Origin of the sequence: Actinoplanes octamycinicus (assembly GCF_014205225.1) — a bacterium.
Lineage (GTDB): Bacteria > Actinomycetota > Actinomycetes > Mycobacteriales > Micromonosporaceae > Actinoplanes > Actinoplanes octamycinicus.
Window position 1 is genome coordinate 2,164,581 of sequence record NZ_JACHNB010000001.1, and the last position, 170,420, is coordinate 2,335,000.

156 protein-coding genes, 1 tRNA gene, 1 rRNA gene and 2 riboswitches (1 of these 160 only partly in view) are annotated in these 170,420 nt (G+C 71.8%); of the genes, 85 read left to right on the top strand and 73 right to left on the bottom strand.

Annotated elements, in window-relative coordinates; genetic code table 11:
* Nucleotides 1–201: 201 nt before the first annotated feature.
* Nucleotides 202–564, bottom strand: a complete 363-nt coding sequence (locus BJY16_RS09755; protein WP_185038858.1) for an STAS domain-containing protein — start codon at nucleotides 562–564, stop codon at nucleotides 202–204.
* A 203-nt stretch (nucleotides 565–767) separates the two neighbouring features.
* On the opposite strand from BJY16_RS09755, the gene ssd reads away from it, so the two are divergent.
* Genes ssd through BJY16_RS09795 form a run of 8 tightly spaced genes read left to right on the top strand, consistent with a single transcriptional unit; the run spans nucleotide 768 to nucleotide 5,706 of the window.
* Complete coding sequence (ssd, locus tag BJY16_RS09760) at nucleotides 768–1,838, top strand: septum site-determining protein Ssd (RefSeq protein ID WP_185046366.1); 1,071 nt, start codon at nucleotides 768–770, stop codon at nucleotides 1,836–1,838.
* The gene (locus tag BJY16_RS09765) at nucleotides 1,835–2,995 is read left to right on the top strand and encodes a TadA family conjugal transfer-associated ATPase (protein WP_185038860.1); all 1,161 of its coding nucleotides are present in this window, start codon (nucleotides 1,835–1,837) and stop codon (nucleotides 2,993–2,995) included. Before ssd ends, BJY16_RS09765 begins: the two co-directional genes overlap by 4 nt.
* Entirely contained in the window at nucleotides 2,992–3,765 is a 774-nt protein-coding gene (locus BJY16_RS09770; protein ID WP_239177135.1) for a type II secretion system F family protein, read from the top strand. The genes BJY16_RS09765 and BJY16_RS09770 overlap by 4 nt, the downstream gene beginning before the upstream one ends.
* Nucleotides 3,765–3,956 (top strand): hypothetical protein, encoded by a 192-nt coding sequence (locus tag BJY16_RS09775; protein ID WP_185038862.1) that lies wholly within the window; start codon nucleotides 3,765–3,767, stop codon nucleotides 3,954–3,956. Before BJY16_RS09770 ends, BJY16_RS09775 begins: the two co-directional genes overlap by 1 nt.
* Nucleotides 3,947–4,684, top strand: a complete 738-nt coding sequence (locus BJY16_RS09780; RefSeq protein WP_185038864.1) for a type II secretion system F family protein — start codon at nucleotides 3,947–3,949, stop codon at nucleotides 4,682–4,684. The genes BJY16_RS09775 and BJY16_RS09780 overlap by 10 nt, the downstream gene beginning before the upstream one ends.
* Before the next feature lie 47 nt (nucleotides 4,685–4,731).
* On the top strand, nucleotides 4,732–4,917 hold the full coding sequence (locus tag BJY16_RS09785; RefSeq protein ID WP_185038866.1) for a DUF4244 domain-containing protein: 186 nt from the start codon (nucleotides 4,732–4,734) through the stop codon (nucleotides 4,915–4,917).
* 13 nt (nucleotides 4,918–4,930) lie between these two features.
* Entirely contained in the window at nucleotides 4,931–5,296 is a 366-nt protein-coding gene (locus tag BJY16_RS09790) for a TadE family type IV pilus minor pilin (protein WP_185038876.1), read from the top strand.
* 2 nt (nucleotides 5,297–5,298) lie between these two features.
* On the top strand, nucleotides 5,299–5,706 hold the full coding sequence (locus tag BJY16_RS09795; RefSeq protein ID WP_185038877.1) for an Rv3654c family TadE-like protein: 408 nt from the start codon (nucleotides 5,299–5,301) through the stop codon (nucleotides 5,704–5,706).
* 64 nt (nucleotides 5,707–5,770) lie between these two features.
* Here BJY16_RS09795 and BJY16_RS09800 read toward each other — a convergent pair whose 3' ends face one another.
* Nucleotides 5,771–8,263 carry a DNA 3'-5' helicase SftH gene (locus BJY16_RS09800; RefSeq protein ID WP_185046368.1) on the bottom strand — a complete coding sequence of 831 codons (2,493 nt, stop codon included), beginning with the start codon at nucleotides 8,261–8,263 and terminating at the stop codon, nucleotides 5,771–5,773.
* Nucleotides 8,264–8,463: 200 nt separating this feature from the next.
* On the opposite strand from BJY16_RS09800, the gene BJY16_RS09805 reads away from it, so the two are divergent.
* The 6 genes from BJY16_RS09805 (at nucleotide 8,464) to topA (ending at nucleotide 16,651) form a co-directional block, all read left to right on the top strand.
* Nucleotides 8,464–8,820 (top strand): STAS domain-containing protein, encoded by a 357-nt coding sequence (locus BJY16_RS09805; RefSeq protein WP_185038879.1) that lies wholly within the window; start codon nucleotides 8,464–8,466, stop codon nucleotides 8,818–8,820.
* Nucleotides 8,817–9,257, top strand: coding sequence for an ATP-binding protein (locus BJY16_RS09810; RefSeq protein WP_185038881.1), 441 nt, complete (start codon nucleotides 8,817–8,819; stop codon nucleotides 9,255–9,257). The genes BJY16_RS09805 and BJY16_RS09810 overlap by 4 nt, the downstream gene beginning before the upstream one ends.
* A 534-nt stretch (nucleotides 9,258–9,791) precedes the next feature.
* A complete protein-coding gene (locus tag BJY16_RS09815) occupies nucleotides 9,792–12,212 on the top strand; it encodes a sodium-translocating pyrophosphatase (RefSeq protein WP_185038883.1) in 2,421 nt (806 codons plus the stop codon).
* Nucleotides 12,213–12,301: 89 nt separating this feature from the next.
* Entirely contained in the window at nucleotides 12,302–12,817 is a 516-nt protein-coding gene (locus BJY16_RS09820; protein WP_185038885.1) for a hypothetical protein, read from the top strand.
* On the top strand, nucleotides 12,814–13,554 hold the full coding sequence (locus tag BJY16_RS09825; protein WP_185038887.1) for a hypothetical protein: 741 nt from the start codon (nucleotides 12,814–12,816) through the stop codon (nucleotides 13,552–13,554). Before BJY16_RS09820 ends, BJY16_RS09825 begins: the two co-directional genes overlap by 4 nt.
* Before the next feature lie 304 nt (nucleotides 13,555–13,858).
* A complete protein-coding gene (topA, locus tag BJY16_RS09830; protein WP_185038888.1) occupies nucleotides 13,859–16,651 on the top strand; it encodes a type I DNA topoisomerase in 2,793 nt (930 codons plus the stop codon).
* Nucleotides 16,652–16,740: 89 nt separating this feature from the next.
* Here topA and BJY16_RS09835 read toward each other — a convergent pair whose 3' ends face one another.
* Nucleotides 16,741–18,036 carry a D-arabinono-1,4-lactone oxidase gene (locus tag BJY16_RS09835; RefSeq protein ID WP_185038890.1) on the bottom strand — a complete coding sequence of 432 codons (1,296 nt, stop codon included), beginning with the start codon at nucleotides 18,034–18,036 and terminating at the stop codon, nucleotides 16,741–16,743.
* A 155-nt stretch (nucleotides 18,037–18,191) separates the two neighbouring features.
* Between BJY16_RS09835 and BJY16_RS09840 the strand changes: the two genes are divergently transcribed.
* Complete coding sequence (locus BJY16_RS09840) at nucleotides 18,192–18,821, top strand: TetR/AcrR family transcriptional regulator (protein ID WP_185038892.1); 630 nt, start codon at nucleotides 18,192–18,194, stop codon at nucleotides 18,819–18,821.
* A gap of 64 nt (nucleotides 18,822–18,885) precedes the next feature.
* On the opposite strand, the gene BJY16_RS09845 is transcribed toward BJY16_RS09840, so the two are convergent.
* On the bottom strand, nucleotides 18,886–20,091 hold the full coding sequence (locus BJY16_RS09845; protein WP_185038893.1) for an amino acid deaminase/aldolase: 1,206 nt from the start codon (nucleotides 20,089–20,091) through the stop codon (nucleotides 18,886–18,888).
* A gap of 206 nt (nucleotides 20,092–20,297) precedes the next feature.
* Here BJY16_RS09845 and tmk point away from each other — a divergent pair, with 206 nt between their 5' ends.
* Nucleotides 20,298–22,313 (top strand): dTMP kinase, encoded by a 2,016-nt coding sequence (gene tmk, locus BJY16_RS09850; protein ID WP_373873432.1) that lies wholly within the window; start codon nucleotides 20,298–20,300, stop codon nucleotides 22,311–22,313.
* Here the strand turns inward: tmk and BJY16_RS09855 are convergent.
* Nucleotides 22,303–23,523, bottom strand: a complete 1,221-nt coding sequence (locus tag BJY16_RS09855) for an SGNH/GDSL hydrolase family protein (RefSeq protein ID WP_185038895.1) — start codon at nucleotides 23,521–23,523, stop codon at nucleotides 22,303–22,305. The two genes, tmk and BJY16_RS09855, sit on opposite strands and share 11 nt — an antisense overlap.
* A gap of 197 nt (nucleotides 23,524–23,720) precedes the next feature.
* Here BJY16_RS09855 and BJY16_RS09860 point away from each other — a divergent pair, with 197 nt between their 5' ends.
* Nucleotides 23,721–24,767: an endo-1,4-beta-xylanase gene (locus BJY16_RS09860; protein ID WP_185038897.1), complete on the top strand. Its 1,047-nt coding sequence runs from the start codon at nucleotides 23,721–23,723 to the stop codon at nucleotides 24,765–24,767.
* Nucleotides 24,768–25,295: 528 nt separating this feature from the next.
* Here BJY16_RS09860 and BJY16_RS09865 read toward each other — a convergent pair.
* Nucleotides 25,296–26,495, bottom strand: coding sequence for a DNA polymerase III subunit delta' (locus tag BJY16_RS09865; RefSeq protein WP_185038899.1), 1,200 nt, complete (start codon nucleotides 26,493–26,495; stop codon nucleotides 25,296–25,298).
* 534 nt (nucleotides 26,496–27,029) lie between these two features.
* Here BJY16_RS09865 and BJY16_RS09870 point away from each other — a divergent pair.
* From BJY16_RS09870 to BJY16_RS09895, 6 genes are all read left to right on the top strand, one after another.
* Nucleotides 27,030–27,356: a YbaB/EbfC family DNA-binding protein gene (locus BJY16_RS09870; protein WP_185038901.1), complete on the top strand. Its 327-nt coding sequence runs from the start codon at nucleotides 27,030–27,032 to the stop codon at nucleotides 27,354–27,356.
* A gap of 1 nt (nucleotide 27,357) precedes the next feature.
* Nucleotides 27,358–27,654, top strand: coding sequence for a hypothetical protein (locus BJY16_RS09875; protein ID WP_185038903.1), 297 nt, complete (start codon nucleotides 27,358–27,360; stop codon nucleotides 27,652–27,654).
* Nucleotides 27,654–28,295, top strand: coding sequence for a hypothetical protein (locus tag BJY16_RS09880; protein ID WP_185038904.1), 642 nt, complete (start codon nucleotides 27,654–27,656; stop codon nucleotides 28,293–28,295). Before BJY16_RS09875 ends, BJY16_RS09880 begins: the two co-directional genes overlap by 1 nt.
* 626 nt (nucleotides 28,296–28,921) lie before the next feature.
* Entirely contained in the window at nucleotides 28,922–29,434 is a 513-nt protein-coding gene (locus BJY16_RS09885; RefSeq protein ID WP_185046370.1) for a pyridoxamine 5'-phosphate oxidase family protein, read from the top strand.
* 663 nt (nucleotides 29,435–30,097) lie between these two features.
* Nucleotides 30,098–31,813, top strand: coding sequence for a DUF7402 domain-containing protein (locus tag BJY16_RS09890; RefSeq protein ID WP_185038906.1), 1,716 nt, complete (start codon nucleotides 30,098–30,100; stop codon nucleotides 31,811–31,813).
* Entirely contained in the window at nucleotides 31,810–33,720 is a 1,911-nt protein-coding gene (locus BJY16_RS09895) for a S8 family peptidase (protein WP_185038908.1), read from the top strand. The genes BJY16_RS09890 and BJY16_RS09895 overlap by 4 nt, the downstream gene beginning before the upstream one ends.
* 60 nt (nucleotides 33,721–33,780) lie before the next feature.
* Here the strand turns inward: BJY16_RS09895 and BJY16_RS09900 are convergent, their stop codons facing one another.
* Nucleotides 33,781–35,253, bottom strand: a complete 1,473-nt coding sequence (locus BJY16_RS09900; protein ID WP_185038910.1) for a hypothetical protein — start codon at nucleotides 35,251–35,253, stop codon at nucleotides 33,781–33,783.
* A gap of 156 nt (nucleotides 35,254–35,409) precedes the next feature.
* Here BJY16_RS09900 and BJY16_RS09905 point away from each other — a divergent pair, with 156 nt between their 5' ends.
* Nucleotides 35,410–36,249 (top strand): PSP1 domain-containing protein, encoded by an 840-nt coding sequence (locus BJY16_RS09905; protein ID WP_185038912.1) that lies wholly within the window; start codon nucleotides 35,410–35,412, stop codon nucleotides 36,247–36,249.
* A gap of 25 nt (nucleotides 36,250–36,274) precedes the next feature.
* Here the strand turns inward: BJY16_RS09905 and BJY16_RS09910 are convergent, their stop codons facing one another.
* The gene (locus BJY16_RS09910; protein ID WP_185038914.1) at nucleotides 36,275–38,035 is read right to left on the bottom strand and encodes a metallophosphoesterase family protein; all 1,761 of its coding nucleotides are present in this window, start codon (nucleotides 38,033–38,035) and stop codon (nucleotides 36,275–36,277) included.
* Nucleotides 38,036–38,152: 117 nt separating this feature from the next.
* Between BJY16_RS09910 and BJY16_RS09915 the strand changes: the two genes are divergently transcribed.
* Nucleotides 38,153–38,226: transfer RNA gene (locus BJY16_RS09915), tRNA-Thr, on the top strand.
* Between the two features lie 123 nt (nucleotides 38,227–38,349).
* On the opposite strand, the gene BJY16_RS09920 is transcribed toward BJY16_RS09915, so the two are convergent.
* The 4 genes from BJY16_RS09920 to BJY16_RS09935 all read right to left on the bottom strand — a co-directional run bounded on the left by BJY16_RS09920 (nucleotide 38,350) and on the right by BJY16_RS09935 (nucleotide 43,183).
* Nucleotides 38,350–39,543 carry a tyrosine-type recombinase/integrase gene (locus BJY16_RS09920; protein WP_185038916.1) on the bottom strand — a complete coding sequence of 398 codons (1,194 nt, stop codon included), beginning with the start codon at nucleotides 39,541–39,543 and terminating at the stop codon, nucleotides 38,350–38,352.
* 3 nt (nucleotides 39,544–39,546) lie between these two features.
* A complete protein-coding gene (locus tag BJY16_RS09925) occupies nucleotides 39,547–39,753 on the bottom strand; it encodes a helix-turn-helix transcriptional regulator (protein ID WP_185038918.1) in 207 nt (68 codons plus the stop codon).
* A 974-nt stretch (nucleotides 39,754–40,727) separates the two neighbouring features.
* Nucleotides 40,728–41,618 carry an HNH endonuclease gene (locus BJY16_RS09930; RefSeq protein ID WP_185038920.1) on the bottom strand — a complete coding sequence of 297 codons (891 nt, stop codon included), beginning with the start codon at nucleotides 41,616–41,618 and terminating at the stop codon, nucleotides 40,728–40,730.
* A gap of 77 nt (nucleotides 41,619–41,695) precedes the next feature.
* Nucleotides 41,696–43,183 (bottom strand): hypothetical protein, encoded by a 1,488-nt coding sequence (locus BJY16_RS09935; RefSeq protein WP_185038922.1) that lies wholly within the window; start codon nucleotides 43,181–43,183, stop codon nucleotides 41,696–41,698.
* Nucleotides 43,184–43,475: 292 nt separating this feature from the next.
* Here BJY16_RS09935 and BJY16_RS09940 point away from each other — a divergent pair, with 292 nt between their 5' ends.
* On the top strand, nucleotides 43,476–44,096 hold the full coding sequence (locus BJY16_RS09940; protein ID WP_185038924.1) for a hypothetical protein: 621 nt from the start codon (nucleotides 43,476–43,478) through the stop codon (nucleotides 44,094–44,096).
* Between the two features lie 310 nt (nucleotides 44,097–44,406).
* On the opposite strand, the gene BJY16_RS47025 is transcribed toward BJY16_RS09940, so the two are convergent.
* The 3 genes from BJY16_RS47025 to BJY16_RS09950 all read right to left on the bottom strand — a co-directional run bounded on the left by BJY16_RS47025 (nucleotide 44,407) and on the right by BJY16_RS09950 (nucleotide 46,112).
* Entirely contained in the window at nucleotides 44,407–44,583 is a 177-nt protein-coding gene (locus BJY16_RS47025; protein ID WP_239177139.1) for a DUF397 domain-containing protein, read from the bottom strand.
* Nucleotides 44,584–44,673: 90 nt separating this feature from the next.
* Complete coding sequence (locus BJY16_RS47030) at nucleotides 44,674–44,937, bottom strand: hypothetical protein (protein WP_239177141.1); 264 nt, start codon at nucleotides 44,935–44,937, stop codon at nucleotides 44,674–44,676.
* Nucleotides 44,937–46,112: a helix-turn-helix domain-containing protein gene (locus tag BJY16_RS09950; protein WP_203758974.1), complete on the bottom strand. Its 1,176-nt coding sequence runs from the start codon at nucleotides 46,110–46,112 to the stop codon at nucleotides 44,937–44,939. Before BJY16_RS09950 ends, BJY16_RS47030 begins: the two co-directional genes overlap by 1 nt.
* A gap of 481 nt (nucleotides 46,113–46,593) precedes the next feature.
* Between BJY16_RS09950 and BJY16_RS09955 the strand changes: the two genes are divergently transcribed.
* Nucleotides 46,594–46,854: a cupin domain-containing protein gene (locus tag BJY16_RS09955; protein ID WP_239177143.1), complete on the top strand. Its 261-nt coding sequence runs from the start codon at nucleotides 46,594–46,596 to the stop codon at nucleotides 46,852–46,854.
* Nucleotides 46,851–47,156 (top strand): hypothetical protein, encoded by a 306-nt coding sequence (locus tag BJY16_RS48335; protein ID WP_307835714.1) that lies wholly within the window; start codon nucleotides 46,851–46,853, stop codon nucleotides 47,154–47,156. The genes BJY16_RS09955 and BJY16_RS48335 overlap by 4 nt, the downstream gene beginning before the upstream one ends.
* A 259-nt stretch (nucleotides 47,157–47,415) precedes the next feature.
* Here the strand turns inward: BJY16_RS48335 and BJY16_RS09965 are convergent, their stop codons facing one another.
* Nucleotides 47,416–48,585, bottom strand: a complete 1,170-nt coding sequence (locus tag BJY16_RS09965) for an MFS transporter (protein ID WP_185038928.1) — start codon at nucleotides 48,583–48,585, stop codon at nucleotides 47,416–47,418.
* A 39-nt stretch (nucleotides 48,586–48,624) separates the two neighbouring features.
* Here BJY16_RS09965 and BJY16_RS09970 point away from each other — a divergent pair, with 39 nt between their 5' ends.
* Nucleotides 48,625–49,785, top strand: a complete 1,161-nt coding sequence (locus tag BJY16_RS09970; protein WP_239177144.1) for a geranylgeranyl reductase family protein — start codon at nucleotides 48,625–48,627, stop codon at nucleotides 49,783–49,785.
* On the opposite strand, the gene BJY16_RS09975 is transcribed toward BJY16_RS09970, so the two are convergent.
* The 4 genes from BJY16_RS09975 to BJY16_RS09990 form a co-directional block, all read right to left on the bottom strand.
* Nucleotides 49,782–50,303, bottom strand: a complete 522-nt coding sequence (locus tag BJY16_RS09975; protein ID WP_239177154.1) for a DUF6226 family protein — start codon at nucleotides 50,301–50,303, stop codon at nucleotides 49,782–49,784. The two genes, BJY16_RS09970 and BJY16_RS09975, sit on opposite strands and share 4 nt — an antisense overlap.
* 56 nt (nucleotides 50,304–50,359) lie before the next feature.
* Nucleotides 50,360–50,563: a DUF397 domain-containing protein gene (locus tag BJY16_RS09980; RefSeq protein ID WP_185038933.1), complete on the bottom strand. Its 204-nt coding sequence runs from the start codon at nucleotides 50,561–50,563 to the stop codon at nucleotides 50,360–50,362.
* A 202-nt stretch (nucleotides 50,564–50,765) separates the two neighbouring features.
* Nucleotides 50,766–50,960, bottom strand: a complete 195-nt coding sequence (locus BJY16_RS09985) for a DUF397 domain-containing protein (protein ID WP_185038935.1) — start codon at nucleotides 50,958–50,960, stop codon at nucleotides 50,766–50,768.
* A 536-nt stretch (nucleotides 50,961–51,496) separates the two neighbouring features.
* Nucleotides 51,497–51,943: a DUF6232 family protein gene (locus BJY16_RS09990; protein ID WP_185038937.1), complete on the bottom strand. Its 447-nt coding sequence runs from the start codon at nucleotides 51,941–51,943 to the stop codon at nucleotides 51,497–51,499.
* 373 nt (nucleotides 51,944–52,316) lie between these two features.
* On the opposite strand from BJY16_RS09990, the gene BJY16_RS09995 reads away from it, so the two are divergent.
* The gene (locus tag BJY16_RS09995) at nucleotides 52,317–52,775 is read left to right on the top strand and encodes a DUF2231 domain-containing protein (RefSeq protein ID WP_185038939.1); all 459 of its coding nucleotides are present in this window, start codon (nucleotides 52,317–52,319) and stop codon (nucleotides 52,773–52,775) included.
* On the opposite strand, the gene BJY16_RS10000 is transcribed toward BJY16_RS09995, so the two are convergent.
* The 4 genes from BJY16_RS10000 to BJY16_RS10015 form a co-directional block, all read right to left on the bottom strand.
* The gene (locus BJY16_RS10000; RefSeq protein ID WP_185038941.1) at nucleotides 52,769–53,653 is read right to left on the bottom strand and encodes a helix-turn-helix domain-containing protein; all 885 of its coding nucleotides are present in this window, start codon (nucleotides 53,651–53,653) and stop codon (nucleotides 52,769–52,771) included. The genes BJY16_RS09995 and BJY16_RS10000 overlap by 7 nt on opposite strands.
* A 415-nt stretch (nucleotides 53,654–54,068) precedes the next feature.
* On the bottom strand, nucleotides 54,069–54,947 hold the full coding sequence (locus BJY16_RS10005) for an Ig-like domain-containing protein (protein ID WP_185038943.1): 879 nt from the start codon (nucleotides 54,945–54,947) through the stop codon (nucleotides 54,069–54,071).
* Nucleotides 54,948–54,992: 45 nt separating this feature from the next.
* Complete coding sequence (ligD, locus tag BJY16_RS10010) at nucleotides 54,993–55,916, bottom strand: non-homologous end-joining DNA ligase (RefSeq protein WP_185038945.1); 924 nt, start codon at nucleotides 55,914–55,916, stop codon at nucleotides 54,993–54,995.
* The gene (locus BJY16_RS10015) at nucleotides 55,906–56,847 is read right to left on the bottom strand and encodes an ATP-dependent DNA ligase (RefSeq protein WP_185038947.1); all 942 of its coding nucleotides are present in this window, start codon (nucleotides 56,845–56,847) and stop codon (nucleotides 55,906–55,908) included. Before BJY16_RS10015 ends, ligD begins: the two co-directional genes overlap by 11 nt.
* Nucleotides 56,848–56,939: 92 nt before the next feature.
* Here BJY16_RS10015 and ku point away from each other — a divergent pair, with 92 nt between their 5' ends.
* The 5 genes from ku (at nucleotide 56,940) to BJY16_RS10040 (ending at nucleotide 60,725) form a co-directional block, all read left to right on the top strand.
* Complete coding sequence (gene ku, locus BJY16_RS10020) at nucleotides 56,940–57,887, top strand: non-homologous end joining protein Ku (protein ID WP_185038949.1); 948 nt, start codon at nucleotides 56,940–56,942, stop codon at nucleotides 57,885–57,887.
* Between the two features lie 51 nt (nucleotides 57,888–57,938).
* Nucleotides 57,939–58,427, top strand: a complete 489-nt coding sequence (locus BJY16_RS10025; RefSeq protein WP_185038951.1) for an NUDIX domain-containing protein — start codon at nucleotides 57,939–57,941, stop codon at nucleotides 58,425–58,427.
* A 24-nt stretch (nucleotides 58,428–58,451) separates the two neighbouring features.
* Complete coding sequence (locus BJY16_RS10030) at nucleotides 58,452–59,756, top strand: MFS transporter (RefSeq protein WP_185038953.1); 1,305 nt, start codon at nucleotides 58,452–58,454, stop codon at nucleotides 59,754–59,756.
* Between the two features lie 127 nt (nucleotides 59,757–59,883).
* On the top strand, nucleotides 59,884–60,228 hold the full coding sequence (locus tag BJY16_RS10035; RefSeq protein WP_185038955.1) for a PadR family transcriptional regulator: 345 nt from the start codon (nucleotides 59,884–59,886) through the stop codon (nucleotides 60,226–60,228).
* The gene (locus BJY16_RS10040; RefSeq protein WP_185038957.1) at nucleotides 60,225–60,725 is read left to right on the top strand and encodes an HAAS signaling domain-containing protein; all 501 of its coding nucleotides are present in this window, start codon (nucleotides 60,225–60,227) and stop codon (nucleotides 60,723–60,725) included. The genes BJY16_RS10035 and BJY16_RS10040 overlap by 4 nt, the downstream gene beginning before the upstream one ends.
* Here the strand turns inward: BJY16_RS10040 and BJY16_RS10045 are convergent.
* The gene (locus BJY16_RS10045; RefSeq protein WP_185038958.1) at nucleotides 60,722–62,383 is read right to left on the bottom strand and encodes a DNA repair helicase XPB; all 1,662 of its coding nucleotides are present in this window, start codon (nucleotides 62,381–62,383) and stop codon (nucleotides 60,722–60,724) included. The two genes, BJY16_RS10040 and BJY16_RS10045, sit on opposite strands and share 4 nt — an antisense overlap.
* A 136-nt stretch (nucleotides 62,384–62,519) precedes the next feature.
* Complete coding sequence (locus BJY16_RS10050; RefSeq protein WP_185038959.1) at nucleotides 62,520–64,946, bottom strand: helicase-associated domain-containing protein; 2,427 nt, start codon at nucleotides 64,944–64,946, stop codon at nucleotides 62,520–62,522.
* A 79-nt stretch (nucleotides 64,947–65,025) separates the two neighbouring features.
* On the opposite strand from BJY16_RS10050, the gene BJY16_RS10055 reads away from it, so the two are divergent.
* From BJY16_RS10055 to BJY16_RS10065, 3 genes are read left to right on the top strand one after another with little or no spacing between them, the layout of a single operon-like run.
* A complete protein-coding gene (locus tag BJY16_RS10055) occupies nucleotides 65,026–65,226 on the top strand; it encodes a hypothetical protein (protein ID WP_185038960.1) in 201 nt (66 codons plus the stop codon).
* Between the two features lie 38 nt (nucleotides 65,227–65,264).
* Nucleotides 65,265–65,906, top strand: coding sequence for an HAD family hydrolase (locus tag BJY16_RS10060; protein ID WP_185046374.1), 642 nt, complete (start codon nucleotides 65,265–65,267; stop codon nucleotides 65,904–65,906).
* A 46-nt stretch (nucleotides 65,907–65,952) separates the two neighbouring features.
* Nucleotides 65,953–66,351 carry a cold-shock protein gene (locus BJY16_RS10065; protein WP_185038962.1) on the top strand — a complete coding sequence of 133 codons (399 nt, stop codon included), beginning with the start codon at nucleotides 65,953–65,955 and terminating at the stop codon, nucleotides 66,349–66,351.
* 10 nt (nucleotides 66,352–66,361) lie between these two features.
* On the opposite strand, the gene BJY16_RS10070 is transcribed toward BJY16_RS10065, so the two are convergent.
* Nucleotides 66,362–67,177, bottom strand: a complete 816-nt coding sequence (locus BJY16_RS10070; RefSeq protein WP_185038964.1) for a 1,4-dihydroxy-6-naphtoate synthase — start codon at nucleotides 67,175–67,177, stop codon at nucleotides 66,362–66,364.
* Nucleotides 67,178–67,344: 167 nt separating this feature from the next.
* On the opposite strand from BJY16_RS10070, the gene BJY16_RS10075 reads away from it, so the two are divergent.
* Together BJY16_RS10075 and BJY16_RS10080 are read left to right on the top strand one after the other, a co-directional pair.
* Nucleotides 67,345–68,529: an MFS transporter gene (locus tag BJY16_RS10075; RefSeq protein WP_185038966.1), complete on the top strand. Its 1,185-nt coding sequence runs from the start codon at nucleotides 67,345–67,347 to the stop codon at nucleotides 68,527–68,529.
* 11 nt (nucleotides 68,530–68,540) lie between these two features.
* Nucleotides 68,541–69,878, top strand: coding sequence for a GH1 family beta-glucosidase (locus BJY16_RS10080; protein WP_185038968.1), 1,338 nt, complete (start codon nucleotides 68,541–68,543; stop codon nucleotides 69,876–69,878).
* 245 nt (nucleotides 69,879–70,123) lie between these two features.
* Here the strand turns inward: BJY16_RS10080 and BJY16_RS10085 are convergent, their stop codons facing one another.
* From BJY16_RS10085 to BJY16_RS10100, 4 genes are all read right to left on the bottom strand, one after another.
* Nucleotides 70,124–70,720, bottom strand: a complete 597-nt coding sequence (locus tag BJY16_RS10085; RefSeq protein ID WP_185038970.1) for a TetR/AcrR family transcriptional regulator — start codon at nucleotides 70,718–70,720, stop codon at nucleotides 70,124–70,126.
* A gap of 1,086 nt (nucleotides 70,721–71,806) precedes the next feature.
* Nucleotides 71,807–72,985, bottom strand: a complete 1,179-nt coding sequence (locus BJY16_RS10090; RefSeq protein WP_185038972.1) for an MFS transporter — start codon at nucleotides 72,983–72,985, stop codon at nucleotides 71,807–71,809.
* A 260-nt stretch (nucleotides 72,986–73,245) separates the two neighbouring features.
* The gene (locus BJY16_RS10095; protein ID WP_185038974.1) at nucleotides 73,246–73,890 is read right to left on the bottom strand and encodes a futalosine hydrolase; all 645 of its coding nucleotides are present in this window, start codon (nucleotides 73,888–73,890) and stop codon (nucleotides 73,246–73,248) included.
* Nucleotides 73,887–75,905 (bottom strand): MFS transporter, encoded by a 2,019-nt coding sequence (locus BJY16_RS10100; RefSeq protein WP_185038976.1) that lies wholly within the window; start codon nucleotides 75,903–75,905, stop codon nucleotides 73,887–73,889. The genes BJY16_RS10095 and BJY16_RS10100 overlap by 4 nt, the downstream gene beginning before the upstream one ends.
* A gap of 102 nt (nucleotides 75,906–76,007) precedes the next feature.
* Between BJY16_RS10100 and BJY16_RS10105 the strand changes: the two genes are divergently transcribed.
* On the top strand, nucleotides 76,008–76,829 hold the full coding sequence (locus BJY16_RS10105; RefSeq protein WP_185038978.1) for a DUF3027 domain-containing protein: 822 nt from the start codon (nucleotides 76,008–76,010) through the stop codon (nucleotides 76,827–76,829).
* On the opposite strand, the gene BJY16_RS10110 is transcribed toward BJY16_RS10105, so the two are convergent.
* Nucleotides 76,826–77,038, bottom strand: a complete 213-nt coding sequence (locus BJY16_RS10110; protein ID WP_185046375.1) for a DUF2530 domain-containing protein — start codon at nucleotides 77,036–77,038, stop codon at nucleotides 76,826–76,828. The genes BJY16_RS10105 and BJY16_RS10110 overlap by 4 nt on opposite strands.
* 233 nt (nucleotides 77,039–77,271) lie before the next feature.
* Between BJY16_RS10110 and BJY16_RS10115 the strand changes: the two genes are divergently transcribed.
* From BJY16_RS10115 to BJY16_RS10130, 4 genes are all read left to right on the top strand, one after another.
* Nucleotides 77,272–78,717, top strand: a complete 1,446-nt coding sequence (locus BJY16_RS10115) for an NCS2 family permease (RefSeq protein WP_185038980.1) — start codon at nucleotides 77,272–77,274, stop codon at nucleotides 78,715–78,717.
* A gap of 101 nt (nucleotides 78,718–78,818) precedes the next feature.
* Nucleotides 78,819–79,265, top strand: a complete 447-nt coding sequence (locus tag BJY16_RS10120) for a MarR family winged helix-turn-helix transcriptional regulator (RefSeq protein WP_373873433.1) — start codon at nucleotides 78,819–78,821, stop codon at nucleotides 79,263–79,265.
* 66 nt (nucleotides 79,266–79,331) lie between these two features.
* Nucleotides 79,332–80,789 carry an MFS transporter gene (locus tag BJY16_RS10125; RefSeq protein WP_185038984.1) on the top strand — a complete coding sequence of 486 codons (1,458 nt, stop codon included), beginning with the start codon at nucleotides 79,332–79,334 and terminating at the stop codon, nucleotides 80,787–80,789.
* Between the two features lie 139 nt (nucleotides 80,790–80,928).
* A complete protein-coding gene (locus BJY16_RS10130) occupies nucleotides 80,929–81,462 on the top strand; it encodes a hypothetical protein (RefSeq protein ID WP_260418544.1) in 534 nt (177 codons plus the stop codon).
* A gap of 56 nt (nucleotides 81,463–81,518) precedes the next feature.
* Here the strand turns inward: BJY16_RS10130 and BJY16_RS10135 are convergent, their stop codons facing one another.
* The 4 genes from BJY16_RS10135 to BJY16_RS10150 all read right to left on the bottom strand — a co-directional run bounded on the left by BJY16_RS10135 (nucleotide 81,519) and on the right by BJY16_RS10150 (nucleotide 85,933).
* Complete coding sequence (locus BJY16_RS10135; protein ID WP_203758976.1) at nucleotides 81,519–82,145, bottom strand: 2'-5' RNA ligase family protein; 627 nt, start codon at nucleotides 82,143–82,145, stop codon at nucleotides 81,519–81,521.
* Nucleotides 82,146–82,293: 148 nt separating this feature from the next.
* Nucleotides 82,294–83,349 carry a septation protein SepH gene (sepH, locus tag BJY16_RS10140; RefSeq protein WP_185038987.1) on the bottom strand — a complete coding sequence of 352 codons (1,056 nt, stop codon included), beginning with the start codon at nucleotides 83,347–83,349 and terminating at the stop codon, nucleotides 82,294–82,296.
* Nucleotides 83,350–83,705: 356 nt separating this feature from the next.
* Nucleotides 83,706–84,824, bottom strand: a complete 1,119-nt coding sequence (serC, locus tag BJY16_RS10145) for a phosphoserine transaminase (RefSeq protein ID WP_185038988.1) — start codon at nucleotides 84,822–84,824, stop codon at nucleotides 83,706–83,708.
* 2 nt (nucleotides 84,825–84,826) lie between these two features.
* Nucleotides 84,827–85,933, bottom strand: a complete 1,107-nt coding sequence (locus BJY16_RS10150; protein WP_185038989.1) for a citrate synthase 2 — start codon at nucleotides 85,931–85,933, stop codon at nucleotides 84,827–84,829.
* A 166-nt stretch (nucleotides 85,934–86,099) separates the two neighbouring features.
* Here BJY16_RS10150 and pdxH point away from each other — a divergent pair, with 166 nt between their 5' ends.
* The 6 genes from pdxH (at nucleotide 86,100) to BJY16_RS10180 (ending at nucleotide 90,762) form a co-directional block, all read left to right on the top strand.
* Entirely contained in the window at nucleotides 86,100–86,753 is a 654-nt protein-coding gene (pdxH, locus tag BJY16_RS10155) for a pyridoxamine 5'-phosphate oxidase (protein WP_185038990.1), read from the top strand.
* A complete protein-coding gene (locus BJY16_RS10160; protein WP_373873434.1) occupies nucleotides 86,750–88,033 on the top strand; it encodes an MFS transporter in 1,284 nt (427 codons plus the stop codon). The genes pdxH and BJY16_RS10160 overlap by 4 nt, the downstream gene beginning before the upstream one ends.
* An 11-nt stretch (nucleotides 88,034–88,044) precedes the next feature.
* The gene (locus tag BJY16_RS10165) at nucleotides 88,045–88,962 is read left to right on the top strand and encodes an aldose 1-epimerase family protein (protein WP_185038991.1); all 918 of its coding nucleotides are present in this window, start codon (nucleotides 88,045–88,047) and stop codon (nucleotides 88,960–88,962) included.
* On the top strand, nucleotides 88,962–89,579 hold the full coding sequence (locus tag BJY16_RS10170; RefSeq protein WP_185046378.1) for a nitroreductase family protein: 618 nt from the start codon (nucleotides 88,962–88,964) through the stop codon (nucleotides 89,577–89,579). The genes BJY16_RS10165 and BJY16_RS10170 overlap by 1 nt, the downstream gene beginning before the upstream one ends.
* A 58-nt stretch (nucleotides 89,580–89,637) precedes the next feature.
* Nucleotides 89,638–89,934, top strand: a complete 297-nt coding sequence (locus BJY16_RS10175; protein WP_185038992.1) for a type II toxin-antitoxin system VapB family antitoxin — start codon at nucleotides 89,638–89,640, stop codon at nucleotides 89,932–89,934.
* 84 nt (nucleotides 89,935–90,018) lie between these two features.
* Complete coding sequence (locus tag BJY16_RS10180) at nucleotides 90,019–90,762, top strand: DUF4230 domain-containing protein (RefSeq protein ID WP_185038993.1); 744 nt, start codon at nucleotides 90,019–90,021, stop codon at nucleotides 90,760–90,762.
* A gap of 899 nt (nucleotides 90,763–91,661) precedes the next feature.
* Here BJY16_RS10180 and BJY16_RS10185 read toward each other — a convergent pair.
* Nucleotides 91,662–91,865, bottom strand: coding sequence for a PspC domain-containing protein (locus BJY16_RS10185; protein ID WP_185038994.1), 204 nt, complete (start codon nucleotides 91,863–91,865; stop codon nucleotides 91,662–91,664).
* 207 nt (nucleotides 91,866–92,072) lie between these two features.
* Between BJY16_RS10185 and BJY16_RS10190 the strand changes: the two genes are divergently transcribed.
* The 5 genes from BJY16_RS10190 (at nucleotide 92,073) to BJY16_RS10210 (ending at nucleotide 99,917) form a co-directional block, all read left to right on the top strand.
* The gene (locus tag BJY16_RS10190) at nucleotides 92,073–94,148 is read left to right on the top strand and encodes a DUF5941 domain-containing protein (RefSeq protein ID WP_239177157.1); all 2,076 of its coding nucleotides are present in this window, start codon (nucleotides 92,073–92,075) and stop codon (nucleotides 94,146–94,148) included.
* A 671-nt stretch (nucleotides 94,149–94,819) separates the two neighbouring features.
* Complete coding sequence (locus tag BJY16_RS10195; protein ID WP_185038996.1) at nucleotides 94,820–96,112, top strand: ABC transporter ATP-binding protein; 1,293 nt, start codon at nucleotides 94,820–94,822, stop codon at nucleotides 96,110–96,112.
* 105 nt (nucleotides 96,113–96,217) lie between these two features.
* Nucleotides 96,218–96,694 (top strand): ATP-binding protein, encoded by a 477-nt coding sequence (locus BJY16_RS10200; RefSeq protein WP_185038997.1) that lies wholly within the window; start codon nucleotides 96,218–96,220, stop codon nucleotides 96,692–96,694.
* A gap of 98 nt (nucleotides 96,695–96,792) precedes the next feature.
* On the top strand, nucleotides 96,793–97,533 hold the full coding sequence (locus BJY16_RS10205; RefSeq protein ID WP_185038998.1) for a beta-phosphoglucomutase family hydrolase: 741 nt from the start codon (nucleotides 96,793–96,795) through the stop codon (nucleotides 97,531–97,533).
* Nucleotides 97,534–97,547: 14 nt separating this feature from the next.
* Nucleotides 97,548–99,917, top strand: coding sequence for a glycoside hydrolase family 65 protein (locus BJY16_RS10210; protein WP_185038999.1), 2,370 nt, complete (start codon nucleotides 97,548–97,550; stop codon nucleotides 99,915–99,917).
* Nucleotides 99,918–99,974: 57 nt separating this feature from the next.
* Here the strand turns inward: BJY16_RS10210 and BJY16_RS10215 are convergent, their stop codons facing one another.
* Nucleotides 99,975–101,012 (bottom strand): coiled-coil domain-containing protein, encoded by a 1,038-nt coding sequence (locus BJY16_RS10215; RefSeq protein ID WP_185039000.1) that lies wholly within the window; start codon nucleotides 101,010–101,012, stop codon nucleotides 99,975–99,977.
* A gap of 5 nt (nucleotides 101,013–101,017) precedes the next feature.
* Nucleotides 101,018–101,149: riboswitch (cyclic di-AMP (ydaO/yuaA leader) on the bottom strand.
* Nucleotides 101,150–101,357: 208 nt separating this feature from the next.
* A riboswitch (cyclic di-AMP (ydaO/yuaA leader) is annotated at nucleotides 101,358–101,494 on the top strand.
* Nucleotides 101,495–101,499: 5 nt separating this feature from the next.
* On the opposite strand from BJY16_RS10215, the gene BJY16_RS10220 reads away from it, so the two are divergent.
* The gene (locus BJY16_RS10220; RefSeq protein WP_185039001.1) at nucleotides 101,500–102,540 is read left to right on the top strand and encodes a coiled-coil domain-containing protein; all 1,041 of its coding nucleotides are present in this window, start codon (nucleotides 101,500–101,502) and stop codon (nucleotides 102,538–102,540) included.
* A 102-nt stretch (nucleotides 102,541–102,642) separates the two neighbouring features.
* Here BJY16_RS10220 and BJY16_RS10225 read toward each other — a convergent pair whose 3' ends face one another.
* On the bottom strand, nucleotides 102,643–103,008 hold the full coding sequence (locus BJY16_RS10225; protein ID WP_185039002.1) for a hypothetical protein: 366 nt from the start codon (nucleotides 103,006–103,008) through the stop codon (nucleotides 102,643–102,645).
* Nucleotides 103,009–103,113: 105 nt separating this feature from the next.
* Nucleotides 103,114–103,722, bottom strand: coding sequence for a TetR/AcrR family transcriptional regulator (locus tag BJY16_RS10230; RefSeq protein WP_239177159.1), 609 nt, complete (start codon nucleotides 103,720–103,722; stop codon nucleotides 103,114–103,116).
* Nucleotides 103,723–103,909: 187 nt separating this feature from the next.
* On the opposite strand from BJY16_RS10230, the gene BJY16_RS10235 reads away from it, so the two are divergent.
* The 3 genes from BJY16_RS10235 to BJY16_RS10245 all read left to right on the top strand — a co-directional run bounded on the left by BJY16_RS10235 (nucleotide 103,910) and on the right by BJY16_RS10245 (nucleotide 106,218).
* Nucleotides 103,910–104,803, top strand: coding sequence for an ABC transporter permease (locus BJY16_RS10235; protein WP_185039003.1), 894 nt, complete (start codon nucleotides 103,910–103,912; stop codon nucleotides 104,801–104,803).
* Between the two features lie 25 nt (nucleotides 104,804–104,828).
* Nucleotides 104,829–105,605: an ABC transporter ATP-binding protein gene (locus tag BJY16_RS10240; RefSeq protein ID WP_185039004.1), complete on the top strand. Its 777-nt coding sequence runs from the start codon at nucleotides 104,829–104,831 to the stop codon at nucleotides 105,603–105,605.
* A 61-nt stretch (nucleotides 105,606–105,666) separates the two neighbouring features.
* The gene (locus BJY16_RS10245) at nucleotides 105,667–106,218 is read left to right on the top strand and encodes a hypothetical protein (RefSeq protein WP_185039007.1); all 552 of its coding nucleotides are present in this window, start codon (nucleotides 105,667–105,669) and stop codon (nucleotides 106,216–106,218) included.
* Here the strand turns inward: BJY16_RS10245 and BJY16_RS10250 are convergent.
* Nucleotides 106,206–107,849: an MFS transporter gene (locus BJY16_RS10250; RefSeq protein ID WP_185039010.1), complete on the bottom strand. Its 1,644-nt coding sequence runs from the start codon at nucleotides 107,847–107,849 to the stop codon at nucleotides 106,206–106,208. The two genes, BJY16_RS10245 and BJY16_RS10250, sit on opposite strands and share 13 nt — an antisense overlap.
* A 52-nt stretch (nucleotides 107,850–107,901) precedes the next feature.
* Between BJY16_RS10250 and BJY16_RS10255 the strand changes: the two genes are divergently transcribed.
* Entirely contained in the window at nucleotides 107,902–108,624 is a 723-nt protein-coding gene (locus tag BJY16_RS10255; protein ID WP_185039013.1) for a TetR/AcrR family transcriptional regulator, read from the top strand.
* On the opposite strand, the gene BJY16_RS10260 is transcribed toward BJY16_RS10255, so the two are convergent.
* Nucleotides 108,625–109,053 carry a rhodanese-like domain-containing protein gene (locus BJY16_RS10260; protein WP_185039015.1) on the bottom strand — a complete coding sequence of 143 codons (429 nt, stop codon included), beginning with the start codon at nucleotides 109,051–109,053 and terminating at the stop codon, nucleotides 108,625–108,627. It abuts the gene before it with no gap.
* Complete coding sequence (locus tag BJY16_RS10265; RefSeq protein WP_185039018.1) at nucleotides 109,050–109,523, bottom strand: cysteine dioxygenase; 474 nt, start codon at nucleotides 109,521–109,523, stop codon at nucleotides 109,050–109,052. The genes BJY16_RS10260 and BJY16_RS10265 overlap by 4 nt, the downstream gene beginning before the upstream one ends.
* A 351-nt stretch (nucleotides 109,524–109,874) precedes the next feature.
* Between BJY16_RS10265 and BJY16_RS10270 the strand changes: the two genes are divergently transcribed.
* From BJY16_RS10270 to BJY16_RS10285, 4 genes are all read left to right on the top strand, one after another.
* Entirely contained in the window at nucleotides 109,875–110,966 is a 1,092-nt protein-coding gene (locus tag BJY16_RS10270; RefSeq protein WP_239177161.1) for a neprosin family prolyl endopeptidase, read from the top strand.
* 490 nt (nucleotides 110,967–111,456) lie between these two features.
* Nucleotides 111,457–111,993, top strand: a complete 537-nt coding sequence (locus tag BJY16_RS10275) for a sigma-70 family RNA polymerase sigma factor (RefSeq protein WP_185039023.1) — start codon at nucleotides 111,457–111,459, stop codon at nucleotides 111,991–111,993.
* Nucleotides 111,990–112,715, top strand: coding sequence for a zf-HC2 domain-containing protein (locus BJY16_RS10280; protein WP_185039025.1), 726 nt, complete (start codon nucleotides 111,990–111,992; stop codon nucleotides 112,713–112,715). The genes BJY16_RS10275 and BJY16_RS10280 overlap by 4 nt, the downstream gene beginning before the upstream one ends.
* Nucleotides 112,716–112,728: 13 nt before the next feature.
* Complete coding sequence (locus BJY16_RS10285; RefSeq protein ID WP_185039027.1) at nucleotides 112,729–113,775, top strand: S66 family peptidase; 1,047 nt, start codon at nucleotides 112,729–112,731, stop codon at nucleotides 113,773–113,775.
* On the opposite strand, the gene BJY16_RS10290 is transcribed toward BJY16_RS10285, so the two are convergent.
* Both BJY16_RS10290 and BJY16_RS10295 read right to left on the bottom strand, forming a co-directional pair.
* On the bottom strand, nucleotides 113,732–115,210 hold the full coding sequence (locus BJY16_RS10290) for a DHA2 family efflux MFS transporter permease subunit (RefSeq protein ID WP_185039030.1): 1,479 nt from the start codon (nucleotides 115,208–115,210) through the stop codon (nucleotides 113,732–113,734). The two genes, BJY16_RS10285 and BJY16_RS10290, sit on opposite strands and share 44 nt — an antisense overlap.
* Nucleotides 115,211–115,247: 37 nt before the next feature.
* A complete protein-coding gene (locus BJY16_RS10295; protein WP_185039031.1) occupies nucleotides 115,248–115,730 on the bottom strand; it encodes a response regulator in 483 nt (160 codons plus the stop codon).
* Nucleotides 115,731–115,814: 84 nt separating this feature from the next.
* Here BJY16_RS10295 and BJY16_RS10300 point away from each other — a divergent pair, with 84 nt between their 5' ends.
* On the top strand, nucleotides 115,815–116,318 hold the full coding sequence (locus BJY16_RS10300; protein WP_185039034.1) for a GNAT family N-acetyltransferase: 504 nt from the start codon (nucleotides 115,815–115,817) through the stop codon (nucleotides 116,316–116,318).
* A gap of 19 nt (nucleotides 116,319–116,337) precedes the next feature.
* Nucleotides 116,338–117,357 carry an NADPH:quinone reductase gene (locus BJY16_RS10305; protein WP_185039036.1) on the top strand — a complete coding sequence of 340 codons (1,020 nt, stop codon included), beginning with the start codon at nucleotides 116,338–116,340 and terminating at the stop codon, nucleotides 117,355–117,357.
* On the opposite strand, the gene BJY16_RS10310 is transcribed toward BJY16_RS10305, so the two are convergent.
* The 6 genes from BJY16_RS10310 to pseB form a co-directional block, all read right to left on the bottom strand.
* Entirely contained in the window at nucleotides 117,332–118,342 is a 1,011-nt protein-coding gene (locus BJY16_RS10310; RefSeq protein ID WP_185039038.1) for a PseG/SpsG family protein, read from the bottom strand. The genes BJY16_RS10305 and BJY16_RS10310 overlap by 26 nt on opposite strands.
* A gap of 263 nt (nucleotides 118,343–118,605) precedes the next feature.
* Entirely contained in the window at nucleotides 118,606–119,334 is a 729-nt protein-coding gene (locus BJY16_RS10315) for a cytidylyltransferase domain-containing protein (RefSeq protein ID WP_185039040.1), read from the bottom strand.
* On the bottom strand, nucleotides 119,331–120,848 hold the full coding sequence (locus BJY16_RS10320; protein ID WP_185039042.1) for a class I SAM-dependent methyltransferase: 1,518 nt from the start codon (nucleotides 120,846–120,848) through the stop codon (nucleotides 119,331–119,333). The genes BJY16_RS10315 and BJY16_RS10320 overlap by 4 nt, the downstream gene beginning before the upstream one ends.
* Nucleotides 120,845–121,663 carry a hypothetical protein gene (locus BJY16_RS10325; protein WP_185039044.1) on the bottom strand — a complete coding sequence of 273 codons (819 nt, stop codon included), beginning with the start codon at nucleotides 121,661–121,663 and terminating at the stop codon, nucleotides 120,845–120,847. Before BJY16_RS10325 ends, BJY16_RS10320 begins: the two co-directional genes overlap by 4 nt.
* 2 nt (nucleotides 121,664–121,665) lie before the next feature.
* Nucleotides 121,666–122,790 (bottom strand): DegT/DnrJ/EryC1/StrS family aminotransferase, encoded by a 1,125-nt coding sequence (locus tag BJY16_RS10330; protein WP_185039046.1) that lies wholly within the window; start codon nucleotides 122,788–122,790, stop codon nucleotides 121,666–121,668.
* Nucleotides 122,790–123,770, bottom strand: coding sequence for a UDP-N-acetylglucosamine 4,6-dehydratase (inverting) (gene pseB, locus BJY16_RS10335; RefSeq protein WP_185039049.1), 981 nt, complete (start codon nucleotides 123,768–123,770; stop codon nucleotides 122,790–122,792). The genes BJY16_RS10330 and pseB overlap by 1 nt, the downstream gene beginning before the upstream one ends.
* A gap of 189 nt (nucleotides 123,771–123,959) precedes the next feature.
* On the opposite strand from pseB, the gene BJY16_RS10340 reads away from it, so the two are divergent.
* The 10 genes from BJY16_RS10340 (at nucleotide 123,960) to BJY16_RS10385 (ending at nucleotide 136,610) form a co-directional block, all read left to right on the top strand.
* Nucleotides 123,960–124,202 carry an acyl carrier protein gene (locus BJY16_RS10340; protein ID WP_185039051.1) on the top strand — a complete coding sequence of 81 codons (243 nt, stop codon included), beginning with the start codon at nucleotides 123,960–123,962 and terminating at the stop codon, nucleotides 124,200–124,202.
* Nucleotides 124,199–124,930: an SDR family NAD(P)-dependent oxidoreductase gene (locus tag BJY16_RS10345; RefSeq protein ID WP_185039054.1), complete on the top strand. Its 732-nt coding sequence runs from the start codon at nucleotides 124,199–124,201 to the stop codon at nucleotides 124,928–124,930. Before BJY16_RS10340 ends, BJY16_RS10345 begins: the two co-directional genes overlap by 4 nt.
* Nucleotides 124,927–126,150, top strand: coding sequence for an AMP-binding protein (locus tag BJY16_RS10350; protein ID WP_239177166.1), 1,224 nt, complete (start codon nucleotides 124,927–124,929; stop codon nucleotides 126,148–126,150). The genes BJY16_RS10345 and BJY16_RS10350 overlap by 4 nt, the downstream gene beginning before the upstream one ends.
* Nucleotides 126,147–127,181, top strand: coding sequence for a LuxE/PaaK family acyltransferase (locus BJY16_RS10355; RefSeq protein ID WP_185039056.1), 1,035 nt, complete (start codon nucleotides 126,147–126,149; stop codon nucleotides 127,179–127,181). The genes BJY16_RS10350 and BJY16_RS10355 overlap by 4 nt, the downstream gene beginning before the upstream one ends.
* A complete protein-coding gene (locus BJY16_RS10360) occupies nucleotides 127,178–128,359 on the top strand; it encodes an acyl-CoA reductase (RefSeq protein WP_185039058.1) in 1,182 nt (393 codons plus the stop codon). Before BJY16_RS10355 ends, BJY16_RS10360 begins: the two co-directional genes overlap by 4 nt.
* An 11-nt stretch (nucleotides 128,360–128,370) precedes the next feature.
* On the top strand, nucleotides 128,371–130,659 hold the full coding sequence (locus BJY16_RS10365) for a hypothetical protein (protein WP_185039060.1): 2,289 nt from the start codon (nucleotides 128,371–128,373) through the stop codon (nucleotides 130,657–130,659).
* A 74-nt stretch (nucleotides 130,660–130,733) separates the two neighbouring features.
* On the top strand, nucleotides 130,734–132,044 hold the full coding sequence (locus BJY16_RS10370) for a sensor histidine kinase (RefSeq protein ID WP_185039063.1): 1,311 nt from the start codon (nucleotides 130,734–130,736) through the stop codon (nucleotides 132,042–132,044).
* A 40-nt stretch (nucleotides 132,045–132,084) separates the two neighbouring features.
* A complete protein-coding gene (locus BJY16_RS10375) occupies nucleotides 132,085–133,641 on the top strand; it encodes a M1 family metallopeptidase (RefSeq protein ID WP_239177168.1) in 1,557 nt (518 codons plus the stop codon).
* A 21-nt stretch (nucleotides 133,642–133,662) separates the two neighbouring features.
* On the top strand, nucleotides 133,663–134,307 hold the full coding sequence (locus tag BJY16_RS10380) for a response regulator (protein WP_185039069.1): 645 nt from the start codon (nucleotides 133,663–133,665) through the stop codon (nucleotides 134,305–134,307).
* Between the two features lie 71 nt (nucleotides 134,308–134,378).
* Nucleotides 134,379–136,610: an MMPL family transporter gene (locus BJY16_RS10385; RefSeq protein ID WP_185039071.1), complete on the top strand. Its 2,232-nt coding sequence runs from the start codon at nucleotides 134,379–134,381 to the stop codon at nucleotides 136,608–136,610.
* A gap of 259 nt (nucleotides 136,611–136,869) precedes the next feature.
* On the opposite strand, the gene crcB is transcribed toward BJY16_RS10385, so the two are convergent.
* From crcB to BJY16_RS10430, 9 genes are all read right to left on the bottom strand, one after another.
* The gene (gene crcB, locus BJY16_RS10390) at nucleotides 136,870–137,226 is read right to left on the bottom strand and encodes a fluoride efflux transporter CrcB (protein WP_185039074.1); all 357 of its coding nucleotides are present in this window, start codon (nucleotides 137,224–137,226) and stop codon (nucleotides 136,870–136,872) included.
* Nucleotides 137,227–137,266: 40 nt separating this feature from the next.
* Nucleotides 137,267–137,680, bottom strand: a complete 414-nt coding sequence (locus tag BJY16_RS10395) for a fluoride efflux transporter FluC (protein WP_185039077.1) — start codon at nucleotides 137,678–137,680, stop codon at nucleotides 137,267–137,269.
* A 274-nt stretch (nucleotides 137,681–137,954) separates the two neighbouring features.
* Entirely contained in the window at nucleotides 137,955–138,929 is a 975-nt protein-coding gene (locus BJY16_RS10400) for a right-handed parallel beta-helix repeat-containing protein (RefSeq protein WP_185039080.1), read from the bottom strand.
* 3 nt (nucleotides 138,930–138,932) lie between these two features.
* On the bottom strand, nucleotides 138,933–139,937 hold the full coding sequence (locus tag BJY16_RS10405; RefSeq protein WP_185039083.1) for a hypothetical protein: 1,005 nt from the start codon (nucleotides 139,935–139,937) through the stop codon (nucleotides 138,933–138,935).
* Nucleotides 139,934–141,493, bottom strand: coding sequence for a hypothetical protein (locus tag BJY16_RS10410; RefSeq protein WP_185039086.1), 1,560 nt, complete (start codon nucleotides 141,491–141,493; stop codon nucleotides 139,934–139,936). The genes BJY16_RS10405 and BJY16_RS10410 overlap by 4 nt, the downstream gene beginning before the upstream one ends.
* Nucleotide 141,494: 1 nt before the next feature.
* Nucleotides 141,495–142,511, bottom strand: coding sequence for a pseudaminic acid synthase (pseI, locus tag BJY16_RS10415; RefSeq protein WP_185039089.1), 1,017 nt, complete (start codon nucleotides 142,509–142,511; stop codon nucleotides 141,495–141,497).
* Nucleotides 142,508–142,957 (bottom strand): GNAT family N-acetyltransferase, encoded by a 450-nt coding sequence (locus BJY16_RS10420; protein WP_185039092.1) that lies wholly within the window; start codon nucleotides 142,955–142,957, stop codon nucleotides 142,508–142,510. The genes pseI and BJY16_RS10420 overlap by 4 nt, the downstream gene beginning before the upstream one ends.
* A gap of 4 nt (nucleotides 142,958–142,961) precedes the next feature.
* Nucleotides 142,962–144,023 carry a glycosyltransferase family 2 protein gene (locus BJY16_RS10425; protein ID WP_185039095.1) on the bottom strand — a complete coding sequence of 354 codons (1,062 nt, stop codon included), beginning with the start codon at nucleotides 144,021–144,023 and terminating at the stop codon, nucleotides 142,962–142,964.
* 72 nt (nucleotides 144,024–144,095) lie between these two features.
* Nucleotides 144,096–146,348, bottom strand: a complete 2,253-nt coding sequence (locus BJY16_RS10430) for a putative bifunctional diguanylate cyclase/phosphodiesterase (protein ID WP_239177170.1) — start codon at nucleotides 146,346–146,348, stop codon at nucleotides 144,096–144,098.
* Nucleotides 146,349–146,499: 151 nt separating this feature from the next.
* Between BJY16_RS10430 and BJY16_RS10435 the strand changes: the two genes are divergently transcribed.
* Nucleotides 146,500–148,074: an APC family permease gene (locus BJY16_RS10435; RefSeq protein ID WP_185039098.1), complete on the top strand. Its 1,575-nt coding sequence runs from the start codon at nucleotides 146,500–146,502 to the stop codon at nucleotides 148,072–148,074.
* On the opposite strand, the gene BJY16_RS10440 is transcribed toward BJY16_RS10435, so the two are convergent.
* Nucleotides 148,071–149,348 (bottom strand): NAD(P)/FAD-dependent oxidoreductase, encoded by a 1,278-nt coding sequence (locus BJY16_RS10440; protein WP_185039102.1) that lies wholly within the window; start codon nucleotides 149,346–149,348, stop codon nucleotides 148,071–148,073. The genes BJY16_RS10435 and BJY16_RS10440 overlap by 4 nt on opposite strands.
* Before the next feature lie 80 nt (nucleotides 149,349–149,428).
* On the opposite strand from BJY16_RS10440, the gene BJY16_RS10445 reads away from it, so the two are divergent.
* Complete coding sequence (locus tag BJY16_RS10445; protein WP_185039105.1) at nucleotides 149,429–150,439, top strand: lysylphosphatidylglycerol synthase transmembrane domain-containing protein; 1,011 nt, start codon at nucleotides 149,429–149,431, stop codon at nucleotides 150,437–150,439.
* Between the two features lies 1 nt (nucleotide 150,440).
* Here BJY16_RS10445 and BJY16_RS10450 read toward each other — a convergent pair whose 3' ends face one another.
* The 6 genes from BJY16_RS10450 to BJY16_RS10475 form a co-directional block, all read right to left on the bottom strand.
* The gene (locus tag BJY16_RS10450) at nucleotides 150,441–151,145 is read right to left on the bottom strand and encodes a tetratricopeptide repeat protein (protein WP_185039108.1); all 705 of its coding nucleotides are present in this window, start codon (nucleotides 151,143–151,145) and stop codon (nucleotides 150,441–150,443) included.
* Nucleotides 151,146–151,211: 66 nt separating this feature from the next.
* Nucleotides 151,212–152,228 carry a tetratricopeptide repeat protein gene (locus BJY16_RS10455; protein WP_185039111.1) on the bottom strand — a complete coding sequence of 339 codons (1,017 nt, stop codon included), beginning with the start codon at nucleotides 152,226–152,228 and terminating at the stop codon, nucleotides 151,212–151,214.
* A complete protein-coding gene (locus BJY16_RS10460; protein ID WP_185039114.1) occupies nucleotides 152,228–153,121 on the bottom strand; it encodes a cyclase family protein in 894 nt (297 codons plus the stop codon). Before BJY16_RS10460 ends, BJY16_RS10455 begins: the two co-directional genes overlap by 1 nt.
* A 15-nt stretch (nucleotides 153,122–153,136) precedes the next feature.
* Nucleotides 153,137–153,724 carry a TMEM165/GDT1 family protein gene (locus tag BJY16_RS10465; RefSeq protein ID WP_185039116.1) on the bottom strand — a complete coding sequence of 196 codons (588 nt, stop codon included), beginning with the start codon at nucleotides 153,722–153,724 and terminating at the stop codon, nucleotides 153,137–153,139.
* A gap of 248 nt (nucleotides 153,725–153,972) precedes the next feature.
* On the bottom strand, nucleotides 153,973–155,562 hold the full coding sequence (locus BJY16_RS10470) for an alpha/beta hydrolase (RefSeq protein ID WP_185039118.1): 1,590 nt from the start codon (nucleotides 155,560–155,562) through the stop codon (nucleotides 153,973–153,975).
* 92 nt (nucleotides 155,563–155,654) lie between these two features.
* Complete coding sequence (locus tag BJY16_RS10475) at nucleotides 155,655–156,854, bottom strand: MFS transporter (protein WP_185039121.1); 1,200 nt, start codon at nucleotides 156,852–156,854, stop codon at nucleotides 155,655–155,657.
* Between the two features lie 86 nt (nucleotides 156,855–156,940).
* Here BJY16_RS10475 and BJY16_RS10480 point away from each other — a divergent pair, with 86 nt between their 5' ends.
* The gene (locus tag BJY16_RS10480) at nucleotides 156,941–157,513 is read left to right on the top strand and encodes a TetR/AcrR family transcriptional regulator (RefSeq protein ID WP_185039124.1); all 573 of its coding nucleotides are present in this window, start codon (nucleotides 156,941–156,943) and stop codon (nucleotides 157,511–157,513) included.
* A gap of 330 nt (nucleotides 157,514–157,843) precedes the next feature.
* Here the strand turns inward: BJY16_RS10480 and BJY16_RS10485 are convergent, their stop codons facing one another.
* Together BJY16_RS10485 and BJY16_RS48340 are read right to left on the bottom strand one after the other, a co-directional pair.
* The gene (locus BJY16_RS10485) at nucleotides 157,844–159,640 is read right to left on the bottom strand and encodes an MFS transporter (protein WP_185039127.1); all 1,797 of its coding nucleotides are present in this window, start codon (nucleotides 159,638–159,640) and stop codon (nucleotides 157,844–157,846) included.
* Nucleotides 159,641–159,644: 4 nt separating this feature from the next.
* Complete coding sequence (locus BJY16_RS48340; RefSeq protein ID WP_185039130.1) at nucleotides 159,645–160,085, bottom strand: MarR family winged helix-turn-helix transcriptional regulator; 441 nt, start codon at nucleotides 160,083–160,085, stop codon at nucleotides 159,645–159,647.
* Between the two features lie 116 nt (nucleotides 160,086–160,201).
* On the opposite strand from BJY16_RS48340, the gene BJY16_RS10495 reads away from it, so the two are divergent.
* Together BJY16_RS10495 and BJY16_RS10500 are read left to right on the top strand one after the other, a co-directional pair.
* Nucleotides 160,202–160,699: a hypothetical protein gene (locus tag BJY16_RS10495; protein ID WP_185039133.1), complete on the top strand. Its 498-nt coding sequence runs from the start codon at nucleotides 160,202–160,204 to the stop codon at nucleotides 160,697–160,699.
* A gap of 2 nt (nucleotides 160,700–160,701) precedes the next feature.
* Nucleotides 160,702–161,388 (top strand): LamG-like jellyroll fold domain-containing protein, encoded by a 687-nt coding sequence (locus BJY16_RS10500; protein WP_185046383.1) that lies wholly within the window; start codon nucleotides 160,702–160,704, stop codon nucleotides 161,386–161,388.
* 13 nt (nucleotides 161,389–161,401) lie between these two features.
* Here the strand turns inward: BJY16_RS10500 and BJY16_RS10505 are convergent, their stop codons facing one another.
* A complete protein-coding gene (locus BJY16_RS10505) occupies nucleotides 161,402–162,565 on the bottom strand; it encodes a glycoside hydrolase family 18 protein (protein ID WP_307835715.1) in 1,164 nt (387 codons plus the stop codon).
* Nucleotides 162,566–162,662: 97 nt separating this feature from the next.
* Between BJY16_RS10505 and BJY16_RS10510 the strand changes: the two genes are divergently transcribed.
* Together BJY16_RS10510 and BJY16_RS10515 are read left to right on the top strand one after the other, a co-directional pair.
* Nucleotides 162,663–164,699: an alkaline phosphatase family protein gene (locus tag BJY16_RS10510; protein ID WP_239177172.1), complete on the top strand. Its 2,037-nt coding sequence runs from the start codon at nucleotides 162,663–162,665 to the stop codon at nucleotides 164,697–164,699.
* A 195-nt stretch (nucleotides 164,700–164,894) separates the two neighbouring features.
* A complete protein-coding gene (locus BJY16_RS10515; protein ID WP_185039137.1) occupies nucleotides 164,895–165,965 on the top strand; it encodes an NHL repeat-containing protein in 1,071 nt (356 codons plus the stop codon).
* Between the two features lie 624 nt (nucleotides 165,966–166,589).
* On the opposite strand, the gene BJY16_RS10520 is transcribed toward BJY16_RS10515, so the two are convergent.
* The 3 genes from BJY16_RS10520 to BJY16_RS10530 form a co-directional block, all read right to left on the bottom strand.
* On the bottom strand, nucleotides 166,590–167,426 hold the full coding sequence (locus BJY16_RS10520) for an SDR family NAD(P)-dependent oxidoreductase (RefSeq protein ID WP_185039140.1): 837 nt from the start codon (nucleotides 167,424–167,426) through the stop codon (nucleotides 166,590–166,592).
* Between the two features lie 140 nt (nucleotides 167,427–167,566).
* Entirely contained in the window at nucleotides 167,567–168,235 is a 669-nt protein-coding gene (locus BJY16_RS10525) for a DedA family protein (protein ID WP_185039143.1), read from the bottom strand.
* 141 nt (nucleotides 168,236–168,376) lie between these two features.
* The gene (locus BJY16_RS10530; RefSeq protein ID WP_185039145.1) at nucleotides 168,377–169,195 is read right to left on the bottom strand and encodes an RNA polymerase sigma factor SigF; all 819 of its coding nucleotides are present in this window, start codon (nucleotides 169,193–169,195) and stop codon (nucleotides 168,377–168,379) included.
* Between the two features lie 985 nt (nucleotides 169,196–170,180).
* Between BJY16_RS10530 and BJY16_RS10535 the strand changes: the two genes are divergently transcribed.
* Nucleotides 170,181–170,420, top strand: a 16S ribosomal RNA gene (locus BJY16_RS10535); it runs 1,275 nt beyond the window's last position.

The window sequence follows — 170,420 nt, forward strand, 5'->3', positions numbered from 1 at the left end:
TCAGTACTCGACTGCCGACTCAGTCTGAGGCAGACTTGTGTTGCGACTGGGATGAGTGTTGTTACCGTCGCGTCCCGTAAAGCTCCATGAAATGGCCCTCGGCGGCTGCGCCCCCCGCGGTTGCCGAGTCGATTCGGCTCGACCCCCCCGGAGCCGAATCCCAGGACGACCCCCGTCTCCCCCGACGGGGGTCGTTCCCTCTCAGGCTCCGGTCGCGTGGGTGGGCAGGCCGCTCGCCAGGTCGTCGTCCTCGGGCAGGCCGAAGAAGCCGTTGAGCCCGGTCACCGTGAGCACCCGGCGGAAGGTCGGGCTGGGGTTGACCACCAGGTAGCGGGTGTTGCTCTCGGTGGCGGCCCGGTAACCCTCGATCAGGGCGCCGAGGCCGGTCGAGTCGATGAACGACGCGGCGCGCAGATCGACGTGGACGGCCGGTGGTGACCAGTCACTGATGGCGTCCCGGATGCCGTCGGCCACCTCGTCGGCGTTGGAGAAGTCGATCTCCCCGAGCACCGTGACCGTGACCGTGCCGTCATCCGCGAGCGTGGTCCGGATCGAGTTCTCCATACCCACTCCATCGGTCCGTGTCGGCCCAACATACCCAACCTGGACGGCTCCAACCGCTGCGGCCTTAACAGATCAGATCGCCGTACGGGCGTCGTCCACAGGGTCCGAAGTTGTCCACAGCCAGGGCGTCCGCCGATTGCCCGGGCGGCCGCGGATCGGGAGGTTGGGCGGGCCCAATCGTGCGCACCCCCTCGGAGACCGCGATGTCCCAGCCACCCCGCCCGCTCCTGGTCACCGCCGACCCCGTCCTGCTCGACGACTTGCTCCGGCTGGCCGCCGCCGCGGGCAGCGAGGTCGACGTGGCGCCCGACCCGGTCGCCGCCCGGCCCCGCTTCCGGCCCGCGCCGGTCGTCCTGATCGGCGCCGACCAGGCCATGCCCTGCCTGCGCGCCGGGCTGCCGCGCCGGCCACGGATCGTGCTGGTCGCCCGGGGCGCGCCCGGCGACGAGATCTGGTCGGTCGCCGAGCCGCTCGGCGCGGACCACGTCGCGGTCCTCCCGGAGGCCGAGCCCTGGCTGATCGAGCAGCTCGCCGGGCAGCCCCGGCCGCCCGCGGTGTCCCGCGCCCTCGCCGTGATCGGCGGCCGCGGCGGCGCCGGGGCCAGCATCCTGGCCGCCGGGCTGGCCGCGATGGCGGTCGAGGCCCGGCACCGCACCCTGCTGATCGACGCCGACCCGCTCGGCGGCGGCCTCGACCTGGTGCTCGGCTGGGAGGAGATCGGCGGGCTGCGCTGGTCCGGGCTGGCCGGCGCCGGTGGCCGGGTCGACCCGCCGGCCCTGCTCGGCGCGCTGCCGCACCGCGGCGACCTGGTGCTGCTCTCCTTCGACCGGGACGAGCTGGCCGGGGTGCCGGCCGAGGCGATGGCCGCCACCCTGGACGCCGCCCGGCGCGGCCGCGACGTGATCGTCGCCGACCTGCCCCGGCAGCTCGACGACGCCGCGGTGCTGGCCCTGCAGGCCGCCGACCGGACGCTGCTGGTGGTCCCGGCCGAGCTGCGGGCCACCGCGTCGGCGGCGCGCACCCTGGCCCAGATCCGGCCGCACTGCGACCAGGTCGCGGTGGTGGTCCGCGGGCCGGCGCCCGGCCGGCTGAAACCCCGGGAGATCGCGCAGACGCTCGGGCTGCCGCTGGCCGGCTCACTGCGCCCGGAGCCGGCCATGTGCCAGGACCTGGAGCGCGGGACCGCCCCGACCGCCGCCGGGAAGGGCCCGCTCGCCGACCTCTGCCGGCGGCTGATCGCCGAGCTGATGAGCGCCCCGGCGGTGGCCGCGTGAGTGTGGTGGACCGGGTGCGGCGGCAGTTCGCGGACCAGGGGGTGGAGGCCACCCCGGCGGCCGTGGTGAGCGCGGTCCGCCGGGAGAGCGGGGTGCTCGGCGACCGGGCCGTGCTGCGGCTCGCTGACCGGGTGCGGGACGAACTCATCGGGGCCGGGCCGCTGGCGCCGCTGCTCGCCGACAGCGCCGTGACCGACGTGCTGGTCAACGGGACGCAGGTGTGGGTGGACCGCGGGGGCGGGCTGCAGCGGGCGGCGGTGCGGATCGGGGACGCCGACGACGTACGGCGGCTGGCGCAGCGCCTGGTCGCGGCGTGCGGGCGGCGGCTGGACGACGGGCAGCCGTGCGCCGACGCCCGGCTGCCGGACGGGACCCGGCTGCACGCGGTGTTGCCGCCGGTGGCGACGCAGGGGCCGTACCTGTCGTTGCGGACCTTCCGGCAGCGGCCGTTCAGCCTCGGCGACCTGGTCTCGCACGGGACGGTGCCGGCCGGGGCGGCGGCGGTGCTGGAGGCGGTGGTCGGGGCGCGGTTGGCGTACCTGGTCACCGGCGGCACCGGCAGCGGCAAGACCACGCTGCTGGCGACCCTGCTCGGGCTGGTCCCGCCGACCGAGCGGATCGTGCTGGTCGAGGACGCGGCCGAGCTGCGCCCGGTGCACCCGCACGTGGTGGCCCTGCAGGCCCGGACCGCCAATGTCGAGGGCGCCGGGGTGATCGGGCTGACCGACCTGGTCCGGCAGGCGCTGCGGATGCGGCCGGACCGGCTGGTCGTCGGCGAGTGCCGGGGCGCCGAGATCGTCGACCTGCTCGGAGCGCTGAACACCGGCCACGAGGGCGGCGCGGGGACGCTGCACGCCAACGCGCCCGGCGACGTACCGGCCCGGCTGGAGGCGCTCGGCCTGCTCGGCGGCCTGCCCCGGGCGGCGCTGCACGCGCAGGTGCTCGCCGCCCTCCAGGTGGTGCTGCACCTGCGGCGGTCGGCGGCCGGCCGGGTGCTGGAGTCGGTCAGCGTGCTGGTGCCGTCCGGGCCGGAGCGGGCGCCGGCCGTGGTCCCGGCCTGGGACCGGACGGGCGGCGCCGGCCCGGGAGCCGGCGTGCTGGGCCGGCTGCTGCGCGACCGCGGGACCAGGGTGCCGCCGGTGCTGGGGGCGTCATGATCGAGATGCTGGTGCCGGCCCTCTGCCTGTTCGGGTGCGCGACGGTCGTCATGTGGCCGCGGCGTGGCGTTCTGGCCCGGCTGGGCGGGCGCCGACGCCGTCCGGCGATCCACCTCGGCCGCCGGGTGCGGATGCCGGTCGTCCGGGGCCGCCGGGCGGTGCTCGGGGTGGCCGGTACCGCCGCGGTGGTGGGACTGCTGCTCGGCGGGCCGGTGGCGGCGCTGGTCGGCGCCGTCTACGGCGGGCTCGGCGTGCAGGAGTGGGACCGCCGCCAGGTGGCGAAGCAGGTGGCCGTGCGGCGCGCGGCGTCGCTGGACCGGATGACGGCGCTGGTCGCCGACCTGCGGGCGGGACTGCCGCCGGCGTCGGTGGCAGTCCGGACCGGTGCATCCGGATCGGTTCCGACTGATGGCGCTGCGGCCCGGCCGGCCGCGGACGCGCGACTCGCCCGGCTCGCCGGGGCGGTGTGGCAGCTGGCGGAACAGACCGGGGCGCCGGCGGCGGACCTGCTGGGGCGGATCGAGGCGGACGCCCGGGCCGCCGACCGGGCGTCCGCTGCGGCCGGCGCGCGGGCGGCCGGGGCCCAGACGACCGCGGTGGTGCTCGCGGTCCTGCCGGTGGCCGGGGTCGCCGTGGGTTATGCGATGGGGATCGACCCGCTGCGGATCCTGCTGCACACCCCGTTCGGGGCGGGCTGCGCGGCCGGCGCGCTCCTGCTGCAGTGCGGCGGCCTGTGGTGGACCCGGCGCCTGATGAGCCGGGTGCGCTGATGCGGAACCGGTGCGAGGTGGCGGAGTTGTTGCGGGCGGCCGGGCCGGTCCGGATGCCGCTGCGGGAGTGCTGCGTGGCCGCCCTGGTCGGCGCCCGGCCGGCGAGCGTCTGCGAGGCGGCCCACCCGCCGGGCGATCCGCCACGGGCGGAGGCGAGAGATGCCGGCGGAGTGGCCGAGACATGGCCGTGAGTCTCGGATTCGTGCTGGCCGCGGTGGTGGTGCTGGTGGCGCCGTCGCCGGCGAGCTGGCGGGCCGGGCGGCGGCTCGGCCGGCTCGCGAAGTCGTGGCTGCGACCGGGAGCGGGCCGCACCCGCGGACTCAGCGATCGGCAGACCCGGGCTCTGGTCGCGGTGTTCGCCGGGGTGGCGGTGTTCGTGCTGGTCGGCGGCTGGTGGGGGGTGCCGCTCGGGCTCAGCGCCGGGATCGGCGCCGAGCGCTACCTGCGCCGGCAGGAGCCGGCCGCCGTCCGGAAGGAGCGGGCTGAGGTGCTCACCGACCTGCCGCTGGGAGCGGATCTGCTGGGTGCCGCGCTGCGAGCGGGCGCGCCGGTGGACCGGGCGGCGGCCGCGGTGGCCGACGCCCTGGGCGGGCCGCTCGGCGCACGGCTGCGCCGGACCGCCCGCTCACTGCGGCTGGGCGGGACGCCGGCCGAGGGCTGGGCGCACCTGGCCGATGTCGCTGCCGCGGACCGGCTGGTCAGCGCCGCGGTGCGGTCCAGCGCGAGCGGTGGCGCGCTGGCCGGCGCGCTGGAACGGCTCGCCGACGACCTGCGGGCGGCCGCCTCGGCCGCGGCCGAGGCGCGAGCGGAGCGGGCCGGGGTGCTGGTCGTGGTGCCGCTCGGCGGCTGCTTCCTGCCGGCTTTTCTGCTGGTCGGCGTGGTGCCGGCGCTGGTCGCCATGCTCGGCGGCGTGCTGTGAACCCAGGGTGCGGCGGCGGGCCGCGCCGGGAGATCGAGGAGGAGTGGATGTATCGCATCATGGTGGCGTTCCGGCGGTTGCGGGCCGCGGACCGGGAGGCCGGAGCGGCCGCGGTCGAGTACGCGATGACCGTCGCGGTGGCCGGCGTGATCATCGCCGTGCTGATGACGATCCTGAAGAGTGATCCGGTGCGCGAGGCGCTGACCGGCGTCATCCTCAGGGCCCTGCCGTGACCGGAGCCGTGCGGTGAGCGGGTGCCGGCGGCTCGGTGGCGACCGGGGCGCGTTCACCGTCGAACTCGCGGCCGGGCTGCCGGCACTCATGCTGCTGCTCTTCGTCGGGCTGACCGCGGTGTCGGCGGTGGTGACCCGGGCGCAGTGCCTGGACGCGGCCCGGGAGGCGGCGCTGGCCGAGGCGCGTGGCGAGCGGGGGAGTCCGGTGGCGGCCCGGATGGCCCCGCCGGGCGCCGAGATCCGGCTCGACGGTGACCGGGAGAGTGTCACGGCGACGGTGGTGGTGCGGGTGAAGCTGTTCGGAGCGCACGTTCCCGGGATCACGGTCACGGCGAGCGCGGTGGCCGCCCGGGAACCGGCCACCGTGCCGGTGGGCTGACGATGTCGGGCGCAGCGCTGGTGACCCGCGGGGGCGGAGCCCGGACCGGGCCGCGCGACGGTCCGGCGACGGCGGATCGGGGATCGGCGTCGATCCTCGTGCTGGCCCTGGGGCTGGTCCTGGTGATGGCCGGAGTGGCCGGGGCGATGGTGGCGTCGGCCCGGCTGGCGCGGCACACCGCGCGTACCGCGGCGGACCTGGCGGCGCTGGCCGCGGCCGGGCGCGCGGTCGAGGGCCCGGAGGTGGCGTGCGCGGCGGCCCGTCGGTATGCCGCAGCGAACGGCGCCCGGATGACGTCGTGCGAGGTCACCGGATGGGAGGTGGTGGTCCGGACCGAGGTGCCGGTCCGCTGGGTGCGGGCCGGCGCGACGGCGGCAGCCCGCGCTGGGCCGGTCACCTCGGGCCGGTGAACGGCGCGGCTCGGGCCGGACCGGTCTCCTCGGCTGGTGAACGACGCGGCTCGGCCGGACCGGGTCATTCGGGCTGGTGAACGGCGGTGGCTTGGGCCGGGTCGGTCTCGTCAGGCTGGTGAACGGCAGTGGCTCGGGCCGGGCCGGTCTCGTGGGGCTGGTGAACGGCGGTGGCTCGGGCCGGGTCGGTCTTGTCGGGCTGGTGACCGGCGGCGGTCGGCTGGTGCGGGATCGAGGCCGGCTCGGCCGGGAGGGCGGACAGGACCGTGTCGAGGACCCGGACGGCGCCTCGCTTGTCGAGCGGGTTGTTGCCGTTTCCGCACTTCGGGGACTGGACGCAGGACGGGCAGCCGGTCTCGCAGGCGCACGAGACGATGGCGTCCCGGGTGGCGCGGAGCCAGTCCCCGGCGGTGGCGTAAGCGCGCTCGGCGAAACCGGCGCCGCCCGGGTGGCCGTCGTAGACGAAGACGGTCGGGGCCTCGGTGTCCGGGTGGTTGGCGGTGGACAGGCCACCGATGTCCCAGCGGTCGCAGGTCGCCATCAGCGGGAGCAGGCCGATCCCGGCGTGCTCGGCGGCGTGCAGGGCGCCCGGCACGTCGGCCGGCTCGACACCGGCGGCGGCCAGGGCGCGGGGCGAGACGGTGAACCAGACGGCGACGGTGCGCAGCTCGCGGACCGGCAGGTCGAGCGGCTTGGTGTCGATCACCTCGCCGCTGCCCACCCGGCGCCGCTGGTAGGACACCACCTGGCTGGTCACGTCCACCTCGCCGAGGAAGAGGCCGACCGGGCCGGCGTCCAGGTACGACCGGACCTCGACCACCGACACGTCGGTCACGTCCCGGGCGTGCGTCGTCCAGTCCGGCTCCTCCTGGTGCACCAGGGCCACGGCGTCGTCCAGGTCCAGCTCGTCCACCAGGTAGGAGACGCCCTGGTGCAGGTAGACCGCGCCGTCGTGCAGCATCACGTGCGAGGAGCCCTGGTCGACGGTGCCGAGCAGCCGCCCGGTGGCCGCCTCCACCACCGAGACCGGGGCGCCGCCGGTGCCGCGCAGGTCCACGTCCGGCCGGCCGCGCTCGGTCCAGTACCAGCCGGACGGCCGGCGGCGCAGCGCGCCCGCCCGGACCAGCGCCTCGACGGTGGCCCGGGCCGGCTCGCCGCCGAAGAGCGCGAGGTCCGGCTCGGTGAGCGGGGCCTCCGAGGCGGCGCAGCACAGTTGCGGGCCGAGCACGTACGGGTTGGCCGGGTCCAGCACGGTGGCCTCGACCGGGCGGCCGAACAGCGCCTCCGGGTGGTGCACCAGGTAGGTGTCGAGCGGGTCGTCCCGGGCGATCAGCACGGCGAGCGCCGCCTGACCGGCCCGGCCGGCCCGCCCGGCCTGCTGCCAGAGCGAGGCGCGGGTGCCCGGCCAGCCGCAGATCAGCACCGCGTCCAGGCCGGCCAGGTCGACGCCGAGTTCGAGCGCGTTGGTCGAGGCCAGGCCGAGCAGCTCGCCGGAGAGCAGGGCCTGCTCGATCGCGCGCCGGTCCTCGCGCAGGTAACCGCCGCGGTAGGCGGCGACCCGCGCGCCCAGGCCGGGGACCGTCTCGTCCAGGGCGCGGCGGGCCACCGCGGCGACCACCTCGGCGCCGCGCCGGGACCGGACGAAGGCGAGGGTCCGGGTGCCGGCCACGACCGCGTCGGCCAGCAGGTCCGCGGTCTCCCGCAAGGCCGACCGCCGGACCGGCGGCGCGTCCGGCAGCCCCGGAAGGGCGGGATCGGCCGGCAGCCCGGCGAAGGCGGCGTCCGGGGAGGGCGGGAGCAGGGGTGGCTCCCAGAGGGCGAAGGTGACCGCGCCGCGCGGCGAGGCGTCGTCGGTGACCGCGGTGACCGGGGCGCCGACCAGCCGGGTGGCGCTGCCCGCCGGGTCGCCCGAGGTGGCCGAGGCCAGGACGAAGGTGGGCGTGCTGCGGTAGCGGGCGGCGACCCGGCGCAGCCGGCGCAGGACGTGCGCCACGTGCGAGCCGAAGACGCCGCGGTAGGCGTGGCACTCGTCGATCACCACGTAGCGCAGCCGGCGGAAGAACTGGGCCCAGCGGTCGTGGCCGGGCAGCAGCGAATGGTGCAGCATGTCCGGGTTGGTGAGGATGAACCGGGCGTGCTGCCGCACCCACTCGCGCTCCTCGCGCGGCGTGTCCCCGTCCAGCGTGGCCGGCCGGACCCCGTCCAGGCCGAGCCGGGCCAGCGCGCGCAGCTGGTCGGCGGCCAGGGCCTTGGTGGGCGCCAGGTAGAGCACGGTGGCCCGGGGGTCGGCGGCCAGCGCGGTCAGCGCCGGCAGCTGGTAGGCCAGCGACTTGCCGGAGGCGGTCCCGGTGGCCAGCACCACATGCGAGCCCTGCCAGGCGAGGTCGGCGGCGGCCGCCTGGTGCTCCCACGGCGCGGTGATCCCCTGCCGGGTCAGGGCGGCGTGCAGATCCGGGTCGATCCAAGCGGGCCAGGCCGCGACCCGCCCGGCCCGGGCGGTGACCTGCTCGACGTGGGTGATCGGGGACTGCGCGGCGCTCGCGCTCCGGGCTCGCATCAGGTGCAGCAGCTCGGCGGGACCGGAGGCGGTGGCAGTCACGCCAAGCACTCTGACACCATCAGGCGGCGGTCCCCAAACGAGGCCGGGCCGGACACCGGCTTGCCGTCCGCCTCAAACGGGTAGGGACGGTGGGTGCCACGCGTCGCCCGATGCCGGTCGGTGGTTAGATTCGCGGGGGAGATCAGGGAGGAGGACCGATGGAGCTGTCGCTGGCGACCCGGACCGTCGCCGACCACACGGTGCTCGAAGTCGGTGGCGAGGTCGACGTTTACACCGCTCCACGGCTGCGCGAGCGCCTGATCGAGCTGGTCGACGCCGGTGCCCGAGACGTGGTGGTGGACCTGGAGCGGGTCGAGTTCCTCGACTCCACCGGCCTGGGCGTGCTGGTCGGCGCGTTGAAACGGCTGCGGACCGCGCAGGGCACCTTCGGCCTGGTCTGCGCCAAGGAGCCACTTCTGAAGATCTTCCGGATCACCGCGCTGGATCAGGTCTTCCCGATCTTCCCCACCGTCGAGGCCGCCACCGAACGCGACGGCAGCGGTCCCGCTTCGTGATGGCTACGGTTCGGCTGTCCTTCTCGCCGGCGCCGGTGCATGTCCGCACCGCCCGCCTGGTCGGTGTGGCGGTGGCCCGGCGGGCCGGGGTCGACGAGGCGCTGCTGGACGAGGTGCGCCTGGCGATCGGCGAGGCCTGCACCCGGGCCGTCGCCCTGCACCGGCAGTACGGGCTGGCCGACCTGGTCACGGTGGAGATGTCCGACTCGGGCTCGTACACCGTCCGGGTCATCGACCACGCCCCGATCGAGGCCAGCATCGGTCTCACCAAGCTTCCGCCGGACGAGCTGGCCGCCGAGTCGCTCACCGAGGACGACCTCACCACCGGCGTCGGGTTCGCCCTGCTCGCCGGCTTCGTCGACGACCTCCAGGTCCGCCCGGTCGACGACGGCCCCGGCACCGAGGTCCGCATGGTCTGGCCGGTCGCCCGGCGTTAACTGAGCCGGCTGGCTCCGCGCCGCCGCAGAACGCCGGCGGCGTTGTGCGGGGGTGGGGGTTGGACCGTCGTGGCCACCCACGGACGCCGCCCTTGCGGGCTGAGCGTTCTGGACGCGTCAGCGGCCAGCTCAGCCCGGAAGGGTCCCTGGCGGGAGCGACGATCAGTGATCAGCGCGGCCCGAGTCAGCAGATCTTTGAATGGGATCTTCGGCGCGCCGGAAACAAGCGATCTTCCGTTACTCTCTATCCTTAATTCGGGCATTCCGCTTATTTCTGATTTGGCAAACTCTGACCACCTGGCCAGGCAAAAGATCAGCCAAATCCGATACCCGCTGGGTGGCGTGCTAACACAGCGGTGAACATCACCGCGACACGGCCGGGTCGCCATGTGACGATCGCCACGTCGGACCTATACAGTACGCGAGTTATCAGCTACTGCTGGTCCCGCGTCCGCGGGTCCGGTCGATCGTTAGCAAGCGCCCGGAGGTCTCGTCCACCACTCGGGTGCGGTCGGTGTGTGTAGGAGGACATTGATGTCCGGGACCTCGGTAAACCTCGCCGCCGAAGGTGGCGGAGTGTCCCTGAGCGGATCCAACGTCACATTCGTCATCGTCGCGCTGGTGTTCGCCCTGATCGCTCTGGGCTTCGCCGCGATGTTCGTCCAGTCGGTGCTGCGCACCGGCCGGGGCACCAAGAACATGCAGGAGATCGCCGGCGCCGTGCAGGAAGGCGCGTCGGCATACCTGTTCCGGCAGTTCAAGACGCTCGCCGTGTTCGTGGTGATCGCGGTCGTGCTGCTGTTCCTGTTGCCGGTGCACGACACCGACAACGAGACCTGGGTGAAGATCGGCCGATCACTGTTCTTCGTGGTCGGAGCGGTGTTCAGCTCATTCATCGGTGGCGCCGGCATGGCGCTGGCCACCCGGGCCAACCTGCGGGTCGCCGCGGCGGCCGGAGGGACCGGTGGCCGGGAGACCGCGATGGGGATCGCGTTCCGCACCGGTGGCGTGGTCGGCTTCCTCACCGTCGGCCTGGGTCTGTTCGGCGGCGCCCTGGTGGTGCTGATCTTCAACAGCGACGCGCCGACCGTGCTGGAGGGCTTCGGCTTCGGCGCCGCTCTGCTCGCGATGTTCATGCGGGTCGGCGGCGGCATCTTCACCAAGGCCGCGGATGTCGGCGCCGACCTGGTCGGCAAGGTGGAGCAGCACATCCCGGAGGACGACCCGCGGAACGCCGCGACGATCGCCGACAACGTGGGTGACAACGTCGGCGACTGTGCCGGCATGGCCGCCGACCTGTTCGAGTCGTACGCGGTGACCCTGGTCGCCGCGCTGATCCTGGGCCAGGCCGCGTTCGGTCAGGACGGCCTGATCTTCCCGCTGATCGTCTCGACGATCGGCGTGGTGATCGCCATCCTGGGTGTCTTCATCACCCGGCTGCGCCCGTCCGACCGCAACGGCCTGACCGCGATCAACCGGGCCTTCTACATCTCCGCGGTGGTCTCGGCGATCGCCGTGGCCGTGGTGACCTTCCTCTACCTGCCGGACACCTTCGCCGGCTTCGGGGACGCGGGGATCGCCCGGGACATCGTCGAGAGTGGGCAGAACCCGCAGCTGGTGGCGATCGGCGCGGTCGTCATCGGCATCGTGCTGGCCGCCGCCATCCAGGCGCTGACCGGCTACTTCACCGAGACGAACCGGCGCCCGGTGCAGGACATCGGCAAGTCCTCGGCGACCGGCGCGGCCACCGTGGTGCTGGCCGGCATCAGCGTCGGCCTGGAGTCCGCGGTCTACTCGGCGCTGCTGATCGGCGCCGGCGTCTACGGCGCCTTCCTGCTCGGCGGCACGTCGCTCACCCTGTCGCTGTTCGCGGTGGCGCTGGCCGGCACCGGCCTGCTCACCACGGTCGGCGTGATCGTGGCGATGGACACGTTCGGCCCGATCTCGGACAACGCGCAGGGCATCGCCGAGATGTCCGGTGACATCGACGAGCAGGGCGCGAAGATCCTGACCGAGCTGGACGCGGTGGGCAACACCACCAAGGCGATCACCAAGGGCATCGCGATCGCGACCGCGGTGCTGGCCGCGACCGCGCTGTTCGGCTCGTACACGAACAGCCTGGCCAGCTCGCTCGCCGACGCCGGGATCACCGACGTGCAGCGGGAGATCTACGAGCTGCTGAACATCGCGAACCCGCGCAGCCTGGTCGGCCTGCTGGTCGGCGCGGCGGTGGTGTTCCTCTTCTCCGGTCTGGCGATCAACGCGGTGTCCCGCTCGGCGGGCGCGGTGGTCATGGAGGTGCGCCGGCAGTTCCGCGAGCACCCCGGGATCATGGACCGGACCGAGCGGCCGGAGTACGGCCGCGTGGTCGACATCTGCACCCGGGACGCGCAGCGCGAGCTGCTCACCCCCGGTCTGCTGGCGATCATGGCCCCGATCGCGGTGGGCTTCGGGCTGGGTGCCGGGGCGCTGGCCGCCTACCTGGCCGGCGCGATCGGCGCGGGCACCCTGATGGCGGTCTTCCTGGCCAACTCCGGTGGCGCCTGGGACAACGCGAAGAAGCTGGTCGAGGACGGCGCGCACGGCGGCAAGGGCTCCGAGGCGCACTCCGCCACGGTCATCGGCGACACCGTCGGCGACCCGTTCAAGGACACCGCCGGCCCGGCGATCAACCCGCTGATCAAGGTGATGAACCTGGTTTCGCTGCTGATCGCGCCGGCCGTGGTGACCTGGAGCATCGGCACCGACGCGAACACCGGCCTGCGGGTGGCCATCGCGCTGGTGGCGGTGGCGATCGTGACCGCCTCGGTGGTCTGGAGCAAGCGCAAGCCGATCTCGATGGGCGAGGAGGCGCAGGCCTCCGCGGCCGGCGCCGCGGACACCGCCAAGGCGGCGCAGGACGCGCAGCACACCGATGCCGGGACGGCGTCCCGGATCAAGGACAACGTGGGCTGACCCCCGCCTCGTCCACAACGGGCACCCGGCGTCCGCCGGGTGCCCGTTCGCTTTCCCCGATTGTCCGACCAAGGCCGTACGCTGCTCCCATGCGCGCGGTCCGAATGATCTCCCTCGTGCTCGTGGTGTGGCTCGCCGGTTGTTCCTCCGGGCACGGGGCGCAGGCCTGGGCCGCCTCGGTGTGCACCGTGCTGGCCCCCTGGCGCAGCGAGATCGGCACCCTGACCACCCGCACCCAGCAGCAGATGACCACCCGCACCACCCCCGGCCAGGCGAAGGAGAACCTCGCCCGGCTCTTCGACGGGGCCCGCGCGGCGAGCGAGGAGGCCCGCGCCGGGGTGGAGCGCGCCGGGGTGCCGGATGTCAGCGGCGGCGACAAGATCGCTGCCGCCTTCGTCGGCTCGCTGACCGGCATGCGGGACGCCTACGGGACCGCCCACGACGGCATCGAGGCGCTCGACACCGGCACCAGCACCTTCTACGACCAGGTCGCCGATGTGGTCGAGCGGCTCGACGCGGAGTATGCGAAAAGCGGCCTGGACACCTCGAAACTCGATTCGGTCGAGCTTCGGCAGGCGTTCGAGTCGCTGCCCGAGTGCCAATGACGGAGACCGGGTGGCCGCTGATCCCGCGGGAGACGCTGCCGCCGCCGGTTCCGGTGGAGCGGCGGCCGCACCAGCGCGGGACGCCCGGCCGTGCCGGTGGCCGGCAGCTGCCGATGTTCGGGGCGGAGACGATCGAGCCGTCGCCGGCCGATCTGGCCGGGCTGCTGGCCGGGCCCGGTCAGCTGGGGCGGATGGGCGGGACGGCCCGGGTGTCGGTGATCGTCGACGACGCGTGGCGGGTGCACGTGCTGGTGGCCGAGCTGGTCGCGCGCGGCCTGGCGGCGACCTGGGCGCCGGTCCTCCACGATCACGATCAAGATCCGCTTTCGGTACGACCGGAGCCCGCACCCGACGAGGAGATCTCGGACACTCCCGAGGAGCCGCCCCCTCCCCGATTCGAGGTGCGCACGGCGTACTCCCGGAGGTTGAACGCTCTCGCCGCCGCGTGGCCGGCCGCCGCGGCGCAGCTTTTTCTCTCCGGTCCCCGCCTCCGGCTCTGGGTGGCGGCGACCGGTTACCCGCGTCCCGGCGGTTACCGGCTCGGCCTCGATCCGGCCAAGGATCTCGCCGCGGTGGACTCCGCGCTGATCAGAGCCGGTCTGGCCGGCCGTGTCTCGGAGGACAAGCGGTCCTACGTGATCGCCGGCCGCCGCCGCCTCACCCGGCTGGCCGAGCTCGTCGGCGAGCGCCCGGAGGCCGCCCCCGCGGAATTCTGGCCGGGTGGCGCGGCTGCGTGATCTTCGCGGAATGTGTCCGACATAACAGCGTCCTTCCGGTGTACGGTGTCGCGGTCGGACGCGTGCGGTGGCCGGACCGTTACCATCCGACTGCGGGGTTCCCCGGGAATGAGGGCTCGTCCGGCGCGTTACGTTGAACATCTGTGCTCTGCCGCGGGTGATGCCGGGGCCGGGCCGGGAAGGCGCGGCCGCGGAGTTCGGGGCCGGGCCGGAACGCTCGGCCGCGGACGATCCGGGGCCGAGCCGGGAACGCCGAGGCCGGGCGGTGAACGCCGAGGATCTCAACGAACGAACTGGGAGTGCCGTGCCGAGTGACGCCAGGACGACCCGTCTGGTCATCGTCGAGTCTCCGTCGAAGGCCAAGACGATCGCCGGTTATCTGGGCCCCGACTATCTCGTCGAGGCCTCCGTCGGCCACATCCGTGACCTGCCGCGCAACGCCGACGAGGTGCCGGCCAAGTACAAGGGCCAGCCGTGGGCACGGCTCGGCGTCGACGTCGACAACGGCTTCCACGCCCTCTACGTGGTCTCCGACAGCCGCAAGCAGCAGGTGGCCAAGCTGCAGAAGCTGGCGAAAGAGGTGGACGAGATCTTCCTCGCCACCGATGAGGACCGCGAGGGCGAGGCGATCGCCTGGCACCTGATCGAAACGATCAAACCCAAGGTGCCGGTCAAGCGGATGGTCTTCCACGAGATCACCAAACCGGCCATCCAGGCCGCCGTGGCGAACCCGCGCGACATCGACCGCTCCCTGGTCGACGCGCAGGAGGCCCGCCGCATCCTGGACCGGCTGTACGGCTATGAGGTCAGCCCGGTCCTGTGGAAGAAGGTGATGCGCGGCCTCTCGGCAGGCCGTGTGCAATCGGTCGCCACCCGGATCGTGGTCGAGCGGGAGCGGCAGCGGATGGCGTTCCGCTCCGCGGAGTACTGGGACATCCAGGCCCAGCTGGCCGTGCAGGGCCAGGTCGAGGGGCCGCGCTCGTTCCAGGCGACGCTGATCGCGCTGGACGGCGACCGGATCGCCACCGGCAAGGACTTCGAGCCGACCACCGGGCAGCTCAAGCCGGGCGGCACCGCGGTGCAGCTGGACGGTGCCGGCGCCCGCGGGCTGGCCGCACGCCTGGAGGGCCGCCCGTTCGCCGTCACCCGGGTGGAGGAGAAGCCGTACCGGCGCCGGCCGTACGCGCCGTTCATCACCTCGACCCTGCAGCAGGAGGCGGCCCGCAAGCTGCGCAACTCCTCGGCACAGACGATGCGCACCGCGCAGAGCCTGTACGAGAAGGGCTACATCACTTATATGCGTACGGACTCGGTGAACCTCTCCGAGACCGCGATCGCCGCCGCCCGCCGTCAGATCGCCGAGCTCTACGGGGCGAACAGCGTGCCGCCGCAGCCGCGCCGCTACACCACCAAGGCGAAGAACGCGCAGGAGGCGCACGAGGCGATCCGTCCCGCCGGGGACAACTTCCGGACCCCGGGCGAGGTCGCCAAGGAGCTGACCACCGACGAGTTCCGGCTGTACGAGCTGATCTGGCGGCGGACCATCGCCTCGCAGATGACCGACGCGGTCGGTAACTCGATCAGCGTCCGGATCCGCGCGGTCTCCACGGCGAACGAGGAGGCCGACTTCGCCGCCTCCGGCAAGACGATCACCGACCCGGGCTTCCTCCGGGCCTACGTGGAGTCCTCCGACGACGAGAGCGCCGAGGCCGAGGACGCCGAGCGCCGCCTGCCGAACCTGGTGAAGGACCAGCCGCTCACCGCCGACGAGCTGAACGCGCTGGGCCACCACACCTCGCCGCCCGCCCGGTACACCGAGGCCTCGCTGGTCAAGGCGCTGGAGGAGCTGGGCATCGGCCGCCCGTCCACCTACTCGTCGATCATGCAGACCATCCAGGACCGCGGCTACGTGGAGAAACGCGGCCAGGCGATGATCCCGTCGTTCCTGGCGTTCGCGGTGATCGGTCTGCTCGAGGGGCACTACCCGCGGCTGGTCGACTACAACTTCACCGCCGCGATGGAGGGCCAGCTCGACGACATCGCCGCCGGGGACGGCACCCAGCTGGACTTCCTCACCTCGTTCTACTTCGGCAGCCAGGCCAGCGGGGCGGACGAGGAGATCGCTCGGGCCGGTGGCCTGAAGAAGATGGTGACCGAGAACCTCAGCGCGATCGACGCGCGCGAGGTCAACTCGATCCCGCTCTTCACCGACGAGGAGAACCGGCAGGTCGTCGTCCGGGTCGGCAAGTTCGGGCCGTACCTGCAGCGCAAGGCGCCGGCGCCGGAGGGCGCCGAGGAGGAGCCGGCCGAGGACCGCGCGTCGATCCCGGAGGGCCTGGCGCCCGACGAGCTGACCCCGGAGAAGGTGGCCGAGCTCTTCCTGGCCGGCAACGGGGACCGGACGCTGGGCGACGACCCGGCGACCGGCGAGCCGGTGCTGGTCAAATCCGGTCGCTTCGGGCCCTACGTGCAGTCCGGCGAGAGCAAGTCGTCGCTGTTCAAGTCGCAGTCGCCGCAGACGCTCACGCTGGAGCAGGCGCTGCAGCTGCTGTCGCTGCCCCGGGTGGTCGGCAAGGACGCCGAGGGCAACGAGATCATCGCGCGGAACGGCAAGTTCGGCCCGTTCATCCAGCGGCTCAAGGACTCGCGCTCGCTGGAGAGCGAGGACCGGCTGTTCACCGTCACCCTGGACGAGGCGCTCGCCATGCTGGCCGCGCCGAAGGTCCGGGGTCAGCGCGGCGCGCCCAAGCCGCCGCTGCGCGACCTGGAGGGCGTCGACCCGGTCTCGGAGAAACCGCTGCTGGTCAAGGACGGCCGGTTCGGGCCGTACGTGACCGATGGCGAGACGAACGTGACGCTGCGCCGGGGGCAGACCCCGGAGGAGCTGACCCTTCAGGAGGCGATCGAGATGATCGCCGAGAAGCGCGCGAAGGGCCCGGCCCCGAAGAAGAAGGCCGCCGCGAAGAAGGCCGCGCCGGCGAAGAAGGCCGCGCCCGCCAAGAAGGCGACGGCGGCCAAGAAAGCCACGGCGACCAAGAAGGCCGCGCCGGCGAAGAAGGCCGCACCCCGGAAGGCCACTTCCACGGCAGCCGAGTGATCGCCGTTCGCCGCCGATGAGATGGCAGAAAACCGGCCTGCCATCTCATCGGTCACCAGGCGAATCGCCGCGGAGCGAAGCGGAGCCAGTCAGCCCAGCACCCGGTCCAGGTATTCGTTCGTGAAGACCCGGGCCGGGTCGAGGCGGTCCCGCACGGCCAGGAAGTCATCGAATTTCGGGTACGCCGGGCGCAGGTCGGCCGCCGTCCGGTAGTGCAGCTTCCCCCAGTGCGGCCGCCCGCCCAGCGGCTCGCAGAGCGCTTCCAGCGCCTTGAAGTACGGCTCGTAGGGGCTGCCGAGGAACTGGTGCACCGCGATGTAGGCGGACTCCCGCCCGTACCCGTGCGAGAGCCAGACGTCGTCCGGCCCGGTGAACCGCACCTCGACCGGGAAGAGCACCTTGAACGGCAGCGAATCGATCAGCCGGGGCAGCGCGTCGATCACCTCGGGCAGCGCCTCGCGGGGCACCTCGTACTCCATCTCGGTGAACCGGACCCGGCGCGGCGTGCAGAACACCCGGTCGGAGCGGTCGGTGTAGCTGCGGGCGCTGAGCGCGCGGGCGGCCAGCGCGTTCATGGCCGGCACCGTCCCGGGCCACTTCTGCCCGATTGTGCAGACCCCTTGAAAAACGGTGTTCGACAGAAACTCGTCATCCAGCCAGCCGCGGATCCGGGACAGCGGCCGGTCGTGCGCCGGCACCCGGTTGTTGACCTTGAGCTGGGCCCGGTCGGTGTACGGATACCAGTAGAACTCGACGTGGTCGTTGGCCGGGATCCACTCCTCGATCCCGGCCAGCACGTCGGCCAGTGCCATCGGCTTCTCGTCGGCCAGTAGGGTGAACGCCGGCACGCAGCGCAGCGTCACCTCGACCAGGACGCCGAGCGCCCCCAGTCCGGCGCGCACGGCGGGGAACTCGGGGGAGCCGAGGTCGTACCTCTCGATCTTGCCCTCGGCGGTGACCAGGGTGACCGCCTCGACGCAGGAGGCCAGCGTGGCGTGCTTGATCCCGGTGCCGTGGGTGGCGGTGGAGATCGCCCCGGCCACCGTCTGCACGTCGATGTCGCCCAGGTTCGGCATGGCCAGCCCGTGCCGGGCCAGCACCGCGTTCAGGGTGGACAGCTGCATCCCGGCCTGCACGGTGACCAGCGGTCCGTCCACCGACACCAGCTGGTTCAGCCGGTGCACGAACATCCGCTGGTCGTCGGCGACCGCGATGGCGGTGAACGAGTGCCCGCTGCCGACCGTCTTGATCCGGCGGCCGGCCCCGGCGGCGGCGCTGACCATGGCCGCCACCTCGTCGATGCTTCCGGGCGCGAGCACCTCGGCCACGGACTCCTGGTTGCGTCCCCAGTTGGTCCACCGGCGGGAGTTAACGGGTGTAGTCATTCCGGCTTTTGTCCTCCGTCCGAGCGGACACCAGCACCTGGCGTCCCGTCGATGCGCCTCGCTCGTTGATCCGAGTAACGTTCGATTTATCTCTGGAATTTATTCACGACCTGTCGTCGTGGATGAATTTCACTGCTGAGAGGGAGTGGCGACGCGTGTCGACACCAACCGTCAGCACCGGACCGCTGCGGCGGGTTCCGGTGCAGGGCAGAAGCGTTGCCCGGGTTCAACGCATGCTCGACGCCTGCGCCGAGCTGGTGGACGAGGTCGGCTATGAGGGCCTGACCACCACCCTGCTGGCCGAGCGAGCCGAAGTCGCCATCGGCTCGGTCTACCAGTTCTTCCCGGACAAGCGGGCCATCGTGCAGGCCCTCGCGCTGCGCAACATGGATGCCTACCTGCAGAGCCTCTCCGACCGCTTCGCGGCGGAGACCTTCGCGCACTGGTGGGACGCGGTGGACGCGGCCATAGACGGCTACATCCACATGCACCGCAGCGTCCCGGGTTTCCGCACGCTGCACTTCGGCGACGTGGTCGACCTGCACCTGCTCGACTCCGACCGGGACAACAACGCGGTCATCGCGGAGCGCCTGGCCGAGCTGCTCACCGACCAGTTCCAGCTGGTCGACCGGGCCCGGGTGCGGTTCTCCCTGCAGATCTCGGTGGAGGCCGCCGACGCGCTGATCAAGCTGGCGTTCCGGCGCGACCCGGCCGGTGACGAGGCCGTGCTGACCGAGGCGAAAGCGCTGATCCGGGAGTACCTGCACCGGCACGTCCAGGCCTGAGCCGGCCCGTTCCGGGTCGGCCCTTTTCGGGTCAGCCCGTTCCCGGTCAGCCCGTTGTTCCGGGTCAGCCCAGGAAGGCATGACCCTCTCCCCGGTACGTCGGGGCCGGCGTCGCCGTGTCACCGTCCACCAGCTGCAGCTCGTTGACGTGTTCGCACAGCTCGCCGGCCTTGGCGTGGCGGAACCACACCCGGTCGCCCGGGCGTAGCCGCTCGGCGGCGGCGCCCAGCAGCGGGGTCTGCACCTCGCCCGGCCCCTCGTCCGGCTTGAAGGCCAGCCCCTCCGGCAGGTACGGCGCCGGCAGCCGGGACGCCTCGGCCGGGCCGGAGGCGATCCAGCCGCCGCCCAGCACGGTCGCGATCCGCGGCGCCGGGCGGCGGACCACCGAGAGCGCGAAGAAGGCGGCCGGGGTGGGCTGCCAATTGCGGTAGGCGTCGAACAGGGTCGGGCCGTACAGCCCGGAACCGGCGGTGACCTCGGTGACCGACGGGTCGGCGCTGGTCGCGGCGACGCTGCCGGTGCCGCCGCCGTTGACGTACTCCAGATCCGCGTGCTCGCGGACCGCCTGCACCGCGGCCCCGCGCCGCCGCAGCAGCTCCGGAAGCGCCCGGCTCTGCATCAGCCGGATGGCCCGGCCGCGCAGCGCCCGGCCCGGCGGGTCGTCGCCCACCCCGGCGATGTGCGCCTCGTAGGACATCATCCCGACCAGCCGGAAGCCCGGCCGGGCGGCGATCGCCCGGGCCAGCGCGCCGGCCTGGGCCGCGGAGTGCACCGGCGAGCGCCGGACCCCCACGTGCAGCGGCCCGGCCGGTTTCCAGGAGGCGTCGAGATCCAGGCAGAGCCGGACCGTGGGGCGATCCTTGGGGGAGGAGACCTGGTCGACCAGGTCGAGCTGGGAGGGGTGGTCCACCATGATCGAGATGGCGGCGGCCAGCTTCTCGTCGCCGGCCAGTTCGGCGAGCGCGGCGCGGTTCGCGGTCGGGTACGCCACCAGCACGTCGTCGGTCACGCCGGTGCGGACCAGCCAGATCGCCTCGGGCAGCGTGTACGCCATCACGCCGTGCCACCCGGGCCGGGCCAGGACCCGCTCCAGCAACGATCTGCACCGCACCGACTTGCTCGCCACCCGGATCGGTTTGCCCGCCGCGCGAGCGGTCAACCGGTCCGCGTTGTCGTCGAACGCGGCCAGGTCGACCACCGCGAGCGGGGTCTCCAGATGGGCGGTGGCCGTCTCCAGTCGGCGGCGCAGGGCGTTGCGGTCGGTGAGCACACGCGCACGCTATCCCGTCTCCGGCCAACGCGAAAGACATTCATCTCTGATTGACTCCAAGGTGGGAAGCCCCGGTTGGCCGGCACCGCCGGATACAGTGCTGCGAGCAGTGACCACGGGGAGGTAGGGCCATCAACACGGAAAGCCGCCAGGAGACCGCACCGGTCGACCTCTCGGGTGCGGCCGCGCTGCGCTCCGTCCTGCGGATCCGCCCGTTCCGCCGGCTCTGGCTGGTGCTCGGCGCCGCCTCGTTCGGCGACTGGATCGGCCTGCTGGCCACCGGCCTGTTCGCCTCCGCGCAGTTCACCAACACGGCGGCGCAGGGCGCGGCGTTCGGCGGCACGATCGCCGTCCGGCTGCTGCCGGCGCTGCTGCTCGGCCCGATCGCCGGCGTCTTCGCCGACCGGTTCGACCGGCGCTACACGATGGTGATCACCGACCTGCTCCGGTTCGTCTTCTACGGCTCGATCCCGCTGGTCCCGCTGCTCGGCGGCTCGCCCGCGCTGACCGTCACCTGGGCCACCATCGCCACCTTCATCGGCGAGACGATCACGCTGATCTGGATCCCGGCCAAGGAGGCCGCGGTCCCGAACCTGCTGCACCACAAGTCCCAGATCGAGGTCTCCAACCAGCTCACCCTGGTCACCACGTACGGGATCACGCCGATCCTGGGCGCCCTGGCGCTCTCCGCGCTGACCGCCGGCGTGCAGCACTCCGGGGTCTCGCTGCCCGACTGGGCGCAGCCGGTGCAGCTCGCCCTCTACATGAACGCGCTGTCCCGGCTGGCCACCGCGCTCGTCGTCTTCTTCGGGATCAAGGAGATCGGCGGCAAGAGCGCGGAGCGCGAGCGGGACGCCGAGCAGAGCATGTTCAAGCAGTTCCTGGAGGGCTGGAAGTACATCGGCGGCACCCCGCTGGTCCGCGGCCTGGTGCTGGGCATCTTCGGCGCGTTCGCGGCCGGCGGCGTGGTGATCGGCGCGGCCCGCACCTACGCCACCTCGCTGGGCGCCGGCGAGGCCGCGTTCTACCTGCTCTTCGGCACCATCTTCCTGGGCCTGGCGGTCGGCATCGGGGTCGGCCCGATGATCGTCAAGGACCTGTCCCGGCGCCGCTGGTTCGGCATGAACATCGTGCTGGCCAGCGGCTCGGTGATGTTCCTCGGCCTGGCCTTCCACCTGTCCATGGCCCTGGTCGGCGCGCTGCTGGTGGGCGCCGGCGCGGGCATGGCCTTCCTGGCCGGCACCACGCTGCTCTACGGCGAGGTGGACGACGCGGTCCGCGGCCGGGTCTTCGCCGTGGTGCAGATCGGCGTCCGGATGGTGCTGCTGCTCGCCATCACGCTGGCCGGCCTGCTGGTCGGCCTGGGCAGCTCGCGCCAGGTCGACCTGGGCCCGGTCAGCTTCGACGTCTCGTCGACCCGGGTGCTGCTGCTGGTGGCCGGGGCGATCGGCATCTGGGTGGGGATCGGCGCGTTCCGCCAGATGGACGACAAGAAGGGCGTGCCGATCCTGGCCGACCTGTTCGGGTCGGTCCGCGGGCGGCCGCTCGCCCCGCCGGAGGAGTTCCTCCGTACCGGGCTGTTCGTGGTCTTCGAGGGCGGCGAGGGGGCCGGCAAGTCGACCCAGGTGACCCGGCTGGCCGACGTGCTCAAGGCGGAGGGCCGGGACGTGGTGGTGACCCGGGAGCCGGGCGCCACCGACATCGGATCCCGGATCCGCGGGCTGGTGCTGAACAAGGAGCACGGCGAGGGGCCGTCGCCGCGGGCCGAGGCGCTGCTGTACGCCGCCGACCGGGCGCACCACGTGGCCACCGTGGTCCGGCCGGCGCTGGCCCGGGGCGCCGTGGTGATCAGTGACCGGTATGTCGACTCCTCGCTGGCCTATCAGGGCGCCGGTCGTACCCTGCCGGTCCAGGAGATCTCCTGGCTCTCCTCGTGGGCGACCGGCGGGCTCAAGCCTGACCTGGTGGTCCTGCTGGACGTGGACCCGAACGTCGGGCTGGGCCGGGTCAGCGCCCGCGGTGAGGGCGCCGACCGGCTGGAGTCCGAGTCCAAGGCCTTCCACGACCGGGTCCGCTACGCGTTCCTCGACCTGGCCGCCGCCGACCCGAAACGCTACCTGGTGCTGGACGCGGCCCGGCCGGCCGAGGAGATCGCGGCGGCCGTTGCGGAACGGCTCGCCGGGCTGCTTCCCGAGGCGGTCCCGGAGCCCTCTAGATCTTGAACAGGCGCAGCGGCACGGCGGCGGCCATCGCGGCCATCCCGGCATCGTTCGGGTGCAGGTGGTCGCCGCTGTCGTAGGCCGGGTTCAAGCGCAGCGGATCGGCCGGGTCCCGCACCGCCGCGTCGAAGTCGATGACGGCGTCGTACTCGCCGGAGGTCCGGATCCACCGGTTCAGCGCGGACCGCTTCCGCTCGTTCTCGACGCTGTAGAAGCCGAGCGTGTCGTCCTTGAACGGCAGCACCGTCGCCCCGTAGGCACGCAGCCCGGCCCGGTGCGCCCGGGCGATCAGCTGCCGGTGCGCCCAGACCAGATCGTCCGCCGAGACCACCTCGTCGAGCGGCGCCGACGTGCCCGGGTGGCCGAGATCGTTCACGCCGAGCAGCACCACCAGGAACTCCGCGCCGGGCTGGGCCAGCACGTCCCGGTCGAACCGGCGCAGCGCGCTCTGCCCGAAGTACGCCGCGTAGTTCACCGCCGGGCTGCCGGCCGGCGGGTTCGGGTCGTGCAGCAGCCGGTTCCCGGAGACGCCCACGTTCGCCACCCCGAGCCGGTGCCGGAGCCGGGCCGACAGCAGGTCCGGCCAGCGGTGGTTGGCGTTCGGCGCGGTGTTCGCGCCGTTGGTGATCGAGTCGCCGAGCGTCACGATCGCCCCGCCGCTCGCCCGCACGCTGACCCCGGACAGGAACAGGTACTGCTGGATCGTGCTGGTCGGCGTCACGCTCGGCGCCGCGGTCACGTTCCCGGCGGCGATCACGTTGTCCTGGAAGGCGAAGGCGGCCAGCGTGGTGACCGGCGTCCGCTCCGGCAGGTAGACGCTGATCACCAGGTCGGCGCCGCCGGGGACGCGCAGGGCGACCGGGTCGCTGACGATCGGGGCGCCGGCCGGGACGGTGACCGAGGTGCGCCGGCCGAAGGTTACCCGGCGGTCGGCGTCGCCCAGCCGCACGTGCACCTCGCCGATCCGCAGCGGGGTGTCGCCGAACTCGTTGGTCAGCCGGATCCGCACCTGGTCGCCGCCGACGCTGAGGTGCACGACGTGCCGCACCGTCTGGTCGGCGAGGACCAGCGGCGCGGTCGGCGGGACGGTGGTCGGGACCGCCGCCCAGCTGGCGATCTCCCGAGCCGGATGGGCCGCGGCGGGACTCTCGGCGAGCGCGCCGGCGGCGGCCGCGCCGGCGGTGAGGGCGAGGAGCTGGCGTCTGGTGGACATAGCACGCTCCGAAAGTTTCGGAAATATCCGGGACAGATCTCCGTAACGTAGAGCTGCCCATCTATGGCGTCAAGAGCAAGATACCGGCTGCCGCGCCATCCGAACGCTCGGACGATCATCGATGGACACGGTTGACGCCGAACCGCCATGGTGCTTAACGTTTCGGCATGTCACCGTAACTTTCGGAGGCACTTCTCATGAGATTTGGACGCATCGCCGCCTTCCTCGCGGTCAGCCTGGCGGTGGCCGGTTCCACGCCGGCCAGCGCACATCCGGCGAAGGACGACGGGTCGCTGCGGGCCGCGGCGCGCGGCACCGACGTGCGGATCGGCACCGCCGTCGACATGGCGGCGCTCGGCGCCGACGCCCCCTACAAGGCCGCGGTCGCCCGCGAGTTCGACACGGTCACCCCGGAGAACGTGATGAAGTGGGAGGTCGTCGAGCCGCAGCCCGGGGTCTACGACTGGACCGCCGCCGACCAGCTGGTCGCCTTCGCCCAGAAGAACAAGCAGCTCGTCCGGGGGCACACGCTGGTCTGGCACAGCCAGAACCCGTCCTGGCTGACCGAGGCGAACTACACCCCGGCCGAGCTGCGGGCGCTGCTGCGCAAACACATCTTCGACGAGGTCGGCCACTTCAAGGGCAAGGTCTGGGCCTGGGACGTGGCGAACGAGGTCTTCAACGAGGACGGCACGCTGCGCGACACCATCTGGCTGCGGGCGCTCGGCCCGGACTACATCGCCGACGCGTTCCGCTGGGCGCACCAGGCCGACCCGAAGGCGCTGCTGTTCCTCAACGACTACAACAACGAGGGCATCAACGCGAAGAGCGACGCCTACTTCGCCCTGACCAAGCAGCTGCGGGCCAAGGGCGTGCCGGTGCACGGCTACGGCATGCAGGGGCACCTCGCCATCCAGTACGGCTTCCCGAGCACCGTGCTGGCCAACGTCCAGCGTTTCGACAAGCTCGGGGTCAAGACCGCGTTCACCGAGGTCGACGTGCGGATGCTGCTCCCCGCCGACGCCGCGAAGACGCAGGCCCAGGTCGAGGGCTTCAACCTGCTGCTGCGCGCCTGCCTGCTGGCGCGGCACTGCGTGTCGTACACGGTGTGGGGCTTCACCGACAAGTACTCCTGGGTGCCCGGTGTCTTCAGCGGTGAGGGCTCAGCCACCCCGATGGACGAGAACCTGCAGCCCAAGCCCGCTTACCACGGCCTGCGCGAGACGTTCCTGCTGGCCGGCTGACCACCTTCCGAGACCAGGCTGCGCCGGCACCGTCCGCCGGCGCAGCCTCTCGGGTCCGCCCTCCTGGGGCCGCTTTCCCGCCGCCGTTCGCCTTCCTTGCGCGCCGCTTTCTTGCGCGCCACCTTCTGCGCGCCACCTTCTGCGCGCCGCTTTCTTGCGCGCCGCCTTCTGCGCGCCGCTTTCTTGCGCGCCGCCTTCTGCGCGCCGCTTTCTTGCGCGCCGCCTTCTGCGCGCCGCTTTCTTGCGCGCCGCCTTCTTCGCGCCACCTTCTGCGCGTCGCTTTCTTGCGCGCCGCCTTCCCCGCGCCGGACCGCTTCTCTCGCGGCTACTTCTCAAGATCAACTTCAAGGGCTTCATTGCCACGGTCCGCGCTGATAACTGATCGCCGCTCCCGCGGGGACCCTTCCGGGCCGGGCTGGCCGCTGGCGCGTCCAGAACGCCCGGCCCTCCAGGGCGACGTCCGTGGGTGGTCGCGACGTGCCAGAACCCCACCCGGAACCCGAGCCGGTCAGGCTCCGCCGACGTGGGTCAGCCTTTCCAGAGGTTGAGCATCATGGCTTCGACGGCGATCTCGGGCTTGACGTTCTGGTTGATCGACTCGCGGCACGCCAGAACCGCCTCCAGGCGGCGCAGAGTGCTCTCCGGCGACCACTTGCGGGCTGCGGCCTCGGACTGCGGGGCAACGTCGCCGTGCACCACCGCGACCGGCGCGCGCAGCGCGGTGACCAGCACGTCGCGGTAGAAGCCGGCCAGGTCGACCAGCGCCCGGTCCAGCGCGTCCCGCTGCGCCCGGGTGGCCCGGGACTTCTGCCTTTTCTCCAGATCCTTGATCTGGCCCGCGGCGCCCCGCATCGCCCCGGCCGCGCCCCGGCCGGTGCCGCCCGCGCCGAGCGCCTGCTCCAGCGCCGAACGCTCGGCCGTGTCGGACTCCGCCACACTCGCCGCGGCCTCCGCCTTGGCCGCCGCGACCAGCATCGCGGCCACGTCGAAGCAGGCGCCGACCCCGGTCAGCCGTTTCGGCACGGCGAGCACGGCCTCGCGCCGGGACCGGGCCTCCGCGTCGGCGGCCAGCAACCGCGCCCGGGTGATGTCGCCCTGCGCCGCGGCCGCCGCCCAGACCGCGGTGTCCGACGCCAGGCCGTCCCGCGCGACCAGCGCCGCGGCCACCGCGTCGGCCGGCGCCTGGCGCAGCGCCACCACCCGGCACCGGGAGCGGATCGTCACCGAGATGTCATCCGGATGGGTGGACGGGGTGCAGAGCAGGAACACCGTCCGCGGCGGCGGCTCCTCGATCGCCTTGAGCAGCGCGTTGCCGGCTGCCTCGGTGAGCCGGTCGGCGTCCTCGATCACCACCACCTGCCAGCGCCCGCCGGACGGCGCGGTCGCCGCCCGCAACACCAGCGCCCGCATCTCGCCGACCCCGATGGAAAGCCCCTCGGGCACGACGAACCGCACGTCAGCATGCGTTTTCCCGAGCACCGTGTGGCAGCCGTGGCACGCACCGCAGCCGCTCCCGCCGCGCTCGCACTGCAACGCCGCGGCGAACGCCCGCGCCGCCAGTGACCGCCCCGACCCGGGCGGCCCGGTGAAGATCCAGGCGTGCGTCATCGCCCCGCCGGCCACCGGCTCCCCGGCCACCACGCGTGCCGCCGCGGCCGCGGCCCGCCGCAGCGTCTCGACCGGCTCGTCCTGGCCCACCAGGTCAGCGAAAACATCACCCGAACTCACCCGACGATGGTATTGCCACCCCCCGACAAAACCCACGGACCGGTGGTCCCACCCCTGCCCGGTGCCGCCTGCCTGCTGGTGCTCGCCCTTCGCGACACGCTCAGCCCCGCTGTTCCTCGCCGACGCCTACGGCCGCCCGTCTCCCGCGTTCTCCCGCGCCGTTCTCTCCGCTGGAGCCGCCACGCCCCTCTCCCGCGGTCCCGCGCCCTTCTCTCCGCCTTCCCGCCACGCCCCTCTCCCGCGCTTTCTCTCCGCCGACCCACCGCGCCTTTCTCTTCGCCGACCCGCCATGACCCTCTTCCGGACAACCTCGGCCGGTCTGCCCCTGACCTCGCCCTCGGATTTCCGTCGTGGGGACCGCATCACCCACCCTTCGCTCCTTGGGGTAACGCAAAGTGATGATCAACAGGCTTCTCGGTGACGGTGCGTTCCGGCATGGGAGTTATCCACAGAGGACACCGTCAGGCCGGGATGGCCGGTAGATTCACCCTTCGGAAAGCGACGGTGACATGACGCGTGGTGAGGAGCCGGTGCATGGCCCGGGAGATCGACGAGGCGTGGATCGATGAGGCGATCGATCGGTACAAGCGCGTCGAGGGCCTGCGCGCCGACTTCGACCGGGCGGTCGCCGCGCACCAGGTCTCGGTGCATTCACCCGATCAGTCCATCGAGGTGGTGGTGACCGCGGCCGGTGACATCGTGGACGTCCAGGTGCACGGTGGCCTGCGCCAGCGGGACCAGGTGGAGTTCGCCCGCCAGCTGAAGGCTGTCGTCACCAGCGCCACCGAGGCGGCCCGCTGGGCACGGGAGAAGCTGCACGCCGAGGTTTTCGGATCGTTCCACCCTCTGGAAGGCCGCTGACATGGACCGACTCGCCGACCGGATCGACCAGGCCGCCGCCACGCTGGCCACGATGGACCGGCGGGTGCCCGAGCTGGTGCCAGGCGCTGCCGCGTTCGGCGCTGACGACGCCGGGCGACCCGGCCGGATCGGCCGGCGCCTGCACGAGGACTGGGCGGCGGTGCTGCGGGCCCGGGCCGGCGAGGCCGCCGGGCTGGCCGGCCGTCTGTCCGAGATGGCCGAGGCGGTGCGGGCGAACTCGCGGGACTACGCCGAGACCGACAACGCGGTCCAGCACCGCTTCCTGCGAGGGCTGTGATGGATCGCCTCGACCACCTGCTGGCCGCCACCGAGTCGCTGCTGAGCCGCGTCGACGAGGTGCTCGCCACGGTCGGCGCGCCGGCCGGCCACGACGTCTGGCCGGAGCTGCGCCGGGTCCGGCTGCTGCCCGGTGACGCAGTGCGGGCGGTCGCCGCCCTGCATCCGGCCGCGGTCGCCGAGGCGGTGCCCGAGCTGCGCGCCCAGGCCCGGGCGTGCGCCGCCACCGCCGACGCGTTGCCGCTGGCGACCGACTGGTCCGGCGCCGCCGCCGAGTCCTATGAGGCGGCCCGCCGCCGCACCGCCGAGCAGCTCAACGCCGGCCCGGACAGCCTGTCCCGCCGGATGACCGCGACCGCCGACCTGGCCGACGCCGTAGCCGACTGGATGACCCGCACCCGCCACGCCCTGGCCACCTGCTTGGCCGGCGTGCTCACCTCAGCCCCCGCCCTGACCGTCGGTCCCGCCCACCTGGGCGCCGCCACCGAGACCAGCACCCAATCCGGCCTACCCACCCCCGACGAGTCCCGAGCCGCCGCCGACATAGCCGCCCGGTTGCTGGCCACCATCGCCAGCGCCTACGACCAGGCCGAAGACCTCCTAACCGAAGCAGCCCCTCTGAAATCCCCCCAACCCGCCTAACCGCCATCCGCCTAACCGCCACCCGCCTGATCGCCCACCCTCCGGATCTCTCGCCGCTTGATCGCCCGCCGCCCGCTACCCGCCGCTGGCCGCCCGATCGCTCGCCGCTTGATCGCCCACCCTCCGGATTTCTCGCCGCCCGCCGCCCGCCGCCCGCTACCCGCCGCTGGCCGCCCGATCGCTCGCCGCTTGATCGCCCACCACCTGCCACCCGCCGCTGGCCGCTCGATTGCGCGCCGCCCGATCGCCGATTCCGCGTGGTCACCGACCCCGGGTGGCCGGAAATCTCGCCGCCCCTAAGACACCTGCCTCCGCGGCCAGGTGGGCACAGCCGTCCACCCACGACAGGTCGATCGAGGCAGTCCGTCACTCAAATCGGGCCTATCGCGCCAGCCCATTCCTTCGCGGCCTGCCGATCGAGGCGGTCAGACGTGCAGTTGTGGTCTGCGGCCCGTCCGGGGTCCGTTGGCGTCCCGCTCATCGGGTGGGCCGGATCGAGGCGATGTTGCTGGGGGCCGGAGCAGGGCGATGTTGCCGGAGCTGGATCCCAGCGATGTTGCCCGGGGGTCGGAGTGGGGCGATGTTGCCGGGGGAGTTGGGTGGGGTGGGACCGATATTGTTCATTGATGGCTTTGACGAATCCCTGGCTGGCGGGGCCTGTGCCGACGCGGCGGTTGCCGGGTGAGCGGCTTGAGGAGCGCATTCGGAATCTGTTCTCCAGCCAGAACATGTGTGTGCTGGCCACGAGCGGTCCGGACGGGCCGGTGGCCACGCCGGTGCGTTACTACTCGCTGGACTTCGCGGTGATGTTCACCGCTTCGCCCCGATCGCCGAAGATGCGGAACATCGCGGCTGACCCGCGCGTCTCCGTCGGCATCTTCGCGCCGCTGCACGGGCTTGCCAGCAGCCGTGGCGCGCAACTCTTCGGCAAAGCGCGGGTGCTCGGGCCGGACGATCCGGAGCAGGCGCCCTACTGGGAGGCCTTCCGCTGGGAGAACGAGCACGCCGAGCGAGGCCGTCCGCTCACCGAACCCCCGGCCGAGACCCTGGTCGTCATCGACCCGGACCGGATTGTCTACACCGAGCACTGGCTCCGCCGCGACGGCTTCGCCCCACGCCAGACCTGGCGGCCGGCGTGAAGGCGGGACGGTTTCGCCCTACGCCAGACCTGGCGGCGTGAAGGCGGGGAGGGCTTCGCCTCGCGCCGGACCTGGCGGCCGGCGTGAAGGCGGGACGGTTTCGCCCTACGCCAGACCTGGCGGCGTGAAGGCGGGGAAGGCTTCGCCCCGCGTCGGACCTGGCGGCCGGCGAAGGCGGGAAGAATCGCGATGAGCCCTGCCATCGACACAAAGAAATGGGTGACTGCGCTGTGCTGACTCGTCAGGGCTCGGCAAGCAGGGCCGGGGACCGGCGCCGACCAGGCAGAACGGTGTGACGAAACGGCTACGCACGGCCACTTCGGGCCGCTACGGACAGTGCTCATTTCGTACCGGAGAGCTTGAAGCCTAAAGGTATTGACTCCCGTGAGCGGAGGACGGATCTTGGGTAGCGGTGCGCCGGTCGCGCCAATCCGGTGAAACCGGTGGATTCGGGTCATTGTGCCCGATGGAAGGGACGAACGAGCAGGTCAGCGCGGTGTCAAACGGCCTTGGGCAAGGCGCGCGGATAGCTCGGAATCGATGTGAGTGGGATATCTCACGTCGGATCGCTCACGTTTCGTCCTCGCGGTCTTCACATTGGTGCAGAAGTTTCTAAAGTGAAGATCGCTTGCATACTGCGAAGGCCTGCGGGGGACGATGGGCTTGAAGAGAATTTCGCGCTGGAGTGCCTTCGGGGCGGTCACGGTGCTGGGCGTCAGCCTGGCCACGATGCACGCCGACGCGGCCTCCGCGGTCGGCTGCGCCCCGGGCGGCGCGCTCAATGTCGTGGCGCACCAGGATGACGACATCCTGTTCCTGAACCCGGACATCCAGCGTGACATCGATGCCCGACGCTGCACCGTGACCGTTTTCGTCACCGCCGGCGACGCCGACAAGGGCGAGGCCTACTGGCGCGAGCGGGAGAACGGTCCGCGGGCCGCCTACGCGTTCATGGCGGACGCCGACGACGACTGGAACAAGCGCACCGAGAAGTTCGCCGGTTACCAGGTCGAGTTCGACACCCTGGAGGACCGGCCGGAGGTCGGCCTGATCTTCCTGCGCGCGCCGGACGGCGCGATGGACGGGAGCGGCTTCCCGACCACCAAGAAGGAGAGCGTGCAGAAGCTCTACCAGGACACGCTCAGCTCGATCCACTCGGTGGACGGCGTCAACACCTACACCAAGGCCGGCCTGACCGACCTGCTGCTGGACATCATGCAGACCCTGCAGCCGGAGGCGGTGCGTACCCAGGACTACGCCGGCAAGCTCGGCGACCGGGACCACAGCGACCACCACGTCGCCGGCTACTTCGCCTACGCCGCGCAGAAGCGGTACACCAACCCGCACCGCGTGGTCGGTTACCAGGGCTACCCGATGTCCGGCGCGGCCGCCAACGTGGCCTACGCCGACGAGGACCGCAAGCTCGCCATCTTCGAGGCCTACGCCCCGCACGACCCGCTGGTCTGCCAGAACGCCGCCGACTGCCTGAACGGCGCGCACGACATCCGCTCGTTCCGGCAGTACCACACCGACGGTGAGTACAGCGGCACGCAGAACGTCGCCCCGCTGGCGACCTACACCGCGTCGTCGCAGAACACCAAGACCGGTCAGCTCGCCACGAAGGCGGTGGACAACCTCGGTTACACGACGACGGACACCAGCCGTGAGTGGGTGACCGTCGGCGGCAAGACCGGCAGCTGGATCCAGGCCACCTGGCCGAACGCGCAGACCATCGACCGGGTGGTGCTCTACGACCGGCCGAACCTGAGCGACCAGGCGCTGAACGGCACCCTCAAGTTCAGCGACGGCAGCAGCATCGCGGTCTACGGCCTGCCCGACAACGGCGAGGCCAAGGTGGTGACGTTCGCGCCGAAGAAGGTGACCAACGTCCGGTTCACCGTCACCGCGGTCGGCGCCAAGACGGTCAACGTCGGCCTCGCCGAGCTGCAGGCCTACTCGACCACGGTCGCGCCGCGGGCCACCGTGACCGCCTCCTCGCAGACCGCCGGCACCACCCAGCTGGCCGGCAAGGCGGTGGACGGCTACACGGTCGGCACCGGCATCGGCTACAACCGGGAGTGGGCCACCTCGGGTGGCAAGACCGGCAGCTGGCTGCGCCTGGACTGGAAGAGCCCGCAGACCGTCGACCGCGTCGTGCTCCACGACCGGCCGAACGCCAACGACCAGATCACCGGCGGCACGCTGAAGTTCAGCGACGGCAGCACGGTCTCCGTCCCGGCACTGCCCAACAACGGCTCCGGGTACACGGTCAGCTTCAGCAAGCGCACCACCACCAGCCTCACCTTCACGGTGACCGGGGTCAGCTCGACCACCAAGAACGTCGGGCTGGCCGAGATCCAGGTGGAGCCGGCCCGATGAGCGCCAGCCCCGGCAAGCACCGGTACCTGCGGCGGCTCTCGCCGCGGGCGAAGACCGCGCTGTTCGCCTCCGTCGTAGTGGTCGCCGCCGGCGTCACCATCCCGGCGTTCGCCGGTGACGGCCCGACCGTGGAGCTGATCGTCGGTCTGAAGCAGAACAACGCGGACAGCTCCGCGCAGCGCCTGCTGGACAAGGGCTACAAGCTGCGCGGCGCGGCCCTGCTGGAGAAGCTGGCGGCCCGCACGATCGTGGTCCCGGCCGACGAGGCCGACTCGATCTCGGCGGTGCTCGAGGCCCAGAAGGGCGTCGACTACGTCGAGGAGAACCGGACGGTGGTGGCCGCCGCGGCCGAGGAGCCGTCCGGCGAGCCGGCGACGGTGGAGTCGACCGGCGAGCCTGCGGCCGAGGAGTCGACCGGCTCCACAACGGCCGAGGAGTCGACCAGCTCCACAAAGGCTGCCGACACCCCGCCGCCGCCGAACATGCGTGACGTGCTGACCCAGATCGCCGTCCCGGCCGCCTGGGAGACCGCCACCACCTGGAGCAGCCCGGTGGTCGCGGTGGTGGACACCGGCGTCAACCCGGTCGGCGGGCTGGCCGACGTGCTGCTTCCCGGCGAATCCTTCATGCCGAACATCGACAGCAGCGCAGATGACAGCACGAACAGCCACGGCACCGCGATGGCCTCACTGGTCAACGCGGCCTGCCCGACCTGCAAGATCCTGCCGGTGAAGGCGCTGGACATGCGCGGCACCGGCGAAGACGACAAGATCGCTCCGGCCGTCGAGTATGCGGCCGATCAGGGCGCCAAGGTCATCAACCTGTCGCTGGGTTATCAGGACCGGACGGCCACGGCCGGTCAGACGATGCAGCGGGCGATCGACTACGCCCGGGGCAAGGGCGCGGTCGTGATCGCCAGTGCCGGCAACTCCGTTCGCAACAACGAGTGGGGCGTGCTCAAGCAGTACCCGGCCGCCAATCCCGGCGTGCTGGGCGTCGGCGGGATCAACACCGCCGGCGGGCGGTACACCCCGGACGACGATCCGAACAAGGATCCCAAGAAGCGGATGGGGACGAACTACGGCGCCGACTGGGTCGACCTGGCCGCGCCGTACTGCGCGGCCGTGCTCACCGGCACCGGCGCCACCACATCGATGTGCGGCACGTCGGTGTCGACGGCCCTGGCCTCCGCGGTCGCCGGACTGGTCCGCGCCCGCACCTCCACGGTCAACCTGTGGACCGTCGAGAACGCGCTGACCAGCACCGCCGTCCCGCCGAGCGCCTCGGACAAGTGGGTCGCCTTCGGCACGGTCCGGGCGGACCGCGCGGTCGGCAAGGTGGACACCACCGCGCCGAAGATCACCGACGCCACCCCGGCCTACCTGACCAAGTTCCGCGGCACGGTCTCCGTGACGGCGACCGGCGTCACCGACACCGGCGGCGGCTACCTGGCCGGCTCCGGCATCCTCGGCGCCGCCCTCTACGCCGACGGCGCCTTCGTCGGCAGCGACTACACCGCGCCGTACGCCGTGAACTACAACAGCGGCACCCGCAACGGCGTCGTGAAGCTGCAGTGGAAGGTCTGGGACAAGGCCGCCAACCTGGCCGTCTTCTACCGCAACATCGTCGCGGACAACACCAAGCCGAGCTACAAGTTCAACGCGCCGGCCAACAACGCGAAGGTCGGGAACACCGTCAAGGTCACCGCCAGCACCTGGGACGGCGGCAGCGGTGTCTACCGGGCCGAGCTGTGGATCAACAACAAGCTGATCAAGACCAGCACCAGCACCAGCATCTCCTGGTCGGTCGACACCCGAAGCCTGGGCAAGACCATGAAGGTCTCGCTCGGCGTCCGGGACAAGGTCGGCAACGTGGTCTACTCGCCGGTGCGGACCTGGAAGAAGTAACCGCCCGGTGGTCGCCTGCCGGACCGGCCCGATCCGGCCGGCAGGCGACCACCGCGGGGATCACGGCCGGGGACGCCGCCGCCGGGAGCCCAGCAGGATCGCGCACATCCCGCCGACCAGCAGCCCGGCCCCGGTGATCACCAGGGGCGCCAGCTTCGGCCCGGTCACCGGCAGGGTCGCCGCGGCCGCCGATGCCGGACCGGCTTCCACGGTGTGCCGCCCCGGCTCGGGCGCGACCGCCGCCGCCTCCAGCATCCCGATCCCGAGCTCGGCGACCGCGCCGGCCGATCCGTAGCCGGCCTTGCCCCGGCCCCGCTCCGGGGCGCGCAGCACGGACACCTTGACCGCGGTCGCGCGGGCCGCCAACGCGTGCCCCTTCGAGGCCTGCCGGACGTCGCCCAGCGCCACCCGGACGATCGCCTTCCCGGCTGGGGCACCTTCCAGCAGCGGCGAACCGCCGCCGGCGCCACCGGACGGGATCGGCAGGCCGGGGATCGACGGCACCGGCGACCCCCGCGACGGCAGCACCGGCGACGGCGACGACTCGGTCACCGGGCCCAGGTCGTCGACGGTCACGTCCAGGCGATCGGTGGACGTCTCGAGTCGCGTACCGGAAACTCCCGGTCCGGACACCTCGACCACCGCGGGCTGGAAGCGGACCTCGCCGCCCTCGGTCGCCGACATGCTGACCCGCAGGGTCGGCGCCCGTAGGATCTTGATCCGGACCTCGCCGCCGGCGATCTCGATCCGGCCGGCGGTGACGGTCGCCTCGGCGACCGACCGCGCCGCGCCGCCGTTCCCGTGCAGGCCGGTGCTGCTCGCGGTCGAGGACTGCGACGGTACGGCGATCAGGTCCCCACCCAGCCGGATCCGGTCCAGCCGGGTCGACGACCGGGAGATCTCCCCCCGGCCGGTCCCGCACCCGAACTCCGGCTCCCACCGGGCGCGCGCGGACATCGCCCCGCCACCCACCTGGATCGGCCCGAACCGCTTCGGCCCGGTGTGCTGCTCGATCGGCTCCGGGTGCGACGGCGGCGCCTGCCGGAGCACCTGCTCGGCCGCGGGCGCCCCGGCGACCCGTCCGTTGAGGATCAGCCCGGCGGCCGCCGACTTCACCGGCGCGTCGGCGATCATGACACTGCGCGCGTCGCCGAGCCCGACCCCGGCGACGACGTCGGCCGGCTTCTTCCGCCAGGCGGCCGGCGCGAAGCTGGACTCGGTCCGCAGCTCCTCCAGCACCTTCCCGGCGCTCTCCTCGGGAGCCGGCGACGCCGACGAGGAGGGCTCTGGCGACGGAGACGACGGCCGCTCGTCGCTGTCCCGCTTCGGCAGGCCGGCCCCGTGCTCCCGCTTCGCCGCCGCGGCTCCGAGGTCGAGCCGCTGGATCCGGAGCAACTCCGCCTCCGCCTGCGCGGCATACCGCTGCGGCCGGGCACAGGACTCCGGCGCGGCGAGCGCCGGCAGGGGTGCGGTCAGCGTGCCCGCGAACCCGAGCGCGGCGACACTGGCGGCCAACGACCTGGCGGGTGTCATGGCAGTTCCTTTCGACGCGAGCCGCCGGGGCGGCGTCTACGGGACTGGCCAACGAAGGTCGATAGGGGCGGTTGCGCGGCATCTATGCGACAACCCTCGCGGGTAGTTCAAATCCGGCATTTGGTGCGGCTGGTCAAGGGTCGTAGGGTTGTCGTCATGGGCATGCTGTGCGCGGTCAGTTTCAACCGGTACGGCCGCCTCTACTACCTCGATCCGGGCGAGTTCACCCCGTCCGTCGGCGACCGCGTGCTGGTGCCGACCGACGACGGTCCCGAGGTGGCGGAGTGCGTCTGGGCGCCGCAATGGGTCAGCGAGGAGACCGACGGATTCCCCAAGATCATGGGGATCGCCGGCGACGACGACCTGCGCCGCGACGAGCTGCTCCGGAAACGCAAGGCGGAGGCCAAGGTCGCCGCCAAGAAACTGATCAAGGCGCACGAGCTGCCGATGAAGGTGGTCGCCGTCGACCACGTGCTGGACCAGGGCGGCGCCAACGGCCCGCGGACCACGATCTACTTCACCGCGCCGCACCGGGTCGACTTCCGCTCGCTGGTCCGCGACCTGGGCGCCACCCTGCACTGCCGGGTCGAGCTGCGCCAGCTCTCCGCGCGCGACTCGGCCCGCGTCCAGGGCGGCATCGGCTCCTGCGGCCGTGACCTGTGCTGCGCCACCTTCCTGACCGATTTCGAGCCGGTCACCATCCGGATGGCGAAAGACCAGGACCTCCCGCTCAACCCGCTGCGCATCTCCGGAGCCTGCGGCCGCCTGATGTGCTGCCTCAAATACGAACACCCGCTCTACCAGCAGTTCCAGGCCTCCGCGCCAGCCGTCGGCAGCCGCGTCAGCACCCCGGAGGGCGACGGCCGGGTGGTCGCGCACAGTGTGCCGAAGGATGCGGTCGTGGTCCGGATGGACGCCGACGGCTCCCGCTGCTCCTGCTCCCGAGCGTCGGTCTGCGCCCCGCGCCAGGCGCACGACGCGCATTACAACCCGTAGACCCCTTTGCCGGTACGCCCTCCGCTCACGCCCGTGGCGTCCCCGGCCCCGCCACCGGGATGGGCGGCTCGATTCGGTGCACCTCGATCGGCTCCTCCGGCCGTAACCAGGGCGCGTGCGGCTCGCCGCCCGGGTCTGCCGCCCAGCGATGGCAGACCCGGTCCACGCCGAGCGGATGGATGGTCAGCGTCCCCTCCCGGTCGATGTGCAGTCGCAGGAAGCTTTTCGCGTCCTCGATGCCCTGCCCCGCGAAGAGCTCGTTGAGGTTCACGTCGAAGGAGCTCGCCACCAGCAGGTACAACGCGAGCAACTGGGTGGCCAGGATCGCGATCACCGGGCCGTAGAGCACCGCCGCGACGATGAACGGGCCGGGCCACGCCCAGTCCTGGAACGGCAGCCGCAACCACACCCAGGTGCCCGCCGCGGCCAGCCCGATCTGCGCCAGCCCGTGGCTCACCCCGAGGATCCAGTGCCGCGCGTGTTTGGCCTTGGCCGCGCCCGGCGGTTTCGCGAAGAGCACCGTGCCGATCATGATCAACGTCAGCATGAGCAGCAGCGGGATGCTGAACAGCCGCTGGATGTTGCCGCCCTGCCGGGCCGCGCCGGCCATCGGCAGCATGGTCAGCGTGTGGATGATGCCGAGCATGGTGGCGAACCCGGCGTTGCGCCGCGGCACCCGGTGGAAGACGCCCCAGCCCAGCTTGCGCGACTGGGCCGACTCCGGGAAGCGGGCCGCCAGCCGGTAGTCCCGGCTGCGGGAGCGGCTGCGGGTCAGCGTCTCCCGCGGCGGCACCACGATGGTCTCCGGCAGCTTGTGGGTGCCCAGCAGGTACGCCCCGCCGCCGCCGCAGGTGATCAGCTCCCGATCGTCACCGGTGTATCGCGCGTAGTGGTGCAGGTCACCGGAGACCAGCACCCGCACCTGCGCCTGGGTGGGCGCCAGGATGGTGCGCAGGAAGTAGTCGACGGCGTCGTACGCCTCCGGGTTGTCCCGCGCTTTCACCCAGGTCGGGGACGGGGTCATCAGGATGATCCGGTCGTCCGGCCCGACCTCCCGGGCCGCTTTCTCGAAGTAGAGCAGCTGGGGATCGTCGATGTACGCCCCGAACTGCTCGTCCACCGCGAACAGCCACCAGTTCTGCGGCAGCTTCACGGCGAAGTACGACCGGCGCTGCTCGGTGCGCCATCCGCCGATGTGCCCGTCCTTGCGGCGCGCGAAGAGCCGCAGGAACGCGGTCAGCCCGTCGTACCAGTCGTGGTTGCCGGGCAGCGCGAACAGGGTGGGTCGCGGTTCCCCGGCCGGCGCCTCGGGCAGCGCCGCGCGGTACGGCCCCTTCATCCGGCTCTCGTAACCGTCGCCACTGGCCAGCGGATAGACCTGGTCGCCGCCCATCAGCAGCAGCCGGCCGCGGGGCAGGGTCGCGCCGGCCACGGTCAGCGACGGCTGGGCGAGCAGCCAGGCGATCGAATACGTCGCGTCGAAGCCGTCGCCCAGATCGGCCACGTAGTCCAGCCACATCTCGCCGTCGGCCGTCGCCGAGTGGTCGAAGAAGTCGGCGTCCAACGCGTTCTGCAGCTCGCGCTTGTCGAGATAGGCCCCGAAGAAGATCGCCAGCAGCGCCCGCAGCCCGGTGCTGAGCAGCAGCAGTGGGGCGAGCCAGCCGATCGGCTTCTGCGGGGTGAAGCCGAGCTCCTGCGGATCGAGGCTGCCCGGCCGGGACGGCATGGTGTGCTCGGCCTCGGCCGGCGGGGCGGCGGCGGGAGGCGCGGGGGGAACGACAGGCATCGACGGATCCTCTGTCACAAAAAGCACACTAGCCCCGGGGTACGACATCGGCAGTCCTCAGCAGCCCCGGCCCGCCCGCAAAATCGATCTGCCGGTGTCGTACACTTGGGAACTGTTGCCGCCTTAGCTCAGTCGGCTAGAGCGACGCACTCGTAATGCGTAGGTCGTCGGTTCGATTCCGACAGGCGGCTCAGAGAACGGCCCTGACCAGGGTTTTAGCTGGTCAGGGCCGTTATTTTTGTCCCTCGGATTTGAACTTCCCCCCGGAAAACCCCCACTAACTGGCAGCGGCGATCAGGTCCGGCGGGCTGGGCCTATGCGGCCCGGGGCCGCCGCTTCGAGGGTCGGCCGCCGAGGCGTTCAAGGATGGCGGAGCTGTCCGGGGCGACGGCGGGCTCTTCGATGTAGTGCTTCTTGGTGATCGCCTTGTCGCCATGCCCGAGTTGAGCGGCTGCGCTGTCCGCGTCGACCTCGTTGCCGATGAGCGTGGCGACGGTCTTGCGGAAGGTGTGCGGCTTCACCCACTCCAAGCCGGCCTCGGCACGGGCCTGACGCCACTGCCGTCGGACGTTCTGCGGAGACAACCAGGTGCCGCGCCGGGACGCGAAGATCGCATCGAACGGGTTGTCGGCAGCAGAGACCTTCCGAGCCAGGAGCATGGCGACGGCGAACCGGGGCAGGACGAGCTTCCGGAAGCCAGCCTCGCTCTTGGTCCACTCCTGCCGGAAGAACCCCTTGCCCCGTACGTAGACGATCGTGCCGCAGATGGTCACCGTTGCCTGGTCAGCGGCAAGGTTGAGGTCCGCCCACCGCAAAGCGAGGATCTCTCCGATACGGGCGCCGGTGGCCAGCATCAGGTCGACGATGTCGGCCAGGTCCCCGGAGGGTCGTGGGCCGGACTTCCCGGGCTTGGGTTGCTGCCACTCCCGGATCGCCGCACGGACTTTCTCCAGCTGCTCCATGTCGAGCGCAACCACCTGTTGGCGCGGGTTACGCAGTCGTCCGGTGTCCCGGACCGGGTTGCTCGGCAGGGCTCCGTGGCGGACCGCCAATGCGAACATCTGACCGAGAACGACCTTGGCGCTTTTGGCCGCGGAAGGACGTTCTTGAGCCACCGCTCGGAGGAACTTGTCGATGCGGCCCACGCTTGCCTCTCGGAGACGGAGTGCTCCCATAGCCGGCACGATCGAGACCCTGACGCTGATCTCGTACCTGTCGAGGGTTTGCGGCGTGATCCGTTCCTCTGCCTTCACCTCCTCAAGCCACAGCTTGGCCAGTGTCTCGACGTGGGTCTCCCTCGTGATGTCGTCGTCGTTGGGCGCGACGCGATCACGAAGCTTCTCCTTCAACTTGCGGATCGCGGCTGGGCTGGTGGCGTCCGTGGCCTCGACGTCGCGGATCCTGCCGTCGTAGTCGCGGAAGCGAGCCCGGGCGCGGAACCGGTTGGGCCCGATTTCCTCGGTGCGGATCGTGCCGTAGGTACCAATGGGTAGAGGAGGTCGCGCCACGGCTCAGCGCTCCGGGTCGGTCTGGACGTCGAGCCAGCGTTCGACCTCGCTGCGCCGGTAGCGCAGCGTCCTGCCAACTCGAATGGCGCGCGGCCCCTTGCCCCGGCTGTGCCAGGCATAGAGAGTGTGCTTCGGCGTTCGGAGCCAGGTAGCGACGTCGTCCACGGTCATTAGCGGGTCGGGCCGCCATTCGGGCATGGGGTCGTTCATCGGCGGCCAGCCGGGCCGGACGGGCCACCGCGTGCACGGTTGGCGTGGTTCGCGGATGACCGGTGGCCGGTGCCGGTGTCCGGTCCGGCGTCGGGTTGTGGCACGCACGGATCAGTTGCCCTTTCGGCTGCCCGGCCCTGACCAGCCGGGGATGCGGTGACGCTGCCCCGACCTGGGTCAACGGCGCGCGTCGGCTGTCGCAACTGATTGATGTCCGACGTTGTGGAGTGGTCAAGCCGGATGTTCGCGACCGATCCGTTACGGGCGAGAGGCCGGCTGTCGACGGGGTGCCTCTGGGACTGCGGCATAGGCGTGGTGGGCCACGTCCGCCGACGAACGCTGACATATAGAGATACAGATTTCGGCCCGATTTTCGACATCAGCCTGTCGCCTCAGCCCCTTGAACAAGATCGATGCCAGGTTGAACAAGATCAGGATCAGCGACTCTGACCTGCAGGTTGTCGAAAATCGAGCCTAAATCTGTATCTATTAGTGCGGGCTCTTCCGCATCTGGTGACCTCGGCTTCGACCGGCCCCGCTGACGGCGCTGACACCCGTGACGGCTCACTCCCTCTATGAGGAGGATGGCCATCCGCGCCGGTCGAACTCGGGCTCACCGATCCGTCGTCTGTGGCGCCCGACTCCACGACGTCTCGCGGGGGGTCGGGCCAGTTGGAGGTGCTTCGCCTGATGAACCGCCACTCTGTGACACAAACGATTCTGCGACCGCGACCGCCGCCGGGCACCTTCGCCGGGGCGAGGGGTCTAACGAGACCTCCAACGAGCGGTCCAACGAGGCACCCAACGAGCCGGAGCACTCGCCTGACCGCGCCCCCTTGAACACAGCACCTGACCTGGTAGATGACGGTGCGGAGGACTGGTGGACCGGAACCGACTGATAAGAGGTATCACTTCATTAGGACCCAACATCCCGCGAGTCCACGCCCGCGCAGATTCTCCGCGGCATGCAAAGGTCAGCCGACTGAGCGTCGTGGTTCCGGGGTAACGGCGGTCACGACGCTCGACATCGGCTCTCCAACCCGCATGGCCATTACGCGTCGGCCGATCTCATCCGGCGTGGCTGCTTGATCGTCGTCGACTGGCGACCAGGAGACGAACAGCCGCCCAGCGAGGAGCACGCCTTCAATCGGGCCGTCTGGTCCGTGGATGATGCTCGTGACGACCGGGCTCGAGGTGATCGGCTCCGGTCCGAATGCGCGCAGTACATAGAGGCGCTGAGCGATCTCGCTGGGCGGTACGTCAACCCGTCTGCGTGCGTCACGTGCCGCAAGTAGGTCTGCGCGGACCTGATCGGCCCACGGGCCTTGGATTACACCGAATTTGATGCAGAGGGCGAGGTAGACGCACTTGAGTAGAGCGATTGACCAGCGCTTGTGCTCCGGGGTGTCGAACTCCATCTCAACGTTGCCGGCGGCCAGGATCTCGGCGTAGATCTCGTCCGACTTGCCCACCGGCAGGAGCACGTATTCGCCGTTCTCGGTCCAGCGCACCAGCATCCGGCCGGTCCGGCGCTTACCCCGCACCGTCTCTGATGCGAACCACGTCGTCAGCGCACCCTCGTACCAGTCGAGCAGGTCGGCCTCGACCCTACTGCCGAAGGAGTTGTTGCACGGCTTGCACGTCCAGGTCATCCCCTTCCCGCCGATACTTTCGGGCGGCACGTGCTCTTCCTCCGTTGCTTCCGGGCTGCCGCAGATCGGGCATGCGTCGAAACGCCGCGGCTGCAGTGCCTCGACCAGCTCTAGCTCGCCCTCCTCGACCGGCCCCGGCGTCTCGTTCTTCGCGTCGAGGCTTCGGCCGTTAGGAAGTTGGATGGAAATCGAGTCAGGTGCACGCTTTGCCATCCAACGAGGCTATCCGCTCGACTAACGCGATGCCGATCGCAATCTTTCGCCCTTGCCCCCGCCGAAGAGGACCGTGTCTAACGAGAGTCAGCGCCAAGCTTGGAGTGACCCGCCCATGCTCGAGGCGCCCACCCATCCTCTTTCAGCAAAATGGCGTCCTGTATCACTCTCCAACGTCCGATCTCGTAGTCGATTGTGTCGATTTGGAAGTGAAGCCCTTCGGCCGGCAAGTCAGGTGAGGTAATCGTATCGATCACGTCCATAATGCCCTCAGGATGCCCGTGAGCAGAGAGATACCGAAACGATGTGGAATAGACATTAGGAATAGGAGATGGGCGCAAACAAAGCTGCTGAGGTGTACCGACTGCCCAAGTCCAATCGATGTCATCGAAAGCGGGCCATCCCGGCGGCATCTGGACGGCAGCAGTACCTGATTGAAGTTCCTTGCGAAGGCGGTCGACTTGTAGTGCCGCCGAATTCACCCAATCCTCTGTCTTCGTGACCTCGGAAAGGGTTGTCGCGTCGATTGGCCATTTTATTTCCAAGCACAATCCGCGCCGGTGTGGTACGTCAACAGCTACGACATCTAGGTCCCCGGCCGCAGTCCGGTCGGAGCGGCGAGCACGAATTCGTTCGGCAACTACGACACCTGGAACTCCGGTGAACCAATCCTTCCATTTGACAGCCCGCGCGCCCTGGCGCTGGCCAATCGGCCCGTAACGGTTTGGATCGTACGCGGCGCCTCGGAGGATAATCCCATCGACAACCCTGGGGGTGATCAGCGGTGGGCACAGGATTATTGCTTCTCCAACCTCAACCAAGGGTGACGTTCGGCAAGATCGCCCCGGTCGGTAGGTGAGGCGCTCAATAAGGGTTTCAGTGTGGGACGGCTCGATATCTGGCCGCAGCTCCGCGATGGTCTCGAGTAGCCGTTCTCGCCTGAGGTTGACGAGCGTCACCTCTGTGCGCTTATAAATACGGGCCGCGGCCTCGCATAGGGAGGCGAAACCCATGACCACAGACAAAATCTTTTTTGCTTGACTGATCGTCAATCCTTGGTCTAGCAGAAAAGTGCCCGGAAGGTGCCCCTCGGGGAGAGCTTGACAGTAGGCCTCGATAGCGACCTCCGCTCGTTGCGAGGACGCTTGGAGTACATCGCTCGAAGGTAGCTCCCGCGAGCTGCCTAGCCGGCTTTTGATCCATCGCAACTCGACCGGAGTGATCTCCGGCAGGTCAACCGGAACTGACGTCGCCTCCAGAAACATGTCGGCTGCTTCGATAGCTGGGTCCCAGCACTGGCGAACACGGAACGCTTCACCCTGGCGCCGAACCTTGTAGCCACCGGCTCGTATGGTGCCGTGAAGGTTATCGAGCCTGGCAGCCTCCAGCGCGGCGCGGCATATCTCCAGCGCCGCTTGTTCCGTGCAAGGACCCTCGCCGAGCGGGATCTCAGCATGCCAGGTGATGATCTGAGCAAGGATCGACTCCCACGGCACGTCGGTGCGAACTCCTCGGTCGATCTCCATCGCACGAAGCCGTGTGGCGCACTGGAGCAGCAGCAGCACTCGACTCGGACCCGAGCGCCAACCGGGAAGGTCTCGTGCGACTTGACGCCGGCGACTTACGAGATCCAGCAACTCATCGTCGGGTCTCATGCTCGGGAACCCCCTTCGGCCGCACAACGCGATGAAACGCCCACAGAAGTTCAGACCAATGTAGAAGCGCGCCAAGGGCGGCGCAGTCAGTTTTAGGCAGTAGATAGATGTACGGTCGTCTGTAGACGTCGCGAGGCAGCAGGCCTGCGCGACGGATCCAGCTCAACCCCCGTGGTCGATTGACGCTGGCATAATGGCCGGCATGGATGAGCCGAGCCACGTCGACCATGATGACGACGACCAAGCTCGAGTAGCTCGCGCGGCGGATGAACTCGGCCTGGATGTCCCTCGTCGCTTCAAGTACCTCGGCTTAGGGCCTGACGGTAAATCTCATGCCATCTGCGAGGGAAACGCCGCCGACCTCCGGGCGACGGTGGCGATCCTGCGCCGCCTCGAAGGTAAGCCGGTCGAGGAATGTCTGACAGAACCCACGGACGCCGCGGGACCGCCGGTGGAGTGGGAGCCGCCGGCCGACTTTCACGACGCGGAAGCTTGGCTCGCCTACGTCGAGGAGCGAAGGCGGCACCCGGAATGGCCGCGGGTGTACAACGGTGCTGGTGACTGGGCCATTGGGTTAATAAGCGCTCTCCTCGGCACCGGTGGACTCACGGGCGTTGCTTGGGCGGCTGTTTCCGCCTACAACGTAAACCAGCGGCGGCGCATCGCGGAGTATGCCATCGATGCCGCAGAGAGGCAGGGAGCAAGGGTCAACCCCGAGGCAGTAATCCGAGCGTTCGTCGAAGGGCCACGTGCAGTCAATCAGCTGGAGGGGGACGACTGCTCCGACAACAGAGAAGAAACCCCACACGCGGAGTCAGAATGATGAGCTGACATGCTCGATATCATGCCTCTTGATATGACGCGGTGCACTGCTCCTCGTCCCGGAGCGCAAGCCGCGCGACCGCTCTCGACGCCAGCTCATGATGATGTCGACGTCAGCCGTCGACGTACGGTTGATGATCAAGATCGGCCGAACCGCCCTTCGTCTCTAGCCGTGCGAGTTCCGGATCGGCACGAGATGCATGGTGGTGGGGGCGAAGTCGCCTGCGGACGGTCATGCCTCCGGTCAGGTCGCTCGCGCAGCGCCGTTGCGCGATCGGACTGCCAGGGTGCCGCGACGCTTCTGATCGGTCCTATAGGAGGTCTTCCTTCCGCACTCCCGCGATGAACGGGGCGCGCTCGCTCGGAGTGAAGAACAGGATTGGGCCGTTCGGGTCTTTGCTGTCCCGCACCGCGAAGCCGCCGTCGGGCAAGTCGGCGACCTCCATGCAGTTGCTTTTGCTGCCTGCGAACGGCTGCCCTTGCGCCACGCCAGCTCGCTCTTTTTGATGTGGCCGTAGCCCTTGTCCTCAATCACTTTGTCTCCTTGGCTGCCGTAAACAACACGGGCATCAGCGCGTTCAGCAGATTTGGATTGAGGTGTGGCCGCACGGCAGCATGACGCGGACCATGCTCGTCGCCACCAGCGTGCCGTCCTGCACGTCGAAATCCAGTGGCTCGGCGTTGACCGCCTCGACTGCCTCGCCGCACGTGGGGCACTCGCCATGACTCTCGGCCCACGGTTGGTGATCCGAATGCGCCATGGCCTGCATCTGCCGTATCCGCGCGACCTCGGCCGCATGCTCCGCTGGCGTCTGCGGCGGATGGTGCTTCGGCTTAGTCATCAGAGCGTCTCCCAAGGTCTCTGCGCCGGCGCTGCATACCGCCGGAGCTCCGTCACCTCGTCGCTGTGATCCTCTCGCGGAATCGCGGTCAGCACATCCGCTGCGGCCATCGCCAGCGTGTGCACCGACCACGGCACGGTGCGGATCGCGTCCAGGGCGAGCGCTGCCGCGCCGCGGACATGCCCGGCTCGGGCGACCGAGAGCGCATAGTAGATCCGGGACTCGGCCAGCCACAGCGGCGTCTTTGCGAGGGCCTGCTCTGCCTCACGCTGGGCGCGTTCAGTGCCGGCCGGGTCGCCGACGCGCGCCTCGACGAAGATGTCGAAGTTCGCGGTTCGTGGCCCAGGCCCGGTTGGCCCGTCGTCGGGCAAGTCACCGATCAGGGCGCGCATCTCTCGAACCTGACTGCGGCCGCTGTCGATGTCGCCGGTCATCGCTGCGACTCCGGCGAGCGCGCACCGGGCCTCGAATCCGCCGAGCGTCGGCCGGTCGGTGACGGCGAGCGCCTCGGATGCTCGGTCGATTACCTGTTTGCGGCTCATGCCCTCGTAGACGCCGCGGGAGGCGGATCTGCCGAGGACGTACGTCTCGATTTCGGGGTCGCCAGACTTGCGGGCCAGCGCAGAGGCGGTGTGGTACCAGTCGAGCGCTGGACCGTAGTGGCCTTGGTTGCCCTGCCAAAGCCCGTACAACAGGCTCAGCATCGCCGCGGCGCGAACGTCATCGGTACGATGCTCGCTGCTGAGGGCTTGCCGGACGACCAGGAGCTTCGCGCCGACGGCCGCCCCGAATTCTGTGTCGGGTGCGAGGACCAGGCGTCGCTGCATTTCGGTGATCGTCGTGTCCCAGTCCTCCGGCTGCTCGATCGCATCCAGTAGCCCGAAGCGCAGGACCTCGTCGAGGGTGGCCCGAGATGTGGTGGCGGTGATGCTGGTGGCCGCGCTGAGCATCCAGGCGATGGCGTCTCGGCGTTGCACGGCGGCTACTCCCTTCCCCTCGACGAGGGATCGGAGCGCACCATGGGCGCCCAGGGCCGTGTCGAGAGCCTCGGCGTGGTGCGGCCGGATCGGACGCCTGCCCGTTTCCAGCATGCTGATCAGGGTGCGATCCATGCCGGCACGCTTGGCGAGCCCGGCGAGCGAATATCCGGCCGCCTCCCGCAATCTTCGCAGCATCCCGCCCGGTGTCGGATTGCCGCTGTCAACACCTGTCAACACTGTTCGGCCCTCCACCCTGCCTGATGGATTCACCGTAGGGCTGGTGATGGTGTCCGCGCTGCCCCTGCCATCCGAATCGGTGACGGCATCTGTCACCACATGTCAACAGGGGCGTACTGCACTCCCCACCGATCAGGCGACAGGCTCGGGTGTAGCGGTGGGCCGGCTCGTCGAGCGCCCCTCGTTCCCGGCCCGCCGCTGATCCAGAACTGAATCGGCGCGGAGGTGAATCGATGCACAGGAAGATCCGGCGGTGGTTTCGTCGCGACCGCTGCACGTGTGGCCTGCCGTGGCCATGCATGGAGTTGCGGCTCCGGGAGATCCGCCAGCGCCCTGCTGACCCCGCTCCGGCATGGGCTGACACGACCCAGGCCATGCCGCAGATCGGACGCCCCGGCGCGTTGACCCCCGCCCAGGTGTACCGGGCGAACAGAGGCCGATGATGCTGGTCCCCCGCACCGAGCACCAGCCACAACGCCCGTCCTGGGACTGCCGAGCATGCGGTGAGTCATGGCCGTGCGCCACCGCGAAGACCGAACTCGCAGAGCAGTACCAGCGATTCTTTGAAGGTCTTTCGCTCTACCTCGGCTCGTGCCTGATCGACGCGATCGACGACTGGGCGGCCGGCTCGGGCAGGCTGCCGTCGGACCTGTACGAGCGGTTCCTCGGCTGGTCGGACAAGCCTGGACTTGCGGCATGACAGCGGAAGAGGTCATCCGGCATGACGCAGGAAATGGAGCCGCTGGGAAGACCCGCTATGCGATACGACCGGAGACCACGATGACCGACGCGGCAGCCGACTCCGCATTGATGGGTGCTTGGGAGATCGCGCTCCGGATGGGCCTGTCGCGTCAGCGAGTCCAGCAACTCGCCGAACGCCCCGATTTCCCCGCCCCGGTGGCGTCACTGCGCATGGGACGGGTCTGGCGAACTGCCGAGATCGAGCTCTGGCTTCGCACCCACCGCGACCGACCTGCTGTTGAAACCGGACGATCTATCTGATTCCGGTGGTGGCGATGGGCCGGAACGCCCCCGGTTTACCCCTCGAAAACCAGCCCGAAGCGTTGATCGTTATCCACAACCATTGATCGGCACCCCAGGCGTCGAAGCAGTTCGATGCAACTCTTGATGACTACCGACAGTTCCTGTGGCTTGCTTGGCGACAAGCGTAGGTCGTCGGTTCGATTCCGACAGGCGGCTCCATGAAAGGCCCCGGGTCATCGACCCGGGGCCTTTTGCGTTTACTGATTCGGAAACAGCTTCATTGCAACGGCTTGAGGGCCGGCGACAGCACGAACGAGATCACCAGCAGCACCCCGACCGCCAGCAGCCCGCGGGCCACGCTCAGGTGGTCGCCGAGGAAACCGATCAGCGGCGGCCCGCCCAGGAAGGCGATGTAGCCGATCGAGGCGACCACCCCGACCCGCGGCGCGGCCTTCGCCGGATCGTCGGCGGCCGCGCTCATCCCGACCGGGAAGCCGAGCGACGCGCCGGCGCCCCAGAGCACCGCCCCGGCGAAGGCGACCGCCGGGTGCCCGCCGAGGGCGAAGAGCAGCAGGCCGCCCAGCCCGAGCACGGCGAGCGCCCGGACCACCGGGACCCGGCCGTAACGGTCCAGCAGGCCGGGGCCGTACCACCGGAAGATCGTCATGGCGGCCAGGAACACCGCGAAGGTCAGCGTGCCGATCGCCGCCGAGGTGCCGTAGTCGTCGATCATCGCGACGCTGATCCAGTCCACCCCGGCGCCCTCGGTGAACGCGAAGGCCAGCACGAACACGCCGATCATCAGGGTCCGCGGCTCCCGCCAGAAGGTGAAGATCCCGGATCCGGCCGGCTTCTCCTCGGCCGGGTCGGTCTCGTCCGGCCCGAACTTTCCGGCGGTCGCCGCGACGATCAGCACCGACGTCACCACCACCAAGATCAGGTGCCAGGTCACCGAGAGGCCGACGGCGACCGCGCCGGCCCCGAGGACCGCCCCGGCGACCGTGCCGACGCTGTATCCGGCGTGGAACCGCGGCATGATCGCCCGGCCCAGCCGGCGTTCCACCACCGCGCCCTGCACGTTCATCGCCACGTCCCAGGCGCCGGTGGCGAACCCGTAGCCGTAGAGGCCGATCACCACCGGGAGCACCCCGAACCGGTAGCCGACGGCGACCACGCTCAGCGCCAGCCCGAAGGTGAGGGCCATCGCGATGACCGTGCGCCGTGACCCGAACCGTTCCACCACGCGCCCGGCCAGCGGCAGCGAGGTGATCGAGCCGATCGCGCCGGCCAGCAGCACCAGCCCGAGCTGGGACGGGCTGAGCCCGAGCGCGTCGCGGATCTGCGGGATCCGGGAGGCGAAGGTGGCGATCGCCACGCCCAGGAAGATGAAGGCGAGGTAGACCGCACGGGTGGCCGCGCGCAGGTGCTGGTCGATGCTGATGATCACCGAAAGGACGCTACCGGGCGCCTGTCTAGACTGCTGTCCGTGCTGGGGGAACCGGAGTGGGACGTCGCGGTGATCGGGGCGGGTCCCGCCGGGCTGGCGGCCGCGCACGCCGCGGCGTCGGCGGGCGCGCGGACCGTGGTGCTGGAGCGCGCCGCGCACCCGCGGTACAAGACCTGCGGCGGCGGCCTGCTGGGCAGCTCGCTGCGGCTGAGCGCGGAGCGCCTGGCGACCGTCCCGGTCCGGGACACGATCAGCAGCATCACCTTCACCCTGAACGGGCGTCGCGAGTTCACCCGCACCGCGGCCGAGCCGCTGGTCTCGCTGGTCCGGCGGGACGACTTCGACCACGCCTGGTGCGCGGCCGCCGAGCAGGCCGGCGCGACCGTCCGCCAGCACACCCAGGTCCGCGCGATCGACCAGGACGAGCACCGGGTCACCGTGACGCTGGCCGACGGCTCGGCGGTGACCGCCCGGGTGGCGATCGGCGCGGACGGCTCGGCCGGGATCACCGGCCGGCACGTCGGCGTCGTCCTGGAGCAGCAGGACCTGGGCCTGGAGGTGGAGCTGGCGGCCACCCCCGAGGACCGGGAGCGCTGGCGCGGCCGGGTGCTGCTCGACTGGGGCCCGTTCCCCGGCTCCTACGGCTGGGTGTTCCCCAAGGACGACGAGCTCACCGTCGGCGTGATCATGGCGAAGGGGCACGGCGCCGAGACCAAGCGCTACCTGCGGGACTTCGTCGACCGGCTGGGGCTGGCCGACCGCCGGGTGCTGCGCGACTCCGGCCACCTGACCCGCTGCCGCGCGGCCGGCTCACCGGTGCGGGCCGGCCGGGTGCTGGTCGCCGGCGACGCGGCCGGCCTGCTCGAGCCGTGGACCCGCGAGGGGATCAGCTACGCGCTCCGGTCCGGGACGTGGGCCGGCGAGATCGCCGCCCATCATCAAGACCTTTCGGCGTACGACCGGAGAGTCGCCACCGAGCTGCAGCCCGAGATGATCGCCGGGCGCCGCCTGCTCGGGGCCTTCGGCCGGCATCCGTCGATCGTGCACACCGCGATGTCCAGCGCGCTCGGCTGGCGGGCGTTCCGCGGTTTCTGCCGCGGCGACTTCTCGATGGCCGGCGCGCTCGGCCGGCCCACGGTCCGGGCGGCGTTGCGCCTGCTGGGCAGCCGGCCGGCAGAGGTCCAGCCGGCCGCCGGTTAGCAGGAGCGCAGCTGCCAGGGCGTCCACTGCACCGCCGCGGCGAACCCGCCGCGCCGGGCGTCCCGGGCGCCGGCCGCGGAGAGCGGCCCCTCCTGATCGACACGCACCCCGGCGCCGATCAGCCTGGCTTCGTAGAACGATCCGCTCACACCGCGGCGGACCCGCTCCCAGAGGCCCCCCTCGACCAGCGCGCCGGCATGGCGGTGGAGTTGCTCGGCGAGCAGCTTGGGGTCCTCGTCGCAGCGGTCGCACCCGCAGACCGGCAGCGTCCGGGTCCACCATCGGCCGAGTCGCAGATGCAGGCTCGGCTCGGCGAACTGGATCGCCAGGGGCGCCGCGGTCGGGATGCGGGGGATGAGCCGGACGGTCCGCGCGAGCGCCTCGTCGAGCCCGAGCGGTTCCTTGGTCTCCCGGCGCTCCACCTGGTAGCGCTCGGTGAGCTCGTCCAGCAGGGTTTCGGCCGCCTCGTGCAGCGTGATGAAGCGGTCCGGATCGGTGGCGTGCTGGTTGCCGTCCACCAGTGCAGTATGCCGCGCTCGGCCCGCGGCACCTAGACGCTCCGGTGGGAACGGATTCACGCCCGGCCGAACTCGTCGGCCTTGACGCCGGCGACGAAGGCTTCCCAGGCCTCCCGGTTGAAGGCCAGTGGGTCGGCGTCGACATTCTTGGAGTCGCGGATCAGGAACACCTCACCGACCCGCGCCACCTCGACACACGCTCCGCTGGCGCATCGTCTGCTCCGTCGCCACTGCGTCTTTTCCCTGGTCGTTTTGATCATGTCTGTGCACCTCCGTGACGGTTCGCATCCACGGTATGCGACAGAACCGGCCCCGGACGATCGGCGACATGAGTGAAAACGAAAGGACGCCGCTTATCTCACGAATTGTGAGTTATGCGGCGCTCGTTGTTGATGAAATATGTATTTTGTGAGTATTTTGATCGGCCCGCTCCCGGAACGGGGAACGGGCCGACAGGAGCCTTCAGAAACGGAATTCGCCCGCGTTGACGCCCTCGACGAACGCATCCCATTCGGCCTTCGTGAAGGACAGGGCGGCGGCCTCCGGGTTCTTCGAGTCACGGATCAGGTACGTGTCGTCGACTTTCGCGACCTCGACGCAGGTCGACGTGCCGCACCGGCTGCTCTTCCGCCATGCGGGCGCGTTCAGCTTGTCCATCTGGGAACTCTCCACAGGTTGATGCCGTGCCCGGCGTCGGACACGGCGTGCTTTTTTCTATGTGCGCCCAAGGCGATCGGTTCTGTTGCCGTTTTCCAGGGCTGGCCGAGGGAAGGTGATCGTGTCTCTTCGTCTGCGGCTTCGAGCCGGACCCGGGGGAAGTGCGCGCGTTGTATCGCGCCGGCTTCGGGATCCGTGTGCATGACAACGCCGAGTGACCGGCTCGTCTCGGTGATGACCGGAAGGTCGGTGAGGTCGTCCCGCCCCCGGGTCACCGGGAGCGCGAGCCGTGCCTGTCGCCGCGCGACAGTGGGTGAGACACCCTCAGCCATGGGACCTTCATCGTTGAAGTAGTCGAACCGAGTGGTGGAGCTAGTCACTTTGCTACCTCGCTGACTGCCGGGTGGCGGACCGCCCGGTGTCAGTCAGCGAGGTCGCGGACATCCTAGTACTGTCCTATCAGAACGAGACGTGCCAGGCGGGGTTTTGGTTCGATTGCCCCGTGTCACCCGTTAGGAAAATGCCATCCGGCCTGGTCAGGCCGCAGCCAGTCCATAACCCCACGGGGTACGCCGACCGTCCTCCATGGCGCGGCGCAGCGCGCGGCCGACCTGATTGAAGACTCGGACGTCGCTCGACGAGTACAGCACCACCGCGGACCCGTGGTACTGCGCGTGCAATTCCCAGCGTCGTGGCTCCCGCCAGAAGAACGCCAGGAACGGGGCGGTGATCGCGAGGAAGCCGATCACATAGAGTGTCGGGTCCGCCAGCAGGGTCCACGCGGCGCCGACCGCCAGGAGCGCCCCGGCGGCGAGGTGCGGAGCGTAGGGCCGGGTCCGCGCCGGCGTCTGGACCAGTCCGACGTGGCGCAGATCGGCGACGGCGAAGCTCAGGGAGGCCGGCGAGGTGTGCCAGGTGAACAGCGCCTCGGTGACCTCAGCGTCCGACCCACGGTAGTAGGTCCTGGTGCCGCGTGTGCTCATGGCGCACTCCCTCTCGCGATACCTTGCGAGGAGGAGACGCCGAGGCCACCATTGGCGCAAGAGACGCATCCGCCTCGCTCGTGCAACAGAAGCGCGGTAGAGGCGGACAACGGCACCCGTTTGCCGCCGGGTGCCGTTGCTTGTCTCTCCCTCCAACTCCGCCCTGTTGCTCTACGCTCAGTGAAGCACGCCACGTTCCGGTCCGCCACCGCGCAGACTGCCATGTTGCAGATTACGGAAGAGCCGGTCACCGGCCGGGCGTGTGTCGCCCGGCACCCGCGACGAACGGTTTCGTCGCTCCATCGACCGGGTAGGCCAACCGTGAAAGCCGCGACGAACCTGTATTTCCGCAGGTAGGGGAGGGCGAAACCGGATGGAGAACCGTCTGAGGGTCGCGGGGCAGACCGTGCAACCGGTATTGGTGATGTTCCCGCTGGGCCTGTTCGCGATGGCCGTTTTATTCGACATTGCCGATTTGCTCGGGGGCCCTACCATCTTGGGCGCACTGGCCTACTGGAACATCGTGGCCGGCCTGGTCGTCGGCGTGCCCGCGATGCTGGCCGGGGCGATCGAGGTGATGCTGCTGCGCCGCCCGCAGGCGCGCCGGCTGGGTGCGCTCCGCACCCTGATCAACATGGGTGTCCTGGTCGCCTTCGCGGTGATCCTGATGGTCCGGATCCGGGCCGCCGACCGGGTCGCCGGTGGCGGGCTCTTCCTGGTCGAGCTGCTCGCCCTGGGTCTGGCCGGGTTCGGCGCCTGGTTCGCCGGTGAGCTGGCCAACGGCCGCGCCCCGGCCTTCGCCCGGGCCGCCGCCGGCCCGCGCGATTACTGACCCTTCTCCAGTTTCTGGATCTGGTCGTCGATGAAGGCGAGCGTCGCTGCCTCGTCGGCGGCCTCGTCCCAGATCTTGTCGAACCGGGCCCGGTGCTTGCCGGTGACGTCCCGGTCCTCGTTCAGCTCGTCGCCGAGCCCGGTCTCCCGGTAGAGGACCTCGCCCTCGCCCAGCGTGAGCAGGTCGAACATGGCGTTGTTGGTGACCGCCGCGTCCAGCGTGAACGGCACCATCCGGATCGTGACGGTGTTCTCCGCGGCCAGCCGGCGCAGCTCGCTCAGCTGCTCGGCGAAGACCACCGGGCCGCCGATGGTGCGCCGCAGCACCGACTCGTCCAGCATCACCAGGATCCGCACCTCGCCGGACGCCGCCCGGCCGAGCAACGCGTCCCGGCGCAGCTGGCGGGCCGCGATCCGGCGCTCGCGCTGGCTGTCGCTGAGCTCGTCCTCGTACCGGGTCATCAGCGCCGCCGCGTACGCCGGGGTCTGCAGCGGGCCGGGGACGAAGTACACCGAGTAGGACCGCATCTGGGCGGCCTCGATCTCGTACTCGATCAGTTTGCGGGTGGCGTCGGTCAGGTTCTCCCGGAACTCGGGTGCCTGGTACCACGCCTGCCGTTGGCGTTTGCGTGCGATCCGGGCGTCGGCGATCAGGTCGGCGATCGTCGACCTCTCCTTGATGCCGAGGTAGGTGAGCAGCGGCCGCAGGTCGTTCGGCGAGATCGAGACGTCACCGTTCTCGATCCGGATCACCTTGCTGAGCGACCACTCCATCTCCTCGGCGACCTGCAGCTGCGTCAGGTCGGCTCGTTCCCGCGCCTCGCGGAGCGCGAGCCGGACGCGCCGGCGCGCGACGGTGGGTGAATCACCCTCAGGCATGAATCCTTCAACGTCAGGTCGTGGGTCGTCCCGGCGGCGGGGTGCCGTCGAGACCGTTACTTATTACTGTCCTATCAGAACAGCGATGGCAAGCGCTCGGTAGGCGCGGCCACACCCTGAGTGTGGCGTCCGGTGGGCGAGGGCCGAACGGCCGGGGCCCACATGGAAGCGGCACCCGGTTGCCGCCGGGTGCCGAACTGCTCCCTGCTACGCATCCGCCCGCGTAGCTCTGGAAATCCAGTCAAGCACGCCATCCGGCTGTCCGCCACCACACAGAGTGCCATGCTGCAGGTTGCTTGGCGGCTTTTCATCGCCAAGCACCCGAACTGACCGATATTCGATCATTCGCAGGCCGGAAGACGGAACGGCGCCGGACCCGCTGGGGTCCGGCGCCGTCTGCTTCCCGGTACGACGATCAGCGCCGCCAGGTGCGCGTCGACGTCGTCGTCACGTTGCCCGCGCGGTCGTAGGCGCGCAGCGTGACCTTGAACTTCTTGCCGTACTTCTTGGTGTTCACGGTGAACGAGTAGCCGGCCTTGTAGTCGGTGGCGACGACCTTGCCGTTGATCAGCAGCTGGACCTTGGCGACGCCGTTCCGGTCGCTCGCCGCCGCCTTGACCTTCACCTTGCCCTTGACCTTGGCCTTGTTCTTCGGGGCCTTGGTCACCGTGAGCTTCGGCTTGGTGTTGTCCACGGTCACGTAACGGCTGACGTAGTTGTGCTGGCCGAAACCGTCGGACAGGGCCCAGGTGAACTCGTACCGCCCGTCGGTGGTGACCGGGACGTAGCCGGTGAGCTTGCCGGCCTGGTTCCCGGTCGCCGGGCCGACGACCGTGCCGGGCTCCAGGTAGCCACTGAAGGTGATCCGGTCGGTGACGGAGATCGCGGTCCACACCTTCTTGCCGCGCACCAGCGCGCCGTTCTGCGGCGCGAGCCAGGTGACGGCCGGCCCGGAGCGGTCGATGTAGATGGTCTCGGTCCGGCTGGACTCGTTCCCCAAGGTGTCCCGGGCCAGCACCTTCACCGTGTGCGCGCCCTCCGCGCCCAGGTCGCCCCAGAGTCCGGGCACCTGGCCGTGCGAGACGCCGTCCCACAGCACGTCGTACCGATCGACTCCGTCAGGGTCGGTCACCCGGATGGTCAGGCCGTCGTCCCGGCCCTGGATGACTCCCGGCACCTGCGAGGTGATCTCGATCGTCGGTCCCGAGTCGTCCGCGAAGGCGGCCGTGCCGCCGGCGAAGACCAGGGAAGTGGATAGTGCCGCGACCGCGGCAGCGCGAAGTGTCTTCGACATCGCATCCCCCATGCGTGATTGGTGGGGAAACCCTACGTCCGCCGGTCAAGCTTGTCGATCTCGGGTGGGCACCGCCGGTCCACTCTGGAGGGCGCCGGTCAGCAGGTCGCCGTGGGTCTCGGCGCGGTGCAGGGCCTCGGCGGCGGTGAACTGGCGGGCCTCGGCGTCGCCGGTGGCCATGGCCTCGGTCTCCGCCCAGGTCAGCGGGGTCGACGCGGTCGGCGACTGGCCGGCGCGCAGGGAGTAGGGGGTGACGGTGGTCTTGGCGGCGTTGTTCTGGCTCCAGTCGATGAAGATCTTGCCGGGGCGCAGCTGCTTGGCCATCTTCGCGGTGATCGAGCCGGGGACCAGCCGGGCCAGCTCCTCGGCGATCCGCTTGGCGTACCCGGAGACCAGGTCGGCGCTCTGCGTGCCGGAGATCGGGCAGCACAGCTGCATGCCCTTCTTGCCGGACGTCTTCGGGTAGGCGGCGATGCCGTCCTCGGCCAGCCGGTCGCGCATCAGCACGGCGACCGCGCAGCACTCGGTGAGCCCGGCCGGCGCGCCCGGATCCAGGTCGACCACCAGCAGGTCCGGGTCGGCGCCGATCCGCCACTGCGGGGTGTGCAGCTCGATCGCGGCCAGGTTGGCCAGCCAGACCAGGGTGGGCAGCTCGTCGACGACCACGAAGTCGACGGTCTCCCGGCTCTTGGTCGACCCGGGGACGGGCAGGGTCTCCAGGCGGACCCAGGACGGGGTGCCCGCGGGTTTGTTCTTCTCGAAGAAGTGCGCGCCGTCCACGCCGTTCGGGTAACGGATCCGGGTGACCGCACGGTCGCGCAGGTGCGGCAGCATCACCGGGGCGATCCGGGTGTAGTAGTCGATCACCTCGGCCTTGGTGAACCCGGCCGCCGGGTACATCAGCTTGTCGAGGTTGGAGAGCTCGACCTCGCGGTCCTCGATCCGGACCACGAAACGGTCACGAGGCATCGTCGGAACACTCCGCGGGTCTCTTGTCGTCACGCAACCGGAGGAAGCGCGGGAAGCGGAGACGGCGGTCCGGGGTCTGGTTCCCGTACCGGATCTCGGCGACCAGCTCCGGTCGTACCCACAACGCTCCTTTGGCATCCGCGCGCGGCACCGCGCCGGGAGCGAACGGCGAATCCGGGGTGGCGAGCGGCGTCAGCCGCGAGAGCAGGTCCTTCTCGGCCGCGGCGCCGATCCCGCCGCCCACCCGGCCGCGGAAGGCCAGGCCCGCCGCGGTGGGCACGCCGATCAGCAGCCCGCCCAGCTTGCGGGCGCCGGGCCGCCAGCCGCCGATCACGTAGTCGCCGGTGCGGTCGAACTTGACCTTGATCCAGTCGGGGGAGCGGAGGCCGGGCAGGTAGACCGAATCGGAGCGCTTGGCCATCACGCCCTCGAGGCGGTTCTCCCGGGCGGCGGCCTCGGTGGCCGGGCCGTCGCCGAACGACGGCGGCACCATCCAGCGGGACCCGGCCAGGTCCAGCTCCTCCAGGCGCTCGCGGCGGGCCAGGTAGGGCAGGCCGGTGTAGTCCATGCCGTCCAGGCAGAGCAGGTCGAAGATCAGGTAGGTGGCCGGGAGGGTGGCGGCGAGCCGGGCCGCCCGCTGCTGGTCCCGGACGTGCATCCGCTCGGCCAGCGCGGTGAACGAGGGCCGGCCGGCCGCGTCGAAGCAGACCATCTCGCCGTCCAGCAGGGTGCCCTCGGGCAGGTGCAGGTCGGTGATCTCCGGGTAGGCCGCGGTCACCACCGCGCCGGACCGGGCGAACAGCTCCGGCGGCCCGCCGCTGAACAGGGCGAGGACGCGGACGCCGTCCCACTTGAATTCATAACTCCAGTCCGCGCCCACGGGAAGCCGGCCCGCGGTCGCGAGCATCGGGGACAGCGGTGATCCCGGCACCCGATCACCATAGGCAAAAGCATTCACCTTACGCAGGCGTCTCACTAATGCCATTCTGATCAGGTGCCGTGACACGGGGTAGGGAGTGGATCATGCGAGCGATCTGGAAAGGCGCGGTCTCGTTCGGTCTGGTGTCGATCGCGGTGAAGCTCTACTCGGCCACCGAGGAGAAGGACATTCGCTTCCACCAGGTGCATCGCACCGACGGCGGCCGGATCAAGTACCAGCGCACCTGCTCCGTGGACGGCGAGGTGGTCAGTTACGACGACATCGCCAAGGGATACGACATCGGCGGCGGGGAAATGGTGATCTTGACGGATGAGGACTTCGCCGATCTCCCGCTGAGCACCTCGCGCGCCATTGACGTGCTGGAATTCGTGCCGGCCGAGCAGATCGACCCGATCCTCTTCGCCAAGGCGTATTACCTGGAGCCGGAGGGGCAGGCGGCGAAACCGTACGTGCTGCTGCGGGACGCGCTGCGGGACGCCGACCGGGTGGCCGTCGTCAAGATCGCGATCCGGCAGCGGGAGCAGCTCGCCACCCTGCGAGTGCGCGACGACGTGCTGGTGCTCAACACGATGCTCTGGCCCGACGAGGTGCGGGCGCCGGAGTTCGGCTTCCTCGACGACGACATCGAGACCCGGCCGGCCGAGCTGGCCATGGCGAGCTCGCTGATCGACTCGATGGCCGCGGACTTCCAGCCGGACGACTTCAGCGACAACTACCGGGCCGCGCTGCAGGAGGTCATCGACGCCAAGGTCGAGGGCCGCGAGGTGGTGCAACCGGAGGAGGCGGAGGAGGCGGCGCCCGCGGCGATCGACCTGATGGCGGCGCTCAAGGCTTCGGTGGAGCGGGCGAAGAAGGCGCGGGGGGAGGCGTCGTCCTCGTCCGGTGAGGAAAGCTCGGCCAAACCGGCCAAGAAGGCGGTGAAGAAGGCCACACCCGCGAAAAAAGCCACTAAAAGTACGCCGGCCGCCAAGAAGGCAGCGGCGCCGCGGAAATCGACCACGGCAGCGAAGGCCACCAAGAAGTCGGCGTAGCTAGGCTCTCCCCATGGTCTTCTTCCGGGTCTTCCCCCGCGGGGTGGCTCAGTGGCATTGACGTGGGCTGAGTCTTACCTGGGCAAGGTGCGTGCGAGCGTCGGGGACACCGACACGATCTTCTTCGTCGGGGCGCGCACCGTGGTGCTCGACGAGCAGAAGCGGCTGCTGCTGATCCAGCGGTCGGACAACCATCGCTGGGCCATCCCGGCCGGCGCGATGGAGCTGGGCGAGAGCATGGAGGAGTGCGCGGTCCGGGAGCTGTGGGAGGAGACCGGGCTGCGGGCCACCTCGCTGACGCCGTACGCGTTCTACACGGCGTACACGTACACCAACGACTACGGGCACACGTACCAGCAGGTGCTGATGACCTTCGTGGTGCACAGCTGGGAGGGCGAGCTGGTCCGGGTGACCGAGGAGAGCGTGGACGCCGGCTGGTTCCCGCTGGACGCGCTGCCCGGCCCGAAGTCGTTTGTGATCGACGAGGCACTGGCCGACCTGGAGACCTTCACCACAACCGGTCGCCTGGTGATGAAGTAGCGATCTTCGGCAGGATGGCCCCTCGTGGCCGACCGTAAACGCCGACTGAGCGTGGACCTCACCCCGTTACGCACCTCCCGGGACTTCCGGCTCGTCTTCGTCAGCGGCGCGGTGACCAGTTTCGGGTCGTTCATCAGCTACGTCACCATTCCGTACCAGGTGGCGAAGCTGACCGACGATCCGCTGATGGTCGGCCTGATCGGGGTCTGCGAGCTGGCCCCGATCCTGATCATGGCGTTCGTCGGCGGGGCGCTCGCCGACTACCTGGACCGGCGGCTGCTGGTCCGGGGCAGCGAGGCGGCGCTCGCGGTGATCTGCGGCCTGCTGCTGGTCAACGCGCTCTCCGCCGAGCCGCACCTGTGGCTGCTCTACGTCTGCGCGTTCCTCACCGCGGCGGTGGCCGGCCTGCAACAACCGGCGATGGGCGCGATGCTGCCCCGGCTGGTGACATCCGGCGAGCTGCCGGCCGCGATGGCGCTGCAGTCGCTGAGCCGGCAGTTCTCCCAGCTGATCGGCCCGTCGCTGGCCGGCATCCTGATCGCCACCCTGGACCTGGCCTGGGTCTACACCTTCGACCTGCTCACCTTCGCGGTCTCGCTGGTGCTGCTGACCATGGTCAAGGCGGTCCCGCCGCCGCCGGCCGCCGACCGGCCGTCGCTGCGGAGCGTGGCCACCGGCCTGAAGTACGCCACGTCGCGGCCGGAGCTGCTCGGCACCTACCTGGTCGACATCAACGCGATGTTCTTCGGCATGCCGTCCGCGCTCTACCCGTTCCTGGCCGACCGGCTCGGCGGCCCGCAGGTGCTCGGGCTGCTCTACGCCGCCCCGGCGGTCGGCTCGCTGGTCGCCACGGTCGGCTCCGGCTGGACCCAGCGGGTGCACCGGCACGGCCTCATGGTGATCATCGCGGCCGCGTTGTGGGGCGTCGGCATCGTCGGCGTCGGTCTGTCCCAGATGCTCTGGCTGACGCTGTTCTGCCTGGCCTTCGCGGGCGCCGCGGACATGGTCTCCGGCCTGTTCCGCATGATCATCTGGAACCAGACCATTCCGGATCACCTGCGCGGGCGGCTGGCCGGCATCGAGATGCTGTCGTACACCACCGGGCCGCTGCTCGGCCAGCTCCGCTCGGGTCTGATGGCCCGCACGTCGCTGGGCGTGGGCGGGTCGATCTGGGTGGGCGGCGTGCTCTGCGTGGCGGGCAGCCTGGCGCTGGCCGCGGCCCTGCCGAAGTTCGTCAGATACAACGGGGAGCACGGGGTGGCCCTGAAGGAGGCGGCAGACGCCGAGTGGGCGGCGTCGGCCGAGTCCCGCGCCGCCGCCGCTGGCTGACCAGGCTCGGCCCCGCGGCGGGGTCAGCTGCTGACTCCGCCTTGAAGCTGACGAAGAGAATGCCGATGCCGGACTGGAACGTCTTCCCGGGTCGATCTACCTTGCGGCGCAAGGTACTCTGTTGTGCATGGCAGAGGCATCCGCGTTGGCCTCCGGTCTCCGTCGAGGGACGTTGGAGTTCTGTGTGCTCGCGATGGTGGAGTTCGAGGACCGGTATGGCACCGAGATCGTCCGCCGGCTCGGGGAGGAGCGCACGCTCGCCGCGACCGAGGGCACGATCTATCCGCTGCTGTCCCGGCTGCGCCGCGGCGGCATGCTGGACAGCAAGTGGGCCGAGTCGCCCAGCGGCCCGCCCCGCCGCTACTACAGCCTCACCCCGTCCGGGCGGGAGGCGTTGTCGACCTTCCGCACCGAGTGGGTGTCGTTCCGTCAGACCGTCGACCGTCTCGTGGGAACCGGTGAGATCGCATGAACCCGAACCAGACCGACGTGGTCGGTGAGTACCTGCACGAGGTGGAGCTGCGCCTGAGCGGGCTGCCGCTGCTGCAGCGCCGGGAGCTGCTGGCCGACCTGGCGGCGCACATCGCGACCGAGCGTACCGATCGCAACGTGCGCAGCGAGAGCGAGCTGATCGAGATCCTGGAGCGGCTGGGCAGCCCGGAGGTGGTGGCCGCCGCGGCTTACGAGGAGGCGGGCGCCGCCCGCTCGGCCACGGCCGCCCCCCCGCCGCCGTTCGCGGCCGCCGCGCCGCCGCCGTTCAGCGCGCAGGTGCCGCCGCTGGAGCCGTCGCCCGTCGCCCGGGCCGGGCAGCACGCCAAGTGGATCTTCGCGGTCCTCGCGGTCGTCGGCGTGGTGCTGGTGCTCTGCCTGGGTGCCGCGCTGACGGTGAACCGGGGCTCCGAGGACGCGCCGCCGCCCGCCTCCGTCGAGGAGCCGGTGACCCCGGAGACGCCGGTGCAGCCGGGCTAGTCCACCTGCGGCAGCGGCGGGCCGAGCACGTCGTCCGCGTCCACGATGGTGTACGCGTATCCCTGCTCGGCCAGGAAGCGCTGCCGGTGCGCGGCGTACTCGGTGTCGATGGTGTCCCGGGACACCACCGTGTAGAAGTGCGCCTGCCGCCCGTCGCCCTTGGGCCGCAGCACCCGGCCGAGCCGCTGCGCCTCCTCCTGCCGGGAGCCGAAGGTGCCGGACACCTGGATCGCCACCGCCGCCTCGGGCAGGTCGATGGAGAAGTTCCCCACCTTGGAGAGCACCAGGGTGCGCAGCTCACCGGAGCGGAACGCGTCGAAGAGCCGCTCCCGCTCCTTGTTCGTGGTCGAGCCCTCGACGATCGGGGCGTCCAGGTACTCCCCGAGGGTGTGCAGCTGGTCCAGGAACCCGCCGATGACCAGCACCTGCTCCTCGGGGTGCTTGTCGACCAGGGCTTTCACCACCGGCAGCTTGGTCCGGGCGGTGGCGGCGGCCTTGTACCGCTCCTCCGAGTCGGTCACCGCGTACGCCATCCGCTCCGCCTCGGTCAGCGTCACCCGCACCTCGACGCACTCCGCGGGCGCGATCCAGCCCTGCGCCTCGATGTCCTTCCACGGGGCGTCGTACCGTTTCGGGCCGATCAGCGAGAAGACGTCGCCCTCCCGGCCGTCCTCCCGGACCAGCGTCGCGGTCAGCCCGAGCCGGCGGCGGGCCTGCAGGTCGGCGGTGAACCGGAAGATCGGCGCCGGCAGCAGGTGGACCTCGTCGTAGATGACCAGCCCCCAGTCCCGGGCGCCGAACAGGTCCAGGTGGGTGAAGGCGCCGCCGCGGCGGGCGGTGAGCACCTGGTAGGTGGCGATGGTGACCGGCCGGATCTCCTTGCGCTCGCCGCTGTACTCACCGATCTCGTCCTCGGTCAGCGACGTGCGGGCGATCAGCTCGCGTTTCCACTGCCGGCCGGCGACCGTGTTGGTCACCAGGATCAGCGTGGTCGCCTTGGCGGTCGCCATCGCGGCCGCGCCGACCAGCGTCTTGCCGGCGCCGCAGGGCAGCACCACCACGCCGGAGCCGCCGGCCCAGAAGCCGTCGACCGCCTCCTGCTGGTAGGACCGCAGCGTCCAGCCGTCCTCGGCCAGGTCGATCGGATGCGCCTCGCCGTCCACGTAACCGGCCAGGTCCTCGGCCGGCCAGCCCAGCTTGAGCAGGGCCTGCTTGAGCCGGCCGCGCTCGGAGCCGTGCACCGCGATGGTCTCGTCGTCGAGCCGGGCGCCGAGCATCCCGGCCAGCTTCTTCGATTTCGACACCTCGAGCAGCACGATCTTGTCGAGGCCGCGCAGGACCAGGCCGTGCACCGGGTCGTTGAGCAGCTGCAGGCGGCCGTAGCGGTCCATCGTCTCGGCGACGTCGACCAGCAGGGCGTGCGGCACCGGGTACCGCGAGAACTTGATCAGGGCGTCGACCACGCTCTCCGCGTCGTGCCCGGCGGCCCGCGAATTCCACAGCCCGAGCGGCGTCAGCCGGTAGGTGTGCACGTGCTCGGGCGAGCGCTCCAGCTCGGCGAACGGCGCGATGGCCATCCGGCAGGCCTGGGCATCCGGATGATCGACTTCGAGGAGCAGGGTCTTGTCCGACTGAACGATCAGCGGTCCGCCGTTCACGCACAACCTCCGGTCAAAAGGCGACCCTCCAGTCTGCCACGGAAATCGGGTGCAACATTTCCGTGGTCCCGTGCGTGTGTACATACGGGCCGGGTCGTGACGCGACGGGGGCGTACACGGCCCGGCCAAAACGCGGTTACTCCTCGGTGACCGCCGCGGTGATCCGGTGCAGCGCGAAGGTGTGCAGGCTCTCGCCGCGCTCGTCCTCGGCCCGCAGGTAACCGGCGCTCAGCGAGACCGGACGGACCAGCCGGGACAGCGTGGCGCCGTGCGAGTCGACGTAACCCACCCAGACCTTGGCCCGGTCCCGGACCGCCTGCTGGAGCACCGCCATCGCCTGACTGTGCTGCTGCACCGCGGTCAGCCCGGGCACCGCCTGCCCCTGCGCCGCGCGGACGGTGACCGGCGCGCGGCGGGCCGCCCGGGTCGCGATGTCACCGCGCCGCAGCTGCTCCACCACCCCGGCCAGCCGCGGACCGGCCAGCGACGGCGGCCCGGCCGGCTCCATGATCCGCGGCGTGCGGCTCGGTGCCCGTCGCGCTTTCGGCCTGGTCAGCACGGTTGCCCCGCCGGCGTCCTCGGCCACCGGGGCGTAGCCGGCCTCGCGCAGCGCGCCGAGCAGCCGGGCCACCGGGCGCGGGCTGACCAGCACGGTCGGCGCGACCCGGCGCAGATCCAGACCGGTCACCCGCTTGTCCGCGAGCACCTCGACGATCAGCGCCTCGTCGTCGCTGCGCAGGTAGGAGCCGGCCGAACCGGCGCGCAGCCCGCCGTGCTTGCGGGCCGCGTCGTCGATCAGGTAGGTCAGCGTCTGCGGCACCGGCGTCCGGGACCGCCGCTGGAAGAGGGTGTGCAGCTCCGGCGCGGTGTACCCGACGTCGAGCGCGCGCCGCACGCTGGCCGGGGTGACCCGGAAGACGCTGGCCCCGCCGGCCGACTCCGGCTCGGCGATGACGTCCAGCTCGCCGGCCAGCTCCGGCTCCGGCGGGCCCGGCACCACCACCGTCAGGTCCGCCTGGACCAGGACGTGGTCGACGGGTGCGGGCAGCAGGTGGTCCAGGGCGCGGACCGCGTCCGCGGGGGACTCGTCGGGGTGCAGGCCGAGGGGATCGCTTTCGGTCGTCTCCGGGTCACTGAGCAGGAGCCTCGCGTACGAGGTGAGCGCGCCCAGCCCGGTCACCCCGAGCAGCGCTGCCCCGGAAAAGCCGTCCCGGTGCCCCAGCTCCCGCCCACGCGCCCGGCGGGGGGCCTGCCAGGCCAGCAGCGCCAGCAGGTCGTCGACCGCGGGGGCGGAGCCCGGCTCCAGGGCGGCGAGCGCGTCCAGCGCCTCCCGCCGGGCCTGCGGCGCCCCGGCCCGTTCCGCGTCCGGGGCCAGCGCGTTGATCGGCCGGTCCCGCTCGTCCCGCTTGCCGACCAGGCCGGGCTGCCGGGTCATGGTCAGCCAGGCGCGGGCCAGCGTGCTCCAGCGGTGTGCCATCCCGGCCGCCCGCCACAGGTCGTACGCCCCGGTGGGCAGGAAGATGTCCTGGACCGCGCCGGGGGCCCGGTGCACCGAGGTCTCCGACTCGCCGAGCAGCCCGGCCGCGTAGGCCACCTCGACCAGCAGCGCCGCGCCCGCCTCGTCCACGCCGGCCGCCCGGGCCAGCCGTTTCAGGTCGCGGACGCCCAGCCCGCCGGTCTTCAGCACCGGGGCCGGCTCGGCGGCGAGCGCCTCCAGCACCGCCTCGGTGGCCCGCACCGCCTCCATGGTCTGCCCGGCGCCGGCCGAGTCGATCGCTTTCGGGTCGCGGACCGGCGCCTCCGGCTGCGGCGGGAACGGGCGCAGCGCGCCCAGCGGCCCGGTGTCCCGGCGCAGCAGCAGCCCCACCTCGCGGGGCAGCTCGACCAGGTCGCCGTCGGCGCGCGGGGCCCGGCCGGCGTCCGAGATCGGGACCAGGATGTGCTGGTCGACCAGCCAGCGGATGGACTCGGCGACCTCGGTGCCGGCCCGGCCCGGCTCGCCGTTGCGGGGCTCGGCGGCCCGGCCCAGCGCGCCGACCGGCGGGCCGGCGGCCAGCCGGTCCAGCACCGCGCGGGCGCCCGGCGGCGCGGCCAGCACGGTGCGCCGCAGCTTGGCCCGGTCGGCGACCAGCGCCGCGGCGTGCGCGTCCAGATAGTCGGCGGGCCGGCCCAGCCCGGCCGGGTACGGCGAGGTCACCTCGTCGACCGCGGCCACCACCTGGAGCGCCTCCGGCGGGCCGTGCAGCAGGAACCGGACCCGGAGCCGGTCGATCGCCACCCGGACGTCGTCCGCGGCCACCCCGGCGGCCAGTTCCACGATGGCGTCCACCGAGGTGTGCGCGGTGTCAGCTGCCCGGGTGACCCGGGCGGCGTCCAGAATCGTCAGGGTGAACTCGTCCAGCCCGTCCAGGCAGCGGGCGACCGAGCCGCGCGACTGCGCGCGCACGGCCAGCGCCGAGATGTCGGCGGGCACCGGAACGACCAGATCAGGGCGCAGCTGAAGGAGCGCGCCCAGCGCCTCGTCGGGCAGCGACCGGAGTTGATCCGCAAATGTGGTGGCCATCGTCTTCAACGCTAACGTTCATGGGACGATGGTGACGGGTCCGGGCGTGGCCGGACCTCGATCAGAGGAGGGACCGCACGTGGCGACAGAGGGCAAGATGCCGGGCACCCAGGTGAAGAAGACCCGTGGCGGCTCGGCTGCCGGCGTCGACATGAAAGGCCACCTGAACGTCTCGGAGCTGGTCTCCGACCGGGCCGCCGCACCGTCCCCGTTCGGTGACGACCAGACCTTCCCGCTGCCGGTGGAGAGCCTGCGGTACCACGAGTCGCACGGCCAGTGACCGGCTCGCGTCCGCCGGCGCCGGCCGGTCGGGACGCCATGGACCGGCCGGCCCGGGCCGATGCGGTCGGGTTCGACCTGGACATGACCTTGATCGACTCCCGGCCGGGGATCCGCGAGGCGTATCGGGCTCTCACCGCCAGGACCGGCGTCTTCGTCGACGCCGATCTGGCGGTCTCCCGGCTCGGCCCGCCGTTGCGGGACGAGTTGCGCCACTGGTTCCCGCCCGAGGACGTCGAGGAGATGGTCACCACCTACCGGGCGCTCTACCCGGAGTTCGCGATCACCCCGTCGGTCCCGACCGCCGGCGCCGTCGAGGCACTCGCCGCGGTCCGCGCGGCCGGGCTCCGGGTCGTCGTGGTCACCTCGAAACTGGGCCGGCTGGCACGGTTGCACCTCGACCATCTGGGTATGCACGCCGACGAGCTGGCCGGTGACCTGTTCGCCGAGGGCAAGGCGTCCGCGCTGGTGGAGCACGGGGTGCGGTGGTATGTGGGCGATCACCGGGCGGACATGGTGGCGGCCCGGACGGCCGGTGTGCCGGGGATCGGCGTGGTCACCGGGCCGTGCTCGGCGGACGACCTCCGGGACGCCGGCGCTTCGTACGTGTTGTCCGATCTGACCGGCTTCCCGGCTCTGCTGAATGAGATTGCAGTTGGGTCCGGGCCCTCGGCTGGATAGGCTCCCCGTGAGCAGTTGTGTCCATTGAGTGAAGTTGAGGTCAGCGGTGCCCACGGGTCGAGTGAAGTGGTACGACGCGACGAAAGGATTCGGATTCGTCACCAGTGATGAGGGCGGAGACGTGTTCCTGCCCAAGGGTGCGTTGCCGGCGGGGGTCACCGACCTGAAAACGGGACAGCGGATCGAGTTCGGCGTGGTGGACAGCCGCAAGGGTGCCCAGGCGCTCGGGGTGAAACTCCTGGACGCCCCGCCGTCGCTCGCGCTCCGTGACGCCGAGGCGCGCCGCCGCCCGGCCGAGGAGACGGCCAGCATGATCGAGGACATGATCAAGGTCCTGGAGAACACCGTGCAGCCGGTCCTCCAGCGCGGCCGCTACCCGGACAAGAAGACCTCGCAGAAGATCGCGCAGCTGATGCACGCGGTCGCCGGCGAGTTCGAACTCTGAGGCCATCCGCCTATCGCATGAAGGACGGCACAGCAGGCGTCAGACCCGCCGCCGCCGCGCGCCCGAGCAGGGCGTCGGCGGCGGCGAGTCCGTCCTTGCCCAGGTCCAGGGTGAACTCGTTGACGTAGAGCTCGATGTGCTGGCGCACCACGGCGGGCTCCATCTCCTGCGCGTTCGCCAGGATGAACTCGTGGCTGGCGGCCGGGTCGAGCCAGCCCTTGCGCAGCGAGTCACGGACCCACTCGGTGGCCTGCGCCGGGTCGACCGAACCCTTGCGCGCCAGGATCGCGCCGAGCGGGATCGGCAGGCCGGTGTCCGACTCCCACCACTCGCCCAGGTCGGCCAGGGCGGTCAGGCCATAGCGCTGATAGGTGAACCGGGCCTCGTGGATGACCAGGCCGGCGTCGAACGTCCCGTCGGCCACCCCGGGCATGATCTGGTGGAACGGCACCACCACGATCTTCGCCGGCGGGCGCTCGGCGGACCAGAGACGCATCAGCAGGTAGGCCGTGGTGCGGTCGCCGGGCACCGCGACGGTCGCGCCGGTCAGGTCGGCGCGCCGGTCCCGGGTGAGCACCAGCGGGCCGCAGCCCCGGCCCAGGGCGCCGCCGCAGGGCAGCAGCTCGTAGCGGTCGAGCAGCCACGGCAGCGCCGCGTAACTCACCTTGACCAGGTCGAACTCGCCGCGCTCGGCGGCCGTGTTGGTCACGTCGACGTCCGCGAAGGTCAGGTCGACCGCGGGCGCGCCGGGGACCAGGCCGTGGATCAGCGCGTGGAAGACGAACGTGTCGTTCGGGCATGGGGAGACCGCGAGGGATAGCGCCACGGATCCACGCTAGCGCTGGTCAGGGCGACGCGCGTGATCGGTGTGCGGTCGCCTTCGCCACACGGCTCCCGGTCGTACGGAAAATGTCTGTCGGACCTCTGGTCCAGCGGCCCGGACCTTCCTAGACTCCGCCTTGTCGGATCATTTGATCCACCAAGGAGGCCCGTATGACGGTGACCGCCGCACCGGTCCGCCGCACCTGGATGGTCGCCTACGCGCTGGCCATGATCGGGGTGGCGGCCGGCTGGTTCGGGCCGATTCAGATCCTCCTCCCCGAGCAGGCCGCCCGGCTGGCCGGCGAGGGCGGCAAGGAGTCGCTGCTGGCCCTGGTCACCGCGATCGGCGCGGCCGCCTCGCTGGTGGCGAACCCGCTTTGGGGCGCGCTCTCCGACCGGATGCGGTCCCGCCGGCCGATCTTCCTGATCGGCGCCGCGATCGGCGTCGCCGGCCTGCTGGTGCTGGCGGTGGCCGACGCCCGCGGCCCGATGATCGCCGGATGGGTGCTGGTCCAGATCGGGCTGAACGGGCCGCTCGCCGCGCTGGCCGCGATGATCGGCGACCGGGTGCCGGAGCGGCAGCGTGGCACGGTCGGCGCGCTGTTCGGCGTCGCCCAGATCGTCGGGGTGGTGCTCGGCACCGCGCTCGCCGTCGCGGTCGGTCAGGGCACGCCCGGATACGTCGCGGTGGCCGTGGCGGTGCCCACCCTCGGCGCGGCCCTGCTGCTGATCAGCCGGGAGCCCGCGCAGGTCGCCGAGCCGGTCCCGATCGCGTGGGCGGTGATCCTGCGGCCCGGCGCGCAGTTCGCCTGGGCCTGGCTGATCCGCTTCCTGCTCAACCTGGTCAACGCGCTGGTCCTGGTCTATCTCTTCTACTACCTGTCGGACCAGGTGGGGGTCGGTGACGCGGCGCTCTGGGTGCTGGTGCTGACCGTGGTGAACGTGCTGGTCGCCGGTGCGGTCGGGTTCGCCGGCGGGGTGCTCTCGGACCGCTGGGAGCGGCGCAAGATCTTCGTCGCGGTGGCCGCGGTGACCCTGGCGGCCGGGACCGTGCTGCTCGCCCTGGTGCCCGTGGCAGCCGTCGCGATCGTGGCGTCGGTGCTGGTCGGCGCCGGGTGGGGCGGCTACGTCGCGGTCGACATGGCGGTCATCACGCACGTGCTGCCGGACGCCGAGACCCGGGCCACCATGCTCGGCGTCGCCAACATCGCCGGGACCCTGCCGCAGCTGCTCGCCCCGGTGATCGCCGCGCCGATCGTCACCGCGCTCGGCGGTTACCCCGCGCTCTACCTGCTCACCGCGGCGGTCGCGGTGCTCGCCCTCGCCTGCCTGCCCCGGCTCACGGCGCTGTCCTGAAAGGATCGTCCATGCGCTTCCCACCCGGTTTCCGGTTCGGCATGGCCACGTCGGCCTACCAGATCGAGGGCGCCTGGGACGCCGGCGGCAAGGGCCCGAGCATCTGGGACACGTTCACGGCGCGGCCCGGCACGGTCCGGCACGGCGAGGACGCCAAGGTCGCCATCGACCACTATCACCGGTACGCCGAGGACGTCACGCACATCGCCGAGTCCGGCGTGCGGGACTACCGGTTCTCGATCTCCTGGCCGCGGGCGCTGGCCGGCCTCGGCTTCTACGACCGGCTGGTGGACGAGCTGCTCGCCGCCGGGGTCCGGCCGGTGCCCACGCTCTACCACTGGGACCTGCCGCAGGAACTGGAGGACCGGGGCGGCTGGCTGAACCGGGACACCGCGCACCGGCTCGCCGACTACGCCGGCGCGGTGGCGCTGAGACTCGGCGACCGGGTCCGCGACTGGATCACCATGAACGAGATGAACGTGCACACCCTGTACGGGTACGCGCTGGCCGACCACGCGCCGGCCCGCGGCCTCGGGCTGGCGGCGCTGCCGGCCGCCCATCACCAGCTGCTCGCGCACGGGCTGGCGGTGCAGGTGCTGCGCACCCACGGGGCGGCCGCGGTCGGCATCGCCAACCAGCACTTCCCGGTCCACCCGGCGAGCGACGACCCGGCCGACGCGGTCGCCGCCGAGATGTTCCGGGCGCTGACCAACTGGACGTTCTCCGACCCGATCCTGCTCGGCGACTACCCGGACGAGACGATCCGGGCCGGGGTGGGCACGCCCGACGCGCAGCTCGACCGGGACCTGGCGCTGATCGGGGCGCCGCTCGACTTCTACGGGGTCAACTTCTACGAGCCGACGGCGATCGAGGCGCCCCGGGCCGGGAAGGACTACTCCGGGATCCTCGAAGTGGACATCCCGGACGGCATGCCGTTCTCGCCGGTGCTGGTGAAGAGCGACGAACGCACCGACTTCGGGTGGGCGATCGTGCCCGAGGCGCTCACCGAGATCCTGGTCGCCCTGAAGGACCGGTACCCGTCACTGCCGCCGATCATCGTGACCGAGAACGGGGCGTCGTTCCACGACGCGCCGCCCGGCCCGGACGGGCGGGTGCGCGACCCGCGGCGGATCTCCTACTTGGACGGTCACCTGCGCGCGGTGGCGGCGGCGATCGAGGCCGGCGTGCGGGTGGAGGGGTATTACGTCTGGTCGGCGTTCGACAACTTCGAGTGGGCGGCCGGATATGACGAGCGGTTCGGGCTGGTCCATGTGGATCGGGAGACGCTCGCCCGCACCCGCAAGGACTCCTGGTACTGGTACCGCGACCTGATCGCCGCCCAGCGGTAGCCGGGCACGCTCGCCGGCCGACCCTGTGTCGGTCTGGCCCTGTGTCGGTCTGGCCCTGTGTCGGCCTGGCCCTGTGTCGGCCTGGCCCTGTGTCGGTCCGGCCCTGTGTCGGTCCGGCCCTGCGTCGGTCTGGCCCTGTGTCGGTCTGGCCCTGTGTCGGCCCGGCCCTGTGTCGGCCCGGCCCTGCGCAGGTTTGGGCCCGCGCAGGTTCGGCGCGCGCGGGTCTGACCTCGCGTAGGGCCGGCTTACTTGCGGAGCTGGTCGACGAAGTTGTCGGCAAGGCGGGTCAGGCGCTCCGCCCGGCCCTCCTCGGCCCAGCCGTCCACCAGGCTGAGCAGGCTGCTGCCCTCGACCAGAATGATGAAGTCGTCGATGACCGCCTCGTCAGCCACGCCCGCCCGCACCTCGTCCCGCTCCCGCGCCTCCCGCAGACAGGTCCGTAGATGCTCGCGGATCACCCGGTGCGACTCCCGCCGCGACCCGGCCAGCCGCGGATGCGACAGCGCCGCCCCGGCGAACGCCACGTTCACATGCGCGTCCGCCGCCCGCTCCGGATCGATCGGCAGCACCGAGTCAAGCGCCGCCCGAAGCGCCGCCAGCCCGAACAACTCCCCGCCGATCCGAAACGCCCGCTCCACGATCCGGTCATAGACCGCCCGCTGCGCGGCGACCAGAATGTCGTCCTTCCCGCCAAGGAAGTGCGCCAGCACGCTGAGCGAACACCCCGCCTCATCAGCGATCGCCCGAGTCGTGGTCCCCTCAACCCCGCGCGCCCGAACCACCCGCCAGGTGGCCGCGAGAAGCTCCGCCCTGCGCACCTCGTGGTCGACCAGCCTCGGCACAGCCCCAGCCTATGCCCCACGCCTCGCGTTGCCCGTCTCGCGTTGCCCGTCTCGCGTTGCCCGTCTCGCGTTGCCCGTCTCGCGTTGCCCGTCTCGCGTTGCCCGTCTCGTCTTGGCCGCCTCGTCTTGTCCGCCTTGCCCGCCTCGTCTTGTCCGCCTCGCCTCGCCCACCGAACCATCCTCGCTGCCGCGACGCCGCCCGCTCGATCACGGATCCTTTTTCGGTACGACTCGCAGCCCCGTGCCAACCGGGCCGCGAGGTCCCGGCCTGCTCCGGGCCGCGGCGCGGGTCGTGCGGGTCCGCTGTGCTTCGCGATGCTCGGGGCTGCTCACGGCCGCACCGCGCCTCGCGGTCGCTGCAAGTCCACCCGCCTGCCCGCCCCGCCTGCCTTGCGCGCGCCTGCTCTCCGCCCGCCTTGCTTTGCGCCTGCCTGCCCTGCGCTGCCTGCTTAGCGCCTGCCTGGCCAGCGCCTGCCCGCTCAGCGCCTGCCTGGCCAGCGCCTGCCCGCTCAGCGCCTGCCCGCTCAGCGCCTGCCCGGCCAGCGCCTGCCCGCTCAGCGCCCGCCCTCCCTGGGGGAGCCGCCTTCGACCAGTGTGGTGGAACGCCGCGCTCGCTGGAGGGTGGGTTGTGGACAAGCCCCGGATGTGGAAAACGCGGGGGCGATGAGTGGGTATGGGCCGGTTGGCGCGGAGCGCTTGTGACGGGGACCGAGAACCGATTCGCCGGGGGATCGGGAACGGTTCAGGCGGTGCGACACGGACCAGAAGTCGGCAGCTCAAGCGGGTGGGGCGGGGGCTTGGAAACGGCCCGGCGGTGAGGCGGGGGCCGGGAGCAGGTTGGGGGCGGTGAGGCGGAAGCGGGGGCCGCTCGGGGCGGTGAGGCGGGAGCGGGGGCCGCTTGGGGCGGTGAGGCGGGAGCGCGGCCGGTTGGGGGCGGTGAGGCGGGAGCGGGGCCGCTTGGGGCGGTGAAGCGGGGCCGCGCCGGGGGCCGGGGGGCCGGTTGGGGGCGCTGAGGCGCGGCGGGGCGCCGGTTCCGGCGGTGAGGTGGGGACCGGATCGGGCGGTGGAGTTGGTGGCGGAGTTGGTTCAGGCGGTGGGGCGGGGAGCGGGCTCGGCCGTGGTGAGGTGGTTCAAGCGGCGGGCGAGGGGGAGGGTGAGGATTACGCCGACTACCGGGATCAGGAAGGCTATGCGGAGGCCGATCGGGTCGGAGAGGGCGCCGAGCAGGACCGCGCCGAGCAGTGCGCCGCCGTAGTTGAAGAGGTTCACCCGGGCGATCACCTCGTCGCTGCTCTCCTTGGCGGCTTCGCCGGCCGCGCTGAATGCCAGCGGGACCAGGACGCCGACGCCGATGCCGGCGATGGCGAAGCCGGTGACGGCGGCGCCGACCGAGGGGATCAGGACCACCACGGCACAGCCGGCGCCGGAGACGGCGAGTGAGCCCAGGGCCATCGCGAGGCGGCCGGCCCGAGGCACCAGGTGGTCGGCGATCAGGCGGCTGACCAGGACGGTGGCCTGGTAGGCGGCGTAGCCGAGCGGGGCCACCGAAGCAGCGGCGGCGAGCGAGTCCTCCAGGTAGACCGAGCTCCAGGTGCTCACCGCGGAGTCGACCAGGAACGCCGTGAAGATCAGCATGCCGCAGACCCAGACCACCCGGCGGACCGCGCGGCCGCCGGTCTCGTGGACGACGCTGGAGCGTTCGGTACGGCCCGGCTCGAAGGCGCGCCAGCCGATCAGGCCGACCAGCACGGCGAACGCGGCCGCGGTGCCGACCGCCACCGAGGCGCCGGCGCCGCTGGCCAGGGAACCGGACATGAGCAGCGCGGCGGCGATGGCGGCGGCGGTGTAGGCGGCGAAAAGGCGGCTCATCACGCTGCGGCCGAGGCGGGCCTGGACCAGGACGCCCTGCATGCTGAGCGAGGCGTCGACGGTGCCCAGGCCGATGCCGTAGAGCAGCAGGATGGTCACGAAGATCGCGTTCGGGGTGCCGACCGTGGTGCCGGCCAGCCCGGCGCCGACCAGGAACAGGCCGCCGGCCAGGGCGTATCGGCTGCCCCAGCGGTTGGCGACCTGGTCGGCGAGCACCGAACCGCCGGCCGCGGCGACGCAGACCAGCAGGAGGATGGCGGAGACGAAGGCGTCGGTCAGGTCCTGGCGATCCTTGAACGCGGGCAGGGCGGTGACCACCGCGGCGTACCCGAGGCCCTGAGCGGCATAGCCGGCGCCGATCAAGCGGGCGCGGGCCGCGGCGCTCATGTCGTTCATCGTGCCTCGCTCAGCATCCGGCGGTCGATGACTTCCGTTCGTGGCGGGCCGGCCGGGGGTCCGGTGGCGTCTTCAGCGACGAAAGTCACATGCTCGTTCAGCGCAGCATGCCGGGCTCGATCATCAACAGCAACAGATTCCTGTAAAAGAATTCACCTTCTTGGGGCTGGTGTGCCCAGAGGTGGAAACCCGGAGCAGCGCGGGACGCGACTCAGGGGAGAGTCAGCGGGGCGGGGCGGGGCGGCGGCGCGGGGCGCGACTCAGCAGAGAGTCAGCAGGGCTGGCGCGGCGGCGCGGAGGGCGGCGAAGGCGTCGGCCAGGCGCCAGGCGGCTCGATCGCGGGGGCCGATCGGGTTGGAGATCGTGCGGAGCTCTGCGAAGGGCAGGCCGGCGTCGGTGGCGGCGATGGCTACGCCGTAGCCCTCCATGGCTTCGGCGACCGCGTCCGGGAAGCGGGTGGCCAGGCGGGTGGTGGTCGCGGCGGTGCCGGTGACCGTGCTCAGCGTGAGGATGTCGCCGGTGACGGCGTGCGGGAGGGCCTCGGCCAGCGCTTTGAGCAGGGCCGGGTCGGTGGTTAGGACGCTGGTGCCGAAGCCCAGTTCCTCGATCGGGAGGAAGCCGTCCGGGGACTCCGCGCCCAAGTCGGCGGCGATCGTGCGGGTGCCCAGGACGGTGCCGCCGACGTCGGCCCGGCCAGGGAAGCCGCCGGCGATGCCGAGGCTGAGCACGGCGCGGTAGTCGCGCCGGGCGAGGAGCCGGGCGGTGCCGGCGGCGGCTGCGGCCGGTCCCACGCCGACCGCGGCGATCTCCAGCAGGCCATGGCCGGGACGGTCGGTCAGGGCGGCGCGCAGAGCGTCGGCCTCGGCGGCCACCGCGGTGACCGCCAGGATCGGGTATTGGGTCACGCGTCCTCGCCGGGGGTGGGGTCGCGGTCGGCCGGGTCGGCGGAGGACGGGCGGTAGACGTGGTAGCCGGGAGGGGCCACGGGACGGTCGGCGCGCTGGGTGGGGGCGTCGTCGGCCGGGAGGCCGGTGGGTCCGCCGGCCGGGCTGGTGCCGGGTGGTGCGGAGGCGGCGCCGGTGCGGCCGGTGGGCCGGTCGACGGTGGGGAAGCGGCGGGTTTCCCTCGCGGGGGTGGCCGGTTTCTCGGTGGCGGCCTTCTTCTTGCGGCGGGCCGGCCACCAGCCGCGGGCTCGGGGCTCGTCGACCAGCGTCGGATCCGTCGTGCGGCCACCGCGAGGGGCCGAGCCGGGGTGGGTCGTGCCCCGGCCGGGCGCGGATGACGCGCCGTCAGAGGAAGAACGACCGGAGCCCGGAGCGGTGGAGGCCGCGCTACCGGGGTGGCGAGGCGGGATGTCGAAGTCGCGGGTGCCCGGGGGCGGGGTGCCTGACGGCTTGGCGCCCGGCGGAGTGCTGCTCGGCGGGCGGCGCGGGGACGGCGGGTGGTGGCCGGCGCGCTCGGGGACCGTCGGGGCGTCCGGCCACGGGTCGGTGGCCTCGTAGAACAGGGCTTCCTCGTCGTCTCGGGGCGCGGTGGGCGTACCGGAAGGGTCGGAAGGGTTTTCGGGGCGGCCCGCCAACCGCTCGTTGTGCAGGCGGGCGGCGGACCAGGCGGCTCGGGCGGCGGCCAGGACGGACAGCACGGCGGCCAGGGCGATGCCGACGCGGCCGGTGAGCGGAATCAGGCCGAGGCCGCCACCGGCGACCCAGGCCAGCATCAGCACGGTCTCCGAGTGGGCGAACGCGCTGGCTCGCAGGCGCTCCGGGACGCGCTCCTGGATGCTGGCGTCGACGGCCAGCTTGGCGATGCCGCTGAAGATCGCGGTGAGCAGCGCCAGCAGGGTGATCGTGGCCAGGTTGTAGAAGACGGTGGCCAGGATCGCCACGCCGGCGGTGACCACCAGGCCGCTGGACTGCAGGGCGAGCGGGCGGCGGATGCGCAGACCGGTGCCAGCCGCGGTGGACAGGAAGGTGCCGAGCGCCAGCGCGCCGCCGACCAGGCCGACCGCCGACCCCTTGCTCAGGGTGAAGCCGAGGACCCGGGTGTCCAGGTCACCGGCCATGATCGCGAAGGTCAGGTAGAGCAGCAGGAAACCGTAGAGCAGGCGCAGGCCGGAGCTGCCGATCAGGGCGGCCACCACCAGGCGCCCGGAGAGCGGACGGTCCGAGCCCCGGTTGAGCCCGAGGACGGTGCGCCAGGCGCGGGGCATCGCCTCCGGCGGGTCGGAGTCGGCGCGGGGCGGCAGGCGCAGCGCCACCACCATGCCGACCAGGAAGATCAGGGTGGCCACCCGCAGTGGCCACTGTGGGCCGAACTTGAAGGCGAGCAGGCCGATCGGGGCCACCACGGCGCCGGCGAAGGTGCCGTAGACGCTGGCCCGGGCACCCACCTGGGACAGCCCGACCCCCTCGGGCAGCAGCCGGGGGACCGCGGCCGAGCGGGCCACCCCGTAGGCCCGGGACAGGGCGAGGACGCCGAACGCCGCCGGATAGAGCGCCCAGCCGACCAGGTGGTCGGACATCACGAAGGCCAGGAACGCCCGGCCCAGCATGGTCGCCGCGAGCGCCCACCGCCGGCCGTGCCGGAAGTGGTCGAGCAGCGGACCGACCACCGGCGCCAGCAGCGCGAACGGCACCATCGTGATGAGCAGGTAGAGCGCGACCTTGCTGCGGGCCTCGCCGAGCGGGACGCTGAAGATCGTCCCGGCCAGGCCGATGGCGATCAGCGCGTCGCCGGCGCAGGAGACCGCGTGCAGGTCGAAGAGCCTGATCATGCCGATCTCGTTGGCCGCGCCGCGAGCGCGGGCGAGGCCGACCCGGCGGGTCGCCCAGGCGCCGGCGCCCAGCGAGCCGCGCACCACCAGGCGCACGGCTTTGATGCCGGTCCCGACGGTGCGTCCGAGAGTGGGAAGCAGCGCCATGGGAACCATCCTGACCTATTCGGGCGACCAACGGCTCGCCTTGTCCACAGGTATCTGGGGAGTCGTTGCGGCGCGTGCGGCCCAGTAGGCAACAATGGGCGGGTGACCTCCAGGACCACCACCCGTGCCGCCCGACTCGACCAGGTCTGTGCCGATGCCGTCGGTGTGGCCCGTGGCGCGATCACCGATGTGGACCCCACCGATGTCGGCGAGCACCTCGAGGTGATCGCCGAGGGCGACCGGGTGGTGACCCACTTCTTCGAGTCGCACCTTGACGGTTACCGCGGCTGGCGCTGGGCCGTCACGGTGACCCGGGTGCCGCGCAGCCGGCACGTGACGATCTGCGAGACCGTCCTGCTGCCCGGCCCGGACGCGCTGATGGCCCCCGGCTGGGTGCCGTGGAACGAGCGGGTGCAGCCCGGTGACCTGGGGGTCGGCGACCTGATGCCGACCGCGCCGGACGACGACCGGCTGACCCCGGGCTACGTGCTGAGCGACGACGCCGCGGTCGAGGAGGTCTCCTGGGAGCTCGGCCTGGGCCGGTCCCGGGTGATGTCCAAGGACGGCCGGATGGAGACCGCCCAGCGGTGGTATGACGGCGAGGCCGGCCCGGAGGCCCCGATCTCCACCGCCGCGCCGCGCAACGCGCGCTGCGGCACCTGTGGGTTCTACCTGCCGCTGGCCGGTTCGCTGCGGCAGATGTTCGGCGTCTGCGGCAACCTCTACGCGCCCGACGACGGCCGCGCGGTGAGCGCCGACCACGGCTGCGGGGCGCACTCCGAGGCGCTGCTGGCCGGCGCCGAGCAGCCGGTCGACGAGCTGCCCACGGTCTATGACGACAGTGAGGTGGAGACCGTGGCGGTGAGCCGCGGCCACGGCTCGGTGGAGTCAGGTGAGCCGGCCGAGGATTACGGCCACAGCTAGGAGCTCTCCTCCACGCGGAACTCCGGGTGCGTGAGCGCCCGGCGCCGTTTCCGGTTCCGATCGTGGACGATCATCGTGATCAGGCCGGGGATGCCGACCACGAAACCGGCCACGGCGATCTCGAACCACTCGTCGGGTGCGCCGGCGAGCCGGAGGACGACCGCGGCGATCACGAACGCGGCGAGCCCGGCGAGCGCGAACGGGACCATCGGCGGATCCAGCGGCTCCGGGCGTGGTTTGGTGCCGGTCACCACGGTGAGACCGGCCGGCGATGCGTCAGCCCGGGTCGCTGGAGACAGGTCACTCACTCCGACAGGGTAAGGCCATTACGGAACGTCTCGGCGCAGGACGTGAGAGTTGTAACATCACAGCGCTTTTGCCGAGGTCATCCGGTCTGAAAGCATGCGCGCGTCGTTCACTGTGCCACCCCGGAAGGGTCAGCATGTCATCAGTTGTAGAGACCTCCGCGCCGCGGAACGGTTTCGACCGCTTTTTCGAGATAACGAAGCGTGGCTCAACGCTGAGCCGTGAGATCCGTGGCGGTTTCGTCACTTTCTTCACGATGGCCTACATCGTCGTCCTCAACCCGCTCATCCTGGCCGGTGGTGCCGACCAGACCGGGGCGCACCTGCCGCTGGCCGCGCTCGCGGCGGGGACCGCGCTGGTCGCCGGCGTGATGACCATCCTGATGGGTGTGGTGGCCCGCTTCCCGCTGGCGCTGGCCGCCGGGCTGGGCGTGAACGCGCTGGTCGCCTACGAGATCGCCCCGCAGATGACCTGGGCCGACGCGATGGGCCTGGTGGTGATCGAGGGTGTGCTGATCGGCATCCTGGTGCTCACCGGCCTGCGGACCGCGGTGTTCAAGGCGGTCCCCACCCAGCTCAAGACCGCGATCGGGGTGGGCATCGGCCTGTTCCTGATGATCATCGGGCTGGTCGACTCGGGCTTCGTGCACCGGGTGCCGGACGCCTCCAACACCACCGTCCCGGTCGAGCTGGGCCTGGGCGGCAAGCTGCTCACCTGGCCGACCCTGGTCTTCGCGCTCGGCCTGCTCTTCACCCTGGTGCTCTTCGTCCGCAAGGTGAAGGGCGCGATCCTGATCGGCATCCTGGGCACCACGGTGCTGGCCATCGTGGTCGAGGCGATCGCCGGCGTCGGCTCGGTGGTCAAGAACCCGCACGGCTGGTCGCTGAACGTGCCGACCATGCCGGAGAAGGTGGTCGGCAGCCCGGACCTGTCGCTGCTCGGGCAGTTCAACCTGCTCGGCTCGTGGCAGGACGCCGGCTGGCTGGTCGCGCTGATGTTCGTCTTCACGCTGCTGGTGGCGGACTTCTTCGACACCATGGGCACGATGGTAGCGGTCGGCCAGGAGGGCGAGATGCTCGACGCCGAGGGCATGCCGCCGCGGACCAAGGAGATCCTGCTGGTCGACTCGATCGCGGCGGCGGCCGGCGGCGCGGCGAGCGTCTCCTCCAACACCTCGTTCGTGGAGAGCGCGTCGGGTGTCGGCGAGGGCGCCCGCACCGGCGTGGCGAACCTGGTCACCGGCGGGCTCTTCCTGGTGGCCATGTTCTTCTCGCCGCTGGTGCAGGTGGTGCCGTTCGAGGCGGCGTCGACCGCGCTGGTGGTGGTCGGCTTCCTGATGATGACCGCGGTCCGGCAGATCGACTGGACCGACTGGTCGATCGCGGTGCCGGCCTTCCTGACCATCACGATCATGCCGTTCACCTACTCGATCTCGAACGGGATCGGGGCCGGGATCATCTCCTACGTCGTGCTGAAGGCGGCCACCGGCAGGGCCCGGGAGATCCACCCGATCCTGTACGGGGTGGCGGTGCTGTTCGTGCTGTACTTCTGCCGCGGCCCGCTGGAGTCCTGGGTCCTCTGAGCTGCTTGACGTCGTCACCGGGTGCGTTAGCGTGCCCGGTGACGGCTGTCATACGGTCGATCGCATGTCGTTAGCCATGCTCATTAGCTAGGCTAAGTATCGTGACGGAGCGGGTGATGACGACGGAGCGCACAGCGGAGTCGCTGGCCAAGACGCTGCGGGAAGCGATCATCCGATTCAGCCGGCGAGTCCGCCAGGCCCGTCCCGTCGGTGACCTCACGTTCAGTCAGCTCTCCGCGCTGACCAGCCTCCAGCTGGCCGGCGCGCTGACGCCACGTGAGCTCGCCGATGTGGAACGGGTGCAGCCCCCGACGATGACCAAGATCATCGGGAAGCTGGAGGATCGCGGGCTGGTGGCGCGGACGCCGCACCCCACCGACGGGCGCCAGGTGATCCTGGCCGCCACCGACGAGGGCCGGGCGGTCTACGCGCTGCACGAGCGGGCTCGGAACGAGTGGCTGGCCGTGGAGTTGGCACGGCTCACCCCCGAGGAGCGGGAGACCCTCGCGCGCGCCGCGGAGATCATGCAGCGCGTCGCCCGCGGCTGAGAGCCCGCTGGTCGTCCGCTTCGTCACGCGACGATGACGCGTACGACAGCGAGGGGGCACCACCGCATGCGGGCAGTGCTGAACACGACCTTCCGATCCCTGCGAGTCCGGAACTATCGCCTCTTCGCCGGTGGCCAGCTGATCAAGCTGATCGGTGTCTGGATGATGTTCACCGCCCAGGACTGGCTGGTCCTGGAGTTGTCGGACAACTCGCCCGGGGCGCTCGGTGTGGTCACCGCCCTGCAGTTCGTCCCGGTCATGCTGCTGACCCTCTACAGCGGGCGGCTCGCCGACCGCTACGACAAGCGCAAGCTGCTGATCGTGGCGAACACGGTCTTCGCCGTCACCGCGGTCACCTTCGCGGTCATCGTCGCCTCCGGCATCGTCCAGCTCTGGCACGTCTTCCTCTTCGCGCTGCTCTTCGGCATCGCCAACTCGGTGGAGACGCCGGTCCGGCAGGCCTTCGTCTCCGAGTTGGTCGAGCTGCCGCTGCTGCCGAACGCGCTGGCCCTCTCCGCCGCCACCTTCAACTGCGCCCGGATCGGCGGCCCGGCGGTGGCCGGCGTGCTGCTCTCGCTGCTCTCCACCCGCGGCGTGTTCCTGATCGCCACCGCGCTGGCGATCGCCCCGGTCTTCACCTACCTACGGATGAACACCACCGAGCTGTACGGCATCGAGCGCGCGGCGCGCGGTGACGCCCGGGTGCTGGACGGCCTGAAGTACGTCGGCAAGCGCTCCGACCTGCTCCTGCCGATCTGTCTGATGGCGGTGGTCGGCATGATCGGCTTCAACTTCCCGGTCACCCTGGCCGCCCTGGCGAAGATCGACTTCCACGCCGGCGCCTCCTCGTTCGGCCTGCTCACCACGGCACTGGCGGTCGGGTCGCTGGGCGGCGCGCTGGCCGGCAGCGCCCGGCGGTCCCGGCCCGGGGCGTACCGGGTGATCGGCGCCGCGCTGGCCTTCGGGGTGCTGGAGTTCGCGGTCGGGTTCGCCCCCACCTTCCTCAGCGCCATGCTGCTGCTGGTGCCGACCGGGTTCTTCTCGATCTATCTGGCCCAGGCGGCCAACCACCGGGTGCAGATGGGAGTGGACGCGGCGTACCGGGGCCGGGTGATGGCGCTCTACGTGCTGGTCTTTCTGGGCAGCACGCCGATCGGGGCGACGCTGGCCGGCTGGTGGGGCGAGCGGTACGGGGTGCCGTCGAGCATCTGGATGGGCGGGCTGGTGTCGTTCCTCGCCTCGGTGGTGGCGCTGGTGTGGCAGCTGCGCACCAGCGGCGACCGGTTGGAGTTCCGGGTGCGGCCCCGGTTCGGGATCCGGCTGGCTCCGGCCGGTGAGCGGCCGGCCGTGGAGCCGGCGGCCGGGGACGAGCGGTCCCCGGAGTCGTCCTCGGTGGACCGGTCGGCGGCGGAGCGTCCGGAGATCGCGCCGATCCAGGTCCGTGACCGGGTTTCCGGCCCGGATCGGGAGCAGGATCGGGATCGGCGGCCGGGCCGCGGGCGGGAGCCGGTGGCCCGCCTCTGACGGACCGGTTGTCCGCCCAGCGAAACGGAAACGGTGCCCGATGTCGGTAAGGAACCTGGCATTTAGGTAGTTGGCAGAATAGGTCCGCCGAACGGGTGTTCCCGACCGGCGGATCGGGGCATAACGTCGAAGAGTGGCGATGGTGCAACTGGTCGTGATCTCAGCGGCGTGGGTGACGCTGCTGGTCGTGCCGTGCGCCCGAGTCCTGCTCCGACGACCGGCTCCTCGCCGGTCCGCGCACTCGGGCCATCTGCCCCGGCGAGGCTCCGCGCCGCGCCGGGTGCCCGCCCCGGGTCGGCTGCCCCGCAAGGGATCGGCCCCGGCATCCTGGGCTCGCCGCCCCGGTGCACAGAACCGGGAGCTGCGCCGCCTGGACCGTGACATGCAGACCGTCGACGTGGCCGCCCGGGCGGCGGCGCTGCCCCCGGTCCCGATCGAGCAGCTCGCCTTCGACCTGCGCCGGCTCGACCGGCAGCGGCGCACCGGCCCGTTGCGGTCGTCCGAGGTGGGGATGGCCGCGCTGCTCCAGGCCTACGACGCGCGGCTGCGGCTGGCCTGCGCCTGCCTCGGCGTGACCGAGCACCTCCAGCCGCTGCAGGGCGTCGACCTGGAGCTCGAGCGCGTCCGCGTCGAGGGTCGGCTCGAGGCCGCCGGCCTGGCCCTGCGCGACTGACCCGGCGAGGGTCTGGCCCGCCGGCCGAGCGAGTGCGAGGCGTGGCAGGACAGGCCCTAGTCGGGCAGCGGCCACTCGTGGCGGGTGAAGTAGTTGCCCAGGGTGCTCTCCACCAGGGCGAAACCGGTGACCGGCCAGGGCGGGCCGGCGTAGCCGTCGAGAGCCGCCAGGAGGGCGCGGTCCTGTCGGTAGGAGACGGTCAGATGCGGCCGGAACGGTCGCGGGTCGATGGCGAACCCGGCGCCGTCCAGCGCTACCCTGACCGACTCCCGCAAGGTGGCCAGTGACTGCACATCGCCGGCCAGTCCGGCCCACGCCACCGGGCCGAACCGGCCGCCCCCGGCCAGCCGCAGCTGGAATCGGGCAGGTGGAACCACCGTGGCCAGCGCCTCAGCCACCGAGGAGAGCGGCGAATCGTCGTTGCGGCTCGCTGCCGAGGTGGCCGAGTTGTCGCTGCTGGTCGTTTCGGGTGCGGTCGACATGTCGCCTTTGGTGGGAGAGGCGGGTCGTGCGTCCTTCGCCGAGGCCACCGGCGGCGTGCGGGCCGTCTCGACCTCGCCCAGGAACGCCAGCGTGACATGCCACTTGGACGTGCGGGTCAGCCGTGCGCCGCCGGGCAGCGATCGGTACAGGTCCTCGCGCGCCGCCGCCGGCGGGAAGACGGCCACGAAAAGACTGCTCACGACCGCCTCGGGAGGGTGGGCGGTCTGCGGATGGCGGTAGCGGCCCCGCTCACCGGCCGCCCAGGCCCGACGCCGAAGGAAGAGGAGCGGTCGGCAGTGAGGATCAGGCGGTCGGTCGGTCGTCGGGACGCGGCCGCCGTGCGCTCGCTCAGGAGGACTCGCGGGCCGCCGGGCCCCCGCCGAACAGGACGTCGTCCCAGCTCGGGAGGCGCTTGCGAGGCTTGTTCTCCTCGCCCTCGGCCGCAGGCTGGGGGGTCTGGCCGACCGTGCGCCGGGGGCGCAGGACCGCCAGTGACGGCACCGCGGGGACCTCCTTGGGCAGGTCCGCGTCGTCGTCGAAGGCCGAGCCGGAACCGCCGCCGAGCAGTGCCGCGGCACCACCGGCGACCGGGCGGCGGGCAGCCGGGGAGACCGGCTCCAGGCCGCGGCCGGACGAACCCTCCAACGGCCGGTCCAGCGAGGCCAGCAGCGCGTCGCGGCCGGCCCGGATCGGGTCGCGGGTCGGGCGGGCCGGCGCGTCGGCCGCGGGCAGGCCGTGACCGCCGCGGGGCGACTCGGCGGCGCGGGCCGGGCCGGGCAGGCCGTGGCCGCTGCGCTCGGGGGCCGGCTCCTGGCCGAGGATCTGGGTGGGCCGCTCGGCGCACAGGTACTGCGCCATGTCGTCGTGCGGGGAGACCACCTGACGACCCTTGTCCAGGTCCCAGATGGCCTGCGCGGTGGCCTTGCCGGACGGCCAAGTGGCGACGATCCGCCAGGCGCCGTCGTCCTTGCGGAACGCGTCCCAGGAGATCTTCTCGGTGTCGATGCCGTGCTGCGCGAGGCGGCTGTCCACCACCTCGGCCAGCGGCTGACCGGAATCGGACGTCTTCAGCCGGGTGCGGCGCGCGTGCTGGGCCAGCATGGCCCGCTCCTGCAGCACCGGACCGGCATAGCGCAGCACCCGGTCGACCGGCACGCCGGCGATCCGGGCGACCTCCTCGGCGGACTCGCCGGAGCGGATCCGGGCCTGGATGTCGCGTGGGGACAGCGCGGGTGCGGTGTCCGGCGCGATCACCGCGACCGCGGTGCCCGGCGCCGCCGGACCGTCCGTGATCACCCCGGTGACCCGGTCGTCGAGGGGCAGCGCCAGCAGTCGGCCCACCTCATCGGCGAGCACGAGGGCCTGTCCGTCCTCGGAGAGGGCGACGAAGCGTACCGGCCGCATGCGTTGCCTCCGTCCCGTCGCGTTGGCCTGTGCTCCCGAGAGTCAGTCACCCGGGCGCGTTTCGGAACACGGTACGCGCCTTGGTCACCCAATGGGGGTAAGCCACGCCGTCAAAGTAGCTGACCAGGGTAGATGATCTTCGTCGTCGTGTGGCAAATCCAGACCATTCAAACCCGTTCTCGGTACGACCTACAACTCCACAAGCGCATGAGTCAGGTCACCGGGCGACCCCGCGACGGATTCCCGACACGAGATCGCAGCGCGACTCACGGGTGTGGCCGGTGCTCACGGCGCACCCGGAGAACAAGCGCGACGCAGGCGGGATGCCTGCGCCGCGCGTGGTTGCCGACCGGCTCTCAGAGCCGCTCGACGACGTAGTCGATGCAGCTGGTCAGCGCGGCCACGTCACTCGGGTCGACGGTCGGGTAGAGCGCGATCCGCAGCTGGTTGCGGCCGAGTTTCCGGTACGGCTCGGTGTCCACGATGTCGTTGGCGCGCAGCACCTTGGCGATCGCCGCGGCGTCCACCCGGTCGGCGAAGTCGATCGTCGCGACCGCCGCCGACCGGAGCGCCGGGTCGGTGATGAACGGCTCGGCGAACGACGACCGGTCGGCCCAGCCGTAGATCGCGGCGGCGCTCTCCGCGCTGCGCTTGACCGCCCAGGAGAGCCCGCCCTGCGCGTTCATCCAGTCCACCTGCTCGGCGGCGAGGAAGACGGTGGCCAGCGCCGGCGTGTTGTAGGTCTGCTCCAGGCGGGACTGTTCGATCGCGGTCACCAGGTCGAGGAACTGCGGGATGTACCGCTTGCTCGCCTTGATCTCGAAGGCCCGCTCGATCGCCGCCGGGGACATCAGGGCCAGCCAGATCCCGCCGTCCGAGCCCAGCGCCTTCTGCGGGGCCAGGTAGTACACGTCGGTCTCGCGCAGGTCGACGTCCAGGCTACCGCCGCCCGAGGTGGCGTCGGTGAGCAGCAGGGCGCCCGGGTCGGCGCCCTCGACCCGGCGGACCGGCACCGCGACCCCGGTCGAGGTCTCGTTGTGCACGCTGGCGTAGACGTCCACGCCGGCCTCGGCGGAGAGGTAGGCCGCCTGGCCGCCGGGGGCCCGGTGCACGGTCGGCTCGGCCAGGAACGGCGCGTCCGCGACCGCCTTGACGAACTTGGCGCCGAACTCGCCGAACTCGGCGAACTGCGCTTTCTCCCGGACCAGGCCGAACGCGGCGGTCTCCCAGAACGCGCTGGTGCCGCCGTTGGACAGGATCACCTCGTAGCCGTCCGGCATCGAGAAGAACTCGGCCAGGCCGCGACGCAGCCGGGCGACCTGGTCCTTCACCGTCTTCTGCCGGTGCGAGGTGCCCATGAAGGTGCGGGAGACCGCGGAGAGGGCCTCGACACCTTCCGGCCGGACCTTGCTCGGGCCCGAACCGAACCGGCCGTCGACGGGCTTGATCGCGTCAGGGATCTGGATGTCAGCCACGGTCACACATTATGGGTCAACTGGGACCAGCCCTCGACCTCGGAGGGTTTCCGCGGCTCGGGGCCCACATAGTGCAGGCCGGGGCGCAGGATCCGGCCCAGTTTCTTCTGCTCCAGGATGTGCGCGCTCCACCCGGCCACCCGGGCGCAGGTGAACATCGAGGTGAACATGTGCACCGGGACCTCGGCGAAGTCGAGCACCACGGCGGACCAGAAGTCCACGTTCGTCCACAGGTCGTGGCCGGGCTTGCGCTCCCGCAGCTCGGCCAGCGCGGCGGTCTCCAGGGCCACCGCCACCTCGTAACGCGGGGCGCCCAGATCCTTGGCGATGCGGCGCAGCACGCGGGCCCGCGGGTCCTCCGCGCGGTAGACCCGGTGACCGAAACCCATCAGCCGCTCGCCGCGGTCCAGCACGTCCCGCACGTAGCCGGTGGCGTCACCGCTGCGCTCGACCGCCTCCAGCATGTGCAGCACCCGGGTGGGCGCGCCGCCGTGCAGCGGACCGGAGAGCGCGCCGATCCCGGAGGAGATGCAGGCGGCCACGTCGGCGCCGGTGGAGGCGACGATCCGGGTGGTGAAGGTGGAGGCGTTCAGCCCGTGCTCGGCGGCCGAGATGAAGTAGGCGTCGACGGCCTTGACGTGCCGCGGGTCCGGGTCGCCGCGCCAGCGCCGCATGAACCGCTCCACGATGGTCTCGGCCTTGTCGATGTCCTTCTGCGGGACGGCCGGCAGACCCAGCCCGCGGGCCGCCTGGGCGACGAAGGAGAGCGCGGTCACCGAGACCCGGGCCAGGTCCTTGCGGGCCTGCTCGTCGGAGATGTCGAGAAGCTGGTCGAGACCCCAGTAGGGGGCCAGCATGGCGACCGCGGACTGCACGTCGACCCGGATGTCACCGGAGTGCACCGGCACCGGGAACGGCTCGGCCGGCGGCAGCCCCGGCCCGAACCGGCCGTCCACCAGCAGGCCCCAGACGTTGCCGAAGGAGACCTGGCCGATCAGATCCTCGATGTCGACGCCGCGGTACCGCAGCGCGCCACCGTCCCGGTCGGGCTCGGCGATCTCGGTCTCGAACGCGTTGACGCCCTCGAGCCCCGGCTTGAAGTCGGACACGGCACTCCCTGGGAGACGTGAGCTGCGGTGAGTGATTCATCTTGCCCGCCGGGTAACCGCACGGTCGACCCGTGGCGATTGTGCTCTCGATGACACCCATCCTGGTTCAACTGACACCCGGCGGACGGGGACTTAGGTTCGTTCCAGCCGAAAGGAAGTACCCGGAATGTCATCCGCTCAGCCTTCCCCCGCCGGGATGCGCCGTGACTACACCGAGCACGGACCGCTGCTGGAGAGTTCGCTGGCCGCCGACTGGCCGGCCCAGTTCGCCGCCTGGTTCGCCGAGGCCACCGCGTTCGGGCTGCCCGAGCCGAACGCGATGATCGTCGCCACGGCGGCTCCGGACGGCCGCCCGTCGGCTCGCACGGTGCTGCTCAAGGGGTACGACTCGACCGGTTTCGTGTTTTTCACCAACTATGAGTCGCGGAAGGGGAGCGAGGCAGCGCTCAATCCGTACGCGAGCTTGGTCTTCCCCTGGTTTCCGATGCAGCGGCAGGTGATCGTGGCGGGCCCGGTGGAGCGGGTGTCGCGCGCCGAGACCGAGGAGTATTTCGCGTCCCGGCCACGCGGCTCGCAGCTCGGCGCCTGGGCGAGCCCGCAGTCGACGGTGCTGAGCGGGCGGGACGCGGTGGACGCCGGGCTGGCCGCGGCGATCGAGCGGTTCGGTGACGGGCCGGTGCCGGCCCCGCCGCACTGGGGCGGGCTGCGGGTGCGGCCCGAGACGGTGGAGTTCTGGCAGGGCCGGAGCAACCGGCTGCACGACCGGCTGCGGTTCCGCGCCGAGGGCTCGTCCTGGGTCGTGGAGAGGCTCGCCCCGTGAGCGTGGTGGACAAGCCACGCCGCTCCTGGATGATCGACACGACCCCGCTGCGGGTGACCACGTTCCGCCGGATGTGGATCGGCAGCGGGGCGTCGTACTTCGGCTTCCAGTTCACCGCGGTGGCCGTGCCGGTGCAGATGTTCGCGATCACGCGCTCGCCGTTCTGGGTCGGGCTGCTCGGCGTGGCCGGCCTGGTCCCGCTGCTGATCTTCGGGCTCTGGGGCGGCGCGGTGGCCGACGTGGTCGACCGGCGGCGGCTGCTGCTGGCCAGCTCCGCGCTCACCTGGGTGGTCACCCTGGGCCTGCTGGCCCAGGCGGCGCTCGGGGCGCGCAGCCCGCACCTGCTGCTGGCGCTCACCGCGATCCAGTCGATCGGCTTCGCGATCAGCTCGCCGGCCCGCCAGTCGATCATCCCGCGGATCGTGCCGACCGACCTGGTCCCGGCGGCGAACACGCTGAACTACACGACCACCACGGCCGGCGGGGTGCTCGGCCCGCTGGCGGCCGGCCTGATCATGGGGATCTGGTCGACCGGCACCGGCGTCGAGGTGGCCTACGCGGTCGACGCCCTGCTGTTCACCGTCACCTTCTGGGCCACCTGGCGGTTGCCGGCGATCCCGCCGATCGAGCCGGACGACTCCGGAGAGAAACCGACAGCCGGCCTGCGTGGCATCGCGGTCGGCCTGAAATTCCTGGTCACCCAGCCGGTCCTGCTGCTCTCCTTCGGCATCGACCTGATCGCCATGGTGTTCGCCATGCCGCGGGCGCTGTTCCCGGCGGTGGCCGAGGAGCGGTTCGGCGGCGGCGCCGCGGTCGGCTGGCTGTTCAGCGCGATCGCGATCGGCTCGGTGCTGGGCGGCCTGACCTCCGGCTGGATCAGCCGGATCCGCCGGCAGGGCGTGGCCCTGGTGGCCGCGGTGGTCGCCTGGGGCGTGGCGATCGGCCTCTCCGGGCTGGCCCACCAGCTCTGGCTGATGATCGTGCTGCTCGCCGTGGCCGGCGCGGCCGACCTGGTCAGCGCGGTCTACCGGCAGTCGATCATGCAGACCTTCGCCCCGGACCGGCTGCGCGGCCGCCTGCAGGGAGTGTTCACCGTGGTGGTGGCCGGCGGTCCTCGATTGGGTGATCTCCGGGCCGGCGCCACCGCCGACGTGACCGGTGTCGGAGCCTCCTGGGTGGGTGGCGGGTTCGTGGCCGCCGCGCTGGCGTTGGTGCTGGGCCTCGCGTTCCCGGCGTTGATCCGATACCGGCCCGCCCGGGACGAGTCGGACAACCGGTAGCGTCTGCGGGTATGACAGAGACAGCCGCGAAATCCGGGGTTCAGTGGTCGATCGAGGCGGACGGCCGGCGCGCCGTGCTCGCCGAGGTCGGAGGCACGCTGCGTAGCTTCTCGTCCGGCGGGGTGGAGCTGCTCGACGGCTTCGGCACGGACGAGATCTCCCCGGGTTCCGCCGGCCAGATCCTGGCCCCCTGGCCGAACCGGATCCGGGACGGGCAGTACACCTTCGAGGAGAAGACGTACCAGCTCGCGCTCACCGAGCCGGCCCGGCACAACGCCATCCACGGCCTGGTGAACTGGTCGCGCTGGCGGGCCACCGAGCACGCCGCCTCGGCGGTGACCCTGGAGTACGACCTGCCCGCCCAGGTCGGCTACCCGTGGGCGCTCACCCTGCGGACCCGCTGGTCGGTCTCCGCCGAGGGGCTGCGCTGCGTGCAGGAGGTGGTGAACACCAGCGACGCGAACGCGCCGTGGGGTTACTCGGTGCACCCCTACCTGAGCCTGCCCGGCGTCACGGTGGACAACACCGTGCTCCAGGTGCCGGGGAAGACCCGGATCCTGGCCGACGCCCGGCTGCTGCCGATCGGCGCGGTCAAGGTGGCCGGGACCGAGTTCGACTACGCCGAGCCCCGGCGGATCGGGACGGCGATCCTGGACACCACGTTCGGCGACATCGACTTCGGCGCCGACGGGCTCACCGAGGTGGTGCTCGCCGACCCGGACTCGGACCGGAAGATCACCGTCTGGGCCGACGACAAGTTCAAGTACTGGCAGGTCTTCACCGGCGACACGCTGCACGGCGAGCGGCACCGCCGGTCGATCGCGGTCGAGCCGATGACCTGCCCGCCGGACGCGTTCCGCTCCGGCCGCGACCTGGTCACGCTGGCCCCTGGGGAGACCTGGACCACCGCGTGGGGGATCCGCGCCTGATGGAGTTCGACGAGGTGGTCCGCCGGCGGCGGATGGTCCGTGGGTACGACCCCGCGCGACCGGTGCCGCCGGAGCTGGTCGACAAGATCGTCCGGCACGGGCTGCGGGCGCCGTCAGCGGGCTTCTCGCAGGGGTGGAGTTTCCTGGTGCTCAGCGCACCGGAGGACCGCGAGCTGTTCTGGACGGTCACCGCGTCCACGGACGGGGATGCCGGCGGCTGGCTCAGCCGGATGCGAACCGCCCCGTTGATCATCGTGGCGCTCTCCAACAAGTCGGTTTATCTCGACCGGTACGCGGAATCGGACAAGGGGTGGGCGGACCGGGACGAGGCACGCTGGCCGGTGCCGTACTGGGACGTCGACACCGGCTTCGCCGCGCTGCTGATGCACCTGACCGCGGTCAACGAAGGGCTCGGCTCCTGCTTCATCGGGCTGCCGGCCGATCGGATCGCCGCGTTCCGCTCGGCGTTCGGGGTGCCGGACGAGTTCAACCCGGTCGGCGCGCTGACCGTCGGCTACCGGGGAACGGACAAGAGGTCACCGTCACTCAAGCGCGGCCACCGTCCGGTGGACGACGTGGTGCATCATGGCCGATGGGCTTCGGCCGCGGGGGCATGACCACACTGCGGCTACGCTGGCATACCGACGACGTTTCGCAGGGAGAGGGGCAGCCGCCGTGATCTTCAAAGCGGTCCGGGACGGAGCCCCGTACCCCGATCACCACACCACGCTGAAGGCGTGGGCGGAGATCCCGCCGCGGCCGATCCGGCTCGCCGACCTGATCACCACCAAGCGGGAGCTGGCGCTGGACAAGCTGCTGGCCGAGGACTCGACGTTCTACGGGGACCTGTTCCCCCACGTGGTGGAGTATCAGGGCGCCCTCTACCTGGAGGACGGGCTGCACCGGGCGCTGCGGGCGGCGCTGCAGCAGCGGAACCAGATCCACGCCCGGGTGCTGGTCGTCGACGGTTAAACCGTTTGTCAGGTTTGGCGCTTGATGTGGGAGTTCCGGCTCCTGCGGTCGCGAATTGTCAGACCCCCTCCGTACCGTGGGAGCATGGCCAACTCACCGGATGTCGAAGAGCCGACGACGGAGTACCCGGCCGTGCCCGATGGTGCCGAGCCGGTCGCCCCGGCCGTCCCGCAGGAGCACAGGCCGAGCTTCTTCGCCCGGCTGCTGATCTTCATCGGCGTCGTCTTCGCCCTGATCGTCGCGTCCTGCTTCGGGCTGCGCGCGATGCACGTGCTCCCCTCCTTCGACAACCCGTTCTCCGATCAGACCGTCGACCGCAGTCAGCCGGTGCTGCTGCAGTCCATGCGCGACCTGCATCGTTACGTGGCGGCCGACGGCACCTTCCAGGTGATCGTCGACCTCCAGCAGAAGCGGGAAAACATCCCCGACTTCCTGGTCAACCGGCGGATCCTGTTCGTCGGCTCGGGCACAGTGGAGGCCTATGTCGACTTCAGCGCCCTCTCCGGGGACGCGCTCAAGGTCGACAACGAGAAGAAGACGATCGAGCTGACCCTGCCGCCGCCGCAGCAGTCGACGGCCGCCCTCGACATGGCGAAAAGCTATGTGGTCGAGGAGGATCGGGGCCTGCTGACCAGCATCGGCGACGCGTTCCGCAGCGACACCGACAAGCAGCAGCGGGTCTACCAGATGGCCCAGGAGAAGATCACCGAGGCGGCCAAGGCGAGTGGGCTCGATCAGCGGGCGCAGCAGAACACGCAGCTGATGTTGGAGAGCCTGTTCGTCCGGTTGGGCTATACGTCCGTCAAGGTCACCTTCACGACGCCCTGACAGCGTGGAATAGGTGACGCCGCCGCCCCCGGGGGGTGTGGGGCGGCGGCGTCCGGAATCGCGGCCCGGTGGTTGGCGGGGCTGCGATCCAGCTCGTGGCCCGGCATCGCATCGCCGCCGGCTGGCTTGGTGGTCCGGTGCGGCGAGGCGGTCTGACGGGCGGTGCCTATCGGTACGACGGTGGGCGCGGGGCACCGTTCAATCCGGCCGGCGGATGGTTCGGCGCGGGCATGCGGTTTTTTCGGTTGCCGGCCGCGTGTGCGGTTTGCGGGACGGTGGCGCCGCCTCGACCGTGGCCCGTGTGGATGGCCGGTGGTCGGTAGGCCAGGTGGCTGCGCGGGTCTGCGTGGGTAAGCGGCATCGGGTTGGTCGGGTGACTTTCCGCGGTCCGGTGGGGCTCGGGAACGATCGGTGGACGGGCGGTCCTGAAGGGCTGAGCTGCTGTCTGCCCTGCCTGGTGAGGTGGGCTGGTGTCCGCTCCGCCGCCGGGTGCGGGTGGTGGCGGGGCGGTCGGGGGTTGGGTCCCGGCCGGGTGTGCCAGCCCGGCTTCCGCCCGGCCGGGAGTCTGTCGATCGGTGTTGGGGGACACCGATCGTTGTTCGCTGCTCCGATATGTGCCCCGGAAGGCGACGGATTACTCGCCGGACATCGGTGCCCTTCGTGCCGTTCGCTCGACGTCGGGGCGTGGGTTGCCCTGGCCGGGGAGCGAGACTCGCCCGGCCAGGGCGGGTGACGGCCGGTGGCCCGGGCGGGCAGAGAAGCTGGCCCGGCCAGGGCGTGGGGCGGCCGGTGGCCTGGGCGGGGCCGGGGGAGCCGTCAGCTGCCGCAGGCTGGGCCGGATGAGCGGTCAGCCGCCGCAGGCTGGGCCGGGTGAGCCGTCAGCCGCCGCGGGCCGTGGGTCACTCGTTGGGCATGAGGGCCCAGAGGATCAGGTAGGCGATGAACTGCGGGCCCGGGAGCAGGCAGGACAGGACGAACAGCAGGCGGACCGTTCCGGCGGACAGCCCGGTGCGGCGGGCCAGACCGGCGCAGACGCCGGCGATCCAGCGGTCGTGGCGGGGGCGGGTCAGGCTGCGCGACTTCAGAGGGCTGGTCACGATCATCCACTCCTTCAGTGGTGGCCGGGGCGCTGCGCCCCGGACCACTTCGACGTTAGGTACGGCGGCCCGGCCCTCCCTCATCCCGCAGGCGGAGAGTGGCGACCAAGGTCCCGTAAGGGGGACCCGTACCCGAATGCCACTCGCTGTTAACCTTTAGCCGTCTTGCGGGGCCCCTGGCTGCGGGCTCGCGTTCATCTGTGGAGGCGAACGGTGCCGCTGGCCCTCCTGCTGCCGGGTCCCGGGGCCGGCCTCACCGGCGACGAGCTGAGCCGGGATCTGACCGCCGCCCTGCACGCGGCGGGCGCGACCGAGATCGATCGGGTGGAGCCGGGCGCTGACCTGCCGGGGCGGCTGCACGCTGCGGCGCGGCGGGCGCACGAGGCCGGTGAGCCGTTGCTGATCTGCGCCGACAACCTCGTCACCCATCACAGCCTGCTGTGGATGCTGGCCACCGACCCGGCCGGGCGGAGCACGCTGCTGCTGGCTCCGGATCCGGCGGGGGACCTGCGGGAGGACCGGGGCCGGGCGGTTCCGGCCGGGCCGGGCGCGGGCACGGTGCGTTGTCTGGGCGCCATGTGCCTGGCTCCGGCGGATCTGGTGCTCCTGGAGAAGGTGGTCGACCGGCTCCCGGCGTACCGGAAAGGGTCTCCGACCGAAAGCGACCGCGACACCCGAGCGGACCGCGCAGACAAGGCGGACCTCGGGAATGCGGACCGCGCAGACAAGGCGGACCTCGGGAATGCGGACCGCGCGGAGCAGGCGGACCTCGGGAAAGCGGACCGCCCGGAGCGGGCGGATCTCGGGGAGAGGGCGGACCCCGGGGCGGTGCTGGTGGCGGCGCTGCTGGAGGCCGGGCTGGTGCCGGTGGCCGTGCGGGTCCGGGAGTTGCACGCCGAGCAGGTGCCGAGCGACGCCGAGCTGACCGCCGCCCGGCGCAGGCTCGCCGCGATCGACGAGGACCGCGCCCGGCTGCGGCTCGCGGTCAAGGAGCAGGACGACTTCTTCACGACGTACGCGGTGAGCACCTGGTCCCCGCTGGTCACCCGCACCGCCGCCCGCCTGGGCCTGAGCCCGACCGCGGTGACCGGCCTGTCGGTGCTCTTCGCCGGCGCCGCCGCGCTCGCCTTCTGGCAGGCCTCCCGGATCGCCATGATCCTCGGCGGGATCCTGCTCTACCTGGGCTTCGTGCTGGACTGCGTGGACGGGCAGCTGGCCCGGTACACCCGGCGGTTCGACGCGTTCGGCGGCTGGCTGGACACGATGGCCGACCGGGCCAAGGAGTACGCGGTGTACGCCGGGCTGGCGGCCGGCGCGGACCGGATCGGGCTGCCCTACGCGTGGCCGCTGGCGATCACCGCGATCGCGCTGCAGACCGTCCGGCACATGACCGACACGTGGTACGGCGCGCTGCACGACGAGGCGGCCGCCCGGCCCCGCCCGCAGGTCACCGGAGGGGTCGGCGCCCGGCTTTCGGCGGCGTCGCAGGCGGCGCAGAGCAGCCGCGGGTCGTTGATCTACTGGGCGAAACGGATCGTGGTCTTCCCGATCGGCGAGCGCTGGGCGCTGATCGCGGTGGCCGCCGCGCTGACCGACGGACGGGTGGCGCTGACCGCGGTCGTCGGGTTCGGGGCGCTGGCGTTCGTCTACACGCTGTCCCTGCGGTCGCTGCGCGCGCTGTCCATGCGGGTGGCGGTGCTGAGCACGGTCGACACCGCGCGGCACCGGGACGACGGGTGGCTGGCCCGGCAGGTGCTGGGCCGGGCCCGGATGGACTTTCCGCTGGTGGTGGCGGGGGTGCTGGCGGCGTACGCGATGGTCGGCCTGGTCTGCGGCGAACCGTTGCGGACCGGGATCCTGGCCGGCGGCATCCCGGCGGCCCTGGCGGCCGGGATGACCGCCCGGGCCCGGCACGACCGGCCGCTGGACTGGCTGGTCCCGGCCGCGCTGCGGGCCGCCGAGTACCTGCTCGTGGTGCTCGCCGGGGTGGTCGGCGGGGTGCCCTGGCCGCTGGTGTTCCTGCTGCTGTTCGTGCTGGCGCTGCGGCACTACGACCTGACCGCGCGGATGGAGAAGGGCGCACCGGGCACCCGGGCCGGCGCGGCGGTGCTGGGCTGGGAGGGCCGGACGGTGCTGCTGATCGCGGCGACCCTGGGCGGTGTGGCGGTGGCCGGGTTCGGGGTGCTGGCGGCGGTGGTCGGTGGCGCGTTCCTGGTCACGGCGGTCCGCGACTGGCGGGCCGCCCAGCTGGCCGTCACGGGTGCCTCGGGGCGCGCGAAGCACCCCTGAGCCCCAGCCGGACCCGATGGCCCGCGGGCGGTCTGGCGGTCTGGCGCGGGCTGGTCGTCACGGGTCTCTCGGGGCGTGCGAAGCACCCCTGAGCCGCAGCCGGAGCCGGTGGCCCGCGGGCGGTCTGGCGGTCTGGCGCGGGCTGGTCGTCACGGGTCTCTCGGGGCGTGCGAAGCACCCCTGAGCCCCAGCCGGAGCCGGTGGCCCGCAGGCGGTCTGGCGGTCTGGCGCGGGCTGGGCCTCATGGGTCTCTCGGGGGGCTTGAGGCACCCGTGAGGCCCAGCCGGAGCCGGTGGCTTGCGGGCGGTCTGGCGCGGGCTGGGCCTCATGGGTGTCTCGGAGGGGTTGAGGCACCCGTGGGGCCCAGCCGGGAGTTGGAGGCGCGGGGCGGTCCGGTGCCGGGGCGGTCTTGCGCGAGGGGATCCGCAGGGTGGCGGAGGCTGCCGGCGGGGCGCTCCGGGCGTACGAAAAGTCCTGGTTGGGGAAATGTCGGATCTTGCTGGGAACGTGCACACACCGACTCGGAGAGTTCGGATCTATGTAATCGAATGATCACTATCTGCGAATGGCACGTTCGCCCGATGGCAAAGCATCGAAGCCCCTCGCAAAGTCAGTACCCGATCGCCGACCGTCGTGGGATCGGGATCACAAAACGATCGGGGAGGTTGGCGGTGTCCACCGTCGCGCTCAAGGACGTCACCAAGATTTGGCCAGATGGCACGGTTGCCGTGGACCGGGTGTCGCTGGATGTCAAGGACGGCGAGTTCATGGTCCTGCTCGGCCCGTCCGGCTGCGGGAAGTCGACCGTGCTCCGGATGATCGCCGGTCTGGAGGACCCCACCGACGGGGACATCCTGCTGAACGGTGAGCCGGTGCTCGACGTGCCGCCGCGCGACCGCAGCATCGCCATGGTGTTTCAGGATTTCGCGCTCTATCCGCACATGACCGTCGCCGACAACATCGGTTTCCCGCTCAAGCTCTCCGGCGTCGAGCCCGGCTCCCGCTCGGACCGGGTCGGCACGGTGGCCGGCGCGCTCGGCATCGGCGAGGTGCTCGGCCGCCGCCCCAGCCAGCTCTCCGGCGGCCAGCGGCAGCGGGTGGCGATGGGCCGGGCGATGGTCCGCCGCCCCGGCATCTTCCTGATGGACGAGCCGCTCTCCAACCTGGACAGCGGCCTGCGCGCCGAGCTGCGCGCGGAGATCACCAGCATGACCCGGGAGCTCGGCGTCACCACCATGTACGTGACGCACGACCAGGCCGAGGCGCTGACCATGGCGGACCGGGTGGCGATCATGCGGCGCGGCGTGCTGCAGGACCTCGGCACCCCGACCGAGGTCTACCGCCGCCCGGCCACCCTCTACGTCGCCGCCTTCCTCGGCTCCCCGCGGATGAACCTGCTGGAGGCCTCGGTCTACGTCCACCTGGACCGCTACGTCGCGCTCAACTTCGGCGAGCAGACCCTCTACCTGGCCTGGAACGACCCCCGCTCGCGGGCGGTGGCGCGCTACCACGGCGAGCGGATCGTGGTCGGGCTGCGGGCCGAGGCGCTCACCCCGGTCACCCCCGATACGCCCGGGACGGTCCTGCACGGCCGGATCCGCTACCTCGAGCACCACGGCCACGAGTCGCTGGCCTACCTGGACATCGGCGCCACCGCGATCGTGGTCGACGAGATCGGCGGCCCGGTCCGCGAGCAGTCCTCGGGCGGCACCCTGAAGCGGCTCGGCGGCGCCCTGCAGCGCCTCACCAAGTCGACCTCGGTCACCGCCCAGGAGGAGCAGCAGCGCGGCCCGGTGAGCGTGCTGGACCCGGGCCGGCACCACCGCAAGGCAGCCGAGCTGTCGGTGCGGCTGGCGCCCTACCCGGCGGTCACCCCGGGGCACCCGCTGACCGTGGCGGTGCAGATGGATTCGGTGCACTTCTTCGACGAGCGGGGGGACCGGATCGATGTCGGCTGGCGCTGACCCGCGCCGCGCCGGGCGGGCCCCGGGTGCGGTGCTCGCCACTTCCGGGCGGGATCGCGGATGCCTCCTGCCACCGGGCGGACACAGCGCGTAGGCTGCACGACGGTGGAGGACAGGATCGGCCAGAGCGTGCGCTCGGCTCCCGGCGGGGAGCCGAGGATCGACGCCGTCCCTCCATCGCCGGTCCTGCCGGTCCTGCTCGACCGCACCTTCGGGCACGCCGACATCACCCTGCTGCGGCACGAGGTGTCCCGCCTGCTGCCCGTGATCGGGGTGACCGGCGACCGCCTCTCCGGCTTCGTGCTGGCGATCAACGAGGTGATCACCAACGTGGTGCTGCACGCCGGTGGCGCCGGCCGGATCGTGCTGCGGCGCGAGGCCGGCTCGGTGTGGTGCGTGGTCACCGACTCCGGCCCGGGCATCCCGGAGGACTATCTGGCCGGCCGCCTCCTCCCCGGTACGGAGGAGATCGGCGGCCGTGGCCTGTGGCTGGCACACCAGCTGTGCGACGAGGTGACCACGGCGACCGGGCCGATCGGTACCTCTATCGGATTGCGTATGGATCTTGCACCGTTGAGCTGAAAGCTGAAACAGCAGCTTGAACGGCTTATGAAACACCCAGGAAATGTGAAGCCGCCCTTCGCCTCTCGTCCCGCGGCGGGTGCGACTACATTGGGCGCGTGCTCGGACTTCCTTCCCAGGTAACCGCTTGCCTTTTCGATCTTGACGGGGTGCTCACGCAGACCGCCCTTGTGCACAGTGCCGCGTGGAAACAAACGTTCGACACGTTCTTGGAATCGTGGGCTCAGCGCCATGATCAACAGTTTGTGCCGTTCGATTCCGGGGTCGACTATCACCGATATGTCGACGGTCGGCAGCGCGCCGACGGCGTCCGGACCTTCCTCGCCTCGCGGGGCATCACCCTGCCCGAGGGGACCCCGGACGACGGTCCGGATGAGGAAACCGTCAACGGTGTCGGCAACCGCAAGAACCTGCTCGTGCTGCAGAAGATCAAGGAGGGTGCGGTCCAGGTCTACCCCGGTTCGGTGGAGTACCTGAAGGCCGCCAAGGCCGCCGGCCTGCGACGCGCGGTCGTGTCGGCGAGTGCCAACTGCAAGGACGTGCTCGAGGCGGCCGGCATCGCCGACCTCCTGGAGGCCCGCGTGGACGGGGTCGTCGCCCGGGAGCTGGGCCTGCCCGGCAAACCCGAGCCGGACACGTTCCTGCACGGGGCGAAACTGCTCGGCCTCGACCCGGAGAACTGCGCGGTCTTCGAGGACGCCCAGGCCGGCGTGGCCGCGGGCCGGGCCGGCGGCTTCGGCCTGGTGATCGGCGTGGACCGGGTGGGGCAGGCCGACGCCCTCCGGGAGAACGGCGCCGACGTCGTCGTCACTGACCTTTCCGAACTGCTCAATCACTAAGAAGAGGCACGACCGTGATCCGTGAACGGGCCTACCCCGTCGACCCCTGGCACATCCGGGAGACCCGGCTCGACCTGGACCTGCTGGCCCAGTCCGAGTCGGTGTTCGCGCTCTCGAACGGCCATATCGGGATACGCGGAAACCTGGACGAGGGCGAGCCGCACGGCCTGCCCGGCACCTATCTGAACTCGTTCTACGAGTTGCGGCCACTGCCGCACGCCGAGGGCGGATACGGTTTCCCGGAGTCCGGCCAGACCATGGTCAACGTCACCAACGCCAAGCTGATGCGGCTGCTGGTCGACGACGAGCCGTTCGACGTGCGATATGGCGAGCTGCGCTCCCACGAGCGCTGCCTCGACCTGCGCGCCGGCACCCTGGAGCGGGTGGTGGAGTGGGTCTCCCCGTCCGGCCAGGGCGTCCGGGTGCGCACCGTGCGCCTGGTCTCCTTCACCCAGCGGGCGGTCGTCGCGTTCCTCTACGAGGTGGAGCCGCTGGACGCGTCCGCCCGGCTGATCCTGCAGTCCGAGCTGGTGGCCAACGAGCAGTTGCCGCCGATGAGCAAGGACCCGCGGGTGGCGGCGGTGCTGGAGCACCCGCTGCAGGCCGAGGAGATGCTCGAGCAGCGCTCCGGCGGCCTGCTGGTGCACCGCACCAAGGTCAGCGACCTGCGGATGGCGGCGGCCATGGAGCACCTGGTGGAGACGCCGGGCCGGCACGCGATCACCACCGAGGGGCACGGCGACTGGCTGCGCACCACGGTGGCCTGCCGGCTGGAGCCGGGGCAGAAGCTGCGGGTGGTCAAGTTGGCGGCGTACGGCTGGTCCAGCGTGCGCTCGCTGCCCGCGCTGCGCGACCAGGTCGGTGCCGCGCTGGCCAGCGCCCGGCTGGACGGCTGGGAGGGTCTGGTCCAGCAGCAGCGGGACTACCTGGACGCCTTCTGGGACCACTCGGACGTGCGCGTCGAGGGCGACCCGGAGGTGCAGCAGGCGGTCCGGTTCGGGCTGTTCCACACGCTGCAGGCCGGCGCCCGGGCGGAGAAGCGGCCGATCGGCTCCAAGGGCCTGACCGGTCCCGGCTACGACGGTCACACGTTCTGGGACTCCGAGACGTTCGTGCTGCCCGCGCTGACCTACACCCAGCCCTCGGCGGCCGCCGACGTGCTGCGCTGGCGGCACTCGACGCTGGACCTGGCCCGGGAGCGGGCGCAGACGCTCGGCCTGCAGGGCGCCGCCTTCCCGTGGCGGACCATCCGCGGGCAGGAGTGCTCCGGCTACTGGCCGGCCGGCACCGCGGGCTTCCACATCGCCGCCGACATCGCCGACGCGGTCCGGCGCTACGTGCAGGCCACCGGGGACTACGACTTCGAGCGTGAGGTCGGCCTGGAGCTGCTGGTGGAGACCGCCCGGCTGTGGCGCTCGCTGGGGCACCACGACCGGCACGGGCGCTTCCACATCGACGGCGTCACCGGCCCGGACGAGTACACCGCGGTGGTGAACGACAACATCTACACCAACCTGATGGCGCAGCAGAACCTGATGACCGCGGTGGAGGCGTGCAAGCGGCACCCGGACCTGGCGCGGCGCTTCGGGGTGGACGACGAGGAGGCGGCGTCCTGGCGGGACGCGGCGGCGGCCGTGCACATCCCGTACGACAAGGAGCTCGGCGTCCACCAGCAGTGCGAGGGCTTCACCCGGCTGCAGGAGTGGGACTTCGAGAACACTCCGCCGGAGGGTTACCCGCTGCTGCTCAACTACCCGTACTTCGACCTGTACCGCAAGCAGGTGGTCAAGCAGGCCGACCTGGTGATGGCGATGTACATCCGGGGTGACGCGTTCACCCCGGAGGAGAAGACCCGCAACTTCGCCTACTACGACGCGCGGACCGTCCGGGACTCGTCGCTGTCGGCGTGCATCCAGGCGGTGATGGCGGCCGAGACCGGGCACCTCGAGCTGGCCCACGACTACCTGGGCGAGGCCGCCCTGATGGACCTGCACGACCTGCACCAGAACGCGCGGGACGGCGTGCACGTGGCGTCCCTCGCGGGTTCCTGGATCGCGCTGGTCGCCGGTCTCGGCGGCATGCGTGACTTCAACGGTCAGCTGTCGTTCGCGCCGCGGCTGCCCAGCCGGATCAACAACCTGGACTTCTCGCTGCTCTGGCGGGGTCTGCGGCTGCGGGTCAACGTCACCGCCGAGGAGGTCACCTACTCGCTGCGCAACGGCGGCGGCTCGGCCCGGCTGACCCTGCTGCACCACGGCAAGGAGATCGAGGTGACCCAGGTGCGGCCGGTGACCATGGCGATCCCGTCGGCCGGACCGGTCGGCCCGGCGCCGGCCCAGCCGGCCGGGCGGGCCCCGGTGCGGCGCGCCACCCCGCATCACTGAGGCGATACGACAACGGCCCCTCACCCGCAAGGGTGGGGGCCGTTCTCGGTGGCTCGATTACAGCAGTGACACGTGCACGTGGTCGGTGTGATCACTCGGCCCGTGGTAGGCGTGCCAGTTGTTCGTCGCCGGGAACCAGATCTGCTTGTACCAGATCACGTAGTAGATGCCGAGGCGGTCGGCGTTGCGCACCAGGAACGCGGTGAGGTCGTTGCCGTACCGCATCATCTTGTTGTTGCCGGTCGCCGAGGAGAACCCGCTCTTCTGCAGGGACCAATCGCAGGCCCGGCCTTTCGGGTGCTCGAACGGGCCGCCGTCGCGGTGGCAGCCGACGAACAGGTCGAAGCCGGCTTTCCGCACCTCCTTGTAGAGGTGCAGGGTGCGCTTGGTGATGCAACCGTCGGTGGTCGGGTCCTTCTGGTTGCACGACTCCGGCGAGAAACCGCCGTCGGAGTTGCGCGGCGCCGGTGCGGCGGTCGCGGATTTCGCGTCGACGAAGCCGGCGGTGATGGTCTTGTTGATGCCGGTGCCGCCACCGAGCAGCTCGAGCTGGTCCTCGGCCGAGTCGTGCAGCTTCTTCTGCACCGAGAGCTGCTGCTCCTCGTTCTTCAGCTCGGCGTCGAGGCGCTGCTTGTCGGCGGTGATGCCCTGCAGCAGCGTGTTCAGCTCGTGCAGTTTCTCGTCGTGGACCTTGTTGATCTCCTCGAGCGAGACCGCCTTGTCCAGGAAGTCCGAGGAGTCGTTGGCCCGCAGCAGGAAGCTCAGCGAGCTCAGGTTGCCGATCTGGTACTGCTGCTTGGCGATCGCGTTGACCTCGGGGACCAGCTGGTCGCGCCGGGCCTCCGCGGTCTTGATCTGAGCGGCCAGCTGGATCTGGGTCTTCTTCGACTTCGCGACCGCTGCCTTGGCGTTCACGAACCGGCGGTTCGTGGTCTCGATCTGGTCGGAGAGGTCGTCGCTCGCCTCTCCCTCCTCAGCGGTCGAGCCGCTACCTCCAGGAGCGGCGTGTGCCGGGGTGACCGGGGCCACGAATATCGCGGCGGTCACCAGCGGCGCCAGGGCAAGCGTCAGCCACCGGCGGGGACGTGCGGTCATCAACAATCCTTCCTTGTCACCGCCGACCGGGTTAGCTGACGGGTTCGGGACGGAAGCTATCCCTACCGCATAACGCGGATTCACCCCAACTACCTGGTTCCCCGGCTCGCCTTTCGACGATTGGGCGGCGGCCTGCCGGCAACTCGGGGGCGGTGCCGTCCTGGCAGGACCGGCGGCCAGTTTACCTGAGATATCACGGGACATCAGGGTCCGGAAAACCGTCAAAATTGTTACTGCACAACGACTTTCCGTAATGGCGTCACCACTCGTGACCGGGCCGTCGCCATCGGTACGAGAACTGTCGATTCGTCGATCGCCTGGGGTATGGTCGTCGCGGTTCCCGCGCGGGGACCGCCGCCTAATCGCATAACGCGCGAGCCGGGGATCCACATTTCTTCCGGGGCGAATCCGCATCCCGCGGTAGGGATCTCCTTCATCCCGAGCCCGTCAGCTAACCCGGCCGGCGGCCGACGGAAGGAAACAGCCAGTGCAGCACGTGACTGCGCGGCGACGATGGGCGGCCTTTCTGACGCTCCTGATCGCCGCATGCGGGATCGCCGGGGTCGCCGGGCCGGCCGCCGCCGCGCCCCGCCCCCTGGCCGCGCCGGGCGAGTCCGGCGACGACGGCGAGGGCGGCTCCAAGTCCCTGCTCGACAAACTCGACGAGGCCTCCAAGGGCTACGTCGCGGCCAAGGCCAAGCTGGCCAAGTCCAAGCAGCAGCAGACCGCGCTGGCCGCCGAGCTGAAGAAGCTGGACGCGGCCCTCGGCCCGCAGCAGGCGGCGCTCAACAAGTACGCCGAGCAGGCGTACTCGATGGGCCGGCTCGGCCCGCTCAGCGCGCTGCTCGGCGCCGACTCGTCGGCCGGCTTCCTGGACCGGGCCCAGCTGCTGACCACCGTGGCGGCCCGGCAGAACGCGGCGATCGCCGACCTGAAGACCACCCGGACCGACCGGCAGGCCGCCAAGACCGGGATCGACGCCGCCGTCATCGACCAGCAGAAGCAGGTCAACGTGATGGCCAAGCGCAAGGCCCAGGCCGAGCAGGCGCTCAAGGACGCCGACCAGGGCGGGGACTCCGGTGACGACGACTCCGGCAGCGGCAGTGGCAGTGGCAGCGCGGACGCCGACAAGCCGGGCAGCCTGAGCGGCGGCTGCGTGCCGGACCCGACCACCGACGGCTGCATCAGCAAGCGTCTGCTCTTCGCCATGCAGCAGGCGCAGAAGGCCGGGTTCACCCGCTACGTCGCCTGCTACCGGCCGCAGAACAGCGGGGAGCACCCGAAGGGCCGGGCCTGCGACTTCGCCGCCGACAAGAACGGGTTCGGCGGGGTGGCGACCGGCTCCAGCAAGACCTACGGCACCGACCTGGCGAACTACTTCATCCACAACGCGGACACGCTGGGCGTGCTCTACGTGATCTGGTTCAAGCGGATCTGGCTGCCGAGCAGCGGGTGGAAGTCGTACAGCGGGGCGGGCGGCACACCGTCGACCGACCACACCAACCACGTGCACCTTTCGGTGACGTAAATCTCAAGACCAAGTTTTCGGTACGGCCGGCGCGTTCCGGTCGTACCGAAAAGTCTGGCGAACCGGACGCCGGAGCGGACCGTGACCGCAGGCCGGGAGCAGTCAGGCCGGGAGCAGGCGGTGGCCGGCCATCTCCAGCTCCTCGCCGTCGTGCCGGACCGCGACCGGGGTGTTGAGGCCGGAGGCCGGGTCGTGCAGGACGACCGACGCCCCGTCGACGCGATAGGTGCCGCTCGGCCGCTTCCGGCGGCCGGCCACCTCGCCGGCGTAGGTGCCGTCGGTGCGCAGCTGCAGCTTGACCGTGCCGTCCGGGCTGCGCCAGGCGCCGACCACCGCCGAGCCGCTCACCACCGCGGGCGGCGCCGGCGCCAGGCCCAGCCCGGCGTCGGAGGTGCGGCCCATGGCGATGGCCAGCATGGCGGCGGCGTCCAGCACGGTGGTGTCGACGCGAGGGGAGTGCGAATGCATGGGGCCGGCTCCGGGAGGTCGGTGTCGGGAACGACCCCTAACTTCGGCCCGGCGCCGGTCCGATGCAGCACTCCGCCGGTTGCGGCGCGGTTGTTTCCCGGCGCCTCAACTCCCGGCGCCGCCGGCTCGCAGCGAGCCGAGCACCGATGCCGCCAGCCGCTCCAGGTAGTCGTCGCTCATCGGCTGCCGGGAGACGGCCAGCCGCCAGTAGAGCGGGCCCAGGATCAGGTCCACCGCCACCTCCGGATCGGTGTCCTCGGGCAGCTCGCCGCGGGCGATGGCCTGGCCGACCAGCTTCTCCCCGACCGCCTGCTGGTGGGTGCGCAGCACCCGTTGCAGGGTCTCGGCGATCTGCGGGTTCCGCGCCGCCTCGGCCATCAGGTCGGGGATGATCTGCGAGGCGACCCGATGCTGCAGCGCCTTGCTGACGATCATCATGAGCAGGTCGAGATCGCCGGCGAACGAGCCGGTGTCCGGAAGTGGCACCTTGCGACCGGCGACTTCCGTGATGATCTCCAGTACCATCTCCAGCTTGTTGCTCCAGCGCCGGTAGATAGCGGTCTTGCCGACGCCGGCACGCCGGGCCACGGCCTCGATCGACAGGCGGCCGTAACCGACCTCTGCCAGCTCACTCATGACCGCGTTACGAATAGCCACGGTGATGTCGTTGCGGAGCACGGCCGCTCCGGCCGGTGCGCGTTTGACTGTCGCCACCCGGTAACTATAGCGCTACGACGGAACGGTTGCGTCCCGCCGCTTGGTCGGTTACCTTTGCTGTCACGTCGATACGAACCCGTTCCATCGGCGTCGGCGGACGGATGTCATGCTGCTAGCTGTGTTCGAAGGCAAGTCACCCGAGTCCGCCACCTCGCACGGGCCGACGAGATCGGAGCACCACTCCATGCCAGAGACGGCGGTTGCCGATGCCGCTACCGGCGTTTCCCCCCGGGAACTCGCCCGACGGCACGGCCTCACCTCTTCCGGGCGGCGGCTCGGACTCGTGGAGTACTCCCGCAAGCTGTGGGCGTACCGCCACTTCATCGCCGCGCACGCCAAGGCGAAGACCACGTCCTCGCTGGGCAACACCAACCTCGGCGCGCTGTGGCAGGTGCTGACGCCGGCGCTCAACGCCTTCGTCTACTACATCATCTTCGGTGTGGTGATCGGCACCCGTGGCGGTGTCGAGAACTTCATCGCGTACCTCTGCATCGGCGTCTTCGTCTTCCAGTTCACCCAGTCGGTGGTGCAGCAGGGCATCAACGCGATCACCGGCAACCTGGGCCTGATCCGGGCGCTGCACTTCCCGCGGGCCAGCCTGCCGCTGTCGGTCGCCCTGGTGGAGATCCGCAACTTCGTCACCGCGCTGGCCGTGCTGCTGGTGATCGTGGTCGTCAAGGAGCCGGTCAACCTGGAGTGGCTGCTGGTCATCCCGGCGATGATCCTCCAGTCGATCTTCAACACCGGTCTGGCGCTGGCCTGCGCCCGGTTCGGCTCCAAGCTGCGTGACGTGAAGCAGCTGGTCCCGTTCATCATGCGGTTCTGGCTGTACGGTTCGGCGGTCCTCTACCCGGTCACCCGGTTCACCGAGCACCTGCACGGCTGGAAGCTCTTCGTCGTCGAGCTGAACCCGCTGCTGGTCTTCATCGAGCTCTACCGGCACTCGCTGATGGAGAACGTGAGGCTGGCCGGCAGCCCGGCCCAGCTGTGGATCGAGGCGGTCGCCTGGTCGCTGGTCGTGGGCCTCGCCGGGTTCGTCTACTTCTGGCGCGGAGAGAAGGGCTACGGCCGTGGCTGACCACGAGCGCGCGGAGGGCGCGAACATGACTGTCGCTGACGAGCGCATCCCCACCGTGATCGCCGACAACGCCCACGTGATCTACAAGATCCACGGGTCGGCCGGTGGTCAGCAGCAGAGCCCGCTGGCCAGCTTCAAGCGGATCGTCACCCGCACCAAGGCGGCGAACGTCCGGGAGGTGCACGCGGTCAAGGGCGTCAGCTTCATCGCCTACAAGGGCGAGGCGATCGGCCTGATCGGCAGCAACGGCTCGGGCAAGTCGACGCTGCTGCGCGCGGTCGCCGGCCTGCTGCCAGTGGCCCGCGGCGCGATCTACGCGTCCGGCCAGCCGTCGCTGCTGGGGGTGAACGCGGCCCTGATGAACGACCTGCCCGGCGACCGCAACGTCGAGCTGGGCTGCCTGGCCATGGGCATGTCGCCGGCCGAGGTCAAGGAGAAGAAGCAGAGCATCATCGACTTCTCCGGGATCAACGACCGGGGCGACTTCGCCTCGTTGCCGATGCGGACCTACTCCTCCGGCATGGGCGCCCGGCTGCGCTTCTCGATCGCCGCGGCGAAGCAGCACGACGTGCTGCTCATCGACGAGGCGCTGGCCACCGGTGACGCCAAGTTCCGCAAGCGCAGCGAGGCCCGGGTCCGCGAGCTGCGGGCCGAGGCCGGCACGGTCTTCCTGGTCAGCCACAGCGAGCAGTCGATCCGGGACACCTGCGAGCGGGTCATCTGGCTGGAGTCCGGGGTGATCCGGGCGGACGGCCCGACCGAGGCCGTGCTCAAGGAGTACGAGGCCTTCAGCCGGAAGTAACGGCTAAGCCCGCCGGGCCCCCCGCCGATCGGGGAGAGGGGACCGAGCGGGAGGGGCCGGGATGCGGCGCGTCGAGACCGGGATGGTGCTGGCGGTCGCGCTGCTGGCCGGGGGATGCGGCGGCGGCGCCGGGACCACCCCGGCGGCCGCCCCCTCGCCCAGTCCCGGCGACACCTGGTCGGTCCTGGTCTCCGGCAGCGTCACGCCGAGCCCGACGCAGTCGCCGGGCAGCCCGCGGACGCCGGGCGGGCTGACCGCCTCGCTGCCGTCGGCGAACCCCAGCTGCACCAAGGTGTTCCCGGCCACCGATCCGGTGCTGATCCCGGTCGCGGTGACCGCGATCGCGGGTGGCTTCACGGTCGAGTGGCCCCGGCAGTACGAATCGAACTACCGGGTCACCGCCGTCCCGCAGCGACTGGTCTCCGGCGCCCAGCCGGAGCCGGTCTGGAAGAACGTCCCGGCCGGCACCGGCTGCACGATCCGCACCACGATCACCGGGCTGGTGCCGGGCGCGCCCTACATCGTCTGGCTGGACGCGCCGAACTCCGGTTACGAGGCGGACGGCACCCGGCACCTCTACAGCGGCCGCAGCGGGGTGGTCTACCCCAAGTGATCGCCGTCCGGCTTGGCCCGCCGGGGCATCAGGAAGGTCAGCCCGAAGGCGGCCAGCAGGAGCAGCAGGGACACCCCGGAGGTCCGCACCGTGGTGTCCTGGAAGCCGGCCCGGACCTGCTCGGCGGCGTAAGCCGTCAGCTCCGGCGAGGCCGGCTCACCGGCGGACCGGCAGGACGGCGGCGTGACGTCCGGGTTCTCCTCCGCCACCCGGTCGGTCAGGCAGTCCCGTAGTCCGCTGATCGCGGCCGCCGGGACGCCCCGCAACGACTCCGCCGAGCTGTCCACGTGGCGGCCGACCGCCCCGGGCAGCAGCGCGAAGAAGATCGTGCCGAGCACCGCGATGCCGAACGCCCCGCCGAGCTGCTGCACCGAGGTGATCGCCCCGGACGCCGAGCCGCTCTCCTCGTCGTCCACGCCGGCCAGCACGATGCCGAAGAACGGCGCCATCGCCAGGCCCATCCCGATGCCGAGCAGCAGCAGCGCCGGGATCAGGTGCCACGGCGTGATGTCCGCGCCGGTCAGGTGCACGGTGCCGGTGAAGACCACGGTGCCGAGCACCATCACCAGCGTGCCGAGCTGCAGCAGCTTGCGGCCCAGCCGCTCGGCCAGCCCGGCGCCGGCCACGATGAAGCCGGCCACCATGCCGAGCGCCTGCGGCAGCGTGGTGAGACCGGCCTTGAGCGGCGTGTAACCCAGCCCGATCTGCAGGTAGAAGGTGAAGACCAGGCTGGTGCCGATCAGCGAGGCGAAGAACATCAGGCCCAGCGCCAGGCCGCCGGTGAACGCCCGCTTGCGGAACAGGCTCGGGGTGACCAGCGGGTCGAGGCCGCGCCGCTCCCGGCCGCCCTCGTAGACCGCGAACAGCCCGAACGCCAGCACGCCGAGCGCCAGCATCCCGAACGTCCACGCCGGCCAGTCCAGCTCCCGGCCCTGCACCAGCGGGAAGAGCAGCAGGAACGCGCCGACCGCGGCGAACAGCACGCCGGGCCCGTCGAGCCGCGGCGCCCGGTCCAGGCGGGACTCGGGCAGGAACTTGATCGCGCCGAGCACGGCGAAGACGCCGAGCGGCAGGTTGATGAAGAAGATCATCCGCCAGCCGGAGCCGAAGTAGTCCGCGTCGACCAGCCAGCCGGCCAGGATCGGGCCGCCGACCGAGGCCAGGCCCATCACCGGGCCGAACGCGCCGAACGCCTTGGCCCGCTCGGCCGGGCCGAACATGTCCCGCATCATGCCCAGGCCCTGCGGCAGCATCAGCGCGCCGAACAGGCCCTGCACCGCCCGCGCGCCGACCAGCACGCCGGGCGACGGGGCCAGCGCGCAGGCCAGCGAGGCGAGGGTGAAGCCGGCCGCGCCGATCAGGAACATCCGGCGGCGGCCGTAGATGTCGCCCAGCCGGCCGCCGGTGAGCAGGCCGATGGCCATGGCCAGGGTGTAGGCCGCGCCGAGCCATTGGATCAAGCTGTACGACCCGCCGAGCTCGGCCCGGATCACCGGGCCGGCGATCGTGGTGACCAGCGCGTCGAGCAGGTCCATCACCTCGACCGCGAGAATCACGAAGAGCGCGACCCACCGATATCGATAGGCGGCGGGGGCGCTCGTCTCCGTCGTCTGAACACTGTTCGTTGTCACGAACACCGTTCTAGTGGCGAACGGCGTTCGGTGTCAACTAAATTAGGCGGCGATGAAGAACTCCCCTTGGAGCCCGCTCCCCGAGAAGCGGCCGGTCCGCGCCCAGCTCGACCGGGAGCAGATCGTCGACGCCGCGCTGCGCATCGTGGACGCCGAGGGCGTCGACGCGGTCAGCATGCGGCGGGTGGCCGGCGAGTTCGGCACCGGCCCGTCCAGTCTCTACGCCCACGTGTCCAACAAGGACGAGCTGCTCCGGCTGATGTTCGACCGGATCTGCGGCGAGATCGACCTGCCCGGCCATCAGCCCGACCGGTGGCGGGAGCAGATCAAGCAGCTGATGCGGGACGTTCACCAGATCCTGATGGCGCACAACGACCTGGCCCGGATCGCGCTGGCCACGATCCCCAACGGGCCGAACGCGCTGCTCGCCTCGGAGTGGATGATCGCGCTGCTGATCAAGGGTGGGGTGCCGCCGCGGATCGCCGCGTGGGCGCTCGACCGGGTCTTCCTCTACGTCACCACGGACGCCTACGAGAACTCCATCTGGCGCGCCCAGCTGCGCCACCTCGGGCTCCCGGCCAGCGAGGTGGAGCGGCAGGTCAAGGCGGAGATGGAGGTGCAGTTCCGGGACCTCCCGGCGGACCGCTTCCCCTATCTGAGCGAGCACTCCGCGGCGATGACGTCGGGCACCGCCGAGGAGCGCTTCGAGTTCGGTCTCGACCTGCTGATCGACGGGCTGGACCGGTCGGTCGGAGCGGCCGGCAGCCCCGGGTGATCAGGCGGTCGTGGTGGGAAGGCCGGCTTCGCGCCAGGCCTTGAAACCGCCGGCCAGGTCGGTGGCGCGGTGCAGGCCGAGGTCCTGCAGGGCGGCCGCGGCCAGGCTGCTGGTGTAACCCTCCTGGCAGGTGATGATCACCTGGAGGTCGTAGTCGCCGGCGAACGGCAGCCGGGCGTCGCTGCGCGGGTCGAGGCGCCACTCCAGCACGTTGCGCTCGATGACCAGGGCGCCGGGGATCTCGCCGTGCTCGGCGCGCTGGGCGGCCGGGCGGATGTCGATCAGCACGGCGCCGTCCCGGACCGCGGCGTCGGTCTCGGCCGGACCGAGCCGGACCAGCCGGGCGCGGGCCTGGTCGAGGATCTCGGCGATGCCGCGCGAGCCGGGCGGGGGAGTGACGCCGGCCGGGGCGGTGACGGCGGCGGTCACCACTGGGCGCCGGCCCGCTCGACGACCAGCGTCTCCAGGCCGGCCGGGCCGAGGCGGTACTTCGTCATGCTGGTCAGCGCCGGGCCGTAGACGTGGATGCTGATCGCCGGGTCGGCGCCGCGGTTGACGATCCGGTGCACGTGGTGGGTGCCGAACCGGCGACCGGCCCCGTCGCCCAGGTCGCGGCTGGTCACCCGGGGCGCGCTCGCCGGGCCGCTGACGGTGTCCTCGGTGAGGGTGCCGCTGAAGACGTGGAACGCGCCGGCCGAGCCGCCGTGGTCGTGCAGCTCGGTCTGCTGCCCGGGGAGCCAGGTGAGCAGCCACACCTCGTAGTCGTCGGCCACGTGCAGCCGGGAGTACCACCGCTCGATCGGGTCGAACCGGGGCGGCACCACCCAGCCCTCCGGCGCGTTGGCGAATCGCCGGGCGATGTCGAGATGGTCGAGGCGCAGGGTGGTGGCGGTGCTCATGTCACTGACTCCCTCGTCAGACATACATAACCTATGGGCAAGATAGGTTTTACCACAGAAGTGTGGCGCGCGGGGCGGTTTCCCGGATGTGGCGCGTCACCCGAAAGAGGCTTCACCGACTTTGCCTCTTTCCCGACTGGTGCGAAAAACTTCGATCCGCGATGGCGTGACCACGCTGCGTCGAACAAAGTGGGCGGGTTGTCACCGGAATGGCCGACGGCCTCAGCCATTACGGCAGAGTTCCTGGTCAGGACGTCCCTGTGCAATTGAGAAAGCTATATGGTGAGCCGATCGCCGGCAGGGCCCTGCTCGCCGGTCCCCCCAAGCCCCCCGATGAACGAGGACGGACACGTGTTGAAGTCACGCCGCGGTCTGCTCGCCGCCGGCCTCACCGTCGCGGTGATCGGTGCGATCGGAGTCGCCTCCACCCTCAACGCGGGCGCCGAGCAGATCCCGGACGAGGCCGCTCCGGTGGCCGCCGCGGCGGCTCCGGCCGCGGTGACCCCGCCGGCCCATCTGCCGTGGGGTGCGAAACCGCAGCGGGTCAAGCGCGGGCGGGACGGCGCCACCAGCCGGTCGCTGAAGACCGCCGGGCTCAGCCTGGCCGCCCCGGACGACGCGGGCGCGGACAGCCCGCAGCCGGAGTACGCGCCGAAGGGCCGGACCGCGAAGGGCACCTTCCTCAAGTCGGCGAAGACCACCGTGGTCCCGCCGGAGCCGTCCGCCTCCGTCCCGGCCGCCGCCGAGCCGACAGCCGAGCCGACGGCCGAGCCGACCAGCTCCGCGCCGACCGTGAACTTCCTCTACAACGTCGGTTCGCAGGCCGCCGTCACGGACGGCGTCTACGCCAACCTGACGATCAACAAGCCGGTGCTGGCCAGGGACGACTACCACACGCTCGCCGAGATCGCGGTGCAGTCCGCGGACGGCAAGCAGATCGTCGAGGTCGGCTGGAACGTGGACCGGGTGGTGAACGGGGACGACGACCCGCACCTGTTCGTCTACCACTGGGTCAACCGGGAGACGTCCTGCTACAACGGCTGCGGCTTCGTGCAGTACAGCAAGACCGCGGTCGCCGGGGACACGCTGCCGATGGACACCGCCAAGCGGTTCGGCATCCAGTACTTCAACGGCGCCTGGTGGATCGCCTACGACACCGAGTGGGTCGGGTACTTCCCGGCGAAGCTCTGGGGCGACCTGGACTTCTCCAAGAGCGGTCTGATCCAGGTCTTCGGCGAGGTGGCGGCCGCCTCCGACAAGCCGTGCACGCAGATGGGCAACGGCAAGCGGTCCACCGACGGCACCGCCGCCCGGATCGGCAGCCTGGCCTACCTCAACGGCCCACCGGTGGAGATGTTCGTCCGCAGCACCAGCGATTACTACAACGTCACCGCGCTGAGCAACCGCACTTTCCGGTACGGCGGCCCCGGCGCCTGCGGGTAATTGAGTTGAGCTGAGCTGGCTGGCTCCGCTGAGCTGGCTGGCTCCGCTTCGCTCCGCGGCAAAACGCCTTGTAACCGGCGAGAAGGTAGTTGATTTTCCGCCGCCGCAAACCCCGCGGCGTCGGAAAATCAGCTGCCTTTTCGCCGGCGGCGTTTTGCGGGGGGGTGTGGCTGGATTCCTCGTGAGGGTTGGGCCGGCGGAGTCTGCGGCGGGGGTGTGGCTAGGTCCCCCGTGAGGGTTGGGCTGGCGGAGTCTGCGGTGGGGTGTGGCTGGGTCGCTCGTGTGGGTTGGGCCGGTGGGGTCTGCGGCGGGGTGTGGCTGGGTGCCTCGTGTGGGTTGGGCCGGTGGGGTCTGCGGCGGGGGTGTGGCTGGGTCGCTCGTGAGGGTTGGGCATTGACGTTTTGCGCTTTCGTCGGCTCACGGTGAACCGGTTGCCGTGCCAGGATGTACATCCGGGTGGCCGGGCGGAACCCGAGGGGAGCTGGCGCCGATGAAGCGACGGGTGAGCCCCGACGAGCAACTGATGACCGCGCTCTACACGGAGCACTACTCCGTGCTGCTCAATTTCGTCTCGCGATACGTCTCCGATCGGCACAAGGCCGAGGACCTGGTACAGGAGACGCTGTTACGGGCCTGGAAGCACATCGACCACCTCGACCCGGAACCCGGGCGGACCAGGTCGTACCTGCTCACCATCGCTCGCAACGTGGTGACCAACGCATGGCGGGCGGAACAGCGCCGCCCCCGGCTGGTCTCCGACGAGACCGCGGTCAACTCCGTGCCGTCGGCGGACAATGTGGATCAGATGGTGGAGGGCTGGCTGGTCGCGGAAGCGCTGGAACGGCTCTCCCCGGAACACCGGGCGGTGATACAGGCGATGTACTACGAGGGCCAGAGCGTGGCGGACGCGGCCCGGCGGCTCTCCGTACCGGAAGGCACGGTGAAGTCGCGTGCCTACTACGCGGTGCGCGCGCTCCGCGCCGTTTTCGAGGAGATGGGGATGCTGCGGAGTGGAGGTGCGGCATGAGCGATCTCGACGAGCACGACGACCTCCACCGGTTGCTGGGTGGCTATCTGCTCGGCGGCCTGGACGAGACGGACACCGACCGGCTGGACGCGCACCTGCACGACTGCGCGGAGTGCCGGGCCGAGCTGGACCGGCTGGCGCCGGTGCCGGAGATGCTTCAACACCTGCCGGACGCCCGGCAGATGGGTGGTGATCTACCGCCGCTGATGGTCGCCCCGACCGCGCGGCCGAGTCCGCAGAACATCGAGAACCTGCTCAGCCGGATGCGGGCGGAGAAGACCCGGGAGACCCGGGTCAGCCGGGTGCGGTGGCTGGCCGCCGCGTCGGTGGCGCTGATCGCCGCCGCCGCGATCGGCTACGGCGTGCTGCGCGACCCCGGCACCCCGGGAGGCCAGCAGCAACAGCCGCCGCCGGTGGCCGCCGCGGTCACCGCGAACTTCCTGCCGGCCGCCGGCAGCGGGATGGGTGGCCAGGCGACGCTCACCCCGAAGGCGTGGGGCGTGGAGATCGCGCTGAACATGAGCCGGATGGAGGGCAAGGCGCCGTTCTTCTGCATGGTCAAGCGGGCGGACGGCACCATGGAGCAGGCCGCGGCCTGGGGCGAGACACCGGAGCACACCGCGAAGGTGAGCGGCGCCAGCTCGATCAAGGCGACCGACGTGTCGGCCATCGTGATCACCGACAGCGGCGGAAAAGTGCTGGGCACCGCGCAGGTGACGTGATCGGATCGGGGGCATGTCGATCGATCTCGAGATGCCCCCGAAACTCCGCCCCGGCGACCGGGTGGCCGTGCTGTCCCCGTCGTTCGCCGCGCCCGGGCTCTTCCCGGAGCGGCATGAGCAGGCGTTGCGGCGGGTGCGCGAGGAGCTCGGTCTGGAGCCGGTCGAGTTCCCGACCACCCGGCGGCTCGGCGCCACCCCGGCCGACCGGGCCGCCGACCTGACCGCGGCCTACGCCGACCGGTCGATCCGCGCGGTCTTCGCCAGCATCGGCGGCGACGACCAGATCACCGTGCTGCCGCACCTGGACCCGGCGGTGTTCCGGGCCGACCCGAAACCGTTCTTCGGCTTCTCCGACAACACCAATCTGCTCAACTGGCTCTGGTTCCACGGGCTGGCCGGCTATCACGGCGGCTCGACGATGATGCACCTGGCGCGCGGCGGCGGCGTCCAGCCGGTGCACCTGGCCTCGTTGCGGGCCGCCCTCTTCGACGGCGGTGACCTGGTGATCGAGCCGGTCGCCGAGTTCACCGAGGAGGAGACCGACTGGGCGCAGCCGATCTCGCTGACCGAGCCGGCGCGGCCGGTGCCGCACCCGGGCCGGGTCTGGCACCAGCCGGACCGGGTGGTGACCGGCCGGTCCTGGGGCGGCAACCTGGAGATCCTGCACTGGAACCTGGCGGCGGACCGGTGGCTCCGGCCGGTCGGCGACTACGCCGGCGGGGTGCTGCTGCTGGAGACCTCGGAGGAGATGCCGCCCGCCGAGGAGGTCTTCCGGATGCTTCGCAACTTCGGCGAGCGCGGCCTGTTGCGGCAGTTCCCGGCGGTACTGGTCGGCACCGCGAAAGCGACCGTCTTCACCAGCCCGCGCCCGGCCGCCGAGCGGCCGAAGTACCGCGACGAGCAGCGCGAGGCGATCCTACGGGCGATCGACGCCTACCACCCGGAGGCGATGGTGGTCTTCGGCGTCGACTTCGGACACACCGACCCGCAGTGGGTGCTGCCGTACGGCGGCGCCATCACTGTGGACGGACCGGCGCGGACGATCGTCGCGCACTTCTGACCGGCGGCCCGGCCGGGTCGCAGAACCGGTGGTTCGGCACCGGCGCGGCCGGCCGGCCCGGGATCGTCAGGTACGCCGCGAGCGCCCCGCCCACCAGCAGCCCGGCGCAGATCAGCATGGCGTTCCGGTAGACCGGCTGCAGCTGGCCGGCCTCGGTCAGCGACCCCGAGCCGAGCCCGGCCGCGAGCGGCAGCACCGCGACCGCGAGCAGGCCGGCCGCCCGGGCCACCGCGTTGTTGACCCCGGAGGCGATGCCGGCGTGCGCGTCGTCCAGGGCGCCCAGCGCGGTGGCGGTGAGCGGGGCGACCAGCAGCGCCAGCCCGGCGCCGAAGAGCAGCACGCCGGGCAGCGCCTCGGTCAGGTAGTCGGCGTCCGGCCCGATCCGCGACATGATCAGCAAGGCTGCCGCGCAGACCAGCGGGCCGGCGGTCATCGGCAGGCGCGGGCCGATCCGCTGGCCGAGCGCGCCGCCCCGGGCGGAGAACAGCAGCATGATCACGGTGACCGGGAGCATGGCCAGGCCGGCGGCCAGCGCCGGGTACCCGGCGACCACCTGCAGGTTGACCACGACCAGGAAGAACACCCCGCCGTTGGCCGCGTAGACCAGGAAGGTGACCAGGTTGGCGCCGGTGAAGGCGCGGTGCCGCCAGATCTCCGGCGGCACCATCGGATGACCTGAGCGCAGCTCGGCCAGGACGAAGGCGGCCAGCCCGAGCACCCCGGCGATCAGCGGGACGAGCACCACCGGGTGGGCCGCGCCGTGCGCCGGCCAGGCGGTGAAGCCGTAGGTCAGGCCGCCCAGCCCGACCACGCCGGTGACCAGCCCGGTCACGTCGAACCGGCGGGCCGCCGACGGGTCCCGGGACTCCGGCACGTGCCGGGCGGCGACCCAGAGGACCACCGCGGCCACCGGCACGTTGATCAGGAAGAGGTAGCGCCAGCTGCCGAGCTCCAGCAGCCAGCCGCCGAGGAACGGGCCGAGCGCGCCGCCCACGCCGCCGAGGCCGGACCAGGCGCCGATGGCCCGGGCCCGGTCATCCGAGGCGAACGACGCCTCCAGGATGGCGAGGGCGCCCGGGGTGAGCAGCGCGCCGCCGATCCCTTGCAGGACCCGTGCGGCGATCAGCAACTCGATGCTCGGGGCCAGGCCGCAGAGCAGCGACGCCACGGCGAACCAGGCGATGCCGGCCATGAAGATCCGCTTGCGGCCGTACCGGTCGCCGAGCGAGCCGCCGACCAGGATCAGCGCGGCCAGCGCCAGGCCGTACCCGTTGATCGTCCACTGCAGACCGGCGGCGGACGCGCCGAGGTCGCGGCCGAGTTCGGGCAGCGCCAGGTTGACCACGGTGGCGTCGATGAACGCCAGGCTGGAGCCGAGCACGGTGGCCAGCAGCACCCAGCGGCCGGCGGCCGTGCCGTATCGGACCGGTTCCATGGCGCGACCCTACGCCGCGACCGGACCCGATCAAGCGTCAGGCGATGTGCCGGACGTGGATCCCGGCGTGCCGGGTGACCGGCGGCGGCACCGCGCGCCGGGCGGCGGCCAGCGCGGCCCGGGACGCCGCGGCCGAGCGGATCGCCCCGGTCACCGGGCGGCGCAGCAGGTCGCCGAGGCGGCTGGTCAGCTCGTCCCGGGTGAACGGTTTGGGCAGGTAGTCGTCGGCGCCGGCGTGCAGGGCGGCGGTCACCTGGCTGCGGTGCACGTCCGCGCTGACCACCATGATCGGCAGCGCCTCCAGGGCGGGGTCGCTGCGGATCCGGGCGCACAGTTCGATACCCGACAGGCCGGGCATCCGGACGTCGATCAGGGCCGCGTCGATGCCGCCGGAGGCGAGCGCGTCCAGGGCCCCGGGGGCGTCGGTGGCGGTCACCACCCGGTAACCGGTCCGGCTCAGGGCGAGCGTGAGGAGGTCGCGATGGTCGGCCTCGTCGTCGGCGATCAGTACGGTGTACACGCGGACCTCCTAGCGGACAGACGTGCCCTCTCCTCTTCGGCCCGGGGCTGGAACCACTGAGCCGTTGTGGGTTTGAATCGGCGAGTGATCAGAGTGGCGCGTGAGACCGAGATCCCGGACATGCAGCGGATCGAGGTGGAGGCCGGGCGGATGTTCCTGGCGGTGCGGATGGACCGGGTCGCCGGGGACGATCCGCTTCCGGTCGCGGAGCTGCGGGACTACGTGCGGGACGGGCGGGCCTGGGTGGCCGTGGACGACGCCGGCCGGCCGGTGGCCTACGCCCTGGCCCGGTGGGTGGACGGGCTGGCGCACGTCGAGCAGGTCTCGGTGCACCCGGCGGCGGCCGGTCGCCGGCTCGGCGCCGCGCTGATCGAGCGGGTGGCCGACTGGGGGCGCGAGCGCGGCGCGGCGGCGCTCACCCTCACCACGTTCGCCGAGGTGGCGTGGAACGCGCCGTACTACGAGCGGCTCGGTTTCCAGCGGCTGCCGGACGCCGGGCTGACCCCCGGGCTGCGCGCGATCCGGGCCGAGGAGGCCGCCCATGGTCTGGACGAGTGGCCGCGTCTGGCCATGCGCCGGGCCCTGTGAGGCGACATAGGGTGGGGTGATGCGAGCTGCCGTCTTCGCCGAGCCCGGTCCCGCCGCCACCGTCCTGGAGATCGCCGAGCGCGCGTTGCCGACGGCCGGCGCGGGGCAGGTGCGGGTCCGGATCGTGCTCTCCGCGGTGAACCCGACCGACACCGGCACCCGGGCCGGCCGCGGCGTGCAGGACGGCGTGGCGCCACCCCGGGTGCCGAACCAGGACGGCGCCGGCGTGGTCGACGCGCTCGGCGAGGGTGTCACCGGTCTGGAGCCGGGCGACCGGGTCTGGGTCTGGGACGCCGGTTACGGACGGGCGAACGGCACCGCGCAGGAATATCTGGTGCTGCCCCGCCACCAGGTGGTCCGGATGCGCGACGACGTCCCGTTCGAGGTCGGCGCCGCGCTGGGCATCCCGGCGCTCACCGCGCACCGCTGCCTGACCGTGGCCGCGGACGGCCCGGCCCGGCTGGCCCCGGGCGCGCTGACCGGGCGCACGGTGCTGGTCGCGGGCGGCGCCGGCGCGGTCGGCAACGCCACGATCCAGCTGGCCAAGTGGGCCGGCGCCACCGTGCCGACCACGGTGAGCAGCAAGGAGAAAGCGGTGCTGGCGGCCGCCGCCGGAGCCGACGCGGTGATCGACTACCGGGAGGAGGACGTGGTCGCCCGGGTCCGCGAGCTGAGCCCCACCGGTCCGCAGCTGATCGTCGAGGTGAGCACCGAGAACCTGGACACCGACCTGGACGTGATCGCCCCCGGCGGCACCATCGCGATCTACGTGGCCGGGCGGGTCGTGGTGCCCAGCTTCACGGCGATGCTGAAGAACGTCAGCTTGGACTTCGTGCTGACCTACACGACCCGGCCGGAGGAGAAGGCGCACGCGGTGGCCGCGGTCGCCGAGGCGGTGAACGCGGGCGCGTTCCGGGTCGGCGAGGAGCACGGCCTGCCGATCGTCCGGTTCCCGTTCGACCGGGTGGCCGAGGCGCACGAGGCGGTCGAGAACCACGTCGTGGGCAAGGTCGTCATCGAGGTGACCGCGCCACGCTGAGCAGGGCGCCGGCCACCCGTTCCACGCCGCGGCCGTCGACCGCGGCCCAGCCGGCCACGGCCAGCGCGGTGCGTGCCGCCGGGTCGGTGAGCAGCGTGCGCAGCACGTCGACGGCGGTGACGTCGAAGGCGCCCAGCCGGCCCAGTCCGGCGGCGTAGCCACGGGCGACCGTCCGGTCGTACCCGAGGATCTGGTTGTCGACCACCCAGACCAGCGCCGCGGCCCGGCCCAGGCAGAGCAGCTCCCAGGTCGACGTGCCGCTGGCGCTGACCACCAGGTCGGCGCCGGCCAGCAGCTTGGGCAGGTGGTCGGTGGGCGCGATGATCTCGAACCGCTGCCCCGGGCCGGCCGGGACGGCTTCCAGCTCGGCGCGCAGGCTGTCGTCGGCCGCGACCACGGTGGCGTCGAAGGGCACGCCGGTGTCCGCGAGGAGTCGCGCGACCGGCGGCGCGGCACGGTAGGCGTCGGTCCCACCGAAGAACGCGACGACCTTCGGCGTACGCACGGAGCCGTGCACCGGAGCCGCAACCGGGCGCAACTGCCGCACCGCCGACCGCAGCAACGCGTAGTCCAGCCCGGTCAGCAGCCGCCCGTCCGCGGCCAGCGCGGTGTCCAGGTTCTGGTCGACGTAGATGTCGGCGCTCTGCCCGCGGGTGGCGCCGTCCACGATCGCCAGGACCGGGACGCCGGCCGCCCGGACCGCCGCGGTGTGCTGCGGCGGCAGCGTGTAGGAGTCCACCACCAGCGCGCCCAGGCCGAGCCGCCGGGTGGCGGCGACCAGGCCCACCTCGTCGTAGGGCGCCGGGTGCCAGGGCAGCCCGCGCTGGTCGAGCTGTGCCTCGGCCCAGGCCACGCCGCCCAGGTCGGCGAGGAAGTGCACGTCCACGCCGCGCGCGGTCAGCTCCTCGGCCAGCGCCACGCACCGCACCAGATGCCCGACCCCGGTGCGCGGTCCGGCGTCGCAGCGGATCCCGATCGCCATCATGCGGTGCCTGCCTTGGCATGCTCTCCCGGCCCTCGCCCGCGAGGTCGGCCGGAGGGTGACGGTGGCTGCCGCCCGGTGCAGTCGATCATGCGGTGCCTGCCTTGGCATGCTCTCCTGGCTCTCGCCCGCGAGGTTGGCCGGAGGGTGACGGTGGCTGCCGCTCGGTGCAGTCGATCATGCGGTGCCTGCCTTGGCATGCTCTCCCGGCCCTCGCCTGCGAGGTTCGCCGGAGGGTGACGGTGGCTGCCGCTCGGTGCAGTCGATCATGCCTGGGACAGCTCCTTCTGGTGCACATGCGCGTTCAGCTCGACCAGCTCAGGATGCTCGGCGAGCCACTCGGCGACGGCCGCCACGCCGACCGGGCGGTCACCGAACCGGTCGACGATCGCCTCGATCAGCTTCCAGTCGTCCTCGGTGTCCAGGGTCAGCCGCAGGTGCGACCGGTCCGGCAGCACGGTCACCCCGATCACGTCGAACTCGTCCGGGTGCGAGTAGAGGTACGACGTCACGTGCGTCCGGTGGTACCCGGTCGCCCGGTCGTCGATCGCCCGCAGTACGGCCGCCCGGACCACCTCGACGTCCAGCCCGCGCGGCAGCGTCCGGGTGATCGAGGTGGTCAGGTAGTCCACACCGGACGCCGCGAAGACGTCGCACACCCGCCGGACCAGCGCCGGGTCCAGCAGCGGGCAGTCCGCGGTGAACCGCAGCACGGTGTGCACGTCGTCCCGCCCGGCGAGCACGCCGAGGAACCGGGTCAGCACGTCGTCGACCGGACCGCGGTGGCAGGCCACCCCGATCCGGGCGCACTCCGCCGCGACCGCGTCGTCGGCGGCCTCGGTGGTGGTCGCGACGACCAGGTCGTCGACCACCCCGCTGTCCCGGGCGGCGCGGACCACCCGGTGCAGGACGGTCCGGCCGCCGAGCCGGCGCAGGACCTTGCCGGGGAGCCGGGTGGAGCCCGTCCGGGCCTGGATGATGCCGAGGGTGGTCACGGTGATTCCTCAGTTCGGTCGGTGAGTCGATGGCGGGTCCGGCGGGCCAGGGCCAGGGCGGCCTTGGCGGCGCGGTAGCCGAGGCTGCCGCTGAACGCGGCGATCTGGGTCCGGGCGCGGCCCAGCTCGGCCTCCCGTTTCGCCAGCTCGTGCTCGAAGAAGCCGGCCCGGGCCTCGGCGTCGGTGAGCTGTCGGCGCAGGGCGGCCAGCTGCTCGGCGTGCTCCCGGCGGCCGTCCGGGAGGGGCTGGTCCCCGGCCGGTTCCGGCGCCTCGTCCAGCCCGGCCGCGCCGGCCAGGATCGCGGTGAGCCGGGACAGCTCGGTGATCGCCTGCCACGGATGCGAGTAGCCGCCGGTGGTCAGCGTCCGGGCGAACCGGATCAGCGCGTCCGGGCACTCCGGGGCGTCCGGGTCGAGCAGCGCGAACCGGCCGCCGTCCACCAGCACGTTGTCGGCGCTCGCGGTGGGCAGCGCGACCATCCAGCCGGTGAGCAGCCGGCGCAGCACCGGCAGCTCGTGCCGGACGGCCGCGGTGAGCAGCAGCTCCTCCAGCAGCCGTCCGGCGGGCAGTGGCAGATCACCGGACCGGCCGGCCGTCCGGCGGGTCCAGCCGCCGTCCGGTGTGCTGGTCAACTCGGTGATCACGTGCTGTGCTGACGGCGCTGCCGGACCGGCGCGCAGCACCGGCGGCAGCGTCACCGCCGGGGTCGCGGCCGGGGCCCGGTGCGCGACGGCCAGCCAGCCCGGGGCCAGCTCGGCACCCAGGCCGCGGCGCACGGCCGCGCCGGCCAGGCGCCGCGGATCGCTCAGGACCGGACGATTCCGGTACGCCGCCGCGACCGCCGCGGTGGCCAGCGCCCCGAGCGCGTCGATCGGCCCGTACCGCAGCGTCTCCGGGGTGACCAGCAACGTCGGGTGCTGCGGCAGCGGCCAGGCGGCGGCCAGCCCGGTCACCGGCAGACCCTCGGCGCCCAGGGCGGCGGCCAGCCGGTCGGCCCGGCCCGGCGCGGCGCCGAACTCGCCGAGCGGCCGCCAGGCGTCCCCGGTCCGGGGCGCGGTCGGCGAGCCCGGGTCGACCAGCCGGTGCACGCCCAGCTCGTTCGCCACGGTGAGCAGCAGGGTGCCGCCCGGGCGCAGCACCCGCTTGAGCACCCGGACCGTGTCCAGCCAGTCCAGCTGGGAACCCTCCGGCGAGCAGAGCCGGTCGGCGCCGTCCAGGGCGAGCACCGCGTCGTACCGATCAATCTCGGTCAGCTTGGGAAGCGTGCCGCACAGCACGCGGACTCCCGGAACCCCGCGCCGGTCCTGGGCCAGCGCGTCCGGACGGGAGCGCAGCAGGCAGGTCACCGCACGGCCGGGGGCCAGCTCGGCGATCAGGTCCGGATCGTGCGGGCCGGCCAGCAGCACCCGGGCGCCGGTGGGCAGGCGGCCGGCCAGGTGCCGCAGCAGCGGGCCGCCGGCCGGCGGGAGCTGCTCGGCGTACTCCGGCATCTCGCCGCCGATGAGCTGGATCATGCCGGCTCCCGGACGGCGGTCCAGCCGAGGATCGCGCGCAGCTCGGCCGGCCCGGCCAGGTGGCCGTCGCCGAGTTCGGCGAGGGCGCTCTCCCGGGCCGCGGCCGGGTCCGGGGCGACCCCGTGCAGCTCCGGCCACTCCCGGCGGATCCGGGTGGCGGTCGAGGTGTCCTCCGCGGCCAGGTGCATCGGGTCGCCGTAGACGGCCGGCTCGCAGCCGGCCGCCGCTCCGTAGAGCACCGCGCTGCTCAGCCGGTTGGACGCCACCCGCCGGTGCCGGCGCAGCTCGGCCAGCTGGTGGTGCAGGAATCGGGTGTCGGTCCGGGTCCGCATGTACCCCCGGTAGCCGTGGCAGATCACCCGGCCGGCCCGCTCGTAGAACGCCCGCACCCGGTCGTCCCGGAACTCCTGCCAGTAGAGGCAGAAGGTGATCGGGCCGGGCTCGGTGGCCACGATCTCGTCGATCAGCCGCTGGTGGTCGCCGGTGACGTGCTGACCCTCCCAGCCGTGGAACGGGTACCAGATGGTGCCGTCCCGGCCGGCGCGCTCGTCCGGAGTGGACCCGAGCAGGTAGAGGAACGGGGCGCCGATCACGGTGGCCAGCGGCCGGCCCATCGACCAGGCACGCCGCCGGGTCCGCTCGGACCAGACGAAGATCGGCCGGCCGGGCGCGTACGGGGTGCCGGCGCCCAGCCCGTCGACCACGTTCCAGCCGTGCTGCAGGTACCCGTCGATCCGGGGCGGATCCGCCGGGTCGAGCCCGCAGTACCCGGCCAGCACGTGCGCGTGGCCGTAGAAGTGGTTGCCGTGGTGCACGGCTAGCTCCCGAGAACGCTGCGCAGAGTGTCGATGACGCGGTCCTGGTCGGCGTCGCTCAGGTCGACGAAGAGCGGAAGGGACAGCTCCTCGGCGTAGAAGGCCTCGGCGACCGGGCACATGCCGCGCCGGTAGCCGAGGTCCTCGAAGACCGGGTGCCAGTAGACCGGGATGTAGTTGACCTGCACCCCGATCCCGGCCGCGTGCAGCCGGTCGTAGACCTCGCGGCGCCGGCCGTCCAGCACCCGGACCGGGTAGAGGTGGCGCATCGGGTCGGTGCCGTCCGGGGTCACCGGCAGGCGCAGTCCCGGCACGTCGGCGAGCAGCGCGTCGTACCGGGCGGCGAGCCGCTGCCGCCGCTGCTTGAACGCGGCCAGCCGGCTCAGCTGCGCGCTGCCCAGTGCGCAGAGCACGTCGGGCAGCCGGTAGTTCAGGCCGAACTCGTGCACCTCGTAGAACCACCGGCCCTCGTCCCGGTGGCGCAGCGCCTCCGGCTGCTTGACCATGCCGACCGTGCGGAACGTGCGCAGCCGCTCCACCAGGTCGGGGTGGATCGAGGCGACCGCGCCGCCCTCGGCGGTGGTCAGGTTCTTGGTCGGGAAGAACGAGAAGGTGGTCAGGTCGGCGATCGAGCCGACCGGCCGGCCGTGGTAGGTGGAGCCGATCGCGTGCGCCGCGTCCGCGACCAGCACCGCGCCGGCACTGTCGCTGAGCTTGCGCAGCCGGTCGTAGTCGGCCGGCACGCCGGCGTAGTCGACCGCGGCGATCGCCCGGGTGCGCGAGGTGACCGCGGCCTCGGCGGCGGCCGGATCGAGATTGGCGGTGTCCTCGTCGATGTCGGCGAAGACCACGGTGGCGCCGAGCATGGCCGCGCCGGACGCGGTGGCCACGAACGTCATCGGCGTGGTGACCACCTCGTCGCCGCGGCCCAGGCCGGCCGCGGCGTACGCGGCGTGCAGGGCGGTGGTCCCGTTGGTGACCGTCACGCACGGGGCGCCGGCCACCCGCTCCAGGTCCGCCTCGAACTCGCGGACCCGGGGACCGGTGGTCAGCCAGTCGCTGCCCAGCGCGGCCACCACGGCGTCCACGTCGGACGGCTCGATGGACTGGCGTCCGTACGGCAGCATCACTTCTCCGACAGCAGGTCGCGCATCTCGTCGACCGAGAGCCAGAGGTCGTTGTTGTCGGAGCGGTAGTTGAAGCCGTCGGCGACCTGCTCGCCACCCTCCGGCGCCTGGTAGCCCCAGCTCGCGGCGACCGGCTGGACCACGTACCGGTCCTTGAAGCGCAGCGTGCGCCGGCTGTCGTCGGCCGCGATCATCTCCTCGTGCAGCTTCTCGCCGGGCCGCATGCCGATCTCGTGGATCGGCGAGTCCGGGGCCACCGCCTCGACCAGGTCGAGGATCCGCATGCTCGGGATCCGCGGCACGTAGAGCTCGCCGCCGCGCATCACGTCGAACGAGTTGACGACGAACTCGACCGCCTGGTCCAGGGTGATCCAGAACCGGGTCATCCGCTTGTCGGTGATCGGCAGGCTCTGGTTCTCGGCGGCCAGCTTGCGGAAGAACGGGACCACCGAGCCGCGGCTGCCCATCACGTTGCCGTAGCGGACCACGGCCAGCCGGGTCGGGTGGGTGGCGGCGTAGTGGTTGCCAGCCACCACGATCTTGTCGGCGGCCAGCTTGGTCGCGCCGTACAGGTTGATCGGGCTGGACGCCTTGTCGGTGGAGAGCGCCACCACCTTCTTGACCTCGGCGTGGATCGCCGCGTCGATCACGTTCTGAGTGCCGTTGATGTTCGTGGCGACGAACTCCGACGGGTTGTACTCGGCGGTGTCCACCTGCTTCAGGGCGGCGGCGTGCACCACGTGGTCGATCCCGTGCATGGCCCGGTCCAGGCGGGCCCGGTCCCGGATGTCGCCGAGGAAGAACCGCAGCCGGGGGTCGTCCCCGAAGATCTGCCGGACCTCGTACTGCTTCAGCTCGTCACGGGAGAACACCACGATGCGGTGCGGGTCGAGATGCGTGAGCGCGTACTTCAGGAATGCCTTGCCGAACGAGCCGGTGGCGCCGGTGACAAGGATCGAGGATCCGCTGATTTCAGACACGTGTTTTCTCCGGAGGACTGGGCGGTAAGCCGCTACGGGGCGGAAGCATAACCACCTGTCCAGGCAATTCCGTGGGTCGCGGAGAACAGCCAATGGCAATTCATTCTCAGTTCAACCGGCATTGGTCGTGACGACCGCGCGCCTGCGGGAAGGTGAAGTCCTCCATTCACCGCCTCTGGGAGTAACACCGTGACTGAGCTGCAGAGACTGCGCGACGCGTTCCGTACCGCGCTGGACCTTCCGGCGGACGCGCCCGTGGACGACCTGCGCTACCAGGACAATGAGAAGTGGGACTCCCTGGCGCACATGTCGCTTGTCGCGGCTATTGAAGATGAATTCTCGGTAATGATCGACACCGACGATGTCATCAATATGTCCAGCTTCGCCGAGGCCGCGCGAATCCTCGGTAAATACGGGGTGGACGTCAAGTGAGCGTCGCCCTGGTCACCGGGGCGTCGCGCGGCATCGGCCGGGCGGTCGCGCACCGTCTCGCCGAGCAGGGGTACGACCTGGTCCTGCACGGGCACGGCCCGGCCGGGGTGGCCGAGGCGGCCGAGGCGCTGGCCGGCAAGTTCGGTGTGACCGTGCTGCACGGCGCCGGCGACATCGCCGACCCGCAGACCAGCAAGGCCCTGGTCCGCCTGGCCTTCGAGCGATTCCAGCGGCTGGACGCGCTGGTGGTCAACGCCGGCACGCACGCCGCCGGGATGCTCGGCATGACCGGCGACGACACCATCGCGCGGCTGTTCGCGGTGAACGCGGCCGGCGCGGCCTACACCCTGCAGCACGCGGTCCGCCTGCTGGCCCGCGGCGAGCACCCGGCCGTGGTGCTGACCGCCTCGATCACCGGCACCCAGGGCGCGGCCGGCCAGGCCGTCTACGCCGCGTCCAAGGCCGCCGTGGCCGGCCTGACCCGGTCGGCCGCCAAGGAGCTCGGCCCGCGCGGGATCCGGGTCAACGCGGTCGCGCCCGGCTTCATCGCCACCGACATGCTCGACACCCTGGACGAGGCCGGCCGCGCCGAGCGGATCGCCGGCACCGCGCTGGGCCGGCTGGGCACCGCCGAGGAGGTGGCCGACGTGATCGCCTTCCTGCTCTCCACCCAGGCCCGGTTCGTGACCGGCCAGATCGTCGGGGTCGACGGGGGACTGACGCTGTGAACCTGCTCCACCCCGACGCCCGGGTGCTCGACGCCGCGACCGGCGACCAGCTCACCCCCGAGATGATCGACGCGGCCGCCGCCGAGCTGGCCGGCGAGCGGCTGGTCTTCCTTCCGATGCCGGCCACCGTCCCGGCGGTCGCCCGTTACCTGGCGGCGCTGCGTCTCGGCGTGCCGGTGGTGCTGCTCGACCCGGAGACCGACCACACCGACCTGATCGAGCGGTACGCCACCGACCGGGTGCACCCGGACCTGGCCCTGCTGCTCACCACCAGCGGGTCGACCGGCAACCCCAAGCTGGTCCGGCTGTCCCGCTCGGCGGTGCTGGCCAACGCCGGCCAGGTGGCCGACAGCCTCGGCATCACCGGGGCCGACGTGGCGATCACCACGCTGCCGCTGTTCTACTCGTACGGCCTGTCGGTGCTGCACTCGCACCTGCTGCGCGGGGCCACCGTGGTGCTCGAGCGCACCGGCATCATGCAGCGCGACTTCTGGGCGGCGGTGGACGAGCACCGGGTCAGCTCGATGGCGTTGGTGCCGTACCAGTACGAGATGCTCCGCCGGCTCCGCTTCGACCCGGCGAAGTACCCGTCGCTGCGGACGATCACGCAGGCCGGCGGCCGGCTGCGGACCGAGCTGGTGTCCGAGTTCGCGGGCCGGATGGCGGCCGTGGGCGGCCGGATGTTCGTGATGTACGGGCAGACCGAGGCCGCGCCGCGGATGGCCACGCTGCCCGCCGAGCGGATCGCCGACAAGCTCGGCTCGGTCGGCCTGCCGATGGCCGGCGCCAGCTTCACCATCGAGGACGGCGAGGTCGTCTACCGCGGCCCGAACGTGATGATGGGGTACGCCGAGTCCGCCGCCGACCTGGTCAAGGGTGACGAGCTGGGTGGCGTGCTGCGCACCGGCGATTTGGGCCGGCTCGACGACGAGGGGTTCCTGTTCATCACCGGGCGGCGCAAGCGGATGGGCAAGGTGTTCGGCGTCCGGATCAACCTGGACGACGTGGAGCGCGAGTTCCCGGTGACCGCGGTGGCCGGCGACGACAGACTGCACGTCTTCGCCGAGGGGATCGGGGACGACGAGGCCCGCGCCTTGCGGACGAAGATCGCCGAGTGGCTGGGCAGCCACTTCACCGGCATCGACGTGCGGGTGATCGAGGCGTTGCCGCTGCTGCCCAACGGCAAGACGGACTATCGGGCGCTGGAGGCGTCGCTGTGAGTGTCTTCACCCTGCCGCAGGTGGACAAGGAAGCGGTGTTGTTGCCGCAGCTCGCCGACCTGACCAAGCACCATCGGGCGAACTGCGAGCCTTATGACCGCATCCTCGCCGCCTCCGGCTTCGCCGAGGCCGCCGACCTCTCCGCGTTGCCCTGGCTGCCGGTGCGGCTCTTCAAGACCCTGGAGCTGAAGAGCATCCCGGACGACGAGGTGTTCAAGGTCCTCACCTCCAGCGGCACCACCGGCGACGTCAGCCGGATCTACCTGGACAAGGCGGCCGCCGCCGAGCAGCAGCGACGGCTCGCCGCCACGGTGCAGACCGTGCTCGGCCCGAAACGGCTGCCGATGCTGCTGGTCGACACGAAGGCGATGCTCAAGGACCGCCGCTCGTTCAGTGCCCGGGGCGCCGGGGTGCTCGGCATGTCGACCTTCGGCCGGGACCACGTCTGGGCGCTCGACCTGGACGGCCGGGTCGACCTGGCGGCGATCCGCGGTTTCCTCGACCAGCACGGTGACCAGCCGTTCCTGATCTTCGGGTTCACCTTCCTGGTCTGGCTGCACCTCTACGAGGTGGCCCGGGACCACGGCCTGGACCTGTCGAACGGCATCCTGATCCACTCCGGCGGCTGGAAGAAGCTGGTCGACCAGGCGGTCTCGCCTGCCGAGTTCCGGTCCCGGCTGGCCGGCGTCGGCCTGACCGCCGTGCACAACTACTACGGCATGGTGGAGCAGATCGGCACGATCTTCCTGGAGGGGCCGGACGGCGGCGCGCTCTACTGCCCGGACTTCGCCGACGTGATCATCCGGGATCCGGAGACCTGGGCCGAGCTGCCGCCCGGCAAGCCGGGACTGATCGAGGTGATCAGCACGCTGCCGACCTCGTACCCCGGGCATGTGCTGCTCACCGAGGACCTCGGCGTGGTGCACGGAATCGACGACGGGGCCTGGCCGGGCAAGCGGTTCTCGGTGCTCGGGCGGCTGCCCCGGGCCGAGGCGCGGGGCTGCTCCGACACGTACCGGGAGGCGTCGTGATCTTTCGATTCGGGGTTGCGGGTGACCTCACGGCGCCGTCCGAGGATCGGCTCACCGTCGGGGATCCGCGGATCGTCGACTTCCTCGCCAAGCTGGCCCGCAAGCTGCTCACCCCGGCGCTCGCCCGGCGGCACCCGGAGCTGGGCTCGCTCGGCTACTTCCTGCGCCCGGCCGAGCTCCGCCGCGCGGTGGCGCGGATGCAGCGGGACGACGCGCTGGTCTTCCCGCGCGGCACCGTCTTCCACCTGCCACCGGCCAACGTGGACACCATCTTCGTGTACTCCTGGGCGCTCTCCGCGCTGGCCGGCAACCACAACGTGGTCCGGATCTCGACCCGGGCGGCCGGCGCCGCCGAGGCCATCTTCGACGCGCTGAACGCGGTGGACGCCGACCCGGTGATCGCCCGCACCCAGCGGATGGTCACCTACGGCCGGGACGACGCGATCACCGCGGCGCTGAGCCGGTGGGCCGACCTGCGGGTGATCTGGGGCGGCGACGCGGCGGTGGACGCCATCCGCCGGCACCCGCTGCGCCCGTCGGCCCGCGACCTGACCTTCCCGGACCGCACCTCCTGGGCGGTCCTCTCGGTGCCCGGCTGGCGGGCCGCCGACCCGGCCGCCCGCCGGGCCGCGGTGACCGGATTCGCCAACGACGCGTACTGGTTCGACCAGGCCGCCTGTTCGTCCCCGCGGACCGTCTTCCTGATCGGTGACGGCGACCTCGACGCGGTCCGGCGGGAGTTTCTCGACCTGCTGCTCGATGTCGTCGACCAGCGCGGCTGGACGGTGGACGCGGCGATGGCGGTGGAGAAGCGGGTGCACGCCTACGGGCTGGCGGCGACCGGCGCGGCCACCGCGGTGAGCTTCCCGGACAACCGGATCACCGCGCTGACGCTGACCGGATCGGATCAGGTGCCGCGGCGCTGGATCGGGGCCGGCGCGTTCCCGTTCGCGCACGCCGGCTCGCTGCTCGACCTGGTGCCGGCGATGACCCGGCAGGACCAGACCGTGAGCCACTTCGGGTTCACCCCGGCCGAGCTGGGCGAGTTCGCCACCGCGCTGGGCGGCCGCGGAGTGGACCGGATCGTGCCGTTCGGCTCGGCGCTGACCTTCGGCGCGATCTGGGACGGGTACGACCTGCCCGCCGAGTTCACCCGCCTCACCACCCTGCAGACCTGATCAAGCGAGCGATGACGACAACCCTGGTGGCCCCCGCGGCCACGGAGACGGCGTCCGGCCCGCCCCGCGCGTGGCGGTCGCTGCTGCCCTGGATCCTCCCGGCGGTGGCGGCGCTCGGGGCGTTGCTGGGCACCGGTACGCCGGCCCGGGACATCGCGGTCTACGGCGGGTATTTCCTGCTGGCCATCGTCGTACCGGGAACCCTGGTCCTCCGGGCCTTCTTCGGCAGCCGGGGCAACTGGCCGGAGGATCTGGCGCTGGGCACCGCCACCGGCCTGGTGGTGATGCTGGCCGGGTGGGCGCTGGGTGCGGCGCTGAGCCTGCAGTCGCTGCTGATCGGCTGGCCGGTGCTGGTGGTGCTGCCGTTCCTGCTGGTGCCCCGGCTGCGGCGGTGCTGGCGGCGGGGCGCGGGGGAGCCGCTGCCGCTCGGCTGGCACGGGGCGATGGCCGCGGTGCTGCTGCTGGTGATCCTCTGGCTGGCCACCGTCTTCCAGAACTTCCCGCTGCCGCCGGTCCGCTTCGAGTACTACAAGGACCTCTACTACCACCTGGCGCTGGTGCACGAGATGACCCGCTCGATGCCGTTCCAGGTGCCGCAGCTGGCCGGGTACGAACTCCGCTACCACTACCTGTCCGACGCGGACCTCGCCACCGCGCACATGGTCACCGGGATCGCCCCGACCACGCTGCTCTTCCGGCTGTGGCTGCTGGCGATCACGGTGGCCGGGGTGTTCGCCTTCGCCACCCTGGCCCGGGTGGTCAGCGGCCGCTGGTGGGCCGCGCCGGTCGCGGCGGCGGCCGGATTCGCCGGGCAGGCGGTGTCGTTCGGCTCGGCGGCCGCCACCTTCAACAGCGGCGGCCCGGTCACTCTGCTCAGCCCGTCGCAGGACCTCGCCATGCCGCTGATCGCCCTGTTCGCGGTGCTCGCCGTGGACCGGCTGCGCGGCCGCCCGCTGGGCTGGGGCTGGGCTTTCCTGCCGGTCCTGGCGGTGGCCAACGCCGGCGCCAAGGCGAGCGTGCTGCCCCCGCTCGCGGCCGGCCTGGCGCTGGCCGCGGTGGTGTCGCTGTGGCGGCGGCGGACGACGCCGTGGGCGGCGGCCGGCCTGTTCGGGGTGACCGCGTTCGGCATGCTGTTCGGGGCCACGTTCTTCGCCGGCGGCGGGGCGAGCGTGCTCCAGCCGCAACCGTTGGGCACGCTGCGCTGGATGGCCCCGTACACGGAGACGCTGGGCGTGCACGACGGCCCGCGGTGGGGTGGCCTCGTGCCGCCCGGTATCCAGGACGCCGGCACCACCGGCCGGCTGTTCGTCGCCTGGGTGGTGATCTGGGCGCTCCTGCTGCAGGCGCCCCGATTGATCGGGTTGGTGCTGCCGCCCCGCACGCGCGGGACCGGTGACCCGGCGCTGCCGCTGATCGCCGGGGTCCTGATCGCCGGCACCGCGGCCACCTGGGTGTTCTGGCACCCGACCGCGAGCCAGATCTACTTCTTCGCCGGGGTGATCCCGTTCGGCGCGGTGCTGGCCGCCTGGTCGCTGGCCGACCGCGCCCGTTCCTGGCGGGTTCCGGTCGCCGGGGCGGTCGCCGGGGCGCTCTGCGCCGTGCTGCTGCCCGACGTCGGCCCGCCGGCCGGCAAGACCGTCGGCGACTGGGCCTGGACCCTGGCCGTGCCGCTGCTCCGGCTCGCCGCGATCACCGCGGTGGTGGTCGCGGTGGTGCTCGCGGTCCGGCGGGGCCGGGCCCGGCGGGCGCTGCCGGTGGCGCTGATCGCCGCCACGCTGGGCGCCGGGGTGGCGACCTGCACGGCGCACAACGTCGACGCGGTCCTCGACACCTCGGTGGCCAAGGGCGAGCCGAGATACCAGGTCACGGCACTGGAGATGCGGGCGGCACGGTGGCTGGACCGCAACGCCGGAGCGAACGACCTGGTGGCGACGAACGTGCACTGCCGGCCGATCAGCGCCGGACAGCCCTGTGACGCCCGGGCGTTCTGGGTGGCCGGCCTCGGCGGCCGTCGCACGCTCGTGGAGAGCTGGGGTTACAGCGACCAGGCGCTGGCCCGGAACGGGACGAACAACCTCAACTACGTCTACGCGCCACCGCCGGACCGGAACGTCTACGCGCTGAACCAGAAGGCCTTCACCACCGGTGACCCGGCGGTCGTCGCCCGGCTGCGGGACGAGTACGGCGTACGCTGGTTGTTCGCCGACAGCCGGGCCGGAAAGGTGGCGCCGGAGCTGGCCGCGGTCGCCACCGAGCGGCTCCGTCTCGGTACGGTGACCATCTATGAGCTGGGCCGGTAGTCGGGTTAACCCTACTGTCATCCGGGCGGCCCGCAGGATCGGATGGGAGGACTCCGGTGCCTAGCGTCGAAGACATGGAGACGACGTACGCCGGAGCCCCGGCCACCTACCCGATCGCCCCGGCCCGGCGCTTCCTGCGTCAGCTCGGCGTGGACACGCAGTACGTGCTGCTCGGCTTCCCGCTCGGGCTGCTCACCATCGTGCTCTGCATGACCGGCTTCGCGCTCGGCCTGGGCACCATGATCATCTGGATCGGGGTGCCGATCCTGGCCGGCTCGCTCGCGATGTCCCGCGGGTTCGCCCACCTGGAGCGGTTGCGGATCAACCCGGTGCTGCGCCGCCGGGTCCCGCACCCGCGGTACCGGACCACCAAGGCCACCAGCTGGATCGGCAAGATGTTCGCCCCGATCGCCGACGGTCAGTCCTGGTTGGACCTGGTGCACGGGATCTTCCGGTTCATCCCGAGCACGATCGCCTTCTGTTTCACCTTCACCTGGTGGGTCGGCGCGCTGGCCGGGCTGACCTACCCGCTCTACGACTGGGCGCTGCCGCACGTGCCGGACAACCAGGAGCTGCCCGAGCTGCTCGGCTTCCCGGACACCGCGGCCGTGCGGATCGTCTTCAACCTGGCGATCGGCCTGTTCTTCGCGATCACCCTGTTCCCGGTGGTCCGGGGTTCCGCGCTGCTCGAGGCGCAGTTCGCCCGGGGCCTGCTCAGCGGCGTCGGCGAGCTGCGCCGGCAGGTGGCCGAGGCGAACGCCGCCCGGGACGTGGCCCAGGAGCAGAAGGCCGCCGCCGTCTCGGCCGAGGCGACCGCGCTGCGCAAGCTGGAGCGCGACATCCACGACGGCCCGCAGCAGCGGCTGGTCCGGCTGGCGATGGACCTGGGCCGGGCCGAGCAGCAGTTCGCCCACGACCCGGAGGCGGCCCGGGCCACCGTGGCCGAGGCACTCACCCAGACCCGGGAGACGCTCGACGAGCTGCGCGCGCTGTCCCGCGGGATCGCCCCGCCGATCCTGGTCGACCGCGGGCTGCAGGCCGCGCTGACCGCGCTGGCCGGGCGCTGCACGGTCCCGGTCGACCTGGACGCCCCGGTGGTCGAGCGGCTGGACCCGGCGGTCGAGTCGGCGGCGTACTTCGTGGTCGCCGAGGCGCTGACCAACGTGGCCAAGCACAGTCACGCCACCGAGGTGCAGGTCAGCGTGCAGCGCAACGCCACCGGCCTGCTGATCACCGTGGCCGACGACGGGGTGGGCGGGGCCAGCCTGGCGAAAGGGCACGGCCTGGCCGGCCTGGACGATCGGGTCAAGGCGGCCGGCGGGGTGCTGGCCGTGGAGAGCCCGGACGGCGCCGGTACCCGGCTGACCGCGGCCCTGCCCCTTTAGCCGATCCATGGGGTTGCGACGGGGCCGTATCGTCCCCAGCATGCGTAAGATCGTCAATGGCCTGTCCGCGGCGCTCGCCGCGGGCACCGCCGTGCTCGTCGGGGTCGCCGGGGGCATCACGCCCGCTGTCGCCGCGGCCGGCACCCCCGGCTCCGCCGGTCTCGGTGACCGTCTCTACCCGCTGCTCGGCAATGGCGGGTACGACGTCAAGAACTACAACCTCGGCCTCAAGTACCCGGGCAAGACTCCTACCCAGACCGTCACCGGCAACGTGACGATCACCGCGGTCGCCACCAAGAACCTGTCCCGGTTCGACCTGGACTTCGGTGGCGACAGCGTCGGCAGCGTCTGGGTGAACGGCAAGGCGGCGAGCTTCCGCCGCTCCGGCGACGAGCTGGTCATCACCCCGGCCTCGTACCTGCCGAAGGGCAAGACCTTCAAGGTCTACGTCGGCAACTTCACCGCCACCCCGACGTCGGCCAGCGCCCAGGAGCCGGAGGGCTTCGTGTCCACCGCCGACGGCACCGTGCTGGCCGGCCAGCCGAACACCGCGCACGAGCTGTTCCCGAGCAACGACCACCCCCGGGACAAGGCGACCTACACGATCACGCTGACCACCCCCCAGGGCTGGATCGGCGTGGCCAACGGCAAGCACGTCCGGGACGCCAAGAGCACCGGGTACGTCTCGTCGACGTACCGCGAGTCGAAGCCGATGGCCAGCGAGCTGGTGCAGGTCGCCGCCGGCGACTTCGTGGTGAAGAACCGCAAGGCGGTCGGCGGCGTGCCGGTCCGCGACGTCGTTCCCCGCCGCCTGGCCGCGAAGCTCCTCGACAAGGCGAAGGTCGAGCGCTCGCAGATCGCCTGGATGACGAAGAAGGTCGGCAAGTACCCGTTCGAGAACTACGGGTCGCTGGTCATCGACGCCGATCTCGGCTTCGCGCTGGAGACCCAGACCCTCTCCCTGTACGACACCGGCATCTTCGCCTACCCGGCGGCCACCCGGAACCCGATCATGGCGCACGAGCTGGCGCACCAGTGGTTCGGCGACAGCGTGGCGCCGAACGCGTGGAGCGACGTGTGGCAGAACGAGGGCCACGCGACCTGGTACGAGCTGCTGTACGCGGCCGACACCAAGACCTTCAAGAAGTACACCGGCTTCAGCAACCGGGAGGCGTACTTCAAGGCGGTCTACCAGCTGGCCAACCAGTGGCGTGCCCAGTACGGCCCGGTGGCCCGCCCGAAGAGCTCGAAGTCCGTCTGGGACGTGTTCAACCCGAACGTGTACTCCGGCGGCGCGCTCGTCCTCTACGCCCTCCAGCAGAAGATCGGCGACAAGAAGTTCCAGCAGCTGGAGCGGGCCTGGGTCAGCAAGTACAAGGGCAAGTCGCCCTCCACCCAGGACTTCATCAAGCTGGCCTCGAAGGTCTCCGGCAAGAACCTGAACTCGTTCCTGACCAAGTGGCTGTACGGCAAGAAGGTTCCGCCGATGCCGGGCCACAGCGGCTGGAAGCCGTCCAGCGCCTCGGCGCAGGCGTTCGGCGCCGGTGAGACGAGCGTCATCACGCCGGCCCAGCACAAGCGGCCCGCGCAGGGCTGACCGATCTGACAGCATGGCGGCATGCGGGTGGTGATTGCCGACGACGCGGTGCTGTTGCGCGAGGGACTGGTCCGGCTCGTCGAGGAGAACGGCCACACCGTGGTGGCGGCCGTCGGCGACGGGCCGTCTCTCGTCGCGGCCATCCGCGACCACCGTCCGGACGTCTCCATCGTGGACGTCCGGATGCCGCCGTCGCACACCGACGAGGGCCTGCGGGCCGCGGTCGCGGCCCGCGCCGAGGTGCCCGGCACCCCGATCCTGGTGCTGTCGCAGTATGTCGAGGTCTCCTACGCCGACGACCTGCTGGCCGACCGCCGCGGCGCGGTCGGCTACCTGCTCAAGGACCGGGTCTCGCTGGTCGCCGACTTCCTGGACGGGCTGCGCCGGGTGGCCGAGGGCGGCACCGTGCTCGACCCCGAGGTGGTCGGCCAGCTGCTGGTCCGGCGCCGCCGGGACGACCCGCTGCGCAGCCTCACCCCGCGCGAGCGGGAGGTGCTGGGCCTGATGGCCGAGGGCATGTCGAACACCGCGATCGCCCGCAAGATGGTGGTCACCGACGGCGCGGTGGAGAAACACGTCCGCAACATCTTCACCAAGCTCGACCTGCACCAGGACGAGGAGCAGCACCGGCGGGTGCTGGCGGTGCTGGCCTACCTCCAGACGTAGGGCTAGCCCTACCCCCGGTCGGGGGCTCGCCGGATCGAACCCGGCCTGCCGGATCCATAGCGTTTCTTGCCATGGAGACCAGGGGGAAAGTGAAAGGGATCGCGGCGCGCGCGGCGATCTGGAGTGCCCGGCACCGGGTGCTCGCGATACTCGGCTGGATCGCCTTCGTGGCCGCGACCGTGGTGCTCAGCGCCCAGGTCGGCACCCGCGAGGCGACCTCGGCCGAGCAGGGCAACGGCGACTCCGGCCGGGCCGACAAGATCGTCGAGGCGGCCGGCTTCCCGGTCCGCCCGGCCGGCGAGATGGTGCTGATCCAGAACCGCTCCGGCGCCGACCGGGCGGCGGTCACCACCGAGGTGACCCGCACGCTGAAGACGCTGGCCGACGTCACCGACGTGCAGCCGCCGCTGCAGTCCGCGGACGGCAGGTCGACGCTGGTGGCGTTCAGCATCATCGGCGACCCGGAGACCGCGAAGGAGCGGGTCGGGCCGGCGCTGGACGCGGTTGCCAAGATCCAGGCGGGGCACCCGGAGCTCTACGTGACCGAGGCGGGCGACGCCAGCGGCGACAAGCTGATCGGTGACGAGCTGGACGCGGGCCTGTCCCGGCTCTCCATGCTCTCCATCCCGGTGACCCTGGGCATCCTGCTGGTGGCCTTCGGCGCGGTGGTGGCCGCGCTGCTGCCGGTCGGCCTGGCGGTGACCGCGGTGATCGCGGCGATCGGGCTGATGGCGGCCGGCAGCCGGTTCGCGCCGACGGTGGACGCCACCACGCACGTGATGCTGCTGGTCGGACTGGCCGTCGGGGTCGACTACTGCCTGTTCTACATCCGGCGGGAGCGCGACGAGCGCCGGGCCGGCGCCGATCCGGACCGGGCCCTGATGATCGCCGCGCAGACCTCCGGACGGTCGATCTGGATCTCCGGTCTCACCGTGATCGTGGCGATGGCCGGCATGTTCCTCACCCACGACACCACGTTCGTCAGCTTCGGCCTGGGCACCATCCTGGTGGTCGCCACCGCCGTGCTCGGCTCGCTGACCGTGCTGCCCGCCCTGCTCTCGGTGCTCGGCGACCGGGTCGACGCCATCAAGATCCCCGGCCTCTACCGGCGGCGCAGCGACGGCCGGCTGTGGAACGGGTTCCTGCGCGTCGTGCTGGCCCGCCCGCTGATCTCGACGCTGGTCGCGGTGGGTGTGCTCGGCGCGCTGGCCGCCCCGGTCATCGACATGCGCACCCGCGGGCAGAACATCCTGGACGTCTCGCCGCACGCCCCGGTGGTGCAGGGCTACCAGGCGATCAGTGAGGCGTTCCCGAGCAAGACCTCGCCGGCCCAGGTCGTGGTGCAGGCGCCGGCCGTTCGCGGGGAGCGGTTCGACCAGGCGGTCGCCGAGCTGCGGGCCGCGGTCGGGCGCAGCGGCGGCAAGCTGGTCGAGCCGGTCGACGTCGAGGTCAACCCGGCCGGCACGGTGGCGATCGTCTCGGTCGGCCTGGCCGGCAACGGGGAGAACAAGGCGTCCACCGACGCGCTGGAACTGCTGCGCGGCGAGGTGGTGCCGGCTGCCTTCGGCGACCTGCCGGGCGCGACCGCGCTGGTCACCGGCTCGGCCGCGAGCAACGCCGACTTCAACCACCAGATGCAGCAGAGTCTGCCCTGGGTCTTCGGGTTCGTGCTCGGGCTGGCCTTCATCCTGCTGCTGGTGTCGTTCCGGTCGGTGACCGTGGCGATCACCGGGGTGGTGCTCAACCTGCTCTCGGTCGCCGCCGCCTACGGCATGCTGGTCTTCGTCTTCCAGTACGGGCACTTCGACGAGCAGCTCGGGTTCCTGCCCTCGGACGGCATCATCAACTGGATCCCGCTCTTCCTCTTCGTGATCCTTTTCGGCCTGTCGATGGACTACCACGTCTTCGTGCTGAGCCGGATCCGGGAGGGCCACAACCGCGGCCTGCCGACCCGCCAGGCGGTCGCCGAGGGCATCGGCCGCACGGCCGGCGTGATCACCAGCGCGGCCGTGGTGATGATGGCGGTGTTCGCGCTCTTCGCGACGCTGCCGCTGACCTCGACCAAGGAGCTCGGGGTGGGCCTGGCGGCCGCGGTGCTGCTGGATGCCACGATCATCCGGGCGGTCCTGCTCCCGGCCGTGATGGTCCTGCTCGGCAAGGCGAACTGGTGGCTTCCGCGTGGCCTGCGCTGGCTCCCGGAGATCGCGCACGAGACGGTGCTGACCGGCGTCGCCTCCGGCTCGCCGGCATCGCGCCCCGAGGAGCCGACGTCGAGGACGCCGGAATTGACCACGCTTCGCTAGCCGATTCCGGAGCCCTCGACGTCGGCGGCCGCGATGCGCCGGGGGTTCCGGTCCGAAGATCCGACCCGAGGTCCGGTCGGCTCAGATCGAGGGGAACGGTCCGGGTGCGCTTCGCATCCGGGCCGTTTCGCGCTTTCGGTACGACCGCACCCGCCCCCTGCCGGTCCGCGCCGAGCCGTCCGCCGGCCACGCCGTGACGGGCTGTTTTCTGGCGCCGCGGTGCTTACCGCGTACCGGAAATGGGGGTTGATCCGGTGGGTCAGAAGGCGCCGGCGGCGATCGTGCCGAGTGTCGCGGCGCCGAGGCCGGCCAGCAGACTGACCAGGACGTAGGCGACGGCGGTGGCCTGCTCGCCGCGGCGGGCGAAGGTGAGCGTCTCCCAGGAGAACGTGGAGTAGGTGGTGAGCGCGCCGCAGAAGCCGGTGCCGACCAGGGCGGTGACGGTGGGGGAGAGCGGGCGGCCGAGGACGAGGCCGAGGAGCAGCGAGCCGGCCACGTTCACCGCCAGGGTGCCCCACGGGAAGCCGGCGCCGTAGCGGGCCTGGACGTACCGATCGGTCAGATAGCGCAGCGGCGCCCCGATCGCCGCGCCGAGCGCGACCATCAGCAGGGTCATGACGCCCCGGCCGGCTTCGCGGGGATGACGCGGGGACCGGTCACTTCGCCTCCACCGCCGATCCGCGCCGGGGTCGGGTGGCGGACGAGGCCAGGGCACTGCCGGCCCAGACCGCGAGCAGGGCGCCGACGATCGTGGCGGCCAGGTAGGCGAGGGCGATCGTCGGGACGGCGCGCTCGACCTCGACCTCCGCGGTGGAGAACGTGGTGTAGCCGCCGAGCACGCCGGTGCCGAGGAAGAGCCGGGTCAGCCGGTGACCCGGGCGGAACCGGGCGAGCAGGGTGAACAGCACGCCGATCAGGAAGCAGCCGGAGACGTTGATCAGCCAGGTGGACCAGGGGAACTCGCTCGGGGTGTGCGGCCAGGCCGTGCCGATGGCGTAGCGGGCCAGCGCGCCGAGCACGCCACCGGCCGAGACGGCAGCCAGCGCCCGGCGATCAACGTCGAGATCCATCACCGGAACGGTATCGCGCGGGTGGAGACGGCGCGGGTGCCGGGAAGAAGAAGCGGGTGCGCGGGCGGCCGGGGGGACGTGGCGGCGTCCTCCCCGGCCGGTTCCGGGCGCTTCGGGCAGATCCACCGATCGCATGAAACGACCTGAAACAGGCGATGTAAATGCCCGTTGACCTGTGCCTCAGCGGTTTCATCGTCCACTGTAGGCGACGATCTTGCGGGGTGGGTACCCGGCCCCGGACGGGTGCGGGAGGTAGCGCCGCGGTTCCGCTGCGTCAGGCGCAGCGGGCGCAGCCCTGGCCGGCGCTGGTGACGGTCAGGTTGTCGAGTTCCACGCCGGAGGCCTGTTCCACGACGAGGGGTGACCAGTTGCCGGCAGTCCCGGTCCCGGCGAGGTGGCAGTCACGGACCACGCTGTCGCGGTAGGGCAGGACGGTGACCACCCCGTCCACCTCGCTGCGGCCCCAACCGGCGATCCGGACCGCGTACCGGGGCCCGGACCAGCGCACACAGACGTCGCGCACCGCGATCCGCGCGCCGACCTCCCCGGACGACGACGACACGAAGCGGTCGGTGTTGTCGCCGGGCAGCAGCCGGAAGCCCATCTCGACGTCGCGCAGGCAGGCGCCGGTCACCCGGACGTCGTACACCGAGCTGAGGTAGAACCCCTCGACCGCGTCCCGGACCCGCAGATCAGAAACGGTCAGCCGGTGCGGGTGGTAGGTCGGCCCGGCGATCGACGACACGTCCGCGCCGGCCGCACCCCAGTGCACCGCCACCCCGGTGTACCCGCCGGTGACCAGCACGTCGTGCAGCGTGGTGTCGCGGACCGCGCCCATCACGCCGATCCCGTTCGCGGTCCGCAGCGGGCCGTGGTCGACGTGCACCCGGCGGATGTCGACGTCGCCGATCCACTGCGGCTCACCGCGGTACAGGTACTCGCCGACGGTGAGGCCGGTGCCCCGGTCGCCGCCGTGCTCCCCCGGGTCGGACGGGGCCGGCCGGAGCCCGAGGTCGCTGATCGACACCGCGGAGCCGAGCACGTGCAGCACCGGGTGCCCGGTCCGGGACGCGGAGACCAGCCAGGTGTCCCCGGCCGAGGCGCCGCGCAGCGTCCAGCCGCCGGGCACCCGCAGCCCCTCGGCCAGCGGGTGGTCGCCCGGGGGCAGGTCGAGGGTGCCCGGCGGCTCGGTGTCCAGCAGGTCCTGCAGCGTCCGGTGGTTCGCCACCGGGTCGTCACCGAGAAGCATGGGTTACCGCGTCCCGGCCGGCCGGGACGATCCGGGCGGGGCCGGCGCGGCGCGCTGGGGCGACGAGCCGGTCAGGCGCCAGGACAGGGTGGGCTGCGCCTCGGCCGATCCGAGCAGCACCGGGTTCACCGGCGGCTCGGCCAGCCGTACGGTGGCCGTCCCGTCCGCCCCGCGGGTCACCTCGGCCCGCACCGGTGAGCCGGTGATCAGGTCGGTGGCCAGCACCTCGGCCAGCTCGCCGGGCCGCTGCGGGATCGCCCGCACCGCCACCCGCCGGGCCGCCCGGGACAGCTTGAAGACGGCGCGGGCCGGCTTCTGCCGGGTCCACCGGTTGCGCGGGCTGATCGCCACCGGCGGCGCCGCCGCCACCCCGGCCGCCGCCAGCCGGTAGCCGAGCGGCCCGCCCGGCTGGACGATCGCGAAGTCGCAGCCGGTGTGCCCGGCCGGGCCGCTGACCGGGGCGGCCTGCTCGGCGGGCTGCGCCGTGACGCTGTTGAGCCGCAGGCCGATCGCCGAGCGCGGGCTGAGCCGCCCGGCCGCCCACTCCGGGTGCCGTGCCTCGGCCAGCTCCACGATCAGCAGGCCGTCCTCGGCGAGTTCCCCGGCGGCCAGGTCGAAGCCGAGGGTGGCCTCGGCCGGCGCGGCGGCCCGCCAGCCCTGCCGCCGGGCCAGCACCAGCGCGCCGCGGATCCGGCCCTGCGCCCGCACCAGGACCAGCCGGGGCAGTTCGGGCGCCAGCCGGGACGGCCGCACCCGGTCGGACCACCAGCGGGTGGCCATCTCGTCCAGGCCGACCGAGACGGCGACCCGGACCGGGCCGCCGGTGCCGTTCACCTTGATCGCGACCGCGCCGAACTCGCCGGCCGCCCGGGCCACGATGCCGGTGCCCCGGATCATTTGGTCCACGATCCGGATCGCCGAGCTGGATCCGCTGGTCAGCTCCATCGGCAGGGTGGCGGCCACGGCCGGCTCGTCGAAGTCGGTGCGGAAGTGCCGGCCGGCCCTCATGACAGGTCGGTCCGGGTCAGCAGCGGCTCGCGCCGGGTCCACATCCGCTCCACCGTCTCGAAGAGCGGATCGGCGTCGCTCTCGATGTGCCGGAACGTCGCCCGCAACGACTTGAGCAGGATGTTCGCGCCCCAGACCTCCCACTGCGGGACCTGCGGGGTGACCACGTCCGAGCCGCTGCGGTAGAGCCACAGCCAGAGCCGGGCGCGCTGCACCTGCTCCTCGGTGACCAGGTCGGCGCCGTCCCGGATCGCCGTGATGCTCTCGTCCAGCGTCTTGAAGTAGGCGTCGGTCGAGTCGACCACGGTGGACAGTCCGCACGAGCTCCACTCCGACCAACCGGCCTGGACCACCGGGATGCCGTAGGCGGGGAGCTCGTTGCTGACGCTGCCGCGCACCGTGACCCCGAGGTCGGTGAGGCTCCACAGCGCGTTCTTGCTCAGCGTGGCGCTCGGCTGGAAGATCATGTGCGGCGACTTCCGGTGCCGCCGGGCCAGGTCGTCGAAGAAGCCGGTGGAGTCGTAGAGCCGCTGGCTCGGGTGGTCCAGGAACAGCCACTGCGCGTCGGTCCGGGACGCCGCCCAGTCCGCCGTCTCGGTGAACCAGGCGGAGAGGCTGGGGAACAGCTCCCGGTTGGTGCCGAGCGCGTCCGAGACGGCGTGGTTGAAGACCGCCACGATCGGTTTCTCCGGGTCGAACCCGAACCGGGCCGCGGCGTGGCTGCGCAGCAGGGCCCGCTCGGCCGGGTCGTTCAGGTCGACCGAGGCGTTCGTGCCGCCCCGCCACCAGCTCGGCCGGCCCAGGTTGACCTTGGCCCGCCAGGCGATCAGCTCGGTGGTCGGGCGCAGCTGCTCCCGGCGCGGCCAGACCCGGGTCTCGAAGACCTCGCCGATCTGCCGGGTCAGCTCACCCCGGAACGTCTCGGTGTGCGTGTCGTGCTCGGGGAACAGCGCGTACGCCTTGAGGCAGCCGGTCTGCTGGGTGTGGATCACCGGGACGCCGGCCCGGCGCGCCACGTCCACCGCGAGCCCCCACTGGTCGTAGTCGACGTGGCTGGTGACCAGCGCGACGACGTTCCGGGTGGCGAACGCCTCCTCGTAGTACGCGGCCAGGGCGTTGCCGTAGCGGACCCGCTCGGCCGGCGGGTTCTCCCGCATCCGGGCGAGTTTGGCGAGCCGGGCGTCGGTCGCCCGGATGGTCTCGGTGACGTCGAAGGACGGCGTGGCGTCCGACCGGCGCACGACGTCCCAGACGTCGATCACCTCGGCCGCGCCGTACGCCTGGCAGAACTCCCGCACCAGCGACACGTCGAAGCCCTGCCACAGCGTCTTGGCCCAGGCCTCCTCGACCCCGGTGACGACGACCATCCGGGACGGGCGCACCCGGCGGATCGCGTTGGCGACCGCGAGGTTGCGCAGCGTCACCCGCAGGTCCTGGTGGAACGCCTCGACCAGCACCACCCCGTCGTCGGCCGGGGCCGGCAGGTTCTTCTGCCAGAACACCTCGGCGGCGTTGAGGAAGTGCTTCCACTCCTGCTTGTTCGCGTTCAGCAGCACGTCAGATCAGATCCCAGGTGAGCGGCGTGCCCTTGGCGGCGTCGGTGCGGAAGACGCGACCCAGCACGCTGCCGATCGCGTCCGGCTCGAGGCCGCCGGTGGGGCGGATGGAGCGGACGTTCGCCTCGGTCACCGGCTCGCCGGCCCGGACGTCGGTGACCACGTAGAGCGAGCGGCGGAACCGCAGGCCCTCCTTCTCCGCCTCGGTCGGGCCGATGGCGGTGCTGCCCAGCGCCTGCCAGGCCCGCTCCGATTCCACCACGAGGGCGGCCAGCTCGGCCGGGTCCAGCGAGAACGCCGAGTCCACGCCGCCGTCGGCGCGGTCCAGGGTGACGTGCTTCTCGATCAGCACGGCGCCGAGCGCGACGGCGGCGACCGGCACCCCGATGCCGAGCGTGTGGTCGCTCAGCCCGATCGGCAGCCGGAGCGCCTCGGCCAGCACCGGGATCCGCCGCAGGTTGGTCGACTCGGGCGGGGCCGGGTACGACGCCGTGCAGCTGAGCACGGTGACGTCGGTGGCCCCGGCGCCCCGCGCGGCGTCCACCGCCGCGGTGATCTCGCGGAGCGTGGCCATCCCGGTGGAGATGATGATCGGCTTGCCGGTCGAGGCGCAGAGCCGGATCAGCGGCAGGTCGGTGATCTCCGACGAGGCGATCTTGTAGCGCGGCGCGTCGAGCTTTTCCAGCAGCTCCACGGCGGTCGGGTCGAACGGGCTGGAGAACGCCTCGATGCCCCGCTCCCGGGCGCGCTCGAAGATCGGCGCGTGCCAGTCCCACGGGGTGTGCGCGCGGGTGTAGAGGTCGTACAGGTACTCGCCGCCCCACAGCTCGTGGCCGGCGGAGAGCTGGAACCGCGGGTGCTTGACGTCCACGGTCAGCGTGTCCGCGGTGTACGTCTGGATCTTGATGGCGTCCGCGCCCGCGTCCGCGGCGGCGTCCACCAGCGCCAGCGCGCGGTCGAGGGAACCGTTGTGGTTCCCGGACATCTCCGCGACGATGTAGGGCTTCGTTGGGCTCATTTCGCTCTCTCTGTCCAGACGACCGTCTTCGGCACGCCGTCGACCAGCCGTTCGTATCTGCGCGTCTCGCGGAACCCGAAGCGCCGGTGCAGGGCGAGCACCTGGGTGTTCTCCGCGAGCGTCTCGCCGCCCAGGGTGGCCAGGCCGAGGGTGCCGAAGGCGTACTCGACAGCCTCTTTCTCCAGCCGCATCCAGGCCGGGAGCAGCCGCGGGCCGAGCCCCTCGACGTCGAGGTAGAACGACCAGGTGGCGCCGTTGAAGATCACCACGCCGGCCGGCACGCCGTCCTCCTCGTAGATCAGGATGTCGGCGGCCCGGTTCGCCCACCAGGCCGCGTGCTCGGCCGGCTGGATCTCGTGGGTGGTGAGGCTGACGGCGCGTACCGCGGGATGGTTGCGCCAGGTCAGCACCCGGTCGCGGTCGGAGTCGGTGGCGGGTCGAAGCACGCGGTCACCGTAGGGAGGTGGTTTGGACCGGCCGTGGCGTCGCGGAGAGGTCCGGGGAAACCGCAGGTGGCCGTTCGGTGGCCCGGTGCCGGGCCGCGGCCAGCCGGTACGCCGCCCGCAGCGCCGAGTACAGCGGGTAGCTGTTCGCCGCGACCAGCCGGTGCTTCAGCCCGGCCGGGCCGGCCGGGACGCGGTGGCCGGCCGGGCGGTGCCGCCGGTACTGCCCGACGATGCCGCGGAAGAAGCGGCGGCGGCAGCTCGGGTGCATCCGGGAGTCGTTGCCGGCCACCACCAGCAGGTGGTTGATCATCAAGGTGAACACCCGGGACCGGACCGCGGCCGGGGCGCCCAGCCGGTCGAGCCGCTGGTACAGCTCGTCGTACTGCGCGAAGGCTTCGAAGTGCCGCTCGCTGCGGGTCGCGGTGATCGCGCCGGGCCGGCCGATCCGGTAGTGGTAGCAGACCCGGTTCAGCACCTCGACGTGCCCGGCGGCGACCAGGACCGGATTGCTGAACGGGACGTCCTCGTACCACCCGGCCGGGAAGCGCAGGCCGTGCTCGGTGAGCAGGCCGCGCCGCGTGATCCGGTTCCACGCGGTGTGCTGCAGGCCGAGCAGCCGGTCCAGGGTGGCCGGGCCGGCCAGCAGCGGGGAGCTGGCGTCCTGCTCCAGCCGGCCGTCCGGGTGCTCGCGCAGGTGGTCGACGAGCAGTACGTCCGGCACCGACGAGCGGAGCCGCTGGAGCACCGCGCGCACCGAGCCGGGTGGCAGCCGGTCGTCGCTGTCGACGAACCAGACGTAGCGCCCGGTGGCCTCGGCCAGCCCGGCGTTGCGGGCCGGCCCGAGGCCGACGTTGCTGGACAGGTGCAGCACTCGCAGGCCGCCGTGCCGGGCCGCGTAGGCGTCCAGCAGCGCGCCGCAGCCGTCCGGGGAGGCGTCGTCGACCGCGATGATCTCGACCGCCGCGTTCTCCTCAGCGGTCAGCCCGGCCCGGACCGAGTCCAGGCAGGTCTCGAGGAACCCCTCGACCGCGTAGACCGGCACCACGACGGTCAGCAGAGCGTCCATCCGACCACCGTGCTGGCCGGACGTGACGCCGAGGCGAACCGCAGTTGAAGCCGCCGCGCGTCGGAGGCGAATTCACCCGGCGGGGGGCGGGTTGGGGAAGAGCAGGTTGTCCATCGCCGCGGTGGTCAGCGGCTCGGCGAAGTAGTAGCCCTGACCCAGCTCGCAGTTGCCGCCGGCGAGCTCGCTGAGCTGCCCGGCGTCCTCGATCCCCTCGGCCACCGTGGACAGTTGCAGGGCCTGCCCGAGCTGGATGATGCCGAGGGTGAGCGCGGCCGCGGCGGGCAGGTCGCCGATGTCGTCGACGAACGACTTGTCGATCTTGATGATGTCCACCGGGAAGTTCCGCAGGTACGCCAGCGACGAGTACCCGGTGCCGAAGTCGTCGATCGCCAGCCGGACCCCGAGCGCCTTGATCTCCTGCAACCGGCGCAGCGTCTCCGGCCGGTGGTCCACCAGCAGCGACTCGGTCAGCTCGATGATCAGGCAGCGGGCCGGCAGCCCGCTGTCGGCCAGCGCCGACTCGACCAGCCGCGGCAGGTCGGCCCGGTCCAGCTGGACCGCGGACAGGTTGACGCTGACCGTCAGCGGCGTCCCGTCCTGCCGTTGCGCGTTCCACCGGGCCGCCTGCCGGCACGCCTCGCGCAGCACCCACTCGCCGATCGGCACGATCAGCCCGGTCTCCTCGGCCAGCGGGATGAACTCCAGCGGCGGGATCATCCCGCGCTCCGGGTGCTGCCAGCGGACCAGCGCCTCCAGGCCGGAGATCTCCTCGGTGCGCAGCCGCACGATCGGCTGGAAGCGCAGCTCGAACTCGTGCCGCAGCACCGCCCGGCGCAGGTCCGCCTCCAGCTCCAGGTGCTTCTGGAAGGACTCGCGCATGGCCGGCTCGAAGACCGCGAGCTGGTCCTTGCCCTGCTTCTTCGCCTCGAACATGGCCAGGTCGGCGCGGACCAGCAGATCCTCCGCGTCGGCCGCGCCGGGCTCGGCGTAGGCCACCCCGACGCTGCAGGTGGCGAACACCTCCCGCCCGTCCAGGTCGAACGGGTCGCGCAGCGCGTGCACGATCCGCCGGGCCACCGGCACCGCCGCCGCCACGCCGGCCACCCCGGGCAGCAGCACCGCGAACTCGTCGCCGCCCAGCCGGGCCGCGGTGTCCCCGGCGCGCAGGCACTCGCGCAGCCGGTCGGCCACCGCGGCCAGCAGCCGGTCGCCGGCCGCGTGCCCCAGCGAGTCGTTCACCACCTTGAACCGGTCCAGGTCGACCAGCAGCGTGGCCACCCCGCCGGACCGGGTGGTGACCAGCGCGTTCTCCATCCGGGTGGTGAACAGCGAACGGTTGGCCAGCCCGGTCAGCGAGTCGTGGAACGCGTGGTTCATCTCGCGCAGCGTGCGCGCGTCGGTGATGGCCAGGCTGACGTGCTCGGCGAACGCCCGGAGGACCTCCTGCGCCGCCCGGTCCCACTCCCGGATCCCCTGGTAGGAGCCGACGAACAGGGCGCCGACCACGGTGCCGTCCTCGTGCACCGGCACCGCCATCACGCTCTTCAGCCGGGCCCGGACGATCTCCGGAACGGCGATCGGCGAGTTCGCGTAGTCGTCCACCGCGACCAGCTCGTCGCCCATGATGGCGAGCCCGGCGACGCCCAGCGCGGCGACCGGCACCGCCTGCATCCGCAGCACCGCCTCCTCCGGGACGCCCCGGCTGCTGATCAGGCTGGTCCGGGCCGGGTCGTCCAGGTCCAGCACGGTCAGCCCGGACATCTCCACGTCGAGCAGGTCGGCCGCGCTCGCGGTGATCTGGTCCAGGATCCGGCGCAGCGGCTCGCGCCGGGCGATCGCCCGCTGCACCGAGCTCAGCTCGTCGAAGAGCCGCTGCCGGCGCTGCAGCGAGCTGATCAGGCGGTCGTTCTCGGCGGCCTGCCGGCGTTCCACCTCGATCAGGTGCAGCGCCTGCAGGCTCAGCTCGAGCACCCGGGCCATGCCGCGGAGCAGGCACACCTCCTCGACGGTGAACGGCGTCTCCCGGCCGAGCACCAGCACGCCCGGGGCGACGCCGTCGAGGTGCGCCAGGGTGACCGCGTAGCGGCGGTCGTCGACCTCGAAGTCGGCCCGCCGGCTGGCGGCGATCTCGGTCAGGACGCCGGCCGGGATCCGGTCCACCGGCGATCCGACCGCGGCGACCACACCTCCGTCGACCATCAGCACGGCGAGGTCGGCGCCGAGCGCGCGCACCGCGCACTCGACGGCGGCATGCTGGGCGGCGGCCTCATCGGGCCGATCGGCGACGACGGCGAGAAACTCCGTCAGCTGCTGGGTGGCGAGCACGTCGTTGCAGTCGGCGCGGCCGCGGCCCAGTTGAGGAATTGCAACCCAGCCGCCGCGACCCCGGGAACCCGTGTGCCAATCTGGTCACGAGCGGTCAGTGTGTCGTCACGTATGGTTGTCAAAGCCCGGTCCGGTGGGCTGAATGGAGTCCGTGGGCACGACCGAGGAACCTCCCCATCCGGCACCCTCCGGGCTCGCTCCGGGGCGGCTCGGCGCGGTCTCCGCCACGTTCTTCGGCGTCGCGGCCGCCGCCCCGATCGCCACCGTGGTCACCGTGATCCCGCCGGTCCTGGCCGCCGGCGCCGGCCCGCTGGCGGCACTCTCGGTGGCCGCCGTCACGGTCGTCCTGCTCCTTTTCGGTACGCCGTACGCCGCCATGATCCGCCGCACTCCCGGCGCCGGCGCGGCCTACCCGCAGCTCGCCCGCGGTCTGGGCCGGCCGGCCGCGCTGATCGGCGCCTGGCTGGCGCTGGCCGGCTATCATGCGATCCAATTCGGTCTCTACGCCGTGCTCGGCCAGGCCGCCGCGCCGCTGCTGGACAGCTGGTTCGGGGTGACCGCCCCGTGGTGGCTGGTGGCCGGCGCGGGCTGGCTGCTGGTCTCGCTCGGCGGCATCCTGCGCGTCGAGTTCGCGGCCGGCGTGATCGCCCTGCTCACCGTCGCCGAGACGGCGGTGCTGGCCGGCCTGGCCGCGGCGAACGTGCTGCGCCCGGCCGGCGGCGGCCCGATCCCGACCGGCACCTACCTGATCACCGACCCGGCTCGGATCGACCGCCCGCTGCTCGGCCTGCTGCTCGCCGTCGCGGTGCTGGCCTTCGCCGGTTTCGAGACCACCGCGACGTACGCGGAGGAGGCCCGCGACCCGCGCCGCACCCCGGGCCGGGCCGCGCGCGGAGCGGTCCTGCTGGTCGCCGTGCTGCTGGCCGGCGTCACCTGGAGCCTGATCGTGGCGGCCGGGCCGCCCGGGGTGGCCGGCCGGGCCGCCGCCCGCGGGCCCGAGCTGCTGTTCGCCCTGGCCGACGAGCGGCTCGTCCCGTGGGCCGTCACGCTCGGGCGGCTGATGCTGGTCACCGGCCTGCTCGCGGCCATCCTGGCGATGCACCACGCGATCACCCGCTACCTGTTCGCGCTCGGCCGGGAACGGGTGCTCCCGGGCGTACTGGGAAATGTCTCGTCCCGGACCGGCGCGCCGCGCGCCGCCTCGCTGACCCAGTCGCTGATCGCGGGGGCCGCCCTGACCGGCGCCTTCCTGGCCGGGGCGGCGGCCTCGGCCCGCACCGCCCGCTGGCTGGTGGTCGGCGGCGGCCTCACCGTCCTGGTGCTGCTGCTGCTCACCGCGGTGGCGGCGCTGCTGCACCTGAACCGCAGCCCGGGCCGGGAAGGCGTCTGGACCCGCTTCTTCGCGCCCGTTCTGTCCATTGTGTCCCTTGGCGTGCTGCTCTACCTGGCCTGCCGCAACCTCGCCGCGCTGCTGGTGGTCCGCCCCGGCTCGCCGTGGGTGGCGGTGGTCCTCGGGGCGCTCGCCGCGTGCCCGCTGGCCGGGCTCGCGCACGCGCTGGTGCTGCGGACGGCGCGCCCGGTCCGCTACGCGGGCATCGGCCTCGGCGGCGCGGTCCTGGTGATCACCCCGCGGCCGGTCCCCGGCGACCCGCCGGCCCCGATCCCGCGGCAGCGCACCCCGGGCGCGCACCGGCCCGAGCGCGTGCACCCGGACGGCGCCGGCTAGCCGTCGGCGGCGAGCGGGATCGCGCTGCCACGCACCAGGCCCAGCTGGACCGGCTGGCGGGACAGCGTGGCGTCGAGCAGCCAGTCGGTGACCACCCGGGTGCGGTTGCCCGGCATCGACAGCAGGTGGTAACCGCGGGTGACCGCCTTGCCGGCCACCCCGCCCAGCGGGACGCCGAGCGGGTTCGCCGCCGCCTTCCAGCCGCCCAGGTCGACCGCGAAACCCAGGTCGCGATGCCGGTACGGCCGCCGCCGCCCGTGCCCGTAGGAGGCGGCCACGTTCCCGGCGGCCAGCCGGCCCTGCCGGACCGCGTGCTGCGCGGTCATCCCGGTCAGCGAGCCCGGACGCAGCACGTCCGGCACCGCCGCGGCGTCCCCGCAGGCGAACACGTCCGGCCGGCCGGGCACGTTGAGGAACTCGTCGACCACCAGCCGCCCGTCCTGGGTGGCCAGCCCCAGCCCGGCGACCAGGGGCTCGGGCCGCACGCCGACGCACCAGACCAGCGTCCGGGTGGGCACCTGCTCGCCGGTGCTCAGCCGCACCCCGTCCGGCCCGGCCCGGTCCACCCCGGTCCCGGTGAGCACCCGCACGCCGCGCATCCGCAGCACCTCGGCGGCGGTGTGCGAGAGCCGCGGGTCGAGGGTCGGCAGCACCCGGTCGGCGGTGTCCACGACCAGCCAGCGGGGCAGGTCCCGGACCAGCGGCCGGCCGGCGGCCAGCGCCGCGGTGAACAGCGTGCCCTGGGCGGCCACCTCGGTGCCGGTGTAGCCGGCGCCGGCCACCACGAAGGTGCACCGGGCGCGGCGCTCGGCCGGGTCGGTGGCCTGCTCGGCGAGCTCGATCTGCCGGGTCAGGTGGTCACGCAGGTAGAGCGCCTCAGCCACGCCCCGGAAGCCGTGCGCGTACTCGCTCACGCCGGGCACCGGGAGCAGCTTGTTCACGCTGCCCAGGGCGAGCACCAGCCGGTGGTAGCCGAGCACCCGGCGGCGGCCCTCCGGATCGGCCCACTCCACCGTGCGGGCGTTCAGGTCGACGGCGCCGGCATGGCCGAGCAGGACCCGGACGCCGGGCAGCGTGGCCGCGAGCGGGACCGAGATCCGCCGCGGTTCGAGCACCCCGGTCGCCACCTCGGGCAGCAGCGGCAGGTAGAGGAAGTAGTCGGTCGGGTTGAGCAGCACGATCTCCGCCCGGCCGCGGGCGAGCCGCTGCAACCGGCGGGCGGCCGAGTGGCCGGCGAAGCCGGCGCCGACGATGACGATCCGCGGGCGAGCCATGCGCAACAGCGTGCCACCAGGGAAAACCGTCGCGGTGAAGTTACCGAAAGTTTCCCGCGGAGCTGGCAGCATGATTCCTGATGACCGTGACCGGCACCCCGGCGGCGGCCACCAGGGGACCGCTGGTGGCGGCTGTGCTGGTGATCGTCCTCGGCGGCGAGCTGATCCTCGGCTGGCCCGCGCTGACCGCGGCGATCGCCCAGTTGCGCACGCCGCACTGGGGCTGGGTGGGCGCCGCACTGGCCGCCGAGATCGTCTCGATGGGCACCTACGCCCGGATGCAGCGGGCGCTGCTGCGCGGCGCGGGCACCAAGGTCAGCGTGCGGCGGCACGTGGCGATGGCCTACGCGGCGCATTCGCTGAGCGTCACGCTGCCCGGCGGCCCGGTCTTCTCGACCAGCTTCAACTTCCGGCAGATGCGCCGCTACGGGGTGTCGCCCGCGGCGGCGTCCTGGTGCATCGCGCTGAGCGGGGTGCTCTCCACCGGCGCGCTGATCCTGGTCGGCTCGGTCGGCGGGCTGCTGACCCGGAACACCGGCAGCTGGCGCACGCTGCTCGGCTACGCGCTCGGGGCGATCCTGGTGACCGCCGGGGTGCGGTGGCTGGCCAAGCATCCACTGTGGCTGGAGCGGCCGGTGCGGGCGCTGCTCGGCGGGGTGAACCGGGTCCGCCGGCGGCCGCCCGAGCACGGCGCGGACCGGCTGTTCGGGTTCGTCACCCAGCTGCGCGCGATCCGGGTGCACCCGGTGCACTTCGCCGTCGCGGTGCTGCTCGCGCTGGCCAACTGGCTGTTCGACGCGTTGTGCCTGTGGATGTGCTGCGTGGCGGTGGGCGCGGACCGGATCGCGCCGGTGCACCTGCTGATCGCGTACTGCGCCGGGATGGCGGCGGCCAGCGTCCCGGTGATCCCCGGCGGGCTCGGGGTGGTCGACGCGGCCCTCGTGCTCGGTCTGGTCGCCGGCGGCCTGACCAGCGCGAACGCGGTCGCCGCGGTGGTCCTCTACCGGCTGATCAGCTTCGGGTTCATCATCGGCACCGGATGGCTGGTCTGGCTGCTGCTGCGGCACCGGGCGAAGAAGGCGGCCGCCTGATTCAGGTGCGCTCCTCCGGCCGGACCGGGGCCTCGTCGTGCTTGCGGCCGAACAGCTTCCAGCCCCGCTTCTTCTTCTCCACCACGGGCGCCGCGGCCCCGTTCAGGATGTCCAGCCGCTGCCGGGCCACCGGGTTGTTCGGCTCCAGCCGCAGTGACGTGGTGAGCGCCTGCCGGGCCTGGTCGACGTGGCCGAGCGCGGCCAGCGCCACCCCGTGCGTGAAGTAGTAGTGCGCCTCGTTCGGGTCCAGCCCGATCGCGGTGCGCGCGGCCTGCTCGGCGTCGGCCAGCTGGCGGTCGGCGGCGAGCAGCGCCCAGGCCACCCGGTCGTGCCAGAGCGGGTTCTTCGGCTCCACGATGACCGCCCGGTACGCCATCGACATCGCCTCGTCGTGCTTGCCCTGCAGGGTCAGCGCGCGGCTGGCGATGGCCAGCGGGCGCGGGTCCTCGGGGGCCAGCTCGATCGCCCGGTGCGCGGCGGCCAGCGCCGGTTCCACCTGGTCCAGTGCGAGCCGGACGCGGGCCATCAGGATCCAGCCGGCGGCCGCCTGCGGGTTGCCGGCCAGCACCGGTTCGAGCATCGCGGCGGCCTCGGCCGGCTGCAGGTTCTCGAAGAGGGCGGCCGAGCGCGCGATCGCCATGTCGGTCGGATCGGCGAAGGCCCGCTCGGCGACGCCGGGATGGGCGGTTGGGGCCACATCGGTCATCGGGCCGCTCCGGGTAGCCAGGGGACGGGGCTCACAGGCTTCCCTTCGGCACCCGGTCGGGATTTCTTAGAAGCGCGGCACCATCGAGGTCAGCAACCGGACCGCGAAACCGGCCAGGCTGGCCACCCCGAGCAGGCCGGGCAGCCAGCCGGCCGGCGCCACGGTGGCGGCGATCAGGAGGGCGAGGGTCAGGGCCGCCGCGCCGCTCGCGGCCCGCTGCCGGGTGACCACTTCTTTGAGGTACGACCGCAGCACCCGATCCACCCGGTGCAGGAAGTACCCGGCGTACCCGGCCGGAGCCAGCGCGGCCACCGCGGCCAGCACCCGAGCCCACCCGGGCGAGTCGTCCGCCACCCGCCAGCCCAGGTAGGCGAAGACCACCATGATGATCGCCGTGTAGATCAGGAACTGCCGCAACGCCGCGTCCAGCAGGTTCCGGCTGGCCTCCTGCCGCGGGTCCGCGCGCAGCGCCGCCACCAGCCCGGTCGCGCCCCGGGCCAGCCGGCTCAGCGCGAACGGGTTGCGGTGCACCACGTCGAAGGCGGCCAGCTCGTGCCGGGCCACCGCGTTCTCCGGGTCCAGCCGGAGCGCGTCGAGCAGCGCCGCCCGGGCCCGCTCCGGCAGGTTCAGCTGCTTCATCACGATGGCGTAGGTGATCCGGAAGTCGGCCTCGTCCGGGCCCAGCCGGACCGCCTCGCGGGCCGCGTGCTCCGCCTCCACCGACCGGGTGCCCTGCTCCAGCAGCGCCCAGGCCAGCCGGTTGTGCCGGTACGGGTTGTCCGCCTGCCGGGCCACCGCCTCCCGCGCCGTGCCGATCGCCTCGTCGTGCCGCCCGAGCGCGGTCAGCGTCCGGCTCAGCGCGGTCAGCGCCTCGGCCGAGCCGGGGGCCTGCCGGACCGCCCGGGTGGCCACCTCGTGCGCCAGCTCGGGTTTCTCCAGCGCCAGCTGGGCGTGCGTCATCAGCACCAGGGCCGGGAGGTGGTCGGGTTCCGCCGCGAGCACCGGCCCGAGCAGCTCGGCGGCCGCGGCCGGCTCGCCCCGTTGCAGCCGCACCCGGGCCAGCGCGACCGGCTGACCGGTCATCAGGCCGGCACCGTGGCGTACGCCCGCACCGGGAACGTCCCGAAGCCGGCGATCCGCGGCGGCACCGCGGTGAACCGGAAGCCGTGCGGCGGCAGCGCGGCGAGGTTGGTCAGGTGCTCGACGATCGGGATCCCGGCGGCCAGCAGCAGGCTGTGCGCCGGCCGCTCGCCGTGGGCCTGCGCCGTGATGTCGTCGATGTTCACCGCGTCGATCCCGACCAGCGCGGCGCCCCGGTCGACCAGGTCCTGCGCACCGTCCCGGGTCAGGTAGGGCGCGTCGACCGCATAGTCCTTGGTGGCCCAGTGCCGGTCACCGCCGGTGTGCAGCAGCACCGCCCGGCCGGCCACGTCCACCTCGGCCAGCGCCGCGGCGGTGACCCCGCGCGGGCCGCCGGCCGCCCGGACCACCACGGCGGGCAGCTCGGCGAGCCGGTCCAGCGGCAGCCCGGCCAGGTCCGTCCCGTCCGGGTAGCGGTGGAACGGGCTGTCCAGGTAGGTCCCGGTGTTGCCGACCAGGGTGATCCGGTCGATGGAGAACTCCGTGCCGGGCGCGTACCGGTCGCGCGACTCGGCGTGGCTGAGGTACCGGCTGATCCGCGGGCCGGGCAGCCCCGGATAGGTGGTCAGCCCGTCCCGGATCACGTGGCTCAGCTCGACGAACCGGGTCGGCGGCCGGCGTGGCCCGGGGATCACCGCCGGCTCGCCGAAGACCCGGACCGCGCTCAGCCGCGCCCGGTCGACCGGACGCGGCGCGAGCAGGGCGATCAGCCGTTCGGTGATCTCCGCCTCGGTGACGTCGGGATGCGGCACGTCCACCTGGAAGCGCCGGGCGCTCAGGTCACCGCCGTCGGTGAAGGTGACCTCCGCGTCGAACTCGGCCCGATACCGCAGCACGTGCGCCTCCTGACATCAGGACAGGCCGATCACGCCCTCGGCGATCAGCCAGATGCCGAAGATAGCGAAAAGTGCCGCCGCGCCCCACTTGATGATGTGCTCCGGTAGGTGTTTACCGAGCATCCGGCCGACCAGGATGGCCAGCGCGTCGGCGGCCACCATGCCGATCGTGGAGCCCAGCCAGGTGCCGAACCAGCCGTACTGGGTGGCCAGGGTGATCGTCGCCAGCATGGTCTTGTCGCCCAGCTCGGCCAGGAAGAAGGCGCCGCCGACGGCCAGGATCGCCGAGCCGGTGGAGCGCTCCGCCTTGTTCTTCTCGTCGTCGGTGAGCTTGTCGCCGCGCAGCGTCCAGGCGCCGAAGGCGAGGAAGGCGACGCCGGCGATCAGCGAGATCCAGTCGGTCGGCAGGGTCGCCCCGAGGAAGTATCCGACGCCGACCGAGACCAGGTGGACCAGCGCGGTGGCCGCGGTGATCCCGATCAGCACCGGGATCGGTTTGAAGCGGGTGGCGAAGGTCATCGCCATGAGCTGGGACTTGTCGCCGAGCTCGGCGACGAAGATGACCGCGAAGCTGACGCCCAGCGCGGTGAGGAAAACTTCCACAGATAACTCCCGGTGAAGCACGACCGGGTTTCAGACGCAGGGCGACCTCGACCCGGCCGTCCGATTGGAACAGCCTGGTCGAAGGTCTCGCTCGCCTCGGTGTGAGGCCGCGCGGCCGGACGGTCCGTGGAACGTCAGTATGTCGACCGCGACATTGGGAGCTACTCCCCTTCGCGAGATCGACTCTACCCGAACAGCAGCGGAGCCCGGCGGCGAGATACGTCACCGGGCCCCGCTGTCCGCGAACCTCAGCGGCCGATCAGCCGCTGCAGGCGCATCCGGTCGGCCGGTCCGGCCGAGCGCTTGAGTGCCGGCTGACCCGGGTCCGGCGGGGTGAGCGGCTTGCACTGCTTGTCCGAGCGGTCGCCCCGGGCCCGCGCCGGCAGCGCGCCGGTGGCCAGGTAGTCGGCGACCGCGTCGTCCACGCACGCGTTGCCGAACAGCGACCCGGCGTGCGTGGTGCCGTTCACCCCCTCGATCAGCGCGGCGCGCGGGAACCGCCGCCGCACCTCGAGGCTCCCGGAGTACGGCGTGGCCGCGTCCAGCGTCTCGCTGAGCAGCAGGATCGGCGGCACCTTCGACCCGTCCACCCGGGCCGCCGGCTTCGCGGGCGCGGCCCAGTGCCGGCACGGCGCGTTGTACCAGGCGTTGCCCCAGGTCTCGAACGGCGCCCGGTGGTGGACCCGCCAGTTCTCCCTGGACCAGGTCGACCAGGACGCCGGCCAGGGCGCGTCGGTGCACTGCACGGCCAGGTAGATCGCGTAGTTGTTGTCGCTGCCCGGGGTCTGCGGGTTGTTGTCGTCGTAGAGCTTCTTCAGCCCGGCCGGGTCCTTCTTGGTGACCCAGCTGGAGAACGCCTGCCCGACCTGCTCCCAGCCGAAGATGTAGTAGCCGGGCTGCAGGAAGATGTCGGTCAGCTCGGCCGGGCCGATCACCCCGCCGGCCGGCTTGGCGCCCAGCGCGGCGAGCTGGCGGTAATAGAGCTGCTCGACCGCCTTGCGGGTCCGGCCCAGGTGGTAGACGGCGTCGTGGTCGGCCAGCCAGCGGAAGTAGATCTTGATGTTCCGGTCGAACGCGATGTCCTGGTCCAGGTTCGACTGCCACCAGATCCGGCCCGGGTTGACGTTGCCGTCCAGCACCATCCGGCGCACCCGCTCCGGGAACCGGGTCGCGTAGACCTGACCGAGGTAGGTCCCGTAGGAGAAGCCGTAGAAGCTGACCTTCTCGGCGCCCAGCGCCTGCCGGATGCTGTCGATGTCCCGGACCGAGTCCTCGGTGCGCAGGTGCCGCAGCAGCGCCCCGCCGGCCTTGGCGCAGTCCGCCGCGTACTTGCGGCTGCGGGCGTGCCAGGCGGCCTCGATCGCCGGGGTGACCGGCACGTAGGCCGGCCGGCGGTACCCGGCGTAGTCACTGTCGCAGGTCAGCTTGGGCTTGCTGGCGCCGACCCCGCGCGGGTCGAAGCCGATCCAGTCGTAGCCGGCGCCGGCCTGTTTCGGCACGTGCGAGCCGAGCGTGGCCATGCCCCGCCCGGCGCCGCCCGGCCCGCCCGGGTTGACCAGGATCGGGCCCTGGTACTTGTCGGCCGGCACGGTGTGCTTGACCCGGGCGACGGCCAGCTCGATGGTGGCGCCGCCGGGGTTCGCGTAGTCCATCGGCACGGTGACGAACCCGCACTCCGCGCCCTGCGCCTTGAGCGAGGTGTCGGTGCAGGGGCTCCACACGATCGGCGCCGGCTTGTAGCTCGGGGCGCCGCGTGGTGGCGCCGCCTCCGCCGAGGTGACCGCGGCGCCCACCGCGCCGAGCACGACCACGGTCGCGGCCGCCCAGATTCTCTTCATGCCTCGCCCCTCGGTGTCCGATTCGCCCCATATGCTGAAGCGTTCTCGGGCACTTTCCACCTGTCCACGCCGACGGTGGCCCCCGAAAGGGATCAGGAGCGGCGCCGGGTCAGCAGCGCCAGCAGGCCCAGGGCGGCGACGATCGTGCCGTACCAGAGCGCGGTGGTGTGCAGCCCGATCCGGGTGGCGGCCTGCCCGGCGATCACCGCGGGGATGCTCAGCGCCGCGTACGAGATGGTCAGCGCCACCGCCAGCAGCTCGCCCCGCTCGTGCGGCGCGGCGATCCGGGCGAGCGTGCTGAACGAGGCCAGCGACGCCGCCCCGAACCCGGCCCCGGCGATCACCGTGCCCGCGGTGGCCAGCGCCAGGCTGCCGGTGACCAGCCCGGCCACCCCGAGCGCGCCGCCGGTCAGCAGCCCGGCCCCGGCGATGGTCAGCACCCGGGCGGTGGCCACCCCGCGCAGCAGGAACGAGGTGATCGCCCCGGTGCCGGTGACCAGCGCGACCACCAGGCCGGCCAGCAGGTGGTCGTGGACGCCGAACGCCTCGGACGCCACCGACGGGCCGAGCGACAGGTAGAGCCCGCCCAGCGCCCAGCTCGCCACGATGATCGGGACCAGCGCGAACAGGTCGCCACGCAGCCGGGCCGGCACCCCGAGCCGGGGGATCAGCGAGGCGGCGGCGCCCGGCCGGCGGACCGAGGTCTCCGGCATCCCGGCGACCGCCAGGCCGGCGATCACCATGGCGGTGAGCAGCACCGCGTAGACCAGGTGGGTGGGGAACGGCGCGAACTCGACCAGCGCGCCGGCCCCGAACGCGCCCAGCCCCAGCCCGGCCACCGGCGCGAGGCCGCTGATCAGGCCGGCCCGGCCGGGCGCGTGCGCCGGATTCAGGTCGATCAGCGTGGCGCCCAGCGTGCTGAGCGCGGCGCCGGTCGCCACGCCCTGCACGATCCGGGCCACCAGCAGCACGGACACGTCGCCGGCGGTCAGGAAGAGGACCAGCGCGACGGCCTCCAGCAGGATCGCGCCGGCCAGCACCGGGCGGCGGCCGACGTGGTCGGAGAGCGCGCCGGCGGTGAGCAGGGTGGCGATCAGGGCGACCACGTAGACCGCGAAGATCACCGTCAACATCGCCGGGGAGAAGCCCCAGAGCTGCTGGTAGACGACGTAGAGCGGGGACGGGACGGCGGAGGCGGCGGCGAACGTCACCAGGATGGCGGCGATCGCGGTGAACGCGGCGGGCCGGCTCAACCGGGCCGGTGCGACGGTGCGCTCGGCGACGACGGTCATGAGGAATCCCCCAGTGATTGAACAGACAGGTCTGTCTAGTTGTCTGACGCAGACACTAGACAGACCTGTCTGTTACCGTCAATCGCATGTCAGTCGCGTCACCCCGCCGGTCGGCCCGCGAGCGCCTGCTGGCTGCCGCCGACGAGCTCTTCTACGCCGAGGGCGTGCACACCGTGGGCATCGACCGGGTGATCGAGCGCGCCGGGGTCGCCAAGGCGTCCCTCTACTCCGCGTTCGGCAACAAGGACGGCCTGGTCCGGGCCTATCTGCAGGGGCGGCACGAGGAGCGCCAGGCGCGCATCCTGCGCCGCGTCCACGCCCACGACGATCCGCGTGACCGGCTGCTCGCCGTCTTCGACTCGCTCGCCGAGTCGGCCGCCAAGCCCGGCTTCCGCGGCTGCGCCTTCTACAACGCCGGCGCCGAGGCCGACCCGCACGGCGTGGTCCGCGAGGAGTCCGACGCCAGCCGCGCCTGGACCCGGCAGCTCTTCACCGACCTGGCCCGGGAGGCCGGCGCGCCGGACCCGGCCGCGCTCGCCGCCCAGCTGGTCATCCTCTACGACGGCGCGATGGTCGGTGCCCGCCAGGACCCCGGCCCGGCCGCCGTGCACCAGGCGCGGGTGATCGCCGCCGCCCTGCTCGACGCCGCGACCGGGTGACCCTCCCAGGATCAAGACCACTTTCCGGTACGCCCACCCGTACCGAAAATCGGCTTTGATCTCGATCTGGTGGCCGCCTCGTCAAGCGTCCCGCGTTCCCGCGACCATCCGGTCCCGCGTTCCCGCAACCGTCCAGTCCCGCGTTCCCGCAACCATCCGGTCCCGCGTTCCCGCAACCATCCGGTCCCGCGTTCCCGCAACCATCCGGTCCCGTGCTCCCGCAACCATCCAGTCCCGCCCTCCCCAGGGGGCCTCCCCGAGGACAGTGTGGCGCGGAACGGCGGCTCCGCGCGGCGAGGTTGTGGACGGCGCGCTGGTGTGGACAACCGGTCACTCCCGGATCGCGGGCTTCTCCAGCGGCTCCGGGATCCGCGCGGCGCTCTGCAGCGGCTGCGCCTCGGCCAGCTCCGCGCTGACCTTCGCCTCGTCCGCCACGAATTCCCCGGACGCGGCCCGGCCGGCGGCCGGTGCGGCGATGGACCGGCTGCGGACCAGTGACGCCAGCGCGCCGAGCACGGCCATCCCGATCGCCATCCAGAAGACCACCACCAGGCCGTCGTGGAACGGGTCGGCGATCAGCCGGGGGAAGAACTCCAGGCCGGTCAGGGTGGCCGCGTTGTCCGGCGGCAGCGCGCCCAGCACCGACGGCCCGAGCAGTTCGGCGATCGGGTTGTAGCCGAGGAACGCGGCGAACAGCGTGCCGACCGGCGGGATCTGCGCGGCGTTGGTGGCCACGTCGGCCGGCACGCCCTGCGCGGTGAGCCCGGCGTGCAGGCTGGCCGGCAGCGAGTCGGAGAGACCGGCCACCATCAGCGAGAAGAAGACGCCGATGGAGAGCACCTGCCCGGCGTTCATGAAGGTGGCCCGCATGCCGGAGGCCGCGCCGCGCATGTTCGCCGGGACGCTGGACATCAGCAGCGCGGTGTTCGGCGCGGAGAACAGGCCGCCGCCCAGGCCGTTGATGAAGATCAGCACGGCGAACACCGGGTAGCCGAAGTCGCCCGGGACGAGCAGCAGCCCGGCGAACGACGCGGCCATCACCAGCAGGCCGCCGGCCGCGAACGGGCGGGCGCCGAACCGGTCGGAGAGGAACCCGGCGAGCGGGCCGGCGACCAGGAAGCCGATGGTCAGCGGGACCAGGTAGATGCCGGCCCAGAGCGGGGTCTGCTCGTAGTCGTAGCCGTGCAGCGGCAGCCAGATCCCCTGCAACCAGATGATCAGCATGAACTGCAGGCCGCCGCGGGCCACGCTGGCCAGCAGGTTCGCCAGGTTGCCGCCGGTGAACGCGGCGTCGCGGAACAGCTTGAGCGGGAACATCGGCTCGGCCACCCGGGTCTCGATGATCCCGAAGAGCACCAGCACCAGCGCGCCGCCGATCAGCCCGGCCAGCACCCACGGGTTGGTCCAGCCCTGGGTGTGCCCGCCGTACGGCTGGATGCCGTAGGTGATCGCGACCAGCACCGCGGTCAGGCCGAGCGCGAACGTGGCGTTGCCCCACCAGTCGATCCGGGCCTGCCGCCGGGCCCCGGTGTCGTGCAGCGACCGGTACGCCCAGACCGCCCCGGCGATGCCGAGCGGGATGTTCACCCAGAACACCGAGCGCCAGTCCCACTCGGCCAGCACCCCACCGGCGACCAGGCCGATGAACGAGCCGGCCAGCGCCGAGACGATGTTGACGCCGAGCGCCATGCCGCGCTGCTCGGCCGGGAACGCGTCGGTGATGATCGCGGCCGAGTTGGCCATCAGCATGGCGCCGCCGATCGCCTGCAGCACCCGCCAGCCGATCAGCCAGACGGCGCCGCCGCCCCCGTGGAACGGGTCGACGGAGAGGATGACCGAGGTGAGCGCGAAGATGGCGAAGCCGACGTTGTAGATCTTGACCCGGCCGTACATGTCGCCGAGCCGGCCCAGGGTGACCACCAGCACCGCGGTGACCAGCATGTAGCCCATCAGCATCCAGAGCAGGTAGCTGACGTTGCCTGGGGCGAGCGGGTTGATGCCGATGCCCTTGAAGATGGCGGGCAGCGAGATCAGCACGATGGACGAGTTGATCGTCGCGAGCAGGTTGCCGAGCGTGGTGTTGGAGAGCGCGACCCACTTGTAGCGCGGATGATCCACGGCGAGCATGCGATCAGTCCTTCCGGGTGTCCATGAGCAGGTCGTTCAGCCGGTCCAGGGCGGGCAGCGCGGCGACGATCGCGGCCCGGTCGGCCTCCGGGAGCCGGTTCAGCACCTCGGCGAGCGCCTCGGCGCGCCCGGCCCGGCGCTTAGCCACCGCGTCCCGTCCGGCGTCGGTGATGCCGACGACCACCGCCCGGCCGTCCGCCGGGTCGCTGCCCCGGCTGGCCAGCCCGTCCCGCTCCAGGCGGGTGACCAGCTGGGTCATCGCCGGCTGGGTCACCCCCTCGGGGCCGTGCAGCTCGCAGAGCCGGTGCGGCCCGGAGCGCTCCAGGCGGGCCAGCGTGGAGGCGGCGGTGAGGCTGAGCTCGCTGCGCGGCGTGATCCGCCGCAGGCCGGCGTAGAGACGTTCGAAGGTGGTCGCGACGGCCGCGTCCTCGTTCGGGGTGCGCACCCCGAATTTATATCACCTACTTATACAAGCATGTTATGTACCGTGGCGCTTTCCACTCCGACGCGCGACCCCGGAATTCCCACGAGGCACCCGGGTCGCCTGGGACCATGCGAGACATGGACGAGTTCTGGCTCCACCCGCGGCTGGGGACGGCAACTCGGGACGGCCGGGCGCCGCGGCACTTCCTGGTCGCGCTCCAGCACGCCGCGCACACCATCGACGCGGACCCGCGCTGGCAGCGGTGGTGGCACCGGAGCGGCATCCAGGGGTGCCAGCTCGGCATCGTCACCGAGGGCGTCGACCACCTGCGCCCGAGCGCCGACATCCGCCGGGTCGACGACCAGCTGCGCGCCAACTTCACCTGCGCGCTGCCGCCGGCCTGCTCGGAGACCGAGCTGATGCGACTCGCGGTGACCGAGGTGCGGACCATGTTCGAGGTGATCCGGGAGGCGATGGCGCTGCCCGACCTGCCGCCCGACCCGGAGCCGGCCCCGCCCCCGGCCAGCGGCGGCGCCGACCTGCCGGTGATCGAGAAGGCGCTCCCGTCGGTCCCGCGTGAGCTGGCCGGACAGGGCTACCTGACGCTCACCCAGGTGCAGAACTTCTTCGGGTGATCATGCTGCTGTCCCTGCTGGCGGTGAGCGCCGGACTGTCGATCGGCGCGCCGGTCCCGGTCACCATCGCCCGGTACGACTTCAACGGCCGTGGCGGCCTGGTCCTCGACGACTCCGGGTTCGGCCATCACCTGCGGATCATCTCCGGGCACGGCGGTCAGGTCCGGCTGGTGGTGCACGGCGCCGGCAACGCGGTCGCCTTCCCGGCCCACTGCGAGCAGGCCGTCTGCCCGCACGTGGCGTTGCAGAGCCCGGGCACCGCCGATCTGAACCCGGGCACCCGCAACCTCGCCTACGGCGCCGACGTGCTGCTCGCCCCGGCCGCCACCAGCAAGGGGCAGAACGTGGTGCAGAAGGGCTACTCCAAGACCAGCAGTCAGTACAAGCTGCAGGTCGACGGTGCGGCCGGGCAGCCCAGCTGCGTGCTGGTGGACGTGCGCAGCCCGGGGATCCGGATGGTGCGCAGCTCGGCCTCGGTCGCCGACGGCCGCTGGCACCGGGTGCGCTGCGAGCGGGCCGGCGGCCGGTTCGACATCTACGTGGACGACGTGCTGCGCGGCCGGACCCGGATCCCGGCCGGTCTCGCGGTCGCCAACAACCGGCCGCTGAGCATCGGCGGCAAGGGCGCCTACCGGGACAACGATCAGTTCAACGGCGCCCTGGACAACGTCTGGGTCCGGATCGGATGAGGGGCGTGACCCGCTAGCCGGCCAGGGCGGTGAGCAGGGCTCCGTCCGGGGTGTCCCCGGACAGCTCCCAGGCGAAGACCCCGCCCAGCGCCCGGCTCCGGGCGAAGGCCACCTTGCCGCGGATGGTGTCCGGGGTGTCGTAGGACCACCACTGCGCCCCGCACCGCGCGTACGCCGTCCCGCCCACCGTCCCGGTCGGCGGGCAGCGGGTGGCCAGCACCTTGTAATCCTCCATCCCCTTCTCGTACTTCCCGGGCGCCGGCCCCGTGGCGGCCGCGCCCGGCGCCGGACTGCGCACCCCGGTCCACCCGCGTCCGTAGAACCCGATCCCGAAGAGCAGTTTCGCGGCCGGCACGCCCTGGCCGAGCAGCCGGGACACGGTCGCCTCGGTGGTCGCCCCGGGCCGCGGGATGCCCGGGTACTCGGTCAGCGGCGAGTGCGGCGCCGTCCGTACCCCGGAATCCCCGGCCCCGAAATAGTCGTAGGTCATCGCGCTGAGCCAGTCGGCCGGCGCGGCCGCCGCCGAGTAGTCGGTCGCCGCGAGCTTCCGCAGATCGCCCGGCACCGCCGCGGTGACCAGCGCGTCCTCGCCGAAGGCGGTGCGCAGCCCGCCAAGTACCCGGGCCAGCGCCTCCCGCCCGCTGGTGTCGCAGCTCAGGCCGCACGCGTTCGGGTACTCCCAGTCCACGTCGATGCCGTCGAACAACCCGGCCCAGCGCGGATCGGTGACCAGGTCGTGGCAGGACTTGGCGAACGCCGCCGGGTCGGCGGCCGCCGCGGTGAACCCGGACGACCAGGTCCACCCCCCGAACGACCAGATGATCTTCAGTCCGGGGTGCGCCGCCTTCAGCTTCCGGAGCTGCCCGAAGTTCCCGCGCAGCGGCGCGTCGGCGGCGTCCGCCTCGCCGTCCACACTGTTCGCCGCGGTCACCGGTTTCTGGTACGCCGCCCACGCGTCGCCCACCCCGCACCGGCCCTGGTCGACCTTGCCGAAGGCGTACAGCAGGTGGGTGAGCCGCCCGGCCTGCACGTCCCGCACCCGGAACCCGCGCCCGTAGACGCCCCACTCGGTGAAGTACCCGGCCACCACCGGCCCGTCCGGGACCCGTGGCGCCGGGCGGGCCGGGGCCGAGCAGGCGGTCAGGAACAGGAGCAGCAGGGCGAGAAAGGCACGCACCGGCACGAAAGTAGCCGCCGAACCGGGTGATCGGCCCCACGTTCCCCCTATCGTGTGCCGCCGTACGACCCGAGCCGGGCTGTGCCATTGTCGAGCCGTGGCCGTATTCGCTTGGCGCCGAGTCCTGGGCCGGGCGCGTGCCGTGCTCCGCAGCGCGCTGATCACCTTCGTCGTGGTCACCGTGACCCTGTGGCTGATGCCCGGCGTGGCCAGCGCGGACATCCTGGACACGCTGAGCCTGGTGGTCCTGGTCGCGGTGGTCGGCGCGGTGCTGCGGCCGCTGCTGCTGCTCGGGATCACCGCGCTGGGCGGCTGGGGCGCCATGCTGTTCGGCGTGGTCACCCAGGTCGCGGTGATGGTGGTGGCCCTCGACCTGGACCCGGCGAACCGGATCAGCGGGCTGCCCACCCTGGTCGTCGCGGCGATCCTGGCGGTGATCTTCGCGGCGCTGCTGGACTGGATGGTGGACGCCGGCAGCGACGACACCTTCGTCCGGGAGGCCCGGCGGCTGATGCGCGGCGTCCGGCGCCGCGCCGCCCGGCGGGCCGGCGGGCCGTTCCTCACCCTGCGCCGGCCCCGTCCGGGCACCGAGCCGGGGCTGCTCGTGGTGCAGCTCGACGGGGTCGCCGAGCCGGTGCTGCGCTGGGCGGTCCGGGCCGGCAACCTGCCGGTTCTCGGGCACTGGCTGCGGTCCGGCAGCCACACCGTGCGCCGCTGGCACACCGGGCTGCCGTCCACCACCCCGGCCTCGCAGGCCGGCATCCTGCACGGCGCGTCCCGGCAGATCCCGGCGTTCCGCTGGTTCGAGAAGGAGTCCGGCAAGATCCTGGTGGCGAACCGGCCGCGGGACGCCGCGGTGATCGAGCGCCGGCTCAGCGACGGCCGCGGCCTGCTCCGCGACGGCGGGGTGAGCATCGGCAACGCGTTCGGCGGGGACGCCGCCACCAACCTGCTCACGGTCAGCCACGCGGCTCTGCCCGGCCGGTCGGCGCGCGGCTGGGCGGCGTTCATGGCCTCGCCCTACGGCTTCACCCGCGCGCTGGTGCTCGGCGTCGCCGAGGTCTTCACCGAGCTGCACCAGGCCCGCCTGCAGCGCCGCCGCAACCTGCTGCCCCGGGTCAGCCGCTCGGGGGCGTACCTGGCGCTGCGCCCGGCCGCCATGCTGCTGCGCGACGTGAACGTGTCGCTGGTCGCCGAGCAGATGGCCCGCGGCGTCCCGGTGATCTACTGCGACCTGGTCGACTACGACGAGGTGGCGCACCACGCCGGCCCGGCCCGGCCGGAGTCGATGCGCCAGCTGGAGAGCCTGGACCGGGTGCTCGGCGTGCTGGAGCGGCTGTCGCCCGAGGCGGCCCGGCGCTACCACCTGGTGGTGCTCTCCGACCATGGGCAGAGCCAGGGCGCCACGTTCCGGCAGCGGCACGGCGAGACGCTCGACGAGGTGGTCCAGCGGCTCACCGCGGAGACCGCGGCCGCGCCCCGGGAGCCGGCCGAGGAGCAAGGCAAACGCGCGCCCGATCCGGCTCCGGCGGCGCCACTGCTGGTGCTGTCGTCCGGGAACCTGTCGCTGGTCTACCTGACCCGCTTCCCGCACCGGGTGCTGCGCGCCGAGATCGAGGAGACCTACCCCAGGCTGATCGCCGGGCTGGCCGCCCATCCGGGCATCGGGCTGGTGGTGGTCGGGGACGAGCAAGGGCCGATCGCTTTCGGTCCGGGTGGCAGCCATCGGTTGCGGGACGGCGAGGTGTCCGGGCAGGACCCGCTGCTTCCGTACGGCCGGCAGGCGCGCGCCGACCTGCTGCGTCACCAGGAGGCCGCGCACGTCGGCGACCTGGTCGTGATCAGCTCGGTCGACTCGGAGACCGAGGAGGTCGCGGCGTTCGAGGAGCTGGTCGGCTCGCACGGCGGCCTGGGCGGCTGGCAGACCGACGCGGTGCTGGTGCACCCGGCGGCCTGGACCGTCACCGCCGAGCTGGACGGCCCGGACGCGGTGCACCGGCAGCTGATCGAGTGGCTGACCATGCTCGGCCTGCGCGAGACAGCCCGGCCCGCGGTCACCGCCGGCGACCCGATCCACGCCGACGACCTCGACCGGAACCGGTCACCGCGACTTTCCCCGACCCGCGAGGGTTAGTCCGGTGTGCGCCGCCGTGCTCTGACCACCGTCCTGCTCGCCTGGACCCTGCTGCTCCCCGCGGCCCCGGCGTCCGCTCTCCCTCCGGCGTCGCCCCGCCCGGCCCCGTCCTCAGCACCCGCCGCGTCCTCAGCACCCGCCGCGTCCTCAGCACCCGCCCGGTCCTGGCCTGCGCCGGTCCCCGCCTTCCGTGCGGTGTCGCGTTCCACCGCACCGGTGTCGTCCCGGGTCGCGCCCACGTTCAACGGCAGCGTCCACGCGATCGTCCACCGCGGCACGACCGTCTACATCGGTGGGGCGTTCACCACCGCGACGTCGGGTGGCCGGACCTACCCGAGGCAGCGGCTGGCCGCCTACGACACACGTACCGGGGAACTGCTGAGCTGGGCGCCACCGGCCGACGGCACGGTCCGCGCGCTGGCCGCCACGCCGGACGCGCTCTACGCTGCCGGGTTCTTCCACACCGTCGCCGGCAAGAAGCGGGACGCGGTCGCCGCGCTCGACCCCGCCTCCGGGCGGGTGCTCCGGTTCGCCCACCCGGTGGACGGGACCCCGTACGCGCTGGCCGTCGCGAACGGCCGCCTCTACCTGGCCGGCAGCTTCACCCGGGTGGACGGCGAGCCACGCGCCAACCTGGCCGCGTTCACACTGGCCACCGGGCGCCTCGACGGGACCTGGCACCCGGCCGCCGACGACCGGGTGCACAGCCTCGCGGCCGGCGGCGGCCGGATCTACCTGGGCGGCGCATTCCGCAGCGTGGACGGCGTACGCGGCACCCCGCGGCTGGCGGTGACCGACGGACGTACCGGAGCCGTCGACCCGTGGTTCCAGCCCGCACCGGTGGCCGAGGTGACCGCGGTGGCGGTGGACGGCGCCGGCGTCTACGCGGCCACCGGCGGCCAGGGCGGCCGGGCCGTCGCCTACGCCTTCGACGGCCGGATGCGCTGGCAGCAGGTCTTCGACGGAGACGCTGCCGCGATCATCACGGCCGCCGGAGTGACCTATGTGGGCGGCCACTTCGACCGGGCCTGCCGCACCCCGCGAACCGGCCCGCAGGGCGCCTGCCTGGACGGCGCCCTGCCCCGGGTCAAACTCGCCGCGATCAGCCCGGACGGCCGCCTCACCCCGTGGAACCCCCAGGCCAACGGCGTGATCGGCGTCCGCGCCCTGGCCGTGGGCCGCAACCCACCCACCCTGGAAGCCGGCGGCGACTTCACCACCATCGGCGGCCTTCCGTCCCCCCGCTTCGCCAGCCTCTCCCGCTAGTAGCCACGGCGGCCGTCCCGCCCACGCCGGTTCGGCTCGCGCTGGTCCGTCCACTTGCCAGCCCCCGCCCACGAGGGCGTAATCCCCCCAATTCGGCAATGTCAGGGTTCTCCGACTCGACTCCGCCCCCGCCGCAGCTCCGCTCCGGCTCCGCCCTCGCCCCGGCTCCGGCGTCGGCTCCGCCCTCGCCCGGCTCCGCTCCGGCGTCGGCTCCGCCCCCGCTCCGGCTCCGCCCGGCCCGGCTCCGCTCCGGCTCCGGCGTCGGCTCCGGCGTCGGCTCCGCTCCGGTTCCGGGTCCGCTGCGGCTCCGGCTCCGGGTCTGCTTCGGCTCCGCTCCGGCCCGGGTGCGCTTCGGCTCCGGCCCCGGTTGCTGTGTCGGCTGGACGTGGCCCAGTCACTTCAGTCGCCGGCTTGGAAGCGTCCCGTGGCGTCTGGGCGACCCCGCCAACTTCCGGTCCCCGCCCGGGAATCTTCCTGCGATGTCGATCGAGGGCGGGCCGGCAACTTTTCAGTCCCCGCCCACCCAAGGGGGAGCCGCCCCGAAAACAGTGTGACCTGGTAGCGGGATCTTGGGCGCCGGGCCTGTGGACAACGCGCTGATGTGGATGACCTGACGGGGGCGGGTCAGGTCAGTTTGCGGCGGCGGGCGACGGCCTCGCTGATCGTCCAGTAGCGGGCGGGCAGCACCCGGGCCAGCAGGTCGGCGGCGCGTGCCGCCTTGGTGATCACCAGGCGGGGGCGGCGGGACTGGATGGCGGCGACGATCTGGCGGGCGGCCTCCTCCGATGGGAGGGTCAGCGCGGTCTCGTGGAACCGCCTGTTCTCCGCGGCCTGGGCGCCGTCCGGGTCGGGGCCGCTGAGCCGGGCGTTCAGCGCGATGTTGGTGCGCACCCCGCCGGGATGCACCACGGTCACCCCGACTCCCCGCGGCTCCAGCTCGTGCCGCAGCGCCTCGGTGAACCCGCGCACCGCGTACTTGCTGGTCGCGTACGCCACCTGGCCGGGCGGGGCGATCAGGCCGAACAGGCTGGACACGTTCACCAGGTGCGAGCCGGGGCGGGCCAGCAATTGTGGCAGGAACGCCTTGGTCATCCGGAGCACCGCGTGCAGGTTGATCTCCAGCAGCCATTCGACGTCGGCGAGCGCGTTCTGCTCGAAGGTGCCGGACAGCGTCACGCCGGCGTTGTTGATCAGCAGGTCGGCGCCGCCGAGCCGGGAGGCCACCTCGGCGGCCAGGTCGCCGCGGTCACCACCGTCGGCCAGATCGATGACGTACGTCGAGACGTCCGGCGCGCCCAGTTCCCGGGCCATCGTCGCGACCCGGGCCAGCCCTTCGGCGTCGCGGTCGACCAGCACCAGCACCGCGCGGCGCTTCGCCAGGTCGAGGGCGAGCGCGGCGCCGATCCCACCGGCCGCTCCGGTGATCACACAGGTACGTCCCGCGAAGGTGAACCGTCGCACCGCATGCCCTCCGGGTAAGCCGCCGTCCCCGGAGACTATCCCGGCACCGTCCGGCAGCTGGCCCTTACCGGCCGCTCGGGGCGCGCACGGGCAGGCGGAAAGAAGCAGGGGCGGTGCTCACCGCGTACGCCACAAGGGTCTTATGCCGGGTTTTCCTCGACCGGCGCGCTGGCCGCGGCGCGGGCCCGGCGCCGGCGGATGTGCCGCACGTGCAGCGTCACATAGGTGCCGACCGCGAGCACGATCACCGCGATGGCCGGCCACTTGTACTTGTGCACGTGCTCGAAGATCGTCCCCAGGTTGGCGCCGAGGAAGTACGACACGGTCGTCCACCAGCCGACCCAGAGCGCCGCGCCGATCGCGTTGTAGAGCGTGAACGTCTTCCACGGCATTTTGGTGATGCCGGCGATCACGCCGTTGAGCTGGCGCAGCCCGTCGATGAAGCGGGCCACCACGATGATCCGGTTGCCGCGCCGGGCGAAGAACTTCTCCGCCTTCTCCAGCCGCTCCGGGGTGATGAAGATGTACTTGCCCCAGCGGTGCACCGCCTTGCGGCCGCCGCGCAGGCCGATCCAGTACCCGATGTTGTCGCCGACCACCGCGGTGACGAAGCTGACCAGCGCCACCACATAGATGTTCATCCGGCCGGTGCTCGAGTAGATCGAGGCGGCCACCATGATCGTCTGGCCGGGCGCGGGCACCCCGAAGCTCTCCACGACCATCACCGCGGCGAGAGCCAGGTATCCCCAGCGGTCCAGGATCGGGGCGACGCTGTGCAGGAACCCGGGGAGCTCGGCTGAAGGTGGCATCGGCACTACGGTAGCCGCCGATGGTGACGACGGTCGCATGGACCTGTTCCGCAATCCTGGTCAGACCTTTTCGGGTGGCGGCGCGGTCACCCAGCGAAACGGCCCCGCTCCGAGGAGGAGCGGGGCCGTTTCACAGCGTCACTAGATGGTCTCGGAGGCCAGCTGGTTGCGCAGCTTGGCGAGCGCCTTGGTGAGCAGGCGGGAGACGTGCATCTGGGAGATCCCGATCTGGTCGGCGATCTGCGACTGGGTCAGGTTGCCGTAGAAACGCAGCGTCAGGATCCGCTGCTCACGCTCGTCCAGGGTGGCGAGCGCCGGGCCCAGGGCGACCCGGGTCTCGGCCAGCTCGAACTCGTGGTCCTCGCCGCCCAGGGTGTCGCCCAGCTCGGTGGAGCCGTCCGCGCTGATCGGAGTGGAGAGCGAGGTGGCGTTGTAGGCGCGGGCGCCCTCCAGGCCCTCCAGCACCTCCTCCTCGCTGATGCCGAGGTGGGCGGCGATGTCCGGGACCGTCGGGGAGCGGCCGAGGGAGTGGGTGAGCGTGCTGTTCGCCTCGGTGATCGCCAGGCGCAGCTCCTGCAGCCGGCGCGGGACGCGGACCGACCAGGTGCGGTCGCGGAAGTGCCGCTTGATCTCGCCGATGATGGTGGGGATCGCGTAGCCGGCGAAGTCGACGCCGCGCTCCGGGTCGAACTTGTCGACCGCCTTGATCAGGCCGACCATGGCGGTCTGCACCAGGTCGTCGGTGGGCTCACCGCGACCGGAGTAACGGTTGGCGAGGTGGCGGGCGAGCGGCTGCCAGGCCTCGATCGCCTGGTCGCGGAGCGCGGCCCGGGACGGGTGCCCGGCCGGCATCGCAGCCATCGCGTTGAGCAGTTCCGCAGCGCTGTCCACGGGGCTTTCGGCGCTGGCAGCCGTCGACGGTGCGACGGTCGTCGAAGTCGAAGTCTCCATGACGGTCATGCGAGGTCCTCCCTGGCACCTTTCCGGAGAGCCGGTCCACATGGCACATGGACCCAGTCGGTCGGGCGTCCTTACCCACGGGCGACGCCGCCTAGTCACTCGGCGGCGCCCGCGCATGGTGGTCCGTTCAGTTGGGACCACCCTAGCTTGATGTCTGACGAAAGACTAGCCGAAAGTATGAGTGACACTCGTCCGACTGGTGTGCAGCGGCCGCAGTCCGGCGCGAGCCGGCCGCATCACTGCACTTCCTGGCTGGTGCGGTGCGCGGCGACCACCGGACGTTGTAGCCACTCCTCGTGGTCGTCCTCACGGTGACGCTGCCGTGGCGATGTGCCCCACCGATCGCCTCCGAGCCGGTCTGATCCGGCTTCCGCGTCTCGACGAGCTCTTCCCCGTCGCTTTCAAGACCCGATTGGGGTACGCCCACCGCGCTCGTGCCGCCGGGCCGCGTAGCTCTGACGTTCCGCACAGGCGTCATCACAGAATGAACAGAAGTCGTATCCACTTCACCTTCTCACCGACGTTCACACGGGTTCGCCGGAACCGCAGCGGACTCATCCACAACAACGGTGTCGTAGGAGGGGGGTGGATTTGGCGCCGCGCGAGCGGCCGGGTAATGTTCTCCGAGCCGGCAGGGAAACGGGCGAGCGGAGAGATCCGCAGCGGCCGTCCTGCCAAACCCCCAAGATCGAGCGCGGCGCTTCGTCGTGTAAGGTTCCGCGGGGCTCGAGCGAGATTCGCTTCCGGCAAATCTGAGGGAAACCGCGGATTTGGCGAAACGAAAGCGCGAGGGTAAAGTTGAACGAGTGCCCCGGAGGGCGGGCCGCGAAAGCGGAGCGTTTGATGGTGTGCGGTTGTTCTTTGAGAACTCAACAGGGTGCTTGAAAAGCCAGTGCCAATTATGGCAATACCCCGGCCTGTCCTTCGGGATGGGTGGGAGATTCCTTTGGCAACATTTTGTTGCCGGGACGCTTTACAACAGATTTTGTTGGAGAGTTTGATCCTGGCTCAGGACGAACGCTGGCGGCGTGCTTAACACATGCAAGTCGAGCGGAAAGGCCCTTCGGGGTACTCGAGCGGCGAACGGGTGAGTAACACGTGAGTAACCTGCCCCAGACTTTGGGATAACCCTCGGAAACGGGGGCTAATACCGAATATGACCTGGCACCGCATGGTGCTGGGTGGAAAGTTTTTCGGTTTGGGATGGACTCGCGGCCTATCAGCT

Excerpts from the sequence above, each read along its gene's own strand:
- BJY16_RS09755 (WP_185038858.1), bottom strand. The coding sequence starts at position 564 with ATGGAGAACTCGATCCGGACCACGCTCGCGGATGACGGCACGGTCACG.
- ssd (WP_185046366.1), top strand. The coding sequence starts at position 768 with ATGTCCCAGCCACCCCGCCCGCTCCTGGTCACCGCCGACCCCGTCCTG.
- BJY16_RS09770 (WP_239177135.1), top strand. The coding sequence starts at position 2,992 with ATGATCGAGATGCTGGTGCCGGCCCTCTGCCTGTTCGGGTGCGCGACG.
- BJY16_RS09775 (WP_185038862.1), top strand. The coding sequence starts at position 3,765 with ATGCGGAACCGGTGCGAGGTGGCGGAGTTGTTGCGGGCGGCCGGGCCG.
- BJY16_RS09780 (WP_185038864.1), top strand. The coding sequence starts at position 3,947 with ATGGCCGTGAGTCTCGGATTCGTGCTGGCCGCGGTGGTGGTGCTGGTG.
- BJY16_RS09785 (WP_185038866.1), top strand. The coding sequence starts at position 4,732 with ATGTATCGCATCATGGTGGCGTTCCGGCGGTTGCGGGCCGCGGACCGG.
- BJY16_RS09795 (WP_185038877.1), top strand. The coding sequence starts at position 5,299 with ATGTCGGGCGCAGCGCTGGTGACCCGCGGGGGCGGAGCCCGGACCGGG.
- BJY16_RS09800 (WP_185046368.1), bottom strand. The coding sequence starts at position 8,263 with ATGCGAGCCCGGAGCGCGAGCGCCGCGCAGTCCCCGATCACCCACGTC.
- BJY16_RS09805 (WP_185038879.1), top strand. The coding sequence starts at position 8,464 with ATGGAGCTGTCGCTGGCGACCCGGACCGTCGCCGACCACACGGTGCTC.
- BJY16_RS09815 (WP_185038883.1), top strand. The coding sequence starts at position 9,792 with ATGTCCGGGACCTCGGTAAACCTCGCCGCCGAAGGTGGCGGAGTGTCC.
- BJY16_RS09820 (WP_185038885.1), top strand. The coding sequence starts at position 12,302 with ATGCGCGCGGTCCGAATGATCTCCCTCGTGCTCGTGGTGTGGCTCGCC.
- BJY16_RS09825 (WP_185038887.1), top strand. The coding sequence starts at position 12,814 with ATGACGGAGACCGGGTGGCCGCTGATCCCGCGGGAGACGCTGCCGCCG.
- BJY16_RS09835 (WP_185038890.1), bottom strand. The coding sequence starts at position 18,036 with ATGACTACACCCGTTAACTCCCGCCGGTGGACCAACTGGGGACGCAAC.
- BJY16_RS09855 (WP_185038895.1), bottom strand. The coding sequence starts at position 23,523 with ATGTCCACCAGACGCCAGCTCCTCGCCCTCACCGCCGGCGCGGCCGCC.
- BJY16_RS09860 (WP_185038897.1), top strand. The coding sequence starts at position 23,721 with ATGAGATTTGGACGCATCGCCGCCTTCCTCGCGGTCAGCCTGGCGGTG.
- BJY16_RS09870 (WP_185038901.1), top strand. The coding sequence starts at position 27,030 with ATGGCCCGGGAGATCGACGAGGCGTGGATCGATGAGGCGATCGATCGG.
- BJY16_RS09875 (WP_185038903.1), top strand. The coding sequence starts at position 27,358 with ATGGACCGACTCGCCGACCGGATCGACCAGGCCGCCGCCACGCTGGCC.
- BJY16_RS09880 (WP_185038904.1), top strand. The coding sequence starts at position 27,654 with ATGGATCGCCTCGACCACCTGCTGGCCGCCACCGAGTCGCTGCTGAGC.
- BJY16_RS09885 (WP_185046370.1), top strand. The coding sequence starts at position 28,922 with ATGGCTTTGACGAATCCCTGGCTGGCGGGGCCTGTGCCGACGCGGCGG.
- BJY16_RS09895 (WP_185038908.1), top strand. The coding sequence starts at position 31,810 with ATGAGCGCCAGCCCCGGCAAGCACCGGTACCTGCGGCGGCTCTCGCCG.
- BJY16_RS09900 (WP_185038910.1), bottom strand. The coding sequence starts at position 35,253 with ATGACACCCGCCAGGTCGTTGGCCGCCAGTGTCGCCGCGCTCGGGTTC.
- BJY16_RS09905 (WP_185038912.1), top strand. The coding sequence starts at position 35,410 with ATGGGCATGCTGTGCGCGGTCAGTTTCAACCGGTACGGCCGCCTCTAC.
- BJY16_RS09910 (WP_185038914.1), bottom strand. The coding sequence starts at position 38,035 with ATGCCTGTCGTTCCCCCCGCGCCTCCCGCCGCCGCCCCGCCGGCCGAG.
- BJY16_RS09925 (WP_185038918.1), bottom strand. The coding sequence starts at position 39,753 with ATGAACGACCCCATGCCCGAATGGCGGCCCGACCCGCTAATGACCGTG.
- BJY16_RS09930 (WP_185038920.1), bottom strand. The coding sequence starts at position 41,618 with ATGGCAAAGCGTGCACCTGACTCGATTTCCATCCAACTTCCTAACGGC.
- BJY16_RS09940 (WP_185038924.1), top strand. The coding sequence starts at position 43,476 with ATGGATGAGCCGAGCCACGTCGACCATGATGACGACGACCAAGCTCGA.
- BJY16_RS47030 (WP_239177141.1), bottom strand. The coding sequence starts at position 44,937 with ATGACTAAGCCGAAGCACCATCCGCCGCAGACGCCAGCGGAGCATGCG.
- BJY16_RS09950 (WP_203758974.1), bottom strand. The coding sequence starts at position 46,112 with ATGCTGCGAAGATTGCGGGAGGCGGCCGGATATTCGCTCGCCGGGCTC.
- BJY16_RS09955 (WP_239177143.1), top strand. The coding sequence starts at position 46,594 with ATGATGCTGGTCCCCCGCACCGAGCACCAGCCACAACGCCCGTCCTGG.
- BJY16_RS48335 (WP_307835714.1), top strand. The coding sequence starts at position 46,851 with ATGACAGCGGAAGAGGTCATCCGGCATGACGCAGGAAATGGAGCCGCT.
- BJY16_RS09980 (WP_185038933.1), bottom strand. The coding sequence starts at position 50,563 with ATGATCAAAACGACCAGGGAAAAGACGCAGTGGCGACGGAGCAGACGA.
- BJY16_RS09985 (WP_185038935.1), bottom strand. The coding sequence starts at position 50,960 with ATGGACAAGCTGAACGCGCCCGCATGGCGGAAGAGCAGCCGGTGCGGC.
- BJY16_RS09990 (WP_185038937.1), bottom strand. The coding sequence starts at position 51,943 with ATGAGCACACGCGGCACCAGGACCTACTACCGTGGGTCGGACGCTGAG.
- BJY16_RS09995 (WP_185038939.1), top strand. The coding sequence starts at position 52,317 with ATGGAGAACCGTCTGAGGGTCGCGGGGCAGACCGTGCAACCGGTATTG.
- BJY16_RS10000 (WP_185038941.1), bottom strand. The coding sequence starts at position 53,653 with ATGCCTGAGGGTGATTCACCCACCGTCGCGCGCCGGCGCGTCCGGCTC.
- BJY16_RS10005 (WP_185038943.1), bottom strand. The coding sequence starts at position 54,947 with ATGTCGAAGACACTTCGCGCTGCCGCGGTCGCGGCACTATCCACTTCC.
- ligD (WP_185038945.1), bottom strand. The coding sequence starts at position 55,916 with ATGCCTCGTGACCGTTTCGTGGTCCGGATCGAGGACCGCGAGGTCGAG.
- ku (WP_185038949.1), top strand. The coding sequence starts at position 56,940 with ATGCGAGCGATCTGGAAAGGCGCGGTCTCGTTCGGTCTGGTGTCGATC.
- BJY16_RS10035 (WP_185038955.1), top strand. The coding sequence starts at position 59,884 with ATGGCAGAGGCATCCGCGTTGGCCTCCGGTCTCCGTCGAGGGACGTTG.
- BJY16_RS10040 (WP_185038957.1), top strand. The coding sequence starts at position 60,225 with ATGAACCCGAACCAGACCGACGTGGTCGGTGAGTACCTGCACGAGGTG.
- BJY16_RS10050 (WP_185038959.1), bottom strand. The coding sequence starts at position 64,946 with ATGGCCACCACATTTGCGGATCAACTCCGGTCGCTGCCCGACGAGGCG.
- BJY16_RS10060 (WP_185046374.1), top strand. The coding sequence starts at position 65,265 with ATGGACCGGCCGGCCCGGGCCGATGCGGTCGGGTTCGACCTGGACATG.
- BJY16_RS10075 (WP_185038966.1), top strand. The coding sequence starts at position 67,345 with ATGACGGTGACCGCCGCACCGGTCCGCCGCACCTGGATGGTCGCCTAC.
- BJY16_RS10080 (WP_185038968.1), top strand. The coding sequence starts at position 68,541 with ATGCGCTTCCCACCCGGTTTCCGGTTCGGCATGGCCACGTCGGCCTAC.
- BJY16_RS10090 (WP_185038972.1), bottom strand. The coding sequence starts at position 72,985 with ATGAACGACATGAGCGCCGCGGCCCGCGCCCGCTTGATCGGCGCCGGC.
- BJY16_RS10100 (WP_185038976.1), bottom strand. The coding sequence starts at position 75,905 with ATGGCGCTGCTTCCCACTCTCGGACGCACCGTCGGGACCGGCATCAAA.
- BJY16_RS10110 (WP_185046375.1), bottom strand. The coding sequence starts at position 77,038 with ATGGTCCCGTTCGCGCTCGCCGGGCTCGCCGCGTTCGTGATCGCCGCG.
- BJY16_RS10115 (WP_185038980.1), top strand. The coding sequence starts at position 77,272 with ATGTCATCAGTTGTAGAGACCTCCGCGCCGCGGAACGGTTTCGACCGC.
- BJY16_RS10125 (WP_185038984.1), top strand. The coding sequence starts at position 79,332 with ATGCGGGCAGTGCTGAACACGACCTTCCGATCCCTGCGAGTCCGGAAC.
- BJY16_RS10130 (WP_260418544.1), top strand. The coding sequence starts at position 80,929 with ATGGTGCAACTGGTCGTGATCTCAGCGGCGTGGGTGACGCTGCTGGTC.
- sepH (WP_185038987.1), bottom strand. The coding sequence starts at position 83,349 with ATGCGGCCGGTACGCTTCGTCGCCCTCTCCGAGGACGGACAGGCCCTC.
- pdxH (WP_185038990.1), top strand. The coding sequence starts at position 86,100 with ATGTCATCCGCTCAGCCTTCCCCCGCCGGGATGCGCCGTGACTACACC.
- BJY16_RS10165 (WP_185038991.1), top strand. The coding sequence starts at position 88,045 with ATGACAGAGACAGCCGCGAAATCCGGGGTTCAGTGGTCGATCGAGGCG.
- BJY16_RS10170 (WP_185046378.1), top strand. The coding sequence starts at position 88,962 with ATGGAGTTCGACGAGGTGGTCCGCCGGCGGCGGATGGTCCGTGGGTAC.
- BJY16_RS10180 (WP_185038993.1), top strand. The coding sequence starts at position 90,019 with ATGGCCAACTCACCGGATGTCGAAGAGCCGACGACGGAGTACCCGGCC.
- BJY16_RS10185 (WP_185038994.1), bottom strand. The coding sequence starts at position 91,865 with ATGATCGTGACCAGCCCTCTGAAGTCGCGCAGCCTGACCCGCCCCCGC.
- BJY16_RS10215 (WP_185039000.1), bottom strand. The coding sequence starts at position 101,012 with ATGACCGCACGTCCCCGCCGGTGGCTGACGCTTGCCCTGGCGCCGCTG.
- BJY16_RS10225 (WP_185039002.1), bottom strand. The coding sequence starts at position 103,008 with ATGCATTCGCACTCCCCTCGCGTCGACACCACCGTGCTGGACGCCGCC.
- BJY16_RS10235 (WP_185039003.1), top strand. The coding sequence starts at position 103,910 with ATGCCAGAGACGGCGGTTGCCGATGCCGCTACCGGCGTTTCCCCCCGG.
- BJY16_RS10240 (WP_185039004.1), top strand. The coding sequence starts at position 104,829 with ATGACTGTCGCTGACGAGCGCATCCCCACCGTGATCGCCGACAACGCC.
- BJY16_RS10245 (WP_185039007.1), top strand. The coding sequence starts at position 105,667 with ATGCGGCGCGTCGAGACCGGGATGGTGCTGGCGGTCGCGCTGCTGGCC.
- BJY16_RS10255 (WP_185039013.1), top strand. The coding sequence starts at position 107,902 with ATGAAGAACTCCCCTTGGAGCCCGCTCCCCGAGAAGCGGCCGGTCCGC.
- BJY16_RS10265 (WP_185039018.1), bottom strand. The coding sequence starts at position 109,523 with ATGAGCACCGCCACCACCCTGCGCCTCGACCATCTCGACATCGCCCGG.
- BJY16_RS10275 (WP_185039023.1), top strand. The coding sequence starts at position 111,457 with ATGAAGCGACGGGTGAGCCCCGACGAGCAACTGATGACCGCGCTCTAC.
- BJY16_RS10280 (WP_185039025.1), top strand. The coding sequence starts at position 111,990 with ATGAGCGATCTCGACGAGCACGACGACCTCCACCGGTTGCTGGGTGGC.
- BJY16_RS10285 (WP_185039027.1), top strand. The coding sequence starts at position 112,729 with ATGTCGATCGATCTCGAGATGCCCCCGAAACTCCGCCCCGGCGACCGG.
- BJY16_RS10290 (WP_185039030.1), bottom strand. The coding sequence starts at position 115,210 with ATGGAACCGGTCCGATACGGCACGGCCGCCGGCCGCTGGGTGCTGCTG.
- BJY16_RS10305 (WP_185039036.1), top strand. The coding sequence starts at position 116,338 with ATGCGAGCTGCCGTCTTCGCCGAGCCCGGTCCCGCCGCCACCGTCCTG.
- BJY16_RS10310 (WP_185039038.1), bottom strand. The coding sequence starts at position 118,342 with ATGATGGCGATCGGGATCCGCTGCGACGCCGGACCGCGCACCGGGGTC.
- BJY16_RS10320 (WP_185039042.1), bottom strand. The coding sequence starts at position 120,848 with ATGATCCAGCTCATCGGCGGCGAGATGCCGGAGTACGCCGAGCAGCTC.
- BJY16_RS10330 (WP_185039046.1), bottom strand. The coding sequence starts at position 122,790 with ATGCTGCCGTACGGACGCCAGTCCATCGAGCCGTCCGACGTGGACGCC.
- BJY16_RS10365 (WP_185039060.1), top strand. The coding sequence starts at position 128,371 with ATGACGACAACCCTGGTGGCCCCCGCGGCCACGGAGACGGCGTCCGGC.
- BJY16_RS10370 (WP_185039063.1), top strand. The coding sequence starts at position 130,734 with ATGGAGACGACGTACGCCGGAGCCCCGGCCACCTACCCGATCGCCCCG.
- BJY16_RS10375 (WP_239177168.1), top strand. The coding sequence starts at position 132,085 with ATGCGTAAGATCGTCAATGGCCTGTCCGCGGCGCTCGCCGCGGGCACC.
- BJY16_RS10380 (WP_185039069.1), top strand. The coding sequence starts at position 133,663 with ATGCGGGTGGTGATTGCCGACGACGCGGTGCTGTTGCGCGAGGGACTG.
- BJY16_RS10385 (WP_185039071.1), top strand. The coding sequence starts at position 134,379 with ATGGAGACCAGGGGGAAAGTGAAAGGGATCGCGGCGCGCGCGGCGATC.
- crcB (WP_185039074.1), bottom strand. The coding sequence starts at position 137,226 with ATGACCCTGCTGATGGTCGCGCTCGGCGCGGCGATCGGGGCGCCGCTG.
- BJY16_RS10395 (WP_185039077.1), bottom strand. The coding sequence starts at position 137,680 with ATGGATCTCGACGTTGATCGCCGGGCGCTGGCTGCCGTCTCGGCCGGT.
- BJY16_RS10400 (WP_185039080.1), bottom strand. The coding sequence starts at position 138,929 with ATGCTTCTCGGTGACGACCCGGTGGCGAACCACCGGACGCTGCAGGAC.
- BJY16_RS10405 (WP_185039083.1), bottom strand. The coding sequence starts at position 139,937 with ATGAGGGCCGGCCGGCACTTCCGCACCGACTTCGACGAGCCGGCCGTG.
- pseI (WP_185039089.1), bottom strand. The coding sequence starts at position 142,511 with ATGAGCCCAACGAAGCCCTACATCGTCGCGGAGATGTCCGGGAACCAC.
- BJY16_RS10425 (WP_185039095.1), bottom strand. The coding sequence starts at position 144,023 with ATGGACGCTCTGCTGACCGTCGTGGTGCCGGTCTACGCGGTCGAGGGG.
- BJY16_RS10440 (WP_185039102.1), bottom strand. The coding sequence starts at position 149,348 with ATGGCTCGCCCGCGGATCGTCATCGTCGGCGCCGGCTTCGCCGGCCAC.
- BJY16_RS10445 (WP_185039105.1), top strand. The coding sequence starts at position 149,429 with ATGACCGTGACCGGCACCCCGGCGGCGGCCACCAGGGGACCGCTGGTG.
- BJY16_RS10450 (WP_185039108.1), bottom strand. The coding sequence starts at position 151,145 with ATGACCGATGTGGCCCCAACCGCCCATCCCGGCGTCGCCGAGCGGGCC.
- BJY16_RS10455 (WP_185039111.1), bottom strand. The coding sequence starts at position 152,228 with ATGACCGGTCAGCCGGTCGCGCTGGCCCGGGTGCGGCTGCAACGGGGC.
- BJY16_RS10470 (WP_185039118.1), bottom strand. The coding sequence starts at position 155,562 with ATGAAGAGAATCTGGGCGGCCGCGACCGTGGTCGTGCTCGGCGCGGTG.
- BJY16_RS10475 (WP_185039121.1), bottom strand. The coding sequence starts at position 156,854 with ATGACCGTCGTCGCCGAGCGCACCGTCGCACCGGCCCGGTTGAGCCGG.
- BJY16_RS10480 (WP_185039124.1), top strand. The coding sequence starts at position 156,941 with ATGTCAGTCGCGTCACCCCGCCGGTCGGCCCGCGAGCGCCTGCTGGCT.
- BJY16_RS10485 (WP_185039127.1), bottom strand. The coding sequence starts at position 159,640 with ATGCTCGCCGTGGATCATCCGCGCTACAAGTGGGTCGCGCTCTCCAAC.
- BJY16_RS10495 (WP_185039133.1), top strand. The coding sequence starts at position 160,202 with ATGGACGAGTTCTGGCTCCACCCGCGGCTGGGGACGGCAACTCGGGAC.
- BJY16_RS10500 (WP_185046383.1), top strand. The coding sequence starts at position 160,702 with ATGCTGCTGTCCCTGCTGGCGGTGAGCGCCGGACTGTCGATCGGCGCG.
- BJY16_RS10525 (WP_185039143.1), bottom strand. The coding sequence starts at position 168,235 with ATGCCACCTTCAGCCGAGCTCCCCGGGTTCCTGCACAGCGTCGCCCCG.
- BJY16_RS10530 (WP_185039145.1), bottom strand. The coding sequence starts at position 169,195 with ATGACCGTCATGGAGACTTCGACTTCGACGACCGTCGCACCGTCGACG.